General features: G+C 62.2%; 223 protein-coding genes, 5 tRNA genes and 2 pseudogenes (2 of these 230 cut by a window edge). 124 read left to right on the top strand and 106 right to left on the bottom strand.

What is annotated here, in order from left to right:
• From pheT to rpmI, 4 genes are all read right to left on the bottom strand, one after another.
• Nucleotides 1-618, bottom strand: the beginning of a protein-coding gene (gene pheT / locus IZV00_RS11865) for a phenylalanine--tRNA ligase subunit beta (RefSeq protein ID WP_196224830.1). The gene continues 1797 nt to the left of window position 1, outside the view; the window shows 618 of its 2415 coding nt (coding positions 1-618); the start codon lies at nt 616-618; its stop codon lies off the left edge, out of view.
• Entirely contained in the window at nt 615-1703 is a 1089-nt protein-coding gene (gene pheS, locus IZV00_RS11860) for a phenylalanine--tRNA ligase subunit alpha (RefSeq protein WP_196224829.1), read from the bottom strand. The genes pheT and pheS overlap by 4 nt, the downstream gene beginning before the upstream one ends.
• Before the next feature lie 215 nt (nt 1704-1918).
• Complete coding sequence (gene rplT / locus IZV00_RS11855) at nt 1919-2281, bottom strand: 50S ribosomal protein L20 (protein WP_196224828.1); 363 nt, start codon at nt 2279-2281, stop codon at nt 1919-1921.
• 13 nt (nt 2282-2294) lie between these two features.
• Nucleotides 2295-2498 carry a 50S ribosomal protein L35 gene (gene rpmI / locus IZV00_RS11850; RefSeq protein ID WP_183955972.1) on the bottom strand — a complete coding sequence of 68 codons (204 nt, stop codon included), beginning with the start codon at nt 2496-2498 and terminating at the stop codon, nt 2295-2297.
• Nucleotides 2499-2656: 158 nt separating this feature from the next.
• Between rpmI and IZV00_RS11845 the strand changes: the two genes are divergently transcribed.
• Nucleotides 2657-4837, top strand: a complete 2181-nt coding sequence (locus tag IZV00_RS11845; protein WP_196224827.1) for an AsmA family protein — start codon at nt 2657-2659, stop codon at nt 4835-4837.
• 39 nt (nt 4838-4876) lie between these two features.
• Nucleotides 4877-5407: an O-acetyl-ADP-ribose deacetylase gene (locus IZV00_RS11840; RefSeq protein WP_196224826.1), complete on the top strand. Its 531-nt coding sequence runs from the start codon at nt 4877-4879 to the stop codon at nt 5405-5407.
• 19 nt (nt 5408-5426) lie between these two features.
• Here the strand turns inward: IZV00_RS11840 and hisN are convergent, their stop codons facing one another.
• Nucleotides 5427-6212 carry a histidinol-phosphatase gene (hisN, locus tag IZV00_RS11835; RefSeq protein ID WP_196224825.1) on the bottom strand — a complete coding sequence of 262 codons (786 nt, stop codon included), beginning with the start codon at nt 6210-6212 and terminating at the stop codon, nt 5427-5429.
• Between the two features lie 79 nt (nt 6213-6291).
• Here hisN and IZV00_RS11830 point away from each other — a divergent pair, with 79 nt between their 5' ends.
• Complete coding sequence (locus IZV00_RS11830) at nt 6292-6720, top strand: VOC family protein (RefSeq protein ID WP_196224824.1); 429 nt, start codon at nt 6292-6294, stop codon at nt 6718-6720.
• Nucleotides 6721-6769: 49 nt separating this feature from the next.
• Nucleotides 6770-7006 carry a hypothetical protein gene (locus IZV00_RS11825; protein ID WP_196224823.1) on the top strand — a complete coding sequence of 79 codons (237 nt, stop codon included), beginning with the start codon at nt 6770-6772 and terminating at the stop codon, nt 7004-7006.
• 28 nt (nt 7007-7034) lie between these two features.
• Here the strand turns inward: IZV00_RS11825 and IZV00_RS11820 are convergent, their stop codons facing one another.
• Nucleotides 7035-7970 carry a ribose-phosphate pyrophosphokinase gene (locus tag IZV00_RS11820; protein WP_196224822.1) on the bottom strand — a complete coding sequence of 312 codons (936 nt, stop codon included), beginning with the start codon at nt 7968-7970 and terminating at the stop codon, nt 7035-7037.
• Between the two features lie 117 nt (nt 7971-8087).
• On the opposite strand from IZV00_RS11820, the gene IZV00_RS11815 reads away from it, so the two are divergent.
• Both IZV00_RS11815 and gltX read left to right on the top strand, forming a co-directional pair.
• Nucleotides 8088-9743, top strand: a complete 1656-nt coding sequence (locus IZV00_RS11815) for an NAD+ synthase (RefSeq protein WP_196224821.1) — start codon at nt 8088-8090, stop codon at nt 9741-9743.
• Nucleotides 9744-9747: 4 nt separating this feature from the next.
• Complete coding sequence (gene gltX / locus IZV00_RS11810; RefSeq protein ID WP_196224820.1) at nt 9748-11076, top strand: glutamate--tRNA ligase; 1329 nt, start codon at nt 9748-9750, stop codon at nt 11074-11076.
• A gap of 122 nt (nt 11077-11198) precedes the next feature.
• Here the strand turns inward: gltX and IZV00_RS11805 are convergent, their stop codons facing one another.
• From IZV00_RS11805 to hemC, 4 genes are all read right to left on the bottom strand, one after another.
• Nucleotides 11199-11990, bottom strand: a complete 792-nt coding sequence (locus tag IZV00_RS11805) for an esterase/lipase family protein (protein ID WP_196224819.1) — start codon at nt 11988-11990, stop codon at nt 11199-11201.
• Nucleotides 11991-12105: 115 nt separating this feature from the next.
• Nucleotides 12106-12993 (bottom strand): hypothetical protein, encoded by an 888-nt coding sequence (locus IZV00_RS11800; RefSeq protein ID WP_196224818.1) that lies wholly within the window; start codon nt 12991-12993, stop codon nt 12106-12108.
• A gap of 10 nt (nt 12994-13003) precedes the next feature.
• Complete coding sequence (locus IZV00_RS11795) at nt 13004-13672, bottom strand: uroporphyrinogen-III synthase (protein ID WP_196224817.1); 669 nt, start codon at nt 13670-13672, stop codon at nt 13004-13006.
• Complete coding sequence (gene hemC, locus IZV00_RS11790; protein ID WP_196224816.1) at nt 13669-14607, bottom strand: hydroxymethylbilane synthase; 939 nt, start codon at nt 14605-14607, stop codon at nt 13669-13671. Before hemC ends, IZV00_RS11795 begins: the two co-directional genes overlap by 4 nt.
• A 44-nt stretch (nt 14608-14651) precedes the next feature.
• On the opposite strand from hemC, the gene tsaD reads away from it, so the two are divergent.
• The 3 genes from tsaD to IZV00_RS11775 are packed head-to-tail and all read left to right on the top strand — an operon-like array spanning nt 14652 to nt 18227.
• Entirely contained in the window at nt 14652-15686 is a 1035-nt protein-coding gene (gene tsaD / locus IZV00_RS11785) for a tRNA (adenosine(37)-N6)-threonylcarbamoyltransferase complex transferase subunit TsaD (RefSeq protein WP_196224815.1), read from the top strand.
• Nucleotides 15683-16654 (top strand): NAD(P)H-dependent glycerol-3-phosphate dehydrogenase, encoded by a 972-nt coding sequence (locus IZV00_RS11780; RefSeq protein ID WP_196224814.1) that lies wholly within the window; start codon nt 15683-15685, stop codon nt 16652-16654. The genes tsaD and IZV00_RS11780 overlap by 4 nt, the downstream gene beginning before the upstream one ends.
• A gap of 49 nt (nt 16655-16703) precedes the next feature.
• Nucleotides 16704-18227 (top strand): lipopolysaccharide biosynthesis protein, encoded by a 1524-nt coding sequence (locus IZV00_RS11775; protein ID WP_196224813.1) that lies wholly within the window; start codon nt 16704-16706, stop codon nt 18225-18227.
• A 62-nt stretch (nt 18228-18289) separates the two neighbouring features.
• Here IZV00_RS11775 and IZV00_RS11770 read toward each other — a convergent pair whose 3' ends face one another.
• A complete protein-coding gene (locus IZV00_RS11770) occupies nt 18290-19294 on the bottom strand; it encodes an adenosine kinase (protein ID WP_196224812.1) in 1005 nt (334 codons plus the stop codon).
• 108 nt (nt 19295-19402) lie between these two features.
• On the opposite strand from IZV00_RS11770, the gene IZV00_RS11765 reads away from it, so the two are divergent.
• Nucleotides 19403-20074, top strand: coding sequence for an EI24 domain-containing protein (locus IZV00_RS11765; RefSeq protein ID WP_196224811.1), 672 nt, complete (start codon nt 19403-19405; stop codon nt 20072-20074).
• Entirely contained in the window at nt 20071-20439 is a 369-nt protein-coding gene (locus IZV00_RS11760; protein ID WP_196224810.1) for a hypothetical protein, read from the top strand. Before IZV00_RS11765 ends, IZV00_RS11760 begins: the two co-directional genes overlap by 4 nt.
• A 1-nt stretch (nt 20440) precedes the next feature.
• Here IZV00_RS11760 and queG read toward each other — a convergent pair whose 3' ends face one another.
• Nucleotides 20441-21490 carry a tRNA epoxyqueuosine(34) reductase QueG gene (gene queG / locus IZV00_RS11755; protein ID WP_196224809.1) on the bottom strand — a complete coding sequence of 350 codons (1050 nt, stop codon included), beginning with the start codon at nt 21488-21490 and terminating at the stop codon, nt 20441-20443.
• A 22-nt stretch (nt 21491-21512) separates the two neighbouring features.
• Between queG and IZV00_RS11750 the strand changes: the two genes are divergently transcribed.
• From IZV00_RS11750 to msrB, 3 genes are read left to right on the top strand one after another with little or no spacing between them, the layout of a single operon-like run.
• Complete coding sequence (locus IZV00_RS11750) at nt 21513-22472, top strand: ABC transporter ATP-binding protein (protein ID WP_196226635.1); 960 nt, start codon at nt 21513-21515, stop codon at nt 22470-22472.
• On the top strand, nt 22472-23668 hold the full coding sequence (locus IZV00_RS11745) for an ABC transporter permease (protein WP_196224808.1): 1197 nt from the start codon (nt 22472-22474) through the stop codon (nt 23666-23668). The genes IZV00_RS11750 and IZV00_RS11745 overlap by 1 nt, the downstream gene beginning before the upstream one ends.
• A 9-nt stretch (nt 23669-23677) precedes the next feature.
• The gene (msrB, locus tag IZV00_RS11740) at nt 23678-24154 is read left to right on the top strand and encodes a peptide-methionine (R)-S-oxide reductase MsrB (protein ID WP_196224807.1); all 477 of its coding nucleotides are present in this window, start codon (nt 23678-23680) and stop codon (nt 24152-24154) included.
• On the opposite strand, the gene IZV00_RS11735 is transcribed toward msrB, so the two are convergent.
• From IZV00_RS11735 to htpX, 9 genes are all read right to left on the bottom strand, one after another.
• Nucleotides 24135-25979, bottom strand: coding sequence for a hypothetical protein (locus IZV00_RS11735; RefSeq protein ID WP_230463193.1), 1845 nt, complete (start codon nt 25977-25979; stop codon nt 24135-24137). The two genes, msrB and IZV00_RS11735, sit on opposite strands and share 20 nt — an antisense overlap.
• Nucleotides 25942-26355: a GtrA family protein gene (locus IZV00_RS11730; RefSeq protein ID WP_230463192.1), complete on the bottom strand. Its 414-nt coding sequence runs from the start codon at nt 26353-26355 to the stop codon at nt 25942-25944. The genes IZV00_RS11735 and IZV00_RS11730 overlap by 38 nt, the downstream gene beginning before the upstream one ends.
• Before the next feature lie 10 nt (nt 26356-26365).
• Complete coding sequence (locus IZV00_RS11725; protein WP_196224805.1) at nt 26366-27892, bottom strand: NAD(P)/FAD-dependent oxidoreductase; 1527 nt, start codon at nt 27890-27892, stop codon at nt 26366-26368.
• A gap of 114 nt (nt 27893-28006) precedes the next feature.
• Nucleotides 28007-29596 carry a bifunctional phosphoribosylaminoimidazolecarboxamide formyltransferase/IMP cyclohydrolase gene (gene purH, locus IZV00_RS11720; protein ID WP_196224804.1) on the bottom strand — a complete coding sequence of 530 codons (1590 nt, stop codon included), beginning with the start codon at nt 29594-29596 and terminating at the stop codon, nt 28007-28009.
• 95 nt (nt 29597-29691) lie between these two features.
• Nucleotides 29692-31461 (bottom strand): heparinase II/III family protein, encoded by a 1770-nt coding sequence (locus IZV00_RS11715; RefSeq protein ID WP_196224803.1) that lies wholly within the window; start codon nt 31459-31461, stop codon nt 29692-29694.
• Nucleotides 31458-32120: a ribulose-phosphate 3-epimerase gene (gene rpe, locus IZV00_RS11710; RefSeq protein ID WP_097092555.1), complete on the bottom strand. Its 663-nt coding sequence runs from the start codon at nt 32118-32120 to the stop codon at nt 31458-31460. Before rpe ends, IZV00_RS11715 begins: the two co-directional genes overlap by 4 nt.
• A gap of 92 nt (nt 32121-32212) precedes the next feature.
• Entirely contained in the window at nt 32213-32698 is a 486-nt protein-coding gene (locus tag IZV00_RS11705) for a diguanylate cyclase (protein ID WP_196224802.1), read from the bottom strand.
• 53 nt (nt 32699-32751) lie between these two features.
• Complete coding sequence (locus IZV00_RS11700; protein ID WP_196224801.1) at nt 32752-34038, bottom strand: RsmB/NOP family class I SAM-dependent RNA methyltransferase; 1287 nt, start codon at nt 34036-34038, stop codon at nt 32752-32754.
• Between the two features lie 69 nt (nt 34039-34107).
• Nucleotides 34108-35082, bottom strand: a complete 975-nt coding sequence (gene htpX, locus IZV00_RS11695) for a zinc metalloprotease HtpX (protein WP_443020049.1) — start codon at nt 35080-35082, stop codon at nt 34108-34110.
• A gap of 47 nt (nt 35083-35129) precedes the next feature.
• Between htpX and IZV00_RS11690 the strand changes: the two genes are divergently transcribed.
• From IZV00_RS11690 to IZV00_RS11680, 3 genes are all read left to right on the top strand, one after another.
• The gene (locus IZV00_RS11690) at nt 35130-35303 is read left to right on the top strand and encodes a DUF1674 domain-containing protein (protein ID WP_196224799.1); all 174 of its coding nucleotides are present in this window, start codon (nt 35130-35132) and stop codon (nt 35301-35303) included.
• 195 nt (nt 35304-35498) lie between these two features.
• The gene (locus tag IZV00_RS11685; protein ID WP_196224798.1) at nt 35499-35927 is read left to right on the top strand and encodes a hypothetical protein; all 429 of its coding nucleotides are present in this window, start codon (nt 35499-35501) and stop codon (nt 35925-35927) included.
• Between the two features lie 85 nt (nt 35928-36012).
• Nucleotides 36013-36912: a UTP--glucose-1-phosphate uridylyltransferase gene (locus IZV00_RS11680; RefSeq protein WP_196224797.1), complete on the top strand. Its 900-nt coding sequence runs from the start codon at nt 36013-36015 to the stop codon at nt 36910-36912.
• A gap of 187 nt (nt 36913-37099) precedes the next feature.
• Here the strand turns inward: IZV00_RS11680 and ssb are convergent, their stop codons facing one another.
• The 4 genes from ssb to IZV00_RS11660 all read right to left on the bottom strand — a co-directional run bounded on the left by ssb (nt 37100) and on the right by IZV00_RS11660 (nt 40570).
• Nucleotides 37100-37657: a single-stranded DNA-binding protein gene (gene ssb, locus IZV00_RS11675; RefSeq protein WP_196224796.1), complete on the bottom strand. Its 558-nt coding sequence runs from the start codon at nt 37655-37657 to the stop codon at nt 37100-37102.
• 49 nt (nt 37658-37706) lie between these two features.
• Entirely contained in the window at nt 37707-39566 is a 1860-nt protein-coding gene (gene feoB / locus IZV00_RS11670; protein WP_196224795.1) for a ferrous iron transporter B, read from the bottom strand.
• Nucleotides 39563-39817, bottom strand: a complete 255-nt coding sequence (locus IZV00_RS11665; protein WP_196226633.1) for a FeoA family protein — start codon at nt 39815-39817, stop codon at nt 39563-39565. Before IZV00_RS11665 ends, feoB begins: the two co-directional genes overlap by 4 nt.
• 87 nt (nt 39818-39904) lie before the next feature.
• Entirely contained in the window at nt 39905-40570 is a 666-nt protein-coding gene (locus tag IZV00_RS11660; RefSeq protein ID WP_196224794.1) for a COQ9 family protein, read from the bottom strand.
• Nucleotides 40571-40722: 152 nt separating this feature from the next.
• Here IZV00_RS11660 and IZV00_RS11655 point away from each other — a divergent pair, with 152 nt between their 5' ends.
• The 6 genes from IZV00_RS11655 (at nt 40723) to ribH (ending at nt 45354) form a co-directional block, all read left to right on the top strand.
• Nucleotides 40723-41403, top strand: coding sequence for an energy transducer TonB (locus tag IZV00_RS11655; protein WP_230463191.1), 681 nt, complete (start codon nt 40723-40725; stop codon nt 41401-41403).
• 8 nt (nt 41404-41411) lie between these two features.
• Complete coding sequence (locus tag IZV00_RS11650; RefSeq protein ID WP_230463190.1) at nt 41412-41924, top strand: hypothetical protein; 513 nt, start codon at nt 41412-41414, stop codon at nt 41922-41924.
• Between the two features lie 8 nt (nt 41925-41932).
• Nucleotides 41933-42916 carry a bifunctional diaminohydroxyphosphoribosylaminopyrimidine deaminase/5-amino-6-(5-phosphoribosylamino)uracil reductase RibD gene (ribD, locus tag IZV00_RS11645; protein WP_268934764.1) on the top strand — a complete coding sequence of 328 codons (984 nt, stop codon included), beginning with the start codon at nt 41933-41935 and terminating at the stop codon, nt 42914-42916.
• 32 nt (nt 42917-42948) lie between these two features.
• Nucleotides 42949-43560, top strand: coding sequence for a riboflavin synthase (locus tag IZV00_RS11640; protein ID WP_196224792.1), 612 nt, complete (start codon nt 42949-42951; stop codon nt 43558-43560).
• Between the two features lie 73 nt (nt 43561-43633).
• On the top strand, nt 43634-44917 hold the full coding sequence (gene ribB / locus IZV00_RS11635) for a 3,4-dihydroxy-2-butanone-4-phosphate synthase (protein ID WP_196224791.1): 1284 nt from the start codon (nt 43634-43636) through the stop codon (nt 44915-44917).
• A gap of 14 nt (nt 44918-44931) precedes the next feature.
• Nucleotides 44932-45354, top strand: a complete 423-nt coding sequence (gene ribH / locus IZV00_RS11630; protein ID WP_196224790.1) for a 6,7-dimethyl-8-ribityllumazine synthase — start codon at nt 44932-44934, stop codon at nt 45352-45354.
• Nucleotides 45355-45840: 486 nt separating this feature from the next.
• Here ribH and IZV00_RS11625 read toward each other — a convergent pair whose 3' ends face one another.
• From IZV00_RS11625 to IZV00_RS11610, 4 genes are all read right to left on the bottom strand, one after another.
• Nucleotides 45841-46923, bottom strand: coding sequence for an alkene reductase (locus IZV00_RS11625; protein WP_196224789.1), 1083 nt, complete (start codon nt 46921-46923; stop codon nt 45841-45843).
• A 99-nt stretch (nt 46924-47022) separates the two neighbouring features.
• The gene (locus IZV00_RS11620; RefSeq protein ID WP_196226630.1) at nt 47023-48288 is read right to left on the bottom strand and encodes a DUF445 domain-containing protein; all 1266 of its coding nucleotides are present in this window, start codon (nt 48286-48288) and stop codon (nt 47023-47025) included.
• A 67-nt stretch (nt 48289-48355) separates the two neighbouring features.
• Nucleotides 48356-51517 (bottom strand): efflux RND transporter permease subunit, encoded by a 3162-nt coding sequence (locus IZV00_RS11615; RefSeq protein WP_196224788.1) that lies wholly within the window; start codon nt 51515-51517, stop codon nt 48356-48358.
• Between the two features lie 24 nt (nt 51518-51541).
• The gene (locus IZV00_RS11610) at nt 51542-52711 is read right to left on the bottom strand and encodes an efflux RND transporter periplasmic adaptor subunit (RefSeq protein ID WP_196224787.1); all 1170 of its coding nucleotides are present in this window, start codon (nt 52709-52711) and stop codon (nt 51542-51544) included.
• 176 nt (nt 52712-52887) lie between these two features.
• Here IZV00_RS11610 and IZV00_RS11605 point away from each other — a divergent pair, with 176 nt between their 5' ends.
• Nucleotides 52888-53136, top strand: coding sequence for a GlsB/YeaQ/YmgE family stress response membrane protein (locus tag IZV00_RS11605; RefSeq protein WP_196224786.1), 249 nt, complete (start codon nt 52888-52890; stop codon nt 53134-53136).
• Between the two features lie 67 nt (nt 53137-53203).
• Here the strand turns inward: IZV00_RS11605 and IZV00_RS11600 are convergent, their stop codons facing one another.
• From IZV00_RS11600 to IZV00_RS11590, 3 genes are all read right to left on the bottom strand, one after another.
• Complete coding sequence (locus IZV00_RS11600) at nt 53204-53458, bottom strand: GlsB/YeaQ/YmgE family stress response membrane protein (protein WP_167304188.1); 255 nt, start codon at nt 53456-53458, stop codon at nt 53204-53206.
• Between the two features lie 210 nt (nt 53459-53668).
• Nucleotides 53669-53968 (bottom strand): CtrA inhibitor SciP, encoded by a 300-nt coding sequence (sciP, locus tag IZV00_RS11595; RefSeq protein ID WP_097092542.1) that lies wholly within the window; start codon nt 53966-53968, stop codon nt 53669-53671.
• Between the two features lie 107 nt (nt 53969-54075).
• Nucleotides 54076-54372, bottom strand: a complete 297-nt coding sequence (locus IZV00_RS11590; protein WP_196224785.1) for a hypothetical protein — start codon at nt 54370-54372, stop codon at nt 54076-54078.
• A gap of 123 nt (nt 54373-54495) precedes the next feature.
• On the opposite strand from IZV00_RS11590, the gene mnmA reads away from it, so the two are divergent.
• The 17 genes from mnmA (at nt 54496) to IZV00_RS11505 (ending at nt 70462) form a co-directional block, all read left to right on the top strand.
• Nucleotides 54496-55602 (top strand): tRNA 2-thiouridine(34) synthase MnmA, encoded by a 1107-nt coding sequence (mnmA, locus tag IZV00_RS11585; protein ID WP_196224784.1) that lies wholly within the window; start codon nt 54496-54498, stop codon nt 55600-55602.
• Nucleotides 55603-55643: 41 nt separating this feature from the next.
• Nucleotides 55644-56306, top strand: a complete 663-nt coding sequence (gene hisG / locus IZV00_RS11580; protein WP_196224783.1) for an ATP phosphoribosyltransferase — start codon at nt 55644-55646, stop codon at nt 56304-56306.
• Nucleotides 56296-57585, top strand: coding sequence for a histidinol dehydrogenase (gene hisD, locus IZV00_RS11575; protein ID WP_196224782.1), 1290 nt, complete (start codon nt 56296-56298; stop codon nt 57583-57585). Before hisG ends, hisD begins: the two co-directional genes overlap by 11 nt.
• A gap of 93 nt (nt 57586-57678) precedes the next feature.
• Complete coding sequence (gene nusB / locus IZV00_RS11570; protein ID WP_196224781.1) at nt 57679-58125, top strand: transcription antitermination factor NusB; 447 nt, start codon at nt 57679-57681, stop codon at nt 58123-58125.
• Nucleotides 58126-58195: 70 nt separating this feature from the next.
• A complete protein-coding gene (gene thiL, locus IZV00_RS11565) occupies nt 58196-59110 on the top strand; it encodes a thiamine-phosphate kinase (protein WP_196224780.1) in 915 nt (304 codons plus the stop codon).
• Nucleotides 59111-59361: 251 nt separating this feature from the next.
• Nucleotides 59362-61485, top strand: coding sequence for a sodium-translocating pyrophosphatase (locus tag IZV00_RS11560; RefSeq protein WP_196226629.1), 2124 nt, complete (start codon nt 59362-59364; stop codon nt 61483-61485).
• A 200-nt stretch (nt 61486-61685) separates the two neighbouring features.
• Entirely contained in the window at nt 61686-62366 is a 681-nt protein-coding gene (locus IZV00_RS11555) for a DUF2490 domain-containing protein (protein ID WP_196226628.1), read from the top strand.
• Between the two features lie 106 nt (nt 62367-62472).
• Nucleotides 62473-63597, top strand: coding sequence for an 8-amino-7-oxononanoate synthase (locus tag IZV00_RS11550; protein ID WP_196224779.1), 1125 nt, complete (start codon nt 62473-62475; stop codon nt 63595-63597).
• Nucleotides 63594-64208 (top strand): dethiobiotin synthase, encoded by a 615-nt coding sequence (bioD, locus tag IZV00_RS11545; RefSeq protein ID WP_196224778.1) that lies wholly within the window; start codon nt 63594-63596, stop codon nt 64206-64208. Before IZV00_RS11550 ends, bioD begins: the two co-directional genes overlap by 4 nt.
• 102 nt (nt 64209-64310) lie before the next feature.
• Nucleotides 64311-66332, top strand: coding sequence for a M13 family metallopeptidase (locus IZV00_RS11540; RefSeq protein ID WP_196224777.1), 2022 nt, complete (start codon nt 64311-64313; stop codon nt 66330-66332).
• Nucleotides 66333-66499: 167 nt separating this feature from the next.
• Nucleotides 66500-66937: a DUF4168 domain-containing protein gene (locus tag IZV00_RS11535; RefSeq protein ID WP_443020048.1), complete on the top strand. Its 438-nt coding sequence runs from the start codon at nt 66500-66502 to the stop codon at nt 66935-66937.
• 66 nt (nt 66938-67003) lie between these two features.
• Nucleotides 67004-68293, top strand: coding sequence for an adenosylmethionine--8-amino-7-oxononanoate transaminase (locus IZV00_RS11530; protein WP_196224776.1), 1290 nt, complete (start codon nt 67004-67006; stop codon nt 68291-68293).
• 59 nt (nt 68294-68352) lie between these two features.
• Nucleotides 68353-68571: a translation initiation factor IF-1 gene (infA, locus tag IZV00_RS11525; protein ID WP_003049127.1), complete on the top strand. Its 219-nt coding sequence runs from the start codon at nt 68353-68355 to the stop codon at nt 68569-68571.
• A 12-nt stretch (nt 68572-68583) separates the two neighbouring features.
• Nucleotides 68584-69156, top strand: coding sequence for a Maf family protein (locus IZV00_RS11520; protein ID WP_196224775.1), 573 nt, complete (start codon nt 68584-68586; stop codon nt 69154-69156).
• Between the two features lie 5 nt (nt 69157-69161).
• Entirely contained in the window at nt 69162-70151 is a 990-nt protein-coding gene (locus IZV00_RS11515; protein ID WP_196224774.1) for a ribonuclease, read from the top strand.
• Nucleotides 70141-70335 (top strand): DNA gyrase inhibitor YacG, encoded by a 195-nt coding sequence (locus tag IZV00_RS11510; protein WP_196224773.1) that lies wholly within the window; start codon nt 70141-70143, stop codon nt 70333-70335. Before IZV00_RS11515 ends, IZV00_RS11510 begins: the two co-directional genes overlap by 11 nt.
• A 51-nt stretch (nt 70336-70386) precedes the next feature.
• Nucleotides 70387-70462 (top strand) — tRNA-Phe (locus IZV00_RS11505).
• Nucleotides 70463-70828: 366 nt separating this feature from the next.
• Here IZV00_RS11505 and IZV00_RS11500 read toward each other — a convergent pair.
• Entirely contained in the window at nt 70829-71167 is a 339-nt protein-coding gene (locus IZV00_RS11500; RefSeq protein ID WP_196224772.1) for a hypothetical protein, read from the bottom strand.
• A 111-nt stretch (nt 71168-71278) separates the two neighbouring features.
• Here IZV00_RS11500 and IZV00_RS11495 point away from each other — a divergent pair, with 111 nt between their 5' ends.
• Both IZV00_RS11495 and IZV00_RS11490 read left to right on the top strand, forming a co-directional pair.
• On the top strand, nt 71279-71638 hold the full coding sequence (locus tag IZV00_RS11495; RefSeq protein WP_196224771.1) for a hypothetical protein: 360 nt from the start codon (nt 71279-71281) through the stop codon (nt 71636-71638).
• A 40-nt stretch (nt 71639-71678) separates the two neighbouring features.
• The gene (locus IZV00_RS11490) at nt 71679-71999 is read left to right on the top strand and encodes a hypothetical protein (RefSeq protein ID WP_196224770.1); all 321 of its coding nucleotides are present in this window, start codon (nt 71679-71681) and stop codon (nt 71997-71999) included.
• An 831-nt stretch (nt 72000-72830) separates the two neighbouring features.
• Here IZV00_RS11490 and IZV00_RS11485 read toward each other — a convergent pair.
• Nucleotides 72831-73496, bottom strand: coding sequence for a S24 family peptidase (locus IZV00_RS11485; protein ID WP_443020047.1), 666 nt, complete (start codon nt 73494-73496; stop codon nt 72831-72833).
• A gap of 184 nt (nt 73497-73680) precedes the next feature.
• Nucleotides 73681-74007, bottom strand: a complete 327-nt coding sequence (locus IZV00_RS11480; protein WP_196224768.1) for a JAB domain-containing protein — start codon at nt 74005-74007, stop codon at nt 73681-73683.
• A 74-nt stretch (nt 74008-74081) separates the two neighbouring features.
• Between IZV00_RS11480 and IZV00_RS11475 the strand changes: the two genes are divergently transcribed.
• From IZV00_RS11475 to IZV00_RS11430, 10 genes are all read left to right on the top strand, one after another.
• On the top strand, nt 74082-74333 hold the full coding sequence (locus IZV00_RS11475) for an Arm DNA-binding domain-containing protein (RefSeq protein ID WP_196224767.1): 252 nt from the start codon (nt 74082-74084) through the stop codon (nt 74331-74333).
• Nucleotides 74334-74390: 57 nt separating this feature from the next.
• Entirely contained in the window at nt 74391-74897 is a 507-nt protein-coding gene (locus IZV00_RS21545; RefSeq protein ID WP_443020082.1) for a tyrosine-type recombinase/integrase, read from the top strand.
• A gap of 100 nt (nt 74898-74997) precedes the next feature.
• The gene (locus tag IZV00_RS11465; RefSeq protein WP_196224765.1) at nt 74998-75765 is read left to right on the top strand and encodes an enoyl-CoA hydratase-related protein; all 768 of its coding nucleotides are present in this window, start codon (nt 74998-75000) and stop codon (nt 75763-75765) included.
• A 204-nt stretch (nt 75766-75969) separates the two neighbouring features.
• Nucleotides 75970-77136: an acyl-CoA dehydrogenase family protein gene (locus tag IZV00_RS11460; RefSeq protein ID WP_196224764.1), complete on the top strand. Its 1167-nt coding sequence runs from the start codon at nt 75970-75972 to the stop codon at nt 77134-77136.
• 577 nt (nt 77137-77713) lie between these two features.
• The gene (locus tag IZV00_RS11455) at nt 77714-80038 is read left to right on the top strand and encodes a TonB-dependent receptor (RefSeq protein ID WP_196224763.1); all 2325 of its coding nucleotides are present in this window, start codon (nt 77714-77716) and stop codon (nt 80036-80038) included.
• Between the two features lie 164 nt (nt 80039-80202).
• Nucleotides 80203-81162, top strand: a complete 960-nt coding sequence (locus IZV00_RS11450; RefSeq protein WP_196224762.1) for an NAD-dependent epimerase/dehydratase family protein — start codon at nt 80203-80205, stop codon at nt 81160-81162.
• A 353-nt stretch (nt 81163-81515) separates the two neighbouring features.
• A complete protein-coding gene (gene car / locus IZV00_RS11445; protein ID WP_196224761.1) occupies nt 81516-85037 on the top strand; it encodes a carboxylic acid reductase in 3522 nt (1173 codons plus the stop codon).
• Nucleotides 85038-85108: 71 nt separating this feature from the next.
• Nucleotides 85109-86152, top strand: a complete 1044-nt coding sequence (locus tag IZV00_RS11440; RefSeq protein WP_196224760.1) for an NAD(P)-dependent alcohol dehydrogenase — start codon at nt 85109-85111, stop codon at nt 86150-86152.
• Between the two features lie 77 nt (nt 86153-86229).
• Nucleotides 86230-87486, top strand: a complete 1257-nt coding sequence (locus IZV00_RS11435; protein WP_196224759.1) for an MFS transporter — start codon at nt 86230-86232, stop codon at nt 87484-87486.
• A 28-nt stretch (nt 87487-87514) separates the two neighbouring features.
• Nucleotides 87515-88501: a helix-turn-helix domain-containing protein gene (locus IZV00_RS11430; protein WP_196224758.1), complete on the top strand. Its 987-nt coding sequence runs from the start codon at nt 87515-87517 to the stop codon at nt 88499-88501.
• A gap of 913 nt (nt 88502-89414) precedes the next feature.
• Here the strand turns inward: IZV00_RS11430 and IZV00_RS11425 are convergent.
• Nucleotides 89415-89489: transfer RNA gene (locus IZV00_RS11425), tRNA-Gly, on the bottom strand.
• A 248-nt stretch (nt 89490-89737) separates the two neighbouring features.
• On the opposite strand from IZV00_RS11425, the gene paoA reads away from it, so the two are divergent.
• The 5 genes from paoA (at nt 89738) to IZV00_RS11400 (ending at nt 96450) form a co-directional block, all read left to right on the top strand.
• The gene (gene paoA / locus IZV00_RS11420) at nt 89738-90373 is read left to right on the top strand and encodes an aldehyde dehydrogenase iron-sulfur subunit PaoA (protein WP_196224757.1); all 636 of its coding nucleotides are present in this window, start codon (nt 89738-89740) and stop codon (nt 90371-90373) included.
• Nucleotides 90370-91326, top strand: coding sequence for an FAD binding domain-containing protein (locus tag IZV00_RS11415; RefSeq protein WP_196224756.1), 957 nt, complete (start codon nt 90370-90372; stop codon nt 91324-91326). Before paoA ends, IZV00_RS11415 begins: the two co-directional genes overlap by 4 nt.
• A complete protein-coding gene (gene paoC / locus IZV00_RS11410) occupies nt 91323-93539 on the top strand; it encodes an aldehyde oxidoreductase molybdenum-binding subunit PaoC (RefSeq protein WP_196224755.1) in 2217 nt (738 codons plus the stop codon). Before IZV00_RS11415 ends, paoC begins: the two co-directional genes overlap by 4 nt.
• A 55-nt stretch (nt 93540-93594) precedes the next feature.
• Nucleotides 93595-95607 (top strand): TonB-dependent receptor plug domain-containing protein, encoded by a 2013-nt coding sequence (locus IZV00_RS11405; RefSeq protein WP_196224754.1) that lies wholly within the window; start codon nt 93595-93597, stop codon nt 95605-95607.
• 81 nt (nt 95608-95688) lie between these two features.
• On the top strand, nt 95689-96450 hold the full coding sequence (locus IZV00_RS11400; RefSeq protein WP_196224753.1) for a Crp/Fnr family transcriptional regulator: 762 nt from the start codon (nt 95689-95691) through the stop codon (nt 96448-96450).
• A gap of 51 nt (nt 96451-96501) precedes the next feature.
• On the opposite strand, the gene IZV00_RS11395 is transcribed toward IZV00_RS11400, so the two are convergent.
• Together IZV00_RS11395 and IZV00_RS11390 are read right to left on the bottom strand one after the other, a co-directional pair.
• A complete protein-coding gene (locus IZV00_RS11395; RefSeq protein ID WP_230463189.1) occupies nt 96502-97383 on the bottom strand; it encodes a GGDEF domain-containing protein in 882 nt (293 codons plus the stop codon).
• A 203-nt stretch (nt 97384-97586) separates the two neighbouring features.
• A tRNA-Thr gene (locus IZV00_RS11390) sits at nt 97587-97661 on the bottom strand.
• Between the two features lie 86 nt (nt 97662-97747).
• Here IZV00_RS11390 and IZV00_RS11385 point away from each other — a divergent pair.
• Nucleotides 97748-97918 carry a hypothetical protein gene (locus IZV00_RS11385; RefSeq protein ID WP_196224751.1) on the top strand — a complete coding sequence of 57 codons (171 nt, stop codon included), beginning with the start codon at nt 97748-97750 and terminating at the stop codon, nt 97916-97918.
• Nucleotides 97919-97931: 13 nt separating this feature from the next.
• On the opposite strand, the gene IZV00_RS11380 is transcribed toward IZV00_RS11385, so the two are convergent.
• The gene (locus tag IZV00_RS11380) at nt 97932-99713 is read right to left on the bottom strand and encodes an aminopeptidase P family protein (protein WP_196224750.1); all 1782 of its coding nucleotides are present in this window, start codon (nt 99711-99713) and stop codon (nt 97932-97934) included.
• A gap of 106 nt (nt 99714-99819) precedes the next feature.
• Between IZV00_RS11380 and IZV00_RS11375 the strand changes: the two are divergent.
• From IZV00_RS11375 to IZV00_RS11365, 3 genes and pseudogenes are all read left to right on the top strand, one after another.
• Nucleotides 99820-101879, top strand: a pseudogene (locus IZV00_RS11375) (S9 family peptidase).
• Nucleotides 101879-102277, top strand: coding sequence for an acyl-CoA thioesterase (locus IZV00_RS11370; protein WP_196224749.1), 399 nt, complete (start codon nt 101879-101881; stop codon nt 102275-102277). The pseudogene IZV00_RS11375 and the gene IZV00_RS11370 overlap by 1 nt, the downstream one beginning before the upstream one ends.
• A gap of 89 nt (nt 102278-102366) precedes the next feature.
• A complete protein-coding gene (locus IZV00_RS11365; RefSeq protein WP_196224748.1) occupies nt 102367-102984 on the top strand; it encodes a hypothetical protein in 618 nt (205 codons plus the stop codon).
• Between the two features lie 52 nt (nt 102985-103036).
• Here IZV00_RS11365 and IZV00_RS11360 read toward each other — a convergent pair whose 3' ends face one another.
• From IZV00_RS11360 to IZV00_RS11335, 6 genes are all read right to left on the bottom strand, one after another.
• Nucleotides 103037-103321: a hypothetical protein gene (locus IZV00_RS11360; RefSeq protein WP_230463188.1), complete on the bottom strand. Its 285-nt coding sequence runs from the start codon at nt 103319-103321 to the stop codon at nt 103037-103039.
• Nucleotides 103322-103323: 2 nt separating this feature from the next.
• On the bottom strand, nt 103324-105183 hold the full coding sequence (locus IZV00_RS11355) for an ABCB family ABC transporter ATP-binding protein/permease (protein ID WP_196226626.1): 1860 nt from the start codon (nt 105181-105183) through the stop codon (nt 103324-103326).
• A 176-nt stretch (nt 105184-105359) separates the two neighbouring features.
• The gene (gene dapD, locus IZV00_RS11350; protein ID WP_196224746.1) at nt 105360-106199 is read right to left on the bottom strand and encodes a 2,3,4,5-tetrahydropyridine-2,6-dicarboxylate N-succinyltransferase; all 840 of its coding nucleotides are present in this window, start codon (nt 106197-106199) and stop codon (nt 105360-105362) included.
• A complete protein-coding gene (locus tag IZV00_RS11345) occupies nt 106196-106867 on the bottom strand; it encodes a pyrimidine 5'-nucleotidase (protein ID WP_196224745.1) in 672 nt (223 codons plus the stop codon). The genes dapD and IZV00_RS11345 overlap by 4 nt, the downstream gene beginning before the upstream one ends.
• Before the next feature lie 207 nt (nt 106868-107074).
• A complete protein-coding gene (locus IZV00_RS11340; protein WP_196224744.1) occupies nt 107075-107953 on the bottom strand; it encodes an LOG family protein in 879 nt (292 codons plus the stop codon).
• Between the two features lie 19 nt (nt 107954-107972).
• Nucleotides 107973-108668 (bottom strand): extensin family protein, encoded by a 696-nt coding sequence (locus IZV00_RS11335; RefSeq protein WP_196224743.1) that lies wholly within the window; start codon nt 108666-108668, stop codon nt 107973-107975.
• 159 nt (nt 108669-108827) lie between these two features.
• Here IZV00_RS11335 and IZV00_RS11330 point away from each other — a divergent pair, with 159 nt between their 5' ends.
• From IZV00_RS11330 to IZV00_RS11300, 7 genes are all read left to right on the top strand, one after another.
• Nucleotides 108828-109988: a phosphoserine transaminase gene (locus IZV00_RS11330; protein WP_196224742.1), complete on the top strand. Its 1161-nt coding sequence runs from the start codon at nt 108828-108830 to the stop codon at nt 109986-109988.
• A gap of 119 nt (nt 109989-110107) precedes the next feature.
• A complete protein-coding gene (gene serA, locus IZV00_RS11325) occupies nt 110108-111688 on the top strand; it encodes a phosphoglycerate dehydrogenase (protein ID WP_196224741.1) in 1581 nt (526 codons plus the stop codon).
• Nucleotides 111689-111798: 110 nt separating this feature from the next.
• Nucleotides 111799-112929, top strand: a complete 1131-nt coding sequence (locus tag IZV00_RS11320) for an ATP phosphoribosyltransferase regulatory subunit (RefSeq protein WP_196224740.1) — start codon at nt 111799-111801, stop codon at nt 112927-112929.
• A gap of 132 nt (nt 112930-113061) precedes the next feature.
• On the top strand, nt 113062-114351 hold the full coding sequence (locus IZV00_RS11315; RefSeq protein WP_196224739.1) for an adenylosuccinate synthase: 1290 nt from the start codon (nt 113062-113064) through the stop codon (nt 114349-114351).
• A gap of 4 nt (nt 114352-114355) precedes the next feature.
• Nucleotides 114356-114538: a hypothetical protein gene (locus IZV00_RS11310; protein ID WP_062113188.1), complete on the top strand. Its 183-nt coding sequence runs from the start codon at nt 114356-114358 to the stop codon at nt 114536-114538.
• 212 nt (nt 114539-114750) lie between these two features.
• Nucleotides 114751-115320, top strand: a complete 570-nt coding sequence (locus IZV00_RS11305) for an NADPH-dependent FMN reductase (protein ID WP_196224738.1) — start codon at nt 114751-114753, stop codon at nt 115318-115320.
• Between the two features lie 113 nt (nt 115321-115433).
• Nucleotides 115434-116318 (top strand): bestrophin family protein, encoded by an 885-nt coding sequence (locus IZV00_RS11300; protein ID WP_196224737.1) that lies wholly within the window; start codon nt 115434-115436, stop codon nt 116316-116318.
• 3 nt (nt 116319-116321) lie between these two features.
• On the opposite strand, the gene IZV00_RS11295 is transcribed toward IZV00_RS11300, so the two are convergent.
• Together IZV00_RS11295 and pdxH are read right to left on the bottom strand one after the other, a co-directional pair.
• A complete protein-coding gene (locus tag IZV00_RS11295; RefSeq protein ID WP_196224736.1) occupies nt 116322-117653 on the bottom strand; it encodes a dicarboxylate/amino acid:cation symporter in 1332 nt (443 codons plus the stop codon).
• A gap of 92 nt (nt 117654-117745) precedes the next feature.
• Complete coding sequence (pdxH, locus tag IZV00_RS11290; protein WP_196224735.1) at nt 117746-118321, bottom strand: pyridoxamine 5'-phosphate oxidase; 576 nt, start codon at nt 118319-118321, stop codon at nt 117746-117748.
• A 118-nt stretch (nt 118322-118439) separates the two neighbouring features.
• Between pdxH and IZV00_RS11285 the strand changes: the two genes are divergently transcribed.
• From IZV00_RS11285 to IZV00_RS11265, 5 genes are all read left to right on the top strand, one after another.
• Nucleotides 118440-119369 (top strand): DnaJ C-terminal domain-containing protein, encoded by a 930-nt coding sequence (locus IZV00_RS11285; protein ID WP_196224734.1) that lies wholly within the window; start codon nt 118440-118442, stop codon nt 119367-119369.
• A 14-nt stretch (nt 119370-119383) separates the two neighbouring features.
• Nucleotides 119384-120355 (top strand): YihY/virulence factor BrkB family protein, encoded by a 972-nt coding sequence (locus IZV00_RS11280; protein ID WP_196224733.1) that lies wholly within the window; start codon nt 119384-119386, stop codon nt 120353-120355.
• Nucleotides 120352-121161, top strand: coding sequence for an enoyl-ACP reductase FabI (gene fabI, locus IZV00_RS11275; protein WP_196224732.1), 810 nt, complete (start codon nt 120352-120354; stop codon nt 121159-121161). Before IZV00_RS11280 ends, fabI begins: the two co-directional genes overlap by 4 nt.
• A 22-nt stretch (nt 121162-121183) precedes the next feature.
• Entirely contained in the window at nt 121184-122257 is a 1074-nt protein-coding gene (gene aroC, locus IZV00_RS11270; RefSeq protein ID WP_196224731.1) for a chorismate synthase, read from the top strand.
• A 410-nt stretch (nt 122258-122667) separates the two neighbouring features.
• Complete coding sequence (locus IZV00_RS11265; RefSeq protein ID WP_196224730.1) at nt 122668-123456, top strand: PhzF family phenazine biosynthesis protein; 789 nt, start codon at nt 122668-122670, stop codon at nt 123454-123456.
• 43 nt (nt 123457-123499) lie between these two features.
• On the opposite strand, the gene IZV00_RS11260 is transcribed toward IZV00_RS11265, so the two are convergent.
• A complete protein-coding gene (locus IZV00_RS11260; RefSeq protein WP_196224729.1) occupies nt 123500-124234 on the bottom strand; it encodes a hypothetical protein in 735 nt (244 codons plus the stop codon).
• Between the two features lie 498 nt (nt 124235-124732).
• Here IZV00_RS11260 and IZV00_RS11255 point away from each other — a divergent pair, with 498 nt between their 5' ends.
• The 3 genes from IZV00_RS11255 to IZV00_RS11245 all read left to right on the top strand — a co-directional run bounded on the left by IZV00_RS11255 (nt 124733) and on the right by IZV00_RS11245 (nt 130248).
• Nucleotides 124733-129580, top strand: coding sequence for an autotransporter domain-containing protein (locus tag IZV00_RS11255; RefSeq protein ID WP_230463187.1), 4848 nt, complete (start codon nt 124733-124735; stop codon nt 129578-129580).
• Nucleotides 129581-129690: 110 nt separating this feature from the next.
• Complete coding sequence (locus tag IZV00_RS11250) at nt 129691-129978, top strand: hypothetical protein (protein WP_196224727.1); 288 nt, start codon at nt 129691-129693, stop codon at nt 129976-129978.
• A gap of 6 nt (nt 129979-129984) precedes the next feature.
• Nucleotides 129985-130248, top strand: a complete 264-nt coding sequence (locus IZV00_RS11245) for a DUF5818 domain-containing protein (RefSeq protein ID WP_196224726.1) — start codon at nt 129985-129987, stop codon at nt 130246-130248.
• Nucleotides 130249-130502: 254 nt separating this feature from the next.
• On the opposite strand, the gene IZV00_RS11240 is transcribed toward IZV00_RS11245, so the two are convergent.
• Complete coding sequence (locus IZV00_RS11240) at nt 130503-131630, bottom strand: serine hydrolase domain-containing protein (protein ID WP_196224725.1); 1128 nt, start codon at nt 131628-131630, stop codon at nt 130503-130505.
• 38 nt (nt 131631-131668) lie between these two features.
• Here IZV00_RS11240 and IZV00_RS11235 point away from each other — a divergent pair, with 38 nt between their 5' ends.
• From IZV00_RS11235 to IZV00_RS11220, 4 genes are all read left to right on the top strand, one after another.
• Complete coding sequence (locus IZV00_RS11235) at nt 131669-131989, top strand: hypothetical protein (protein ID WP_196224724.1); 321 nt, start codon at nt 131669-131671, stop codon at nt 131987-131989.
• A 140-nt stretch (nt 131990-132129) separates the two neighbouring features.
• Complete coding sequence (gene recQ / locus IZV00_RS11230) at nt 132130-133899, top strand: DNA helicase RecQ (protein WP_196224723.1); 1770 nt, start codon at nt 132130-132132, stop codon at nt 133897-133899.
• A 134-nt stretch (nt 133900-134033) separates the two neighbouring features.
• Nucleotides 134034-134462: a TIGR01244 family sulfur transferase gene (locus tag IZV00_RS11225; protein ID WP_196224722.1), complete on the top strand. Its 429-nt coding sequence runs from the start codon at nt 134034-134036 to the stop codon at nt 134460-134462.
• A 2-nt stretch (nt 134463-134464) separates the two neighbouring features.
• On the top strand, nt 134465-135658 hold the full coding sequence (locus tag IZV00_RS11220; protein ID WP_196224721.1) for an NAD(P)/FAD-dependent oxidoreductase: 1194 nt from the start codon (nt 134465-134467) through the stop codon (nt 135656-135658).
• Between the two features lie 151 nt (nt 135659-135809).
• On the opposite strand, the gene IZV00_RS11215 is transcribed toward IZV00_RS11220, so the two are convergent.
• The 4 genes from IZV00_RS11215 to IZV00_RS11200 all read right to left on the bottom strand — a co-directional run bounded on the left by IZV00_RS11215 (nt 135810) and on the right by IZV00_RS11200 (nt 139352).
• Nucleotides 135810-137243 (bottom strand): porin, encoded by a 1434-nt coding sequence (locus tag IZV00_RS11215; RefSeq protein WP_196226625.1) that lies wholly within the window; start codon nt 137241-137243, stop codon nt 135810-135812.
• 245 nt (nt 137244-137488) lie between these two features.
• A complete protein-coding gene (locus IZV00_RS11210; RefSeq protein ID WP_196224720.1) occupies nt 137489-137944 on the bottom strand; it encodes a glycine zipper 2TM domain-containing protein in 456 nt (151 codons plus the stop codon).
• 140 nt (nt 137945-138084) lie between these two features.
• Entirely contained in the window at nt 138085-139083 is a 999-nt protein-coding gene (gene dmeF, locus IZV00_RS11205; RefSeq protein ID WP_196224719.1) for a CDF family Co(II)/Ni(II) efflux transporter DmeF, read from the bottom strand.
• Nucleotides 139080-139352, bottom strand: coding sequence for a metal/formaldehyde-sensitive transcriptional repressor (locus IZV00_RS11200; RefSeq protein WP_196224718.1), 273 nt, complete (start codon nt 139350-139352; stop codon nt 139080-139082). The genes dmeF and IZV00_RS11200 overlap by 4 nt, the downstream gene beginning before the upstream one ends.
• Nucleotides 139353-139443: 91 nt before the next feature.
• Between IZV00_RS11200 and crtY the strand changes: the two genes are divergently transcribed.
• The 4 genes from crtY to IZV00_RS11180 all read left to right on the top strand — a co-directional run bounded on the left by crtY (nt 139444) and on the right by IZV00_RS11180 (nt 143649).
• Nucleotides 139444-140595: a lycopene beta-cyclase CrtY gene (gene crtY / locus IZV00_RS11195; protein WP_196224717.1), complete on the top strand. Its 1152-nt coding sequence runs from the start codon at nt 139444-139446 to the stop codon at nt 140593-140595.
• Nucleotides 140595-142076 (top strand): phytoene desaturase, encoded by a 1482-nt coding sequence (locus tag IZV00_RS11190; protein ID WP_196224716.1) that lies wholly within the window; start codon nt 140595-140597, stop codon nt 142074-142076. The genes crtY and IZV00_RS11190 overlap by 1 nt, the downstream gene beginning before the upstream one ends.
• Entirely contained in the window at nt 142073-142654 is a 582-nt protein-coding gene (locus tag IZV00_RS11185) for a TIGR00730 family Rossman fold protein (protein WP_196224715.1), read from the top strand. The genes IZV00_RS11190 and IZV00_RS11185 overlap by 4 nt, the downstream gene beginning before the upstream one ends.
• Before the next feature lie 95 nt (nt 142655-142749).
• Nucleotides 142750-143649: a phytoene/squalene synthase family protein gene (locus IZV00_RS11180; protein ID WP_268934785.1), complete on the top strand. Its 900-nt coding sequence runs from the start codon at nt 142750-142752 to the stop codon at nt 143647-143649.
• A gap of 107 nt (nt 143650-143756) precedes the next feature.
• Here the strand turns inward: IZV00_RS11180 and IZV00_RS11175 are convergent, their stop codons facing one another.
• The 13 genes from IZV00_RS11175 to IZV00_RS11115 form a co-directional block, all read right to left on the bottom strand.
• The gene (locus IZV00_RS11175; protein WP_196224713.1) at nt 143757-145181 is read right to left on the bottom strand and encodes an ammonium transporter; all 1425 of its coding nucleotides are present in this window, start codon (nt 145179-145181) and stop codon (nt 143757-143759) included.
• 13 nt (nt 145182-145194) lie between these two features.
• On the bottom strand, nt 145195-145533 hold the full coding sequence (locus IZV00_RS11170) for a P-II family nitrogen regulator (RefSeq protein WP_196224712.1): 339 nt from the start codon (nt 145531-145533) through the stop codon (nt 145195-145197).
• A gap of 157 nt (nt 145534-145690) precedes the next feature.
• Nucleotides 145691-146266, bottom strand: a complete 576-nt coding sequence (locus IZV00_RS11165) for a DUF924 family protein (RefSeq protein WP_196224711.1) — start codon at nt 146264-146266, stop codon at nt 145691-145693.
• Between the two features lie 54 nt (nt 146267-146320).
• A complete protein-coding gene (gene tldD / locus IZV00_RS11160) occupies nt 146321-147763 on the bottom strand; it encodes a metalloprotease TldD (RefSeq protein WP_196224710.1) in 1443 nt (480 codons plus the stop codon).
• A gap of 57 nt (nt 147764-147820) precedes the next feature.
• Entirely contained in the window at nt 147821-148048 is a 228-nt protein-coding gene (locus IZV00_RS11155; RefSeq protein WP_196226624.1) for a zinc-finger domain-containing protein, read from the bottom strand.
• A 72-nt stretch (nt 148049-148120) separates the two neighbouring features.
• Nucleotides 148121-148196 (bottom strand) — tRNA-Val (locus IZV00_RS11150).
• A gap of 82 nt (nt 148197-148278) precedes the next feature.
• Complete coding sequence (locus tag IZV00_RS11145) at nt 148279-149226, bottom strand: winged helix DNA-binding protein (RefSeq protein ID WP_230463186.1); 948 nt, start codon at nt 149224-149226, stop codon at nt 148279-148281.
• 301 nt (nt 149227-149527) lie between these two features.
• Nucleotides 149528-150379: a D-amino-acid transaminase gene (locus IZV00_RS11140; protein WP_196224709.1), complete on the bottom strand. Its 852-nt coding sequence runs from the start codon at nt 150377-150379 to the stop codon at nt 149528-149530.
• 69 nt (nt 150380-150448) lie between these two features.
• Nucleotides 150449-151849: a UdgX family uracil-DNA binding protein gene (locus IZV00_RS11135; RefSeq protein ID WP_196224708.1), complete on the bottom strand. Its 1401-nt coding sequence runs from the start codon at nt 151847-151849 to the stop codon at nt 150449-150451.
• A gap of 6 nt (nt 151850-151855) precedes the next feature.
• A complete protein-coding gene (locus IZV00_RS11130; protein WP_196224707.1) occupies nt 151856-152320 on the bottom strand; it encodes a hemerythrin domain-containing protein in 465 nt (154 codons plus the stop codon).
• Between the two features lie 60 nt (nt 152321-152380).
• Entirely contained in the window at nt 152381-152737 is a 357-nt protein-coding gene (locus IZV00_RS11125) for a hypothetical protein (protein ID WP_443020046.1), read from the bottom strand.
• Between the two features lie 76 nt (nt 152738-152813).
• Nucleotides 152814-154064 carry a putative DNA modification/repair radical SAM protein gene (locus IZV00_RS11120; RefSeq protein WP_196224705.1) on the bottom strand — a complete coding sequence of 417 codons (1251 nt, stop codon included), beginning with the start codon at nt 154062-154064 and terminating at the stop codon, nt 152814-152816.
• A 68-nt stretch (nt 154065-154132) separates the two neighbouring features.
• Nucleotides 154133-154891, bottom strand: a complete 759-nt coding sequence (locus IZV00_RS11115; protein WP_196224704.1) for a class II aldolase/adducin family protein — start codon at nt 154889-154891, stop codon at nt 154133-154135.
• A gap of 221 nt (nt 154892-155112) precedes the next feature.
• Between IZV00_RS11115 and rpsU the strand changes: the two genes are divergently transcribed.
• Nucleotides 155113-155319 carry a 30S ribosomal protein S21 gene (gene rpsU / locus IZV00_RS11110; RefSeq protein ID WP_004208618.1) on the top strand — a complete coding sequence of 69 codons (207 nt, stop codon included), beginning with the start codon at nt 155113-155115 and terminating at the stop codon, nt 155317-155319.
• Between the two features lie 73 nt (nt 155320-155392).
• The gene (locus IZV00_RS11105; RefSeq protein WP_196224703.1) at nt 155393-155953 is read left to right on the top strand and encodes an FKBP-type peptidyl-prolyl cis-trans isomerase; all 561 of its coding nucleotides are present in this window, start codon (nt 155393-155395) and stop codon (nt 155951-155953) included.
• Nucleotides 155954-156005: 52 nt separating this feature from the next.
• Here IZV00_RS11105 and IZV00_RS11100 read toward each other — a convergent pair whose 3' ends face one another.
• Genes IZV00_RS11100 through pyrE form a run of 5 tightly spaced genes read right to left on the bottom strand, consistent with a single transcriptional unit; the run spans nt 156006 to nt 159760 of the window.
• A complete protein-coding gene (locus tag IZV00_RS11100; RefSeq protein WP_196224702.1) occupies nt 156006-157085 on the bottom strand; it encodes an AI-2E family transporter in 1080 nt (359 codons plus the stop codon).
• A gap of 23 nt (nt 157086-157108) precedes the next feature.
• Nucleotides 157109-158005, bottom strand: coding sequence for a signal peptidase I (lepB, locus tag IZV00_RS11095; protein ID WP_196224701.1), 897 nt, complete (start codon nt 158003-158005; stop codon nt 157109-157111).
• Between the two features lie 32 nt (nt 158006-158037).
• Nucleotides 158038-158439, bottom strand: a complete 402-nt coding sequence (gene acpS / locus IZV00_RS11090; protein WP_196224700.1) for a holo-ACP synthase — start codon at nt 158437-158439, stop codon at nt 158038-158040.
• Nucleotides 158436-159173, bottom strand: coding sequence for a pyridoxine 5'-phosphate synthase (locus tag IZV00_RS11085; RefSeq protein ID WP_196224699.1), 738 nt, complete (start codon nt 159171-159173; stop codon nt 158436-158438). The genes acpS and IZV00_RS11085 overlap by 4 nt, the downstream gene beginning before the upstream one ends.
• A 5-nt stretch (nt 159174-159178) precedes the next feature.
• Complete coding sequence (gene pyrE, locus IZV00_RS11080) at nt 159179-159760, bottom strand: orotate phosphoribosyltransferase (protein WP_196224698.1); 582 nt, start codon at nt 159758-159760, stop codon at nt 159179-159181.
• Between the two features lie 282 nt (nt 159761-160042).
• Here pyrE and coxB point away from each other — a divergent pair, with 282 nt between their 5' ends.
• The 9 genes from coxB (at nt 160043) to IZV00_RS11040 (ending at nt 168536) form a co-directional block, all read left to right on the top strand.
• Complete coding sequence (coxB, locus tag IZV00_RS11075) at nt 160043-161059, top strand: cytochrome c oxidase subunit II (protein ID WP_196224697.1); 1017 nt, start codon at nt 160043-160045, stop codon at nt 161057-161059.
• 17 nt (nt 161060-161076) lie between these two features.
• On the top strand, nt 161077-162744 hold the full coding sequence (gene ctaD, locus IZV00_RS11070; protein WP_196224696.1) for a cytochrome c oxidase subunit I: 1668 nt from the start codon (nt 161077-161079) through the stop codon (nt 162742-162744).
• A 113-nt stretch (nt 162745-162857) separates the two neighbouring features.
• Nucleotides 162858-163778 carry a heme o synthase gene (locus tag IZV00_RS11065; RefSeq protein ID WP_196224695.1) on the top strand — a complete coding sequence of 307 codons (921 nt, stop codon included), beginning with the start codon at nt 162858-162860 and terminating at the stop codon, nt 163776-163778.
• Nucleotides 163775-163906, top strand: coding sequence for a hypothetical protein (locus IZV00_RS21350; protein ID WP_268934763.1), 132 nt, complete (start codon nt 163775-163777; stop codon nt 163904-163906). The genes IZV00_RS11065 and IZV00_RS21350 overlap by 4 nt, the downstream gene beginning before the upstream one ends.
• Nucleotides 163906-164481, top strand: coding sequence for a cytochrome c oxidase assembly protein (locus IZV00_RS11060; protein ID WP_196224694.1), 576 nt, complete (start codon nt 163906-163908; stop codon nt 164479-164481). Before IZV00_RS21350 ends, IZV00_RS11060 begins: the two co-directional genes overlap by 1 nt.
• Nucleotides 164482-164524: 43 nt before the next feature.
• Nucleotides 164525-165355, top strand: a complete 831-nt coding sequence (locus IZV00_RS11055) for a cytochrome c oxidase subunit 3 (RefSeq protein WP_196224693.1) — start codon at nt 164525-164527, stop codon at nt 165353-165355.
• 228 nt (nt 165356-165583) lie between these two features.
• Entirely contained in the window at nt 165584-166225 is a 642-nt protein-coding gene (locus IZV00_RS11050; protein WP_196224692.1) for an SURF1 family protein, read from the top strand.
• A gap of 44 nt (nt 166226-166269) precedes the next feature.
• The gene (thrC, locus tag IZV00_RS11045) at nt 166270-167670 is read left to right on the top strand and encodes a threonine synthase (protein ID WP_196224691.1); all 1401 of its coding nucleotides are present in this window, start codon (nt 166270-166272) and stop codon (nt 167668-167670) included.
• A complete protein-coding gene (locus IZV00_RS11040) occupies nt 167667-168536 on the top strand; it encodes a class I SAM-dependent methyltransferase (RefSeq protein WP_196224690.1) in 870 nt (289 codons plus the stop codon). Before thrC ends, IZV00_RS11040 begins: the two co-directional genes overlap by 4 nt.
• A 107-nt stretch (nt 168537-168643) precedes the next feature.
• On the opposite strand, the gene IZV00_RS11035 is transcribed toward IZV00_RS11040, so the two are convergent.
• From IZV00_RS11035 to IZV00_RS10990, 10 genes are all read right to left on the bottom strand, one after another.
• Nucleotides 168644-169879 carry a murein hydrolase activator EnvC family protein gene (locus IZV00_RS11035; RefSeq protein WP_196224689.1) on the bottom strand — a complete coding sequence of 412 codons (1236 nt, stop codon included), beginning with the start codon at nt 169877-169879 and terminating at the stop codon, nt 168644-168646.
• Nucleotides 169880-169961: 82 nt separating this feature from the next.
• Nucleotides 169962-170384: a 23S rRNA (pseudouridine(1915)-N(3))-methyltransferase RlmH gene (locus IZV00_RS11030; RefSeq protein ID WP_196224688.1), complete on the bottom strand. Its 423-nt coding sequence runs from the start codon at nt 170382-170384 to the stop codon at nt 169962-169964.
• A gap of 81 nt (nt 170385-170465) precedes the next feature.
• Nucleotides 170466-170855, bottom strand: coding sequence for a ribosome silencing factor (gene rsfS, locus IZV00_RS11025; RefSeq protein ID WP_196224687.1), 390 nt, complete (start codon nt 170853-170855; stop codon nt 170466-170468).
• Nucleotides 170856-170867: 12 nt separating this feature from the next.
• Nucleotides 170868-171497 carry a nicotinate-nucleotide adenylyltransferase gene (locus tag IZV00_RS11020; RefSeq protein ID WP_196224686.1) on the bottom strand — a complete coding sequence of 210 codons (630 nt, stop codon included), beginning with the start codon at nt 171495-171497 and terminating at the stop codon, nt 170868-170870.
• Nucleotides 171498-171544: 47 nt separating this feature from the next.
• Entirely contained in the window at nt 171545-172060 is a 516-nt protein-coding gene (locus IZV00_RS11015; protein WP_196224685.1) for a sterol desaturase family protein, read from the bottom strand.
• Nucleotides 172061-172170: 110 nt separating this feature from the next.
• Nucleotides 172171-172917, bottom strand: coding sequence for a TorF family putative porin (locus tag IZV00_RS11010; protein WP_196224684.1), 747 nt, complete (start codon nt 172915-172917; stop codon nt 172171-172173).
• A gap of 170 nt (nt 172918-173087) precedes the next feature.
• Nucleotides 173088-174353 (bottom strand): mechanosensitive ion channel family protein, encoded by a 1266-nt coding sequence (locus tag IZV00_RS11005; protein WP_196224683.1) that lies wholly within the window; start codon nt 174351-174353, stop codon nt 173088-173090.
• On the bottom strand, nt 174350-175558 hold the full coding sequence (metC, locus tag IZV00_RS11000) for a cystathionine beta-lyase (RefSeq protein WP_196224682.1): 1209 nt from the start codon (nt 175556-175558) through the stop codon (nt 174350-174352). Before metC ends, IZV00_RS11005 begins: the two co-directional genes overlap by 4 nt.
• Nucleotides 175555-176403 (bottom strand): 3-mercaptopyruvate sulfurtransferase, encoded by an 849-nt coding sequence (gene sseA / locus IZV00_RS10995; RefSeq protein WP_196224681.1) that lies wholly within the window; start codon nt 176401-176403, stop codon nt 175555-175557. The genes metC and sseA overlap by 4 nt, the downstream gene beginning before the upstream one ends.
• Before the next feature lie 186 nt (nt 176404-176589).
• Entirely contained in the window at nt 176590-177834 is a 1245-nt protein-coding gene (locus IZV00_RS10990; RefSeq protein ID WP_196224680.1) for a hypothetical protein, read from the bottom strand.
• Nucleotides 177835-177956: 122 nt separating this feature from the next.
• Here IZV00_RS10990 and queF point away from each other — a divergent pair, with 122 nt between their 5' ends.
• From queF to IZV00_RS10975, 3 genes are all read left to right on the top strand, one after another.
• Entirely contained in the window at nt 177957-178403 is a 447-nt protein-coding gene (queF, locus tag IZV00_RS10985) for a preQ(1) synthase (protein WP_443020081.1), read from the top strand.
• Nucleotides 178404-178550: 147 nt separating this feature from the next.
• Nucleotides 178551-178919 carry an endonuclease domain-containing protein gene (locus IZV00_RS10980; RefSeq protein WP_196224679.1) on the top strand — a complete coding sequence of 123 codons (369 nt, stop codon included), beginning with the start codon at nt 178551-178553 and terminating at the stop codon, nt 178917-178919.
• A gap of 90 nt (nt 178920-179009) precedes the next feature.
• Nucleotides 179010-181640, top strand: coding sequence for a M1 family metallopeptidase (locus IZV00_RS10975; RefSeq protein WP_196224678.1), 2631 nt, complete (start codon nt 179010-179012; stop codon nt 181638-181640).
• 141 nt (nt 181641-181781) lie between these two features.
• On the opposite strand, the gene IZV00_RS10970 is transcribed toward IZV00_RS10975, so the two are convergent.
• From IZV00_RS10970 to hspQ, 3 genes are all read right to left on the bottom strand, one after another.
• Nucleotides 181782-183719, bottom strand: coding sequence for an OPT family oligopeptide transporter (locus IZV00_RS10970; RefSeq protein WP_196226621.1), 1938 nt, complete (start codon nt 183717-183719; stop codon nt 181782-181784).
• 105 nt (nt 183720-183824) lie between these two features.
• Entirely contained in the window at nt 183825-184634 is an 810-nt protein-coding gene (locus IZV00_RS10965) for a GDSL-type esterase/lipase family protein (protein WP_196224677.1), read from the bottom strand.
• Nucleotides 184591-184962 carry a heat shock protein HspQ gene (gene hspQ, locus IZV00_RS10960; RefSeq protein ID WP_196224676.1) on the bottom strand — a complete coding sequence of 124 codons (372 nt, stop codon included), beginning with the start codon at nt 184960-184962 and terminating at the stop codon, nt 184591-184593. Before hspQ ends, IZV00_RS10965 begins: the two co-directional genes overlap by 44 nt.
• Nucleotides 184963-185086: 124 nt before the next feature.
• Between hspQ and IZV00_RS10955 the strand changes: the two genes are divergently transcribed.
• The 14 genes and pseudogenes from IZV00_RS10955 to IZV00_RS10890 all read left to right on the top strand — a co-directional run bounded on the left by IZV00_RS10955 (nt 185087) and on the right by IZV00_RS10890 (nt 200483).
• A tRNA-Ser gene (locus IZV00_RS10955) sits at nt 185087-185176 on the top strand.
• A 144-nt stretch (nt 185177-185320) separates the two neighbouring features.
• Nucleotides 185321-186463, top strand: coding sequence for a tyrosine-type recombinase/integrase (locus tag IZV00_RS10950; protein WP_196224675.1), 1143 nt, complete (start codon nt 185321-185323; stop codon nt 186461-186463).
• Between the two features lie 178 nt (nt 186464-186641).
• Entirely contained in the window at nt 186642-187511 is an 870-nt protein-coding gene (locus IZV00_RS10945) for an EAL domain-containing protein (RefSeq protein WP_196224674.1), read from the top strand.
• A gap of 1348 nt (nt 187512-188859) precedes the next feature.
• Nucleotides 188860-190797, top strand: a complete 1938-nt coding sequence (gene rlxS, locus IZV00_RS10935; protein ID WP_196224672.1) for a relaxase/mobilization nuclease RlxS — start codon at nt 188860-188862, stop codon at nt 190795-190797.
• A gap of 33 nt (nt 190798-190830) precedes the next feature.
• Complete coding sequence (locus tag IZV00_RS10930) at nt 190831-191292, top strand: CopG family transcriptional regulator (RefSeq protein WP_230463185.1); 462 nt, start codon at nt 190831-190833, stop codon at nt 191290-191292.
• Nucleotides 191289-191483: a helix-turn-helix domain-containing protein gene (locus IZV00_RS10925; RefSeq protein ID WP_196224671.1), complete on the top strand. Its 195-nt coding sequence runs from the start codon at nt 191289-191291 to the stop codon at nt 191481-191483. The genes IZV00_RS10930 and IZV00_RS10925 overlap by 4 nt, the downstream gene beginning before the upstream one ends.
• A gap of 53 nt (nt 191484-191536) precedes the next feature.
• Complete coding sequence (locus IZV00_RS10920; RefSeq protein ID WP_196224670.1) at nt 191537-191842, top strand: hypothetical protein; 306 nt, start codon at nt 191537-191539, stop codon at nt 191840-191842.
• A gap of 151 nt (nt 191843-191993) precedes the next feature.
• Entirely contained in the window at nt 191994-194453 is a 2460-nt protein-coding gene (locus tag IZV00_RS10915; protein ID WP_196224669.1) for a TonB-dependent receptor, read from the top strand.
• A 331-nt stretch (nt 194454-194784) separates the two neighbouring features.
• Nucleotides 194785-195046 (top strand): annotated as a pseudogene (locus IZV00_RS21540) (hypothetical protein); the annotation flags it as partial.
• Between the two features lie 273 nt (nt 195047-195319).
• Nucleotides 195320-196051: a TetR/AcrR family transcriptional regulator gene (locus tag IZV00_RS10910; RefSeq protein WP_230463184.1), complete on the top strand. Its 732-nt coding sequence runs from the start codon at nt 195320-195322 to the stop codon at nt 196049-196051.
• Nucleotides 196052-196385: 334 nt separating this feature from the next.
• Nucleotides 196386-197186, top strand: coding sequence for a phytanoyl-CoA dioxygenase family protein (locus IZV00_RS10905; RefSeq protein ID WP_196224668.1), 801 nt, complete (start codon nt 196386-196388; stop codon nt 197184-197186).
• A 95-nt stretch (nt 197187-197281) separates the two neighbouring features.
• The gene (locus IZV00_RS10900) at nt 197282-198211 is read left to right on the top strand and encodes a phytanoyl-CoA dioxygenase family protein (RefSeq protein WP_196224667.1); all 930 of its coding nucleotides are present in this window, start codon (nt 197282-197284) and stop codon (nt 198209-198211) included.
• 155 nt (nt 198212-198366) lie between these two features.
• A complete protein-coding gene (locus IZV00_RS10895; protein ID WP_196224666.1) occupies nt 198367-199125 on the top strand; it encodes a hypothetical protein in 759 nt (252 codons plus the stop codon).
• 53 nt (nt 199126-199178) lie between these two features.
• Complete coding sequence (locus tag IZV00_RS10890) at nt 199179-200483, top strand: NtaA/DmoA family FMN-dependent monooxygenase (protein WP_196224665.1); 1305 nt, start codon at nt 199179-199181, stop codon at nt 200481-200483.
• A gap of 814 nt (nt 200484-201297) precedes the next feature.
• Here IZV00_RS10890 and IZV00_RS10885 read toward each other — a convergent pair.
• Nucleotides 201298-202143 carry an Abi family protein gene (locus IZV00_RS10885; RefSeq protein ID WP_230463183.1) on the bottom strand — a complete coding sequence of 282 codons (846 nt, stop codon included), beginning with the start codon at nt 202141-202143 and terminating at the stop codon, nt 201298-201300.
• A gap of 423 nt (nt 202144-202566) precedes the next feature.
• On the opposite strand from IZV00_RS10885, the gene IZV00_RS10880 reads away from it, so the two are divergent.
• Entirely contained in the window at nt 202567-203559 is a 993-nt protein-coding gene (locus IZV00_RS10880; protein ID WP_196224664.1) for a hypothetical protein, read from the top strand.
• Between the two features lie 63 nt (nt 203560-203622).
• On the opposite strand, the gene IZV00_RS21535 is transcribed toward IZV00_RS10880, so the two are convergent.
• The 8 genes from IZV00_RS21535 to IZV00_RS10845 all read right to left on the bottom strand — a co-directional run bounded on the left by IZV00_RS21535 (nt 203623) and on the right by IZV00_RS10845 (nt 209437).
• The gene (locus tag IZV00_RS21535; protein ID WP_443020045.1) at nt 203623-204003 is read right to left on the bottom strand and encodes an HGGxSTG domain-containing protein; all 381 of its coding nucleotides are present in this window, start codon (nt 204001-204003) and stop codon (nt 203623-203625) included.
• Between the two features lie 43 nt (nt 204004-204046).
• A complete protein-coding gene (locus IZV00_RS10875) occupies nt 204047-204373 on the bottom strand; it encodes a hypothetical protein (RefSeq protein ID WP_196224663.1) in 327 nt (108 codons plus the stop codon).
• A 95-nt stretch (nt 204374-204468) separates the two neighbouring features.
• Entirely contained in the window at nt 204469-206010 is a 1542-nt protein-coding gene (locus tag IZV00_RS10870) for a YfjI family protein (protein WP_196224662.1), read from the bottom strand.
• Entirely contained in the window at nt 206010-206912 is a 903-nt protein-coding gene (locus IZV00_RS10865; RefSeq protein WP_196224661.1) for a DUF7146 domain-containing protein, read from the bottom strand. The genes IZV00_RS10870 and IZV00_RS10865 overlap by 1 nt, the downstream gene beginning before the upstream one ends.
• Nucleotides 206909-207220: a hypothetical protein gene (locus IZV00_RS10860; protein ID WP_230463182.1), complete on the bottom strand. Its 312-nt coding sequence runs from the start codon at nt 207218-207220 to the stop codon at nt 206909-206911. Before IZV00_RS10860 ends, IZV00_RS10865 begins: the two co-directional genes overlap by 4 nt.
• Nucleotides 207213-207398, bottom strand: coding sequence for a hypothetical protein (locus tag IZV00_RS10855; protein WP_196224659.1), 186 nt, complete (start codon nt 207396-207398; stop codon nt 207213-207215). The genes IZV00_RS10860 and IZV00_RS10855 overlap by 8 nt, the downstream gene beginning before the upstream one ends.
• 3 nt (nt 207399-207401) lie before the next feature.
• Nucleotides 207402-207590: a helix-turn-helix domain-containing protein gene (locus IZV00_RS10850; RefSeq protein ID WP_196224658.1), complete on the bottom strand. Its 189-nt coding sequence runs from the start codon at nt 207588-207590 to the stop codon at nt 207402-207404.
• A 113-nt stretch (nt 207591-207703) separates the two neighbouring features.
• Entirely contained in the window at nt 207704-209437 is a 1734-nt protein-coding gene (locus IZV00_RS10845) for a hypothetical protein (protein WP_196224657.1), read from the bottom strand.
• 195 nt (nt 209438-209632) lie between these two features.
• On the opposite strand from IZV00_RS10845, the gene IZV00_RS10840 reads away from it, so the two are divergent.
• Nucleotides 209633-210436 (top strand): PDZ domain-containing protein, encoded by an 804-nt coding sequence (locus IZV00_RS10840; RefSeq protein WP_196224656.1) that lies wholly within the window; start codon nt 209633-209635, stop codon nt 210434-210436.
• Between the two features lie 14 nt (nt 210437-210450).
• Here the strand turns inward: IZV00_RS10840 and IZV00_RS10835 are convergent, their stop codons facing one another.
• The 4 genes from IZV00_RS10835 to IZV00_RS10820 all read right to left on the bottom strand — a co-directional run bounded on the left by IZV00_RS10835 (nt 210451) and on the right by IZV00_RS10820 (nt 214438).
• On the bottom strand, nt 210451-211701 hold the full coding sequence (locus tag IZV00_RS10835; RefSeq protein ID WP_196224655.1) for a tyrosine-type recombinase/integrase: 1251 nt from the start codon (nt 211699-211701) through the stop codon (nt 210451-210453).
• A gap of 259 nt (nt 211702-211960) precedes the next feature.
• Nucleotides 211961-212683: an anti-sigma factor family protein gene (locus IZV00_RS10830; protein ID WP_196224654.1), complete on the bottom strand. Its 723-nt coding sequence runs from the start codon at nt 212681-212683 to the stop codon at nt 211961-211963.
• Nucleotides 212676-213209, bottom strand: coding sequence for a sigma-70 family RNA polymerase sigma factor (locus tag IZV00_RS10825; RefSeq protein ID WP_196224653.1), 534 nt, complete (start codon nt 213207-213209; stop codon nt 212676-212678). The genes IZV00_RS10830 and IZV00_RS10825 overlap by 8 nt, the downstream gene beginning before the upstream one ends.
• Nucleotides 213197-214438 (bottom strand): glycosyltransferase family 4 protein, encoded by a 1242-nt coding sequence (locus tag IZV00_RS10820; protein WP_196224652.1) that lies wholly within the window; start codon nt 214436-214438, stop codon nt 213197-213199. Before IZV00_RS10820 ends, IZV00_RS10825 begins: the two co-directional genes overlap by 13 nt.
• A 222-nt stretch (nt 214439-214660) precedes the next feature.
• Between IZV00_RS10820 and IZV00_RS10815 the strand changes: the two genes are divergently transcribed.
• From IZV00_RS10815 to IZV00_RS10800, 4 genes are all read left to right on the top strand, one after another.
• On the top strand, nt 214661-215293 hold the full coding sequence (locus tag IZV00_RS10815; protein WP_196226618.1) for a peptidylprolyl isomerase: 633 nt from the start codon (nt 214661-214663) through the stop codon (nt 215291-215293).
• A 59-nt stretch (nt 215294-215352) separates the two neighbouring features.
• Nucleotides 215353-216096 carry a DUF72 domain-containing protein gene (locus IZV00_RS10810; RefSeq protein WP_196224651.1) on the top strand — a complete coding sequence of 248 codons (744 nt, stop codon included), beginning with the start codon at nt 215353-215355 and terminating at the stop codon, nt 216094-216096.
• Nucleotides 216097-216401: 305 nt separating this feature from the next.
• Complete coding sequence (locus IZV00_RS10805) at nt 216402-216788, top strand: gamma-glutamylcyclotransferase family protein (RefSeq protein WP_196224650.1); 387 nt, start codon at nt 216402-216404, stop codon at nt 216786-216788.
• Between the two features lie 63 nt (nt 216789-216851).
• Complete coding sequence (locus IZV00_RS10800) at nt 216852-217772, top strand: dienelactone hydrolase family protein (RefSeq protein WP_196224649.1); 921 nt, start codon at nt 216852-216854, stop codon at nt 217770-217772.
• A 99-nt stretch (nt 217773-217871) separates the two neighbouring features.
• Here the strand turns inward: IZV00_RS10800 and IZV00_RS10795 are convergent, their stop codons facing one another.
• Nucleotides 217872-218405, bottom strand: a complete 534-nt coding sequence (locus IZV00_RS10795) for a peroxiredoxin (protein ID WP_196226617.1) — start codon at nt 218403-218405, stop codon at nt 217872-217874.
• Nucleotides 218406-218512: 107 nt separating this feature from the next.
• On the opposite strand from IZV00_RS10795, the gene IZV00_RS10790 reads away from it, so the two are divergent.
• From IZV00_RS10790 to IZV00_RS10775, 4 genes are all read left to right on the top strand, one after another.
• Nucleotides 218513-219037: a hypothetical protein gene (locus tag IZV00_RS10790; RefSeq protein WP_196224648.1), complete on the top strand. Its 525-nt coding sequence runs from the start codon at nt 218513-218515 to the stop codon at nt 219035-219037.
• Between the two features lie 40 nt (nt 219038-219077).
• The gene (recF, locus tag IZV00_RS10785; RefSeq protein ID WP_196224647.1) at nt 219078-220148 is read left to right on the top strand and encodes a DNA replication/repair protein RecF; all 1071 of its coding nucleotides are present in this window, start codon (nt 219078-219080) and stop codon (nt 220146-220148) included.
• A gap of 108 nt (nt 220149-220256) precedes the next feature.
• On the top strand, nt 220257-220790 hold the full coding sequence (locus tag IZV00_RS10780; protein ID WP_196224646.1) for a CHAP domain-containing protein: 534 nt from the start codon (nt 220257-220259) through the stop codon (nt 220788-220790).
• Nucleotides 220791-220870: 80 nt separating this feature from the next.
• Nucleotides 220871-221596: a CHAP domain-containing protein gene (locus IZV00_RS10775; protein WP_196224645.1), complete on the top strand. Its 726-nt coding sequence runs from the start codon at nt 220871-220873 to the stop codon at nt 221594-221596.
• Between the two features lie 129 nt (nt 221597-221725).
• Here IZV00_RS10775 and IZV00_RS10770 read toward each other — a convergent pair whose 3' ends face one another.
• The 7 genes from IZV00_RS10770 to IZV00_RS10740 all read right to left on the bottom strand — a co-directional run bounded on the left by IZV00_RS10770 (nt 221726) and on the right by IZV00_RS10740 (nt 226717).
• The gene (locus tag IZV00_RS10770) at nt 221726-222001 is read right to left on the bottom strand and encodes a DUF3297 family protein (protein ID WP_196224644.1); all 276 of its coding nucleotides are present in this window, start codon (nt 221999-222001) and stop codon (nt 221726-221728) included.
• Nucleotides 222002-222031: 30 nt separating this feature from the next.
• Nucleotides 222032-222886 carry a S1 family peptidase gene (locus IZV00_RS10765; protein ID WP_196224643.1) on the bottom strand — a complete coding sequence of 285 codons (855 nt, stop codon included), beginning with the start codon at nt 222884-222886 and terminating at the stop codon, nt 222032-222034.
• A gap of 3 nt (nt 222887-222889) precedes the next feature.
• Nucleotides 222890-223312: a DUF350 domain-containing protein gene (locus IZV00_RS10760; protein ID WP_196224642.1), complete on the bottom strand. Its 423-nt coding sequence runs from the start codon at nt 223310-223312 to the stop codon at nt 222890-222892.
• Between the two features lie 234 nt (nt 223313-223546).
• Nucleotides 223547-223846 carry a hypothetical protein gene (locus IZV00_RS10755; protein WP_196224641.1) on the bottom strand — a complete coding sequence of 100 codons (300 nt, stop codon included), beginning with the start codon at nt 223844-223846 and terminating at the stop codon, nt 223547-223549.
• Nucleotides 223847-223965: 119 nt separating this feature from the next.
• Nucleotides 223966-225207 carry an SAM-dependent methyltransferase gene (locus IZV00_RS10750; protein WP_196224640.1) on the bottom strand — a complete coding sequence of 414 codons (1242 nt, stop codon included), beginning with the start codon at nt 225205-225207 and terminating at the stop codon, nt 223966-223968.
• A 32-nt stretch (nt 225208-225239) separates the two neighbouring features.
• Nucleotides 225240-225992, bottom strand: coding sequence for a molybdopterin-dependent oxidoreductase (locus IZV00_RS10745; protein ID WP_196224639.1), 753 nt, complete (start codon nt 225990-225992; stop codon nt 225240-225242).
• Nucleotides 225989-226717: a cytochrome b/b6 domain-containing protein gene (locus IZV00_RS10740; RefSeq protein WP_196226616.1), complete on the bottom strand. Its 729-nt coding sequence runs from the start codon at nt 226715-226717 to the stop codon at nt 225989-225991. Before IZV00_RS10740 ends, IZV00_RS10745 begins: the two co-directional genes overlap by 4 nt.
• Nucleotides 226718-227130: 413 nt before the next feature.
• Here IZV00_RS10740 and IZV00_RS10735 point away from each other — a divergent pair, with 413 nt between their 5' ends.
• Nucleotides 227131-227637, top strand: a complete 507-nt coding sequence (locus IZV00_RS10735; RefSeq protein ID WP_196224638.1) for an outer membrane protein — start codon at nt 227131-227133, stop codon at nt 227635-227637.
• A gap of 199 nt (nt 227638-227836) precedes the next feature.
• On the opposite strand, the gene IZV00_RS10730 is transcribed toward IZV00_RS10735, so the two are convergent.
• Nucleotides 227837-228143, bottom strand: the end of a protein-coding gene (locus IZV00_RS10730) for a DMT family transporter (RefSeq protein WP_196224637.1). Its footprint extends 611 nt past the window's final position; 307 of the gene's 918 nt are visible here — the last part of the coding sequence; the start codon falls outside the window, past its right edge — the gene reads right to left on this strand; it ends in the stop codon at nt 227837-227839.

Here is a 228143-nt window from a genome sequence, read left to right as displayed (position 1 = left end):
GATCCGCACGTCCGGCCCCGGCCCAACGCCCTCGACCGTGGGCACGACGATCGCGTTCAGCGTCCCCAGCCCTGCCGCCGCCAGATCCCGCGCAATCCCCCGCACGCCCATGCAGTCCTGGCGATTAGGTGTTATACTGACATCAATCACCGGGTCATCCAGCCCGGCCCACTCGGCATAGACCCGCCCCACCGGCGCATCCGCGTTTAATTCGATGATTCCTTCATGATCTTCGCCCAGTTCCAGTTCCCGGAACGAACACATCATGCCGTTGGACTCGACCCCACGAATGGCAGTTTTCTTGAGCACCATGCCGTTGACGGGCACTACCGCGCCCTCGGTCCCGAACACGCCAACGAGGCCCGGCCGAGCATTGGGCGCACCACACACGACCTGCAACGCCCCATCGCCCGCATCCACCGTCAGCACCTGCAACTTGTCCGCCTGCGGATGCGGATCGGCGGTCAACACCCTGGCGATGCGGAAGGGCGCGAGCTTCTCCGCCGGATTCTCGACACCCTCGACCTCAAGGCCGATATCGTTGAGCGTTTTGAGGATCGTCAGCAGGTCGGCATCCGTGTTAAGATGCGTCTTGAGCCAGCTCAGCGTGAACTTCATGCGCCCACTCCTCCGCTCAGCGTCGGCACATCCAGGCTCATGAAGCCGTAATGTTTCAGCCAGCGCAGATCGCCGTCGAAGAAAGCGCGCAAGTCGTTCATCCCATATTTCAGCATGGCGAGCCGGTCGACGCCGGTGCCGAAAGCAAAGCCCTGCCACTCGTCCGGGTCCAGTCCGCAGGCTTCGATCACCCGCCGGTTGACCATGCCGCTGCCCAGCACTTCCAGCCACCCGCCGCCGGGCGCATCGCCGTCGCCGCCGATCACCCGCTGGCCATTGGTCAGTGTGTAGCCGACGTCGACCTCAACCGAAGGTTCGGTAAAGGGGAAATAGCTCGGCCGCAGACGCAGCACGATATCGTCACGCTCGAAGAAAGCCTTGAGGAAGGTTTCCAACGTCCATTTGAGATGACCAAGGGTGATCCCCTTGTCGATCACGAGTCCCTCAATCTGGTGGAACATCGGCGTATGCGTCGCATCGCTGTCCGACCGATAGACGCGGCCCGGCGCGATGATGCGGATCGGCGGCTCGCCGTTCATCATCGTGCGGATCTGCACCGGCGAGGTATGAGTGCGCAGCAGCATTTTCTTGCCGTCAGCATCCGGGAAATAGAATGTGTCATGCATCGCCCGCGCCGGATGCGTCTCGGGAATGTTGAGCGCGGTGAAATTATGCCAGTCGTCCTCGATCTCCGGCCCGGTCGCGACCGAGAAGCCAAGGTCCGCAAAAATCTCCGCCAGCTCGTCCATCACTTGGCTGACCGGATGTACCGACCCCTGCGCGCCGAGATCAGCGGGCAAGGTCATGTCGATCTTTTCCGCCCCAAGCTTCGCATCCAGTGCCGCTTGCTCCAGCGCCGCCTTGCGCTCAGCGAGTGCCGCCGTCACGCTTTCCCGCAGATCCTGGATCGGCGGGCCTTGCTCCAGCCGCTCCTCGGGGCTCATCGGACCCAAGGTCTTGAGCAACCCGGTCACCACGCCATTCTTGCCGATAGCCCCGACGCGCAATCCTTCCAGTGCTTCCAGCGTGTCTGCTGCGTTGATGTCGGCGATCAGCCCGGCCTTCAGATTGGCAATGTCAGTCATAATGCGTCGTCATTCCCGAGAGAGCGGAAAATATGCGCGGGCCTTAGCGGGGTACGCGCGCCATGGGAAGGGTTCGGCCCGCGCGTCGCAGTCGATGGCTTAGCCAACCTTGCTGGGCTTACTGGTCGAGCGCGACTGGATTACTCCAGAAACGAAAAGGGCGCCGGAAGCATTTGCCCCGGCGCCCCTTGGACGATCTTGCGACCGTTCTAAGCTCAAGCTGCGGGCAGCGCAGCCTTTGCCTGGGCGATGATGGCGCTAAACGCCTCGCCTTCGTGCATCGCAATGTCGGCCAGAACCTTGCGGTCCAGATCAACGCCAGCCAGCTTCAGGCCGTGCATGAACTGCGAATAGGTCAGGCCCTCGGCGCGGACGCCAGCGTTGATGCGCTGGATCCAGAGGCCACGGAAGGTGCGCTTCTTGACCTTGCGGTCGCGATAGGCGTACTGGCCGGCCTTTTCGACGGCCTGGCGAGCGACACGGATCGTATTCTTGCGACGGCCATAATAGCCCTTCGCCTGATCCAAAATCCTCTTATGCTTCGCCTTGGTGGTCGTACCACGTTTTACGCGTGCCATGTGCCTCTACTCCTTACTTCAGGCCGTAGGGCGCCCAGAGGCGCACGTGAGCGACATCGGAATCCGACAGCACGGACGTGCCGCGATTCTGGCGGATATACTTTGCGTTGTGGCTGATCAGGCGGTGACGCTTGCCAGCGACGCCGTGCTTGACCTTGCCGGAAGCGGTGAACTTGAAGCGCTTCTTCACACCGCTCTTGGTCTTGAGCTTGGGCATTTTCGTCTCCTTTTCCAGCGCGACGATTATGGACAGCCACGGCAGCCCTAGTTAGCCGGGCGGTCCTTCCAAATATCGCGAAGGGGCGCGCATAATCGGCCAGCCGCCGGAAAGCAAGGTGATTCGGACCCAAAGCAGGGGAAGGGCGTTCTTGCGCCATGGCCGACGCCGATCCCCTGCGGCCGGGCATCCCGGCGAAATCGGCTCCTGCGCCCGACAGCGGGGCAGGAGGCGTTGGCCATTATTGGTCAACCGCACGCCACAAATGGCGCAGTGTTCCGCTGCCGCTGCGTATCATCGCCTATATCATCGGGCTGATCTTCCTGCTGTGGTTGATCCTGTTCATTACCAAGGGCCGTTTCCTCAAACATCCGTTCGAACGCTTCCTCACCAGTCGGCTGGAGCGCCCGGTCAAGGTCGCCGGTGATTTTCAACTCTATTTCGCGCCCATCACGATCAAGTTCCGCGCCGAGGGAATGACGATCGCCAACACACCCTGGGCCAGCAGACCGCATTTCTTCCATTCCGACCTTATCGATACTCGGATCGCGCCGCTTAGCCTGATCTTCGGCGACAAATATCGCGTTCGTTGGCTTGAGCTTCGCAACGCCGCCGCTGACCTGGAATGGTCGAGGGATGGCAAGAGCAATACATGGACCTTCGGTGACCCGAATAAGAAGGGAGAGCCGCTCAATCTGCCGCTTGTGCGCCGGGCGCTGCTTGCCGGGACGACCTTGCGCTATCGCGACCCTCGGATGCAACTGTCCACCGACATAAGCTTCGAAACGGTGAAGGCGCAGGATACGCGCTTCGCGCGTGACATCCGCTTCTCGGGCGACGGCACGATGCGGGGCCGCCCTTTCACTCTGCGCGGCGGACTGCTCTCGCCCAACGAAACTGTAACAGGCGGCAAGAACAGTCTCGCTCTTCACGCGCAGTCCGGACCAACAATCTTGGAGGTCAGCGGAACCCTGCCCGGCGCGACCGAGATTGAGGGGGCGGACTTGCGGCTGCTGACGCGCGGTCCCAATCTTGCCCTGCTGTTCGACTTTCTGGGCGTCGCCATCCCCGAAACCCGCACCTATCGCTTCACCTCCGCGCTTACCAAGCAGGGTGGAGAATGGCGCTTCACCCATCTCAAGGGCCGGTTCGGAGACAGCGACCTTTCCGGGCGTATGACCGTGTCGCTGCCTGACAATCGCCTGCGCCTGAAGGCTGACCTCGCCACCCGGACCCTCGACATTGTCGATGTGGGTCCGTTCATCGGCTACAATCCCCAAAAGCTGGAAGCGCAGGGCGCCAGTGGCGCGATCGAGAATGTCGGCGGCAGGCCGCGCATTCTGCCGGACGCAACGCTGCGGGTCGAGGCCCTGCGCAACTTCGATGCCAATGTTCGATACGACGTGCGCCAGATCAGGGCGCCCAGTGTCCCAATCTCCAATATCGGCCTTACGCTAGCGCTTGAGCGCAGCCTTTTGACGCTTTCGCCGCTGACCTTCGACATGTCCGGCGGGCATGTCAGTTCGGACATAGAGATAAACGCGCGGAATCAGCCTGTGCGTACGCGCTACGATGTGCGCCTGTCGCCGACCCCCATGGGCAAGCTGCTTGGCCGTTGGGGTGTTGAGGAATCCGGGACCACCGGCATCATCAAGGCGCGGGCGCAAATGACAGGTTCGGGCAACACAGTGCATGATTCGCTTAGTACCGCCAACGGCAGGATCGCGGTGATCCTGCCTGCGGGCACCATGTGGGCACGCAATGTTCAGCTTGCTGAACTGGACGTGGGCACCTTCATCACGAAGATGTTCGAAAAGAAGTTGAAGGAACCTGTCCAGATCAATTGCGGCCTCATCGCCTTCACCGTTCGCAACGGCATCGCGGCGGCGGATCCGATCATCATCGATACCAAGAAGAACGTCATGCTTGGACGGGGCGGCTTTTCCTTCCGTAACGAGAGCCTCGATCTCGCCTTCCGCGCTGACGGCAAGAAGTTCAGCCTGTTTTCCGGCCAATCGCCGGTCGGCATCACGGGCTATTTCGCGAAGCCCGGCATCAACGTCATCAGTCCTGAGCTGATCGCGCGCGGCGGTGCGGCGGCGGCGCTGGGGATCGCGGCGAGCCCACTCGCTGCCGTGCTGGCCTTTGTCGATGTGGGCGACGCCAAGAGTGCGGCGTGCGGCCCCGTCCTGGCAGGCGCGACCGCCACTGCGCAGAGGACGAAGGGCGGGAAGCCCCGAGATGACGTAGGCCGGGGCACAACTTCAAAGGAAGAGTCCGGCAAGGCCAATGCCAGAGAAGAGAAGAAGCAAAAGAAGAAGTTTCTGGGGATTTTCTAGGGTAATGCTGCGAAGGCAATTCATCGCGAGGGCTGCGATATGATCTTCGGCACCGCCCGCTGGGAAATCCGAACTGGCGACATCACCCGTTGCAAGACGGATGCAATCGTCAATGCCGCTAACAGTTCCCTGCTGGGGGGAGGCGGCGTGGATGGTGCGATCCATCGGGCCGCAGGGCCTGAACTGCTCGCCGAATGTCGTATGTTGGGCGGCTGTCCAGTGGGGGAGGCGCGGATCACGCGCGGCCACAGCCTGCCTGCTGCCCATGTCATTCATACCGTCGGCCCACTATGGCGGGGCGGGGCTTCGGGCGAAAGCCAGTTGCTCGCCAATTGCTACCGATCATCGCTCGATCTGGCGCGGGAGCATAGCCTCCGCAGTATAGCCTTCCCTGCCATCTCCACTGGCATTTATGGCTATCCGAAAGAACAGGCCTCTCGGGTCGCGGCCCAGACGATGCAGGACCGGCTTGCGGCTTTCCCGTCGGCCTTCGACCTCATCCTGTTCATCTGCTTCGATGACGAGAGCGCGCGCATATATGCTGAAGCAGTAACGGCGCTGGGTGCCTGAAAGATCAATGCCTGAAACATCAATGAGCGTGATGCCCCTCGGCAAGCGCTTCCAGCACATCGTCCAGCCGCGCAGGATCGCCGATCGCGATAACCTGCCCGTCGCTCTCAGCCGTGATGGGATCGCCTGCCCAATCGCACATCCGCCCGCCCGCGCCCTCCACGACGGGGACCAGCGCGGCGATATCGTGCAGCTTCAATCCCGCTTCGACGACGATATCGACATGGCCCGACGCGATAAGGCCGTAATTATAACAGTCGCCGCCCCACACCGTGTCGCGGCACTGGCCAGCCAGCCGCGAGAAATGCTCGCCGGTGCAGCCCGGGAAATATTGCGGTCCAGTGCTGGCGACGATTGCGTCTTCAAGCGACCGGCAACTGCGGGCGGTGACGGGTGCGCCGTTGAAGGTGGTGGGCTGGCCCATCATTCCTGCCCAGCGCTCTTGCGCGATCGGCTGGTCGATGATGCCGACCGTCGGCCATCCCGCCTCAGTCAGCGCGATAAGCGTGCCAAAGATTGGGCGTCCCGCAATGAAGCTGCGCGTGCCATCGATCGGGTCGAGAATCCAGACCCGCTCCGCGTCTTCGCGTGTCGCTCCATATTCCTCGCCGATAATGCCGTCCTGGGGGCGTTCCTTTTCCAAGACGGCTCGGATCGCTGCTTCCGCCGCCCGATCCGCCTCGGTCACCGGCGAATGGTCCGACTTGAATTCCATGTCGTATCGCGCGCGGAAAAAGGGCCGGATGGCCGCAGCGGCGGCGTCGGCGAGGCGGTGGGCAAGGGTCAGGTCATCGCGGGTCGTCATCGCTCCCGCCTAGCCGGAAAGCGCCTGCTGCGCTAGGCTTGGCCAATCCGGTCCCTGATCGCGATGAAGGAGGGAAAACATGCCTGGCTCCCCAGTGATCCCTGGCCTGCGCTATGCCGATGCTCCAGCAGCAATAAACTTCCTGCAAGACGCTTTCGGCTTTGCATTGCACGCCTGTTATGAGGACGAAGCGGACCCACACATCATCCACCATGCACAGCTCATATTGGGCGAGGGCATGGTCATGCTGGGCAGCGCGCGCGACGGCGAGGCCGAGTCGCTCTACAGCTGGACTACGCCGCGCGATCTGGGCGGTGTCACAACCTGCATCTATGTAGTGGTGCCGGACGCCGACGCCCACTGCCTTCATGCCCGCAACCAGGGAGCAGTGGTGGTGAACGAGCCGCATGATAATCTCGGCTATCCCGGACGAGGCTACGAGGCGCTCGATCCGGAAGGCAACCTCTGGAGCTTCGGCACCTATGATCCTTGGGCAGCCGCCGTTTAAGCTTCCTCAACCCGCGCCGTTTATCGCTTCGTATCGGAAGGGAATCCTTGTGGCGCTGATCGGCTGGATCTTGAGTTTCGCCGCCTTGCTGGGCGCGCTGGCCCTGCGGCAGGACGCGCCTGTTGGCGGGTCAGCTACCCTTTCCAACATGCTGCTGCTGCTGGCACTGCTCGCCTGCCCGATGCTCTGGCGGGAAAAGCCGCTTGGCATTTCCCGCTCTCAGAGGGTCGTTGCCGGACTGATCCTGCTGTTCTGCCTGCCCATAATGTTGCTGCCGGGCGCCTGATAGAAGTCGCGCGGCGCAACTTTTGCGCTTAGTCGAACAGGCTGGAAACCGAGCTTTCGTCCGCGATCCGCTTGATCGCTTCGCCCAGCAGCGGCGCGATCGGCAGGTGGCGGATGCTCTTGGCATTGCACACCGCGTCCGTGCCCTGGATCGAATCGGTGATCACGAGTTCCTTGAGCTCAGAGGCCTCGACGCGCGCAACCGCGCCACCCGACAGTACGCCATGGCTCACATAGGCGACCACCTCTTCGGCCCCAGCGGCCTTGAGCGCGCTGGCGGCATTGCAGAGGGTGCCCGCCGAATCGACGATGTCGTCGATCAGGACGCAGAAGCGACCCTTAACGTCGCCGATGATGTTCATCACTTCCGATTCGCCCGCCCGCTCGCGGCGCTTGTCGACGATGGCGAGGGGGGCGTTGTCCAGCCGCTTGGCGAGGGCGCGGGCGCGAACCACGCCGCCTACGTCCGGCGACACGACCATCAGGTTGCGATCACCAAAGCGCGCCTGGATATCCGCTGACATGACCGGCGCGCCGAAAAGGTTATCGGTCGGAATGTCGAAAAAGCCCTGAATCTGCCCAGCATGCAGATCAACCGACAACACGCGGTTAGCACCCGCCGTGGTGATCAGGTTCGCCACCAGCTTGGCCGAGATCGGCGTGCGCGGGCCGGGTTTCCGGTCCTGCCGGGCGTAGCCGAAATAAGGAACGACCGCAGTGATTCGCTTGGCCGACGCGCGCTTGAGCGCATCGATCATGATCAGCAATTCCATGAGATTGTCGTTGGTCGGATAGGCTGTCGACTGAATGACGAACACATCCTCACCACGGACATTCTCGTGAATTTCCACGAAAACTTCCTCATCCGCGAAGCGGCGGACGCTCGCATCGGTCAGCGGGATCTCGATATAATCTGCAATTGCAGCCGCAAGCGGCTTGTTGGAATTGCCGGTCATGAGTTTCATGGCCAAACCCCTGTGACGATTGGATGACGGTGCGCGAAACGCGGCCCCTTTAGCCGCGCTTGCCCTCACTGGAAAGGCGCTTTTGCGCAGGGGGGCAAAATGGACTAGGGCGCGGGCATGACCGACAAACTCGTGATCGCCCTTGCCCAGATGACACAGAGCGTGGGCGACCTGAAGGCCAATGCGGATGCGATGCTCGAATGGCGAGCGCGCGCGACCGGCGCCGACCTCATCGTCTTCCCCGAGCTTCAACTGATCGGCTACCCGCCCGAAGACCTGGTGCTCAAGCCCGCGCTGGTCGATCGCGCGAACCACGAACTGGATCGCCTGGCCCAGGCGACAGCGGACGGCGGCCCCGCGATGCTGGTCGGCACCGTGGTCGCCTCCCAAGGCGTGTTGTTCAATGTCGTCGCTCTGCTGGAAGAGGGCGCCGTCACCGCCATCCGCCAAAAGCGCGAGCTGCCCAATTATGGCACGTTTGATGAAAAGCGCCTGTTCGCGCCCGGCCCGCTTCCCGCGCCAATCGATTTCAAAGGCGTGAAGATCGGCGTCCCGATCTGCGAGGACATCTGGTTCCCCTTCGTCACCGCGCATTTGCGGGCTGAAGGAGCCGAAATCCTCATAAGCCCCAATGGCAGCCCGTTCGAAGTCGACAAGGACGACCGCCGCATCAATGCCGTCGCAGGCACGCGAGTGCGCGAAACCGGCCTGCCGCTCGTCTATCTCAACCGCGTCGGCGGGCAGGACGAACTGGTATTTGACGGCGCGTCCTTCGTCATGGGCGCCGACCGCAGCATCGCCCACCAGCTGCCTGACTGGGAGGAAGCGCTCGTCCTCACCCATTGGGAAAAATGGGAAGGTCAGTGGGTCTGCATCCCCGGCGAGCGCCACGAACTCGATAGCCGCCCGGCCGACATCTATAATGCGATGGTGCTGGGCCTGCGCGACTATGTGAACCGCAACGGTTTCCCCGGCGTCGTCCTCGGCCTGTCAGGCGGCATCGACTCGGCACTCTCGGCAGCGGTGGCCGTGGACGCTCTGGGACCGGAGCGCGTCTGGAGCGTGATGATGCCCTCGCGCTTCACCAGTCAGGACAGCCTGGACGATGCCGTCGAATGCGCCCGCCTGCTCGGCATCCGCTATGACACGATCCCGATCGAGCCTGCCGTAGCAGCTTTCGATATGATGCTGGCTGAAGCGTTTGAGGGGCGACAGCGTGACCTCACGGAAGAAAATCTCCAGTCCCGCATTCGTGGCGTGACCCTGATGGGCCTGTCCAACAAGTTCGGCCATATGCTGCTGACCACCGGCAACAAGAGCGAGATGTCGGTCGGCTACGCCACCATCTATGGCGACATGGCAGGCGGCTATTCGGTCTTGAAGGACGCCTACAAGACCACCGTCTTTGACCTCAGCCGTTGGCGCAACGAGCATGTCTCGTCGCTCGGCCTTGGCCCATCCGGTCCGGTCATGCCCGAACGTGTGATCACCAAGCCGCCAAGCGCGGAATTGCGGGACGATCAGAAGGACGAAGACAGCCTGCCGCCTTATGAGGTGCTGGACCCGATCCTCTATGGTCTGGTGGAGGAGGAGCTGTCGGTCGAGCAGCTTGTCGCGCGCGGCTTCGACAAGGATGTGGTCGCCCGCATCGAACGCCTCCTCTATGTCGCCGAATATAAACGCCGCCAATCGCCCCCCGGCGTGAAGCTCGGCATGCGCAATTTCGGGCGTGATCGCCGCTATCCGATCACCAACGCTTTCCGGACCCTTTAAGCTCATGACTGTCATCACCCGCTTTGCCCCGTCGCCAACCGGCAACCTTCATGTCGGCAATATCCGCGCCGCGCTGCATAACTGGCTTTGGGCGCGCAAAAGCGGGGGCAAGTTCCTTCTGCGCCTGGACGACACCGACCTTGAGCGTTCGCGCGCGGAATATGCCGACGCGATTCGGGCGGATCTGTCCTGGCTCGGCCTGAACTGGGATGGCGAGGAAAAGCAGTCGGATCGCTTCGCCCTGTATGAAAGCCGGTTCGATCAGTTGAAGGCGTCGGGCCATGTCTATCCGGCCTATGAAACGAGCCAAGAACTGGAACTACGCCGAAAGGTCCTGCTCGGCCGGGGCCTTCCGCCGGTCTATGATCGCGCCGCCCTGTCGCTGACCCCCGATCAGATCGCCGCCTATGAAGCTGAAGGCCGCAAACCCCATTGGCGCTTCAAGCTCGATCATGATCAGCCGATCGTCTGGACCGACCTTATCCGTGGCGAGCAGCGCTTCGACCCCAAGCTGCTATCCGACCCGGTGATCCGCCGTGCCGATGGCAGCTGGCTCTACATGCTCCCATCCGTGATCGACGATGTGGACATGGGCGTAACCCATGTGCTGCGTGGCGAAGATCATGTCTCCAACACGGCGACGCAAATCCAGATGTTCGCCGCTTTGGGGGCCGGGCTTCCCTTCTTCGCCCATGAGGCATTGCTGACCGGCAGCGAAGGCAAGCTCTCCAAGCGCTTGGGCTCGCTAGGCGTCGCCCATTTCCGCGAGATCGGGCTGGAGCCCATGGCTGTCTTGTCGCTGCTCGCCCGCCTCGGCACATCACTGCCGGTAGAACCGTTCGCGAATGTCGAGCCGCTGATCGAAAGCTTCGACTTCGCGCATTTCGGACGCGCGCCCGCCCGCTTCGACGAAGCGGAACTTGCCGCACTCAACCAGAAGATCGTCCATCTTCTACCCTATGACGCCGTGTCCGGCCGCCTGCCTGCCGGGATGAATGAAGCAGGCTGGAACGCCATCCGGCCGAATCTCGAAAATGTGAGGCAAGCCGCCGATTGGTGGCGCATCGTGACCGGCCCGATCGAAGCGCCTGCGCCCGATGACGAGGATGATCGCACCTTCCTCGCAACTGCTCGGGAAATGCTGCTGGCGTTGGACTTTAACGCGGATATCTGGCCCGCGCTCACCGGCGCGCTCAAGGAGCGTACAGGCCGCAAGGGCAAAATGCTGTTCCTGCCCCTCCGCCGCGCGCTGACCGGCCTCGACCATGGTCCCGACATGGCGCAACTCTTGCCGTTGATCGGCAGGGATGAGGCGCTTCGTCGCCTTGCGTGATGCCGGCCGTAGTTTTTGAAGCGGCACCATCTCCTACCGTTCGCCCTGAGCCTGTCGAAGGGCTTTACTTCTTTTAAGAAAAAGAGGGCTTCGACAAGCTCAGCCCGAACGGGTGGAGTGGTTCAGATTGAAGACATTATAATTGGAAGCTGCGCCCTAGCCATATTCGTGCCCAACGCCTCCAACGCCTTGCCCACAGCCAATATGCCTTCGGGCGCGACAGCAAAGCCCATATGGGTGCAATCCACCTCGATGGCCCTGTCGCGCTCTCCAGGCCTGCCCATTGCGCATTCCGGCACGATAACCCCGTCGCGCCGCGACCATAGGGCAATGGTGGGGACCTGTGGCTTTACCTCCCGATTGCAGGCAAAAGGCGGGCAATCGACGGGATGACCCGCTACCAATTGATATAGCCGCCAAGCATGATTAGCGCGGGGATCACCTGAAAAAGGCGTGCCCATGGTGATGACGCCAGCAACTTTATCCTGCGCGACCTTGGCATATTCTCTTGCGAACAGCCCACCCAGGCTCCAGCCCACCAGAGTCACAGGTGCATCGGCTTCCTTGCGAATCCTGTCCACTCGCCGGTCGATTTGCTCGAGCGTGTCTGGCCGGGGACCCAGATTGCGTCCCATGCCCCAGCTGTGAGCGCTATATCCCGCAGCCTGAAGGATCGCGCGCATCATCTCCATCCGCTGCTCTGAAGCGAGCAGGCCGGGGATCAGCAGGATGTGGCGCCCATCGCCCTTTATCGCTCGCGACAAGGCACCTGCTCGGGCACGGCTGCGCGCCAGATCGATCGGCATGGAAGCGTTGCCCAGCAGATGCCGCAGGGAAGGTCGCACCGCATCGCCAGGATGCTGCGCTACGCGGCCCTTCCAGAAGCTGGTGATCGAATCGACATAAGGCGGCACGAGAAAACAGTCTCCAAGGCCCGAAGGCGAAAGATGACATTCTCATGACAAATGCGCCGCGCGTCCAATGGTTTCGCGCGGCCGTCTCAACGGCTGATCGATTATGACAGGCAGTTCAGGGCGCGAGGGGAGAGGTTTGGGCGACCGGCCCGCCACTGACGCCGTGCAGTTGGCGCGGTTCCAATATGGCTGCGGTCTCGATCAGGTCGAGCGCTCGCCGTGCTTCGATATAGCGGCGGGCGAATTGCATCCACCTGTCGGCGGCCGCCCTGCCGGGCATTTTCTCCACCTCTGCAAGAGCAGGACCTACCCGCCCCGCATCGATATAGCGCAGTGCCCGTTCCATCGCAGCCTCCGGACGCGGAGAGGGTGTGGACGTCCGCCTGATGGTGACGAGTTCGCGGGCCTCATGCTCCACCGATTCCCACCAGCTCGTCTGCGGCCCGGGCGTCGTCAATTGATCGGCGACGCCGGAAAGTCCGGCGCGCAGGTCGGCAATTGTGACCGGCTCGCGCGCCGCATTGATGATCGTTGCCACGGCGCGCGGTTGCGCCTGGCCAAAGCGCAACCTCAATTGCCCTTCGATATAGCCGAGAGGCATCCCGCTATCGAGCGCACGGCGCGCGGCGAAGGCGACCAGCAATCCCTCGGCACGGGCAGCATTTCCGGACGCTGCCTGAGCCTCTACGGTAATGCGATTGAGCCGATCTTCCAGCTGTACCACCCTTCCGTCGAGCATCTGCGCCGCATCGGCGGACAGGGGGCGTAGCGCGACGCCGGGACGCAAGTAGGGGTCGGCGGTGGTGACCGGCGGTTGCGCGCGATCATTCCAGCGGCCCTGAAAATAGAGCATTGTGCCGATGGCAAGCGCAACGCCGATCACAAAGGCAAGCAGCAGGGACGCGAAGATCGGCCAGGAACTCCGTTTGCGCGGAGGAACCGGCGCAATCGCCGTGACGCTTGTCGCGCCGCCTTCTTCGCTCATTGAGGACCTTTCTTCCATCTTGGCGGGATCATTCGCACAATCGTGCCGCGAGAGCCAGCATCCTCTCGTCATCGGGCCTGTCGGGCGCTTCGCCGCTGGCCCAGCCGGCTTCGCAAGCTGAAAGAGCCGCCGGGCTGATGGCGATGATATGGAGATCGCGCCGCCGCTCCGGGGCGATCAGTTCTGCAAGCCTGTTCCCCGCGCGGGGCGAATGAACCAGCAATATCGCCCCCGGTTCCAGCTGAGGATCAAGCTGTGCCTGCGGCCGCGCGCCGATCGTATAGACGGCCACCCGTTCGATACGCAGCTGCCCCGCCTCTATCGGGGCGAGGGTCGTGCCTCCCAGATGCAGCACCCGCCGGTGCCCGTCCGCCGCGATGCGCGCGGCAATGGCGCTGCCGTCCTGATCCCCGATGACCACATTCGCGAAACCATGCTCCGCCATCGCCTGCGCGGTAGCGCTCCCGACCGCATAGGCGGGCAGCGCCTGGTAACGGACAAGCTGCGATCCGCCGAGCCGCGCCGCCTGCGCGCTGGTCATCAACAGCGCATCGAACCGCTCGGGTGGGGGGGCGTCCCAGCTGACCGGCCGCGCCTCGAACAATGGGCAAAGGCGGGGCTGGAGGCCCAGCTTCCTTGCCCGCGCGGCAGTCTCGCTCGCGCCCGGTTCGGGCCGCAGGATGATGACCGGCCTCACGCCTCGAACAGAGCGCGCAGCTCGGCGCTGGCACGGTCGAGCAGGGAGCGTCCCAGCGCCTCCGCCGCGCTGACATCGCCGCGCGCGATGACCCTTATGTCATCCACCCGCTCGCGCCCGTCAGCGCTCAATATCTCGGCTGCGAGGCGGATCTTCCCATTCTCCAGCCGCCCCAGCGCCGCGATCGGCGAATGGCATGTCCCGCCCAGCCCTTTGAGGACCGCTCGTTCGGCCATCACGCAATCAAACGTGTCGCTATCGTTGATCTCGGCCAGCAGCTCCCGCATTTTGGCGTTTTCGTTCAGGGTCTCAATGCCCACTGCGCCCTGCGATGGTGCTGGCAGCATGACGTCAAGCGGGATGCACGTCCCGACATCCGGCTGCCCCAGCCGGTCGAGCCCTGCCGCCGCAAGCAATGTCGCATGCACCTCCCCAGCCGCCAGCTTGGCCAGCCGCGTCGCGACATTCCCCCTGAACAGCACGACCTGCGCGTCCGGTCGCAGCCGCTTGACCTGCGCCGCCCGCCGGGGAGAGCTTGATCCCACCACCGGCTTCTCGGGCAGGGCCGCAAAGCTTTCGGCGCCGACCAGCCGATCCCGAACATCGGCGCGGGGCAGCATGGCCGCAACCATGATTTCCACAGGGCGGATAGTCTCCACATCCTTCATGGAATGGACGGCAAAGTCGATCTGACCTTCCACCAGCGCCCGATCCAGTTCCTTCGTCCACAGCGCCTTGCCGCCGATTTCCGCCAACGCCCGATCCTGAATCCGGTCGCCGCTTGTCTGGACGATCACCGTCTCGATCGCGTCCGTTTCCCAGCCATGCTGGGTGCACAGCGCCTCGGCCGTCATACGCGCTTGCGCCAGTGCAAGGGGTGAACCTCGCGTGCCAAGACGGAGCGGGCGATCAGGTGCGAAAGATTGTGATGTCATATGCCGCTTGCTCTAATATCCGTGGCCATTAGATGGAAGCAGCAATGACGATCATCCTCGGCCTGGAATCTAGCTGCGACGAAACTGCGGCAGCGTTGGTGACGGCTGATGGGAAGATACTCGCCCACCGTCTCGCCACGCAGGAGGAGGCGCACCGCCCCTATGGCGGCGTCGTACCCGAAATAGCCGCTCGCGCCCATGTCGAGGCATTGGCTCCCCTGATCGAAGCAGCACTCGCCGACGCGGATTTGACCCTGGATCAGGTTGACGTGATCGCCGCGACCGCAGGACCCGGATTGATCGGCGGCGTGATGGTCGGTCTGGTGACTGGCAAGGCGCTCGCCCATGCCTTCAACAAGCCGCTGGTCGCCGTCAATCATCTCGAAGGCCATGCGCTGTCGCCCCGGCTTGCCGATCCGTCGCTGCAATTTCCTTACCTGCTGCTGCTGGTTTCCGGCGGGCATTGCCAGTTGCTCCATGTCCGTGGGCCTGGCGACTATGCCCGCCTTGCCACCACGATTGACGATGCCAGCGGCGAGGCTTTCGACAAGACGGCCAAGCTGCTTGGCCTCGGCTACCCCGGAGGTCCGGCGGTCGAGCGGGCTGCGGCAAGCGGCAATCCTAAGGCCGTTCCCCTGCCGCGTCCGCTGGTCGGAACGGCCGAGCCACATTTCTCCTTTGCCGGGCTCAAGAGCGCGGTGATGCGCGCCGCCCAATCGGGACAATATTTGACCGAAGACATTGCTGCGAGCTTCCAGCAGGCAGTGATAGATTGCCTCATCGATCGGACTGAAAAGCAGCTTGCTGCGCTGGGCGGGATAACCGCCCTGGTCGTTGCGGGTGGGGTTGCCGCCAACCAGTCAATCCGGGCAGCACTCCAGGCGCTCGCCGCCCGCTATGATCTGCCCTTTGTCGCGCCACCGCTTTGGCTTTGCACGGACAATGCCGCGATGATCGCCTGGGCCGGGGCTGAACGCTATGCAGCCGGTCTCGTTGATGATCTTACCGTTCCAGCCCGGCCGCGCTGGCCGCTGGATCCGGATGCCGAAAAAGCGCGCGGGGCAGGAGTGAAGGCATGAAGGCGGGTGTCATAGGAGCGGGCGCCTGGGGCACGGCCCTTGCGCAAACCCTTTCGTCGCAGGGTGAGGATGTCCGCTTGTGGGCGCTTGAACCGGACGTCGTCAGCGCCGTCAATCAGGATCATCTCAATCCCCTTTATCTTCCCGGGATTCCCCTTAATCTGGCCGTGCAGGCGACGGGGGACATGGCGGACATGGCTGACCGGGAACTGCTGCTAATCGTCAGCCCGGCCCAGCACCTGCGCGCTGTCGTGGCGGGACTTCCTGCCGGTATCCCACTCATCCTGTGTTCGAAGGGGATCGAAGCTGATTCCGGCCTGCTCATGTCGGAAGTTGCCAAGCAGGCCCAGCCCAGTTCGCCGATCGGCGTCTTGTCAGGCCCGACCTTCGCCCATGAAGTCGCGCGGGGGCTTCCCACCGCCGTCACCTTGGCTTGCGATGATGCGCAGCTTGCCGGGCGTATCGCGGCGCGTGTCGCCCGCCCTGCCTTCCGTCCCTACCTCTCCGATGACATCGTAGGCGCGGAGATTGGCGGCGCCGTCAAGAATGTGCTCGCCATCGCTTGCGGCGTTGCAGACGGAGCAGGCCTCGGCCTGAATGCCCGCGCATCGCTCATCAGCCGAGGCTTTGCCGAAATGACGCGTTTTGGCCTCGCGCGCGGCGCTCGCGCCGAAACGCTCTCGGGCTTGTCAGGTTTGGGTGATCTGGTTCTCACCTGTTCCTCGACCAACTCGCGCAATTTCTCGCTCGGCAAAGGGCTGGGCGAAGGCCGATCGGCTGCCGAACTGCTCGCCAATCGCCGCACTGTTGCCGAAGGCGCCTTTACCGCGCCAGTGCTGCGCAAGGCTGCGCGCGCGGCCTCTGTCGAAATGCCGGTGGTCGAAGCCGTCTGTGCCCTGCTGGAAGACGCGGCCCCTCTGGGCGAAGTCATCGACGCGCTGCTCGCCCGTCCCCTGCGTCCCGAATAAACCCGTCGCCCTGCGATCATTTATTGTTTACCATCCGGCACCAGAGAATATGACGCGACAGGGGGAACCACTTTCTTTGCCGGCTGAGCAGGCTTCCTTCGCGCAACAGGATGACATCGCGGCGCTTGCCAAAGGTGGCCGCACGAACATCTTCGGCTTTCTTCTGCGCCTGGCTGCTCGCCTCCCTTTCCTTTTCATCGCCGGTCGCTGGTACGGCGCCGATGCGCTAGGCCGTTTCGCCTATGCCGTCCTTGTCGTTGAATTCATCGCGCAACTGGCGACGCTGGGGCTGAAGCGCGGTCTGGCTGGCGCGCTGGCTCAAACCGAGCGCCCGCACAGCCATGTCGTCACGGACGCGATGCTTGTGACGCTAATCGCCGCCTCGATCGGCAGCGGCATATTGGTTGCCTTTCCGCAAGCGATGTTCCCGAACAGCGGCATCAATGGCCTTGACCGCCTTCTCGCGCTGATCGTGATTGCCGTTGCAGGGTCAGACGTTGCGCTCGCCGCTTGTGCCTATCGTTTTGACATAGGGGCCACGGTACGCGCCAGATCTATCATAGAACCCTGGGCTATCAGCATCGGCGCCTTCGCCTTCGCATTCTACTCCACGCGCGATGGCCTGATCCTCTCCTACGTCGTCTCGATGGTCGCGGCGCTTGTCGCCTCTATCATCCCCATGACCCATCACTATGGCATACCCTATGGATGGCGCCCCGACTTCGGCAGGCTTTGGCGCCTCGCGCGCCGCAACTTGCCGCTCGCCGCCGCCGACGGCGTGGAATGGGGATCGCGTCGCCTCGACCTCGCCATTCTGGGCCTGTTCGTCAGTCCCGCGATTGTCGGCGTCTACTATGTGGCGCAGCAGGTCGCCTCATTGCCGCAAAAGCTGAAAACCAGCTTTGATCCCATTCTGGGGCCGGTCATCACCCGCAACCTTGCCGAGGGCAATCTTGCCGCCATTGCGCGGCAGGTCAGTCAGGTGGGCTTCTGGATCATCGCTGCGCAGGCCGGTATCGCCCTTGCGCTTGGCATACCCGGCGAGGCGGTGATGGGACTTGTCGGGCCGCATTTCGTTGGCGGCACTGGAGCCTTGGCCTTTCTCCTGCTGGCGGAGGTCGTCGCGGCCACTGCCGTCGTCAGCGAATCCGCGCTGGTGTATATCGCTCGCCACCGCAATCTGATGATCTCGCTGTTCATGATCGGATTGCAGGCCGCGCTCAGTTTCGGACTCATATTGCTGGCGCGCCGATTTGATTTGTCTCCGATGGCGATAGCGGCGGCACCGGCTCTGGCTCTCACAATCGCGCTTGGCGTCGGCGCGCTGGTGAAAGCGCGCCTCTTGTCTCATCTGCTGAAGGCCAAGGTAAATGCCTGGCGCTGGCCATTGCTCAGCGCATGCGGCGCTGCCTGCATCGTCGGCGCCGCCTTTGTCGCTCTGCCGCCCGCGCTGGAATGGATCGAACTTGTTTTCGGTGTGGGGACGATTTTGGCGGTCTACGGCTTTGTCATTTGGCGATGGGGCTTCGGCCCCGATGACCGGGCCTTGTTCCGGCGCCAGAAAGCCGCCTGACCCAAATAGTTTAGGGGGCGGCTTGGATTTTCCCGGTCGCTACGGGTGGGAGTTTCGCGGTCTTACCGCCCCAGCTTAGCCCGGATCAGCTTCAGATCCTGTTCCGGCCGCGCGCCCCAATGGGAAATCACTTCGGCTGCGGCTGCTGCGCCCAGTTCGAGGCAATGATGCACGTCCAGTTCCTCGATATGACCCGCAAGGAATCCTGCGGCGAACAGGTCGCCCGCACCCGTGGTGTCGATCACCTGTGCAACAGGCGCCGCGGGCACCTCGTAGCGAACGCCGTCCACCACAGCGATCGCGCCCTTTTCGCTGCGCGTCGATATCAGCACTGGCACGCGTCCGGCGAATGATGCCACCGCTTTGTCAAAATCATCGATCTGCGCCAGCGACTGAATTTCATGCTCGTTGGAAAAGAGGATGTCGATCAACCCCTGATCGATGAGTTGCACGAAATCATCCCGATGCCGCTCAATGACGAAGCCATCCGACAGCGTGAAGGCAACCTTGCGGCCCGCCCCCTTCGCGGCGTCGATGGCGGCACGCATGGCGGCACGCGGCTGTTCAGGATCCCACAGATAGCCTTCTAGATAGAGGATCGATGCTGAACGGATCAGGTCGAGGTCGAGGGCCGATTCGGGCAGAAACTGCGACGCGCCCAGGAATGTGTTCATCGTGCGTTGAGCGTCGGGCGTCACCAGGATCAGGCAGCGCGCGGTGGGCACCTCGCCCTTCACCGCTCGCGTATCGTAGCGGATGCCGAGGGCGCGCACATCATGGGTGAACACTTCGCCCAACTGGTCGTCGCGCACCTGCCCGATGAAGGCGCAGCGCTTGCCCAGTGCCGCCAGGCCAGCCAGCGTGTTCGCCGCTGATCCACCGCTGACCTCCTTGCCGGCGCCCATGTCGGCATAGAGCGCCTCGGCCGTCTCCGCGTCGATCAGCTGCATGCCGCCCTTGGTCAGTGCATGTTCGGCAAGGAACGCGTCATCGCTAGGAGCAAGCACATCGACAATGGCATTGCCGATCGCGACAACATCTAGCGAGGGGGCAGCAGCAGCGGTCACGCGATATCCTTACTCAAAGGCTCAAAATCGCGCCGTGTCTATCGAGCCGCGCTGCTGCGTGCAACGTTGCAGATTGACCCTGCGTGCCGAGCGCGGAATAGCGTGCCCATGGTGATCGCCGCCGCCCTTCGAGCCTTTCCCGTCATCTTCCATCGGGCTGCTCTGCGCTTGTTGGCCAAGACGCTCATGCTGACGCTGCTGATCTTTGCGCTGGCGGGACTGGGTCTTTGGACAGCAGTCCACGCAACGCGCGCATATTTCGGCTGGAGTGGCGGTGGCAGCCTTGCGGAAGCTGTAGTTACGACCCTGAGCCTCGCCGCGCTCGCATGGCTGCTCTTCCGTACCATCGCCATGGCAGTCATGAACATGTTCGCCGACGACATCGTGGCTGCGGTCGAACGGGACAGCTATCCCGCCGCCGCAGCCGCCGCGCGGCCCTTGGGCTTCGCGCCCAGCTTGCGGCTTGCCCTGGCTTCGGCCGCGCGAACGGCGGGCTGGAACATGCTGGCGCTGCCCGTCTACCTCCTTCTTCTGGTCACCGGCATTGGCACGATCCTGCTCTTCCTGGCGCTTAACGCCTATCTTCTGGGTCGCGACCTCAGCGATATGGTGGAACAGCGGCATCCCGGGCTTTCGCCGATCCCTCGCCTCGGCCGGTGGCTCATGGGTCTCGTCTCGGCGCTTATGTTCCTCATCCCCTTCATCAACTTGCTTGCGCCCGTTTGGAGCGCGGCTATGGCGGTGCACATGCTGCATGGCGTCCGGAACAAGTCACGATGAAAGCCCCCCAACATATCCTCTCGGTCTTGCTTGCGCTGCCACTGGCAGCTTGCGGCGGGTCGATTGTGCCGCCTGCCCCGATGCGCCCGTCTCCAGCTGGTCCGCCCGCCAGCGCTTTCATGAAATCGGGTCCGCTCATGGGAATGGACGCGCGCCACCTCGTCCAGCAATTCGGTACGCCTCGGCTTGATATCCGGGAAAGCACCATGCGTAAGCTCCAGTTCGCTAACGGCCGCTGCGTTCTGGACGCCTATCTTTACGCGCCAGCTCGCGGCAAGGAGCCCGTCGTCACCCATGTCGACGCCCGCACCCCCGCCGGGGTCGATACGGATCCGGGCGCCTGCGCTTCAGCGCTGAGGCGGTAGGTCACGACGCAGACAGCCGCTCCACGGCCCACGCCGCCGCTTCCGCCACGACAGGATCGTCATCGCTCAGCAATGGGTGCAATCGCGCCAGCAGGCCGGGGTCACCACTATTCCCTGCCGCTATCGCCGCGTTGCGGACCATCCGGTTGCGCCCGATCCGCTTGATCGGCGACCCTGAGAAAACCTCCCGAAACCCCGCATCGTCCAAAGCCAGCAGGTCACCAAGTTCAGGCGCGGCCAGTTCGGCCCGCCCAACAAACGCCCGGTTTGCCGCTGCCGCATCAGCGAACTTGTTCCACGGACACACCGCCAGACAATCGTCACAGCCGTAGATGCGATTGCCGATCTTCTCGCGAAACTCAGGCGGGATCGGCCCCTTATGTTCGATGGTAAGGTAAGAGATGCACCGCCGCGCATCCACGACATAGGGCGCGGGAAAGGCATCGGTGGGGCAGGCCGACTGGCAGGCCGTGCAACTGCCGCAATGATCCACTTCGGGCAGGTCGGGTTCCAGGGCCAGTTCGCTATAGATCGCGCCCAGGAACAGCCAGTTGCCATGTACCCGGCTGACGAGATTGCTGTGCTTTCCCTGCCAGCCCAGACCGGCCGCCGCCGCCAGCGGCTTTTCCATAACCGGCGCGGTGTCCACGAAGACCTTAAGGGCGCTCGCCTGCTCCTCGACCAGCCAGCGAGCGAGGCTCTTCAGTCCCTTTTTCACGACGTCATGATAGTCGCGCCCCTGTGCGTACACGGAAATGCGTCCACGTGTCCCTTCCTCCGCCAGTGCCAGCGGGTCGCGGCCCGGAGCATAGCTCATCCCCAGCATGATGACGCTGCGTACGTCGGGCCACAGCGCGTTTGGCGAGCCGCGCTGTTCGGCGCGCTCCTCCATCCACAGCATCTCGCCATGGCAGCCATCGTCCAGCCATTGGCGCAGCCGCCGCCCGGCCTCGGGCGCGGCGTCCGCGCGCGCGATCGCGCATGCGGCAAAGCCCAGCTGCTGCGCCTGCGCCTTCAGGCGCTGTTCCAAGGTTTCGGTTTGCGTTGGCATGCTGTGCGACTATCAGGAGTGGATGATCCGTAACAATCCGGCTCCCCCGTCGGCCTATGCCGTCGAAGGCCATGCTCTTGTCAAGACATTCGGCAAATTCCGGGCGGTCGATGGCATCGACCTCGCCGTTCCCACGGGCTCCATTTACGGCATTCTGGGGCCTAACGGAGCGGGCAAGACGACCTTGCTCCGCACTCTGCTCGGCATCATCGATCCCGACGAGGGTTCTCGCCGACTGCTGGGGGATGATGTCCCGCTACGTCAGGCGCGGGCCATCGGCTATCTGCCCGAGGAGCGGGGACTCTACCCCTCGATGAAGGCGGCGGAAGCGATCGCGTTCATGGGTGCACTGCGTGGGCTGCCGCTAAAAACGGGGCGGCAGCGCGCACGAGAAATGCTTGCCGAACATGGCATGGGCAGCTCGATCGACAAGCCGATCCGTCAACTGTCGAAGGGCATGGCGCAGACCGTTCAGCTATTCGGCACGATCATCCATGAACCTCGGCTGATAGTTCTCGACGAACCTTTCTCCGGCCTTGACGCGATCAATCAGGGCAAGCTGGAGCTACTGATCCGCGAACAGGCACGGCGGGGCGTCACCATCCTCTTTTCCACCCACGTCATCGCGCATGCCGAACGCCTTTGTGAACGCATCGCCATCGTCGCGGGCGGCCGCATCAGGTTCGAAGGATCAGTGGGCGAAGCGCGTGACAAGCTACGCCCGCAGGTTCGCCTGCGGACCCGCGCGAACGATGGCAACTGGCGCCGTGCCTTGCCTGCTGAAACGCTGGCGGCCGATGGCGCATGGCATTTTGATCTGCCGGATGAGGGGATCGAACCGCTGCTCCGTGCTTTGCTCGACGGGCAGGCGGGCATCGAAAGTCTCTCGATCGAACGACCCGGCCTGCATGACGCGTTCGTCTCCATCGCGGGTGCCGCCGCTGCCCAGCAGATGCAGGATGCGGAAGAGGAGGTCGCGTGATGAGCGAAGTTCTGCGCGCGGCTCTGGTCATCGCCCGGCGCGATTTTTCTGCTGTGATCTTTTCAAAGACCTTCATACTGTTCCTGCTCGGCCCCTTGTTCCCGGTCGTGATCGGCATGGCGTTTGGTGGTCTGGGTGAAAAGATCACGACTGAAAGCCTGCGCCCCACCGTCGGCATCGCCATGGCGAAGGACGATGCGGCGCGCATGGAACAGGCCCATGACATTCTGGCCGCCCGATTGGGGGCGGACAACCTCCCCCGCCTGCAACGCGCGCCCAAGGGAGCGCCGCGCGCCTTGCTTATGCGGCCCGACGCCCGCTTCATCGCCATCCTGTCGGGCACGATCACCCATCCTGTGCTCACCGGCAAAGCCGACGATCTCGCCATGCTGGAAGGCGACATCAGCCTGCTCGCAAGCGCGGCCGTCGCTGGCGAACAGCTACCCCATGTACGGATCGAAAAGCAGCTCGTTACGGCTAGCGCGGGCGCGGAGGCGCAATCGCGATTGTTGACCGGCCGTGCGGCGCAGGTCTTGATATTCCTGCTCACCATGCTCCTTGCGGGCATGGTTCTGTCCAACCTTGTGGAGGAAAAGACCAACAAGGTGATCGAAATCCTCGCTGCCGCCGTCCCGATCGATTCCGTTTTTCTGGGCAAGCTTATCGCTATGCTCGGGATGAGCTTCGTCGGCATCGGCTTCTGGGGGGCGGGGGTCGTTTTCGGCGTCAGGATTTTCGCAGGTCCTGACATTGCGCCGCCTATCCCTGCCGTCGGATGGCCCATGTTCCTGCTGCTTGGCGGCGTCTATTTCACCATGGCCTACGCCCTGCTGGGCTCGTTATTCCTGGGCATCGGTGCGCAGGCCGCAACCGTTCGGGAGGTGCAGACGCTCAACATGCCGGTCACCATGGCACAGATGGGCGTCTTCTTTTTCGCGACCTATGCGGTCGATCATATGGGCTCCGCTCCAGAGATTGGCGCGATCATCTTCCCCTTCTCCTCGCCATTCGCGATGATCGCGCGAGCGGCTCAGGACGCAGCGCTATGGCCCCATATTCTTGCGATCGTCTGGCAGGCCATTTGGGTTGCCGCCATTATCCGTCTGGGCGTCTGGCTGTTCCGTCGGCATGTGCTTAAATCAGGCCATGGCAGCAGCCGGAAATGGTTCAGGCGGCGCTCAGCCTCGGTTGGTTAGGCAGGCGGGATGACACGGCGGGATCTTCTAAAAAGTGGGGCCTGTGCGGTAGCCGCTCTCGCCTTCTGGCGATTGGGCATGGAAGAGGCCGCCGCCGCTTATCCCTTTACCCTGACCGATGCTGAATGGCGCAAGCGCCTCAGCCCGCTTGCCTATAATGTGCTGCGCAAGCAGGCCACTGAACATCCCTTCACCAGTCCGTTGAACAAGGAACATCGCGCGGGCACCTTTAGATGCGCAGGGTGCGACCAGGCACTGTTCAGTTCGAAGACCAAATTCGACAGCGGCACAGGTTGGCCGAGCTTCTGGGCGCCCTTGCCCCGTGCCACGGGTATATCGCGAGATATGTCCTTGCTTTATCCAAGGATCGAGGTTCATTGCGCCCGATGCGGCGGCCACCTGGGCCATGTTTTCGATGATGGACCGCCGCCCACCGGGAAACGCTATTGCATGAACGGCGTGGCGCTCAGTTTTGCGGCGGCATGATCCTGTAGACTCGCAAGGACGTCATCCCCTGAAGCCTGATCGGCTTCAACCAGTCGGGCTGTCCACCCTTGTCCAAAATCATTGCCAGACTGCCCGGATGCTCCTGAGCATAATGCCTGAACTCATTGAGGCTTGGACAGGTCACCAGATAGTCTGGTCCCCTGCCACTATTCAAAGCCGTCAGAATAGCCCGTGCCTTAGCTGGCGGCGCGGTAAAGCCCTCGACCACCGCCGTGATCCCGGCCGCATTCCGGTGATGCGCCGTGCCGATGACGTCGTGGCGGGTGCGGATCAAAATGTCGGGGCCGATGTCCAGGGGCGCAAACAGCGTCGATCGGGGCAACTGCCGCAATGGCTCCAACACCGCGGCAGTCCGGCATTCACCCGCAGGCGTGGGTGATTTCTCCTCTTTCTCAGCGCCCGCCGTCGCTGCGATCCAGAGCGCGCATAAGGCGGCCGGGGTGAGCAAAGCGACCGCCGAGGACGCGAACACCCTCGGGATCGTCGCGGTTTTCTGCTGCGCCCGGCGGAAGAGCCGTAACATCAACCAGGCCACCCCCGGCAACGCCAGGACATGGGCGACCGACATCGCCCGCATCACGAGGATGGCGACCAGCGTCGCTCCGGTCAGAAGAAGCGCCACAGCCAGCCAGCGGTCACGCGCCTTGGCCGTATCGGAAATTCGCGCCGCCATGATCGACCCGGCCACTCCCGCGAGCGGAGGCAGCAGGATGAGGCCCATCATCGATCGGCCCTGTTCCCAGATCGGGCGGCCTTCCATGACATGCAAATACCAGAGTTTATAGGCGACGGGTCCCAGCGACTGGAAAGGATCGCCGGTCAGGCAAGACTTGCCGGTGATGATGAACAGCGCGGCGGCGGCCAATGCGCCCGTTCCGGCGGCGGCGAACCGCCCAGTCGCGGAAACGGGGGCGGCGATGCGGAAGACAATCGGCGTTACGATCGCGAAGGCGGTCAATGGCCAGATATAGGCCGCTGAAAGAGCATCGCATTGCGCATGCGCTAGCGGCGCCATGCCGCGCAGGACAGCCAGTAGCAAGAGCGCGGCACTGCCCAAGGTCAGCGCATAGGTTAGAAAGCGGGGCGTCTCATCTCGATCTCGCCACTGCCGCAACGCCAATACAGCCGCGAACAGGGCGGCATAGGGCAGTCCTTCGCTCGAAATCTGTAGCCACACGGCCATGGCGGCGCCTGCGACCACGCCGCCGCGTCCGGGCCGCGTATCCATGGCACCTGCAAGAGCGATCGTCGCCATCAGGATCTGCCAGCCATGGTGATCGATCCGCAGTGGCCCGAATTGCACAAGGATGGTCGGCGTCGTCAGCATGAGCACCGGCGCAAGTATCGCCGCCGGTTTGCCAGCAATGCGAATAACAGCAACATGCAGTGCCCATGCCAACGCACCCAACAACAGCAATGGAACCGTCGAGCAGGCGATCACTTCGGCCAGGTGGCTGCCCAGCACCGGTCGCAGCAGCAGGATTATGGCCGCGATCGGCATATCGACGATCCGCGACCAATGCATGGGTCCGCCAAAGGGCGGGTTCACCCGATGCTGACTGACATCCAGAAAGGCCTGGCCGCCGAGCCAGTCGCGCACCTGCTGAAGGCGCATTGCGTCGTCCGGATCACGAAAGCCCAAAATGTCCAACTGGTCGCGGGCCAGCCACAACAAGATGATGGAACAGCAAATCCAGGCAAGGACGAGCCAGCGGGCATTGGGGGCGGCTGTCCCCCCAATGTCGCGGGTAAACCCCGTGCGGATCTTAGCGAGCGACGAAGACGCCATATTTCCGGATCGCATATACCGATAGAAAACTTGCGGGGATGGCGAACAGCTTGGCAAGCGCCGGAGCCATTCCGGCGGCTCCCAGAACGCTGATCAGGCCGGATGTCACGGCAATGCCGACCACCGCGCTGACGACAAAGCCCAGACGCTGCCGGTTCGTCGGGCCAACAGCCGAAGGAAAAACGAACCGAACACTGATCAGCCAATGCAGCAGCAGGCCCGATGCATAGCCGATGGCCCCCGCCATCGTGGGCGGCACATCGAACCGCAGCAACGCCAGGAACAGCAGCATGTCGCCGCAAAGCGCGCACAGGCTGGCCAGCAGATAACGGACTATGGTGAAGCGGACGGTTAAGGCGCTGGTCAGATGGCCAAGGTTCATCAATGCCATGACTGCCGGTTTACGCGGCCTTCAGGCGGCCGGGCACCCGCCGCACGCTTCCCAGCGCCGCATTCTGCCCGATGGCTTCTTCGCCTTCCTCGCCAGCTTCATGATATTCGGCATCCTCGTTGACCGCCCAGATGTCGAACTGCCGCTCGCCAGCTTCGATGTTCCGCACGGTCAGCATGGCGGTCATCATCGCATGATCCTGATTATTATAGCGGTGCATGCCGTTGCGGCCGACCAGATGCAGCGTCGGGTAGAGCTGCTCCAATTCCGTCCGCATCTTCAGCACATTGACGGCATAATCATCGTCATAGACGGGATAGGCCTTCTCCTGACGGACGACAGCTCCCCCGACCACATCGCCAGGATCGCAAAGCCCCAGGATCGCCATCTCGCGTTTGGCTAGCTCGACCAGGGCATCGTCGCTCGATGACCAAAGACCGTCGCCCTCAAAGCAGAAATATTCAAGGCCGACGCAGGCGAGCGATGGATCGGGCACCATTTCCGGAGACCAGCTGCGGAAATTCTGGATGCGGCCGACCTGAACCTTCGAATCATGGATATAAATCCAGTTGTCGGGAAACAGATCCTCCGACTTGATCATCAGTGCCACGGTCAGGAAGTCGCGATACTTAAGCTCCATCGCATTGCCGAGCGTCGCGGGCAAAGGATGAATGCGTCCCGCCAACTCACGCATCGGCGCCGAACTGATCACATGAGGCGCTTTCAGCAGCACCTCGCCCTCGGGACCCTGAGCGACCATCTGCCACCGGCCGGTGCCTTGGTCGTGCGACAACTGCTTGAGGCTATGCGCCATCAGCACCTTGTTGTCGCCCTTGACCACGAAGTCCCGTGCCGCTTCCCACATCATGCCGGGGCCAAGCCGTGGATAGCGAAAGCTTTCCAGCAAGGTCTTTGTCGCCATGCCATCATTGGGCCGCTTGTTGAGACCCAGCGAGCGCTTCAGCCCATCCTTTACCGCGCCCCAAAGCGAAAGGCCCTTGATCCGCTGCGCCGCCCAATCAGCCGACATTTCGTGGCAGGGCATGCCCCAGACCTTTTCAGTATAGGTCTTGAAGAAGATGGAGAACAGCTTGTGTCCGAAGGCATTTACCGTCCAATCCTGAAAGGATCGGACATTGCGATTGGGCAGCAGCCTCGCCTTCGCGAAGCTCGCCATGCATAGCGTCGATCGCCACACGCCCAGGTTCCACAACGCCTCAAAGGCGCGCAGCGGATAGCTGTAGAATTTGCCCTCATAATAGATGCGGCTCATCCGGGGTCGCTGGATGAAATCATTGGGCAGAATCTCGTTCCAGAGATCGACCACCTCTTTCGACTTGGAGAAGAAGCGGTGGCCGCCAATGTCGAAGCGGAATCCGTTCAGTTCAACAGTACGGCTGATCCCGCCGACATAACGGGGGTCCTTCTCGATAACGGTGACCGAATAGCCCTTTTTGGTGAGCAAATAGGCCGCAGTCAGGCCTGCCGGACCCGCGCCGATGATGGCGACATCCACATTCTGGTCGATTTCCGGCATGCAATGCCCCCCGATAGGCTAACTTCTATCATCGGAATTGGCGGAAATCATCTAAGGAATGGTTAACAATCAGGTAAGGATGGCGGGGCAGGTGGACCGCCCCGCCAGCCTGTCTTAGTGGCGAAAGTGCCTCATGCCGGTGAAGACCATGGCGAGGCCCGCTTCGTCCGCCGCCGCGATGACTTCCTCGTCACGGATCGATCCGCCCGGCTGGATCACTGCCGTCGCGCCAGCTTCGACCGCCGCCAGCAGGCCGTCGGCGAAGGGGAAGAAGGCGTCGGAAGCCACCGCAGAGCCGATGGTGCGGGCTTCGCTCCAGCCTGCCTTTTCAGCGGCATCCTTGGCCTTCCACGCCGCGATGCGGGCGGATTCGAGGCGGTTCATCTGCCCCGCGCCGATGCCTGCGGTGCTGTTGCCCTTGGCATAGACGATCGCGTTCGACTTCACATGCTTCGCGACGGTCCAGGCGAACAGGCAGTCGTTCAGCTCCTGATCGGTCGGCGCGCGCTTGGTCACGACCTTGAGCTGATCGCGCGTGATGCGGCCATTGTCGCGGCTCTGCACGAGCAGCCCGCCAGCGATGCTCTTCATCATGAGGCCGGTGCGGGCGGGATCGGGCAGTTCGCCCGTCAGCAACAGGCGGAGGTTCTTCTTCTTCGCAAAGATCGCCTTCGCATCGTCATCGGCGTCGGGCGCGGCGACGACTTCGGTGAAGATACCGCTGATCGCCTCGGCGGTAGGCCCGTCGAGCGGGCGGTTGACGGCGATGATGCCGCCAAAGGCCGAAACGCTGTCACAGGCAAGCGCCGCTTCATAGGCTTCGATCAGCGTATTGCCGGTCGCGACGCCGCAGGGATTGGCGTGCTTCACGATCACCACGGTGGGCGGGCCGTCACGGAACTCGCTGACCAGTTCCAGCGCGGCGTCGGCATCGTTGTAATTATTGTAGCTCAGCTCCTTGCCCTGAATCTGCTTCGCCTGGGCAATGCCGTTTGTCGAAGGGCCGACGGGCAGGTAGAGCGCGGCCGACTGATGCGGGTTCTCACCATAGCGCAGTGTCGCGCCGAGCTTGCTCGACACGGCCAGCGTTTCGGGGAAATCGACGCCCTGATCGGCAAAGGCGAACCAGCTGGCGATCATAGAATCATAGGCGGCAGTGGCGGCATAAGCCTTGGCCGCGAGCATCCGGCGGAAGTCATAGCTGGTCGCGCCGCCCTTTTCCGTCATCTCCGCAATCAGGCGGGCATAGTCGGCCGGATCGGTAACGATGGCGACGCTCTCATGGTTCTTCGCGGCGGAGCGGACCATGGAGGGGCCGCCAATATCGATATTCTCGATGATCTCTTCGCGTTCGGCGCCCTTCGCGACGGTGGCGGCGAAGGGGTAGAGATTGACGACAACGAGGTCGATCGCGCCGATCTCATGTTCGTTCATCGAGGCGACGTGATCCGGATTGTTGCGTACTGCGAGCAGGCCGCCATGCACCTTCGGGTGCAATGTCTTGACCCGGCCGTCCATCATCTCCGGGAAGCCGGTGAGGTCCGAAATATCCTTCACCTCCAGCCCGGCATCGCGCAGCGCTTTGGCCGTGCCGCCGGTGGACACCAGTTCGACGCCATGTTTGCCCAGCGCCTGACCCAGTTCGATTAGGCCGGACTTGTCCGACACGGAAAGAAGGGCGCGTTTGATGGTGACGTCTGACATGATGCTTCCTGCTGTTCGAAGTGCCGCTCAGGCTTGCCGCAGGCCTCTAGTCCTGCCGGGCCGATGCGGCAAGGACAGGATTCGGCGTAAGGGCCTTAGCTCACCCGCTTGAAGAGCCAGCCGATGGTCGATCCGCCGGGCAGCGCTTCGGCGGTGATGACCAACTGGCGGGTCTCATGCGGGCGGCCTTCTCCGTCCACCCAGAGGCTTTCCTCTATGGTCAGCTTCCCGGCATTGGCGCGGAACTGCCAAATAGGCCCCATCTCGATGCGCAACAACGCGCCCATACCGTCCGCCGTGGCCGTCGGCTCGACCCCGGGGGCGAGGTGGAAGCGTAGCTCGGCGGGCAGCTTTACCGGCCTGCGGCGGCGCGCGGCGGGCGTCAGCATGTCTTCGCCCCGGATTTCGCGGCCGTCGATGCTGACGAGCAGCAGGCGGCGATGGACATAGCCCATGCGCCGCACATAGCCGTCATGGCTGATCTCTATCCGGCTGCCGCTTTCCTGCTCTTGCCGGTGAAATTCGACTTCGGTGACGCCGCGTCCCAGCGTGCCGTCAGGCAGCAGGGCGGTGGAATTGCTGTTGTTCAGCACCAGTGTGCTGTGCGCCGCCGTGGTGCGCAGGCCCTGTGCGAGGCCGCCGGGCATCCATGCGCCCTCAAGCGCCGCGCCGCCGCAATTGACGATTAGCCGCTGCGGCCCGTCGCTGATCTCGATCGCGGTGGTGGAGGCGCATCCCGCCTCGGCCAGTCGGGCGACCGGAGGCGGCGCAGCATCGATCTGGACGATGGTCGTGCCCGCGACGATCCGCTGATAGCCCCAATCGCTCGCCTGCCGCAGCGGACGCGCCCGCACGCGGCTTGCCCGGATCACGCCTTCTATGACGGCCGGGTCGATGGCGCCCGTGCCCTGCCAACTGCCAAGCCCGCCATCGCCATGGGTAAGACCCAGCAACGCGGGAACCATTCGTCCTTGCGCTTCGGAGAGAAAAGGCGGCACCTGTTCGCGGCGAACATCATAGACCGCCCGCACCATCGCCAGCAGCATGATGGCGTCCAATTGGTCACTGGGCGATCGCGAGATAATGCCGCCATCGCCGTGAACCGTGTTTTCGATGGCGCGCTTGAGGCCCGCCTCACCGAAAATCTTGCGTGCCGCACCCCCCGGCAGCAACATCGAAGCCGCGACGATCCCACCCCAGGCCACCAGCCGCGGCAGGCCAAGCGGCGCCTTGTCCGCGCCGCGATCCAGATGGCGCGCCGTCCGCGCGATGCAGTTCAGCACGAGTGAGCGATAGACCAGATCGCTGGACGACAGGATCAGCGGCGCATGGGCCGACCAGAAAAGCAGCCGCCAACCGGCATTGTCGGCGCGCCAGGCTGGTTCGCTTGGCGTTTCGGCATGCGCCTCCAGCCATTTGCGCAGCACGGCTTCGGCAATGGGCGCACCTTGTTCGCGGGTAGCGGCCGATGACAGGTCGCGCAGCCAGGCAAAGCTGTGCAGATAATCGGCAAAGGCGGGAATGACGCTCAGCCGGTCGAATTCCAGCGTGTTAATCGGCTGCTTCAGCCCACGGAACAGGAAATAACCGGCGCGGATAGCCTGACCGGCCTTCGTATCGCCAGCAATTTCATCATCGGGCACGGCGAGCAATTTGAGCGGATATTTGCCCTTAAGCCGCCGACCATGGATCGGTGTTTTCCAGCTCATCAGGTAAAAGCGGTTGGCGACCCGTTGAGCCAGCGACAGGCCCTTGTCATCCGCGACGCGGATGAGGCGCTTGCCCTGCTCGATTCCGTTTTCGGCTGGTTCTGATTCCGCCGTATCCGCAAGCGATGGGCTGGGGATGCGCCGCCTGTCGCTCACCCGCCCTTGAGCTTCCGGATATTGTCGGCATAGGCGGAAGGCCCGCCACGGAAGGTTGCGGTGCCAGCGACCAGCACGTCCGCGCCCGCTTCGATCGCGCGCGGGGCGGTGGTGAAATCAATGCCGCCGTCAACCTGCAGGCGAATGTCGCGCCCGCTCTTGTCGATCATCTTGCGGATCGCCTCGATCTTGCGCAGCTGATTTTCGATAAAGCTCTGTCCGCCGAAACCGGGATTGACGCTCATCACCAGGATCAGGTCGACATCATCGATCAGGTAATCGAGCATCTTGGCCGGGGTGCCGGGATTCAGCACCACGCCTGCCTGCACGCCCAGCGACTTGATATGCTGGATGGAGCGGTGAATGTGCGGCCCAGCTTCCGGATGGACGGTCAGGATATCGGCCCCCGCCTGCGCGAAGGCGTCCAGATATTGATCCACTGGAGAGATCATCAAATGAACATCGAACGGCTTTTTGCTGTGTGGGCGCAAGGCCTTCACCACGGCCGGCCCGATCGTGATGTTGGGTACGAAATGGCCGTCCATCACGTCGATATGAATCCAGTCGCAACCCGCCTCGTCAATCGCGCGGACCTCCTCGCCCAGGCGGGCGAAGTCGGCAGAGAGGATGGAGGGCGAGATAAGGATCGGGCTGGTCATCAACAGTCGGCTCTAGCCGCGCCTTGGGTCAAGGGCAACGCCGCAGTTCGACCTTATCCACAGGCTTTTGCGGCGCTTCGTGGGCTCGGGATTCAGGGCAGGATGAAAATAGTCGGATCAAGGCCGCGTGACGCCATCGATCCGCGCGGCAAAAACTGCTTCACGCCGTGGAGCGCGACGACATGCGCGCCCTCCAATATCGGGGCGGCGATGAGGCGCATGGTGCATTCCCCGCCATCCAGCGGCCGTATATCGACGTCCACGGTGAAGCCACGGCGATGGCGAATGGCGTAGGCACGTAGCCGCTCCATCGCTTCGCGAGAGTCGGGTTGGTAGAGCGATGTGGCGAGCGGGCGCTGAACCGTCATGCCGCGCTCTATGCCGAACAGGTCATAGACGCCGCTGGTCCATGACAAGCTATTGTCGCTAAGGTCGCAATGCCACAGGCCGATGCCGCGCTCCGCCAGCGCCTGGTCGTCGCGAGAAGTACGGTCGTCGAGCGACACCGAGGCGAGATGCTGGTGCAGGTCGTAGAGCGGCCAGCTATGGTGCAGGGCAAGGGGCTCGGTCGGGCGCAAGCGATGCCTTTCTGACGTTGCCAGATCGCAGTTCTTCTGGGCCTGATCTTAATTCATTGTGGCGCGCGGGCAAGCCGGGCAACGAAAAAGCCGTCCGTTCCGCCTTGGTCGGCCAGCGTCTCGGGCAGGGTGCGCAGCCAGCCCTCCGGATGGGGGGATATACCCTGCGGCAGTTCGGCCGCCCTCGCGCTCTGGATGCTGAAATCGGGATGGGTGCACAGAAAGCTTTCCAGCTGATCTTCGCCCTCTGCCTTTTCGAGCGAGCAGGTGGCGTAGATCAGGGGGCCGCCGGGCTTTAGCCACTGGGCTGCGCGGCTGAGCAACTCCGTCTGCAATTCGGTAAGTTCGGCTATCTGGCGCGGGCCAATGCGATGCAGCACGTCGGGATGGCGCCGATAGATGCCGGTGGCGGTGCAGGGGGCGTCGAGAAGTATGGCGTCAGCGGGAGCGGCGGTCTCCCACTGGCGCAGGTCGGCCTGAACGATCGTGGCGGAAAGGCCGGTGCGTGACAGGTTTTCGCTCAGCCGTTCCAGTCGCTTCTTCGACTGGTCGATGGCTGTCACCCGCCATCCAGCGGCGGCGAGTTGCATCGTCTTGCCACCGGGGGCGGCGCAGAGGTCCAGCACAGTGCGGCCCTCGCCCTGTCCAAGGAGGCGCGCGGGGCAGGAGGCGGCGAGATCCTGCACCCACCAAGCGCCCTCGGTGAAGCCGGGAAGCTCCGTCACCGATCCATGATCGGGCAGACGGACATGGCCGGGCGCGAAACTTTCGCCGCCAAGCTTTTCGGCCCAACTGGCTGTCTCTGCCGGGTCGCGCAGGGTAACATCCACAGGCGGGCGTACGGCATAGGCGCGCGCGGCGGTAGCGGGCATGTCGCTGCCCCACTGGCTTTCCCAGCGCGCCACGACTTCGTCTGGCAAGGTGGGTGGATCGGGGAGGGTGGGTGTGGCGCGGGTGACAGTGCCAAAGACGCCATGGACCAGCTTGCGCGGGCCGCCGTCGACCAGGGGCAGCGCGGTCGCAATGGCTGCATGGGGCGCGGTGCCAAGCGCCAGCACCTGAATGAGGGCGATGCGCAGGACCATGCGGGCCTTGGCATCCGGGGGCAGCGGCTGGCGAGTAGCGCCGTCGATCAGCGCGTCGAGATCGGGCAGGTGGCGCAGCGTCTCGGCTGCGATGGCATGGACGAGCGCCCGGTCGGGAGCGGGCAGGCCCTGTGTGGCGCCATGCAGCGCCAGCTCTAGCGGATCGCCGCGGCGCAATACGGCGTCGAGCAGGCGCAAGGCGGCGCGACGGGCGGGGAGGCCGGGAATATCCGTGGGTTGGGAAGCTTTTGCCATCGCCTGCGCCTAGGCCAATTGGCGGGAAAAGTAATCACCGTTTGGCACTGCCACGGCAGAAGCCGGATCTCAATCGCGTCCTAGGGGATCAAGAGCGCTGGACCGCCGACGCGCCGGCGCTGCCACAGGGCTCAACGCCGAGGCCCGCGCCACGGCAGCCACTGGCACGCCCACATCCTCCGCCATCTCCTCCAGTGCCGCGATGCGCTTTTCGGTCGCGGGGTGGGTGGAGAAGAGTTCGCTCACATGCACGGGGACGATATAGAGTTGGGCGGCGGCGGGATTGCGCTCGGCCACATGGTTCGGGATCATCTCCGCCTTGCCGGAAATCTTGGCGAGCGCGGATGCGAGCGCTCTGGGATTCCCGCTGATCTGCGCTCCGGCGGCGTCGGCGCCATATTCGCGGGTGCGGCTGATCGCCATCTGCACGATCATCGCGGCGAAGGGCGCGACGATGACCGCCATTAGCGTGGCAAGGATATTGCCATGGCCATTCTCTTCATTGCCGCCACGGAAGAAGAGGCCGAAATTGGCGAGCATCGAAATGGCGCCCGCGATTGTCGCGACCATGGTCATGATCAGCGTGTCGCGATTCTTCACATGGCCAAGCTCATGCGCCATCACGCCCGCCACCTCATCGCGGGTGAGCATCGAAAGCAGGCCCGTTGTCGCGGCGACGGCGGCATGGTCGGGGTTGCGGCCCGTGGCAAAGGCGTTGGGATGCGGTTGCTCGATCAGGTAAACGCGCGGCATGGGAAGGCCCGCCCGTTGAGCCAGATCGCGCACAAGCCCGTAAAATTCCGGGGCGCTCTCAGCATCAACCTCCCGCGCATTGTGCATCGACAGGACGATCTTGTCGGCGTTCCAGAAGGTGAAGAGGTTCATGCCCGCCGCAACCAGCAGCGCGATCATCGCGCCGCCGCTGCCGCCCAGCGTATAGCCCAGCGCCATAAACAGCGCCGTCATCGCCGACAACAGCATCACCGTCTTGAAACCGCTCACTTGTCTTCCACTCCTTTGCAGCCCAGATAGCGGGTCATGCATGAATATGGGGTTGCCGATGCGGCGCCACAATCGAAAGGCTTTTGGACATGGGAACATATAACGGCAAGCGTCCCGCGCATGTGAAGCCGCCAGCGCATCTTTCGAAGAGCCCGCCAGTGCCTGCGCCAGACCCGATCGACCACCCCTCACGCCATGAGGAAGAATTGAGCCCCGTCCGCTACGGAGACTGGGAACGCAAGGGAATCGCTATCGATTTTTGAATGTCAGCGACTGACCCTTGATCGGTTCACCGCTGATTATGCACGTCTTCCGCTGGCCTGTGCCCTCGCTGCGAGGGGCGTGGCGCGCCCCCCTAGCCTTTGCTACCTGCTTCCGTGCAGGATTCAGCGGGGCAAAGGAAGAAAACAAGCCGGGGGTGGGTCGTGAATCATATAGCCGAGATAAAGGTGAGGGCGGTGTCTGAATATGCGCCGGAAGATGCGGCGCTGCTCTGTGCCGTGGGTCGTCTGGTCTGTGCCTGGACGATGCTGGAACAGAGTCTGGAGGCGAAAATCGCCATGATGCGGGAAGCGATGGGTGACGTGCGAACCGTCGGCACCCGGATGCGCCCCGGTATGGCGAAACTGATGACCGAGCTTCGGACGATGGTGGCGATGCGTGACAAGCGCAACGCCAGCGCGCTCAAGGAGATTTCGGATATCGAGCGACACATGCAGAGGATCGATCGTTTCCGATCGCTCATCATTGGCGGCTTTCAGCAGCCCGCGCCCGGTGGTTTTACGTGCCGCGACGCGCGGAACAATCACACGCATGTCTCGCTTGATCATCTCGATGCGGAGATATCTTCGCTCGAAACGGTGGCGCAGCGCCTGCTGGCCGTCTGACCGGGCGAGTAATCCTCCCGCTATACTTGACCTTTGATGTGTGGAGGGCGAAGCCTGTCCGCGCGTCTAGCGAGAATGGAATATCATGCCCTACAAGCCTATCCGCAAAGCTGTGTTTCCTGTCGCGGGCCTTGGCACGCGCTTTCTGCCTGCCACCAAATCGGTGCCCAAGGAGTTGCTGCCGGTCGTCGACCGCCCGCTGATCCAATATGCCGTCGATGAGGCGCGCGAAGCCGGGATCGAACAGATGATCTTCATCACCGGCCGAGGAAAAGGCGCGATCGAGGATTATTTCGACATGGCCTTTGAGGCCGAAGCCACCCAGCGGGAACGCGGCAAGGACCTTTCGGCCCTTGACGGCACGCGTCTCGCCCCCGGCAATGCGGTGTTCCTGCGCCAGCAGGAGCCGCTCGGCCTAGGTCACGCCATCTGGTGCGCCCGCGACATCGTCGGCGACGAACCCTTCGCCATCCTGCTGCCCGACGAATTCATGAAGGGCGCGCCGGGCCGTGGTTGCCTCAAGCAGATGGTCGATGCTTATAATCAGGTGGGCGGCAATCTGGTCTGCGCGCTCGAAGTGCCGATGGCTGATACGCCGAGCTATGGCGTCATCGATCCGGGCCAGCGCGACGGCGCGCTGACCGAGGTCAAGGGGCTGGTGGAAAAGCCCGCGCCCGGCACCGCGCCCTCCAACCTCATTCTTCCCGGCCGTTACGTCCTGCAGCCTGAAGTGATGAAGATATTGGAGACCCAGGAAAAGGGCGCAGGCGGCGAAATCCAGCTGACGGACGCCATGGCGTCGATGATCGGGCAGCAGCCCTTCCATGGCGTGACATTCGACGGACGCCGCTTCGACTGCGGATCGAAGGCGGGCTACATCGAGGCAAATCTGGCGCTGGCGCTGGAGCGCGAGGATTTGGGCGAGCATATCCGGAAGTTCGCGCTGGCTGAACTGGGCGCTACGGCGATCGCTGCTGCTGCGTAAGGGGGTTCGCTAAGAAAGGCGGCCCCGTTCGACACCTCCCCTCCCGCAAGCGGGAGGGGCCGGGGATGGGCCAGCGCAACCTCAATGTCATATAGCAAAGGCTAGCGCAGAAGCTCGCTGCCGCCCGCGCCCACCCCTAACCCCTCCCGCAAGCGGGAGGGGAATGTTTCATACCTTGCAAAAACCCTCAGAACGGCACTTCGTCATCCAGATCATTGTCGAAGTTCGGGCCGCCAGCGCCGCCCCGGCCGCCGCCGGAGGAGCGTCCCCCGCTGCCTCCGCCAAAGCCGCCGCCGCTACCCCCGCCAAAATCGTCATAGTCGCCGCCGCCCGAGCTGGCGCCCCAATCGCTGCCGCCGCCCTGCGAACGTCCGCCACCCTGGCCACCACCAGGTGCGCCGTCGAGCATGGTCAGCACCGCGCCCGGACCCTGCAAAACCACTTCGGTGGTATAGCGATCGTTTCCCGACTGGTCCTGCCACTTACGCGTGCGCAACTGGCCCTCGACATAGACCTTCGATCCCTTGCGCAGGAACCGCTCGGCGACGCCCGCCAGACCTTCGGAGAAGATCGAGACGCTATGCCATTCGGTGCGCTCCTTGCGCTCGCCCGACATGCGGTCTTTCCAGCTTTCGGAAGTGGCGATGCGAAGGTTGCACACCTTGCCGCCATTCTGAAAGCTCTTCACTTCCGGGTCCGCGCCCAGATTGCCTACCAGAATGACCTTGTTGACCGAACCCGCCATATTTCCTCCGATGCTTTGGAGGTTCTTATAGTCGGCTGGCCTGCGGACGCTACCCTAAACCGATGGCCGTTGCGGTCCAGAAAGTCACCCCAGCAGCGACATAAGCGAGCGCGAAAAGATAGCCGATCATGAAGAGCGGCCATTTCCATCCATTGGTTTCCCGCTTCGTCACGGCAATGGTCGAAATGCACTGCGGCGCGAACACGAACCAGGCGAGGAAGGCAAGGGCGGTCGGCAGCGGCCAATTGTCCTTCAGCCGATCGCCCAGACTCCGCTCCAGCTTGGTCTCATCTTGATCGGCATCGAGCGAATAGACGGTCGCGAGCGCTGACACTGCTACCTCGCGCGCAGCCATTGCCGGGATCAGAGCGAGCGAGATATCGCGATTGAAGCCGATCGGCTCCAGCACGACGTTGAGCCCGTTGGCGATCCGTCCGGCGACCGAATAATTGACCTGGCTGACGGCGCTGTTCTCCGGCGCCTTGGGGAAGCTGAGCAGCACCCACAGGATCACGGTCGATGTGAAGATGATCGTGCCGGCGCGCTTCAGGAAGATCACCGCCCGCTGCCATAGGCCGAGCAATATGTCCTGCGGGCGCGGCCACTGATATTTGGGCATTTCCATCAGGAAGCTGCCGCTTGCGCCCTTGGTGACGGTGGCGCGCAGGATCAGCGCGACCAGCATCGCGCCGACGATCCCGGCGATGTAGAGGCAGAAGAGGACGAGTCCTTGCAGCCCGATGCCCAGTCCCACGTTGCGCGTCGGGATGAAGGCGCCGATGATCACCGCATAAACCGGCAAGCGCGCCGAGCAGGTCATGAGCGGCGCGATCAATATGGTCGTCAGCCGGTCCTTCGGATCGGCGATGGTACGCGTAGCCATGATGCCCGGCACGGCGCAGGCGAAAGAGGAAAGCAGCGGGATGAAGGCGCGGCCCGACAGGCCGACGCGGGCCATCAGGCCGTCCATCAGGAATGCTGCGCGGACCATATAGCCCGTCGCTTCCAGCATCAGGATGAAAAAGAAGAGGATGAGGATCTGCGGCAGGAAGACGACCACCGATCCGACGCCGTTGATGACGCCATCGACCAGGAAGGATCGCAGCAGGCCATCCGGCAAAGCGTTGGTGACGATCGTGCTTGCCGTTTCGGCCAGCCCCTCGATCATGGCGATCGGTGCCGCCGACCAGGCATAGACCGCCTGGAACATGATGAAGAGCAGCGCGAGCAGCAGCAGCAGACCCGCCACGGGGTGCAGCGCAACCCGGTCGACCGCAGCGGTCAGGCGGCGCGAGGGCGTTTCGCGAACCACCGCCGCCCGTGCGATCCTGCGCGCCTCGCTGCGCAAAGCATTGAAGTCGAGAGGCGCGGCGGTAGGCCGGGCCTTGGCGCTGCCGTCGAAAAGCGTGTCCAGCTCGGCGCGGAGATGGTCGAGCCCGCGCTTTCGAACCGCAACGGTCGAAATGACCGGCACCCCCAATTCGCGCGAAAGGATATTCGCGTCCAGTTCCAGCCCGTCACGGGTGGCAAGGTCCACCATGTTGAGCGCCACGACCGTCGGCAGGCCAAGGGCGATCAACTCAAGCGCGAACCGCAGATGATTGTCGAGGTTGGAGGCATCGACGACCACCACCAGTGCGTCCGGCAGCCGCTCGCCATGCTGCTTGCCAAGGACCACGTCGCGAGTCACCTGCTCATCGGGGCTGGTGGGATTGAGGCTGTATGTTCCGGGCAGGTCGACCAGTTCGAGCGGGCGGCCATCGGACAGCGACAGCCTGCCTGCCTTGCGCTCCACCGTGACGCCGGGATAGTTGCCCAGCTTCTGCCGCGCGCCGGTCAGGGCGTTGAACAGCGCGCTCTTGCCGGCATTGGGATTGCCGACCAGCGCGACCAGTGGCATTCCACTCATGCCGCCTCCGCCGGACCGGTGCGGACGGTAATCGCGGCCGCATGATTGCGGCGCATCGCAATGGTCATGCGCCCGACCTTGCAGGCGATCGGACCCCGCCCCAGCAAACCGCCATGATGCAGCGCTTCGACGCTGGCGCCTTCGCACAGGCCGAATTCACGCAGGCGCTGGCCGTCCGACGCGGAAAGCGCGTCCCAGTCGATCAGGTCCACATAGGCTGGCTGGCGCAACGGCAGTTCGGACAGGCGCAAGGAAGTAAAACTCGCTGAGATCACCTGCGAGTGACTATCAATATAGATAGGAAAAGGCCAGCCGGAATCGCGGCCCTTCGCAGCCAGTCAGACTGCGGGGTAGCGGAGCCTGCCGATGAAGCGAGCCAGGCTCAGCCGCTCGCCGCCGCCTATGCCTTTCCACCTCGCCTTGGCCCGTTCAAATCGCATCACGCCTTCGATGCGCCGATCGAGGAAGGCGCGGCTATCCGCCCAATCCTCGCTTTCATCGTCCACGAACACCAGCAGCGTCGCGGCATAGACCGCCGCGAGCGTCAGGCGCTTGCTATAATGATTGAGGTCGGTCGCGCTGTCGCCCGCAGCGCGCCACATCACATCGGCCGATCGCCAGCCGAGCTTCGCTGCGCGGACGCTATTTTGCGGCAGGGCCATGATAGCGAGCGCGCGGCGCAAGGCCTCCCGGTCGCGCGCCAGCAATGTCAGTCGTGCCGTGACCAGCGCGATGATGCGCTGGCGAATCGACATGGTGCCGAGCTTCTCTGGCGTCAGCGCCTCCAGCATGCGCGTGTCGATGCTGGCGAACCAGGCATCGATCATGTCCATCGCCCCCGCCGAAAAGGCGAGATGTGCGATGTCGGCATCCACCCGGCCTTCCGACGCGGCCATGGTGACCGCTTCGGCGCGCCAGCCGTCAAATGCGGCATGGCGAGGCAGGATCGGCGCGAGAAACGCCCGCACTTCATCAAGGGTCGGGTCTTCTGGCAAGGTCGTCATGTCCCCTATGGTAGGGCGCGGCACGCCTGCACACAAGCACAGGACTTCGATCAAAACATGATGTTGCAACATATCATTAGATATGATGTAACATCATGTCTGTGACGAGCAGAAGCTCGCGCGGATTTAGGATGGAGGATGCGATGGCAGTAATGGCAATGCATGCAACGGGCGGCGAGAGGCGGCCTGGCTATAGTGGCGGTGGCGGATCGCCCGTCGCGATCGGAGCGACCATCGCCATCCACGCGCTGGTCGTGGGTGCGTTCATCCTTATACCCAAGGAGGTGATTGCCCCCTATGTGCCGCAGATCCTAATCGGCAAGCAGATTCCGATCGATCCGCCGCCTCCACCCGAGGCGCAGCCCCAGCCGCCCGAGAGCAGGCTGCCGCTACGCCCGGCGACCGACCCGACCCCGACAAATCCCGATGATCTGGTAAAGCTGCCTGACAGCGGAACGGGGCCAATTATGCCCGCTGGCGGCACTGGTACTGACACGGGTGGGGGTGTCATCCTGCCGCCCATCGACTTGCCCCGTGACCCCGTCTTCGTCGAACCCGGCATCGACCCGCGCGCCATGTCGGCGTTCCAGCCCGACTATCCCGGATCGATGATCCGCCAGGGGATGGAAGGTTCAGTCACCGTCCGCGTCAGCATCGGCGCTGATGGGAAGGTCACCGGGATCGAACGGCTGTCCGCCACGGACGAAGCCTTCTGGATCGCGACCCAGCGGCACGCCATGCGCAAATGGCGTTTCCGCCCCGCGACTCGGGACGGCGTGGCCGTGCCCGGCACGAAGGTGCTGACCGTCCATTTCAAGCTGACCGACCGTTGAATGCCGTGATGCCGGATGCAAGCCCCGGCTTTGCATCCGGCGGCGCGCTACCCTATATAGCGGCGATGGCGATCTTCCCCCGTCCAGTCTCTCCCAGAAGCGCGCTAGGCGATATGTGGAGCTATTTTCGCGAGAATCGGCCGCATAAATGGCCGCTGCTCGGGCTGTCGATGGCGATCACCTGGGTGATCATCTGGGTGTTCATGGTCGATGCGAACACCAACACCATGCCGACCCGCAACAAGATCATCTACGTTCAGAGCTGGGACGCAAGCCGTTCGGACGCGGCGATTATCCTTCAGCAAAAGATCGACCTGGCGAAGGGCGAGGCGGCGCTTCAGAAGCGGCAGAAGCAGATGCAGGGATGGGCCGACGCATTCGGCATCGACTGGCGCACCGAAGAAGCCCGCAACAGCGCGCGCCGCAAGGAAGCGCTGAAGCAGATCAATGCCCAGCTCGATTCGCGACTGGCCAAGGCGGAGGCCGCGGAAAAGGCCGCGCCCCAGACCAGCCAGAATTGAATTTCCCGATGGCCGACCCTGCCGACGACCGCCGTTTCATGGCAGCGGCGATCGCCCTGTCCGAACGCGGGCGGGGTCTGTCCACGCCCAATCCCAATGTCGGATGCCTGATCGTCCGCGACGGTGCTGTTGTCGGTCGCGGCTGGACCCAAAAGGGCGGCCGACCCCATGCCGAAGCGCAGGCGCTCGATGAAGCAAAGGATCAGGCGCGCGGCGCGACCGCCTATGTGACGCTGGAGCCCTGCTTTCACCTGTCTGCCCGTGGGCCGCGCTGTGCTGACCTGATGGCGCGAGCAGGCGTCGCGCGGCTGGTGATCGCACTGCGTGACCCCGATCCGCGCACCGATGGGCAAGGCGCAGGACATCTGCGCGCGCGGGGCATAGAGGTCGAAATGGGCCTGATGGCGCATGAAGCTGCTGCCGCCATGCGCGGCTTCGTCCTGCGCCAGACACTTGGCCGCCCCGCCGTCACCCTGAAGCTTGGCCTCTCGCTCGACGGCTGCATCGCGCTCAAGAACGGGTCAAGCCGCTGGATCACCGGCGAGGCGGCGCGCGCCCATGCGCATCTGGAGCGGGCGCGGCATGACGCCATCCTGGTCGGCGGTGGTACGCTGCGCGCCGACGCCCCGCGCCTCGATGTCCGGCTACCGGGACTGGAGGATCGCTCGCCCCGCCGCCTGCTGCTGACTCGCGGCCGGGCGCCCAAGGGGTGGGAAGCCATTGCGCAGCCGGAGGATATCGCCGCGCTCGACCATGTGGACCATCTGATGGTGGAGGGCGGCGCGGGAGCGGCAGCGGCCTTCCTGCGCGCCGATCTGGTCGATCGCCTTCTACTATACCGCGCGCCGATCATCATCGGTGGCGGCCTTGCGGGCATCGGCGACATCGGCCTGTTGGACCTCGCTCAAGCGCACCAGCGCTGGACCCTGATCGATGAGCGCCAGCTGGGCGAGGACCGGCTGGAGGTTTACGAACGGCGGCGCGGCGCTTAGGAGCGTCACGGAACCAGCAGGATCGCATACCCATGTTCACCGGCATCATCACCGACATCGGCACCATCCGCTCCGCTGAGCAGCGCGGAGACCTGCGCCTCGTCATCGGCACCGCCTATGACATGGAAGGCGTTGCGATCGGCGCTTCGATCGCCTGTTCGGGCGCGTGCCTGACCGTGGTGGAAAAGGGCGCGGACTGGTTCGCCGTCGATCTGTCCGCCGAAACGGTGGAGCGAACCGCGCCCGGCCTTTGGAAGCAGGGCGGCAGGCTGAACCTGGAACGTGCGCTTAAGGTGGGGGATGAACTGGGCGGGCATATCGTGACCGGCCATGTCGATGGCGTCGGCACATTGGTGTCGATCACACCGGAAGGGGATTCCACCCGGCTGGTGATCGCTGCGCCCCCGGCGCTGGCGCCGGCACTTGCGGCCAAGGGGTCTATCACGGTCGATGGCATCTCTCTGACCGTGAACAGCGTGGAGGATCAGCCGGAAGGGTCTGTTCAGTTCGGCCTGAACATCATTCCCCATACGGCTGCGGCTACCACGCTCGACGATCTGGCGACTGGCCGGACGTTCAATCTGGAGATCGACGTGCTGGCCCGTTATCTCGATCGCATGCAAGGCCTTCGCGCCTCGATGTGATTCATGCTTGAAATAATCACATCATGATGTGATAACTGCGTCCTGAGGCCGATCTGGTCAAGGAGTCGCTATCATGTCTTCCGCGCTTATCGATACCGTCCGCACGCTGGTCAACGAAGGCGGCATGTCCCGGTCGGGCCTTGCGCGCGCTGCGGGCCTTCATGCCAATTCCCTGCGGAAACTGGGCGAAACGGACTGGAACCCGACCGCCGAAACGCTGGGCAAGCTCGAAAATTATCTGGCGCGGCGCGAGGGCGGCACTGCTCTTGCATCCCCGGAAGAGATCATCAATGAAGCGCGTAACGGCCGCATGTTCATCCTGGTCGATGATGAAGATCGGGAGAATGAAGGCGATCTGGTGATCCCGGCGCAGATGGCGACACCCGACGCGATCAACTTCATGGCGACGCACGGACGGGGGCTTATCTGCCTCGCAATGACCAAAGAACGGGTCGATCATCTGGGCATCGACCTTATGAGCCGCAACAACGGCACGCGGCATGAAACCGCCTTCACTGTGTCGATCGAAGCGCGTGAGGGCGTAACCACCGGCATCAGCGCCGCTGACCGCGCCCGCACCATTTCCGTGGCGATTGACGGGTCCAAGGGCCGCGAAGACATCGTGACGCCGGGCCATGTATTCCCCCTCGTCGCCAAGGATGGCGGCGTGCTGGTGCGCACCGGCCATACAGAGGCGGCTGTCGATGTCGCGCGTCTCGCCGGGCTCAACCCGTCGGGCGTGATCTGCGAAGTGATGAAGGACGATGGCACGATGGCGCGCCTCGACGACCTCATCCCCTTCGCGCAGAAGCACAAGATGAAGATCGGCACGATCCGCGACCTCATCGCCTATCGCCGCCGTCATGATCATATGGTTGAGCGCCGCGCCGAAACCGTCTTCAACAGCAAGTGGGGCGGCGATTGGAAGGCGATCAGCTTCTATAACAAGGCGACGCAAAGCGAACAGCTGGTGCTGCAAAAGGGCCATGTTTCGCCCGACGAACCGACGCTGGTGCGCGTGCATCAGCTCTCGCTGCTCGACGATGTATACGGCGCCAGCGGCCCGCGCTGCGAAATCCTGCGCAAGTCGATGGAGATCATTGCGAAGGAAGGGGCCGGCCTCATCGTCGTCCTGACCAGCAATTCGCCGACCGATTTCCTGACCCGCATCCTGCGCCACCATGCTGGCCAGCCGGTCAGCGGCATGGACGAATTGCGCGATTATGGCGTGGGCGCGCAAATCCTCGCGGAACTCGGGGTGCACGACATGGTCCTGCTTACCAATTCCAGCCATAGCCTCATCGCGCTTGACGGCTATGACCTCGCCGTGGTTGGGCACCGGCCTGTCGAGCTATAAGAAGGATACCGGCCGTGGCGAAATTCCTGATCGTTGAAGCCCGCTTCTACGAACATCTCAATGACCTTCTGATCGAAGGCGCGGTGGCTGCGCTGGAGGCGGAAGGGCATAAATATGAAGTCGTGACGGTGCCCGGCGCGCTGGAAATCCCCGGCGCGGTTGCGCTGGCGGCGGAGTCCGGCCGCTATGACGGCTTCGTGGCGATCGGCGTGGTGATCCGCGGCGAAACCTATCATTTCGAAGTGGTGTCCAACGAAAGTGCGCGGGGCCTTATGGCGCTCAGCATGGACGGCATTCCAATCGGCAATGGCATCCTGACCGTCGAGAATGAGGCGCAGGCGCTGACCCGCGCCAAGCCGGATGAGAAGGATAAGGGCGGCGAAGCGGCCAAGGCCGCGATCGCCATGCTGGGCCTGCGCGAGAAATTCGGCGCCTAGAGCATTTTCGAAGCAGATGGCATCATCTGCTGGCTCGGAAAATGCGGGAAACAAAAGACAAATGGAGCATAATCCGATTCAGTCTGATCGGATCATGCTCTAGGCGCCTCTCGCTCTGCATTGGCACCGCCTCTTAGGGTGTAAACTCATAAATGGCGCGTTCGAGGTTGGAGGCAAAAAGGCCCAGCCCGAGGAGGGAGGGCGCAGGAATATGTCAATATTTCAAGCCCTCTTGACGCTGGGATGGGCCTTTTTGGTCAAATCCGCAGGACGCCAAAATGGCTTCCATCTCGAACCGAAATGCGCTGGCAAAGGTGTATGACCTTCGCGGCGCGCATTTCGGCCCGATATGGAAGCCATTTTGGCGCCTCGAACGCGCAATTTATGAGTTTACACCCTAATCCGTTCGCCCTGAGCTTGTCGAAGGCCATCACTGCTTTTTTGGAGAAAGGGCCGACCCTCGGAGCGGCCCTTTTCCATCCAGGCTCAGCCCGCCTGGGCGAGAACCGGATAATCCACATAGCCCTCGCTTCCCTGCGTATAGAGCGTATCGGTGCTCAAGGGGTTAAGCGGAGCCCCTAGCGACAGGCGATCCGGCAGGTCCGGATTGGCGATGAACGGACGGCCAAAGCTGATCGCCTGGGCAAGGCCGCTGTCCAGATCCTCCTGCGCCCGCCCCGCGTCATAATCGCTGTTCAGGACGAGTGGGCCGCTGAAATGACGGCGGATGAGCGGCGACTGACGCGGAACGTCGCTCGCGCCCCGGCTGCCGTCCGGACGCAGCTCGCGCATCTCCAGAAAGGCGATGCCGATGGGGTCCAGCGCCTTGGCAATGGCGATGGCAAGGCTGGCGGGATCGCTGTCGTCCGTACCTTGCGACGCGCCATTGATCGAAATCCGCACCGCCGTCCGATCGGCGCCGACAGCCTCTGCCACGGCCTGCGTGATCTCGCGTAGCAGCCGGACGCGGTTTTCGGGGCTGCCGCCATAGGCGTCCTGCCGCTGGTTGACGCCGTCGCGAAGAAATTCGTCGAGCAGATAGCCGTTGGCGGCGTGAACCTGAACGCCGTCAAATCCAGCTTCGCGAGCATTGCGCGCGGCTGTGACATAGGTGGCGATCAGGGCCGGGATTTCCTCTGCGTCCAACGCGCGGGGCTGCTCATAGGGCTTGTTGCCCTCATAGCTATGGGCGTGGCCGGGTGCAGCAATCGGACTGGAAGAGACGGGCTGCTGCCCGCTGACGCTCGAATGGACGAGGCGACCCATGTGCCAGAGCTGCGCGAAGATGCGGCCGCCGACTTCATGCACAGCCTTCGTGATCGGTTTCCAAGCCTCCGTCTGCTCAGCCGTCCAGATGCCCGGTGCGAAGGGCCATCCAAGTCCCTGACGCGACACGCCTATGCCTTCGCTGATGATGAGGCCCGCCGAGGCGCGCTGGCGATAATAGTCAGCCATGATCGGCGTGGGCACATGATCGCGGCTGGCGCGGGCGCGGGTGAGCGGTGCCATCAATATGCGATTGCGGGCCTTGATGGCGCCCAACTGAACAGGATCGAAGAGGCTGGTCATGAAAATCCCCTTGTTACGGTTGCAATTTGCAACGCATAAGCTTGCCGACGCCAGCTAGGGATCGGTGATCAGGGTTTCAAGCCTGTTCGCGGCAAGATGTCAAAACAGTGTGTGGACCGCATGAATGGCCAATCCTACAAGGCCACCGACCAAAGTACCGTTGATCCGGATATATTGTAGGTCGCGGCCGACAGCGCTTTCGAGGCGGCTGGTCACGGTTCCCGCGTCCCAGCCGCGCACGGTTTCGCTCACCAGTTTGACGATGGAATCGCCATAGGCGGCCGTCGCGCCGACAGCCGCACGGCGCACGAAGCGGTTGATCAGCAGGCGAAGGCGGGCATCGTCCTGAAGCGTGGTGCCCAGTTGGCGCAGCGCCTCGCCCAGCCGCCCCGCCATCGCCTTGCCCGGATCGCGAACGGCGCGCAGCAGGCCGGAACGCGCTTGTTCCCAAAGGCCGTCTATCCACCGCTGCATTGCGGGATTTTCCACGATCTCATCGCGGATGCGGGCCACGCGTTCCTGCATGGCGGTATCGAATTGCAGGTCGCTTGCCAGCTTCGCCATGCCCTCTTCTGCCTTGAGGCGCAGGCTGTGGGCCGGGTCTGCCGCCATCTCCGCCAGCAACCGCCGCAACCCGTCGATGATGGCGTTGGACAGATTTTCATCCAATCCCGTCCAGCGCAAAATCTTGCCCGCCCGATCATGCACCATCTGGCGGACAAGGTGGTCATTGGCCTCCAGCGTGCGATCGGCCCAATGGATGATGCCGTCCATCACCGGCGCATGGCGGCCGTCGCGCATCGCCGCTTCGATCGCCTGACCGATCAGCGGGGCGATGTTCATGCCCCGCAGCCGCTGCGCGATCGCGCCCTTGACCATCCCGCCAAGCCGCTCCTGATCAAGCGCCTCCAGCATGTCCGCCACCAGCCGCGACGCGCCTTCGCGCAAGCGGCCGTCGCCCCCGGATGGGCTGGCGAGGAAGCGCCCTGCGGCGGCGGCGACGTCCAGCCGCTGCATGCGCCGGGCAACAACGGCGGGGGTCAGGAAATTGTCGCGCAGGAAGAAGGCTAACGTATCGCCGATCCGGTCCTTGTTGCGCGGGATGATCGCCGTGTGCGGGATGGGCAGGCCCAACGGATGCCGGAACAGCGCGGTGACGGCGAACCAGTCGGCAAGGCCGCCCACCATCGCGGCTTCCGCAAATGCCTGAACGAAACCGATAGCTGGATGCAGATGGACGGTAGATCGCGCGGCGAGGAACAATAGCGCCATCGCGATCAACATGCCCGTCGCAACCACCCGCATGTCGCGCGGCGGCCGGACAGGCGCGTGGGCGGCGATCGGGGGAACGGGAAGCTGCTTCATCGTCCGTCCAACGGTTACGCCGCCGTTTCGTTCAGCCATGCGCTTCTTTCAGGCGATCGGACTGCCATCATTCCGCCGGTTGTGCATTTCCCTCATGCTTTGCATCGTCCCCCGGCTTGTATGTGAGCAAACGGCGGCTGAGGCGCGGACCTGCCCATCCTTCGATCTGTAGAGCCAGGCTGAATGTCGCGGGCACGATCACAAGGGTGAGGAGGGTGGAGAGCAGCAAACCGCCGATCACCGTTATGCCCATGGGCGCGCGCCATGCGCTGTCACCGCCAAGGGAAATGGCGGTAGGCACCATGCCCGCAACCATCGCGACGGTAGTCATGACGATGGGCTGGGCGCGCTTGTGCCCCGCATCGATGATCGCGTCGAACCGTGGCACGCCCTTCTGAATCTCCTCCAGCGCGAAGTCGATCACCAGGATTGAGTTCTTCGCAACGATCCCGAGCAGCATCAATATGCCGATCATCACCGGCATCGAGATTGGATGCCCGGTAAGATGCAGCGCCAATGCCCCGCCGAGCGGTGCCAGCAGCAGCGATCCCAGATTGACGAACGGCGGCATCAACCGCTTGTAAAGCAGTGTCAGCACCGCGAGCACCAGCAGGATGCCGGAAATAACCGCGACGGCGAAGTTCTTCAGCATTTCCGCCTGCCATTTCGACTCGCCGGTGTTGATCTTCTGAATGCCGGGAATGCGACCTTCGTTGATCTCCTTCATCGTGGGCAGGGCATTGATCTTCTTCATCGCCTGACTGCTGACGATGCCGGGGGCGAAGTCGGCATCGACCACGATCCGGCGGATCTGGTTATAGCGACGGATTTGCGTCGGCCCGGCACCGAATTCGATATCGGCGACGACCTTCAACGGGACCGAACCGCCGCTGACAGTCGGCACGGGCATATTCTCGATCGTCGCTATGTCGCTGCGGCTGTCCTCCGCCATCGCGACCCGGATAGGAATCTGCCGGTCGGAAAGCGAGAATTTGGCGGTATTCTGGTCAATGTCGCCGATCGTGGCCACGCGGATAGTCTGGCTGAGCGCGGCGGTCGTCACCCCCAGGCTCGCGGCCAGGTCAAAGCGCGGTTTGATGACGATCTCGGGCCTGTTCATGTCGCCCTGGACGCGGGGCGCGCGGACTTCCTTCACGCCGATCATTTCGGAAACCAGCTTGTTGGCGGTCTGATCGAGCAGCGCGGCATTGTCGCTGCCGAGCATGATCGTAACGTCACGACCCATGCCCCCACCCGCCTGCGACTGGAAGTTTACACGGGCATCCGCGATCTGCTGGAATCGGGGCGCCATGCTGCGTTCCCATTCGACAGAGGAAGCGGGCCGGTCTTTCTTCAAGGTGAGATAGATGTTGGCGCTGGTCGGCTGGATGTCGGCAAAGGCTGCATCGACGAATTTCGTGTCAGCCGTCAACATGTCCGCCACGCGCCGCGCGACTGCGGTGGTTTGCTGTAGCGTGCTGCCGGGCACCGTTTCGATCTTCACCTGGCTGTAATCGGTGTTCATCGATGGCTGGAACGCCATCGGCAGCGTTCCGAAGGCGAGCAGTGTAGCGATGAAGGCCAGCCCCCCGATGCCGACGGTCCAGATACGGTGATCGCGAAGCCAGGCGCCAATGCGGGGCCGGGTACCACGGTCGCGGTAGGCTTTGGCCCGGCTTTCATCGAGAGACCAGTGCAGCACGCGCATATAGACGTCCATCAGCCAGCCTTCACCATGGCTTTCCTGGCCGTGCGCCTGGAGGAAATAGGCCGCAATCATCGGCGTGATGAGGCGGGCGACCGCCAGGCTGAGCAGAACCGCGACCACGACGGTCATGCCGAACTGGATGAAAAACTGGCCCGAAACGCCGGGCATCAGCGCAACTGGCAGGAATACGGCGACAATAGCCATCGTCGTCGCCAGCACTGCCAGGCCAATCTCGTCGGCCGCGTCGATCGATGCCTGATAGGCTGTCTTGCCCATGCGCATGTGGCGCACGATATTTTCGATCTCCACGATGGCGTCATCGACCAGCACGCCCGCGACCAGGCTCAGCGCCAGCAAGGAGGTCACGTTGAGCGTGAAGCCCATCATGTCCATGAACCAGAAGGTCGGAATGGCTGACAGCGGGATCGCCATGGCGGCGATGATCGTCGCGCGCCAGTCACGCAGGAACAGGAACACGACCACGACCGCCAGCACCGCGCCTTCGATCATGGACTGCATCGCCGCATGATATTGGCTCTTGGTATAATCGACGCTGTTGAAGAGTTCCTTGTAACGGATCTTCGGATTTTCTTTCTTAAGCTGGTCCAGCACCTTGATTGCATTGTCGAACACGGTGACGTCGGACGATCCCTTCGCCTTTTCCAGGCTGAAGCTCGTCACCTGCATGCCATTCATCAGCGAAAGCGACCGTTGTTCGCCATACATGTCGCGCACATCGGCAAGGTCGGACAGCTTGACGGTGCGGCCGCCGGAGATGGCGATCTGGGTCTGGCCCAGGGCATAGGCGTCCTGCGCATTGCCAAGCACGCGGATCGCCTGCTCGGCACCAGCGATTTCGGTGCGGCCGCCCGCCGTGTTCAGGTTGACCTGTTGTAACTGCTGATTGACCTGAGCAGCCGTGACGCCGTGCGACTGCAGCTTGGCGGGGTCAAGGATGACGCGGATTTCGCGGGTAACGCCGCCACCCCGCCTGACCGCCGCCATGCCGGGCACGGCCAGCAGCCGCTTGGCGACCGTATTGTCGACATACCATGACAATTGTTCCAGCGTCATGTCGGTCGCTTCGGCACTGAAATAGGCGATCGGACGATCGGCATCAAGTCGGGTAACCTGCGGTTCCAATATGCCTTCGGGCAGTTCGCTGCGGATCTGGTCGATAGCGTTCTTGACGTCATTGACGCCCCGATCGATCGGCGTTCCGATCTGGAACTGCACGATCGTCATCGAATTGCCTTCCGAGACGGTCGAGGTGATCTCGTCAACGCCGCTGATGCCGCGCACGGCGGCCTCGACACGCTGCGTCACCTGGGTTTCCAGTTCCGGCGGCGCGGCGCCTGGCTGCAATACCAGCACTTGAGCGATGGGGAAGGTGACGTCGGGCTGCTGGTTGATGTCCATGCGGCCAAAGCTGACCATCCCCGCGAGCAGCAGGGCGACGAACAGCACGAGCGGGGACACCGGGTTGCGGATGGCCCAGGCCGACATATTACGAAAACTCATGACGGCTTCCTCGCCTGCGCGGGCTTACCCGGCCTTTTGAACTTGCGGCCGCACCTTCTGCCCGGGCCGCAGAAAAGCGCCTGCCGATGCGACAATGCGTTCGCCGCCATTCAGGCCGCGCGTAACCGCAACGCCCTTCGGGGAGACCTGTCCGACCTCGACGCCGCGCCGTTCGGTCTCGTCCCGCGCATTGACGATGTAGACAAATTGTCCCTTGGCATCGGTCTGCACGGCGGACTCCGGCAGCAGCGGCGCCGTTGCCGTGCCGCTGACGATGCGGGCGGCCGCAAATCCGCCGGGGCGGATCGCCTTGTTATAGGGTATGGAGATGCGCGCGATGCCCTGCCGCGTCTGCGGATCGACGACCGGAGAAACCTGCCAAATGCGTCCGGCGAATTCCGTCTGACCACCGACAGGGGTCACCGTCGCGCTGTTGCCCGGCCGCAACGTGGCGAGATCGCTCTCACTCAGTTGGGCCAGAAGTTCCATCTCGCCATCCTTGGCCATGCGGAAAAGCACGCCGCTTCCCGAACCGACAATCTGACCGGGTTCGACATCGCGGGTCAGGATCAGCCCGGATGCAGGGGCGCGAATGTCGAGCCGTCCGGTCCGGGCACGCTGTTCGGCCAATTGTGCGACCGCGACATTCACACGGGCGTTGGCGGCATCACGCGTTGCGGTGCGCTGATCGATATCGGCCCGGCTGATGAAGCCGCGCTTTACAAGGGCCTGGGCACGATCGAGCTGCGCCTGCGCCAGCTTCGCATCGGCGCGGTTCACCTCTACCTGCGCCGCGAGCGAGCGAACCTGCTCCGTCTGGACCGACCGCTCAATCACCGCGAGTATCTGCCCGGCGCGAACCCAATCGCCCGGTTGCACCAGCACGCGCGTCACCTGCCCGCCCTCACCGACGACTCCGACAGGCATTTCCACACGCGCGGCCAGTGATCCCGTTCCGCTGACGGTGCGGGCCACGACGGACTGGCCCGGCACGAGGACGGTGACGACCGGCGCGTCTTCCGCAGGGACTGCTCCATCCCCGCTCTTGCCATGCATGCTGATCCAGGCTGCAATGGCAATCAGGATGATCGCAATCACCGCGCCAATCGTCAGCGCCCGCCGCCTTGAAGGGCGCGGTTCTTCGCCAAAGACGCGCGCCGGAACATCTCCGGCCACCTGAGTTTCGTAATTCATCCTGATTCCATCATTCGGCCGACGGGGCCGACCGGCGCTGTGTTATATAAATACATCACCCGGCTCAACCCTCAATACACTGTGCGCATCGGCGGAGCAACGCGGGCGAGCCGCCTTTGCTTGCCAAATGCATACGCCTGTGGCGCTATGCGGCATGAAGTGGATGGGAGGCTAGGATGGAATTACTAGGTTGGATCATCGTCGGCCTGTTCGCAGGAGCGATTGCCCGGTTCGTGATGCCGGGCAGAAATCCCGGTGGATGCGTGGTTACCATCCTGCTGGGAATAGCTGGGGCACTATTCGCCGCTTATGTCGGTCGATTATTGGGTGTCTATGAAGCGGACGAGCAGGCGAGCTTCCTTGCGGCCGTATTCGGCTCGATAGCCGTTCTGGCCATCTATCGCTGGTTTGCGGGGCGCGGTTGAACGAACGGCAAAAAGGGCCGCGTCGAAACGCAGCCCTTCATACCCGCCAGCGTAGCTTCCGGGGTGGTTAACGCATTGATCCGCGACGGACCAGGTTGACGATGGCAAGCAGCACGATCGCACCCACGAGGGACACGAGGAAGCTGTACAGCGTCAGACCATCATTGATCGAACCGCCACTGAAGATCAGGCCGCCGATAAAGGCGCCGACTATGCCCACCACGATGTTTAGAAGGATGCCCTGCTGCGCATCGGTGCGCATGACCATGCTGGCAAGCCAGCCGATAATGCCGCCGACAACAAGCCACAAAATGATACCCATTTCACACTCTCCTTGGACCACCGCCCCCAGCGGGTTGGCTGATGTATTTAACGGCGAAGTCGGCTTCGCGTTCCCTGGGAAATGTTTCTGGCTTGACAATGGACGGTGAATCGATGTGCGATCCAAGTGAAAGGGCCGCCGGATTTGCATCCGGCGGCCCTTGATGTGCCTGCATCCTTCGCTATCCGGCGTTGAGCCGGACAACGGTGATCAGTATTTCTGCTGCCGTTCGTAGAGCGACTTGTAATATTGGATCCGCGTAACGCGCAGGCCGTGCATGCCCGATCGATCGACAGCGCGCTGCCAGCCTGCAAATTCCTCAAGCGTCAGCGAATAGCGCGCGCACGCCTCATCGACGGTCAACAAACCACCGTTGACGGCGGCGACCACCTCGGCCTTGCGACGGACGACCCAACGCGTCGTATTCGCGGGAGGCAAGCTCTCCAGAGTTAAGGGTTCCCCGAGCGGCCCGACGACCTGAGCAGGTCGGATTTTTTGATTTTCTATCATTCTCACCCTCAAAAAGCGGCACTGGCGTTGCCGAATTCAGCAGCGGCAACCGGTATGCGCGTCAGCCCTGAAGATCAGCTAAAGCGCCACGGTAAACGCTCCCTTCATCATCCTTGTCCCACTCTTAAATGCTGTGCGATCAACGGGTTGAAACTTCCCGTTGGGCGTGCGGCCTCGATCATGCCGCCCGGACGTGGCGCGAACACTTCGGCCAAATCCTGGATCCAGTCGCTCGTCTCATCCTGCCCCCGCAGGACCCCGGCCACCGCCCGCGCGGTCGGGCTGGCCGCCTGCTCCGCCGCCGAAGCGGCGCGCAGCAGCGGCCAGACCGGCGCGTGCGGTCGGCTGACGGGTCTGGCATTGGCGGGTTTGAGCCCGCCTGCCCGAAGGAAACCAAAATCCATGTGAAGGGGGGTAGCGAAAAAAGGATAAGGTCCGGTAAACTCGCGGGGGCGAAACGACGCTTTGCAGCGCCAAGCATGTAATCCCGCTGGAATGCAACGGCGCGGACGATTATATGCGCGGCCATGCAGCCCCAGTTCCAGTTGCCCGAACCGCTTGCAAAGCGGCGAATCGTCGTTGCCATGTCTGGCGGCGTCGATTCGAGCGTCGTTGCCGCCCTTGCCGCGCGCACGGGCGCCGAAACCATCGGCGTCACGCTACAGCTTTACGATCATGGCGCCGCTGTCGGCCGCACGGGCAGCTGTTGCGCGGGGCAGGATATACGGGACGCGCGCGCGGTCGCCGACCGTATCGGCATCGCCCATTATGTCTTCGATTATGAAAGCCGTTTCCGGGATTCGGTGATCGGCAACTTTGCCGACGAATATATGGCGGGGCGGACGCCCATCCCCTGCGTCAAATGCAACATGGGCGTGAAGTTCACCGACCTGTTCCAGATCGCGCGCGATTTGGGCGCCGATTGTCTGGCGACCGGCCATTATGTCCGCCGCGTCGAAGGCGCGCAGGGTGCCGAACTGCACCGCGCGGCCGATCCCGCGCGGGATCAGAGCTATTTCCTCTTCGCCACCACGCAGGCGCAGCTTGACTATCTGCGCTTTCCGCTTGGCAATCTCCCCAAGCCGCAGGTTCGCGAAATCGCCACAGAACTTGGGCTGTCGGTGGCGCTGAAGCCCGACAGCCAGGACATCTGCTTCGTGCCCGATGGCGATTATGCTGGCGTGGTTCGCAAAATTCGCCCCGACGCCGATGAAGGTGGCGAGATCGTCCATATCGACGGCCGCATCATGGGCACGCACAAGGGGCTGATCCACTACACCGTAGGCCAGCGTAAAGGACTGGAGATCGGCGGGCAGGCCGAGCCGCTCTATGTCGTCCGTCTGGACGCCGATGCTCGGCGGGTGATCGTCGGACCCAAGGCGGCGCTCGCGGTGTCAGCGGCGCGGCTGAGCGACATAAACTGGCTGGGCGGCGACTTCAGCGGGCCGCTGACCGCCAAGGTGCGGTCGATGGCAAAGCCTGTTCCGGCTAGGCTGGAGGGTGATCGCCTTATGTTCGACGCACCCGAATATGGCGTGGCGCCGGGTCAGGCCGCCGTGCTCTACGCGGGCGACCGGGTGTTGGGCGGCGGCTGGATCGAGGCCACCGAGGCTGCACTGGCGCAAGCTGCATGAATATTGTCCTTTGTGGCGCGCGCGGCTAAGGCCCGCCGGTCATGACTCGTCCGCTCACACTCGCCATCCCCAAGGGCCGCATCCTCGATGAGGCGCTGCCGATGCTCGCGCGCGTCGGTATCGAGCCGGAGGCGGAATTTCATGACAAGAAAAGCCGCGCGCTCCGCTTCGCCACCAATCGCCCTGATATTTCGATCATCCGCGTGCGCGCCTTCGACGTCGCGACCTTCGTCGCCCATGGCGCGGCCCAGATCGGTATCGTCGGATCGGACGTTGTCGATGAGTTCGATTATTCGGAGCTTTACGCGCCGGTCGATCTCGACATCGGTCATTGCCGTCTGTCCGTCGCCGAACCCGTTGACCTCGCGGGCGAGGATGAGGCGGCGATGAGCCATGTGCGGGTTGCCACCAAATATCCTTACCTCACCCGCCGCTATTATGAGGCGCGCGGCATACAGGCGGAATGCGTGAAGCTGAACGGTGCGATGGAACTCGCACCCTCGCTCGGCCTGTCGCGCCGGATCGTCGATCTGGTATCATCAGGCGCGACGCTCAAGGCAAACGGGCTGGTCGAAACCCATGTCATCATGCAGGTGTCGGCGCGTCTGGTCGTCAATCGCGCTGCCTACAAGATGCGCTCGGCCGAACTGGCGCCGCTGGTGGAAAGCTTCCGCAAGGCCGTGGGGACGCGCGATGCCGCTTAGGCTCGACAGCCGCGACGTTGATTTCGCTGCTGCCTTCACGGCGCTGGTCGATGCCCGGCGCGAGGCGGATGAAGATGTGTCGCGCGACGTCGCGGCAATCCTGAAGCGCGTCCGCGCCGAGGGCGACGCCGCGCTGACCGATTACACCAGCCGGTTCGACAGGCACGATCTGGAGGCAAGCGGCTGGGCGGTTACCCCCGCCGAGTGCCGCGCCGCGTTGGAAGGCATCACGCCTGAGTTGCGCGATGCGCTGGAACTCGCGGCGGCGCGGATCACCGCCTATCATGAAAAGCAGCGACCGCAGGACAGCGACGGCACCGACAGCGCGGGCGTGCGCCTTGGCGCGCGCTGGCGGGCAGTCGATGCGGCGGGGCTTTATGTACCCGGCGGACGCGCAGCCTATCCCAGCTCGTTGTTGATGAACGCCATTCCCGCCAAGGTGGCTGGCGTGTCTCGCATCGCCATGGTGACGCCGACGCCCAATGGCCTGATCAACCCGCTGGTCCTCGCAGCTGCCAGCATTGTCGGCATCGAGGAAATCTGGCGCGTGGGCGGCGCGCAGGCCGTGGCTGCGCTCGCCTATGGCACGGATCGGATCAAACCGGTCGATGTCATCACAGGCCCTGGCAATGCCTGGGTCGCCGAAGCCAAGCGTCAGCTTTATGGCGTCGTCGGCATCGATATGGTCGCAGGACCGTCGGAGATCGTCGTGGTCGCCGACGGGAAAAATGATCCGGACTGGATCGCCGCTGACCTGCTCAGCCAGTCGGAGCATGATCCGACCAGCCAGTCGATCCTCTTCACGGACGATGCCGCTTTCGCCGATGCCGTGGCGTCGGCGGTCGAAAAGCGACTGCCGCTATTGTCGACGCGGGCAGTCGCCACGACCAGCTGGGCGGCAAACGGCGCGATCATCCTCGTGCGCGATCTGGACGAAGCGATGCCGCTGGTTAACCGGCTGGCGGCCGAGCATCTGGAACTGGCGGTGGATGATCCCGACGCCCTGTTTACCCAGGTGCGCCATGCCGGATCGGTCTTTCTGGGCCGCATGACCCCCGAAGCCGTTGGCGATTACGTGGCAGGCCCTAACCATGTGCTGCCCACGGGTCGGCGTGCACGCTTTTCCTCGGGGCTTTCGGTACTCGACTTCATGAAACGCACCAGCTTCCTCAGCCTTGATCAGGCTGCGATCGATGCGATCGGCCCCGCGGCGGTCGCGCTGGCGGAGGCGGAGGGGCTGCCTGCCCATGCCGCTTCGGTGGCGGTGCGGCTCAAATAACTTCTGTTCGCCCAAGCTTGTCGAAGGGCAGCATTTTCTTCAAGAAGGGCAGGGCTTCGACAGGCCCAGCCCGCACGGCTATATGGAATCCCGATGACCGAACGCTCCAAATCCCGCTCCGCAGCCCGGCTTGCCGCTGTGCAGGCGCTGTACCAGCTGGAAATGGAAGGAACGCCGCTCGCCACCCTGCTGCATGAATTCCATCAGCACCGGCTGGGCGCGACCATCGAAGACGTGACCTATGCCGATGCGGAAGAGAGCTTTTTCGACGATGTCGTGACCGGCGTGGACAAGCGGCGCGGCGAAATTGACGCCATGATCACCGCCCGCCTGTCCAAGGGCTGGAGCCTTGAGCGGCTCGACAAGCCGATGCGCCAGATCTTGCGGGCAGGCACCTATGAACTGGTCGCGCGCAAGGATGTACCGACCGGCACTGTCATCAGTGAATATGTCGATGTCGCTCATGCCTTTTACGACAAGCGCGAGGCGGGTTTCGTCAATGGCCTGCTGGACGGCGTGGCCAAGGATGTACGGAAATAGGCGCCGGTCCTGATGTCGCATCCTCTGTCGAACGGGTGACGGGCTATTTGGAAAAGGGTTAGGTTAGGGCATGTCCGCTGAATCCCGTTTCCTGACATTGCTGCGCCTGCTGGCCAATGATCCCGCCGCGCGCGGCTTGCAGGACGATGTAGCGGTGCTGGACGTGGACAGCGCGCGCCTGATCCTCACCAGCGACACCATGGTGGAGAGTGTGCATTATCTTTCCGACGATCCGCCTGCGGACATCGGCTGGAAACTTGCCGCCGTGAACCTCTCGGACCTGGCCGCCAAGGGCGCGCGGCCCGTGGGTTGCCTGCTCAATTACGCGCTGTCGGGCGACGATGGCTGGGACGCGGCGTTTCTTGAGGGGCTGGGCGAGGCGCTCAGCCGTCATGCCATGCCGCTATTGGGCGGCGACACGGTGCAGATGCCTCTGGGCTGTCCGCGCAGCTACAGTCTGACGGCGATTGGTGAGACAAGCGGTGCCGTGCCCGCCCGTAGCGGCGCGCGCGCAGGTGATCGTCTCTATCTGACGGGTCCCGTTGGCGATGCCGGCGCGGGGCTTGAACTGCTCCGCGCGAACGCCGCCGCGTCCGGGCCGTTGGTGGAGGCTTATCGCCGCCCGCGACCCCGGCTTACCGAGGGTGCGCTGCTTGCTGGCCAAGTCCATGCGATGATGGACGTGTCGGACGGTCTGCTGATCGATGCCGCGCGCATGGCACAGGCTAGCGGATTGGCTGTCACCATCGATCATGTTCCGCTTTCCCCGGCGCTGGAGGCAGTGAGCGGCGGCAGCACTGCCGCTCAGGTCGCAGCGGCGCGGGCGGGCGATGACTATGAACTGCTGTTCGCACTGCCGCCCACGACAAAGCCGCCAGTACGAGCCATTCCGGTGGGTCGTTTCTCATCGGGATCGGGGCTGAAGCTGATCATCGACGGCGCAGGGATGCCGCTGCCCGACCGGCTAGGCTGGGAACATGGCTGACCGCGACCCGCCAAGACCCTGATTCGGATGCGTTTCGTAACGGCTTGACGCCGCCCGTCCTGTCTGTAGCTTCCGTCCATCCTTTTCTCAGCCCGGTTGGACGCCCATGACGCGCGTAACCTTGATGCTGATTGACGCGGTGCCTGATGCCGGATGCGTGAATTCCGGCCGCCCGCGCTTACGCCTTTCGCCCGCCCGTTTTTCCCTGCGGAGCGGCCGATGACAGCAAAAACAGGGGGAGAGGAATGTCCATGCAGATTGTCTATATCGCCATAGGGTGCGGGCTATTAGCCTTGCTCTACGGCCTGATAACCAGTCGTCAGGTACTGGCGGCGTCCGCCGGCAATGAAACCATGCAAACGATCGCGGGGGCGATCCAGGAAGGGGCAAAGGCCTATCTCAGCCGCCAATATATGACCATCGGCATGGTCGGGGTCGTGGTTGCGGCGATCGTCTTCTTCTTCTTGGGCGCAACATCCGCAATCGGATTTCTGATCGGGGCTATCCTGTCGGGATCGGCTGGCTTCATCGGCATGAACATTTCGGTGCGCGCCAATGTCCGCACCGCCGAAGCGGCACGCACGACTTTGCAGAGCGGCCTCACCGTCGCCTTCCGTGCTGGCGCAATCACCGGCATGCTGGTGGCGGGTCTGGCGCTGCTCGCGATCAGTGTCTTCTTCTGGTATCTGACCGGACCCGCAGGTCATGCGCCTGACGACCGTCTGGTGATCGACTCTCTGGTCGCGTTGGCCTTCGGCGCCAGCCTCATCTCGATCTTCGCACGTCTGGGGGGCGGCATTTTCACCAAGGCGGCCGACGTCGGCGCTGACCTTGTCGGCAAGGTGGAAGCGGGCATTCCCGAGGATGACCCACGCAATCCCGCCGTAATCGCGGACAATGTGGGCGACAATGTCGGCGACTGCGCCGGTATGGCGGCTGACTTGTTCGAAACCTACGTCGTCACCGTTGGTGCGACCATGGTGTTGACGGCGCTGCTGGTGAGCGGGGTCGATAACATCTTCCTGCAAAGGCTGATGGCGTTGCCGCTGATCGTCGGCGGGGTGTGCATCATTACGTCGATCATAGGCACCTATATGGTGCGTCTGGGTTCCAACCAGTCGATCATGGGGGCGCTCTACAAAGGCTTTTGGACGACAGCGATCCTGTCGATCCCCGCGCTGTATTTCGTCACGCAATTCACGCTGGGCGACCTCAACACGCGCTTTGGCACCGACCTTGATGGCGCGGGCGGCTACACCGGCATGGCGCTGTTCTGGTCGATGATGGTGGGCCTTGCCGTTACGGGCCTGATCGTCTGGATCACCGAATATTATACCGGAACCAATTATCGTCCGGTGCGCAGCATCGCTCGCGCTTCCGAGACCGGTCATGGCACCAACGTGATTCAGGGGCTGGCCGTCAGTCTGGAAGCAACCGCGCTGCCGACGCTGGTGATCGTCGCCGGAATCATCGTCGCGCATCAACTGGCGGGCCTGATCGGCATTGCCTTTGCGGCGACAGCGATGCTGGCGCTTGCGGGCATGGTCGTGGCGCTGGATGCCTATGGTCCCGTCACCGACAATGCGGGTGGCATCGCGGAGATGGCGCATCTCGACGACAGCGTGCGGGGCAAGACCGATGCGCTGGACGCCGTGGGCAATACGACCAAGGCGGTGACGAAGGGCTATGCCATCGGATCGGCGGGGCTTGCCGCGCTCGTGCTATTCGGCGCTTACACGGAGGATCTGAAATTCTACAACTCGGCCCTCGGCCTGACCGAGCCGGTCGATTTCAGCCTATCCAACCCCTATGTCATCGTCGGCCTGCTGCTGGGCGCATTGCTGCCCTATTTGTTCGGCGCAATGGGCATGACCGCAGTCGGCCGCGCGGCGGGCGACGTGGTGAAGGACGTTCGCGACCAGTTCGCCACCAACAGCGGCATCATGGAAGGGACCTCACGGCCCAACTATGCCCGTACGGTTGACCTTGTCACCCGCGCGGCGATCAAGGAGATGATCATCCCCAGTCTGCTGCCAGTGCTGGCGCCGATCGTCGTCTATTTCGCGATCTCTGCCGTGGCCGGAACGCCCAATGGCTTTGCGGCGCTGGGTGCATTGCTGCTGGGCGTGATCGTGTCCGGACTATTTGTCGCCCTTTCCATGACATCGGGCGGCGGCGCATGGGACAATGCCAAGAAATATATCGAAGATGGCAACCATGGCGGCAAAGGCTCTGAGGCGCATAAGGCAGCGGTGACCGGCGATACCGTGGGTGATCCCTACAAGGATACGGCGGGGCCCGCGGTCAACCCGATGATCAAGATCACGAACATCGTCGCCTTGCTCTTGCTTGCCGCTCTGGCGCACGGCGTCTGAGGGCATTTCGCGACGAAAGGGATATGACCCCGCCCTATCATGGGGCGGGGTCATTTTTTGTGCGGAAGGCGCATTTGACGGCTGCCGCTATCGGTCACGCCACAGAAATAATCGTCACAAATATTACATAAAATAGAAATGACGTTGTCACATAAAGGTCATAGTCGCGCCCCGACGCCATGGGGCGGAGGGAGATTATGATGCGACGGATTTTGAAACTGGCGCCTGCGCTGGTGGCTTTGGCCATTCCGGCTGTGGCTCATGCCACGGAGGATGATCAGCTTTGGACCGGCGTGAGCGCCACTGTGAAACTGAGCGACAAATGGCGCTTCTCGCAGGAGGTGATCGCCCGGTTCAGCAACGACCGCGACGGTCTGTACGAGGTCGAGATGAACTCGTTGATCGGCTACAAGGTCAGCAAGAAGGTGACGGTTTGGGCGGGCTACACCCATGATCCCAATTACAATGCCGGTGACTTCTCGGTAATGGAACATCGCGGCCGCCAGCAGGTGACGTTCGACAATATCGTGAAGATCGGCCCCGGCCAGCTGAGCGCCCGCCTGCGCCTTGAGGAGCGCTGGCGCGAAGGCGTCGATGGCACGGCCTGGCGCTTTCGCCCCTATGTTAAATATGTGCTGCCCTTCAAGGAAGGCGGCAAAACCGCGCTGGTGCTCAGTCATGAAAGCTTCATCGACCTCAACACCACCAATTTTCAGCGGGTCGAGGGCGAGGAGCGGATGCGTAACCTGATCGCCATCACGACCCCGATCGCAAAGAATGTGAATGCGGAAATCGGCTATCTGCATCAGCATGGCTTTCGTCCGAATGCCGACGATGCGAACGACAATGTGGCGTCGCTATCGCTGAGCTTTTCCTTCTGATTTCCGGCACCGGAGCGGGGGAGGGCGGTGCCTTTCCCCGCCCGATGGATGAAGCGGCGGCGCTCCAGCTTGCCCCTCTACCCATCGCGGGCCTATAGGGCGCGCCATGACCAGCGAACCCTTCCGATCGCAACTGGCGGCCCTTGAAAAGCGCGGCCGCCTGCGCCGTCTGGTGCCGCGCGCCGGGCGCGACTTTGCCTCCAACGACTATCTGGGCCTGGCGTCCGATCCGCTGATCGGTCAGTCCGTGGGGGACGCGGTGGCGCGGGGCGTGCCGGTCGGATCGGGCGGCTCGCGCCTGCTGCGCGGCAACGCGCCCGAACATGAAGGGCTGGAGGCGAAGGCGGCTGCCTTCTTCCGGACACAGGCGGCGCTGTTTCTCGCCAATGGCTTTGCGGCCAACTGCGCGCTGTTTTCAACATTGCCGCAGCGTGGCGACCTGATCGTCGCGGACGAATTGATCCACGCCAGCGTTCATGACGGCATCCGCCTGTCGAAGGCCGCAACTGTCTTTGCCCGGCATAATGATGCGCAGAGTTTCGCCGACCTGATCACCGCCTGGCGCGAGGAGGGGGGCAAGGGCCGCATCTGGATCGCGGTCGAGACGCTTTATTCGATGGATGGCGACACCGCTCCGCTCGCTGATCTTGCAAAACTGGCCGCGCAGCATGACGCGATGCTGATTCTGGACGAAGCGCATGGTACAGGCGTGTTCGGCCCCAGCGGCCGAGGTTTGTCCTCCGGTTTGGACGGGCTGCATAATGTGGTGACGCTTCACACCTGCGGCAAAGCCATGGGCGTGGAAGGCGCGCTGATTTGCGGGCCGCAGATCATCATCGACTATCTGATCAACCGAGCGCGACCCTTCATCTTCTCGACAGCGCCCTCGCCGCTGATGGCGGTGGCGGCGTCCGCTGCGCTCGACCGGATCGAGCAGGCTGATGACCTGCGCGCGCGGCTGAAGACGTTGTGCGTCGATGCCGCCGAAGTCATCTGCGCGCCCTTGGGCTTGCCTGCGCCGCGCACCCACATCATCCCCGTGCTGCTGGGCGAAGACCGGCGCGCCATGGCAGCCGCCGCCGCGCTTCAGGAGGCAGGTTTCGACGTGCGCGGCATCCGGCCGCCGACAGTGCCGCCGGGCACCAGCCGCCTGCGCATCTCCCTGACATTGAATGTCGGCCGCGCCGATGTGGCGGCTCTTGGCGAGGAACTGCAAAGGGTGATGGCATGACGCGCTTCGTTGTCACCGGCACTGACACCGACATCGGCAAGACAGTCTTCGCCGCAGGCCTGGCGGGAGCCCTCGGCGCCTATTATTGGAAGCCGGTGCAAGCAGGCATCGATCCCGAAGGCGACAAGGAAACGGTCGCACGGCTAGGCAACCTTCCCCTGACGCACATCGTGCCGGAAGCCTACCGCCTCACGACGCCCGCTTCGCCCCATCTGGCGGCGCGCATCGACGGGGTTGAAGTGCGTCTCGACAAGCTCGCCCTGCCGCAAGTGGACGGCCCGCTCGTCGTCGAAGGCGCAGGCGGCGTGCTGGTACCCGTCAGCGAGACGCTGCTGATGGCCGATCTCTTCGCCCATTGGCAGCTGCCGGTCATCCTGTGCGCCCGCACCGCCCTCGGCACCATCAACCACAGCCTGCTCAGCGTCGAGGCGCTGCGCAGCCGGGGCGTGCCGCTCGCGGGCATCGCCTTCATCGGCGATCCCCATGAGGAGAATGAGCGGATCATCCCACTGCTCACCAAGGTGCCAAGCCTTGGCCGCCTCCCGCGCCTCGACCCGCTGGATGCCGCCAGCCTGCGCGCTGCTTTCGCCGAGAATATCCGCCTGCCCTGAAGAGGGCCGCAGCCGCTTTTGCACGATTTTCGACAAAGGACATGGACTCGTCGCCTTGCGTCGGGTCAATTGCCATGATCGGATCAAGCAAGGGATGCTTCGATGAAAAATCTTCTGATGAGCGCCGCGATTGGCGCTCTGCTGCTCGTGACCAACGCCGCGCAGGCAGACCAGGCGCCGTCTGCCAAGCCGACCTATGGCAGCTACGGCTTCGACGACAAGGGCATGGACCCGGCCATCAAGCCGGGCGATGATTTCTACCTCCACGCCAATGGCGGCTGGGCCAGGGCCACGCCAATCCCGGCCGACAAGTCCAATTATGGCGCGTTCAACGTGCTCGATGATCTGTCACGGGAACGCACACGGGGCATATTGGAGGAGGCAAGGAAAGACCCCGCCAGCCGTATCGGGATCGCCTATGCAAGCTATCTGGACGCCCCTACCGTCGAAGCGAAGGGCCTGACCCCCATCAAGCCCTGGCTCGCGAAGATCGCGGCGGTGAAGGATAAGGCCGGATACGCCCGGCTGGCGGCAGAGGCTGCGCGCGCCGGTATCGCCGGACCTTTCACCTTCTATGTGGGGCAGGATGACAAGGCGCCCGACACTTACATCCTGAACCTTCGCCAATCGGGTCTCGGCCTGCCGGATCGTGACTTTTATTTACAGCCTGATGAGAAAATGGCGGCCATTCGCACCGCCTATGTCGCGCATCTGGAACAGATGCTGACACTGGCGGGCGCGAGCGACGCAAAGGCACGTGCCGCTGCCCTGATGGCATTCGAAACCGAAGTAGCCAAGCTGCACTGGACCCAGGTCGATAGCCGGGACGCGGACAAGACCTACAACCGGATGACGCTCGCCGAATTGCAGAAAGCCGCGCCCGGCTTCGACTTCCCGGCCTATTTCGCCGCCAACCGTCTGAATCCGCAGGCGCTGATCGTCGCGCAGCCGACGGCGATCACGGGCGAAGCAGCACTGATCGCGCGGACCCCGATAGGCGTGTTGAAGGATGCCCTGTTGCTGCGCAGCCTGCACAGCTACGCCACTTACCTTCCTGACCGCATCGCCGACGCCGACTTCGCTTTCTACGGCACCACCCTGTCCGGCACGCCCCAGCGAGAAGATCGGTGGAAACGCGCCGTCAGCTTCGTCAAGGACGCGATGGGCGAGGAAGTCGGCAAAATCTACGTCGCCCGCTATTTCCCGCCGGAAACCAAGGCGGCGATGGACCAGCTGGTCAAAAATGTCATCGCCGCGATGGGCCGCCGCATCGACGGCCTCAGCTGGATGAGCGATGGCGCGAAGGCGCGGGCGCACAAGAAGCTGGCGGCCTTCACGCCCAAGATTGGCTATCCCGACAAATGGCGGGATTATAGCGGGCTCCAGATGACGGCGGGCGACCTGTTCGGCAACGCGCTGCGATCAAACCAATATGAATTCGACTATCAGATGGGCAAGCTCGGCAAGCCTATCTACCGATGGGAATGGCAGATGACGCCGATGGAGATCAACGCCTATGCGGACTTCTCCATGGTGGAGATCGTCTTCCCGGCCGCCATCCTCCAGCCGCCCTTCTTCGATCCCCATGCCGATCCGGCGGTGAACTATGGTGGCATCGGTGCGGTGATCGGCCACGAACTCAGTCATCATTTCGACGATCAGGGCGCCAAATATGATGAGACGGGCAAGCTCAACCAATGGTGGAGCGATGCTGATGTTGCTGCCTTTAAGGCTCTGACCGAGAAGCTCATAAAGCAATATGACGCCTATGAACCCTTCCCCGGTGCGCATGTGAAGGGCGACTTTACCCTGGGCGAGAATATCGGCGATCTGGCAGGCGTCGCGGTGGCGCTCGACGCCTATCATGCGTCGCTCGGCGGCAAGCCTGCGCCGGTCATCGACGGCACCACCGGGGATCAGCGCTTCTTCCTCGGCTGGGCGCAAGTATGGCGGCGCAATTATCGCGAGCCCAACCTGCGGCAGCGGCTTGTCACTGACCCGCATTCACCATCGCAATATCGGGCGGATACCGTGCGGAACTTCGATCAATGGTACGCCGCGTTCAACCCTGCGCCCGGCAGCAAGCTCTATCTCGCGCCTCAGGATCGGGTGAGAATCTGGTGAAAGATGAGGATGAGTAACGATTCTGTCCTGCGGTGAGCCGTAATGATACGACGGATGAGCTGCGCCGCGCCCGGCCGTCGTCCCTCAAATCTCACGTTTCGCCGGAACACTCTTTAAACCTCGTGCGCTCTTCCACAGCTTTGAGTCATCAAATCGCAAGGAGAAGCATGTTGACGGGTTTTCGTTCATCACTGGTTTTGAAGACGGCAATGGCATCGGTCGCTCTGTTGGCAGCGGCTCCAGTTCTGGCCCAGGGCGCCGCCGCCCCGGCTACGCCCGCGACGCCTGCCACTCCGGCGGCCCCTTCGGCTGCTGCGGGCAACTTTAGCGATGCGGACATCAAGCTGTTTGCGGCTGCTGCGGTCGAAGTGACCAAGATCCAGTCCGACGCCAGCATCGCTGACGCGGAGAAGCAGCCCAAGATGCTCGCCGCGTTGCAGGCATCGGGCATCGCTCCGGAAAAATTCAATGAGATCGGCCAGGCGGCAGCCGCCGACCCGGCGTTGCAGCAGCGTATCCAGGCCGCCGCGCCTGCTGCGCCGGCTGCTCCCGCCACCCCGGCGACGCCAGCCGCCCCTGCTACCCCGGCCACCCCGGCCAAGTAAGCGGGAGCCGCATAATATAGGGGAGGGCGCTTGGCCTGACGCTTGGGCTATTCTAAGCGTCTCGCCATGATCTCCCCTATATGGCACCCCTTCACCCAGCACGGCCTCAACGAACCCATTCCGCATGTCGTTCGTGCGGAAGGCGCCCTGTTGCATCTGGCAGACGGCGGCACGCTGATCGATGCCATCTCCAGCTGGTGGGTGACGACCCACGGCCACTGTCACCCCCGCATCGCCGCTGCCATCGCTCAGCAGGCCGGACAGCTCGATCAGCTAATCTTCGCAAATTACACGCATGAGCCCGCCGAAGAGGTTGCGCGCGGCCTAATCGAACTCGCCCCCCGCGCGGAAGGGCGCGACCCGCTCGCCCATGTCTTCTATTCTGACAGCGGATCGACTGCGGTCGAAGTCGCGCTGAAGATGGCGCTCGGCTACTGGCACAATCGCGCGCTGGACGGTTTGTCCGCGCCCCGGCATCGCATACTCGTCCTCGAATATGGCTATCATGGCGACACGATCGGCACGATGTCGGTCGGCGAGCGCGGGGTGTACAATGCCGCATGGACGCCTTTGCTGTTCGATGTCGGCACCATTCCCTTCCCCGCGCCGGGGGCGGAACAACAGACGCTCGATGCGCTGGAAGCGGCTTGCAAGGAGCATCCGGCGGCGTTCATCGTCGAACCCTTGGTCCTGGGTGCTGGCGGGATGCTGATCTACCCGCCTGCCATTTTGCGTCAGATGGCGGAAATCTGCGCACGCCACGATGTCCTGTTCATCGCTGACGAAGTGATGACGGGCTGGGGCCGCACTGGCACCGTCTTTGCATGCGAGCAGGCGGGCGTCGTGCCGGACATCATGGCCGTTGCCAAAGGGATTACCGGCGGCTCCGTACCCCTCGCGGCGACGCTCGCCACGGTGCGCATATTCGACGCGCACAAGTCGCAGGACCGGGCACGGCTTTTCTACCATTCGTCCAGCTACACAGCGAACGCCATCTCCTGCGCGGCGGCGGCGGCCAACCTCGCCATCTGGCGCGAGGAGGAGGTGCTCGGCCGCATCGCCGCACTCGAAGGGAACATGGCGGAGCGACTCGAAAGACTGGCGCTTCATCCTGCCTTTGAAAATGCCCGGCAGCTTGGCACGATCGTCGCGATTGACCTGATCGCGCAAGACGCAGGTTATCTGTCCGATCTCGCCCCCCGTCTGCGCGCCTTTTTCCTTGATCGAGGCATTTTGCTGCGTCCCTTGGGCAACAGCATCTACCTGATGCCGCCCTTCTGCACTGATGTGGATCAGCTCGATCACATCTTTGCAGCCCTCTCGGAAGCGGGAGATGTATTCGGCCTATCAGCCTGACTTTCATTTTCCGCATTTTGTCGCTATGGCGGCGCGATTTTCGGTTTCTCCAGGATATTATGGCAAAAGAAGAACTGCTCGAAATGCGCGGACAGGTTGTGGAGCTTCTCCCCAACGCCATGTTCCGCGTCCGGCTTGAAAATGATCACGAGATCCTTGGCCACACGGCGGGCAAGATGCGGAAAAACCGCATTCGCGTGCTGGTGGGCGACGAAGTGCTGGTCGAACTGACCCCCTACGACCTGACCAAGGGTCGGATCACTTACCGCTTCAAATAAGCCGCTTAACGCATGCGGCTCATCCTTGCTTCGGCTTCTCCCAGACGGTGTGAACTTCTGGGTCAGATCGGCGTGCGTCCCGACGCAGTGGACCCCGCCGATCTTGATGAAACCCCTTTGAAAGGCGAATCGCCAGCCGCCTATGCCGCGCGAGTGGCCGCTGAAAAGGCTGCGCTGGTGGCTGCCCGTCATCCCGGCGCGCTGGTGCTGTCAGGTGATACGGTCGTCGCGGCAGGCCGCCGCATCCTGCCCAAGGCAGAGACGGCGGACCAGGCGCGCGCCTGTCTCTCCCTGCTCTCCGGCCGCCGCCACCGCGTACTGAGCGCTATCACGCTCATCGATGGCGAGGGCAGGGCAAGGCATCGCCTTTCCACCAACATCGTCACCTTCAAACGCTTGGAGAAGGCCGAAATCGACGCCTATATCGCCAGCGAAGAATGGCACGGCAAGGCAGGCGGCTATGCGATACAGGGCCGTGCCGCCGGGCTGATCCGCGCGATACAAGGCAGCCATAGCGCGATCATGGGTCTGCCCCTTTACGAAACCCGCGCGCTGCTGAAGGCAGCGGGCTACCCACTGGACTGACTGATATGGCCGAATGGCTCTATGAAGAGGGGATTGGCGAGGCCCGCGCTGCGCTGATCGAAAAGGGCCGTCTGGTCGAGGCACAGATCGAGCGGGAGGGCGATGGCGCCCGCGCCGGTGCAGTCATGCAGGGCAAGCTCGTCCGGACGATCATCCCCAAGAAGCGCGGCATCGCCCGGCTGATTTCGGGCGAGGAAGTGCTGGTCGAGCCCATCCCGCCGAAAACCGCAGAGGGCGCGACTGTCCTGCTCGAAATTCTACGCGAAGCCATTCCGGAGGAAGGACGCCCCAAGCTGGCGAAGGCGCGCATCGCGCAACCTGGCTCCAAAGTGCATCCCGCGCCCAGCCTGCTCCAGCGCTTGCGCGCAACGGGCATTCCCCTCATCCCCTGCCCAGCGCATGAGGAAGACCGCTTCGAAGCTCACGGCTGGAGCGAACTGATGGAAGAGGCAATGTCCGGCGAGATCGGCACGGAGGAAGCGGCCCTGCGCATTTTCCCGACGCCCGCCATGATCCTGATCGACGTGGATGGATCGTTGCCGCCCGCGAAGCTCGGCCCCAAGGGCGCGAAACTGGCGGCGCAGGCGATCCGCCGCATGGGGCTGACCGGATCGATCGGCGTCGATCTGCCCACCATGAACAACAAGGATGAGCGCGCTGTCGCCTCGGCGCAAATCGACAAATATCTGCCGCTCCCCTTCGAACGCACGGCGGTGAACGGCTTCGGCTTCGTGCAGGTCATCCGCCGCCGTGAGCGGATGAACCTCATGGAGTTGTTGCGGGCTGATCCGATCGAAACGGCGGCTCTCGCCTTGCTCCGCCGTGCCGAACGGGAAGGCAATGGCGGGCCGGTGACGATCACCGCCGCGCCCTCCATCATCGACCGCCTGTACAAGGCAACTGACTGGCTGGAGCAGCTCGCCCGCCGACGTGGCGGCGCCGTCAGCTTGAAGGCTGACCCGGCCCTTGCCATATCGGCGGGCCATGTCGCCTAGATCATCCTCCTGCCCGATCTGCGGCCAGCCAGCGCATTCCGACACGCGGCCTTTCTGCGGAAAGGCCTGCCGTGACCGTGACCTGCTGCAATGGCTGGGCGAAGGCTATCGCGTCCCCGGAACCCCCGCCGCCGACGAGATGAAAAAAAGCGACGATCATGGGGTGGACAACCCCCCGGATTGATGCCTATAGGCACGCCTCTCAACGCCGCCGGTGGTCCTCCCCGGCGCTCGTGCCCGGGTAGCTCAGTTGGTAGAGCATGCGACTGAAAATCGCAGTGTCGGCGGTTCGACTCCGTCCCCGGGCACCACTAAATTATCCTGTAATTTCAATAAGTTAGATCAATTGATAGTTGGTGCAAATAGTGCCGACATTGCCGTAGCTTGTGGTCGCGGCTTAGTGGTCACCATGGCGGGTGAGACCATTTCAGCCCGATGATATGCCGCGCTATACGCCGGAATTCTCAGCTGCCCATTTTGCCAGTCTGCGGAAACGATGCTCTGGAAATTGACGCGGAGCGGCCGCTTTACGCGACGTCTCGACGTCCGATTGCGTTTTTCCGGCTCCTGGAAGCAGGGGCCTCCCCTGGGCAACCAGTCGATCCATCACTCTGACCGGCCCTGGGTTCAGGAGGTCATGAATTCTGTCATGACTGTCGCGCCGACGGTCAGCCCGATCAGCGTTGCTTCTTTGCGATGGTCGCCGTGAAATCCGGATCTTTCTTCGCCACCCAGTCGACGAATTTGCGCACGTTGAGATTTTCCAACAGGCCCGCCACCTCCATCCCTTGGCGTTGAAGTTCGGAATTGGTGAAATTGGCAATCAGCGTCTGCTGGCAGATGGAGTGCATCGGCACGACATCGCGCCCGCCGCGGCTCTTGGGTATGGGGTGATGCCAAACGATGGTCTTGCCGGTTGGTCGGCCGCATAGCCAACAGGGCACGGGGGCTTCCGGAGCCTCATCTTCCTGCGGGAGATGGTCATAGGGATCGTATTTCGAACGCTTGCGGGCCATGGGTCGATCTAACTGTCTGATTGTCTGTCGGCTATAGCGATGCGAACGGCGGCATCATATGGGCAAGTACATCAATCCGCGCCTTGTCGAGAATTGGAATGGGAAACAGCGATGACGGATCCATTAAAACCATGGGATGGAGAACAGGTCCGCATATGGCTGGAGCGCCGGTTTGAGGCGTCAAGGCTGGATCAGGCGGCGGCGGACCGGCGCGGCCATGAGGCGCGCGACGATTATGACAAGGCCGCTGCCGAGGAGTGGGTTTGTCGCGCGCTCAGGCATGGCGATTGCACGCAGGAACAGGCCGCGTTCGCCGGGCGCCTCAAGGAGCTCATCGGCCAGGACGAATATCCGGCGACGAGCATCCATGACGATATACGGTTCGAGCGGCATGTCCGCAGTCACCTCAGGAAGCTGGCCAAGATGACCAAGGTGAATGAGGGGTTCGGGAAGACGCTGCACTATCAGTGAAAGGGGTGAAGTGCCGACATCTGCATGCTAGGGCCGTGCCATGTCCAATATCCGCAGCCATGGCGGCACAATCGAAATCGACGGATTCAAATATGACTGGGAACTGCTGAGCGAGCCCCAGCTATCCTCTGATGATGGGTGGAAGGGCATGACTGTCTCGTTGCGTCAGCAAGACATGCCGCGCGAGGCGGTACTGGAATTTCCCACGCCTAAGCGCTTGATGAAAGGATTGCCGAAAGGGCGTTCCCACATCAACGACACGATTGCCGCAAGGGGTGTGCGGGCGGCGTTATTGGCAGGATGGCATCCTGCATCACGAGGTAAGACGATGATTTTCACAGTCGATGCCAACGGCGACTAGGGGCGATAGTCAAAGCCATATGAACGGCCTACCCTACACTCCGCTCCGAACGCGTCAGTCCGAAATCGGCCTTCAATGTCCTGGAGGCCACCGTCTCTTGCGACCCGGCCTTAAGAATTTGCGACAAGAAATCAGCGCCTTAGCGGCTCAGTGTTGGTGGTTCGAACGAACTTTCTGGGCACCATTAAATTATCCTGTAATTTCAATAACTTAGATCGTTTGATGGTCTGCGTAAATACTGCCGACATTGCCGTAGCTTGTGGTCGCAGGTTACCGGTCACCATGGCGGGTGAGACCATTTCAACGCGATGATATACCGCGCTATAGGCCGGAATTCTCAGCCGCCCTTTTTGCCAGTCTGCGGAAACGATGCTCTCAACATTGATGGGAACAGGCCGATTTGTGGCCTGGTATCGACCGCAGATGACGTGATTGGTTAGCCCGAGCCCCAGCGGTCACGGCGAGAGCTATTAGCCATTTCGGATTCGACAGAGATTGCCCTCCCGCAGGCAGGAGGCGTAACGGGGAGTCGTGATGCGCCATACACATGAAACTCCAAAGGCTGACGGTCGCACGGCGTCGATACCGCTCCCATCCATTCATGTAACCAGCAAGACTGGAGTGAACGAGTGTGTTGCGGGCATCGCAAGAGTCCTCAATCAATGTCTGTGGATGCTGGACGAATTGGGTATGTCGCAGGCCGCGACGCATTTGAGCGCTTCGATTGAAGCCCTCCCGGGCCAAACCGCTGCTCCACCCGTGGACCTGTTGGACCTGCTCAACTGAGGGGCAAACTGCACCGGCATCTACCAGGCGATTAAATGCATGCCGTCAACGCAAGGCGCGCCCCACCCACACCACGCGGCCAACGATCGTAACCGTCTCCGGGTCCACATTCGTCCAGCTCGGATAGAGGGTGTTGTCGCTCAGGATGCTGAAGCTTCCGCGTCGAAGCCCCATAGCGATCCGCTTGACCAGAAGCGCATCATCGAGACGCAACACATAAATGCCGTCTCGCAACCGCGTGGTCGCATCGCTGTGGTCCACCATGATGTCGTCACCATGGCTCAACGTTGGGCTCATCGACTCTCCATCGACGCGAATGATCGACACATGAGGTGGATGAGCGCCGATTTGCCGGAGCAAGCGAGAGTCGATCGCGACGGCGTCCGTTGGCCGCTCCTCGACATCTAGCGCGCCATCGCCAGCCGAAGCGCCCAATGCCAGTCTCGGCACGGAGACGGATTTGGGTGGGCGAAGCGATGAGGCTGGCAAAGCGTGCGGCGACGGAAGGCCGCTTAGCAGATGTTCGGGAACGCCTAGATGGCGCGCAATGGTCTGACGGTCTTGCTCATCCAGGCGGCGAGGCGTTCCGCGTTTGATGAACTGCTGAATATAGGCGGCATTTTTCCCAATAAGGCGAGAAATATCGGAATAGCTCGCTCCGCTTTCCGAGATCGCCGCATCCAGGACCATGCGCGGATCGTTCATTGTCATATCGTGTCGATCAAAAATTCCCATTCCGTCCCTTAGTAAGTCGCTATTTGACTGAGGTAAAACCTTTCATGGGAAGCGGGAACGGCCGGAGGCGAGCCTTCTGCTACGGTTTGCACCCGGCACAATATTCCAGAGTTTAGCCAGGTCGGATTGCGGAGCAGCGGAATGCCGAGCTCGATGACATTCACATATAGCCCCGCTCGCGGAAGCTGAACGATCCGTTGGGGGAAACGATGATGTGATCGTGCACGCGAATGTCCAGCGCCTTGCAGACCGAGACAATCCTCCGCGTATAATCGATATCCTGTCTGCTGGGATTGGGATCACCCGAAGGATGATTATGGGAAAGAACAATGAAGGCGGATTCTAGAAGGAATGCCTGACGAACAATCTGCTGATACCGAACCTCCACCTGCGTGGCGGTTCCGAAATGGATCTTCTCGTCAATAAGGCTGCCGCTCCCTTGATCGAAAAAGAGGATGCGCATCTGTTCGGCTGTCAGCGCAGCCATGCGGATACACTGTCAGCTACACTCTGATCATGGTATTTTCATGGTATCCGGCAATTTGCCATTTCGGAGATGCAATGATGGCCCTCACAGTGACGGCAATAAATGCAGCAAAATCAAAAGATAGGCCCTACAAGCTGACCGGTGGCTTGGGCTTGTATCTTCTGGTCAAGGAGGCGGGCGGCCCGCTCTGGCGGATGAACTACAGCTTTCTCGGAAAACAGAAAACGCTCTCCTTCGGCAGCTGCCCCGAAGATGTCTCTCGCCAAGGCTCGCGAGAAGAGTACGGCGGCGCGAGAAGCGCTGGCAGGCGGGCAAGATCCGGCTGAAGTGCGGAAGGCAAGGTTCGCGAGGCAAAGGCCAAATCGGAAGAGACCTTCAAAGCGATCGCCGATGAATGGCTTGCCCGCCTAGAGATCGAAGGGCGCGCGCCCAAGACGCTCCAGAAGATGCGGTGGCTGCTCGACCTCGCCTATCCACTCATTGGCAACCGGCCCATCGCAGACCTCACTGCACCCAAACTGCTGGAAGCCCTCCGCACGGTTGAGGCGCGCGGGCGGTATGAGACGGCAAACCGCCTCCGCAGCACCTTCGGCACGATCTTTCGCTACGTGATTGTAACCAGGCGTGCGCAGCGGGACGTGGCCGTCGATCTTCGCGGTGCGCTGATCACGCCGAAGCCGCAACACCGAGCGGCAATCCTGGAACCCAAGGCGCTTGGCTGCCTCCTTCGCGCGGTTGAGGCCCATGACGGCCACATCATCGACGATATGCATCGCCATATCCATAAAATGCTCTTGCATATGGTACGCATCATTTCTACCATGGGGTTGTTGTGTCAGCATCCCCATGACGTTGGGGTATGTTACATGGTCGCAACGATGCCCTATTGATCGCGGCCGAGCCAGCGTTCTTGCCTGTAACCTTATATCTCGCGCGGGTATCGCTGCTCCCGAAACATAGAACCAGCGGATTGGCGGAAAGGATGCTGTCATGGCGCATGTCGAAGTGGGCAAAAACGGGCCGGTTACCACGATTGTGCTGAATCGGCCGAAATCCCACAATGCGCTGACGCCTGACATGCATCATGATCTGGAGTGCGCCTTCAACGCATTCGCGCAGGACAGCGGCGCGATGATCGCCGTCGTCACCGGAGCGGGGGATCGCGCCTTCTGCGCCGGTAGCGATCTGACATATGACGTATTGAACACGTCTTACCCGGCTCATGGCTATGCCGGCATGGTCGAGCGTTTCGATCTGGCCAAGCCCGTGATCGCCGCCGTCAACGGCTATGCCCTGGGCGGCGGATTCGAACTGGCTCTCGCGTGCGATATCATCATCGCATCGGACAACGCAACGTTCGGCCTACCCGAACCATTGGCAGGCATGGTGGCATTGGGAGGCGGTTTGCATCGCCTTGCCCGTCAGACCGGGTTGAAGCAGGCGGCTGGCCTGATCCTGACGTCGCGCTCGATCAGCGCCGCCGAAGGACATCGGCTGGGCTTTATCAACGAGGTTGTGGCACGCGGCGCGCTGCAATCGACCGTGGATCAATACTGCGCCGACATCCTGCGCGGCTCGCCGGCGGCGATCCAGGCATCCAAACAGACGCTTATGCGCGGACTGGACGAAGGATCCATCGCGCAAGCGATGCAACGGCAGGCGAGCTATCCGGAATTTGCCCGTTGGCGGACCAGCAAGGACGCGCAGGAAGGCCCACGCGCGTTCGCGGAAAAACGTGCCCCACGATGGGAATCATGATGGCGATCGACAGTCGCTCGGCTCAATAGCCAGCATCGTCGAACGCTGCGAAGGTCCCGGTCTTATCGCCAATCAGGACCACGCCCCTTTCGTGCGTGGAGATATCACCTGGCGCAGAAAACCATTTTGTCATTCGATATCACAACCAGATAAATGACATATGTCAGAATATGAGCCTTTAGAAGACGAGAGGAGGATGCCGATATGGATTTCGACCTTAACGAAACGCAGCGCACCATTATCGAAAGCGTGGGCAAGATATGCGCCGACTTCGATGACGAATATTGGACGGAACGCGAGCAGACCAAGACTTATCCTTATGAATTTCATGCGGCGATGGCGGATGGCGGCTGGCTTGGCATCACCATGCCAGAGAGTCTGGGAGGCGCGGGCCTGGGTGTTATGGAAGCGGCGCTGATGATGCATACGGTGGCGTCGAGTTCGGGCACCTATTCCGCTGCCTCGACCATCCACCTCAACCTGTTCGGGCCGCATGCGATCGTCGTTCACGGTACGCCGGAACAGCAGCAGCGTTGGCTTGAGCCGCTCATCAAAGGGCGGCAACGCGCGTGTTTCGGCGTTACCGAACCGGACGCCGGGCTGGACACCACCAGCATGAAGACTTTCGCATCGAAAGTGGATGGCGGCTATCGGGTCAACGGGCGAAAGATATGGACGTCTTCGGGACAAATCGCCGACAAGGTGCTGCTGATCGCGCGCACCACGCCGAAAGAGGATTGCGCGCGCCCGACAGACGGCATCAGCCTGTTCTATACCGATCTCGACCGCAATCGCGCGGAAGTCCGCCGCATCCCCAAAATGGGGCGCAATGCGGTCGATTCCAACGCGGTCTTCTACGACGATTATTTCGTGCCTGCGGACGACCTGATCGGGGAAGAAGGAAAGGGCTTTTATTATATTCTGGACAGCATCAACCCCGAACGGGTGCTGGTCGGCATAGAAGCGACGGCGATCGGCCAGAATGCCCTACGGCGGGCGACCGACTATGCGCGTGACCGAGTGGTGTTCGGCCGCCCGATCGGCAAGAATCAGGGCATCCAGCATCCGCTCGCCCAAAACTGGATTGAGTTGCAGACTGCCTACTGGGCCTGCCTTCACGCGGCATGGCTATATGATCAGGGGCGTTCCTGCGGGGCGGAATGCAACATGGCCAAATATCTGGGCGGAAAATATGGGCATGAAGCGACGATCCGTGCCGTGATGGTGCATGGTGGCATGGGATATGCCACCGAATATCAGGTGGAGCGCCTGTATCGCGAATCCATCCTGGCGCGCATATCCCCCGTGACGGAAGAACTGATGCTGAGTTTCATCGCCGAACGTGTTCTAAAATTGCCCAAATCCTACTGACCCGGCGTTCGATGCACGGCACGGGACTGACCATTTGTTCTTCGTGCTTTAGTCCGGCCCCGCAGGAGTTCCGGGAATAGCTACTCTGGACGCGGCGACCCGTTCGGAGTGGCAGCCACCGGCAAGGGCGGCCACCGCGCAAAGCGTTTTCTTCGATGATCCCAAACATGGGGCCTTCTCGCTGCGTCAGCAGGCGGGAAAGGCGAAGTCTTGCGTGCCGCCACCCCCGCCGGGCGCCGTTCAGAGCCTCTGCTATGCATTTCGGAGCAATTGCGCGGCCATCCAATACGCTCAGCCTTGCTAGGCCGGACACATATGATACGCATACTATCCATTACCAGATCATACTGGCAAAGCATTTGGGCAGAAATCTTATAGTTACCGAAACGACTATTATACAATCTGTGACATGCAGGTTGAAATTGCCGAATGTTACAGTTCCGAAAATATAGAATATAATCATATAATATTACTCGGTAAATTCGATTGCTTCCTCCGATACGCATCTAAAAAACAATATCATTTGGGAGAAGAGAAAATGCCTGGCATAAACAAGGAGCCATTGCGCCTTTTATTGGTGACTTTCGCGTCCGTCACCGCATTGAGCGCGGCGGCTACGGCCAACGCACAACAACACAGCCCGGGATATAATGTCGAGGACATCATCGTCACGGCGCGGAAGCGCGATGAGTCCCTGCTTTCCGTTCCCGTGGTGGTGTCCGCCGTCGGCGCAGCGGAAATTGATCGCCGAGCAATCAATGGGCTCGATGCCGTCGCCCGCATCGTTCCCGGCCTGATCATCGGCGAAGGCGGCGGCACGGCGCAGGGTGGCAATGTCGTCATCCGCGGCATCAGCGGCGCGGACACCAACACTTTCGCCGAACAGGCCGTTTCCTTCAACGTCGATGGCGTACAGATCGCCCGCGCCACCGTGCGGCGGCTGGGTCAGTTCGACGCCCAGCAGGTGGAAGTTCTCAAAGGACCGCAAACCCTGTTCTTTGGCAAAAACAGTCCTGGCGGCGTCATTTCCATCCGCTCTGCGGACCCCACCGACCGGCTGGAAGCCAAATTGCAGGGTGGCTACGAATTCAACGCACATGAATTTCGGGGGGAGGGATTTATTTCCGGCCCGATCGCCGACGGGCTTGGCGTGCGCCTTGCCGCCTACGGATCCCATCTGCGGGGGTGGATCAAGAACGAAGTGCCGGACAGTTCTCCCTTTCAGCCCGATCATGAGTGGGGTCCGCAAAGTCGGGAATATGCCGGCCGTCTGACCTTGAAATATGACAAGGGCGGCGATTTCAACGCCAGGCTCAAACTGAGCTACAGCCGGATGAAAGGCGATGCCGCAACCTGGAATTTTCAGTTGATCGATTGTCCGCTCGGCGCGCCGCAACCCCTGAGCTTCGCGACGCCCGACAATTGCACCCGCGATGACAAGACCTATGTCGGAGACGACAATGGCGCGTTCGTCAGCGTGGACCCAAGGTTGAAAAGCGGCAAGTCCTTTATGAAGCTGAATCAGTTTCTGGGCAGTCTGGAGATGAACTACAGCCCTTCAGACGAGATAACGGTGACATCGGTAACCGGGTTATATAACTCGGAATGGTCTTCATCGGGTAATTTCACCCAATCCTACAATCCCGCGACTTTGTTCACCAGCTACTTCGATCCGCTGAAATTTCGCGAATGGAGCGAGGAAATCCGCGTCAGGAGTGATTTCGACAGTCCGGTCAATTTCATGTTCGGCGGCTTCGCGCAGGATTCATCAAGCGTGGTAGATCAACTCGGCTTGCTCAACACCAATGCGCCGATCGCCGCGCTGCGCTATCATTACGAGCAGGAAGGACGGGCATATTCCGCCTTTGGACAATTGCTCTGGAAGGTTGTTCCGACATTCGAACTGTCGCTTGGCGGGCGCTATTCCTACGAACGCAAGACGATGAAGCTGGCGCAGATCGGCCCTGGCACATCGGCGGTCCTGGTCACGGTGCTGCCCGCCCAGCCCAAGCTCACATTCAATGATTTTTCGCCGGAGCTGACCGCGACGTGGCGTCCGTCCGACAATCTGACGGTGTTCGGGTCCTACCGCCGGGGATTCCTGTCGGGTGGCTTCAATGCCGGCGGGGAACAGTTCGACAATATCTATCGCCCCCAAACGACGAAGGGATTCGAGGCCGGCGTCAAGGCGCGCTTGCTGGATGGCGCGCTGCGCACGAATTTGTCGGTCTATAATTACAAGGTCGACGATCTTCAGACCACCGTCACCGTACAGGGCGTAATATCCGAACTGCGCAACGCCGCAGAGGCGCGCGTCAAAGGGATCGAGTTCGACGTCAACTATCGCACACCGATAGAGGGCCTCTCGCTGACCGGCGCTCTCGCCTATACCCATGCCCGCTATCTGGATTACATCGCAAGCTGCTATCGCGGCCAACCCACGCCCGATTGCCGGGACCGCATCAGCCCGATCACGGGGCAATTGGCACTATCTCAGGACCTGGCCGGACGGCAAATGCTACGCGCGCCGGACTGGAGCGGCAACGCCGGCTTCCTGTTCGAACGTCCAGTCGGTTCGTCATTCAAACTGGGACTGAGCGGCGACATGAGCTTCACCAGCGGATATTTCACCGATCCGACGCTGAAACCCAAAAGCCGGGAAAACAGCTTCCAGCTTTTCAACGCCGCTGTGCGCATCGCCGATGCCGAGGACCGCTGGGAAGTCGCCCTGATCGGCAACAACCTGACCGATAAATATTATTTTGTCCGGTCGTCCGATCGCCCTTTCACTGGAACCAGCCCGGGCGGCAGTCCGGATACGAGCATATTGGCCGACACCATCGCGCCGCTCAGCCGCGGCCGGGAGGTATTTCTGCGCTTCACGGTTCGCTACGGCCAATGAAGGTAGTGGGCGATGCTGTAATCGTCGATATCTGACAATCGTTATATATTTTTCAGCTCCCCCCGGAGTACTGAGGCTCTGTTCCGTCCGGTTGGCGCGGAACGGGGCCTCATTTTATGTTCAAACATGATAGTTGAAACGCTTGCGACCGAAGGGATGAGGTAATGAATATTCTGGTGTTCGGCGCGACCGGCTATATCGGCAGCCACATTGTCCGGCATCTGTCGCAACATGGGCATCGGGTAAGCGGGTTCGTCCGCGATGCCGGGTCGAAGAACAGCGTCTCGCAACTTGGCGGCATTCCGGTCATCGGCGATCTCGACGATCCGGCGGATCTGCACCGGCTTCTGGCGGATCAACAGGTTGTCATCTGGGCCGCGCAGTTGATGCTGGAAGACGAACATCGCGTTACCCGGAAGATGCTCGACCTGCTCGACGACGGAAGCGACCGCTGCTTTCTGTTCACCAGCGGCACCAGCCTGATGTCGATACCGACCAATGGCTATTGGGACGAGCGCAATTATGCGGAAGATGACATGTTCAAACCGTGCGCCCAGATCGCGCCGCGGCTGGAAATAGAGACAATGGTGCGCCGTGCGGGCACCGGCACATTGCGCACGATGGTAATTCGCCCGCCGATGGTCTGGGGCAATGGCGGGTGTCGCATCATCGCCGACTTCTACCATTCGGCCCGGGAAACCGGCGACGTCTGTCATATCGGGCCGGGCCTCAACGTCTATTCCAATGTGCATGTCGATGATCTGGCCGAACTCTATCGCCTGGCTATCGAGCGTGGCCGACAGGGCGGACTATATTTCGCCGTGTCGGGCGAAACCTCGTTTGGTGTCATGGCGCGTGCGATCGCAGACGCGCTACAGGTTTCGACCCGCGCGATCAGCATCGAGGAAGGGACGCAGATCTGGGACCGTTTCATGGCGCGGATCGTGCTATGTTCATGCAGCCGACAACGTTCTCCCCGCGCACGCGAAGAGTTGGGATGGAAGCCGGCCGTCGACCGTCTCGACATTCTGGGCGAATGCCGCAATCCGGCATATCGGCAAGCGGCCGAGCGCTTTCTGCCATCCTGGGTCCGACCAGTTGGCGACATAAGCAGAGCGAAATAACCACTATAATGCGCATCCGGCCGTCCGCCTGGGAGGGTGCTTGAGACTCGCAGAGAGCGGATGCGCGCAGATAAATGACGGAGGGACCGATCCGGTTCCTGCTGCCAAACCTCTCTTGTGCCGCCCTTTGGAACTGCCGCCATGATTGCCCTTACAAATGCCCCGGTCCACGCCGGAGCATTTGCGATGTATTTCGGAGCAAATGCTCCAGTGATGGGCCGTCATCCATCTTTCGCGCACAGCGCAACATGATAGCTTGGTTCCAACAATATTATGAGCCAATTGCGAGAGGATTGACGGGCATGACCGTTGCAGGATTGTTCGGCGCGAGAGCAGAAAGAGATCATCAGAGAATGATCGAGTTGTCGCAGAAAGATCCAGAACTGAAGCTATTGATTCCCGACGGTGATATCGCTCGTTACAATCAGGAACCCGGACGCAGTTATCAACAGATCATTGCGCGTGTTCTTGGTGGATATGGAGATAGACCTGCATTCGCCGTTCGCGATTACACTATTGAAATAGATCCCGCCAGAGGCAAGCGGGTCCGTCGCTATCTCCCGTCTTTCCGCAAGATCAGCTACGACAGCGTGCGCGAACAGGTCGAAGCCATCGCCGCCGCCTGGCAGAACAGCCCGGACCATAAAGTCGTCGCGGGCGCGTTCGTCGCCTCGATCGCTTTCACCGGTGCGGAGCTGAACGTCACCGACCTGGCCACCGTCTATGTCGGCGGCATCAGCGTCCCGCTCCAGGCCAATCTCTCCCGGGCCGAGATGATGGAGATCATGGCGGACGTCGCGCCCGTCACCCTGATCATCAGCTATGAAAATCTGTCGATCGGGATCGACTATGCGCTTCAACAGCACAGCGTCAAAAGCGTCATCATCATCGATGCCGAACCGGACGACGAGGAAGAGGGCGCAGCCCTTGCCGCCGCGCGAACCCGGCTGGAGACGGTGGACGGCGGGCGTATCACCATGGCGACCTTTGCCGAACTGGTCGAAATGGGGCGGGCGTTCCCCTATGTCGCGCCCACCCCGCCGGACGATCCGAGCCAGGCGCTGAGCATGATCTGCTATACCTCCGGCAGCACGGGAACCCCGAAAGGCGCGCTGGCGCATGAAGCCATCTGCACGCAGTTCTGGAACAGGATTCCGGTTCAACGGCCGACGGTGACGCTCGCCTATGCGCCGATGAATCATTTCATGGGCCGTATCCAGGTGCATTTCGGCCTCGCCCAGGGCGGCACGGTGTATTTTTCGCTGAAAAGCGACCTATCCACCCTGCTGACCGATATACGGCTGGCCCGTCCCACCCAGTTGATCTTCATGCCGCGCTTCGCCGAGCTGACCTATCAGCATTATCTGTCGGAAGTGCAGCGCCTGGTGCTTGAGGGCGTGACGGAAGCCGAAGCAGACCGCCAGGTGCGCGCCGATATGAAGGCGGCCTATCTGGGCGACCGCCTGATTTTCGGCGCCGTCGGCAGCTCCCCCACAGCGCCTGAAGTGCGCGCGTTCATGAGCGAATGTTTCGATATCCAGTTGGTGAATGGTTATGGCAGTACGGAGCAGGGCACAGGAACGGTTGCGGCGGACGGCAACGTCAACTGGAACTTCGTAATCGACTATAAGCTGCGCGATGTCCCCGAACTGGGCTATTACACAACGGATAAGCCATATCCACGCGGAGAACTGGTCAGCAAGACCCACTATCAGATCAAGGGCTATTTCAAGCGGCCCGATGCCACGGCTTCGATCTTCGACGAGGATGGCTATGTGCTGACCGGCGACATTGTCGAGCAGCATAGCCGGGATCATATCGAGTGGCTGGACCGGCGCAACAACGTGATCAAGCTGTCACAGGCTGAGTTCGTGGCCATCGGACCGCTCGAAGCGCAGTATCTCGCCAATAATCCCTTGTTCGGCCAGATGTATCTCTATGGCAGTTCCTATCGTGCCTTCCTGCTTGCGGTGGTGGTTCCCGACGTCGATTATGCCACGTCTCAGTTGGGCCACGCGCCAGACGATGAGGAACTGCATGCGATGGTGCTGGACCAGTTGCAGACGATCGCGCGCCAGGCAGGTCTCAAATCGTTCGAGGTTCCCCGCGATGTCCTGATCGATCGCGAGCCATTCACTTACGAAAACGGGCTGCTCACCAGCGCACGCAAACCGTCCCGCCCCAACCTGAAGCGACGCTATGCCGACCGGCTGGAAGCGATGTATCAGGACATGGATCGCAAACAGCAGCAGGAACTGGCCCAATTGCGCGCTGATGGTGCGGGTACGTCGACACTCGACCGGGTGTCCGGCGCGATCAAGGCCAATCTGGGGTTGGCAAAGGTCGATCCCGAAAGCGATCGATCCTATCGCGACTTGGGGGGAGATTCGCTCGGGGCCGCCGCACTCTCCGCCTTGCTGGAGGAGATGTTCGGGCTGAATGTGCCGGTCAGCCTGATCCTGAACCCGGCAGGCAGCGTCATGCGCCTCGCCCAGTTCATCGATCGGTCGAACGCCGGGGACAGCAACATGCCCAGCTTCGCCTCGGTCCATGGCGAAGCGCCCGAAACCGTCCGATCCGCCGACCTTACGCTCGACCGCTTTTTCGACGCGAGGGCGCTCGCCACCTTCGGTGACGCGGCGATGCCCGCGGAGGATACGGGCACCGTCCTTCTCACCGGGGCAACCGGCTTTCTAGGCCGGTTCCTGTGCCTCGATTGGATGGAGTGGCTGGCGCCCCGTGGCGGCAAGGTTATCTGCATCGTCCGCGCACGCGACGCCCAGGACGCGCGCAACCGGATCGATGCGGCCATCGGCACTCATGACCTTGCGCTTGCCAGCCGGTTCGCGGAGCTTGCCGAACAGCATCTGGAGGTCATAGCGGGCGACCTGTCGGCGCCCGGCCTCGGCCTTGACGCAGAGCTGTTCGCCCGATTGGTCCGGGAGGTCGATCGGGTCGTTCACTGCGGCGCCCTCGTCAACCACGTCCTGTCATACCAGAATTTGTTCGAACCCAATGTGATCGGGACGGCCGAACTGATCCGGCTGGCGCTGACCGGGCGGCAAAAGCCGTTCGATTTCATTTCGACCGTGGGCGTGCCGATGCTCAGTCCCGACATGGCCCGCGCGGACGAAGATGCGGACCCGCGTGAGGCGATCCCCGAACTACCGATCCGGAACATCTATGCGATGGGCTACGCCGCGAGCAAATGGGCCTGCGAAGTTCTGTTGCGCGAAGCCCATGATCTGTTCGGCCTGCCGGTAAACATCTTTCGGCCGGACATGATCTTGGCCCATAGCCGGTTCCGGGGTCAGATCAACGTGCCGGACATGTTCACCCGGCTGTTGTTCAGCATAGTGGAAACAGGGCTGGCGCCGCGGTCCTTCTATCGGGCAAACCCGGACGGCAGCCGGGCGCAGGCGCATTATGACGGCCTGCCCGTCGACTTCGTTTCCGGCGCCATTCACCATGTAGGCAGGACCAGCCGATCCGGCTTTCATAACTATAATGTCGTCAACACCAATGAGGATGACGGCATATCGCTCGATACGATCATCGATTGGGTCACGACCGCCGGCTATCGGGTCAGCCATATCGACGATCATGGCGAGTGGAATCGTCGGCTGGCGGAAAAGCTGCGGCAATTGCCCGAAGAGAAGCGTCAGCGGTCTTCGCTCGATATCCTCCACAGCTTTGCCCAACCCTATGATGCCCGGCCCGAACGACTGCACAGCCGCAATTTCGAGGCGGCGGTCGCAACCAGCGCGATCGGCCCGGGAGTGGTTCAGCTGAGCGAGGCGTTCATTCACAAATATCTGGATGATATGGTCGCCCAAGGCTTGCTCGAACGACAGGTTGTGCTTGAAAATATCTGACTGTTGTCAGATATCTCTTGCGAAAGAACAAACAATATTCCGCCGTCGGGCGTTCAAGGAGAGAAAGACACGTGGTCCAGTCCACCGGCTATGCCGCCCAGTCGGCAGGGGCGTATCTCGTCCCCATCGCATTCGCACGCCGTCCTCCCGGACCCAATGACATCGTCTTGGACATAACCCATTGCGGCATCTGCCATTCGGACCTTCACGCGATGGACGACGATCTCGGAAACACCACCTTCCCCGTGGTTCCGGGGCATGAGATCGTCGGTGTGGTCACCGCGACCGGAGACGCCGTCACACGCTTCAGGGTCGGGGACAGGGCGGCCATCGGCTGCTACATCGACAGTTGCCGCGTATGCGACCCCTGCCTGACCGACCGTCAGCAAATGTGTGCGTCGATGATCCCGTCGTTCAATGGCGTCGAAAGAGATGGCGAGCACCGGACCTGGGGCGGCTTTTCCACCAACTATGTCGCCAACGAAGATTATGCGCTCAAGATCCCCGACGCGCTCGACAGCGCGCATGCGGCGCCGATCCTGTGCGCAGGCATCACGGTCTGGTCGCCGCTGCAGAAATGGGGCGTGGGCCCCGGTAAGAAGGTGGGTATCGTCGGTTTGGGCGGCCTTGGTCACGTGGCGGTGAAACTCGCGGTGGCGCTGGGTGCGGAGGTCACGGTCTTCACCACGTCGGAACGCAAGGTCGCCGACGCCAGACGTTTGGGTGCGCACAACGCGATCATCTCCAGCGACGAAGCCGCCATGACCGCCGCCTTCGGCACGCTCGACTTCATTCTGGATACCGTTTCGGCCCAGCACGACATCAACGGCTATATTGCCGCGCTGAAACCGGAGGGCACATTATGCCTTCTGGGGATCGGTCCCGGCGGCCTTGAAATCGCGAACATGTCCGTCGTCTTCGGGCAGAAATGCATCGCGGGTTCTTTGATAGGCGGACTGAACCAGACCCAGGCGGTCATAGATTTCTGCGCCGCGAACAATGTCCTGCCGGAAATCGAACTGGTCCCGGCGGGACAAATCAACCAGGCGCTGGACCGTCTGCGACGCAATGACGTCCATTATCGCTTCGTGGTCGACATGCGGGCCGAAGACTGACGGGCCAGCCGGGCGACGGGGGAATATGTGCCAATCCCGGCACAATGGGGACGCAAACCAAGGCAAGAGGAGAGGATATGGCGCAGGAAACAGCCACCGGGAGCTTCGGCATGCGAAGCGCCTCTGCGCCATTTCTGGGCTGGCGGATGGTCGCGATCGCCTTTCTCGCTCAAAATTGCGCGGTCGGATTGTGCTACGGCAGCTATGGGCCGCTGATCGAAACGCTCCAGGCGGAATTTCATACCAGCCGCACGTTGGCGGCATCGGGGCTGAGTGCGCTGTCGTTGGTCATGGGCCTGTGTTCACCCATGGTGGGCGCACTGACGCATGGTTTTTCGTTGCGACTGCTCATGATGATCGGCGCGATCGGCAACGCGGCCGGTTTTTTCCTGCTATCGATGGCCGGGTCGATCGAAATGGTCCTGGCCATCTTCGGCTTGATCATCGGACCCAGCGTCTGCCTGCTCGGCGTGGTGCCGACCTCGACACTGATCAGTAACTGGTTCCTCTTGGCCCGCGGGCGGGCGCTCGGCATCATCAACACCTCCTTTTTCATAGTTCTTGCTCCCATTGCGACGGCGACGATCCTTCAGACGCTGGGCATCAGGGCGGTATTCCTGTCCATCGCCCTGATCTTTGTTACGCTGCTGCCCGTACTCGCCTTCGTCGTCACCCGGCCTGAAGATGTCGGCCAGACCCAATGGGGGCAGGATCAGGCGGCTATCGCGCCCGCACCACGACCCGAAAAAGCCGCGTCATCCCGGGAAATCATGACCAGCAAGCCATTCTGGGTGCTGGGCATCATAATCGGCCTGTTGACCGCAGCCGGCATCATGATGATGACTCATCTGGTGCCGATGGCGCAATCCATGGGCATCGGACTTGAATCGGCCTCCCTGTTGCTGTCCATCTACGGCATGGCAGGCGTGCTTGGCGCCCTTCTGTTCGGCTGGCTGGCGGATCGAGTCGGGGGGCGCCTTGCCATCGCCATCCAAGCCTTTGCGTGGATCGTCCCATGGCTCCTGCTCCTTGCGGTTGACGGCGATTTCGTGACGATGCTGCTGCTGTCGATCTGGATCGGCCTTTGTTCAGGTTCCGTCGTGGTGCTGCTGGGCGTCACCATGGGGCAGTGGATGGGGCAGGCGAATTTCGGCCGCGCGATGGGCCTCGTCTATTTCATCAAAATTCCGTTCATGTTCGTGGCCGGGCCGCTGGGCGGCTTCATATTCGACATGACGGGCAGCTATCGCTGGGCGATCATCCTGCATGCGACGACTTTCCTGGGAGTGGGTCTGGCCGCCTTGCTCTATCGTCCCCGGCAAAACTATGGCTGAATATTGGCCCCACAACCCATTCGGGACCGTGCCCGACCCGTGCAGTGACCGGGAAAAGGGCGAGGACGGCCATGGCCCGTTCGATCGCGCGCGCATCGATTTCCGTGTGCTGGATTCACTGACCCTGTTGTCCGAATGCGAACCGGGACGGCGGATTTATCTGGACCATTCGACGCGTCCGGTGATGCACCTTATCCTGGCAGGGAAGGCGACGGTCCAGGACCGGGACGTCACCCTCGATGTCTCGGCCGGAGACGTGATCCTGGCGCTGTATGGCGATGCCCACAGCATATCAGCACCGGCAGGCGAGACGATGACCGCAACGACGTTGAAGTGGCCCCGGCAGGCGCCATGGAATCCCCCCTATCACCCTCCCCCGCCCGATGCCGTGACGACGATCCTGAGCTTCAATATCGAATTGAATTACCTGCATCCGACCGCGCGGGCGATCCGGATCTTTCCGTCGCTGTGGACTCATCGGCAACAGGAAGACGGCGGCATATCAAGAGCCTTGGCGCTGGACCTGTCCCAGATCCGCGCTATCTGCTTCGGCCCCGGCGCGCCCAACGTCCTCAACAATCTCGCCAGCCTGCTGTTCGCCCATGCCATGCGGTGCATGTATCGGCGCATCTGGCGGGACCGCGAAGAACAGTTGCCGGTGGAATGGACGAGAAGGATCGGCGCGGCGATCGCGGCGATGGAGGATCATCCCGACCACCCCTGGACCGTGAAGGAACTGGCGCATTATATCGGCAGTTCGCGATCGAGCTTTGCCGCGGCGTTCAAGGAAGCGGTAGGAGAAACGCCCTATTCCTACCTGCGGCGTTTTCGCATGGAGAGGGCGCAGCAACTGGTGGAGGAAAGCACCCTGTCCGTGCAGGAAATTGCGCGGCGGCTGGGATATCCGTTGCCCTCGTCCTTTTCCCGCGCCTACGCCTCCTATTTCGGCGCCGCCCCGAAACTCATTCGCGAAAACCGGCGCGGCAAGGGTATGGCGGAGGTACGTCACCACTAATGACGGCATATATATAAAGGACGGACTCTGTCAGACCATATGGCGAGCGGGTCCGTGGTGACGAAGCTGAGAGAGATGATTATAGCGGGAGGCTGATAGATGGCCCTGTTGCAACGGCCGTCGATCCTACCCCTTTAGTAAGCACTGCATCTACTGCGGCGTCAATGGACGCGCGGTCCAATATGTCGGACATAGCGGACATTGCCACCAGGCTGAGCGCATTCATATCATGTCCGGTATCTGAAAGCTGAAAACATCTCATGAGCGGTGGAGAAAGGGGCGTGACACGAAGCTCGCCTGATGCTGGCGATCCTCACCTGCTTATACGGAAGCGGTTCACCGCAGATATGCGGCGAGTTACGTAAACAAAACATTTGACCTAAAGATGAACTCAATTTGATGGTATTGCCGAGTTGTAAGAATAAAAATTGCGTCTTATTTTTAACGCTTGCGCCATTAATTCGATGCCCTTCCGCACCATTCACTCACTGAAAAATAACAATTTTGCAGCGTCGAGAAATGCTGTTCGATCCTCTGTGTAATTTTGGTGTAATTGGATCAGATGGGCAGTGTGATGCGCTGCTCGAGGTTGTCGATGGCAGCAGCAATATGTTCGCCATTTGCATGAGCATAGCGCGCCACGATAGCTAGGGTTTTATCCGTTCGTAGCGATCGCCATGGCTCTGACTGTCCTCAGAGCACCGGGAAAGCGGTGACGGAGATGTCGGATTCGACCTCGAAGACAGATGCCTCTCGACAAGTTGTGGAGTGGGCTCCTGTAATAATTCCCACGACCCGTTACCCCAACATCACAGACAGTCTCCACTGGGGAGCGCGCATTGTGTAGTGGCTTTTTGGGGCAATGTTGCCGTGCAAGACAGTTCTTCGACGGTCTTGCACCATGTTGTAAATCTGGAGCGGGCGAAGGGATTCGAACCCTCGACCCCAACCTTGGCAAGGTTGTGCTCTACCCCTGAGCTACGCCCGCTCTGGCGGCCGGAGGAAGTCCCTCTCGGCGGGTGAGGCGGGCAACTAGCAGCGGTTGGGGAGGTCGGCAAGGGAGAATTTGGCCCCAACCCAAATTTATCTCGCTGGCGGACTTTCCTGCCCCGGAGGAATGACTGTGCTTGGCTGCGGAAGGCGCGGGCCCTATCTGAGTGACGCCGCATCTTTTCTGACCGTGGCGGATCATCCGGGAATATGCTTCGTATTGGCTACGGCAGGAGGAAGGACGATATGGAGCCAGATGATCTCACTCGCCGTGCCGTGCTGCAAGGCGGGGGCGCGGCGATGGCGGTTCCGGCCGTGGTGGATGCAAAAACCGGAGCGATGCGCGTGCCTGAATCCAATGAGGGAAGACACATGACCACCGTGGAGCTGACCGTGAACGGCCGTCAGGTGCATCTGCAACTCGATCCGCGCACGACATTGCTGGACGCTCTGCGTGAGCATCTGCACCTCACCGGGACCAAGAAGGGCTGCGACCATGGCCAATGTGGCGCCTGCACGGTGATTGTCGAGGGCCAGCGGATCAATAGCTGCCTGACGCTGGCCGTCATGCATGAAGGCGAAACCGTAACGACGATCGAGGGGCTCGGCACGCCGGAAAAGCTCCATCCGATGCAGCAGGCCTTCATTACGCATGACGGCTATCAATGCGGTTACTGCACGCCCGGACAAATCTGTTCCGCTGTCGCCGTGCTGGGCGAGATCAAGGCGGGTATTCCCAGCCACGTGACCGATGATCTGGAGCAGGTCGCCTTCTCGGACGCGGAATTGCGCGAGCGGATGAGCGGCAATATCTGCCGTTGCGCCGCCTATCCCAACATCATCGCCGCCATTCGTGATGTGGCCGGGGAGGACAAGGCGTGAGGCCCTTCACCTACAGCCGGGCCGCCAGCGTCGAAGATGCCGTGAAAGCCGCTGCGGATACGAAGGGCGCGCGCTTCATTGCAGGGGGCACCAATTTGCTCGACCTCATGAAGTTGCAGATCGAAACGCCTTCGCATCTGATCGACGTCAATCATCTCGGCCTCGATCGGATCGAGCGGACGGCCGAAGGCGGCTTGCGGATCGGGGCGATGGTCCGCAACACGGCGCTCGCGGCGGACAAAATGGTGCGGCGCGACTATGCAGTGCTCAGCCGTGCGCTGCTTGCAGGCGCATCGGGCCAATTGCGCAACAAGGCAACGACTGCCGGAAACCTGCTCCAGCGCACCCGCTGTCCCTATTTTTACGACATACGCATGCCCTGCAACAAAAGGAAACCGGGCAGCGGATGTGGAGCGTTGAAGGGGATCAGCCGCAGTCTGGCGATCATCGGCACTAGCGACGCCTGCATCGCGCAGCACCCTTCCGACATGGCCGTGGCAATGCGATTGCTGGATGCGACAGTGGATGCGGTGGCCCCGGACGGGACGCGCCGTTCCATTCCCATAGCCGATTTCCACCTCCTGCCGGGGGATACGCCGCATGTCGAAAACGCGCTTCAGCCGGGCGAACTCATAACGTCGGTAACATTGCCCCGGCCGATTGGCGGCACCCATGTCTATCGCAAGGTGCGGGATCGCCATTCCTACGCCTTTGCCCTTGTTTCCGTGGCGGCAGTGTTCGACGAGGATGGCGGCGCCCGCTTCGCCTTTGGCGGCATAGCGCCCAAGCCATGGCGCGTCGCGGCGGCTGATGCAGCGGCCAAGGCTGGCCCCGCTGCGGTCGCGGAAGCCGCGTTGGCAGGCGCCCGGCCCACCGATCAGAACGCGTTCAAACAGCAACTGACGGCCAGGACGCTGGCATCCCTCTTCCGGCAGAAGGAGGCGCGGCCATGAAGTTCGACAAGCCCGCTACCATCAATCCCATCGATCGCGGCCGTGTGGTCGGGATTGCGCATGATCGGATCGACGGAGCGGCAAAGGTCACGGGCACCGCACCCTACGCCTATGAACGGCATGATGCCGCACCCCATGCCGCCTATGGCTGGATTGTCGGCTCGGCAATCGCAAAGGGCAAGATCGACGCCATGGACCTGCGCGCCGCTCAATCTGCACCGGGCGTTCTGGCTATCGTCACGCATCAAAATGCCGGGCCGTTGGCAAAGGGCGGGAAGAATACCGCTCATCTGCTGGGCGGACCCCTGATCGAACATTATGATCAGGCGGTGGCGTTGATCGTCGCCGATACGTTCGAAAATGCTCGCGACGCCGCCCGGCTGCTGCGCATCGAATACAGTCCGGAAAAGGGGCGTTACGATCTCGCTACCGAACGCGGGAATGCCATCGTGCCGGAAGAGGGATTCGGCGGCCCAGCCGAAACGCGCGCGGGGGATTTCGACGCTGGTTTCGCCAGCGCGGCGGTAAAGATCGACCAAAGCTACACGACGCCTGACCAAAGCCATGCGATGATGGAACCCCATGCGACCACGGCGGCATGGAATGGCGACCAGCTGACCTTGTGGACATCCAACCAGATGGTCGCCTGGACCGTTGAGGACATGGCGGCGACGCTGAAGATCCCGAAGGAAAAGGTCCGGGTCGTCTCCCCTTATATCGGCGGTGGATTCGGCGCCAAGCTGTTCCTGCGCGCCGACGCCCTGCTGGCGGCTCTGGGCGCACGGATGGCGGGTCGGCCGGTCAAGGTGGCCCTCGCCCGACCGCAGGTGCCCAACAATACCACCCACCGCGCCGCGACCATTCAGCGCATCCGCATCGGCGCGGACAAGGATGGCGTCATCGACGCGATCGCTCATGAAGTCTGGTCCGGCGACTTGCCCGGCGGTGGTCCGGAGCTTGCGGCGCAACAGACGCGGTTGCTCTATCGCGGTGCCAATCGGCTGACCGCGCACCGGTTGGCGGCACTGGACCTGCCCGAAGCCAATGCGATGCGCGCTCCGGGTGAAGCCGTGGGCCTGCTGGCGCTGGAAGTCGCCATGGATGAACTGGCCGAAGCCTGTGACATCGACCCGGTCGAGCTGCGCATCCGCAACGATGTGCAATATGATCCGGAAGCAGGGCTGCAGCGCCCCTTTTCCAGCCGCAAATTCATCGAATGCCTGCGTCAGGGTGCGGAACGCTTCGGATGGGAAAAGCGTCATCCGCAGCCCGGCCAGGTTCGGGACGGCCGCTGGCTGATCGGCATGGGCATGGCCGCCGCTTTCCGTAACAATCTCGTCGCGCCCTCCGGCGCGCGGGTCGGCGTGGACCGGCGCGGCCATGTCGTCGTGGAAACCGACATGACGGATATCGGCACCGGCAGCTACACCATCCTCGCGCAGACGGCGGCGGAAATGCTGGGCGTGCCGATCGAGGCGGTTACGGTGCGTCTGGGCGACAGCCGCTTTCCCATATCGGCCGGATCGGGCGGCCAGTTCGGCGCGAACAGCGCAACCGCAGGACTCTATGCCGCCTGCGTCGCCTTGCGGACAAAGCTCGCCGACAAGGCTGGCTTCCCGGCGGACGACGTCATTTTCGAAGATGGGCTGGTGCGATTTGGCAATCAGTCGCAGCCCATCGGCAGCCTCGCGGAAGAGGGCGGCCTGTGGGCGGAGGACCGGATCACCTTCGGCAAATTGACCAAAGACTATGCGCAGGCGACCTTTGGCGCGCATTTCTGCGAAGTCGGGGTAGATATAGACACGGCGGAAGTGCGGGTCAGGCGAATGGGCGGCGCGTTCGCGGCGGGCCGCATCCTCAATCCAAAATCGGCCCGCAGCCAGGTCATCGGCGCCATGACAATGGGCGTGGGCGCGGCGCTGATGGAGGCGTTGCATGTCGACACGCGCTTTGGCTTCTTCGTCAACCATGACATGGCGGAATATGTTGTCCCCGTGCATGCCGACATTCCCGAGCAGGATGTGCTCTTCATCGATGAACTGGACGATAAATCCTCTCCGATGAAGGCCAAGGGCGTGGGCGAACTCGGCATCTGCGGCGCTGGCGCGGCGGTTGCCAATGCCATCTATAACGCCACGGGAATCCGCCTGCGTGACTATCCGCTCACCATCGACAAGCTGCTGGCCGGGCGGGCGGGGTCGGCGCTCGCCTGACGCTGGCCGCGCGGCGTCATTGTAAGGAGGAGGGCGCACCGCTATCAGCGGCGCCATGAAAGCTGCGTACCTTTGCCTGTTGCCTGCATTGCTGCCCTCTGCCGCGCTCGCCCAACCGGCGGCGTCTGACAAAGCGGAGGCGCGCATCGTCATCACGGGAGCGGGCTTGCCCCTGCCGCCTGGCACGCCTGCCTATGGGTCGGTGGAGATCGAACGGCAACGCCTGCTAAACAGTGCGTCAGGCAGGATCGAAAGCATTCTGACCGATGTGGCCGGGTTCCAGCAGTTTCGCCGATCCGACAGCCGGTCGGCAAACCCCTCGGCCCAAGGGGCGAGCTTGCGCGCATTGGGCGGCAATGCGTCCAGCCGTACCCTGGTGCTCTTGGACGGCGTGCCGATGGCCGACCCGTTTTTCGGCTACATCCCTTTCAGCGCGCTGGTGCCGGATCGGCTTTCCGGCGTCCGGGTGACGCGGGGCGGCGGCGTCGGCGCTTTCGGATCGGGCGCGGTCGCAGGGACCATCGAACTGGCAAGCGCCACGCGCGAACAATTGCCCATGATGTCCGCCAGCGCCCTTTATGGCAGTCGCGATGCAACCGAACTGTCCGCCAGCCTCACGCCTGATCTTGGCGGCGGCTTCGTCTCCCTTTCCGGCCGTTGGGACAGGGGAGATGGTTTCCAAACCACGCCATCGGACCAGCGCGTTTCAGCGACGGTTCCTGCCGCCTATGATAGTTGGTCGGCCAATCTGCGCGCCGTGGTTCCGGTTTCCGCCAATGAGGAGTTGCAATTCCGCACGACATTGTTCCACGACGATCGGACGCTTCGCTTTCGTGGCGCGGACAGTGTGAGCGAAGGACAGGATGCAAGCATCCGCTATGTGTCGCGCGGCCGGTGGCAGGTCGACGCCCTTGCCTATGTTCAGGCGCGCAACTTTTCGAACATCGTGATTTCCTCCAATCCGCCTTTCCGCAAGACGCTGAATCAGCGGAACACGCCTTCCACCGGCCTTGGTGGCAAAGTCGAACTGCGGCCGCCGGTTGGCCCGGACCATCTGCTGCGCATCGGTGTGGACAGCCGTTTTGCCAGCGGCGACATGTTTGAGGATGCCTACAGCGCCATCACCGGATTGGTCACCGCGCGCCGCCATGCGGGGGGGCGACAACTCACCACGGGCATGTTCGCTGAAGACGACTGGACGCTGGGTCGCCTTGTCCTGACCGGAGGGGTGCGAGCCGACCGCTGGACGATCAATAACGGCTTCTTCCGCGCGGCGGGTGTTGGCGCGACCGACCGGGAATTTGAGAACCGCTCCGACTGGCAGATGTCGGGCCGGGCCGGGCTACTATGGCATGCCGGTGAGGGCATTGCCCTGCGCGGCGCGGCCTATACCGGCTTCCGCCTGCCGACGCTGAATGAGCTTTACCGGCCTTTCTTCGTCGGGTCGGTCAGGACGCAGGCCAATGACGCTCTGACGCCGGAGAAGCTGAAGGGGATCGAGGCTGGGGTCGACATCAGCCCCGTCAAAGGCATGACCTTGTCGGCAACCGCCTTCTATAACCGGCTGGACGACGCCATCGCCAACGTCACGAAAGACACCAATCTGCGCAAGCGGGAAAATGTCGATGCCATCGTCGCCAAGGGGGTGGAACTGACCGCTGTCGGCCAGATAGGCCCGATCTTCCTGTCCGCCTCCTATGCTTATAGCCATAGCGTCGTTCATGCGCCAGGCAGCCTGTTCGACGGCCTTTCCCCCGCCCAGACGCCTCGCCACGCCGCCAGCACGACATTGGCCTGGCAGCCGCAGCGCGGACCCAGCCTGTCCGCCACCCTGCGTTATGTCTCCGCTCAATATGAAGACGATCTTCATGTCGATCGCCTGCCGGGCGCCGTGACGGCCGACGCCGTCGCCCGCTTGCCGATCGGGCATGGCGTCCAATTGATCCTGCGCGGCGAAAATCTGTTCGATGAAGATGTCGTAACCCGCCGCGTGACGACCCCCGCAGGAGTGTCGGAGGATATTGGCGCGCCGCGCACATTATGGATCGGATTGACGCTGAACCGTTGAATCTCGCGCTTCTTGCTCCACTTTAAAGAGGGCAGGCGCGCGCTTTGCTAGAGCGGCCGGAACGATCCGATCCGAGGCTCCGTGCACGCAATTTTCGCTGATTCTTCTTCGCCATCTTTTTCGACAGCCCGACTGGCTGAATTTCGATCGCCCAGCCCGGCGGAACTCGAAATCTTCTCCAGCCTCGCAGGCCCGGTTCAGCAGGTCGCGCGCAACCGGACGATACGGCGGGAGGGGGATACACCCCAATCAATCTATATGCTGCTGGAAGGCTGGGCGATCAGCAGCATGACGCTGGCCGATGGCGGGCGGCAGATATTGAAGGTGCATCTGCCCGGCGATATTCTCGGCACGCCCAGCATGGCGCTCGACCGGGCGGCGGAGACTTTGACGGCGCTCACGCCCGTTAAGCTGCGGTCGATCAGCCTGTCGGCATTTGGCAGCCTTTTCACCCGCGCGCCGCACATGGCGGCCCTCATGTTCCTCAGCGTACAGCAGGAACGCGTCATGCTGATGGACAGGCTCTGCTCGATCGGCCGTACTTCGGCCGAAAGCCGCCTCGCCGATTTTCTGGTTCACCTGCATGGCCGCCTGAATGTGGTTCATCCGGGCACCGGGCCGCGTTTCGAACATCCGCTGACGCAGGAACAGATTGGCGACGTCATCGGCCTTACCGCCGTCCATGTGAACCGCGTCTTCCGCACGCTGGAGGACAAGGGACTCATTCTGCGGGACGGTCATATGATCGAACTGCTCAACGTCCCGGGCTTGCGCAAACTCAGCGGCGTACCGACCCGAACACTCGCGCAGGATTTGAGTTGGCTGCCAAAGCCACTACCCTGACCTGCGCTCGTCACACTTCGGGAAGAGACGGGGACACGGCAGCACAGCCGGTCATGCCATCAGGATCAGGTTCCGTCCCTGCGCCTTGGCCCGGTATAGCGCCGCATCGGCGTCATTGAGCGCATCTGACCATTCCGCACCCTCGCTGACCAGAGCAACGCCCGCCGAAAAGGTGATGGCCCCCATCGGCTCATCCGTGTCGCGCAGCCTGAAGGCCCGTTGGCCTAGGTCGCGCCGAGCTGTATCCAGCAATTCCACGGCCTGTTCTGGCGCCAATCCCTGCACGATCACCAGGAATTCCTCGCCGCCCCAGCGGCCCACTAGTTGCCCGCCGCAGCTTTCGACCAGGGAAGTTGCGACCATCTTCAGCACCCGGTCGCCGACCGAATGGCCATATTGGTCGTTGACGCGCTTGAAATGATCGACGTCGCAGATCGCGACGACAAAGGAGAGCTTTCCGCCTTTCAGCCGGTCCATCGCCGTCTCCAGCGCCCGTCGGTTAAACAGGCCGGTCAACGCATCAAGGTTCGCATCATGGCGCGCGGTGTCGAGTTCCTGCCTCAGGACTTCCACCTCCCTCGCCGCTGCGGCAAGGTCCTGCTCGGCCCGCAAGGAGCGTTCGATCATGTCGGAAATGACAAGGCCCACGCCAGCGACGTCCTTGTCCGCCAGCTTTTCATAACCGATGTTGAGGTCCCGGTTGAAATCCCCGGTTCGTTCCGCCGCGCTGTTCGCGACTTCGGCCAACCGCAGGAGCTGATGCCGGGTCTGGTTTCTCAGTGCGTCGGCGTTATGGGCTCCACCCTGACCGCCAAAGCTGCCGAGACAGCGCACGAAGATGTCGTCCGCCTGCTGCTGGCTCATCCTGATGCCGCCGTCCGTGGCATCGTTGACGGCTTTCGACAGCGGCTCGTTCGTGCCGTTTTTCAGCACGTAGCCCATAGCGTAATTTTGCGGCGTAGGCGCAAGGCTTTGACGCTGAAGAAACGCCAAGACCTCGTGCGCAACGGCTTGTTGCTCGCGCACCTAAAATTCCCCCCGGATTTCCCGATTCCCCGCAGGCCAAATAATATGGATTAAATTACGTAACAATAATCAAAAATAGGCGAGCATTACTGCTCCAGCCGGTCGGGAAATGGTGCTGCCGGCGAGGATTGAACTCGCGACCTCAGCCTTACCAAGGATGCGCTCTACCACTGAGCTACGGCAGCACTTTCACCATCCCGCAGAGCCTTTCGGGCTGCGGAGCCGGGCCTATGGCCGCGCGCGTCCTGCTTGTCAAGGCGGGTTGCGGCCGATGCCCCAATTTGCTTATGGCGCGGCGATGACCAGTGGACAGGACGATCGCAAGGCACGGCTGGCGCAGGCGCTGCGCGACAATTTGCGCCGCCGCAAGGCGCAGGCGCGGGAGGAGGCGGGCCGCGCCACGCCGTCACCAGCCAACCCGAAAAATCAGCCCGACGAATAGGGGCGCGGCGCCGTCACAAGGGCGCGCAGGCCTGCTTCAACCATTCCAGCACGCCACCTTCCAGCTGCGGCCCGACAATCTCCACCACCTTGGCATGGTAGGCATCAATCCAGGCACGCTCGTCCGCCGTCAGCAATTCCACCGCGATGGCATTGCGATCGATCGGCGCGAAGGTCAGCGTTTCAAAGCCAAGCATCTCCCGCTCGGCCCCGGGCACATCGCGCCCTTCGACCAGCACCAGATTTTCGATGCGAATCCCATATTCGCCCGTTTTGTAATAGCCTGGTTCGTTGGAAAGGATCATGCCCGGTTGCAGTGGTTCGTCGCCACCTCCCGCCGTCGCGATGCGCTGCGGCCCTTCATGCACCGATAGGAAGCTACCGACGCCATGTCCCGTGCCATGGGCATAATCGAGCCCTTCCGCCCAAAGAAACTGGCGCGCCAGAACATCCAGCTGGCTACCGCGCGTTCCTGTTGGAAACAGCGCGCGGCTAAGCGCGATATGCCCCTTCAGCACCAGCGTGAAGCGCCGCTTCATCTCTTCCGTCGGCGTGCCGATCGCGATCGTCCGCGTCACATCGGTCGTGCCGTCGCGATACTGGCCGCCCGAATCGACCAGATAGAAAGATCCCGGCTCGATCGGCCGGTTCGTTTTCTCCTCGACCCGGTAATGCACCACCGCCCCATTAGGCCCAGCGCCACTGATCGTGTCGAAGGACAGGTCCTCCAGCAGCCCGGTCTCCTTGCGGAAAGCCTCCAGCCGGGCGGCGGCGGCAAGTTCATCTACCCCGCCCTTGGGCGTTTCGACGGCAATCCAGTGCAGGAAACGCGACAGGGCAGCACCGTCGCGTGCCTGCGCTGCCTTATGCCCGGCAATCTCCACCGGGTTCTTGATCGCCTTGGGCAGCACGGCCGGATCGCGGAGCGGTAATATCGTCGCCCCGCCCGCGCCCAGCGCTTCGAAAATCGCCGAGACGGCGCGCTCCGGGTCCGCTGCCACCGTCTTGCCTGCAAACCCTGCCAGCGCCCCGGCAAAGTCCGCGCGCGGATGCACTCGCACTGCGTTGCCCAGATGCTGCACGACCGCCTCGTCCATCTTCTCGGGCGCGACATAGAGGTCCGCCGTCGCATCGGCATGCACGATAGCATAGGCCAGCGCGACAGGGGTGCGCGACACATCCTTGCCGCGGATGTTGAAGGTCCAGGCGATGGAATCCAGTGCCGACAGCACCACCGCGTCCGCCTTCTTCGCCGTCAACCAGTCGGCCATTGCCTGCCGCTTCTCAGCAGCGCTCTGCCCGGCATAGCGATCCTCATGGACCACCAGCCGCGCATCGCTGGGCGCTGGGCGATCGGGCCAGACCGCGTCGACCGGGTTGGCCTCCACCGCCACCAGCTCCGCCCCGCGTTCCGCCAGCGCTTCGCTCGCCGCCTTCACCCATGCGCGGGTGTGCAGCCAAGGATCATAACCGATCCGCCCGCCCTCGGGAGCATGAACGCCAAGCCATCCTGCGACGGACGTCTGCGGCACGCTCTCAAATTGCCAATGCGCGGCATCGACCTGCTCGCGCACTTGCAGCGTGTAGCGCCCATCGACAAAGATCGCCGCTTCTTGCTGAAGCACCACCGCGCTTCCCGCCGACCCTTGAAAGCCCGTTAGCCAGGCAAGGCGCTGCGCATATTCGCCGACATATTCGCTCATATGCTCGTCGGTCAGCGGCACGACAAAACCGTCCAGCCGCTCGCGCATCAGCTGTTCGCGCAGCGCTTTCAGACGGTCTTCATGGGTCGACATCGCATTTCCTTGATCGAGAACCCTTGCGCAGGGCGGGCTGCCGCCAACATAAGCAGGCCCAGCCGCTTATGCCAGCGCGCCTCCTATACGAGAATCAGGATACTGAATGACCGCCGACAGCACGCCTCCTTCCGCCGCCCGCCGCCCGCACAGCTTCGCCCACCACGGCATCACGGTGGAAGACCCCTGGGCATGGCTGCGCGATCCGGGTTATCCGGACGTGAAGGACAAGGATGTCCTGTCCTATCTTGAGGCGGAAAACGCCTTTTTCGAAAAGGCGATGGAGCCTCACAAGCGGCTGACCGACGCGCTTTTTGCGGAGATGAAGGGCCGCATCAAGGAAGACGACAGCTCCGTCCCGCAAAAGGACGGCGACTATGTCTATTGGCGGGCGTTCGAAACCGGCGCGCAATATCGCAAATGGTATCGCCGCCCGGTTGCAGGCGGTGAAGATCAGCTGATCCTGGATGAGCCTGCGTTGGCGGAGGGTCATGAATATTTCCGCCTGGGCGCACTGTCCGTCAGCCCCGACGGCCGCTACCTCGCCTACGCCATCGACAATAATGGTTCGGAACGGTTCGAGGCGCGGATCAAGGACCTCTTCACGGGCGAAATCCTGCCCGAAGTCATCCCCGACACGCTGTCATCGCTCGTCTGGACCAGCGACAGCAAGGGGCTGCTCTACGGCATCGCCAACGATCAGTGGCGCACCGACAATACGCGCCTCCATTGGCTGGGCCAGCCGGTGGATAGCGATATCGAACTTTTCCATGAGGATGATGAGGGCTTCCGCGTGTCGGTTGGCCTCACCTCCTCGGAAAAATGGATCGTCATCGCAACGGGGGATCATGTCACCACCGAAAGCTGGCTGCTGCCCGCTGACAATCCCTTGGCTCAGCCGTTGCTGGTCTCCGCGCGCAAGCCCGGCCGCGAATATGATGTCGATGAGCATGAAGACACGCTCTACATCCGCACCAACGACACCCATCCCAACTTCCGGCTGGTGAAAGCCTCGCTGGATGCTCCGGACGAATGGTCGGAAGTGATCGCCGCCGATCCGCATTTCTACCTGACCGACTTCACCCTGTTCAAAAACTTCTACGTCACCGAAGGGCGGCAGGATGGGCTCGACCAGATCGAGCTGCGCGATTACGCGACCCACTCGGCCAAACGGCTTCCTTTCCCGGAGGCGAGCTATTCCGCCTCGCTCGACGATAATCCCGAATATGACGTGACGAAGCTGCGCATCGGCTATGAATCGATGGTCACGCCGGACACCATCTACGACTATCACCTCGCCACCGGCGAGATGGAGGTCCTGAAGGTCCAGGAAATCCCCTCGGGCTATGACGCGACCCGCTATACAACCGAACGGCTGACCATCCCCGCGCGTGACGGCACGCCGATCCCGGTCTCAATCGTGTATCCGAAGGACCACCCCCGCGACGGCAGCGCACCGCTCCACCTTTATGGCTACGGCGCCTATGGCATTGCGATGGAGCCGGGTTTTTCGACCAGCCGCCTGTCGCTGCTCGACCGGGGCTTTGTGTTCGCTCTCGCCCATATCCGGGGGGCGATGACCTTGGCCAGCAATGGTATCTGGACGGCAAGCTCGACAAGCGGACCAATACCTTCAACGACTTTGTTGATGTGGCGAAGGGGCTGATCGAGCGCGGCTACACATCAAAGGGCCGGATCAGCATTTCGGGCGGCTCGGCAGGCGGCGAGTTGATGGGGGCAGTCATCAATAGCGATCCTGACCTCTGGGGCGCAGTCGTCGCGCATGTTCCCTTCGTGGACGTACTCAACACGATGCTGGACGAAAGCCTGCCCCTGACGCCCGGCGAATGGCCCGAATGGGGCAACCCGATCGAGGATAAGGCGGCGTTTGAGACGATCCTGTCCTACGATCCCTACAATAATGTGAGGGCGCAATCCTACCCGCCGCTGCTCGTCACCGCCGGTCTCAACGACCCGCGCGTTACCTATTGGGAACCCGCCAAGTGGGTGGCAAAGCTGCGCGCGACCAAAACGGACAACAATGTCCTGCTGCTCAAGACCAACATGGGGGCAGGCCATGGCGGCAAGTCGGGCCGCTTCGAAAGCCTTCAGGAAACGGCCGAGGAATTCTCCTTCATCCTCTGGCAGCTTGGCGTGGAGGACTAATGTCCTCCACCTACACCACCCGGATCACCGCAGGCCCCGAGCATATCGACATGCTCGGCCATGTGAACAACGCCGTCTGGGTGCAGTGGATGGAGCAGGTCGCGACCGAACATTGGACCTGCGATGCCGCGCCGGAACATCTCCACGCCTATCTCTGGGTCGTGACGCGGCACGAGATCGACTATCGCGGCAATGTGCGGGAGGGGGAGATAGTCACCGCCCGCACCTGGATAGCGGAACCGCCGCGTGGCGCGCGGTTCGACCGGCACATGGAGTTCATCGGCCCGGACGGCAAGGTCAAGGTCAGCGCCAAATCCACCTGGGCGATCATCGACCGGACAAGCGGCCGCATCCTGCGCGTGCCGAGCGAAGTAGCAACCCCTTTTCTGCCAGACTGACCTCAGCCCGTCTCTCTCCAGCAACCGGGCATCCGGAACCCGGTTCATTCCGGCACGTTACCCGGCTCTCAACAGTCTCAGGAGAGAATATGCGTAAATCCGGCTATTCCCTACGCGCTCTTGCCGCCGCTTCGGCGCTCTTCCTCGCGAGCGGTCCCGCGCTCGCAGGCGATGAAGAACAAGCGCTAAAGGCGATCGCGCAGGCGCAGGGCAAGATCGACGCCGCCGCCAAGCTGCAGGCGGGCCAGTTCGATCCGGCCGTTCTCGCGCAGGCACAGGCTTCGCTCCGCCTCGCTCAGGAACGGCTGAAAAGCGGTAAGGAACAGGACGCCATCAAGGCTGCCGTAGAGGCGCAGGGCTTTGCCGACACCGCCATCGGCCAGAGCCAGGTGAGCGTTAAGACCGATGCAGAGGTTCAGGCCTCCACCGCCGCCGCCGCACAGCAGGACGCTGCCGCCGCCAATGCGCGCGCTGATGCCGCCGAACGGGCGGCTGCTTCCGCTGCTGCCGACGCACGGGCTGCTCGGGCCGCCGCTGCGACCGTCCCGGCTGCCACCACCGTCACTACCGAAACCGTGAAAAGCGCGCCTGTGACAACCGTACGCAAGGCCGCGCCGGTCAAGCGCAAGATCGTCCGCAAGACGACGTCCGCGCCCGCGCGTGCCACGGTTGTCGAAAAGACGACGACCACCGTCACCAACCGCTGATAGCTGGAAGGCAAGCGGCTTCGCGTTCCGGACCGGGGCCGCTTGCCTAACCTTAGGAGAAGATGCCCACGGCGCCTTCCGCCCATAGCAACATCGTCACGATGAAGATGGCACCGGCCCACAACAACCGCCGCCCGCGCCCGGTAATCAGCCGCGCACCGACCTGATAGATCAGCACAGCGCTGACGAGTAGCACGCCCGCCACGAGGAAATCATGGCCGGTCCAGCGCACCTCATCGGTGAACCGCATTGCGACCAGCGGCACCATCAAGATGATCGCGATCGCCGCCCATGGCGCCAGTCGCCAGCCGCGACCGGGGTCCGTCATCTGCCGCATTCTCAACCCGTCCTCATTGAGGCTTCCCTGACAGCGATACCGTCATCGATCACCGGATCTGACGGCATCTCTTCTCGCTCTGTCGCCTGGCGCGTCCACATCGCGGTATAGAGCCCATCGGCCCGCACCAGATCGGCATGGGGTCCCCGTTCCACGATCCGTCCCTGATCCAACACGATGATCTCATCCGCGTCCACCACCGTCGACAGGCGATGCGCCACGACCAAAGTCGTTCGCTTGCGGGAAATATTGCGCAAAACGTCCTGAATTTCCGTCTCCGTCCGGCTGTCGAGCGCGCTTGTCGCCTCGTCCAGCACCAGCACGGGCGGGTCCTTTAGCAGTGTGCGGGCAATCGCCACGCGCTGCTTTTCGCCCCCGGACAGCTTCAACCCCCGCTCGCCCACGCGCGTGTCATAGCCCTGCGGCAGCCGCATGATGAAGTCGTGGATGGAGGCAGCCTTGGCCGCCGCCTCGATGTCCGCCTGCGTCGCGCCTGCCCGGCCATAGCCGATATTATAGCCGACCGTGTCGTTGAACAGCACCATGTCCTGCGGCACGATGCCAATCGCCGCGCGCAGCGATGCCTGCGTAACTTGCGCAATGTCCTGCCCATCGATCAGGATGCGGCCACCCTGAATGTCGTAGAAACGGAACAGCGTACGCGCGATGGTGGACTTGCCCGCGCCCGAAGGCCCGACGATCGCCAATGTCCGTCCGGCAGGGACGGCGAAGCTCACATCATGCAATATCTCGCGATCGGGATCATAACCAAAGCGCACATGATCGAACCGCACTTCCCCCGCGTGAACGTTCAGCGCTGGGGCGTTGGGCGCATCGGCAATCTCCGCCTCCGTATCGATCAGCTTGTACATAGCCTCCATGTCGATCACGCCCTGCCGGATCGTCCGGTAAACCATGCCCAGCAGGTCGAGCGGCCTGAATAGTTGGCTAAGTAATGTGTTAACCAGCACCACGTCGCCCGTCGTGAAGCTGCCCTTGCTCCATCCCCACACCGTATAACCCATCGCCCCCGCCATCATCAGGTTGGTGATCAGCGATTGGCCGATATTCAGCCAGGCAAGGCTGTTTTCCGATTTGACGGCGGCATCGGCGTAACGCCGCATTGCCGTGGAATAGCGCGCCGCCTCGCGACTTTCCGCGCCGAAATATTTGACGGTCTCGAAATTCAGCAGGCTGTCCACCGCATGGGCGACCGCGTTGGTATCCATGTCCACCATGTCGCGGCGCAACTGATTGCGCCATTCCGTGATGGTGCGGGTGAACCAGATGTAGAGACCAACCATCGCCAATGTCGCGACGACGAGGCCCGGCCCGAATTTGACGAAGAAGATGACGCAGACCGCCGCCAGTTCCAGCACGGTTGGCGCGATGTTGAACAGCAGGAAATACAGCATCGTGTCGATGCTCTTGGTCCCGCGCTCCACGATCTTGGTGACCGCGCCCGTGCGCCGATCGAGGTGAAAGCGCAGCGACAGGCGGTGCAGATGTTTGAAGACGTCATCGGACAGCCGCCGCCCGGCCTCCTGCCCAACCCGCTCGAACACCGCATTGCGCAGATTGTCGAACAGCACGCTCCCAAACCGCGCGCCCGCATAGGCGACGACCAGGGCGACGGCGAGCGCCACGCCCGGTTCCAGACCCGGCGCCATCCGGTCGATCGCGGCTTTGTAGGCGAAGGGCATGGCCAGGCTGATGACCTTGGCCAATACCACCAACAGCATGGCGATGGACACGCGCCGCCGCAGCGCCGGGGCGTCGGAAGGCCACAGATAAGGAAGAAACCGCCGCAGCGTCGCCCAGACAGGCGGAAGGGGGGTGTTGTCGGGTGTGGACGGCGGCATCGGGCGAATGTAGGCGACCTGCACTCATCTTATAAGCCCCTCCCTTCAGGGAGGGGGAAGGGGTGGGTGCGATCATGCAATGATCGCCAGCAACCTCTCGGTCAGCGCAGTGCTCGCTCTGCTCGCGACCCACCCCCGACCCCTCCCTTAAAAGGGAGGGGAGTAACTAGGGGAAATCAATCCCGCAGCAGCTCGTTGATCCCGGTCTTCGACCGCGTCTGCGCATCCACGCGTTTCACGATCACCGCGCAATACAGGCTCGGCCCCGGCGTGCCATCGGGCAGCGGCTTGCCCGGCAAGGACCCCGGCACGATCACCGAATAGGGCGGCACTTCGCCCATGAAGACTTCGCCCGTCGCGCGATCCACGATCTTGGTCGACTGACCGATGAACACGCCCATCGACAGCACCGAACCCTTGCCGATGCGCACGCCCTCAACGACTTCCGACCGCGCGCCGATGAAGCAATCATCCTCGATGATCACTGGATCGGCCTGCAACGGCTCCAGTACGCCCCCAATGCCGACGCCGCCCGACAGATGGACATTCTTGCCGATCTGCGCGCAGCTGCCCACCGTCACCCAGGCATCGACCATCGTGCCCTCATCGACGAACGCACCGATGTTGACGAAGCTCGGCATCAGGATGACATTCTTGGCGATATGCGACCCGGCGCGGGCGAAGCTGCCCGGCACCGCGCGGAGGCCGGCGGCGCGAAACGCCCCTTCGTCCCAGCCTGCGAACTTGCTCGGCACCTTGTCCCACCAATGGCCAGCGCCCGGACCATTATCGATCATGACATTGTCGTTGAGGCGGAAGGACAGAAGAACGGCCTTCTTCGCCCACTGATTGACCTGCCAGCCCTCCGCCGTGGGTTCAGCAACGCGCAACTCGCCCTTGTCCAGCATCGCCAGCGCCTTGTCCACCGCCTGGCGGACTTCGCCCTGCGTGGTCAGGCTGACATTGGCCCGGTCCTCCCAGGCGGCGTCGATGGTAGCGATCAGGTCTTGGCTCATGGTCTTGTCCCCAGAATGTCGGCCAAAAATGGCGTCAGATGGTCGGTTTCGAAATCGATATAGTCCGGATGATGCTCATGATTGCCCGCTTCGGAGCCATTATTCACCCAGATGGTGCTCATGCCGATCGCCTTGGCGGGCCGCAGGTTGCGCGCCATATCCTCGAAGAAAGCGGCGCGGGTAGGATCGACGCCATGGACACGGCAAAGCTCGGCATAGCCCGACGGATCAGGCTTCGGAATATATTGGCAGGCGTGGATGTCGTGGATCAGCTCGAAAGCCTGTCCCAGGCCCAGCCTGTCCAGCACCCGCTGCGCATAATCAGCATCGCCATTGGTGAAGATCAGGCGCCTGCCGGGCAGGGCCGCGATATGGGCATTCAGCGCCTCATCCACCTCCAGCCGATCCATGGAAATATCATGCACATAATCCAGGAAAGCGCGCGGCTCGATGCCATGATGATGCATCAGCCCCGATAGCGTCGTGCCATGTTCCATGAAATAGCGCTTCTGCGTGGCCTTCGCGACGTCCGGGTCACAGCCAAGCAATCCCTGGATGAACTCGCCCATCTTGACGTCGATCAGCGCGAACAGGTCCGCCTTCGCCGGGTACAGCGTATTGTCCAGATCGAAGATCCAGCAATCGACATGATCAAGCTCGGCACGCATGGCCGCGCCCTAGTCCTCCGGGATGGCGAGAGCAACCCACTAACCCTTCTCCCCTCGGGGGAGAAGGATACGAAGCCGTCGCTCGAAAGGGCTTAGGCGAGGTTGGATGAGGGGGAGGGGGCCAGGCGCTCACTCGCCCCTCTCCAGCTCCGGCCAGGCGCTTCACGCCAAGTCTCCACATCCTCTCCCCTAAAGCAGAGAGGAAAGTCACCCACACCCCGGCACTTCACTATCCTGATAAAAAGTCTGCACAGCCGTCCACGCATCCTCGGCCGTCTCGACCCAGGTCAGCAAATTCAGGTCCGAAGGCGAAATCACCCCCTCATCCGCCAATGCTTCGAAATCCACGACCCGTGTCCAAAACTCCCGCCCGAACAGCAATATCGGGATGGGCTTCATCTTCCCCGTCTGGATCAACGTCAGCAGCTCGAACATCTCGTCAAACGTACCAAACCCGCCCGGAAACACAGCCAAAGCCCGCGCGCGCAGCAGGAAATGCATCTTCCTCAGCGCGAAATAGTGGAACTGAAAGCTGAGCTCGGGCGTCACGAAACGATTGGGCGCCTGCTCATGCGGTAGCACAATGTTCATACCGATCGTTTGCGCACCCACATCCGCCGCGCCGCGATTGGCTGCCTCCATGATTGAAGGGCCGCCGCCCGAACACACCACGAAATGGCGGCATCCCGCCTCATTCACCGGATATTGCGCGGCCATCCGCGCCAGCTTGCGCGCTTCTTCATAATAGCGCGCCTTCTTCCCCAGATTCTCCGCGATCCGCCGCTGGTCCGGCGTCGTGGCGGCGTCGATCCGCGCCTGCACTTGGTTTGGCTCCGGGATGCGGGCCGATCCGTAGAAGACGAAAGTCGACTCGATCCTCGCTTCGTCCATCAACAACTGGGGTTTGAGCAGCTCCAACTGGAACCGCACCGGGCGCAAATCCTCGCGCAGCAGGAACTCCGTATCCTGAAAAGCCAGGCGGTAGGCGGCGCTGGTGGTTTGCGGGGTGTCCACGCCTTTCTGGGCATCGGCGGCTTCCTGCCGGGCGGGACGGAATTTGCGTTCTTCGATTTCTTTTCTTGTCATTCAACCCAACTTAGGAAGGTCAGCGGCAAAAGCCACCTCTTCCACCCATATCGAAATGAAAATGATCATGGTGCGCGACATTATAGTCGGGGCTGAGCACCGTGCGGAACCGCTTGCAGGCGCTCGCCCGCACTACCTCCAGAAACTGCCGCGTCTGCCGGTCGCCATTCCATCCCTGCTCAACGGTGATGCGCCGCCCGTCTGACAGGACAAAGGCCGATACATCCACCGCATTGCTGTGCGCATGTTCGGACAGCCTCCCGCTTCCAGCGATCGGCCGACAATTATAAGTGCCGAAAGTCTCGATCTTCTCGATCTCCGCGCCCAGGATCAGTCGCGCGGCGGGCTGCACCCCATAACGCGCCCAAGCCGCGAAATTGGCCGCCAGCCCGCACGTCATCGCGCCCAGATTGGTCGCAGGCACCCCGATGTCGAGCAGCTTGACGCTGCCCATGGCAGAACAGCCGCCGCCGAAATTCTGGTCGGGCAGGGGCGTGAACAGCACCGATTGCGATTGCAGCTTCACCAGACATTGCCGCAATTCCATCGGCGGAGGCGCGGCAGGACGGGCGCTTTTTACAGGCTTAGACGGACGCTCAACCCGCCCGCGCGGGACGAGGTCGCCGCCGCAGGATGCCAAGGTCACGCACAGCGCCAGCAGGGCCGCCTGACCCGCGCCGCGTATCACTGCTTTCCCCCTGACCCGCTCGTTCATGATCAACTATTTACCATGGCTCACGCAATTGAGGGTTAACGAGCGCAACGGTTCGTCGCATTCAGACATTCGGCTTGACTCTTCCCCTGCGATCTTTAGGGCGGCCAGCGGGCCACGCGGTCCCAACGCCGCGCGAGCTCTCTGCAAGGAGAAGCGTACATGACTGATGTGACTGCCGCCGACGCCACTATTGCGCCCGTGGCCAAGCCGACGACCAAACCGGCTCGCCCCTTTTTCTCTTCCGGTCCCTGCGCCAAGCCTCCGGGCTGGAGCGCCGACAAGCTGAGCGCTGAATCCCTCGGCCGCTCGCACCGCGCCAAGATCGGCAAGACCCGTCTCGCTTACTGCATCGACCTGATGCGCGAGCTACTGAACCTTCCCGACACCCATCGCATCGGCATCGTGCCCGGTTCGGACACCGGCGCCTTCGAAATGGCGATGTGGACGATGCTCGGCGCCCGTCCGGTGACGACGCTCGCCTGGGAAAGCTTCGGCGAAGGCTGGGTGACGGACGCCGCCAAGCAGCTGAAGCTCGATCCCACGATCATCCGTGCCGACTATGGTCAGCTGCCCGACCTTGGCACAGTCGATTTCTCGAACGACGTGCTGTTCACCTGGAACGGCACCACTTCGGGCGTGCGCGTGCCGAACGCCGACTGGATCCCGGCCGACCGCGAGGGGCTGACCTTCGCCGACGCCACCAGCGCGGTGTTTGCTTACGAGATCGACTGGACCAAGATCGACGTCGCCACCTTCTCCTGGCAGAAGGTGCTGGGCGGTGAGGGCGGCCATGGCGTGCTGATCCTCGGCCCCCGCGCCGTCGAGCGTCTTGAAAACTACACCCCCGCCTGGCCGTTGCCGAAGGTCTTCCGCCTGATGGCGAAGGGCAAGCTCGCCGAGGGCATCTTCAAGGGCGAGACGATCAACACCCCCTCCATGCTGGCGGTCGAAGACGCCATCTTCGCTCTCGAATGGGGCAAGTCGCTGGGTGGCCTCAACGGCCTGATCGCGCGCAGCAACGCCAACGCGGCCGCGCTGAACAAGATCGTCGAGGAACGCTCCTGGCTCGGTCACCTCGCTGCCGACCCGGCGACGCGCTCGACCACCAGCGTCTGCCTGACGGTCGATGGCGCGGACGAAGCCTTCATCAAGAGCATGGCTGGCCTGCTCGAAAAGGAAGGCGCGGCCTATGACGTCGCGGGTTACCGCGATGCCCCGGCTGGCCTGCGCATCTGGTGCGGCGCAACGGTCGAAACGGCCGACATCGAAGCGCTCGGCCCGTGGCTCGACTGGGCCTACGCAACGGCCAAGGCTGCTTAACACTCCCCCATATCCCGTCATCCCAGCGAAAGCTGGGATCTCAGGCCGCTAGGTACAACTTCACCGCCTGAGATCCTGACTTTCGTCAGGATGACGAATTGCAAGAAAGGCAATTCGTCATGCCCAAGGTACTTATTTCCGACAAAATGGACCCCCGCGCCGCCGCGATCTTCCGTGAGCGTGGGCTGGAAGTCGACGTGATCACCGGCAAGACCCCGGACGAGCTGAAGGCGATCATCGGCGAATATGACGGCCTCGCCATCCGCAGTTCGACCAAGGTGACCAAGGAAATCCTCGACGCCGCGCCCAACCTCAAGGTCATCGGCCGCGCTGGCATCGGCGTCGACAACGTCGATATCCCGGCCGCGTCGGCCAAGGGCGTGATCGTCATGAACACCCCGTTCGGCAACTCGATCACCACCGCCGAACATGCCATCGCCCTCATGTTCGCGCTCGCTCGCCAGCTGCCCGAAGCCAATGCCCAGACGCAGCAGGGCCTGTGGCCGAAGAACGGCTTCATGGGCGTGGAAGTCACCGGCAAGACGCTCGGCCTGATCGGCGCGGGCAATATCGGCTCCATCGTCGCCAGCCGCGCGCTCGGTCTCAAGATGAAGGTCGTCGCCTTCGATCCCTTCCTCACGCCGGAGCGCGCCGTCGAAATGGGCGTGGAAAAGGCCGATCTCGACACGCTGCTGGCGAAGGCGGACTTCATCACGCTGCACACGCCGTTGACCGACCAGACCCGCAACATCCTGAGCAGGGAAAATATCGCCAAGACCAAGAAGGGCGTGCGCATCATCAACTGCGCGCGCGGCGGACTGGTCGATGAAGCCGCGCTCAAGGAGGCGCTGGATTCGGGCCATGTCGCGGGCGCCGCGCTCGACGTGTTCGTGCAGGAACCGGCCAAGGAATCGCCGCTGTTCGGCACGCCCAACTTCATCTGCACCCCGCACCTTGGCGCATCGACCGACGAAGCGCAGGTCAACGTCGCGCTTCAGGTTGCCGAACAGCTCAGCGACTATCTGCTCGACGGCGGTATCACCAACGCGCTGAACGTCCCGTCGCTGTCGGCCGAGGAAGCGCCCAAGCTCAAGCCCTATATGGCACTTGCCGAAGAACTGGGCAGCCTCGTCGGCCAGCTCGAAGGCGACCGCATCCAGGGTGTTGCGGTCGAGGTTGAGGGCCATGCCGCCGAACTCAACCAGAAGCCGATCACCGCAGCGGTGCTCGCTGGCCTGATGCGCGTCTATTCCGACACGGTGAACATGGTCAACGCGCCCTTCCTCGCGAAGGAACGCGGCCTCGACGTCCGCGAAGTGCGCCATGACCGCGAAGGCGACTACCAGACCCTCGTCCGCGTCACGGTAAAAACCGAAGCAGGCGACAAGTCGGTCGCTGGCACCCTGTTCGGCCACGGCAGCCCGCGCCTCGTCGAGCTGTTCGGCATCAAGGTTGAAGCCGACCTTGAAGGCCATATGCTTTACATCGTCAACCAGGACGCGCCCGGTTTCATCGGCCGCTTGGGCTCGACCCTTGGCGAAGCAGGCGTCAACATCGGCACCTTCCACCTCGGCCGCCGCAGCCAAGGCGGCGAAGCCGTACTGCTGCTGTCGGTCGACGGCGCGGTCAGCGAAGCAGTGCTGAACGACATCTGCAAGCTCGCAGGCGTGAAGACGGTCAAGCTGCTCAAGTTCGCCTGATAGTAGTGCCTGATCTCCGTTCGTTTCGAGCGAAGTCGAGAAACGCTTCTCGACAAGCCCGAACCGAACGGAGACTGGATAATCTGGCTGATGTTGCTAAAGGCCAGCGCATGACCAGCATCCCACCCGGCCTCCTTCCCGAAGGACTCTCCGACCGCCTGCCGCCACAGGCCGAAGCCTCCGCGCGTCTCGCGCGCCGCGTGCTCGATACGGTGGCGTCGCATGGCTATGAGCGCGTGATGCCGCCGCTCGCCGAGTTCGAGGAAACGCTGGTCGGCCGCCTCAAATCCATGCGCGCGCAGGACCTCGTCCGTGCCGTCGACCCAGTGTCGCAGCGCAGCCTCGCGCTCCGCCCCGACATGACCGCGCAGGTCGGCCGCATCGCCGCTACCCGCCTCGCCAGCGTGCCGCGCCCGCTACGCCTGTCTTATGGCGGCCCCGTGATCCGCCTGAAGGCCAACCAGCTCCGCCCCGAACGCGAACGGCTGCAAGTCGGCGCCGAACTCATCGGCAGCGATAGTGTCGCCGCCGCCGTCGAGATCGTCAACGTCGCGATCGAGGCGCTCCAGGCCGCAGGCGTCACCGGCATCACGATCGACTTCACCCTGCCGGACCTCATCGACAGCCTCGCCGCCGGTTCGCTCCCCCTCGCTCCCGAAGAGATCGAAGCCGTCCGCGCCGAACTCGACGCCAAGGACGCGGGCGCGCTCGCCGCGATCAGCCCGGCCGCCGCCGCCTACCTCCCGCTCATGGAAGCAACCGGCCCCTTCCACCCCGCGATGGAAAAGCTGGAAGCATTGAACGCCCAGCTCGGCGGCGCGATCGACAGCCGAATTGCGGGCCTGCGCGCCATCGCCAAGCCGATCGGATGGGACATCACCCTGACCCTCGATCCCACCGAGCGCCACGGTTTTGAATATCAGAACTGGTTCGGCTTCTCGATCTTCGCCGAAGGCTTCATCGGAGAAATCGGCCGGGGCGGCAGCTACGCCATCACCCGCGCGGATGGCTCGGAAGAACCGGCGATCGGCTTCTCGCTCTATCCCGATCCACTCATCGACGCGGGTTTCGGCGCGGAAACGCCTCAGCGCCTGTTCCTGCCCCTCCACCATGACGAAAGTCGCGCCGCGCAACTTCGCGCTGACGGTTGGCAGACCGTTGCAGCCCTCACAGGTCAGGAAGATGGCGAAGCACTGCGCTGCACCCATTGGCTGGACGGCGACGAACCGCGCCCCTACTGACTTGACGCATAGGGGGCAGCGCGGCTAACGCGCGCCCCGCATAGGGCGCGAAGCGTCCGCTTGATCCCACCGGCATGCCGAGTCCCGTCGAAGGGCATGGCCGGTCCCCGCGGCGGGCGGAGGACTGTATCTGTGGCTAATGTGACCGTGATCGGCGCCCAATGGGGTGACGAAGGCAAGGGCAAGATCGTCGACTGGCTGTCGGAGCGCGCCGATGTCGTCGCCCGCTTCCAAGGCGGTCACAATGCCGGTCACACGCTGGTCGTCGGCGAGAAGGTCTATAAGCTCTCGCTGCTCCCCTCTGGCATCGTGCGCGGCACGCTCAGCGTCATCGGCAACGGCGTCGTCCTCGACCCCTGGCACTTCCGCGATGAAGTAGCCAAGCTGAAAGGGCAGGGCGTCGACATCACGCCCGAGAACCTCCAGATCGCGGAAACCTGCCCGCTGATCCTGCCCTTCCATCGCGACCTGGACGGTCTGCGCGAGGATGCATCGGGCGCAGGCAAGATCGGCACCACCCGTCGTGGCATCGGCCCGGCCTATGAGGACAAGGTCGGCCGCCGCGCCATCCGCGTTTGCGACCTCGCCCATCTCGACGATCTCGGCCCGCAGCTCGATCGCTTGACCGCCCACCACGACGCCCTGCGCGCCGGTTTCAACGAAGCCCCGATCGACCGCGACGCGCTGATGGCGGAATTGCGCGACATCGCCAGCTTCATCCTCCCCTTCGTCAAGCCCGTCTGGCTCACCCTCAACAAGGCAAAGGCGGCGGGCCAGCGCATCCTGTTCGAAGGCGCGCAAGGAACCCTGCTGGACATCGATCACGGCACCTATCCCTTCGTCACCTCCTCCAACACGGTGGCGGGCACGGCGGCGAGCGGCACCGGCCTCGGCCCCAATGGCGCGGGCTTCGTACTCGGCATCGTCAAGGCCTACACCACCCGCGTCGGCTCCGGTCCCTTCCCGACGGAACAGGAAAATGACGTCGGTCAGCGCCTCGGCGAACGCGGTCATGAATTCGGCACCGTCACCGGCCGCAAGCGTCGCTGCGGCTGGTTCGACGCCGTGCTGGTGCGCCAGTCGGTCGCCGTCTCGGGCGTCACCGGCATCGCGCTGACCAAGCTCGACGTGCTCGACGGCTTCGACACGCTGAAGATTTGCGTCGGCTACAAGATCGGCGACCAGACCTACGACTATCTCCCCGCCCATGCGCAGGATCAGGCAAAGGCGCAGCCGATCTACGAGGATATCGAAGGCTGGCAGGACACGACCGCAGGTGCCCGCAGCTGGGCCGACCTCCCCGCGCAGGCGATCAAATATATCCGCCGCATCGAGGAACTGATCGGCTGCCCGGTCACGCTCGTCTCCACCAGCCCCGAGCGCGAGGACACCATCCTTGTGCGCGACCCCTTCGCGGATTGATCCGATGGCTGGCGATCGCTTCGAACGGCACAAGCAGCCCTGGACAGCGGATGAGCTGCAAAAGCTCCACTCGCTCGCGAAAAAGGGCATGGCACTGAAAGCGATCGCCAAGGCGCTGACCCGCAGCGAGGAATCGGTAAAAGCCCGCGCCAAGCAGGACGGGCTTTCCATCGCCAAGCTGCGCTGAATACGCGGCTAAGGTGGTAGTGCGACGCTCCCATCCCGCAAGCGGGAGGGGCAGCGAGACTTGATGAGCGAAGCGAATTTAGTCGCAGCGGGGTGGGCAGTTCCCGCGCCGCGCTAAGCTCGTCTAAAGCTGGCATGATGATGAGATGATAGGGTGGACCTTCCCCTGTGCCGATGCGACAAACCTTCCTTTAACAGCAAGGGAGCGCCGCGATGCCACTCAACCTCCTCATCCTCTACGGCTCCTATCGCCGCGGCCGCATGGGCATCCGCCTCGCCGACTATCTCACCAACGGCTTCCAGCAACTCGGCCACAAGCCCGAACTCATAGACGCGATGGAGGTCGGCCTCCCCATGCTCGACCAGCGCTACAGTGACTACCCGCCCGGTCAGGCCCCGGCAGCCATGGCCGAGCTGGCCGACCGCCTCACCACTGCCGATGCCTTCGTCTTCGTGACCGGCGAATATAATCGCGGCGTTCAACCCGGCCTCAAGAATCTCGTCGATCACTATCTGAAAGAATTCGACCGCCGCCCTGCCGCGATCGCCAGCTATTCGGCGGGTCGTTATGCCGGGGTCAACAGCCACGCCGTTTGGACGGTGACGCTGTCCGCCATGGGCATGGCCGTCATCCCGGAACGTTTGAGCGTCGGTCAGATCGCCCAGACGCTCGATGAGCAGGGCCAGCCGCAGGGGGACGGCGGCGCGGCGCTCGAACGCGGTTTTGCGGGTTTCGCGAGCAGCCTCATCTGGTGGGCGGAAGCCGCGAAGGCGGCACGCTGACCTCCTCCCACCGCAAAGATGGCGTAACGCGCAGCCGGTAAATTGTCCCCCGCCCGCATCCAAAAGAGAGCCGCTTTGTTGATGCCCTCCTGTGCTGAAATCCGGAGAAATGCATGATCGTCAATGCCGCGCCCAGCCTGCGCCAGATTGCGAGTGAAGTTTGGAAGCCGCTCGCCCTGTTGTTCATCTGGGACTGCGCGGTCACGATTACCTATTTCATCCTGCCCTTTCGCGCGCCGCCGTTGCCGCTCACCCTGTTCGGCTCGGCGCTGGCGCTCTTCCTCGGCTTTCGCAGCAACTCATCCTATCAGCGCTGGTGGGAAGGACGCATCCTCTGGGGCGCGATGATCAACGCCTCGCGCAGCCTGGCGCGCGCCACGCGCAATTTCCTGCCCGATCCCGAAGCACGGGACCTGAAGCGAGAGATCATCAAACGGCAGATCGCCTATGTGAACGCCTTGCGATGCCAGTTGCGCCGCCAACCCTTCGATGATCGCGTCACCGGCTTTATCGAGGAACGGGACAAGGGGCAGGCCCTTGCGCGCACCAACCCGGCCAACGGCCTGCTGGACAGCACCGGGCGGCGGATCGACATCGCTCGCCGGGAAGGATGGATCGACACTGTCCAGCAAACGCAGATGGAACGGATGCTGGTCGATATCTCCAATGCGCAAGGGGGCATGGAGCGGCTCAAGAACACGCCGCTGCCTATCCAGTATCGTTTCCTGCCCACCCTGTTCACGCATCTCTTCTGCGTGCTGCTGCCGATCGGGCTGGTGGAAACCCTTGGCCTTGCGACGCCGCTCGGATCGACGGTGGCGGGCCTCATGTTCCTTGCCGTGCTGCGGATTGGCGATGATCTGGTGGATCCCTTTGCGGGCAGCGTGCATGACGTGCCGCTGTCCGCCATGTGCCGGACGATCGAGATCGACCTGCTCCAATCCATCGGCGACGATGCGCCTGCACAGGATCAGCCGGTCAGGGGCATATTGTGGTAGCGGTCAGCTTCGGGGATCTTCGTCCACCATGTCGGATGCCAGCTCCAGCCCCGCGCGGCCATGTGCGGGCGTATGGGCCGGGGCCTTGGGATGCGGCACGAACTCGGGTTCCTCGACCTCCAGCATGCCTTCCCATTTGGTGATGACCGACGTCGCGATGGCGTTGCCCAGAACGTTGGTGGCGGTGCGGCCCATGTCCATGAAATGATCGACGGCCAGGATGAAGGCGATGCCTTCGACCGGCAGGTCGAACTGTCCCAGTGTCGCCGCAACGACGACGAGCGAGGCGCGCGGCACGGCGGCGATGCCCTTGCTCGTCACCATCAGGACAAGCAATATGGTGATCTGCGTCGCTATCGGCAGGTCGATGCCATAGGCCTGCGCGATGAAGATCGTGGCGAAGGTCGAATACATCATCGACCCGTCGAGATTGAACGAATAGCCCAGCGGCAGCACGAAGCTGTAGATACGACGGGGCACGCCGAACCTGTCGAGCTGCTCCAGCATCTTGGGATAAGCTGCCTCTGATGATGCGGTGGAAAAGGCGATCAGCAACGGCTCGCGGACATATTTGATCAGCTTGACCATGCGCCGCCCCAGGAAGATCGCACCCGCGCTACAGAGCAGCAGCCACAGCGCGAGGAGCGACAGATAGAATTCGCCGACAAGTTCACCAAAGGTCTTGAGCACGCCCAGCCCCTCGGTCGTGATCGCCGACGCCAGCGCCCCGAACACGGCAAGGGGGGCGACGCGCATCACATAGCCCGTCACTTGCAGCATCAATTCGACCATCGCCTCGATGACGGTGACGATCGGCTTGCCCCTCTCGCCAATGGCGGTCAGCGCGACGCCCACGAACAGCGAAAAGACGACGATCTGGAGGATCGAATTTTCCGCCATCGCGCCCACCATGGACGTGGGGAAGACGTGCAGAACGAAATCCCTGAAATTGAGTGCTTCAGTATTCACGCCGGATGCGGCGCCCGACCGGACAAGGTTCAGCCCTTCCCCCGGCGCGAAGAAATTGACGAAGAAGAGGCCGAGCGTCAGCGAGATCAGGCTGGCGATGATGAACCAGGCTAGCGCCCGCCCGCCGATCCGCCCCAACGCCGCGCTGTCCCCCATATGCGCGATCCCCGCGACCAGCGTCGAAAAGACCAGCGGCGCGATGATCATCTTGATGAGGTGCAGGAAGATGTCGGCCAGCAGGTGGAAATATCCTGCCACATCCTTGGCAAGCACCTTGTCACCGCCGACCCACAAATTAGCCGCAAAGCCGGTCAGAACGCCCAGGATCATGCCAGCAAGGATGAAGGCCGTCAGTCGATTCCGCATGCAATCCCTCTTAGCCGTGCTGGCCGCACATCTAACAGGCGCGTGGGAAGGCGCCTATCACAAATCCCCCCATCTCCCGATGGGGAGGATTATCAAGGATATAGCAGCCCCTCGCGCCAGCCATCGCCATCCCGCTCGAACAACCGCCGTTCGTGCAGCCGATGCTCGCGGTCCTGCCAGAATTCGATCCGCTGCGGCACCACGCGAAATCCCGACCAGTGCGGCGGGCGGGGCACCGGCCCGCCCTCGAACCGCGCGACCGCATCGTCATAGCGGGCCATGAAAACATCCCGAGACGGCAGGGGGCGCGACTGGTCCGAAGCCCATGCGCCCAGCTGGCTGTCGCGGCTGCGCGTCGCGAAATAGGCGTCGGCGGTCGCCTCATCGACCGTCTCGACCGGCCCTTCGATGCGAATCTGACGCCGCAGCGATTTCCAGTGAAACAGCAGCGCCGCATGCGGGTTGGCGAGCAAATCCTCGGCCTTTCGCCCTTCGAAATTGGTGTAGAAGACAAAGCCTTCCGGCCCATGTCCTTTCAGCAGCACCATCCGCACCGACGGGCGCCCGCGTGCGTCGGCGGTGGCCAGCGCCATCGCATTGCTGTCGTTGATCTCGGCGCCGCGTGCTTCGCCATACCATTGGTCGAACAAAGTGAAGGGATCGGTCATGCTGCTGATCTACGGCCGGTTTCGGTTCATGTCGATGGCCGCGCCGCTTGAACGATCGTGACTATTTCGCCACATAAGGGGCAAATCAGCTTTCACGAACAAGGATAGACATTCGGCAATGGCGGATCCCTACTCCATACTGGGCGTCGCGCGCGGCGCGAGCGAGGCAGAGATCAAGTCGGCCTACCGCAAGCTCGCCAAGGAGCTTCATCCCGACCGGAACCAGGATAATCCGAAGGCGGCGGAGCGTTTCTCGGCGGTTTCGAGCGCCTATGACCTGCTGTCGGACAAGGACAAGCGCGCGCGCTTTGATCGGGGAGAGATTGACGGTGACGGCAACCCCACCGCCCCCTTCGGATTTGGCGGCGCTGGCGGCGGTGGCTTTCGCGGCCGTCCGGGCGGCGGCGGTGGCTTTGAATTCAGCGAAGGCGCGGACTTCGGCGACATCTTCGAAGGATTGTTCAGCGGCGGCGGCGCCCGGCGCGGGGGCGGCGGTTTTGGCGGCTTTGGCCGTGGAGCGCCACCTCAGAAGGGCGCCAATGTCTCCTACCGCCTCGCCGTCGCCTTCGTCGATGCGGCCACCCTCGCGCCGCAGCGCATCACCTTGCAGGACGGCAAGAGCATCGACCTCAAGCTGCCTGCGGGCGTCGAAACCGGCACGCAGATGCGCCTGTCGGGGAAGGGGCAGGCAGGGCCAGCCGGGGCAGGGGACGCGATCGTCACTATCGAAGTGAAACCGCACCCATTCTTCACCCGCGACGGCGACAATGTGCTGCTCGACCTCCCCATCACCCTCGATGAAGCGGTGAAGGGTGGCAAGGTGAAGGTGCCCACCGTCGATGGTCCGGTGATGCTCGGCGTCCCGGCCGGAACCACATCGGGCAAGACGCTGCGCCTGCGCGGCAAGGGCTTTACGCACAAGGCGGGGCAGCGTGGCGATCAGCTCGTCCGGCTGCTGATCGACATCCCCGGTGACGACCCGGCGATCCTGTCGCTCGTCGAAAGCTGGCAGGATGGCCGCGCCGTTCGCGCCCATTTGGGCGTCTAGGACGTTAGGAGGGCATGCCCCAGCCTTCACCCTATTCACCCGAATCTCGCCGCAAACGGATTGCGGACGACGCTCGTGCGCATCTTAACCGTGGCATAGCCCGCGTCCGACCTGGCGGCCACGCCTTCGAAATCATGAAGCGCGTGGCCGTCGGCACCTATAGCGATGGCTTCATCCACGCGGGAAACCTTGCCTATCTTTCGCTGATGACGCTCTTCCCCTTCTTCATCGTCGCAGCAGCGGTGGCCAGCATCTTCGGCCGCTCGCAGGATGGCCTGGCGGCGGTCGGCGCCTTCCTCGAAACGGTGCCGCCCGGCGTCGCGCAGGTGGTGAAGCAGCCGATCATCGATGTCCTCACCGCGCGCACTGGCCCGCTGCTCTGGCTCGGCGGCCTTGTTGGCCTGTGGACGGTGGGCAGCCTCATCGAAACCATCCGCGACATCCTCCGCCGGGCCTATGGCACCAAAAGCACGCGCCCTTTCTGGCACTATCGTCTGACCGCCATCGGCATCACGCTGGTCAGCGTATTCGCCGTGATGTTCGCCTTCTCGCTTCAGGTCATCATCACCGGCATCGACCAGTTCCTGCACCAGATCCTGCCCTTTGCCGATCAGGCGATCCAGATCGTCACGCTGACCCGTCTGCTGCCGATGCTGATCCTCTGCTTCGCCCTCTACTATCTCTATTTGTCGCTCACCCCCAGCGCCTACAAGGACAAACGCTTCCCGAAATGGCCCGGAGCGGTCGCTACCGCATTGTGGTGGTATGGCGTCACCATGTTGCTGCCCCCGACTCTTTCGCTGCTCGGCGGCTACGATCGCACCTATGGCAGTTTGGCTGGCGTGATGATCACGCTCATTTTTTTCTTCCTCGTCGGGCTTGGCGTGGTAATTGGCGCGGAACTCAATGCGGCGCTTGCCGAATTTCCCGAAGAGGAAGTCGAGCGTGGCATGGAGGATCGTAAAGGGAACGGGACGGTAGAATGACGGGCTTGATGGCGGGAAAACGGGGTCTCATCATGGGCCTGGCGAATGACAAGTCGCTCGCATGGGGCATTTCCAAGGCATTGCGCGCACAGGGGGCGGAACTGGCCTTCTCCTATCAGGGTGAGGCGCTGGCCAAGCGCGTGCGGCCCTTGGTGCAGGAACTCGGATCGGACTTCCTGCTCGATTGCGACGTGTCCGACATGGACAAGCTCGACGCGGCCTTCGACGAAGTGAAGGCACGCTGGGGCAAGCTCGATTTCGTAGTCCACGCAATCGGCTTTTCCGACAAGAATGAGCTGCGCGGCAAATATGTCGACACCAGCCTCGAAAACTTCCTGATGACGATGAACATCTCCGCCTACAGCTTCGTCGCCGTCGCCAAACGCGCCCGCGCGTTGATGGCCGAGGGCGGCAGCCTGCTGACGCTGTCCTACTATGGCGCGGAAAAGGTCATTCCCCATTACAACGTCATGGGCGTTGCCAAGGCCGCGCTGGAAACCAGCGTCAAATATCTGGCGATGGACTTGGGACCCGAAAACATCCGCGTCAACGCTATCTCGGCAGGCCCGATCAAGACGCTGGCGGCCAGCGGCATCGGCGATTTCCGCTACATCATGAAGTGGAATGAGCTGAACAGCCCGCTCCGCCGCAACGTGACGATCGAGGATGTCGGCGGCGCTGCCCTCTACCTCCTCTCCGACCTGGCATCGGGCGTGACCGGCGAAGTCCACCATGTCGATGCGGGCTACAACGTCATCGGCATGAAGGCCGAAGACGCCCCCGACATCGCTCTCGACAAGGCCTGATCCAGGCGCCAAAGGGCAGGGCATGAGCTTCAACACCTTCGGCCGCGTATTCCGCTTCACCACCTGGGGCGAGAGTCATGGCCCAGCCATTGGCGCGATCGTCGATGGCTGTCCTCCCGGCCTGCCGATCAGCGAAGCCGACATCCAGCCTTTCCTGGACAAGCGGAAGCCCGGCACCTCGAAATTCACGACCCAGCGCCGGGAACCGGACGAAGTCCGCATCTTGTCGGGCGTGTTCGAAGGCAAGACCACCGGCACCCCGATCAGCCTGATGATCGAGAATACCGATCAGCGGTCGAAGGACTATTCCGACGTTGCCAAGGCCTATCGCCCCGGCCATGCCGACTACGCCTATGACGCAAAATACGGCTTTCGCGATTATCGCGGCGGCGGGCGCTCCTCCGCGCGCGAAACCGCCAGCCGCGTCGCTGCGGGCGCGGTCGCCCGTCTCGTCATCCCCGAAGTCGATATCTTCGCCTATGTCAGCGAAATCGGCGGCGATGCCATCGACTATGCGCGCTTCGACGCGAGCGAGATCGACAACAACCCCTTTTTCTGCCCCGATCCCGAAGCAGCCAAGCGCTGGGAAAAGCTGGTCGATGACGCGCGCAAGGATGGCTCCTCACTCGGCGCAGTAGTCGAATGTGTCGCCAGCGGCGTACCCGCAGGCTGGGGGGCGCCGCTCTATGCCAAGCTCGACAGCGAACTCGCCGCCGCGATGATGAGCATCAACGCGGTCAAGGGCGTGGAAATCGGCGACGGTTTCGCCGCTGCCCGCCTGCGCGGCGAAGATAATGCCGATCCCATGCGGCCGGGCGAAGAGGGGCCAGCCTTTCTTGCCAATCATGCTGGCGGCATCGCAGGCGGCATCTCGACCGGCCAGCCGGTGAAGCTGCGCGTCGCTTTCAAGCCGACCAGCTCGATCCTCATCCCCGTGGAAACAATCACGCGCGATGGCGAAGCTTCCGACATCATCACAAAAGGCCGCCACGACCCATGTGTCGGGATTCGCGGCGTGCCCGTCGTCGAAGCGATGATGGCGCTAGTGCTGGCGGACCAGAAACTCCTGCATCGCGCGCAATGCGGCGGCGCATAACCGGCTGACACGAGCCGATTACCCGTTGAAAGTCACGTTTGCGCGAGACGACTCAGTGAATCTGCGTTAACATCGTCAGCATCGATCGCCCGCGGGAGGGCGAGCGGCAGTGCGTAAGCCTGGGGAGCGTCATTCCTCGTCGGCCTTCGGGCCAAAATTGGATTGACGGTCAAAACGTCCCCTCAAGCCGCGAACACGGGCCAGCCATTTCATATGGCTGGCCCATTTCGTATCCCCACCCACGTCATGCCAGCGCAAGCTGGCATCTCAGGCCCCTGCGTCGAACGCCAAAATGGTTTCCGCCATCAGGATCGGTCGGCGCTTGCCAGACCAATGTCTCCATGCTGGCCCTATCGCCCGGCGTCACCGCGCGTCATCATCCGCCTCACAAGCCAGCGGAAACCCAATCCATGACCAGCCTTCCTTTTACCCAGGTTGACGCATTCGCCGACGCGCCCTTCACCGGCAATCCGGCTGCCGTGATGCCGCTCGGCCGCTGGCTGGACGATGCCACCCTCCAGGCGATCGCGGCTGAAAACAACTTGTCGGAAACGGCCTTTACGGTTCCGACGCCCGATGATCCCGACGCCGATTATGCGCTGCGCTGGTTCACGCCCACGGTTGAAGTGAAGCTTTGCGGCCATGCCACGCTGGCCAGTGGCCATGTGCTGATGGGCGGCCGCACCGCGCTGCGCTTCCGCACCCGCGACGCGGGCGTGCTGACGGTTATGCGTGACCGGGATGGCTACGCCCTTTCGCTCCCCGCATGGCATTTGGAACCGCGCGCGCTGCCGGCTCTTGCGGCCGGACTCGGTGGGGAGCCGCTTGAGTCCCATTGGCGCGACGGCGGATACGGCCTGTTCCTCTTCCCTGACGCCGCCGCCGTCCGCGCGCTCCAGCCTGACTTCGCAGCATTACGAGCGCTGGGCGACATCATGTTGATAGCCACCGCGCCCGGTGAGGATAGCGACATCCTCAGCCGCGTCTTCGTGCCCGGCGGTGGCGTGGACGAGGACCCTGTGACAGGCTCTGCCCATTGTCTGCTTACACCTTTCTGGGCGTCCCGGCTCGATAAGGTAAAGCTCAGCGCCGTGCAGGCATCTGCTCGCGGCGGTCGCCTCGGCTGCCGTCTGGACGGCGACCGGGTCATCCTGACCGGCGCCTGCCGCACGGTGATAGAGGGGCAGTTCCTGCTTTAAGCGAGCGATATTGAGCTTTGCGGCAGCCGGGCCGCTTCAGACCTCAAGCCTCGTCGCCGAGCATCCCGATGATCGGAAAGATATGCCGGACCTTGCTGCGGTGAATGGATGCGGTCACCCGGTCCTTATACTGGGTCAGGCCGATCAGGTTGCGGTCCCGCGCGGTCAGTCTGCCTATCGTCCAAAGCGACCGTTCCTCTTCGTCGCGCAGCTGCACGATGACGTCGGTATCGATGGACGCAGGCTTGATCCTGTCCAATATCACTCGCTCTCCCGCCCGGAAACGCGGCTCCATCGCTTCGCTGGGGATGTAGATCGCGAAATAGCGGCTCGCGTCGGCACGGCCGAATGGCGCGGGGATAAAGGCGGCTGGCTGGGTGAAGTCGCCCTCCCACATCTCCAGGTCGTTGGCCAGCGATATGCTGTCCTCGTCTGGGAACAGCAGCGACGCGGCATAGACTGGGATGGTCCTTTCACTCGGCATCGCAAAGGGCAGGGGCCGCTCCTTCACCAAATGTGTAGGTGCCGGTGAAGGGGCGGCAGTGATCCCCCTTGCCTCGCACATGGCGAATGGCTCGGGGAATGCTTCCTTGAGCTTGGATATGCTCCGGGCCGAAAGCGAATAACCGACCGAAGGTGTCGGATAAATGCGCGTCAGCGTCGATGGGGCCAATCCCGATCGGCGCGCTACTTCCGTCGCCGATAGGCCCGTTTCCTCAATCAGGCAACTGATCAGCCCCCGCGCTTTCTGCTGATCCCACTCATAATCAAAAGACATGCTTTTCTGCGCCTGTTCTTGGCACACCTGTGCGACCACCTGGAGAAACGACGATCGCAAACCTTGCGTCGCCTTTTGTTCGTTGTTGTTTCTAGAAGCGTTCACACCGCTGCCGCAAACCCGCCAAGTGCATATTGAACAATCATACAATTTGCGCACTCGGAAATCCAGAATTTTCATGAAAACGGGCAAAGAACCGCCATAAATCCGCCAAGTCACGCAGCAATGTGCGCACATATGTGCGCTGCCACAAAAACCCGTTGCGAATGGATGCGATTGCGCATAGGAGATTTGCGCAAGTTGCGCACACGCATGTGGAAGTGCGTCTGGCAATGTGCAGGGGGTGAAGGGGATTTCACCGCGCATATTAGATGCGGCAGGTCGGGTGGTGTCGTCCCGGCCCGGATGTCCCCTTGCGCCGTCTGGCTTTGCGGCTTTGCACGATGACTAGGGGAATAAAGAATGAGAAATAACTCGAAACTGCATCGGATGCTGCTCTTGTCAGCCTCGATGCCGGCGATGGCGCTCCTCGCCAACGCCAGTGGAGCCTCAGCCGCTCCCGCAACTGTGAACGTGCCCACCGGCGCGGGTACAAGCGCCGCGGTGAACGCCAGCATCGATGCCGCGATCACCACTCCTGCAAACCCTGACCTTACGGTAACGATCGCCTCGGGCGCGGACATCAGCGGCGGCAGCGTCGGCTATGATTTCGTCGCGGGCGGCTATGCGGCTGGCGAGGGCGATGGCGCTGTTTCACTGACCAACGATGGCCTGGTCACCGGCATCGCCTTTGGCGGCGTCGGCAGCACCGCCGCCGCGAACAGCTTCACCGCCACCAACAATGGCGAAGTCACGGGCGGCATCAGCGCAACGGACTTCGGCGGCACGGCTTCGGTCACCAATAACGGTTCGGTGGGCGGCAGCGTGTTCGGCTCGGCCTATGGTGATGTTGCGCTCGTCAACGGTCCCGCGGGCGAAGTCGGCGGCAGCCTGATCGGCTCAGCCCTTGATGCCGCGAACGTCTCCGTCACCAACAACGGTTCCGTCGATGGCGACCTTGTCGGCACGGCAACGACTGGCTCTGTCACCCTGGCCAATAGCGGCTCGGTCGGCGGCAGCGCCTTGGCCTCGACCACCGATGGCGCCATCTCGATCACCAATGCCGCCGCTGGCCGCATCAGCGGCGACGTCGATGCCGATTCGGACACCGGCGCGATTACCATTGCAAACAACGGCCAGGTCCTCGGCCAGACCAATGCGTCGAGCGGCAGCACGGTATCGACCAGCACTGGTCCCACGGTCACCGTTTCGGGAACGACCACGACCACGCAGTCGAGCAGCTCGAGCGAAACCGTCGGCGGCGATGTGACCGGCACCTATGCGGGCATCAACGGCTCGCTGAACTTCGGCACCGGCAATGATGGCAGCGTCAGCCAATTCTCCGCCGCCAACAGCACGGCCACGGTCAGCGGCAGCGTCTATGGCGATGTGTCGTCCGTCGCGCAGGGCTTCTCGCAGGCCGATGCAAGCACGGACGTTGCAACCGACTCGCGTGATGGCGCGGGCACCGGCACGGTCGTCGCCACCAGCGTCGACACGATCGATGTCGCCACCACCGGCGGTACGAGCACCGTCAACGTCAGCGGAACGGTTGCCCCCGGCGATTCCGGCCGCAACGGCGATGTGTTCTCCTCCGGCAACGCAGGCAGTGCGGTCAACGTCAACGGCGGCCAGATCTCGGGCAACGTCACCTCGACGAGCCAGGGTTTCGCCATCAATGTGACGACGAACTCGGAAAGCACCGACACCTATGACGCTGGCGTCCTGCAGGGAACCAGCTCGTCGGCCAGCACCCAGTTCACCCAGAGCCAGACCGGCGGCGCGGCTTCGGTCGCACTTCAGGGCGCTGCCAATGTAGGCGGCAACGTCAACGTCGCGGGCACCGCTTCGGCTTCTGCCGACATCGGCGCGGATGCAGCAGTGGGCGGCAACGTGTCTGTCAGCACCGTGCAGACCGGACCTTTCGCCTTCACGCCTGCTGACGTGGCATTCGCTACCTCCGCAACGCGCACGGTAGACGCCGCTGGGGATGGCACGGCTGTTGTCACCTCGTCCTCGACCCAAGCCGCTCCGGCTGTTGCTGGCAACGCCACGCTCAACAATGCCGGACGCATCGAAGGCAATGGCAACGTCACCTCGGCCTTCGGCAACGCCAGCGCAAACATCACCGGTTCGGTTGGTGGATCGGTCTTCGCCTCTTCGGGCACCGACCTGTCCAACAGCGAGAGCGTTGACAATTATAGCGTCACTGGCGGCATCGATACGCTGACGACCAGCACGCAAACCAACAGCTTCACCTCCGCAGGCGGTCAGGCTTCGGTCGTCGTGGACGCTCCCTCGCAGCAGGGTGTGCCCAGCGTTGCTGGCAACATCTTCGCCTCGGGTGTGGATGGCGCGTCGATCACCATTGGCGAAGGCAGCGTCATCGGCGATGCCAACTTCGGCACCGGCGGCAATCTGTTCGCCAGCAGCTCGGCCTTCGACAGCAGCGAAGAAACCGTCACCACCTATGCGGCTGACGGCTTCACCCCCGTCAGCGTCGTGACGACGCTCACCGGTCAGCCTGTCGGCGGCGCGGCTTCGGTCACGAACAACGGCACTGTTCTTGGCGATGTCGAAGTTGAAGGCCTGGCTTCTGCCTCGCTCGTCAACAACGGTTCGCTCGGCACCCTGTTCGCGGGCAATGTCTTCAGCGTCTCGGCGTTGGATGCAGGCGGCACCGCGACGATCACCGACACCAACCCGACCGACGCTGGCACCCGCACGATCGCGGCAAACGTCACGGCGGCTCCAGCAGGCGGCAACGCCAGCTTCACCAACAACGGCATCGCCTTCGGCGACGTCGAGCTGGAAGGCGTCACTGGCGCTGTCACGAACAACGGCATCCTGACGGGCAACGCGACACTCGGCGGATCTGTGTTCAGCGGCACGGCCACTGTCGATGCGACGGTCAACACGACCGCCGTCACCGTCACGGCTGCTCCTGCGGCTCAGACCTACACGGTCGATCAGAACGGCATCTCGCGCGGTTTCACCGTAACGGGTGCAGTATCGACGCAGGACGACGTTGCTTCCGCACTGACGTCGTTGGTTTCCGGATCGGGCGTCCCGCTGAACGCATCGCAGGTCGATCCTGCCGCGTTCAACCTGACCGTAGGTGGCGAAGCTGCCGTCAAGACGGCTGACATCAACGCCACGATCAACCTCAACAACGGCTCGATCACGCTCGGCGACATCGACGCACAGCGCGACGACAGCGGCGCGTATCTGACCAACACGACCGTCAACCTGAACGGCGGCGGTTTCCTGGGCGCCAGCGAGCTCAAGATCGCCGGATCGACCGCAACGTCGAACTTCACGCCAGTCGCGACCCTGCCGGAAGAGGCGGAAGGTCTGTTCAGCCCGACTGCGGTTCGCGTGCTGGGCGTCAACACCGTCAACAAGACCGGTGCTGGCACCTTCGTCGTGACGGGCGCCGAATATGTTCCGGCTGAAGGCTCCTCGCCTGCTGCCTGGACGATGGATGTCGGCAACCTCAACGTACAGGCTGGCGAACTCCAGCTGGACGTTGCTTCGGACGACGCGGTCTTCGGAATCAAGGGCAACATCAACAATGATGCGACCCTCGTCCTCGGCCGCCGCGCACCGACCTTCATCCGTACGGTCGGCAACAGCATCGTCACGCCGGGTCCTGAAGCCATCAAGGGCATCGAAGTCTATCAGCAGGGCAACTACACCCAGACTGCCAACGGCACGACGGTCGTAGGCGTCAACCCCTCGCTGGTCCGCTTCGGCAGCCTTGACGTCAACAACGGCGGATCGGCTCCGGAAATCCTGGGTCCGATCACGGGCGGCGTAGGCATTCCCTACTTCACCACCCCCGAAAATGCCGGTGTCTTCTCGACCCCGTCATCTGTGACGGTGGATGGGAACCTGAACCTCGCTGGCAAGGTCGCGGTGACCGTGTCGAAGGACAGCCTCTATTCCACGGGCGATGGCTACACGCTGTTCACCTACACTGGAACCGGCGACGTCACGGCAACTGCAACCCCTTCGCTTAGCTCGCAGTTCGTGACCTTCGGCCTGAAGCATGACACGACCGCCAAGACCGTGTCGATCGAAGCGACCCGCAACAGCTATGCTGTCGGCGCGACGAACCCCAACGCGGCTGCTGCCGCTGTGGGCCTCGACAGCGCTCTGGCTGACGTCATCGCCCGGGTGAAGACGGACGCTGCTGGTGGCAACGGCTTTGCTTCGGTCACGGAGATCGCCAACGCTCAGGACATCGCCAACATCGCGGCCGGTCTCGACTGGCGCCTGAACAGCGCACAAGCAGCGCAGGTCTTCAACGAGCTTTCCTCGGCGGAGATCTACGGTTCGCTTGCTGCGGTGGATCAGAACGCGGTCTTCAACACCACGGTCAACCGTCTGGCGGCGCGTCGCGGTTATGGAGAGGCGCTGGGCACCCAGCTCTGGTTCAACCCCTCGGCTAACTTCGCCAAGACGGGCGGCACCCGCTCGGGCGCATCGAAGATCAAGACCAACAGCTATGGCGGCGCCTTCGGTATCGACGTCGCTTATCAGGAAGACGGCGCCTTCGGTGTCGGCTTCGGCTACGGTCAGCATGACGTAACCGCTCAGGGTTCGCCGGAAGAAGCGCAGGTCCGCACCTACACCATCGGTGCCTATGCGACGCAGGGCTTCGGCCCCTTCTACGGCAGCTTCCAGTTCGCCTACGGCTTCTCGAAGTTTGAAGTCGAACGCGACCTGACCCTGCTTGCCCGCACGATCGAAGGCAACTTCAAGGGTTCGCAGTGGGATGCCAGCCTTGAACTGGGCTATGACTTCGCGGCCGGTAACGGTCTCGTCGTGACGCCCTTCGGTAAGCTGGCCCTTCGCCGCTGGTCGATGAACGGCTTCACCGAAAAGGGTGGCGCAGGCATCGGTCTCAACGTCGATGACGCGTCGAAGACGGTCTTCTCGCCGGTCATCGGTGTGAAGGCAGGGGCTCTGCTGGGTGATGTCGATGGTGTGGCTTACCGCCCCTATGCCAAGGTGCAGTATAGCTTCCAGGGTAACATCGGCAGCGATCGCACCGTCCAATATGTGGGCGGCGGCAATGCCTTCAACCTGAAGGGCGTCGATCCCGATGGTCACGGCCTGATCGAACTGGGCATCGACACATCGGTGAACAAGCGCGTCAACCTGTTCCTGTCCGGCGGCTACGGCTTCGGTGGGCACAACAGCCTGGCTCAGGTCCGCGGCGGCATCAGCTTCGGTTTCTGATCCAACCCTCCTCATGCACTGGGCGCGTCGATTTCGACGCGCCCTTTTTTTGCTCCAGCCACCGTGCTGGCAGAACATGACATTCCAGGATTGGAAGGACGGGCATGAATATGAAATGGGAACACTATGTCGCTGACATGCTGATCGAGCGGCTAAGGCAACATCATGTTCAGCTTCTGACGGGCGAACAGGAAACGATATGCTTCTTCGTCGATCCAACGTCCCCGTCCACGCGCCGCTGGACGGTCAGTGATTATGACAAGGGCGTGGTCGATGGCGCTATTCGCGAACTGCAACATCTCATCCACTCGTCCCCGCTGCTCAAACGTGCCATATTCGATCGTCTGTCGATGTTAGGTGGCGCTACTGGGGCACACCGCCGACGGCTACCGGGGTAAACCGCGATGCCCAAAGGTACATGGCATGTGGAAACCGGAATATTGCTTGCCCGCCAATGGGGTTACGCATTGGAAACCGACGGCGGCGGCATGTGGCAACTCGACGTGCCCGGATCGGCGCGGCGCTATCTCGGCATGCGCGTGACGGTCGAGGGAAGGCGGTCAGGCTTCGACATGCTCGACGTGCATCGCATTTGGCCGGTCGATCGGCCCATAGAAAACCCGTGGCGCCGCTGGCCGACACTAATCCGACGCTTCGGCCTTAGCTGACCTGGACTTCCGATGCGCGGGCTTAGAACAGTCGTCACGATGCAGGGCGGGAGCATCGTGCCTTTTGTCTAAATTACCCAACCCCGTTCGGGCTGAGCTTGTCGAAGCCCTTCCATTTTAAGAGATGAAGCCGCCGACTTCGCCGTCCTCGGCTCGACAGGCTCAGGGCGAATGGTGGAGCGAGGCAGTGCTGATATAAGGCATGAAGCTCCAGCAAGGTGACCGGACATATTAACATCCGGCGGAACGCTACCTCAGGCAGAAAACAGCCGCATCAACCGCGCAAGCCCCCGCTTAACCGCGGTTCGCTGCTCCTTTTCCGGCGAAGCCCCGATCCGTACAACCGTCAGCGCCTGACCCGGCGACACCAATATATATTGCCCCCCATGTCCCACACAGCCAAACAGGCTGCGCGGCGCATCCCCCGGCATCAGCACGCTTTCCTCGCTTTCGCGGTTCAGCCAGAGATGCGCGCCATAGGCAGCATTGCGCCCTGAAGGCGTGCGCATGAAATCGACCCATTTTTCCGGCACGATCTGATGTCCGTTCGGCCCGCGCCCATGGTTGCGCAGCAGTTCTCCAAAACGCGCATAATCGCGCGCCGTCATATGCAGGAAACTGCCGCCGATCATCGTGCCAGCGGCGTCATATTCCACCGTCAGGCTCTTGATCCCCGCCGGAATCTTCAGCCGTCCATCGATGAATGTCTGCATCGCCTGCCGCCGAACATCGGGATCAGGATTGCTGGTCAGCATCCGCGCCATCAGGTCGCCCAGAATCAATGTGTTGCCGGTCGAATAGGAAAAGCGCGACCCCGGCGCATGTGCCAGCGGCTTCGCTTCGGCAAAGGCGCTCATATCTTGCGCGCCGTCGGTGAACAGCATACGCACCGTGTCCGCCTCGGCCAGCGGCTCGTCATCCTCGACATGATCCAGCCCTGACGTCATGGCGAGCAATTGCCGCAGCGTAATCTTTCCGCGTGGATCGCCCGGCTGACCCCATGCCGCGACCGGCACCGGCGAATCCAGCGCCAGCCGCCCGTCAGCGACCATCAGGCCAACCAGCACCGCCGTCACGCTCTTGCCCATCGACCAACCAAGCAGCTTGGTCTCCGGCCCGAAACCGGGCGCATAGCGTTCCGCCACGATCTCGCCCCGGTGCATGACGATCAACGCGCGGGTCTCGCCCACATCCTCATCGCCGTCGAACAGCGGATCGATCGCGGCCCGCAAATCCCCCTCATTGACGCCTGCATCCGCCGACACCTCATAAGTCGTCTCCGGATCGGCTGCACGCACGGCGAGGCCGCCTGCCAGCGCCAGCAGCGACAAAATGGCGACGCCGATGCCAACAGGCTTTACGCTTTTCCGATCGAGCTTCATAAGCCGCGCCCTTAGCACGGCTCATCGGAAAGGGGAGCATGTCCGCACGCCCGAAATGGATTTATGCGCTTGCCGTCGTCGCGCTGCTGCTCGTCCTGCTGCTGGCATGGAACTGGAGCGCAATGCGCGCCCGCGCGGCCGTGGGCGCGGGTTTCGGCGCGCGCGTCACCTGCTCCTGCCGCTATGTGGAGGGAAGGGGGATGGACAGCTGCAAGCATGACAAGGAACCCGGCATGACCTTCGTCACCCTCTCCGACGATCCCGAATCGCGCAGCGTCGAAGCCAGCGTCCCCCTGCTAGCCTCCCGCACCGCCCGCTACCGCAAAGGCTGGGGCTGCCTCCTCGACCCAATCGACTAGGATGCCCCCCGCGCGCAGCGCCTCAAAAAGCTCTGCGCCCTCTGCGCCTCTGCGCGCATAAATTTCGCGCTCTTCCTTCTCCGTGTCTCCGCGTGAACCCAAAATATTGCCTCCCCAGCCGAACCCGCTACAGCCGCCAGATGCGTTCGGACATCCCCAGTCTCCTCCACGACATTTTCGGCTTCCCCGGCTTTCGAGGCGTCCAGGAACAGGTCGTCGGCCGCATCATGGCTGGCCAGCCAACCCTCGCCATCATGCCCACCGGCGCAGGCAAGTCCCTCTGCTACCAACTACCCGCAGTCGCGCTCGACGGCTGCTGCGTCGTCATCTCGCCGCTCATCGCGCTGATGCACGACCAGCTACGCGCCGCCCAGGCGGTCGGCATCCGCGCCGCCAGCCTGACCAGCGTCGATGCCGACTGGCGCGAGACCCAGGACCGCCTCCGCAACGGCGATCTCGACCTGCTCTACGTCGCCCCCGAACGCGCAAGCGGCGAAGGCTTCCGCAGCCTGCTCCGCGCCACGAAGATCGCCCTCTTCGCCATAGACGAAGCGCATTGCGTCTCCGAATGGGGCCATGATTTCCGCCCCGACTACCGCCTGCTCCGTCCCTTGCTGGACGAGTTCCCCACCGTCCCGCGCCTCGCGCTCACCGCCACCGCCGATCACCACACCCGCGACGACATCCTGGTCCAACTCGGCATTCCGCGCGAAGGCCTCATCATCGCAGGGTTCGACCGGCCCAACATCCGCTACGCCGTCCACCCCCGCGACGGCTTGCCGCGACAGCTGTCCGACCTCATCTCCGCCAGCCAAGGCCCCGGCATCGTCTACGCCCCGACCCGCGCGGCCACCGAAAAGCTCGCCGACACCCTGTCCCGCACCGGCCGCCCGACCCGCGCCTATCATGCGGGGCTAGACCCATCCGTCCGCGCCGCCAACCAGGCCGCCTTCATCGCCAGTGAAGACATGGTCATGGTCGCGACCATTGCGTTCGGCATGGGCATCGACAAACCCGACGTCCGCTTCGTCGCCCACGCAGCGCTGCCCAAATCGATTGAAGGCTATTATCAGGAATCCGGCCGCGCAGGCCGCGACGGCGAACCAGCCGAGGCGCATCTCTTCTGGGGCGCCGACGACTTCGCCCGCGCCCGCCAGCGCATTGGCGAACTCGACCCCGCCCGCCAGCAGGGCGAGCGCACCCGCATCACCGCACTCGGAGGCCTGGTTGAAACCGGCACCTGCCGCCGCGCCATCCTGCTCCGCCATTTCGGCGAGCATCCCCCCGCCAGCTGCGGCAATTGCGATAATTGCCTCAGTCCGCCCGCCAGCATCGACGCCACCGAAACCGCCCGCAAATTCCTCTCGGCCGTCTATCGCACCGGTCAGAGCTTCGGCGTCGGCCATATCGAACAAGTGCTGACCGGCGCCGTCACCGACCGCATCCGCGAGCGCGGTCACGACAAAATCTCCGTATACGGCATCGTATCAGGAGACGAGACAGCACTGCTCCGCCCAGTGTCCCGCGCTCTCCTCGTAAACGATGCTTTGCAAACTAACGAACATGGCGGCCTCGAACTCGGCCCCACCGCCCGCCCGATCCTGCGCGGCGAAGAAGCGGTTAGCCTGGTCCTCCCCCCACGCCGCGAGCGCCGCCGCAACGCCCGCAATGCCAAGGCGGAAAACCCGGTCGGCGATCCGCTGTTCGACGCCCTGCGGGTCTGCCGCCGCGAACTGGCGCAGGAACAGGGCGTGCCCCCCTATGTGATCTTCCACGATTCCACCTTACGCGAAATGGCCGAGCAGCGCCCCGCGACCCTCGCCGAACTCGGCCACATCAGCGGCATTGGCCAGCGCAAGCTGGACGCCTATGGCGACGCCTTCCTGGCCGCGATCCGCCCCTACCTCTAAAAAATCCTCGCCCCTTCAGGGGAGAGGGCCGGGACTTGGAGAGGGGAAGGGCGGATTGCCCCCTCCACGCCCAAAACCCCCTTGAATCCCGCCCCCCACAAGCGCATGGCTCGCGGCAGAAGGAGTCCCGCCCCATGTTCCGTCAGATCACCCCCAACCTCTACGTCTCCCCCCAGATCAGCGTCGATCAGGTCGAGGAAGCCAAGGCCTTGGGCGTGACCATCATCATCAACAACCGCCCCGATGATGAGGAACCGGGCCAGACCAACGGCGCGGAAATCGAAGCCGCCGCCAAAGCAGCAGGCCTCGCTTACGCCGCCGTCCCCGTCGCCCACGGCGGCTTTGCCCCCTGGCAGCTCGACGGAATGGCCGAGGCACTGGGCCAAGCAGGCGATGGCAAGGTCCTCGCCTATTGCCGCTCCGGCACCCGCAGCACACTCCTTTGGGCACTGACCCGCGCCCGCGCCGGTGAGCACCCCGCAGCGCTCAGCGAAAAGGCGGAAGCGGCAGGCTATGACCTCACCCCCATCCGCCAGATCATGGACGCGCTCTCCGCAGGCTGATCTTGTCCACCACAGCCGATCAATTTGACGCCATCGTCCTCGGCGCTGGCGGAGCGGGCCTCATGTGCGCGGCGGCGGCGGGGCAGCGCGGCAAACGCGTTCTCGTCCTCGATCACGCCGACCGGCCCGGAAAGAAGATCCTGATCTCGGGCGGCGGCCGCTGCAATTTCACCAACATCCACACCGCGCCCGACCGCTATCTCTCGGCCAACCCGCATTTCGCCAAGTCCGCGCTGGGCCGTTACACCCCGTCTGACTTCCTCGCGCTGGTCGAACGTCACGGCATCGCTTGGCATGAAAAGACGCTGGGCCAGCTTTTCTGCGACCAGTCCGCGCGCCAGATCGTCGCCATGCTGCTCGCCGAATGTGAGGCAGGCGGCGTCACCATCCGCCTCGGCCACGCCCTCGGCGCGATCACCCACGCCGATGGCCAATATAGCGTGACCCATGGCAACCAGACTGTACAAGCCCCGGCGCTGGTGATCGCCACCGGCGGCCCGTCCATCCCGCAAATGGGTGCGACCGGATTTGCCTATGACCTCGCCCGCCAGTTCGGCCTCAAGGTGGTGGAGCCGCGCCCGGCACTCGTCCCGCTGACCCTCGGCGGCGAAGACATGCTCTTCCGCTCGCTCTCCGGCGTTTCGACCCCCGTTATCGCCCGCCACGGCAAGACCGCCTTCCGCGAAGCCGCGCTCCTCACCCATCGCGGCCTGTCCGGCCCGGCGATCCTGCAAATATCCTCCTATTGGCGTCATGGCCGCGAAATCGCCCTGGACTTCCTGCCCGACATGCCCGCGAACTGGCTGACGGAAGCCAAGCGCAGCAAGCCCCGCGCCTCGCTCGTCAGCCTGTTGCGTGCCCATCTTCCCGACCGCCTCGCAGACGCCCTGGCCGATCGCCTCGCGCTCTCCGGCGATCTCGGCAACATCGCCGACCGCAAGCTGGAAGAGGTGCAGCGCCGCCTCGCCGCCTGGTCCTTCGCCCCCAACGGCACCGAAGGCTTCGCCAAGGCGGAAGTCACGATCGGCGGAATCTCGACCGCAGACCTCTCCTCCCGCACGATGGAGGCGCGCCGCATGCCCGGCCTTTATGCGATCGGCGAAGCAGTCGATGTCACCGGCTGGCTAGGCGGCTATAATTTCCAATGGGCATGGGCCAGCGGCTGGGCGGCAGGACAGGCGATCGGCGAAGGCTAGTTAAATCAGCAACACCTCAATACCGTTCGCCCTGAGCTTGTCGAAGGGCTCTACTTCTTTTCAGGAAGAGAAGGCTTCGACAAGCTCAGCCCGAACGGGTTGAGCGATTCAGATTAAAGGCACTTCTCTAACCGCCTAGCCCGCAAACCGATCAATAATTCCACTGCACCTGCGTACGGATCAGATCACCCGTGGCGCGGCCCATGCGCCGCTCATCCGCCTCGGCCCGCTTCATCCGCGCATAGGCTAGCGTGATCTCCAGCGCCTTCCACGGCTGCCATTCCAGCCCCAATTCCAGCTCGTCGGTTTCCAGTCGGGGGGCGTTCGTCCCGGCCTTCCACCCGCCCCGATAATGCTGCCACCGCCCGTAAGGCATCAGCACACCGACCGTATCGGCGGGAATGCGATACATCATCTGGACATAGCCGCCGTTCAGCTTCTTCTTTTCGATCGACTGGCTTACCCGGTCGAACTCCGGCCCCTTGCCCCAATTCCATTCCGCCTGAATGCCGAAGGGCTGGGGATAGAGCATCGCATGGATGCCGACACGATCATCGTCATAGGATTGCTCACTGATCGCGACCGCCGATCCGTTGCGCACTTCCGGCTGGTAGTCGTTCATCATCGCCGACCCGCCGATTTCGAAGACCTGATCCTCGAACATGCCGCCCAGACCATCCAGTTCGAACGGCCAGGTTGCAAAGGCAACCTTCATCAGCCCGCGATTCTGCTCGGTCTTGTTGATGCCCTGACCATTAAAGACGCCCAGACCGAACGCACCATAATTGCCGAACAGCTTCTGCCCGTCATGCCCCAGCCGGTCCCAGATCTTCTGGACCGAAGGCGGCGTGTAATAGCCGACGATGCCCAAGTCGCGCTCGCCCGGCACGGCGCTGTTGATCGCGTCGCTGCGATCCAGTGTCAGGCGGTTGGAGGACGATTGCATATTCTCCCAGCCATAGGGCACCTTGGACTGGCCCAGGCGCACGCGGAATGTCTTGGCCTTGTCCAGGAACACGTCAGCATAGGCGTCGCGCAGCTGTACAAAACCTTCCCGCCGCTCACTGCCCGCCTGATTGTTTACGGCAGCGGAGAAATCGGACTGAAGGTAGAGCGACACGCGATCGGAAATGTCGCCCTGAACGACAAGGCGCGTCCGGCGGAGCGAGAAGCTGCTCTTGTCGGAAATTCCGCTGTCATGCACCGACCGCAGGCGCGACTGGCCTGCCGGTGCGGTGTCGTCGCCCGACAGAAACGCATTATAGCGCATCTGGGTATAGCCGCGCAGCGACAGCCGCTCATACCAGGCCTTCGACTTCCTTTCCGGCGCAGATGCCTGAGTCACGACCGGCTGCGCGGGCGCAGCGGCAAGAACCACAGGGGCCGTCGCCGAGCCCGTGACAGGAGCAGGCGCGGCCGACGCGTTCGCGCTCGCGACTTCGGCACTGCCCTTATTGGCGGCAAGCGCACTCGTCAGCGCCTGAATCTGCGCCTTCAACTCGTCGATCTGACGCTGCAACGCTTCATTGCTTTGCGCCTGCGCCACTTCCGGCATCAACGCCAGCAGGCTCACGGCAAGAGCCATGCTTTTCATCTTTGACCCTGTCACGAAAATTTCCCCTGTTTCGATCGAGGGGCGAATTATGATTTTTCAGTGACAGTTCAGTGACAAATATCTTTCGCTTAAATGACAGCGAACCACCGACGTATTTTTAATCGTCATCCCAGCGAACGCTGGGATCTCAGGCCCCACAGCCGAACATTAGCGCAAGCCGCCTAAGTCAGACAAAAAAACGGCGCATCACTCCCGCGACACGCCGCCCACTTATCTTACCGGCAATCCCCGCGCTCCACCTCGCGGCCTGCCAACGCGCCAGCGCCAGCGCCCAGGATCAGGCCAGTCGTGCTCGGCCTGTTCCACCGTCCGCCACGACCAATCTCCCGACCCAGCAAGCCGCCCAATACGCCGCCGACCACGGCGCCGGTCGTCCCGGACGAACAGCCATCATCATAGGCCCGCGCCCGATAGCGGCGGGGCGCCTCGCGATAATGGTCCTCGCGATATTCCCGATATTCCACCGGCCGCCGGTCATAATCGCGATAGCGATAGCCGCGATCATAATCCCGATCGTCCCGCTCATAGGTTTCGCTGCGATAATAGCTGCCGTCGTCCCCTTCATAGCGCTCGCTATAGCGATAGCTGCTCTGCGCAAAGGCGGGCGAGGCGGCAGCGCCCGCGATGGCGGCACTGGCAACGGAAAGAGAAATGATGAACTTGCTCAACATGGCATGCCTCCACTGATCCTTATGGGATCGATATGCGAGGCCGCCCATGAGTGCTTCCTGAACATGCCCGTCACTTATCGTTCAGCAACAGGCCATTGGTCGCAAAGACATTTCCGTTCAGCCTGAATGGAAACCTGCATTCAACCGCACTCGACCGTGACATGCTCCATCCGTGGTAGCGCGCGCACCCGCTGGCGCACGGCGGCCACATCGCCGCCCGGCGCCAGGCTGATGATCGCGGCATGGGCATGCGGCCCGATCCGCCAGACATGCAGGTCATGGATGATCGCGCCCTCTGCCTCCACCAGCGTCTTGATCCGCTTCATCAGGACGGGTTCAGCGGTGTCCAGCAGGATGGCCGAGGTGTCCTTCATCAACCCCCATGCCCAGCGCGCGATAACCACCGCGCCCAATATGCCCACCGCCGGGTCGAGCCACCACCAGCCCATATAGCGCCCGGCGAGCAGCGCCGCGATCGCCAGCACGGATGTCAGCGCGTCGGTCAGCACATGCACATAGGCGGCGCGCAGATTATTGTCGGCATGACCCTTCTTATGGTCATGTCCATGATCGTGATCATCATGGGTATGTCCGTGATGATCATGGCTATGATCATGCCCCAGCAGCAGCGCACTGATCAGGTTGATGGCAAGGCCAATGACCGCGACCAATGTCGCCTCGCCAAATTTCACCGATACCGGCTCAAAGAAGCGCAGCACCGATTCGACCAGGATGAACAGCGCCGTGACGCCCAGCAGCAGGGCGGATGCAAAGCCCGAAAGGTCGCCGACCTTCCCCGTCCCAAAGGTAAAGCGCGGGTTGCGGGCATGACGCCGCGCATAGCCATAGGCCGCCGCCGCCACGGCCAGCGCGCCAGCATGGGTCGCCATGTGGAACCCGTCGGCCAGCAGGGCCATCGATCCGGTGATCCAGCCAAAGGCGATCTCGACCACCATCGTCGCGGCGGTCAGCCACACGACCCACATCGTCCGCCGGGCATTCTGGTCATGCCCTGCGCTCAGGTAAATATGGTCGAAATAATGGCTTTCCTCGTCATCCCCATTGGTGGGGAAGGGGGGCAGCATCTCGTTTTGGGCCTTTGCTGCGTCATGATCGTGGCTGTGGCCGTGCATCGTCATTTCCCATACCGCCGGATCAGCTCCAGCATTTCTTCCGCCGCCGCCTGCCGCTCTTCATCGGTCAGGCCGGGGCGGGCGACATGGTCGCGCATATGCTGCTCGATCAGCTCCTCCATCAGGCTACCGACCGCGCCGCGCACCGAAGCGACCAGCTGCAACGTCTCCGAACAGCCTGCATCTCCACCCAGCTGCCGCTCGATCGCGCCGACCTGCCCCGCAATGCGCCGCACCCGCGCCAGCAGCTTGTCCCTGTTTTCGATCACATGCATAGGATACCCCCCTATCCTATGCGGCCATTTTCGTCAAACCCCGTTCTTTTCGCCAATTGCTTCATTAATTCGCCCTCCCTAACAGGACAGCATGGCCAAGACGTTCGACTGCGACCTCGCGATTCTGGGCGGCGGCCTTTCCGGCACTCTGACAGCTCTCGCCTTTGCCCGACTCCGCCCCGACATCGACCTGCGCCTGATCGAACGCGGCCAATCGCTGGGCGGCAACCATCTCTGGTCCTTCTTCGACGGCGATGTCCGCCCCGCCGATCGCTGGCTGGTCGACCCGCTCATCACCCATCGCTGGCCCCAGGGCCACGATGTCCGCTTCCCCGCCTACCAGCGTCGCCTCCCCACCGCCTATAACAGCATCGCCTCCGCCCAACTCGACGCCCACGCCAACCAATTGCTCGGCGATCGCGTCCTGCTCAACGCCGACGTCATCCACATTACGCCGACCAGCGTGACCCTTGGCGACGGTTGCCATATCCAGGCCCGCGCTGTCCTAGATACTCGCGGCGGCGGCGATATGTCGGCGCTGGAGTGCGGCTGGCAAAAGTTCGTCGGACAGGCCCTTCGCCTCAACCATCCACACGGCCTGGAACGCCCGGTGATCATGGACGCGACCGTTGCGCAGATCGACGGCTACCGCTTCATCTATCTGCTCCCCTTCGATGATCGCACCCTCTTCATCGAGGACACCTATTATAGCGACGACCCCGCGCTCGATGTCCCGGCGCTCACTGGCCGGATTGCCGTCTACGCGGAAGAGCAAGGCTGGCAGGTCGAAGAGGTCATCCATCAGGAAAGCGGCGTCCTTCCCGTAGTCCATGGCGGCAACTTCGATCGCTTCTGGCCAGCGGAGGATGGCATTGCCCGCGCCGGGGTACGCGCCGCATTGTTCCACCCGATGACCGGCTATTCGCTCCCTGACGCTGTCGCCACCGCGCTCTGGCTCGCCGACCAGCCGCTCGAAGACCTTGCCGCCGCCACCCACGCCCGCGCCAAGGCGCATTGGAAGGCGGGCGGATATTACCGACTGCTCGGCAAGATGCTCTTCCGCGCTGCCCGGCCGGATCAGCGATGGCGCATCTTCGAGCGTTTCTATCGCCTCAATCCCCATCTGGTCGGTCGCTTCTACGGTGGCCGATCAACTTGGGCCGATCGCATCCGCATCTTGTGTGGACGCCCGCCGGTGCCCATAAGGAGCGCCATGCGCGCATTGTTGACCCCCTCCGCCTGATGAACCGCAAATCGATAGTTATCGGGGCGGGCTTTGGCGGCCTTGCTCTTGCGATCCGTCTGCAATCGGCGGGCATCGACACCACGCTAGTGGAAGCGCGGGACCGTCCTGGCGGGCGCGCCTATATGTGGGAGAAGGACGGCTTCGTCTTCGACGCAGGCCCGACCGTCATCACCGATCCAGATTGCCTTGCAGAGCTCTGGCGCCTGTCCGGCCACGACATGGCGGAAGACGTCAGCCTGGTGCCGGTCACGCCCTTTTACCGGCTGAACTGGCGCGACGGCACGAACTTCGATTATTCCAACGACGAAAACAGCCTGCGAGCGCAAATCGCGAAGCTGAACCCGCAGGATGTCGCCGGGTATCAGCGCTTTCTCGACTATGCTGACGGCGTGTATGAGGAAGGCTATCGCAAGCTCGGCTCGGTGGCTTTCCTCGACTTCGCCTCCATGATTCGCGCTGCCCCAGCGCTGGCGAAACACCAAGCATGGCGTTCGGTCTATTCGATCGTCTCTTCCTATGTGAAGGACGAAAGGCTGCGGCAGGCGCTGTCCTTCCACACGCTTCTGGTCGGCGGCAATCCGATGCAGACCAGCGCGATCTATGCGCTGATTCACAAGCTGGAAAAGGATGGCGGCGTCTGGTTCGCCAAGGGCGGCACGAACCGCCTGGTGCAGGGCATGGCAACGCATTTCGAACGGCTTGGCGGCACGCTGCGCCTCGCCGACCCCGTCGTGCGCATCGAGACCCATGGCGATCGCGCCGTTGGGGTTTCGACCGCGTCGGGTTGGCGGGGAGAGGCCGATGCGGTCGCCACGAACGGCGACCTCATGCATAGCTATCGGGACCTTCTCGGCCATCACCCAAGGGGGCAGAAGCAGGCGGAGAGCCTCGCGAGAAAGCGCTGGTCCCCCAGCCTTTTCGTGCTGCATTTCGGCATCAAGGGCAGCTGGCCCGGCATTCCCCACCATATGATCCTGTTCGGTCCGCGCTATGAAGGGCTGCTGACCGACATCTATGATCACGGCGTGCTGCCGCAGGATTTCTCGCTCTACCTGCACCACCCGACCGTCACCGATCCGTCGATGGCGCCGGACGGGCATTCGACTTTCTACGCCCTTGCGCCCGTGCCGCACATGGGCAAGCTGCCGATCGATTGGAAGCAGTTTGGCCCCGCCTATGCGGAGCGCATCCTTGACGAGATCGAACATCGCCTCATCCCCGACATCCGCTCTCGCATAGTCACGCAATTCCACTATGCGCCGCCCGATTTCCAGAGCGACCTGTCCGCGCATCTGGGCAGCGCCTTCAGCCTTGAACCGCTGTTGACGCAAAGCGCCTGGTTCCGCGCCCATAACCGCGATGACGTGATCCCGAATCTCTATCTCACCGGTGCCGGTACTCATCCGGGGGCCGGCATCCCTGGCGTCGTCGGTAGCGCCAAGGCGACCGCCGCGCTGATGCTCGAAGACCTGCTGTGAAGCGGCTGGCCGTCTATTGCGGATCGGCTTTGCCTGCTGATCCGGTCTATGTGGAATCCGCTCGCCAAGTTGGCCGCACGCTTGCTGAGCGCGGCATTGGGGTCGTCTATGGCGGCGGACGGCTGGGTTTAATGGGCGCGGTGGCCGATGCCGCGCTCGAGGCGGGAGGCGAGGTAATAGGCGTCATTCCGGAAGCCCTGGTACAGGCTGAGGTCGCGCATCAGGGCTGCACCGAGCTTCATGTCGTCCAGACCATGCATCAGCGCAAGGCACTGTTCACCGATCTGTCCGATGGCTTTATCACACTCCCCGGCGGCGTTGGCACCATGGATGAGTTATGGGAGGCGATCAGCTGGGCGCAACTTGGCTATCATGCCAAGCCCGTTGGCCTGTTGAATGTGTCGAGCTTCTATGACCAGCTCATCGCCTTTAACCGGCATATGATCGACACCGGCTTCATCCGCCTGCAACATGCCGACATCCTGGTCCATGCCGACTCGATTGAGGCGCTGCTCGATAAAATGGCAGCCTACCAGGCGCACGAGCCGATCTTTTCGATGAAGGCCGACAGGCTGTAATTCGTGCCACCCTTGCGGCGACCATCGGCGCGAGGCATGGCCGCAATGTGAACATTCTCGATCGCACCGCCCTCGTCGCCCATGCCCGCGAAAGTATCGTCCGGGGTTCCAAATCCTTCGCCTTGGCATCGAAGCTGTTCGACCGGCAAACGCGTGAGCGCGCCTGGCTCCTCTATGCCTGGTGTCGCAAGTGCGACGATATCGCCGACGGGCAGGATCATGGCGGCGTAATGAGAGGCGTGGCCGATGGGCAGATGCGTCTTGCCAGCATGAGGGCACTGACCGATGCCGCCCTGCGCGGCGAGCCCACGGGCGATCCCGCCTTTGATGGCTTTGGCGTGGTGATGCGCGAATGCGCCATCCCGGCCCGCTATGCGCATGACCTGATCGAAGGGTTCGCGCTTGATGCTGAAGATTGGCGGCCCCAGAGCGAAGCGGACATGCTGCGCTATTGCTATCATGTTGCTGGCGCGGTGGGCTGCATGATGGCGGTGCTGATGGGGGTTGACCCGGCGGATGAAGCTACGCTGGATCGTGCGTGTGATCTGGGCTTGGCGTTTCAGCTGGCCAACATTGCTCGCGACATCGGTGAGGATCAGGCGGCAGGACGCTGTTACCTGCCCCAGCAATGGCTGGCGGAGATGGACATTCCTTCGGACAGGCATATGGAGCCAGGCTTCCGTCCGCAGCTGGTGATATTGGCGCGGCGTCTCGCCGGGCTAGCCGCGGATTATGAGGCGAGCGCGCGGCATGGCACCGGCGCATTGCCGCCGCGCTCCGCCTGGGCGGTTCTGGCCGCAGCGGGCATTTATGGCGATATCGCTCGGGAAGTGGATCGACGGGGCGGTCATGCCTGGGATGATCGCGTGGTGACGCCGAAGAGTGAAAAACTGGGTTGGGTGTTCCGGGCGGGGTTGCAGATCGTGGCCCGGTCCCGCCGCTGGCCTTTATCGGTGCCCCGACCGGCACATCTCTGGACCCGCCCAAACGCCTGACATCAAAAAAAAAGGACCGATACTTTCGTACCGGTCCCGAGGCGTGTTCGCAGGAGGAACATCGTGTGGCGGGCGGGCCGTTCTTTCCAGCCCGCCCTGCCGAAGTCTCAGTAGTTGTAGGCGCGCTCGCCGTGGCTCGCGAGGTCCAGGCCTTCCATCTCGGCGTCGCGGCTCGGACGCAGACCCATGGTCTTGTCGATGATGAAGTAGAGGATCGCGCTGCCGATGCCCGAGAAGAGCAGGGTGAACACAACCGCCTTGGTCTGGATCCAGACCTGGGCCGGGATGCTGTAGGCTTCCGGATGGAAGGCCGCCGGGAAGACTGTATAGTCGAACACGCCCTGACCGCCGAGCGAAGGAGCCGCGACGATGCCCGTCGCGATCGCGCCGACGATGCCGCCGACGCAGTGCACGCCGAACACGTCCAGGCTGTCGTCATAGCCGACCTTGCCCTTCACGAATGCCACGAAGAAGTAGCAGATCGGCGAAACAAGGAAGCCGAGCACGATCGAGGTCATGGGAGCCGCGAAGCCCGCAGCCGGAGTGATAGCGACCAGACCAGCCACCGCACCGGTGACGGCGCCCAGCAGCGAAGCCTTACCGTGGTGGACCTGTTCGACCAGCGACCAGCTTACCGCCGCCGCGCAGGTGGCGACCATGGTGTTGATGAACGCGACGCCAGTGACGGCATTGGCTTCCAGGTTGGAACCGGCGTTGAAGCCGAACCAGCCGACCCACAGCAGGCTGGCGCCGATCATGGTCATGGTCAGCGAGTGCGGCGGCATGGGTTCCTTGGGGAAGCCGACGCGCTTGCCGATCATGATGGCGCCGACGAGGCCCGCGATACCCGCGTTGATGTGGACGACGGTGCCGCCCGCGAAGTCGAGCGCGCCCCAGCCCCAGAGCATGCCATAGTCGGTAGGAGCATCAGCCAGGAAGTCCGGGCCAGCCCAATACCAGACCATGTGCGCCATCGGGAAGTAGATGAAGGTCAGCCACAGCACGACGAACACGATCAGGGAGGAGAATTTCACACGCTCCGCGAACGCGCCGACGATCAGCGCCGGGGTGATCATGGCGAAGGTCATCTGGAAGACGACGAACACGAATTCCGGCAGATAGACGTTGTTGCTGAACGTCGCGGCCGATGTCGTGCCGTCGACGCCCATCAGGAACGCCTTGGAAAGACCGCCGAAGAAATGATTGTCGCCACCCGAGGTGAAAGCGATGGAATAGCCCCAGCAGGTCCAGACCAGGCCAGCCACGGAAACGATCGTGAACACCTGCATCAGGATGCTTAGCATGTTCTTGGTGCGGACCAGGCCGCCGTAGAACAGGGCAAGGCCCGGAATCGACATCATCAGGACCAGCGCGGCCGAGATCAGCATCCAGGCGACGTCGCCCTTGTTGACCATGCTGGCCATTGCAGCGGCGTCTGGCGCCTTTATCGGCGCGGCGAGCGCCGGTGCGGCTGCGAGAAGGGTCAGCGCAGCCGCCCCCATTACGCCGCAGAATTTCTTGGAAAAGGTCATTATTCCCCCCTTCTTACAGCGCGGTTTCGCCGGTCTCGCCGGTGCGGATGCGCACGGCCTGACCGACATCGAGAACGAAGATCTTGCCATCGCCGATCGCGCCGGAATTGGCAGCCGCCTGGACCGCTTCGACTACGCGCGGGGCGAGATCGTCATCGCAGACGACCTCGATCTTGATTTTCGGAACCATGTTTGTGGAATATTCGGCGCCCCGATAGATTTCGGTTTGCCCCTTCTGGCGGCCGAAGCCCTTCACCTCGGACACCGTCATGCCGGCGATGCCTAGCGAGGAGAGTGCCTCGCGGACATCGTCAAGCTTGAACGGCTTGATGATAGCCATGACAAGTTTCATGTCGCCCCCTGTTAATGGTGTGCGGCGACATTGCAGCAAAAGGCGTGCCAATTGGTCAGCGCCGTTCAAAAGCGGGCTTTTTAGATTGGCATTAAGTGCTGCCCGCCAAAAAAATGGGCAGCCTGTTTGCGCTGCCCAAAAATTGGGCAGCTTCTCCCTACCAGTTGGCCGTCATACGGACGGCGTCTTTTTCCTCCGGCAAAGTGGGCCGCCCGAGCGCAGCGTTTCGATGCGGGAAGCGACCGAAACGGGCAATCACGTCATGATGCTGACGGGCATATTCCAATGACCGCCCATCGCCTGCTGCCTCGAACAGGCTCAGCGACAGCTTCTGATCTTCGATATCCTCGCTATGCTGGAACGGCATGTAGAAAAATCGACGGCCCGCGCCGCCAATCTGGATGTCATAGCCATGGGCAATTGCGCCGCGCGCGACGGTTCGAGCGAGTTCGTCAGTTTTAAAAGCCTCGGCGGTGCCGCGAAACATATTACGAGGCAATTGATCGAACAACAGAACTGCGGCCAATGCGTCATCAGCCCGATCAAGGAATGTCTCAGCAACTAAGGTCCGTTTTTCTTCCCACAGCTGACAAAAGCGAGCCGCGCATTGTTGGTCCAGCTTTGGATCATGCTTCCACCAGCCCTCTTCCCCGACCTGATTGAACCAGAAGTCCAGCAGGGCAGCCGCCCAATCGGCGGTCACGGCGTCATGGCTGTCCGTAAGCATGTTCATACAGGAAAAAAGAAGCAGTGGGCCGCAGGTTCCGCAGCCCACGGCGCCAGGATATCAGGTCGCCGTGCCGCCGACCGTCAGCCCTTCGATCAGCAGGGTCGGCTGCCCGACGCCCGCTGGAACGCTCTGTCCACCCTTACCGCACATGCCGATGCCTTCATCCAGAGCCCAGTCACTGCCGATCCCGATCACCTTGGTTAGCGCGGTTGGTCCATCGCCTATCAATGTCACGCCCTTGATCGGGTCGCCTAGCTTTCCATTCTCGACCTTATAGGCTTCGGTGCAGGAAAAGACGAATTTGCCTGAGACGATGTCGACCTGGCCTCCGCCAAAGCTCTTGGTGAAAATGCCGGAACCCATGCGGGATAGCAATTCCTCCGGGTCATCATGGCCGCCTTTGATGAACGTATTGGTCATGCGCGGCATCGGCGCATGGGCGTAGCTTTCGCGACGGCCGTTGCCCGTGGGCTCCACGCCCATAAGCCGGGCGTTCAGGCGATCCTGCATATAGCCTTTAAGGATGCCATCCTCGATAAGGACATTCTCCCTGGTAGGCGTGCCCTCGTCATCGATCGAGAGCGATCCACGGCGGCTGAGGATCGATCCGTCATCTACCACCGTGACGCCGGGAGCCGCAACGCGCTCACCGATCCGGCCGGAAAAGGCGCTCGTACCCTTGCGGTTGAAATCACCCTCCAGGCCATGGCCGATCGCCTCATGCACCAGTACGCCCGGCCAGCCCGGCCCTAGGAGCACCGTCATTTCGCCCGCAGGCGCGGCAACCGATCGCATGTTAACTTGCGCCTGCGCCAGCGCCTCTTCGATGGCCCGGTTCCATATCGCGGCATCCATCACCTGATCGTAAAGATAGCGCCCACCAATACCGAAGCTGCCGGTTTCGCGGCGGCCGTTTTCTTCAAGGATCAGCGAGACGTTCAGCCGCACCAGCGGCCGGATGTCAGTGGCGGTAAAGCCATCGGCACGGACGATTTCCACGACCGACCAGCTCCCGGCCAGACTGACCGAAACCTGCGCTACGCGGGGATCGCGCGCGCGCGCTGCCGCATCGATGGCAGCGCACAGCGTGACCTTCTCAGCGAACGGGACGATGTCCAGAGGGTTGGCGTCTGTGTAGAGATGGCGGTTGGTCCGCTGTGGCGGCGGAGCGGGCTGGCCCTTGGCCGGGTCCAATAAGGTCAGCGTTTCGGCCGCCCGGCGGATCGCTGCTTCGCTGATATCGTTGGCATGGGCAAAGCCCGTCATCTCGCCCGACACGCCGCGCAGGCCAAAGCCCGCATCGGTCGAATAGTCGGCGGTTTTCAGTCTTCCATCGTCGAACCCGAAACTCTCGCTGGCCCGATATTGCAGATAGAGCTCGCCATCATCGCAATTGGCGAGCGCCTGCGCCGTCAGCCGCTGCGCGCCATCGGGATCAAGCAAGCCCGGCCGGTAGAGAAGGCCGCGCGCGTCAGTGAACTGGGAAACGATGTTGGTCATGCCGCCCGATATAGGAGCGACACAGCCCAAGCCCAATCAAATTCGAAGGGCGCTTCTTTAGATGCTCGCGCCGGATGAAATGTCGGGCAGGCCCGCAACTTCCGGTGTATCCGCAGGACCGCCAATCAGGACGAAGCGCTTGTCGCAATAACCGCAATCGACATAGCCATGTTCGTCAATCTCCAAGAACACGCGCGGGTGACCCAGAGCGGCGGGAATGTCGCCTGACCCGTCGCATGAGACGCGGGCTTTGGTGACTCGAAGAATTTCAGGCGGCTGTATCATGATGGCGTCGATTAGCAGCGGCTCCATCGCACCGCAATATCCGGCACGGCTTTCTGGCAGCAGCATAAGGGGTGGTGGGCGATGACGGGCTCGAACCGCCGACATTCTCGGTGTAAACGAGACGCTCTACCAACTGAGCTAATCGCCCGATACCGCATCCATGCCGGTGCAGCCGGAGCGCGCCTATCTAGGCCAATCAGCGCGCGGGTCAAGCGTTGATGATCAACGAGTCACGCACAAAGAAAACGGCGGCTTGCCATGAACCAGCGTGTCAGGGCTTGGGCCGTCTCTTCCGCAAGGGCGATGAACACACGGCGGCCATCATGCGGATCGGCCTGCCGATGAACGATGCCCTTGTCTGTCAGCGTTCGAATCCAGCGCAGCGCTGTGGTGGGCGGCACTGCCGACGCGATGCACAGGCTGGAAACGGAAACGCGCTCCTGCTCCAGACGCGCCGCCAACAGATCCAGCAGCATGTCCCATGCGGGATCGGCAAACAGTTCGCCGGGCAGGAAATCTTCACGCAACCGCCGCGCGCGCAGCATGTCCCGCACCTGCGCGGCACCCAGCGCTGCTTCGTCGGCGGCGGTTGGCTGACCACCCATCGGCTCGACGGTGGGCATGCCGATATAATCGCTTGCTCGATCCGAAATGCGGGGTCCCAATGCGAAGGAGGGGGTCGCATGCCGCGGCCGCGATGTCAGCGCCTCCAGCGTCCGCGCAAGGCGGCTGACCTCTTCGCTCAGCTGTTGCAGGCGGACGCCCTCGCTTTCCTGATTGACTTCATGAACCGTGCGCTGCGGCGTCGTTCCCGCAGCAGTCAGCAAAGCGGCGGCGAGGTCTGTCTGATCCGGCGTGCAGAGCAGTTGCGTGCGGTCGCTCCGCATGCAGGCAAAGGCAAGGTCGATCGTGTCGAGACCGGCAATCAGAATGACGGACATGTCATTTTGAACCGCCAGAGTCTCCACCTGCACCAGCAATCGCTCGAGCAATGCGGACGGGTTTGTGCAGAAGAGCAGAATGACGTCGCACCCCACCTGCATGTCGAGCCGCAGCATCGCCTGATCCAGCGGCACGATATCGAGGAGCCGGAACTGGGCGGCCTCTGCCAGTCCTGCGACATCGTCCAGAAAGACGTCGTCCGCCAGAATAAGGAGTCCCGCGCGAGGGTCTCTCATCCCATAGATTTCCTCGCTGCTGGATCCAAATTCAGTCCGGGGGCGATCCATTTCCACCTGTTACTCCTGTCCCTGCTTTGTTCCGAACCTATCGCAATATCGCGGCGGCGCGCCTGCTCTTTCCTCCGGATCGGACATGCCAGCTTCCCTTCATTGACCGATAATCCTGCTGACCCGCCCGATTTCACGAGGCTCGGCCCTCGCTGTCGCCAAAATGGTTTGGCTTTTCGCCGAAATGGCGGGACGCAAAGAAGAAGAGGCGACCCATCCAAAATGGATGTTGTTATGCCCGATTGTCGTTTCAGACCGCCGTCCGGCGCGCAAAATCGATGTAGAGCTGGCGTAGCCGGGTGGCGACCGGGCCGGGAGTGCCATCGCCGATCTTGGTCCCGTCGATACGCACGACCGCCTGGCAGAGCGTTGATGCACTGGTGATGAAGGCTTCGCGGGCCTCTTTGGCTTCCGCCACGGAAAAGGGGCGGTGGACAACACTGAGGCCACTCTCCTCGGCTAGCGCAGTGAGTGCAGTGCCGGTGCATCCGGCAAGCACGGCTTGTGAATAAGGGCGGGTGATGATGCCGTCGTCCGTAACCAGAAAGGCCGTGGAAGATGCGCCTTCGGTGATGAAGCCGTCCTCCACCATCCAGGCTTCCTGTGCCCCCGCCTCGGCCGCGATCTGTTTCGCCATGGCTTGAGCCAGCAGGCCGACACTCTTGATGTCGCGCCGCGCCCACCGCAGGTCGGGTGTCGTGACAACCGCAATGCCGTTCCGCACAGCGGGAGAATCGAGAAAGCGCTTGGCCTGCGTGAACATGACAAGCGTTGGCTGCAAAGCCGACGAAGGCAGAAAGTCGCGCCCTGCGTCGGCGCCCCGCGTCAGTTGCAGATAGATCAAGCCCTCTTCGAGATCATTGCGCGCTGCCAGTTCCTTCTGCACCGCTTCAATCTCGGCAAGGGAGACGGGAAGGCTAAGCCCTATTGCGGCCGCCGAACGTTCAAGCCGCACCAGATGCGACGCGCTGTCGATCAGCCTGCCATCAATGACGGCTGTCACTTCGTAAACGGCTTCGGCGAACAGAAAGCCGCGATCCAGCACCGAGACCCGCGTTTCGGCGAGCGGCAGGAACTGGCCATTGTGATAGGCGATGGACATGAAGCGCTAAAATCCTCCGGCGTGAACGTATGCGATGTTGCCGGGGCAGGATCGTCGGTCAAGCAAGGATCATCGGCTTAGCGTCTTTACCCGCTCTCCTATCTCTCGCAAATCTTCGACAAATCGCGTTCGCTCGGCCGCCTTTCGCGCCTCATCGGGTACGCGCAGCAGGAAACTCGGATGCACGGTCACCCAAGCTTCGGTGCCATGTTCGAGCGGAATCGGCGCGCCTCGCGTCCGGCTGATCGTCACGGCTTTGCCCAATATGGCGCGGGCGGCAGTCGCGCCCAAAGCCACCACGACGCGCGGACGAACGAGGGCCAACTCCTGATCCAGCCACCAGCGGCAGGCAGCAATCTCGGATGTGTCAGGCGTCTGGTGGAGGCGCCTCTTGCCCCGTCGCTCATGCTTGAAATGTTTGACGGCGTTCGTGACATAGACGCTCGCGCGGTCGATCCGGGCTTCCTCTAATGCCTGGTCCAGCAACTGGCCTGCGGGACCCACGAAGGGGCGCCCGGCAATATCTTCCTGATCGCCCGGCTGTTCCCCCACGAGAACCAGGGGCGCATCGATGGGGCCTTCGCCGAACACAGTCTGGGTGGCGTCGCGATAAAGGGGGCAGCGGGTGCAGCCCATCGCCTCCTCGCGCAATCTGGTCCAGGCAGCAATCGCGTTGCTGGCGCGGGCAGGGGACTTGGGAGGAGTGGCGATCATGGCCGCTTCCCGTGCCTGCGCCCCGGCGACAAGGTCGGGGATGAGGGCCGCCTCCGGCAGGTTGCGCCAGTATTTCTTGGGCATCTCGGACAGCATGGCTCGCTGCTTGAGCCGGGCGGGGTTGAATGTCGCAGCATAATAGCTTTTCCAGATTTCCTCGACCGGGTCGCCGCCCGGCGTATCTGCCTTTGAAGCGCCGGGACTTTCTTCCAACCTTTCGCCATCCCAATGGATACTGAGTTCAGGCGTCAGGATCGACCATCGCATCGATGCGAAACGCCGCACGAAAAACCCGGCATTCGCGCGGACGATATGATGATCAGGCTCGAACCAGGCGACGAAACGGGCTCCGTCAGCATCCTGCATTTCGCGGAATCGGACAAAGGCGCGCATCTTATGCATGTCGCGCCGAACCTCTTTTGCCAGCATCTCGACACGGCGGACGAGAGGATCGGCTTGATCGTCCATGCGAGTGGGGGTTTGCCGCACCTTGATCAAAAGCGCGTAGAGCAAGGCAAAGCGCTCTCCATCCCGATGCAGTATTGCGCTCTCGGCTAGTTCCAGAAAGGCGCGCGGTACTGAAAATGCTCCGCCGCCATTTTCCAGAAGCGGCGGATCGAAGGCCAGCAGCGGCCCGCCTTCTCCCTCGACCCGCCAGCCAATATCCTGAGCAGCTACGCCAGCCAGAGCGAAACGACGGGCAGCATCGCGCCACCCGCCGAAATCATCCGGCCTGCTCAGCAGCACCTGATACATGGCCGATCAATCGGACGATTCTGCTCGCTCCAGTTCGGCGGGCTTGCGCCGGGCGAAGGTGGTAGCGAGTTTCAATTCTTCCTCATCGGTCAGCTCGGCTGCCGCATCGGGGAACATCTCCTCTTCCTCCTCCTCGATATGGTGAAGATAACGCTTCTTCAGCGTGGCGAAAGTTTCCCGCCATTCAGGACTGTTGAATGGCTGCTCCTGCAGCTCCTCCAGATAATCGTCGATTTCCTTGTGCTCGGCTACGCTATGCTGTGCATCTTCGCGCAGGTCGGGGCGGGCGAGCATCGTTGCATAGAGCGTCTCTTCCTCCGCCGCCGCATGTGCGGTGACTTCGACGCGAAACTGTTCGAACAGCTTCTCCAGCCGATCGTTATGGTCCTTCGCGTCAGCCATTTTCTCAAACAGCTGGCGATGGGCGTCATGATCTTGCTTCAGTTTGTCGAAAATCGTGGCATTGGCCATGATGTCCTCCTCTTGATTTAGAGGACACAACGAAAGGCGGTGAGCTTTGGGTCCGCTGGTTCAGCCGAACAGGAAATGGAAGATGATCGCAACCGGTATCCACAGCAGGCTGCTGGCGATGCTCGTCAGCCACACCTGTGCCACATCCCTGCGAAAGCGCAGGTCCAGGCCCGACATCGACAGGCCGCTTTCATCCAGTAATTCCCACCGGCGTTCCATGTCCCTCGCCACCATTGCAAAGCCGCCGATTGCGATAATCAGGGCAAGGTGCAGCACCAGCGAGCCGCCCATCCTGGCGACGATACCGATCTGAAGAAGGCAAAAAACAACAAGCGCAATGGCCAGATGGCTGCTCATGCGCTTGGCATACCGCCCGCCATGAGATCGTGCTGAATCCTTGTTGAATGCCGTTGCCACCAGCGCCTTCCCCTCGACTATTATTAAATCTCAAGAAATCACGAAGTGCCGCACTTATCAATAAGGAAAACTACCGTCAGTCGAAAAGCTCCAGTTGCGAAGGGGGAGGGGTGAGCTGCCGTTGAAGGTCGGCCTTGTCGGTGAGGTGAACCGGCCTCCAATCGCTGGCGACCAAAAAGGGCCGCAGCTTGGCAATCGAATTTGTCACCCGCGCGACATCGTCCAGCCGAAGGCGGCGGACCCTGCGGCTCGCCAATATGCGATCGACAGCCTTTACGCCCAAGCCCGGCACGCGCAGCAACATCTCCCGCGGGGCGCGGTTCACATCTACCGGGAATATTGCCCGGTGCCGCAAGGCCCAGGCCAGCTTGGGATCGATGTCGAGAGGCAAATGCCCTGTTTCGGGGTCGGTCGCCTGTTCAAGATCAGCCACTGAAAAGCCATAAAAGCGCATCATCCAGTCCGACTGATACAGGCGGTGTTCGCGCAGTAGTGGAGGGCGCTTTAACGGAAGGACGCTGCTCGGCGAGGGAATGGGCGAAAAGGCACTGTAATAGACGCGCCGTAGAGCATGGCGGTCATATAGAGATCGCGCACGTCGGATGATTGCCCGGTCGTCCGCGCCGTCGGCCCCTATGATCATCTGCGTTGATTGTCCCGCAGGGGCAAATCGCGGCGCGTGGCGGTAGTGCTTTTGGGCATCGCTTGTGTCTTCGATGGCAGTGCGCAGCCCGCTCATCGCGCCTTCGATCCGCGTTCCATCTTTCTCTGGCGCCAGTCGCCGAAGCCCCTGCTCGGTCGGCATCTCGACATTGATCGACAGCCGGTCAGCGAAAAGTCCCGCCTGATGCGTCAGTTCCGGATCGGCATCAGGGATCGTCTTGAGATGAATATAGCCGCGAAAGTCATGCTCTTCCCGCAACGCTCGGGCCACGCCGACCAGCTGTTCCATCGTATAATCGGGCGATCGTATGATGCCGGAGGACAGGAAAAGTCCCTCAATATAATTGCGGCGGTAAAAACTAAGGGTCAGTTCGACCACTTCGCCCACGGTGAAGCGCGCCCGGCGAACGTCGCTCGACCGGCGATTGATGCAATAGTGGCAATCAAAGATGCAGCTATTCGTCAGTAAAATCTTGAGCAGCGATATGCATCGCCCGTCAGGCGCATAAGCATGGCAGATACCCATGCCTTCGGTTGATCCTAGCCCGCCCTTCCGCCCTGACAAGCTATCGCGCTTCTTCGTTCCGGAGGATGCGCATGAAGCATCATATTTGGCCGCGTCGGCGAGGATTTTCAGCTTCTGCGGAATGGAAAGGACAGTCATGAGTTCATGTTATGTTCTTTTCCTCCACTTGTCCTTGATCTAGATTGCGAACCGCGTTGAGTGGGACATCAGTTTTTCCATCCTGGATCTATCCGATCGATCAACCGAACCATTGCCTCAAAATCAGGAACGCCCGGCCCGGTCGGCAACTGCACGCCGCTGATATCGCGTTGATGTACGGCAATCACTTCGTCCGGAATGTCGACGGGGGTGCCCGCTGAACCCGTCGCTACCTGTATCTCGCAGGCGCGCTGAAGCATCCAATGCATGAGGAATGCCTTGGGAAGAGTGTCCGCCATGACCAGGGTGCCGTGGTTGCGCAGCATCATCATCCGGCGGTCACCAAGATTGGCGATCAGCCTGTCGCCTTCTTCGGGGCGCAGGGTGATGCCTTCAAAATCGTGATAGGCGATTCGCCCGGCAAAGGCGGCGGCATAGAAATTGGTCGGACGCAGCCCCTCCTGTGTCGCGCTGACCGCCATGGCGGCGGTCGTGTGTGTATGGATGACGCAGTGGGCGTCGGGCAGGTGGCGGTGGAAGACGCTGTGCTGGGTAAAACCGGCGCGGTTCACTGGATAGGGACTGCCGTCCAATATATGCCCGTCAATGTCGATCTTGACGAGGTTGGACGCCGTCACCTCGGAATAGAGTAAGCCGAACGGGTTGATCAGGAATGCGCTGTCGTCGCCGGGCACGCGCAGGGTGATATGATTGTAGATAAGTTCCGACCATCCCATGTGGTCAAATATGCGGTAGCATGCAGCCAATTGCTGGCGCGCTTTCCATTCTTCGATGGGCATGTCATCAGCGGAAACGGCGGTTGCCATGGCGGTCCTCCTAACCCTGTCGCCGTAACTATCCTCCCGGGCGGCGCTGCTGTCGAGCGAAACGGCTTTGGGGTTGAATTTGGCCGACTCTGCTGGTAGGGCGCGCCCCACACGGCGCAGGCTGCCCTGCGACGACTCATCGCTATTACTTTCGGTAGGCCCGTCGGGAAGGGTTTGTTTCCTGACGAACCGCCTGTTTTCGACTGGAGTTTGACTGGATTATGCAAATCATCGTTCGCGACAACAATGTCGACCAGGCCCTGCGCGCGCTCAAGAAGAAGCTGCAGCGTGAGGGCGTATATCGCGAGATGAAGTTGCGCCGTCACTACGAAAAGCCCTCGGAAAAGCGCGCCCGTGAAAAGGCCGCCGCGGTTCGCCGCGCGCGCAAGCTGGAGCGCAAGCGCGCTGAGCGTGACGGCGTTCGTTAAGACGTTCGTTTTTAAGGGGCGGTGGTTCTCCGCCCCTTTTTGCTGATCATCCGCATCTGCGAGGCTTAGGTCCATGTCCACGACCGCTGTTCCCCTTCGTCCCATCGCCAAGGGGTCGCTGACGCGTCTCTGGATCGGTGTTGCCGCCGTGGCGATCGCCGCGGGCGGCTTGGCCTGGGCCGGGCAGCGCGGGGTCGAGCCTTCGCCTGCCAGCTACCTCGCCCGCAATGCCGGGGAGGAAGGCGTGGTCACGACCGAATCGGGCCTCCAGTACAAGGTTCTGGAAGAGGGCACTGGTCCCAGCCCCACCGCAGCGGACGTGGCGCTGGTGGGATATAAGGGCACTTTGCTCGACGGCACTGTCTTCGACGAAAATGCCCAGACCGCGATGCCGGTCGATGGCGTTGTGCCGGGCTTTTCCGAGGGTCTGCAGAAGATGAAGAAGGGCGGCAAGTACCGTCTCTGGATCCCGCCGCAGCTTGGCTATGGCGAGCAGGCGGCTGGACCTATCCCCGCCAATTCCGTGCTGGTCTTCGATGTTCAATTGCACGATTTCAAATCGAAGGCCGACATCATGCGGATGCAGCAGATGATGCAGCGGGGCGCGGCTCCTGCGCCGCTTCCCGGCCGCTGATCGCATCGCCGAAATGTAAAGAATAGAAGGGTCCGGTTTTCGGACCCTTTTTCTATTCGGTAACGACGATCCCCTTTGATTCGGGGCCATCGTTCATCGCCTTCGACCGTTCCTCCAGATAGACCTTGATCATCGCCACGATCGGGTCGGCCAGGAACAGGCCCATTATTCCAAACAGCGCGCCGAACAATATCTGCGCAGCCAGGACCAGCGCAGGGGCAAGATCGGTGGCCCGCTTCGCCACCATGGGAACGATCAGGTAACCATCGACGATTTGCACTACGAGATACACGAAAAAGGCATAGATTCCAGAATCCACCCCCGCCGAAAATCCGACGAGCACGATCAATACGCCCGATATGATCGACCCGATGTTCGGCAGAAAAGCGAACAGCCCGGTCAGAATTCCGAGCAGGCCAGCCATTGGGACACCCCCCGCGAGCAGCAGCAGCCAAGTCCCAACGCCCTCGACCGCCATGCCAATCAGTCGGCCGAACATCAAACGGCGCAGCGTCCACCCCATTCTGTCCACAACATTATAGAAGCTTAAGCGGCTGCTCATGGGCAGCATCCATGCGACGCCCCGCTCGTAGAGACGCGGCTCCACCGCAATGAAAATCGCGAGTACCAGCATCATTACGCCGCTCGTCACGGCGCCCATGACGGTGCCGACTGCGGCGGTGACCCGACCGATCGAATTGAAAGCCTGAGTAGCGAGGCTTTTGAAATCATTGGGTGTCGTCGTCACGCCCAATTGCTGCATCCAGCCACCGATGCGGGTGACCTGAGTCTCCACGATCGTGCGCATGGCCTGCGCCTGCGCGGCCAAACTCGCACCCGTCAGGTAGAATGTGTAAACTAGGAACAGCAGGGCGGCGAGGAGCACGATCGTAAGGCGCCAGCCTCGGCCGATCGGCAAGACACGGCCAAGTAGACGCGTGCCGCCGTCCATCATGCTGGTCAGGACCAGCGCTCCAAGGATGAGCATGATTGGTTGCGCGAGCAAGGCTAGCAGTGCGACGGCAACCGCCATGGCGATCCACACGCCCGCGCGTTTTATCTCATGCTGAACGAGCGGGCTTCGCAGTTCACTCGGACCCGGTTGCTCAATGTGGACGTGTTTCCCGCTCAATCACCAGCCCCTTTGCGGATATATTATTTCGGGGGTGGAACGCTCTCCGGGCGTAAGCTGTTCCCCGCCCGGCCACTACGCAGCGCGTGAATCCAGGTAACGGGATTCCAGCTGGAATTGCCGTCGAGCGAAAAAGTAATGAACTCCGCCCGTCCGCCAATCGCTTCCCAAGGGACAGGCCCCCCAAGGCCGTTCTCCTCAAGCGGCGCGCGGCTGTCGGCGCTATTATCCCTGTTGTCACCCATCAGGAAGACATGGTCGCGTGGAACGCGCACCGGACCATACCAATCCAGCGCGCTCGGCCCCATGTCGATCGTCACATAGCTTTTGCCATTGGGCAGGATCTCCTGCCGCACAGGCAACTGACAATATTCCCGCCCGTCTGCTCCCGTGATGCGGGCGCCGGGGAACTGGGTAGGGGAACAGGGGGCGTTGCCATCGATCGGGATCAGTACCGGCTTGATTGCCTTCTGAGGAACAGCGACGCCGTTCAGGATGACCTGTCCGCCCCGGACCTCGATGATGTCGCCCGGCAGGCCGATCACCCGCTTGATATAGTCCTCCCGCCGGTTATGCGGCGACACGATGACGATGTCGCCACGCTCAGGCAGGCGGCCGAAAATGCGGCCCTTCAGAAAGGGAAGGGGGTGGAAACTTGGTGAAACATAGGACCAGCCGTAAGGGAATTTGCTGACCACCAGCCGGTCGCCCTTCAGCAACACCGGCATCATGGATTCGCTCGGGATGTAAAAGGGTTTGGCGACGAAGCTGTGAAAGGCCAGGACTGCTAGAATCAGAAGCGCGATGCTCTTCATCTCATGCCACCAGTCGATCGCACTCTTGTCCGTTCGGGCTGGCGATGCCGCCGCCGGCTCTTCTGTGGAAAGCGGGTCGTTCTCGCTCATGTCGGCTGCCGTCATGGATGGCTTCTCGGATACTGGTGGTGCCGTGGTCACTGGGGCTGAGCCTCAAGGATGACAAATGCCTGCGCCCATGGATGATCATCGGTTAGCGTGACGTGAATGACCGCCTTGTGTCCATCGGGCAGCATTGTTTGAAGCTGTGCGAGCGCGCCGCCGGTCAGCTCCAGCGTCGGTGCGCCACCTGGGCGATTGACGACGCCGATGTCCTTCATGAACACGCCACGATTAAAGCCCGTTCCTACTGCTTTGGAAAAGGCTTCCTTGGCGGCGAATCGCTTGGCGAGCGTTCCGGCCTTGGTGAACGGGCGGCGGTTTGCCTTGGCGCGTTCGACTTCGGTGAAAACGCGCTGTTCGAACCGCTCGCCAAAGCGATCGAGCGAATTTTGGATCCGCTCGATGTTGCATAGGTCGGAGCCGAGGCCGATGATCAACGCGCCAGGTCCATCTGCCGTCGCATTTCGCGGATGCTGCTTTCCAACCCGCTGAAAATGGCCTCGCCAATCAGGAAGTGGCCGATGTTGAGTTCGGCCACCTGCGGAATTGCCGCCACAGGGCCAACATTGTCGAAAGTGAGGCCATGACCAGCATGGGGTTCGATGCCGTTTTTGGCCGCCAGCGCCGCAGCGTCGGATATGCGTCGCAACTCCTCAGCGCGCGCTGTGCCGGAAATATGCGCATAGCGCCCTGTATGAAACTCCACCACCGGAGCGCCTAAGTGCATCGCCGCCTCGATTTGTGCCGGATCAGGTTCGATAAAAAGGCTGACGCGGATCCCCGCGTCCCCCAGCGCGCCGACGATCGGTCGCAGCGTCTCGATCTGTCCGGCGGCATCCAGACCGCCCTCGGTCGTCCGCTCCTCGCGCTTTTCAGGCACGATACATGCCGCATGCGGCCGATGCTTCAACGCAATGTCCAGCACCTCCCGCGTTGCGGCCATTTCCAGGTTCAGCGGAACGGTAAGGGCCGCCATCAGCGTGGCGATATCCTCGTCCCGGATGTGCCGCCGATCCTCGCGCAGGTGCGCCGTGATGCCATCGGCCCCCGCCTTCACGGCCAACAACGCCGCCTTGACGGGATCAGGATGTTCTCCCCCCCGCGCATTCCGGATGGTGGCAACATGGTCGATGTTGACACCCAGGCGCAGGTGGGCGGGAGTTTGCTGCATGATGCCTATTGTTTCCGGCTTCCAGGTTTGATCGCGGGGATGGCCGCTAGTTCCGGCGGGACATCATCTGCTTCATATACAGGGAAATTGATGCTGACGAGCGGGTAGAAGGGGACGCCCAGATCCACTTCGCCTGCGGATCGATCGACCAGCGCTACTTCGGCGATAACGATGCCGCCTTCGGCCTCCACCGCTTCAATCGCCTGGCGCGACGACAGCCCGGTCGTGACAACGTCTTCAACCATCAGCACTTTTTGGCCGGGCGTTATGGCGAAGCCGCGCCGCAGCTCGAACTTTCCCTCGGGCCGTTCCAGGAATACAGCATCCTTGTCGAGCGCGCGCCCGACTTCATGGCCGATGATAAGGCCGCCCATGGCGGGCGAGACGACAAGGTCGATGTCTTGCCGCAGTTCGCGGGGCAGCTTTTGCACGACTGCGCGCGCGAGGCCGCCTGCGCGTTCGGCGTTCATCAATACCCGCGCGCATTGCAGGTAGTTGGCGCTACGGCGGCCCGAGGACAGAATGAAATGTCCCTCCAGCAGCGCACCTGCTGCCCTGAATTCTGCCAGTACTTCCTCGTCGGTCATCCGGTTCTTCGATCCATCAGTACATGCCCAGGCCTATTTCGGGGCCATCTGGCACATCAACTTCGGCCATGGGCAATGCCCATGAACGCGCCCCTGCGCGCGAGGTGCGAGATAGGCGGACGACCGGGGCGTTGCAACAGTGAAGAAAATCTGCTCCTGCCCGCTTGAGGCAGGAAAAAAGCATGCCTATAAGCCGCGGCAGACCGACCGGGCGGAGGGGGATGCGTATGCGCGCGCCTTCGTTGCAGCGGCGCCAAGGGGTTACGGGGTAAGAAGACGCTTATGAAAATGGTGAAATCGCTCGTTCTCGCCGGGTTGCTGGCCTTTGCGCCAGCTGCGGTGTTGAACAGTCAGGCGCTGGCGCAGGACAATGCCGCCGTCGCAGCCGCCGCTGCGGGCAATGCCGCCGCGCCCGCCGACTCGGGCGCCAATGCGGCCGCTCCTGCTGCCGAGGCTGCGCCTGCGGCCAAGGTTGCCGCCCCGTCCCGTATGAAGCCGACCGAAGGCATCGGCATGCCGCGCCCCGGCGAAATCACCCTGCAGGAACAGTTCAGCCCCACGGGTCATACCGCTCGCTGGCTGCACGATGTGCTGCTCCTGCCGCTCATCACGATCATCTCGGTCTTCGTGGCCCTCCTTATGCTCTATGTGATGATCCGCTTCCGCCGCAGCGCCAATCCGGTGCCGTCGAAGACATCGCACAATACGCTGATCGAAGTGATCTGGACTGTGGTTCCCGTGGTGATCCTTCTTGTGATCGCGGTACCCTCGATCGGCTTGCTGGCTGATCAGTACAAGCCTGCGCCCAAGGATGCGTTGACCGTGAAGGTCACGGGCTATCAGTGGTATTGGGGATATGAATATCCCGACAATGGCATTCCTGAATATGTCTCGAACCTGCTTCCCAGGGAAAAGGCCGAGGCGAATGGCGAGCCTTATCTGCTTGCGCCTGACAACCGCATGGTTCTTCCTGTTGGCCGCCCGATCAAGCTGATCATCACCGGTGCTGACGTGATCCACGCCTTTGCGGTCCCGTCGCTCTGGGTGAAGATGGATGCCGTTCCTGGTCGTCTCAATGAGAAGACCTTCACAATTGAGAAGCCGGGCGTCTATTACGGGCAGTGTTCCGAACTGTGCGGCGCGCGTCACGGGTTCATGCCGATCGCGATCGAGGCGCTGCCTCCTGCCCAGTTTGACCAGTGGGTTCTCTCGCAGGGTGGCAAGCTCCAGGGCGCTGACGCCGCAGCTACAGCTGCTGCTCCAGCCGCGCCTGCCGCCGCTCCCGCCGAAAAGCTTTGATGTAAGGGCATAACGCCATGACCACGATTACTGCAGATCATCACGGCGATCATGCTCATGATCATCATGACGCCGATCACAAGCCAGCCTTCTTCCAGCGCTGGTTCATGTCGACGAACCACAAGGACATCGGCACTCTCTATCTGATCTTCGCGATCCTCGCCGGCGTGATCGGTGGCGCGATTTCGGGCCTGATGCGTGCCGAGCTCGCGCAGCCTGGCATTCAGTATCTGCACACTTGGGCGCAGATGACTGATGGTCCTTCGGCTACGATGGACCAGGCCTATCACCTCTGGAACGTGCTGATCACCGCGCACGGCCTGATCATGGTCTTTTTCATGGTCATGCCCGCCATCATCGGTGGCTTTGGTAACTGGTTCGTGCCGATCATGATCGGCGCGCCAGACATGGCCTTCCCGCGCATGAACAATATCAGCTTCTGGCTGCTGATCCCCGCTTTTTCTCTGCTGCTCGGTTCGACCTTCGTTCCTGGTGGTACGGGTAATGGCGCGGGCACGGGCTGGACGGTCTATGCTCCGCTCTCGACCAGCGGTTCTGCGGGGCCAGCAGTGGATATGGCTATCCTGTCGCTCCACATCGCGGGCGCCAGCTCCATCCTGGGCGCCGTCAACTTCATCACCACCATTTTGAACATGCGCGCACCGGGCATGACCCTGCACAAGATGCCTTTGTTCGTCTGGTCGGTGCTGGTCACTGCCTTCCTGCTGCTGCTTGCGCTGCCGGTTCTTGCAGCCGCTATCACCATGCTGCTGACAGACCGCAACTTCGGCACCACCTTCTATGATGCTGCCGGCGGTGGCGATCCGGAACTCTACCAGCATCTTTTCTGGTTCTTCGGACATCCCGAAGTGTACATCATGATCCTTCCCGGCTTCGGGATCGTCAGCCAGATCATCTCGACCTTCAGCCGCAAGCCCGTGTTCGGTTATCTCGGCATGGCCTACGCCATGGTCGCGATCGGCGTTGTCGGTTTTGTCGTTTGGGCGCACCACATGTTCACCACCGGCATGTCGGTGAATGTGAAGATGTACTTCACCGCCGCAACGATGGTGATTGCCGTGCCCACCGGTATCAAGATCTTCTCCTGGATCGCGACGATCTGGGGCGGCTCGATCAGCTACAAGACCCCGATGGTCTGGGCGCTCGGCTTCATCTTCCTGTTCACCGTGGGCGGCGTCACCGGCGTTGTCCTGGCGAATGGCGGCGTCGATGACGTGCTGCACGACACCTATTATGTCGTTGCCCACTTCCATTACGTGCTGTCGCTGGGCGCGGTATTCGGTCTCTTCGCGGGCTTCTACTATTGGTTCCCGAAGATGTCGGGTCGCATGTACAGCGAATTTCTCGGTCACCTGCACTTCTGGGTGTTCTTCGTGGGCGTGAACCTGCTGTTCTTCCCCATGCACTTCCTCGGCCTGTCGGGCATGCCCCGCCGCTACCCCGATTATCCGGAGGCCTTTGCCTACTGGAACAGCGTGGCCAGCCATGGCTATGAGATCATGGCCGTTGGTGTGTTGATCTTCTTCGTGAACGTCTTCTGGTCGCTTGCTTTTGGCAAGAAGGCAGAAGGCAATCCGTGGGGTGAAGGCGCGACGACGCTGGAATGGACGCTGCCCAGCCCGCCGCCGTTCCACCAGTTCGAAACGCTGCCGGTCATCGACTGACGATCGGCGAAAAATATGCATCCAGCAGGATGCCGGGTGGCGACGAATGTCGCGGACCCGCAGTTAGCAGCCCCGGCGCCTGTGATGGTGCCGGGCTGCCGCATGAGGAGCATATGGCAAGTTCGCCGTTCATGACCGGGAGCGCCGCTTCCACGATTCCCGCGCACTGGCGCGACTTTGTCGCGTTGACCAAGCCGCGCGTGATGACATTGGTCGTCTTCACCGGTCTTTGCGGGCTGCTCGCGGCGCCCGGTCAAATCCATCCCGTACTCGCCTTCACCGCCATCCTGTGCATAGCGCTGGGCGCTGGCGCAGCGGCGGCGCTCAACCAATGGTATGAGGCGGATATTGACGCAAAGATGAAGCGGACCGCCAACCGCCCGTTGCCTGCCGGCCGGATGGACCGGCAGTCGGCGCTCCATTTCGGCGTCGGCCTTTCCTTCTTCTCCGTCCTGCTGATGGGCGTGGCGACGAACTGGCTCGCCTCTGCTATCCTGGCGGTGTCGATTCTTTTCTATGTTTTCATTTACACTATTTGGCTCAAGCCCCGGACAACACAGAACATCGTCATTGGCGGTGCTGCGGGGGCTTTTCCTCCCGTTATCGGTTGGGCTGCAGTCACAGGTGACGTTGGCGCTCTCGCCGTGGCGCTTTTCCTGCTCACCTTCTTCTGGACTCCGCCGCATTTCTGGGCACTCGCGCTGTTCGTGAAGACTGACTACGCTGCGGCAAACATCCCGATGTTGCCCGTCGTATCAGGTGAAGTTGCTACGCGCCGTCAGATATGGTTTTACACCGCGATCATGGCCGCCGCGGCGATGGCACCCATTCTGCTTCGCCTTACGGGTCTGATTTACGGCGTAACTGCCTTGTTCGGTACGGGCCTGTTCGTGATCTTCGCCTTTCAGGTCTACCGGCGCCGTGAAATGGATCCCAGCCGCATGGGTCCCGAACGCCGACTGTTCAAATATTCGATCCTCTATCTTTTCCTTCTGTTCGGAGCGGTTGTCATCGATCGTTGGTTGCTGGCATGACGCCCGAGGAGGAAAAGCAGGTACGCAGTCGGCAGAAGTCGCGCGCCATTGTCACTGGGCTGTTGCTCGGGGCGCTCGTCATTCTCTTTTACGCGATCACGATCGTGAAGATTGGCGCGGGACAATAATGGCCAGCTTGCCGCCGTCGCCTTTTGATCGGGATCGCCGGAACCGCCGCACGCTCATGACTATGACGGCGGTAGGATTGGCTATGCTTGGGCTGGGTTTCGCATCGGTCCCGCTCTACCGAATCTTCTGTCAGCAAACGGGATTTGGCGGCACGACGCAGCGCGCTGCTGCTGATGTCAAGTTGCAGCCAGCGGTCGGCCATACAATGTCGATCCGGTTCGATTCCAATGTTCAGCCTGGCATGCCCTGGCAATTCTATCCCGAACACCGGACGGATACGGTGACCGTTGGCGCGCGCGACATGGCGATCTTCATCGCGAAAAACATGTCGGACAAGCCGGTTACGGGCACGGCCAGCTTCAACGTGACGCCGATCCAGTCTGGCGCCTACTTCACCAAGATCCAGTGTTTCTGCTTCACTCAGCAGACATTGCAGCCGGGCGAGCAGGTTCGCATGCCGGTGATTTACTATGTTGATCCCAAAATACTGAATGATCCCGACAATAGGGACACTCAGCAAATTACGCTAAGCTACACCTTCTATCCTGTTGAGCAGGACAAGAAGCCGAGCTAAGGCAATCCACGATAACGCGAACGCGAACAGGGAAGAGTACGTCATGGCAGGCGCCAAGCAGCACGATTATCATATTCTACCGCCCAGCATCTGGCCGCTATTCGGGTCCATGTCGGCGCTGGTAATGGCGCTCGGCGCGATCATGTGGATGCACCCTGATGCCATGCCTGCCGGTGGTGGCTGGGTGTTCCTGATCGGCGTCGCGGGCGTGCTGTTCACCATGTATAGTTGGTGGGCGAACGTGATCGCAGAGGCGCATGCCGGTGACCATACGCCGGTGGTGCAATTGCATCTGCGCTACGGCATGATCCTGTTCATCGCTTCAGAAGTCATGTTCTTCGTTGGCTGGTTCTGGGCGTTCTTCGACTTCTCGCTCTTCCCGAGCCAGCTTGCTCCGATCGAAGGTCTGTTCCCGTCCAAGGGGATCGAGGTGATGAACGCGTTTGAGCTGCCGCTGCTCAACACGCTGATCCTGCTCTGCTCAGGCACGACCGTCACCTGGGCGCACCACGCGCTGATCCATGGAGATCGCGAAGGTCTGAAAACCGGCCTGTGGCTGACGGTGATCCTCGGCCTGCTCTTCTCCTCGATCCAGGCCTATGAATATATGCACGCGCCGTTCCCGTTCGGCGGTAGCCCTTACAGCTCGGCCTTCTACATGGCGACGGGCTTCCACGGCTTCCACGTTCTGATCGGTACGATCTTCCTGATCGTCAATCTGGTGCGCGTCTATAAGGGGCACTTCACTCCTCGCCAGCATTTCGGCTTTGAGGCCGCTGCCTGGTACTGGCACTTTGTCGACGTCGTCTGGCTGTTCCTGTTCGTCGCCATCTATGTGTGGGGCGGCTGGGGCGCTCCGATGCACGGCGGCTAAGGACTAGGCCTTACCCATCAAGCAAACGGCCGGTAGTAACCGGCCGTTTTCTTTTAGACGGAAGATAATTATGCCTGCCGTCATGCTTCTTTTCACACCAGCGCTCTTCCAGCCGTCCTGCGTCTCTCTGCCCAGCGTCCGGCCGTCGAATATGAGCGCCGCGCCTGCCTTCCGGCAGCTCGGCCCGTCCGCTTTGGCCGGGGCGACCATAGCGTCGGCGACCACGCCATGACCGCGCGTCGCGTCCCTCTTTTTGCCAGCATTATCGTGGCAGGGGCCGTGCTGGTCATGATCGCCCTTGGCATCTGGCAGTTGCAACGCCGCGGCGAGAAGGAGGCGATGCTGGCCCTTGCGTCGGCCAATCCAGCCAAGCCGACTGTCAGCTTCCCGCAAATGCCACCTGTTCCGCCCGTGCTGCTGTTCCGCCGCTCTTCCGTTCATTGCCTGAATGTCGTTGGCTGGCAGACGGAAGCGGGACGGGCCGCCGATGGGTCGGTCGGCTACCGCTATATCGCCCAATGCGCCACCGGGGCAGAAGGGCCTGGAGCGCTGGTTGCTTTGGGCGTCGCCAAACAGCCGGACATGAAACCAAATTGGAAAGGCGGCCAGGTCACCGGCTGGATATCCGAAGAGCCGGATCACCGGACGTTGTTGTCGCGCTTCACGGCCAATGTCCTTCCGCTGCGGCCGATGCTGATCGCGGAGCGCGCGCCGGAAGGGCTCAAACCGGTTGCCCCACCGAGCGTCAACGACGTGCCGAACAATCACCTCGCTTACGCCATCCAGTGGTTCTTCTTCGCTGCGGTGGCCCTGGTTATCTACGTCCTTGCGCTTCGCAACCGGGCGCCTCCACCGGCCGATCCGTCGTAAAGGCTTGCTCCAACGCTCCAGCCTCGTTACCGCGCTTCCCCATCATGCAATATGTGAGCACCAGGGGAAGCGCGCCTGCGCTGGGTTTCGAGGATGTGACGCTGGCAGGGCTGGCGTCCGATGGCGGACTCTATGTTCCGGAAAGCTGGCCGCGCTTTTCGGAGGCGGACATACGCGCCCTCGCCGGGCTTTCCTATGTGGAAACCGCCGTTCGCGTCATGGCCCCCTATGTCGCAGGCTCGCTCAGCGAAGATGAACTGCGCGAGCTGTGCACTGCCGCCTATGGCCGGTTCAGCCACAACGCGGTGACGCCGCTGGTTCAGCTGGACCACCAGCATTGGCTGCTCGAACTTTTTCATGGCCCGACCCTGGCGTTCAAGGATGTCGCGCTGCAATTGCTGGGGCAGCTGTTCGAGCGGTTCCTGTCTCGCCGGGATGATCATCTGACGATCGTCGGTGCCACGTCGGGCGACACCGGGTCGGCGGCGATCGACGCCGTTGCAGGGCGCGAGAAGATTGACATCTTCATGCTGCACCCGGAAGGTCGCGTGTCCGACGTGCAACGGCGCCAGATGACGACAGTGCGCGCGCCCAACGTCCATAATATCGCGATAGAGGGCAGCTTCGACGACGCGCAGGCGCTCGTGAAGGCGATGTTCAACGACCCTGCCTTTTCGAAGAAGTTCAATCTTTCGGCGGTGAACAGCATCAACTGGGCGCGATTGATGGCGCAGGTGGTCTATTATTTCTACGCCGCCGTAAGGCTTGGCGCGCCGGAGCGGCAGGTCGCGTTTTCGGTCCCCACCGGCAATTTCGGCGACGTGTTCGCTGGTTATGTCGCGGCGCAAATGGGTCTTCCCGTTGCGAAGCTGATGGTCGCGACCAACGTCAACGACATTCTGCACCGCGCGCTGGCGGATGGTGACTATAGCCAGGGCCAAGTCGTTCAGACCTCCACGCCCAGCATGGATATCCAGATCAGTTCGAATTTCGAACGACTGCTGTTCGACGCGGGTGGCCGTGGCGGTCCGGCGCTGGCGGAGCAGATGAAGGGTTTCGAGACAAGCCGGGCGATGCGCCTCACCAATGCGCAGCGGGCTGGCGCGGCGAAGCTGTTCGCTTCGGCGCGCGTCGATGGCGACGCAATGAACATGGCGATTCGTTGGGCCTTTGATGGAGCGGGTCAGGTCATTGACCCCCATACTGCCGTGGGCCTTGCCGCCGCGCGCGAGATGGAGGTTGAGGCAGGTGTGCCGATCGTCACGCTGGCGACGGCGCATCCGGCCAAGTTCCGCGAGGCCGTGGAGCGCGCCACCGGGCTTCGTCCGCCTCTGCCTGCCCGCATGGGTGACCTGTTCGCCCGTGAGGAAGCCTCTGCCAAGCTGCCCGCGACCTTTGAGGCGATCACCGCCTATGTCGCGGAGCGCGCTACGCCGCGAGCATGAAGCTCGACACGCTCATCGGTGAGCCGTGGGCCGACTATGGCCTGCTCGATTCGGGTCACGGCCGCAAGCTGGAACGCTATGGCCATTATCGCTTCATCCGGCCCGAGCCGCAGGCGATGTGGGCGCCTGCGAGCGCTGACTGGCACGCGGATGGCGAATTCGTGCCGGGATCGGATGAAGAGGGCGGGGGCCGTTGGTTCTATGATCGTCCGGTGCCTGCCGAAGGCTGGCCGCTCAGCTGGAATGAGGTGACGTTTCAGGCGAGTTGCACGCCTTTCCGGCATCTCGGTTTCTTTCCCGACATGGCGCCGGTGTGGAACTGGATGCGCGAGCAGACGGCTGGGCTGGAGCAGCCGCAGATCATGAACCTGTTCGGCTATACCGGCGTCGGGACATTGGCGATGTCGGCGGTCGGCGCGCAGATGGTGCATGTCGATGCGTCGAAGAAGTCGGTGGCGCAGGCGCGGGCCAATGCCGCCGCGTCGGGGATGGAAGACCGCCCCGTGCGCTGGATCGTTGACGATGCCGCGAAGTTCGTCGCTCGCGAGGTCCGGCGAGAGCGGCGCTATGACGGCATATTGCTCGACCCGCCTAAATATGGCCGTGGGCCGGACGGTGAAATCTGGAGGCTGGAAGAGGATCTGCCTCGGCTGATCGCGGATTGCCGCCGCCTGCTGGATGCCGACAGCCGCTTCCTGTTCCTGACCGTCTATGCCGTGCGCATGTCCGCACTGGCGATTGGGGAACTGCTGAAGCAGGCCTTTGCTGACCTTCCCGGTACGGTCGAAGCGGGCGAATTGGCCGTGCGCGAGGAAGCAAGAGGGCTGGAGTTGCCGACGGCCATCTGGGCGCGTTGGCGGCGCTAGAGCGCGCTGCATTTAATCGGACGCAGATCGCGCGCTCTAGTTTTTTGTTATCGCATCGTTTAAGCGCAAAACCGGTTCTCACTTTTGCGCACGATGCTCTAGCGCTTTCAGCCTAGCCCGACCAACGGCACGATATCGACCGGACGGCCATTGCGACGCAGTTCGATCGTAATGGTCGGACGGCCGCTTCCCGCGTTGCCCAGCGGATCGCCCTGTCGCACGTCGTCGCCCACGGCGGCGGAAAGCCGATGCAATCCGGTGATCAACGTGGTCCAACCGCCGCCATGATCGAGGATCATGATCTGGCCGTAGCCGCGATAAGGCCCTGCGAAGACGACGCGTCCCGCCGTAGGTGCGACGGCGAGCGCGCCCGACTGGGTGGCGATGGTGAGGCCCCGCGACCGGACGCCGCTTTCCGACAATTCACCCATGCCGGTGACCAACTGGCCCATAACAGGCAAGCGATAGGGTGGAGGTCCGCCCGCGCTGCGCTGCCTTGCCTGTGCGGGCGCCATTGCGAGGTCTGGGCGCGCTGGCCTGAGCAGCGGGCCGGGGAGCGCTGCGAGTTCTTCGCGAAGATCACCTGCCGCCTGGAGGCGATCCATCAGATCGACGATGTCGCGGGCTCTTTCGCCCAGGGCGAGAGCGCGGTCACTCTCCAGATTGGCGTTGGAGCGATAGTCCCTCTCCGCCAGCCGCTTTTGCGTTTCCAAGCTGCGTAAAGCGGCTTGGCTATTGCGAAGGTCGGCCTGGCTTTGCGCGAGTGAAGCGGCGGCCTGCTCGGCGGTCTCACGCAAGGCACGGCTGCGCTCCAGTTCAGCGCGCAAGCCCGCTGTGCGCTCCTGAATGACGGGCAATATCTGTCCCAGCACGGCGCGCATGTGGACGGCATCGCTCAGCGACCCCGGCTGCACCAGCGCCAGAGCCAGAGGCCGCCGCGCCATCATCTGAAGGGCGGCGGTCAAACGGACAACCGGCTCCTGCTTGGCCGCCAGCCGCGCCGCCTGCGAACGTTGCATGCGGGCTATGATCGCGATACGCGCTTGGGCCGCTTGAATGTCAGCCTCGGCCTGCTGGATACGGGCAGCCATGGCGGCGGCGCGGCGGCGCGCCTGTTCGGCTTCGTCCCGCGCAGCCGTTGCCTGCTGTTCCAACCGCTGGGAGCGTTCGCGTGCTTGTTCGGACTGGATGCGGGCCGCCTTCAGCGCAGCCTGTTCCTGACGCAGGGTGGTCTCGCCCGTGCCGCCCAGGATGATGCCTGCTTGAGGAGCCGCAGTCAGGCGCGCGGCGGCGATCACCGCTGCGCCGCCGATGATCGCTGCGAAGGCTGTTGACCTTTTCACCCCTTGCCCCCTGCCGGTCCTGCTTGCGACCGGCGATATCTGACTAGGCGCAAACGCCCATCCATGTCGAGCGGTGGCGGCATCAGCCTTCGCGATGATAGGGGTGGCCCGAAAGGATGGAACAGGCGCGCCACAATTGTTCGGCCAGCATGGCGCGGGCCATCATGTGCGGCCAGGTCATCGCGCCAAAGGCGATCAGCAGGTCGGCCCCGGCGCGAGCTTCGTCGTCGAAGCCGTCCGCCGCGCCGATCAGGAAGCGGCATTCGCGCGCGCCCTGGTCTCGCCAGCCTTCGAGCCTTTTGGCGAAGTCCATGGAGCTGAGCTGACGGCCTTTCTCGTCGAGCATCACGGTGATCGTGCCAGTCGGAGCGGGCGGCAGCTTGCCGCCACGGTCGGGCAGTTCGGTGATCCTGTGCGGCATGGTCAGCCGCTTCACATAGCGTTCGACCAGTTCCGCTTCCGCCGAACGTCCGATCTTGCCGCGCGCGATGATGTGGAGGAGCATGGCTCACGCTCCTAAGGGGTCAGTGCGCGCTTGTCGAAGGTCTGCATGCATCGGCGAGCAAGGCCGATGCCGTAAGAGCCTTCAGGCCGTGCCAGCGACCGGCGCGTCGACAAAGCCCCACATCCGTTCCAGATTGTAGAAGCTGCGCACTTCGGGCCGGAACAGGTGGACGATCACGTCGCCCGCATCGATCAGTACCCAGTCAGCGACCGGCAGTCCCTCCACGCGCGCGGAGCGGCCGGTGGCCTGCTTGATACGCTCGGCAAGCTTCTGGGCCATCGACGCGACCTGACGTGATGAACGCCCGCTGGCGATCACCATATGGTCGGCAATGCTGCTCTTGCCTTCAAGCGGGATGGAGATGGTTTCCTGCGCCTGGTCATCGTCGAGCGATTTCAGGACAAGGTCGTGCAGGGCGGCAACGCTGTCGGCACCATGGGCCGGGTCGTTGGCAGGATGTGGTCTGGTCAAAAATGCTCCATTCTAGACAATCAACCGGCGCGTGAGCGGATCGCGCACGCGTGCATGTTCATATTCGCGATGCCAGAGGGGTTTCGCCTGCCGCAGCAGGGTCGCCGATCTTGGATCAGGGCGAAAGCGCAAAAGCACAAGCGCCGGCGGTCTCCAATCCGTCCAGTCTGCACTCTGGCGCGCGGGCCGGACGAAACGCCGCAGCCAGGCCATGGCCCCAGAGCCACGGGCAACTCCATCATAGCCGGGACGGGCGATCACGGCAATGGGCATCTGTCGCGCGACGCCGCGCCAATCTTTCCACTGGCCGAACTGGGCCAGATTGTCCGCGCCCATTAGCCAGATGAACTGGTTGCGGGGGAAGCGGCGCCTGATCCCTTTTAGCGAATCGGCGGTGTATCGGGTGCCCAGCGCTTTCTCGATCGCCGTGGGCCGAATCGCCGCGCGTCGAGCGATATGGCGCGCATGGGCGAGGCGCGAGGGGAGGGACGCCATGCCAGCACGTGGCTTGAGCGGATTACCTGGCGAGACCAGCCACCAGACTTCGTCCAGTCGCAGGGCCTTCGCAGCGAACAGCGAGATTGCGCGATGGCCGCCATGCGCCGGATTGAAGGAGCCGCCCAGCAGGCCGATGCGTGCCATTCAGCTTGCTGCCGTCGCTGCCAAAGGGCCAGAAATGAACCGATTGCTCACTCTGCTTCCATGAACCCGCGTGCCTTCCGCACGCCCTTCCGCCGATCCCCCTGCGCCAGCTGCCTTTTCAGCTCCTCCGGGCGCGGCGCGACCAAGAAGCCGAAGCTGACGCAGCCCTCGCGCGTTTCGACCGCATGATGCAGCCGGTGCGCCTGAACGATCCGCTTCATATAGGGAGAGCGTGAAACATGGCGGTGGGTGACCCGCTGATGGACGAGGATGTCGTGAAAGCCGAGATAGATGAGGCCATAAGCCGCGATCCCCGCGCCGCATGCGGTGGCCCAATCGCCCCAGCCCCATTGCACGCCGCCCAGCAGCAGCAGGATCGAGGGGAGTGCGAAGATCACGAAATAGAGGTCGTTCGCTTCCCACATTCCGTTGCGGGGACGATGATGGCTGGCATGCAGGAACCAGCCCGGCCCATGCATCACCCAACGATGCATGACATAGGCAAAGCCCTCCATCGCGGTGACGGTGGCGGCGAAGATCAGGAACAGCAGGAATGCGGACATGGCGCCCTGTATAAACGGGCGAATCAAGGTGCGCGACCCCGTATAACTGCGGACACGAAAAAGGCCGCGATCATCGAGATCGCGGCCTCTTCATTTCATAATCGAAGAAATCAGAAGGAGGCGGTGATCGAACCCACTACGCCAGCCTTGCTGATGTTACGGCCGCTGGGGCTGTAGAGCGACTTGTCGGTGTCCACATAGCTCACGCCGAAGGTCAGGTGGCTCCAAGTGTAGGTCGCGCCGATGTTCCAGTCGGTATATTCCTTGCCGATGGTCAGGTAGCTGGGGCCAAAGCTGTGGCCGAGATGCGCCGACACGCCCAGCGGCGTGTTGGGAACGCTGGCCGACAGGTCGCCCGCGACATAGAGATTGTCTTCGCGGGTCAGGCCGCCATCGACGGAAAGGGCACGCGACTTGGGTGCATAGGCGGCGCTGAGCTTGGCCGTTGTCGGGCCGAAAGTGCCCTTGACCGAAGCATAGGGCTCAACGAAGTCGGTGTTCGCACCGCCCGAACCGGGATAGTAATAATAGAGCACGCCGACATCGACGGTCGCGGCGCCGAAGGTCCGCGAATAGCCTGCGATCAGGTCGAGTTCCTGGTCGCTGCTAGCGGCCACATAATCGTCGATGGAAGAGCCCCAGGTCGAGACATAGAAGCCCGATTCATGGGTGACGGTGATGCCGCCCTGCAGCGCGAAACGCTTGTCGGTCTGCGAAATGCCACGGAAGCGATAGTCGCTGACTACGGCAGCGTTGCCGGTGACGGTGAGCGCTGGCGTAGCTTCGTCCTGGGCGAGCGCCGGGACGGACAGAGCAGCGAGAGCGACGGCCGAGAGGCCGAGAATGGACTTACGCATTGGATTCCCCTTGGTGGTTTTCTGCGATGGTCCCGCCTGCGCCAGGATCTCGAATTCTCTATTCCCACGAAGGGCCGGATCGAATGACCTGAACAGGCACGACATGCCGACGCATGCCGCGCTGCACAAGAAATTATTGCTATTGGTTGTCTTTTACGTCCGTAATGTTGCTACTCTGCAACAAAAGACCGAGCGCTTGGCGCAGCCTGATGTATCACCCGCTGTGGATAGGGGATCGTGATCCCATGCTCGCGAAACAACAGCCAGAGGCGGTTCAGCACGTCCGATTTGACACTTCCGACGCCGCCTTCGGGGTCGCTGATCCACACCAATATGTCATGTTCGACACGGTTTTCGCCAAAGCCCGTCAACCAGACATTGGGCTTGGGATTGCGCAGGACGCGTGGGCTTTCCTGCGCGGCGCGTAGCATGAGCTCCTGCGCGAGCTTGAGGTCGCTGTCGTAACCGATGCCCACTGGAATGCGGATGCGGACATTGCGGTCGGAATAGGACCAGTTCTCCACTTCCTGCGTCATCAGATTTTCGTTCGGGATCAGATGCTCCTTGCCGTCGCGGGTCAGGACAGAGACGGCGCGAACGCCGATCTTGTTCACCCAGCCAAAGCTGTCGCCGACAACGATGACGTCCCCCGGCTTGATCGAGCGGTCCATGAGCAGGATGATCCCGGCGAACAGATTGCCGAAGGTTTTTTGCAGGCCGAAGCCGACGGCCAGGCCCAGCGCGCCGGAAAAGACGGCGAAGGCAGTAAGGTCGATGCCGAGCAGATCGACGCCGATGAAGAAGGCGGCGACGACGGCGGCGATGGCGGCGAGCTTTTGGGCGAGCAGCTTTTGCGTGGGATCGAGCCCTTTGGCACGGTCGATGCTGCGGGCGAACAGACGATTGGCGAGCCGTACCAGCGCAAAGAGCAGGACGCAGATCGCGGCGGTGCTGACAAGGCCAAGCAACGTGATCCGCCGTTGGCCAAGGTCTATGCCGATGCCGTCAAGCATGTCCGCAACGGGCGCGAAGCCGCCGCTGCTGCCCGAAAGGATCATGACGAACAGCAACAGGGCGAGCGGAACGACAGCCCAGCGCGGAATGGCGAGGCTGCGCAGGATATGGACGGCGAGCAAGGCGACGGAGAGTGCGAAGGCGCCGCCAAGGATGAGGTGGGCGAGCGCGCCGACCGGCCATAGCATGACAGCCAGGGCGAAAAGACCGCTTCCAAGGCTGTGGCGAAGGATGGGGCGGAAATGTCCGGCCAATGCCTCCCCTAATGGTCGTGCCCGGCGGCGCAGGCGCGGGCCGATGATATGGGCGACCCCGTCGGCAATCAGGAACAAAACCGCCGCGATCGCCAGCGCGACAAGGGGGTGAATGATCGCCGGATTTCCGGGCAGCAGGGCCAGGAGGTTGGGGAGGCCCCGGCTCATCCCCGGGCCTTGCGGAAGCGGGCGAGGCCGGCATCGATGTCTGCAATGAGGTCGGCAGGATCTTCAAGCCCGATCTGTAGCCGGACAAGCGGACCTTCCGCCTGCCATATGGTGGCGGTGCGGTAGCGTGCTGGATCGACGGGCAAAGCCAGGCTTTCGAAACCGCCCCAGCTGTAGCCGATGCCGAAATGGTCGAGGCCGTCGATCAACGCGGCGCGGGCTTCTTCGCCGCCGCCCTTGAGAACGAAGCTGAACAGGCCGCTGGAACCGGAAAAGTCGCGCGTCCAATTTTCATGGCCGGGACAGCTTGCCAGCGCGGGGTGGAGGACGCGGGCGACGTCGGGCTGTTCGGCGAGCCAACGGGCGATCTGGAGCGCGCTTTCCTGATGTTGGTTCAGGCGGACACCGAGGGTGCGGAGGCCGCGGCTGGCGAGCCAGGCGTCGTCGGGGCTGACCATTTGGCCGAGGAGATGGGCGGTCTGGCGGAGCTTTGGGAAATGCTCAGGTGTCGCGGTGACGGAGCCGAGCATGACGTCGCTGTGGCCGACGATATATTTGGTGCAGGCGAGGATCGTGATGTCGATGCCGTGGGCGAGGGCGGGGAAGAAGAAGGGCGTGGCCCATGTATTGTCGAGGAGAGTGACGATGCCCTTTTCCCGCGCGAGGGCGGTGATGGCGGGGATATCCTGCACCTCGAAAGTCAGGCTGCCGGGGCTTTCCAGGAAAATGGCGCGGGTGTTTTCATGAATGAGTTGGTCAATTGAAACGGAATCGGCGACGGGGTCATAGTAGATCGTTTCGATGCCGTAACTTTTTAGCATCTGTTCGCAGAAGTTGCGGGTGGGGTCGTAGGCGCTGTCGACCATGAGCAACTGGTCGCCAGGCTTCAGGACCGAAAGGAGCGCGCAGGCAATCGCGGCGACGCCGGAGGGGAAGAGCATCGTTCCTTCCGCGCCGGGCTCCATTTCCGTCAGCGCATCGGCGAGGCTCCAGGCTGTGGGCGTGCCCTTGCGGCCGTAGAAGAGCCGTTCGTGCGTGCTGCTGCGCGCGGCGCTGCGCAGATGGGCGACATCGTCATAGAGGATGGTCGAGGCGCGCCAGACCGGCGGGTTGACGATGGCGCCGGGCTGGCCGGGCATGCCGGTCCATTCAGGCTTGCGTCCGGCCTGCGCCAATTGGGTGAGCGGCTTGCGATCCTTGCTCATGCGGCGGCACCCGTTGCTTTGGGCGTGGCGGGATCGAGGCCCCATTCCGACCAGCTGCCGTCATAAAGGGTAACGTCCGACTTGCCGAGCAATTCAAGGCCCGCGAGCAGGATGGCCGCCGTCACGCCGCTGCCGCAGCTGGTGATGATGGGACGGGAGAAGTCGGTGCCAGCGTCAAGGAACAGCTGGCGGAGTTCCTCGCCCTTCTTCATGCTGTTGTCGGCGTTGAAGAGGGAGGCGGACGGGACGTTGCGCGAGCCGGGGATATGGCCCGATGCCATGCCGGGGCGGGGTTCTTTCTCCTCGCCGGTGAAGCGGGCGGCGCCGCGCGCGTCGAGGACTTGCGCGGCATGGTTGTCAAGGTTGGCGAGCAGGTCGTCCTTCGTGCGGACTTGGCCCTCGGCCCGCCGGGCTGTGGCGTCGCCACGCGGGATGACGGGCCAGCCGCTTTCCGTCGGGCGGCCTTCGGCGACCCACTTCGGCAGGCCGCCGTCCAGGATCGCGGCCGCGCGGCCCACGCCATAGAGACGCATCATCCACCAGGCGCGGGCAGCGCTGTGCGTGGGGCTGTTGTCGTAGAGGATGACGCGGCTGTCCGCGTTGATGCCGAGCGCGCGGCAGCGTTCGGTCATGAAGGCGTCGGTCGGCAACATGCCAGGGCGCGGGTCGTCTGCATCGGAAAGGCTGGGGAGGTCGAGATAGTCGGCGCCGGGGATGTGGGCGGCTTCGAACTCGGCGCGGGGATCGCGTGGGGTGCCGGGCAGGAAGAGGCTGGCGTCGAGTATCTTGAGATCGTCCTGGCCCAGTTGGGTTGCGAGCCAATCGGTGGAGATGAGGATGTCCATGCCGCCTCTTTTGTTGGTGCGTGGCGACCTTTTTAGGCGGGTGATGAGGGTGTGGGAAGGGTGTTGGGGGCATTCGTCATGCCCTATCGCTAGGTCGTCATTCCAGCGACGGCTGGAATCTCGTGAGGAGTGGCGCGAACTGGCCTGAGATCCCAGCGTTCGCTGGGATGACGGGTAGCGGGAGACTTAGCTCGCCAGTTCGAGCGCGGTGGCGCGGCTGCCGGGGGTGCGGAACTGGCGTGGCCCCTGATCGACGCGGAACGGGGCGAGGCGGTCGGCGGGCGGGGTCTTTTCCTGGCCGACGATGAAGGCGCGGCCGGTGCGGCCTGATCCGACAGGAGTGCCCTCCGGTTCGTCGGACCAGCGATATTGCGCGTCGAAGGCGATGAGTGGGATGAGCAGCGCGCGATCGCCCATCTGCACGGGCGCGATCTGGTCGGGCAGCAGGCGTAGCTCGCCTGTCAGGCTGAGGCGCTGTCCGGGTGTGAGCGAGACGGCGGAATGAGCGGGCAGCCCGACGGCTCCGGCGAAGAATAGCTGTAGCTGCGCCTGCTGGTTGGCGTCCGCATTGGCCATGAAGGTGCGGATCAGAATGTCGTCCGCGCTGCGTTCGCCGCGATTGTGGAGCGTCAGAGCGTAGCCGATGGTGGCGCCCATCAGTGAGAGACGGGCGCTGCGGACTTCAAGAGTGAGGTCGATCCATGGCCGATCGGCCGTTGCGGCGGTGGGTGCGGGAATCGGCTTCGCCGACGCTGGCTGGGGCGCGGGCGCGGGAGACGGGGGTATTAGCGCGGATTCCTGTTGTTCGACGAAGGGCTGCTGTTCTTCTTCGGGAGGGCGGCGCAGGAAAAGCCAGGCTGCGGCCACGATCGCCGCGAGCAAGGCGATGCTTCCTGCGATCCAGCCCCAGGAAGAGGCATTGGCAGACGCGCTGAGCGGGGGTTCGGCGGCGGGCGTGGCGGGCGCTGGGGCAGGGGCGGCTTGCGGTGCGGCGGGTTCTGCTGGCGCGGATTGCGATGCCGGGGACTGGGGTGCGGGGGATTGGGGTGCCAGAGACTGGGGTGCTGGCGATTGCGGGGCCGAAGGCTGGGACGCGGGGCTGCGGCTTTCGGGCTCGCGGGCGGGAGCTGTGGGTTTAGCGGGGGCCGGGCGTGGCGCCGTTGCGGCGGGGCGCTGCGACTGGGCTGGGGCGGCTGGTTGGGGCTGCGCGACGACTGGCGGAGGCGGGGTGATGACAGGCGTGCTGGCTGGCGGCGTCACTGGCGTGCCACGGAACACGTCCAGTTCTGGCCCCTGACGATTTGGGTCGGACGGTGGCTGCGATGTGCGCGGCAGGTTGAAGACGGGATCACTGCTGCCCTGTTCCTGCGCGAGCGAAGGCGTGGCCAGCAGCAGCGGCAAGGCGATCAAGATGGCAGGACGCGTCCCCATGGCAAGCAGCCAAGGCAATGATGACGCTGAACGGGAGATGAATGGCATGGCGGGATCAGGTTGCGGTGACATTAGGCGTGCGATGGCGTAGATGGCCGGTCATGACCGATATACCCCAAAGCATGATGCCGATCCATCTGGGGCAGAGCAGTGCGTTGCCTGCAAGCCCTGAGGAAGCAGTTCTCGATTATGTGCCCAACCCCCGGCCGGGGAAGCCCTATCTGGTGCGATTCACCGCGCCGGAGTTCACATCGCTCTGTCCGGTGACGGGGCAGCCGGACTTTGCCCATCTGGTGATCGATTATGCGCCTGCCGCGACGATCGTCGAATCGAAGTCGTTGAAGCTGTTTCTGGGGGCGTTCCGCAACCATGCCGCTTTCCATGAGGATTGCACGGTGGGGATTGGCGAGCGGCTGTTTGCCGAGATGCAGCCTTTGTGGTTGCGGATCGGCGGATATTGGTATCCGCGTGGGGGGATTCCGATCGATGTGTTCTGGCAGTCGGGTGAGCCGCCTGCGGGGTTGTGGCTGCCTGCGCAGGATGTGCCGGGGTATCGGGGGCGGGGTTGAGGCGACCCTCGTCCACCCTCATCCAACTTCGCCTAGTCGGCGGTGCCGACAAGGCTCCGTATCCTTCTCCCGCGAGCGGGAGAAGGAAGTCAGAATAAAGCCCTCTCCCGCTGGCGGGAGAGGGTTGGGTGAGGGTGGGGGCGAGCTATGGGGGTACGGCGCACCAATCCTAACGCGGCGATGTTGCGGCAGAACGCGACGGAATGCGAGAAGCAACTTTGGGCCGCTTTGCGCAATCGGCAGTTGGATGGATTCAAGTTCCGTCGGCAGGCAACAATAGGTCCCTACGTCGTTGATCTGCTTTGCGCTGAACATCGCCTGATCGTGGAAGTTGACGGAGGCCAGCACGGCGATGAGGCTGACCTGTCGCGTACGCGTTTTTTAGAGCGACAGGGTTACTCGGTAATCCGCTTCTGGAATCATGAGGTCATCGAGAATCTCGATGGTGTGCTCGAGAGCGTTCGCCAAGCCCTCCCTGTTAAACAAACGAACAACAAAATTCCGACAACCGCTTGACCGCAGGCGAGAAAGGTTCGATCCCGCAACTATCATGGCACATGGCCGCCCGGGCCGTGCCGTTCTCAACGTGTCGGAGTTGCGAACCTGATGTCCCTTTCCAAAATTTCTTCCCTATTGCTGGCGGCCGCGCCGCTTGCCCTTGTTCAGCCTGCTATCGCCCAAACGCCCGCCGGGCCTGCGCCGGGGATCACGACGCAATTGCCGCGTGGGGCGGCTCCCAGTCATTATGCCATTGAGGTGGTGCCGGATGCGGCGAACCTCAAATTCACGGGCAAGGTGACGGTCGACCTGAATGTCGCGCAGGCGCTGCCGGTGCTGGTGTTGAATGCGGCTGACCTTAGCATTGGCAGTGTTACGCTGACGCCTGTCCAGGGCAAGGCGATGGCGGGTGCCGCGAAGATCGACGCGAATGCGCAGACGGTGACGCTGGATTTCGGCAAGCCGGTGCAGCCGGGCGCCTACAAGCTGGACATCGCCTATGGCGGCGTCATCAACACGCAGGCGAACGGGATGTTCGCGCTGGATTACAAGGACAATGCGGGGGCGCAGAAGCGGGCGCTGTTCACGCAGTTCGAGGCGCCCGATGCGCGGCGGTTCGTGCCGAGCTTTGACGAGCCGAGCTATAAGGCGACGTTCGATCTTTCCGCGATCGTGCCGACCGGGCAGTTGGCGGTCAGCAACATGCCGGTCAAGGCGTCGCAGGATCTGGGCGGTGGCAGGACGCGGGTGATGTTTGGCACTTCGCCGAAAATGTCATCCTATCTGCTGTTCTTTGGCCTCGGCGATTTGGAGCGCGCCACTAAAATGGCGGGCGCGACCGAGGTGGGCGTGATCACCGGCAAGGGGAATACCGGCAAGGCGCAGCTGGCGCTGGATGCTTCGGCGGCGATCCTGCCCTGGTATAATGACTATTTCGGCGTGCCCTTTCCGCTGCCCAAGCTGGATAATGTCGCGGGGCCGGGACAGAGCCAGTTCTTCTCCGCCATGGAGAATTGGGGGGCGATCTTCACATTCGAGCGGGCGCTGCTGGTCGATCCGAAATTCACTTCGGAAGGGACGAAGCGGACCATTTACTCGATCGTCGCGCATGAGATGGCGCATCAATGGTTCGGCGATCTGGTCACCATGGCCTGGTGGGACGATCTGTGGCTGAACGAGGGCTTTGCCAGCTGGATGGCGACCAAGGTCACGGACAAGTTGCAACCGGATTGGGAGATGCTGCTGACCCGTGTCGGCGGGCGTGAGCGGGCGATGGCATTGGATGCGCTGGTGACGACGCATCCCGTGGTGCAGAAAATCCATACCGTCGATGAGGTGAACCAGGCGTTCGACGACATCACCTATGAAAAGGGTGAGGCGGTTATCACCATGCTGGAAGGCTATGCGGGCGAGGATGTGTGGCGCGAGGGCATTCGCGGCTACATGAAGGCGCATGCCTATGGGAATACGGTGACGGACGACCTGTGGAAGGCGGTAGAGGGTGCGGGGGCCAAGGGGCTGGTCGGCATCGCGCATGACTTTACGAGCCAGCCGGGCATTCCGCTGGTGAAGGTGGACAGCGCGCAGTGCCGGGGCGGATCGACTTTGCTGTCGCTCAGCCAAGGCGAGTTCAGCCGCGATCGGAAGGATAAGGCGCCGCTGCGTTGGAATGTGCCGGTGATGGCGCAGACCGTGGGCGGGGCGCCGCAGCGGCTGATCCTGAATGGGACGGCTTCGGTGACGCTGCCGGGGTGCGGGGCCTATGTGATCAATGCGGGGCAGACGGGCTATTATCGCTCCCTCTATCCGGAGGTGAATGTGAAGGCGTTGGCGGCGGGTTTCACCCGGCTGTCGTCGATGGATCAGATCGGGCTGATGGCCGATAATTTCCAGCTGGGGCTGGGGGGGTATCAGCCGATCGGGTTGGCGCTGGACATGGTGGACGCAGTGCCCGCCAATGCGAGCCCGGCGGTGCTGGCCGAGGTGCCTGATTATCTGAACAGTGTCTATACGATGCTGGAGGGCGACAAGGTGGCGCAGGCGCGGGTGGCTGCCTATGCCTCACGCAAGCTGGGGCCGGTGCTGAAGGGCGTCGGCTATGATGCGAAGCCCGGCGAAGGCGCGCAGGTGCCGGTGCTTCGGTCGGCGCTGGTGGCGACGCTGGGTAGCATGGGTGACAAGGCCGTGGTGGCCGAGGCGCGGCGGCGCTTTGCCGAGCCTGCGTTGATGGAAGGGCCGCTGCGCAATGTGTGGCTGCGCATCATCGCCCACAATGCTGGTGCCGCGACATGGGACAAGCTGCGCGCGATGGCCAATGGCGCGAAGAGCGACCTCGACAAGAGCACGCTTTTTGCATTGTTGGGCGCGGCGAAGGATGAGGCGTTGGGGCGCAAGGCGCTCGACCTCGCCATGACGGATGAGCCGGGCAAGACGACGAGCGCGGCGATCATATCGGCGGTGGGTGCGGAGCATCCGATGCTGGCGGTCGATTATGTGCTGGCGCACCGGCAGCAATATGAGGCGCTGATCGATGTGTCGGCGCGGTCCCAGGCGATTGCGCGGCTGGGCGGTGGGTCGGCTGATCCGGCGATGGTGACGAAGCTGGACGCCTATGCGAGCCGTTATCTGACGCCGGAATCGCGCAAGGTGGTGGACCGGTCGATCTCCGCCATCAGGACGCGGATCGAGACGCGGGCGCGGCTGAAGCCTGCGCTGACGGCGTGGTTTGCCAAGAGGTGATTGGAGGGGCGGTGGAGTGATTTGCCGCCCTTTTCATTTATTGCGGCCAGGATGGACGGTGAAGAGGGTGGGTTGCTGACGCTCATCCTCCCCACGCTTCGCGCAGGGAGGATTTGGTCGAAATGGTTCACCGTTACCTCTTTAACCAAGCGGTGCGCTCGCCCAGCGGCGGAGGCGCGCATAGAGCGCGGCGATCACCGCCGCGAAGATGAGGAGCGCGGCGGGCACGGCCCATGGGTTTTCCGCCACCAGCGCGAGCGGGGCGTCGCTGTTGGTCGCCGCCACGATCCCGGCGAAGGCGACGCCGAACAGGCTTTCGCCCACGATGAAGCCGGTCGCCATCAGCACGCCCATCCGCTCGGCAAAATCGGGGTTGGACTGGCGCATCGCCCAGCGATTGTAGAGGTGGCCGATGACCGCGCCGACCGGGATCAGCAGGGTCAGCGCCATCGGCAGGTATATGCCCATGCCGACCGCGAGCGGGGGCAGGCGGAGCTTGCCTGCCTTGCCGAGCAGTTCGTCGATGGCGACGACTACTGCGCCGATCAGCGCGCCGGTGCCGATGAGGCCCCAGTCGAGATCGCCGCCCAGCACGCCTTTCGCCAGTGCGGAGATGAGCGCGGCCTGTGGCGCGGGCAGGGCGGTGGCCTTGGCTCCCGGAGCGCCTGCGAAGCCGAAGGCGCTGTTGAGGAGGTCGAGCACTGGCGGAATGACGAGGGCGCCGAAGATGACGCCTAGCACCAGCGCGACCTGCTGCTTCCAGGGGGTTGCGCCGACCAGCTGGCCGGTCTTGAGGTCCTGAAGATTGTCGTTGGAGATGGTGGCAATGCCGAACACGATGGCAGTGACGAACAGGGCATAGGCGATGAGCGCCTGGCTTTGTTTTGGATCGCCGCCCGAACCGTAGATGGCGGCGAGGATCAGCGATGCGCCGAGGACCGCGAGGATGCCGACGCCGGAGATCGGGCTGTTCGATGCGCCGATCAGGCCCGCCATATAGCCGCAGACCGACGCGATGACGACGCCCGCGACCAGGATATAGGCGAGGGTCAGGATGAGGATCGGAACCGGGTTGAGGGCAATCGGCCCGCCTTGCGCGAAATACCAGAGCAGCACGGCGATGGGCGCGAGCGAGGCGAGGATGGTGCCGCCGACGATGCCGATGGGCAAGTCCCGCTCGGTGAGTGCGAGGAGACTGCCGTCGCCTGCCTTGCGCTGCCGGGCGGCGGCCATGGCGGATCGGATGCCGCTGATGATCGGCCCCAATATCTTGAGCAGGGTCCAGATCGCCGCGACGCCAATCGTGCCTGCGCCGATGAAGCGGGCCTTCATGCGGAAGGTGGTGCCGACGACTTCGGCGATGTCGGCTCCCGCTGGCAGCGGCGCGGTGAGCCAGGGGACGAGGCCCACCCAGCTGATCAGCAGGCCCACGAACATCGCGACGCCGACCGACAGGCCGACCAGATGGCCGACGCCGATCAGCGCCATGGAGAAGCTGGTCGACACCGATGTCGCGCCGGCGCCGAATTTGAAGAAGGTGGCGGCTTCTTCGGCGATGAGCTTTGTCTTGGCGATGACGGAGAAAGCGGCTGCGGCGAGCGCGCTCATGAGGATGGCGGCAAGGCCGCGCTTATTTTCCTCCAGCCCTTCGCGGGAGCCTGCGCCCACTTTGAGCACTTCGGCGGCGGCGACCCCTTCGGGATAGGGGAGGTCGGACCCGGTGACGAGCGCGCGGCGCAGTGGGACTGAATACATGACGCCCAATATGCCGCCGAGCGCGATGGTGAAGGCGGACAGCCAATAGGGAAAGCCATGCCACCAGCCGATGATGACGAGGCCGGGCAGGACGAAAATGATCGCCGAGAGCGTGCCCGCCGCCGACGCGATCGTCTGGACAATGTTGTTTTCAAGGATCGTACCGGTTGCGAACAGGCGCAGCACCGCCATGGAGATGACGGCGGCCGGGATGGAGGTCGCGAAGGTGAGGCCGATCTTCAGCCCCAGATAGACATTGGCAGCCGTGAAGAGCAGCGTGATGAGCGCACCCAATATGACGCCGCGAAGCGTCAGTTCCGCCATGGGAGCGGACATGGGCAAGGCCTTGGCCGAATCAGTGGTCACCAGCATCGTCCCCCTTTGGGTGTGTTTTACAGATGTATGGTAATAATGTTGCTTGGCCGTGGATCAATTGGAAAGTGATACCGAACGCGATGCCGGTGCCGCCGCCATCTCCGTCCGGTCGAGCCAGCCGTCGACCAACCTGTTCCAGCGGCTGTATCCGCGCGGGTTCATGTGCAGCCCGTCGGGGCCGAACAGCGATGCGTCGGGCAGGCCGTCATGGGCGAGCAGGCTGCTGCCGACGTCGAGATATTCAAAACCGCTGACCCGGCTGCGCGCCGCCACGGTCATGTTGACCGCCGCCATCTTGGGCCAGAGCGTCCATCGGATGGGCGAGGGTTTGAGCGACAGATAGGCGATGCGCGCCTTGGGATAATCGGCGCGCAGCCTTTTCAGCAGCGTCAATATGTTGCGCGCGACGGTGTCGGGGCTGGCTCCGGCTGCAAGGTCGTTCTCCCCGATATAGACGAGTAGCGATCGTGGCGCGGCCCTGGGAAAGAGCCGGGAATAGTGATGCAGGACATCGGGCGTCGTCGCTCCGCCGAAACCGCGATTGACGGTGCTTCTGTCGGGGAAGCCTGCGTGTGTATCCCACAGCCGGATGCTGGAGCTGCCGAGGAAGAGGATGGCACCGGGCGCGCCGCTGTCCCTCTCATTCGCCTTGGCGAAGGCGGCGACTTCATTTGCGAAGGGAAAGGTCGGGTCGGCATTGATCCGGGATTCTTGCGCGGGGCGCTCGGTCGGCGCCTGCGCAGCGGCGATTCCGGCCAGGCCGGGCAGCAGCGCGAGGGCGGCGGCTACCCGCCACCATGCCCGTGCGCGGGACGGCGCCTTAATGGCGATGGAGCGGGCGCAGCTGATATTTGCCGTTGGCATAAGTCCCGAACATCCCCGCGATCGCCGGATGATCCACCGGCTCCCCGCTGTCGTCGGCCATCAGATTCTGCTGGCTTACATAAGCGACATAGCTGGTTTCGCCATTTTCGGCGAGCAGATGGTAGAAGGGCTGATGCTTGTCCGGCCGGGATTGTTCGGGAATCGCCTGATACCATTCCTCGCTGTTGGCGAAGACGGGATCGATGTCGAACACCACGCCACGGAAGGCGAAGAGGCGATGCTTTACGACATCGCCGATGCTGAAATGCGCATGGACAACAGGTGGCGCGCTGACATCGGCGCCGAAGATTGCAGTGGTGTCGGTCATGAAAAGCAATTTAGGGTGCTTGGTGAGTGTTACAAGAAAAATACGGTGCGGGCCGCTTGGCAAGCCGGTCATCATTCGCTAATGGCCGCCGCTCGACCGGGACGGCACATGCTGGACCTTCTGCGGAGAGGTGGCAGAGTGGTCGAATGCACCGCACTCGAAATGCGGCGTGCCGGAAACGGTACCGAGGGTTCGAATCCCTCCCTCTCCGCCACCATCCTGTCCTTTCACATCCGTTCCGAATCACTAAAGCCCAGCTTTTCTGCGGCTTTCAGCGGGATTCGCATCCACGTCCATCCCTGCCAGTCCACCGGTGACCGATTGGAAATGTGGGAAAGAATGTGGGAGATTTGGTGGCATGGGAAGGCTCTCCGCTACCGCTGTGAAGGCAGCAACACGTCCCGGGCGGCTCGGGGATGGCGACGGCCTGTTTCTTGTGATTCAGCCCGGCGGTGCCAAGAGCTGGGTGTGCCGGGTGCAGAAGAATGGCAACCGGCGCGACTTCGGCTTGGGCAGCGCATCCAAAGTCTCGCTGGCGACAGCCCGAGAGCGGGCGCGAGAAATCCGCACCTGGGTCGAACTCGGGCTGGATCCGAAATTCGAGCGGCGCAAGGCGCAGGGCATTCCCACATTCCGGCAGGCGGCAGCCAGAGTGATTGCCGCCCACAGCAAGACATGGCGGAATGAGAAGCACGAGAAGCAATGGCTCCAGACGCTGGAGGCCTATGTGTTTCCCCAGATCGGTCATGTGCAGGTTCATGAGATTACAGGACCCATGATCCGGAACGTGCTGTCGGATATCTGGCTCGCCAAGCCAGAGACAGCGCGACGAGTCCGGCAGCGGATCGGCACCGTTCTCGATTGGGCTTACGCTTCGGGCTATCGCGAGACGGAAGCGCCGATGCGCGCAATTACCAAGGGGCTTCCACGACAGCCCAAGAAGGACGGGCACTTCGCGGCCATGGCCTATGCAAAGGTGCCCGCTTTCATGGTGAGGCTCGCGGAGCGGGAATCCTTCAGTAGGTTAGCGCTGCGCTTTGCTATCCTGACTGCCGTCCGATCAGGCGAGGTTCGAGGTGCGGCATGGGAAGAATTCGATCTGGACGAGAAGCTGTGGACCATACCGGCCGCGCGCATGAAGGCGTCGCGCGAGCATGTCATTCCCCTGTCGATACCGGCGCTGGCGATTCTGGAACGGTGCCGGGAATTGCGGATCGGATCGCGCTCGCTTGTATTTCCTGGGGCCAGAGGTGACGCGTCGATGAGTGACATGACGCTCACGAAATTGCTCCGCGAGATGAAGGAGGACGCGACCGCCCACGGATTTCGCTCGGCTTTCCGGGACTGGGTCAGCGAGGAGACCAATCATCCCGGTGAAATCGCAGAAGCCGCTCTGGCTCACCGGGTCAAGGACAAGACGGAAGCTGCATACCGGCGCGGGAACCTCCTCGAGAAGAGGCGAAAGCTGATGGACGAATGGGGAGCATATTGTTTGAAGTAGTGACTGGACACCTTCTTCAATGCCTACGGAGCATCTTGCCGTCTGATAGCGGCCGTCTCACGACTTCAGCCGGAATGGCCTTCATGTTCGCTTCGTTCGTCTCTGTTGGTCGAACGCTGGAGGAAATTAACTTTGCAGCGGAACGGCGACAGCTGACCAGGAGGCTCTGCAAGCCCGCATGTCGGAACTGTCGCTGGCCCGCCAGGCGCTCGACCTTGATCAGATCCTCCCCTTCTATCAACCCAAAGTCGATTTGGAATCGGGTGCCATCGCAGGATTTGAGGCACTATTGCATTGGCGCGACGGAATGCCTGGCGCATATCACGGACCCGGAACAATCTCCGCCGCTTTCGAGGATGCCGAACTCGCCATCGCTCTTGACCAGCGCATATTCAAGCTGATCGCGGCCGACATCCTTCGGTGGAGAAGGCGGGGACTCCCGATCGGTCGTATCGCCTTTAACGTGTCAGCCGCATCCTTTCGACAGGAGCATTATGTCGCGGGCTTGATGGAACGCATCGATCGCGCAGGCATCTCCGCATCTTGTCTGGAACTGGAAGTCACTGAAACGGTGCTGCTTGAGGGGGCTTCTCACAACGTAACGAAGACATTTGAACAGCTTCGGCGCGCCGGGATGACAATCGCACTTGACGACTTCGGCACAGGCTATGCCTCTCTCATCCACCTAAAGCAGTTTCCGGTTGATGTACTCAAGATTGATTGTTCTTTTGTTCAATCCCTCGACGATCCGATCAACGCGGCGATCGTCCGCGCGATCGTCAACCTCGGAAGGGATCTGGGAGTCACGACGGTCGCCGAAGGGATCGAAACAGGAGGCCAGGCAGATCGCCTGCACAGGAGCGGGTGCGATCAGGCGCAGGGTTATCTCTTCAGTCCAGCCGTAGCAGCAGATCAGATCCCTGCGCTTCTTGCCGATCAAACTGCAAGACGGAGCCGACGCGAGAGGCGTAGTGCCAGAGAACGGCGCATGCATCGGCCCTCGAGCAGCATCTCAAAAAGAGCGATTGAATGCGATCGCACGCCTTGAAAGAGCGGTATTTGAATCCACCGCCTGATGGCGGAATGCGATCAAGAGCTTTATAGGCTTCCAGTATGGCCGCTACTTTCTGAGTACCGGCCTTCACTCCCGGAGACGGTCCCGCGAGGGCAATGCCGTCGCCGGGAGACTAAAGATCGCCGACAACAACCGCTAGGCCGCATCACATTCCAGCAGTATTTGGGAAGTGTGGCCTCCCACGGTTCGTGCCATCCGTCGCGAAGATCCTACTTCCGGTCGAAGGCGACCGCCAATCTGCCGAACAAGGGCCGCGAGGATCCCGTCTACCGACTCCATCTTGACCGAAGGCTGGATCGATATGAGGTCGAAACATTCGTCAGGCTTGCAATTATTGAGGGGCAAGAATGTCGGCCCAGAAGGTGATTTCCTCATAAAGCTGCATGCCTTCCGGGTCCTCCCAGTCTCGCCGGTTGGGATCCCATCGGCCCACGACGGGCTGATCCTCCTCCCACAGCAGCATCCGTCGACCATCTTTTCGGTCAGATGGCAGATCAGAAATAGGGTTCCAGCCTGAACTGCTCGGCAACGTCATACGCGTCCCTCGGGTGAGCGACGCCCTGAGCCTTGGCCTTCATCGTCGCGCCTATGTCCACTCGGGGCGACGGCCAAAGCCGGATGTTCGAAACCTGACCAAAGGAACAGGCGCATGCGCCTTTACCGTTGCCGGCTGGACATGCGCGCATGCCACCCGGCCCCAGTAAACTGTGACCGAGCATCCTTTGGTTCGGGGTTTCGACGCCCCGCTCCCACGTATCTTGGGAGCCGGGCCAGATTGCTGGGTTTGGCGAAGTTATCAAGCCAAATTTCGCGCTTAATGACGTGGAGGAGATGCAGCCTGCATCAGAAATTCACATGCTTCCTCAAGTCGGCATCAGGACCGCCGCCGACCGCAGGACGCCTGAAATCAGGTGCTCGATGACTTCGTTTTGAAGTGAAAACCAGCGAGGATAGCTACAACCAAGGCCACGTCCGCAACCATCATTCAGGCAATGAGGATGGTGAAAAGCCGCCGAGCAGGAGGGCGGTTTGCCCATCCTCGCCGCGGGATCAAAGGCCGGAATTTGTGAGCGTCGTTGTTGAAATCTGAGACGCTGAAAAGGCAGATGTGAGGGGATTTAAGGTACGGCAAGATTAAAGCCCTGCCTCCTGATGCGGCCGGGAATGGCGCCTGCACAGGGTTTTTGATGGAGGCATGCCGACGGCCATGCCTCCACAGGGCCGGAGAATGCAGCACCTTCGGTCTTGGCGATGGAGGCCCTTGCACGGCGGGCCGACCGCTTCCCATCCTTTCCCGCATTCCTAGGGAAAGGACCACGACATGGCCGACGGCGACGATTTCGATCTCTGGCTCGGACGCATCGGCCGCGACACGCCGACCGTCGGCAAGAGCCTCGCCCGGGCTCGCCGTGTCGGCGGTGGCGGCAGTGCTGGCCGCCGCTTCACCGGCGCCCGTCTGGGGCGCGGCAATGGCGTCGGGCGGGTGCTCGGCCGGGGCTCACCCCGATCCGTCGCCAGCGCCCGTCGCGTGGTGGTGAAGAGCCGCATCGTGAAGCTGGGCAAGGGCATGGCAGCCGCTGCCCATCTCCGCTATCTCCAGCGCGACGGCACGACCCGAGAAGGGGAACGCGGATCGCTCTATGGCCGCGACACCGATCGGTTCGACGACAAGCCCTTCCTCGAACGCTCGGCTGGTGACCGCCACCAGTTCCGCTTCATCGTCGCGCCGGAGGATGGCGCACAATATGATGACCTTAAGTCCGTGATCCGTCAGCTGATGGAGCAGGCCGAGAAGGATTTGGGCACGAAGCTCGACTGGGTGGCGGTCGATCATTTCAACACCGGCCATCCCCACAGCCATGTCATCGTGCGGGGTAAGGACGAGACCGGCAAGGATCTCGTCATCGCCCGGGATTATATGACCCAGGGCCTTCGCGCCCGCGCTGCCGGGATCGTGTCCCTGGACCTTGGTCCCCGCACGCAACAGGAGATCGCTGCCAGCATGGCAAGAGAGATCGAGCAGGAGCGCTTCACCGGCATCGACCGAACCTTGATGCGGCAAGCCGATGAAGAGGGTGTCATCACCGTCACCAAGACCCATCCGGGCCAACATGCTTCGCTCATTGGGCGGCTACGCACGCTGTCCCGTCTCGGCCTTGCCGAGGAAGGCAGGAACGGACGCTGGACGCTCGATCGTGAACTGGAACCGACGCTGCGCCGCATGGGCGAGCGTGGCGACATCATCCGGACGTTGAACCGCGAACTGCGGGAAGCAGGGATCCATCGCCCGCCCCACAACCATAGCCTGTACGATCCCGCCCACGGAGAGGCGATCATAGGCAGGGTCGTCGCCACGGGCCTGTCCGACGAGCATCGCGACCGGCGCTACCTCATCATCGATGCCCTCAATGGCCACAGCCATTATGCCGACATCGGCGAGGACCAGCAGGCCTTCCCGACTGCAAGTATCGTCCGCCTCTCGCCCGCACCGATCGAGGTACGCGATGTCGATCGCACGGTGGCTAACATCGCTGCCCAACATCAGGGGCGCTACAGTGTCGATCTCCATCTCGCGCAAGACAGGACGATAACGGAGAGCACAGCGGAGATGCATGTCCGCCGACTCGAGGCCATGCGGCGGCTGATCGGCGTGCCTGAACGGCAATCTGACGGCAGCTGGGTCATCGGTGAGGATCATCTGATTGACACCGAACGCTATGAACGGGAGAAAAGTCGGCGCCTGCCGGTCCGCATCGAAACGCTGTCCGTCAGGCCGCTCGAACATCTCGCCGCCCATGATGGCGTGACATGGCTGGACCGCGAGATGGCGAGCGATCAGCCGCAGCCGCTTTCCGGCGGGTTCGGGGCGGATGTCAGGAAGAGCCTTGCCCAGCGGCAGGCATGGCTTGTGGAGCAGGGACTTGCAGAGCAGCAAGGACAAGGTGTTCGCCTACGCCGCAATCTGCTTCTCCTCCTCCAGCAGCGCGAGCTCAGCCGGACCAGCCAGCAGATCGAACGGGAAACGGGGCTGCGGCACATCACGTTGCGGCCCAGGGAGCCGATTGAGGGCATCTATCGCCGCGCCATAAACGTCGGGGACCAGCGCTATGCCGTGATCGAGAGGGCGCATGAGTTCAGCCTCGTGCCCTGGCGCCCGGTCCTCGATCGGGCCGTTGGCAAGCCTGTGTCGGGCGTCATGCGTGACGGTCCAATCAGCTGGACCATTGGCGGCAGGAATAGGGGATTGGGCATCGGCTGACCGGCCGCCCTCCGATAGACACCTGACGGCACCATGGAGGCACTGTCGCCCCATAGCGGCTTGGCGGATGTTGCGGGCATGAAGACGTTCAAGACCCGCCATCAATTCTACCTCCCCGATAGCCTGTCGGCGAAGCTGAATGCGCTGACCGCCGATCCCGGCACGTCGAAGACGCAGATATTGACCGACGCGCTCAACGCATGGCTCGACCGCAAGGGCGCGCAGGAATTGGACCAGCGGTTCGGGCCGCGGCTTGACCGGCAGAACCGGACGGCCGATCGGCTGGAGCGCAAGGTCGATGCGCTGACCGAGATGCTGGGCCTGTTCATCCGGCACCAGCTGACGCTGGTTGCCGACCAGCCGCCATTCGACAGTGACACCGCCCGCCTCGGAAGGACGCGCTATGTCAGCTTCATGAAGCTGGTCGAGCAGCGCCTGGTGAGGGCCGACAGCGGCGAAATAACCGCCCTTGCGAAATCGGAGGAACAGCCATGAGCCTCGAGCCATCACCCGCGCCGATCACGGTCCGCATCAAGGATGCCTGTCGCATGACCGGTATCGGCCGATCCAAGCTCTATCTGCTCATTGCCGATGGAGAGATCGAGACCCTCAAGGTCGGTAGCATGACGCTCATACCGGTCGCCTCGATCGAGGCCTTCCTCCGCAGTCGGCGAAAGGGCAGCTAAGCGCCAGTCTCGGTCATAACGCTCCGCTGCCGATCGCCTGAAAGCGGACATAGTTGCGGCTGGTCGGCAATGGAAAGCTTGCTGAAAGCGGCCTTGCCGAGCAAGATCAAAGGATGATCGTCACAGTAGCGTTCGATGTAAAGAATCACGTTGAAGTGATGGAGGGCTGGCCCATCGAATTGGGTAATACGAGCTTCTTCCTGGAACGTGAAGCCAATGTACTAAAGCGCGTTTGCGGCATCTCAGCCAGCATCGCCATTCATTCAACAAGTTCGCAACCAACTTCCTTGGTGCCATCTACCTCGCCGCCGCTGCCGCCGCCGTGGCGTGGTGAGTATGAGTCGGCCCTTGTTGCTTAGTTGAAAAATTTCAACTATTGAGCTCAGAAGCTCCGATATGCTGGCAGCACCCGGCCATCGTATCCGGCACTGCTCGTTGCACTGATGTCAGGCGGCGCAATAACGCCGCTGCGCATGACTGAAGCTGATGATACAAAAGGGAGGGAATACATTGAAAAAATATTTGAAGCGCAACCTGATGCTGTGTTGCGCTGCTAGCGCATTGGCGTTGCCAACCGTGGCGCATGCCCAGGATCAGGGCGCCTCTCCAACGACGCCAAGCCAGACGCGGACAGAAGGCCTGGGCGCAGTGACAACTACGGACATCGTTGTGACCGCGACCCGTGTCGCGCGTAACCTGTCCGACGTTCCGATGTCGGTTAACGTCGCTACTGGCGAACAGCTTGAAAAACTTCAGCTGTTCGACACTAAGGACGTCCAACAACTGGCTCCGGGCTTAGAGTTGACCAACACTTCGGGCCGTAACAACACAACCACCCTTCGCGGCCTTTCGTTTGATCCCGATTCAGGCGTCACCCCCACTGTTCAGACTTACGTCAACGAAGTTCCCGCTGACGCTCAAACTGTATTCACTGCCTTGTACGATATCGGGCAGATCGAAATTCTTCGCGGGCCTCAGGGTCTTGAACGTGGTCTCCCGTCGCCGGCTGGTGCCATCACCATCACGACGCGTCGTCCTGTCTTCGATGAAATAACCGGCTATGCGCAAGCAAGCGCGACAGACGACAAAGGTTATAACTTCCAGGGCGGTGTGAACCTGCCGTTTTCCGACAAGTTCGCGATCCGCGTTGCTGGTCTGGTTGATCACAACCAGGTTAACCAGGTGAGAAATATCAGCAATGGCGACCGTTCCCGCGCGACTACGATGAGCGGTCGTATAACGCTTGGTTTCAAACCGAGCGACGCGTTCACCGCTTATCTGACCTATCAATATCTTGAAGCCGATACCCGGCAATATACCCAGGTTGTTGGCACAGGATCGACTGGTCTGGCAGGTACATCAGGTCCAGCCTTGGGCGTTGATGACTATGCATCGGTCATGGAAGGTCCGGCACGTTTCAAGAATCGATCACACCAGATTACGTTCAATGGCCACTGGGATATGGGGCCAGTCTCACTGGATGGACTGGCTGCGTATCAGTATTCCAAGCTGGGTCAGGCGCGCGATCAGGACACCACCAACGCCATTCCGGGCTATGTGGCCGTCCAACGTATCGAGACACCGTTCAAGATTCCTACCTTTGAGCTTCGGCTTTCGACGAATGATGACGGCTCGCTCGGCGGTGGTATCGGTGCGTTCTACACCAAGCAGACTGGTACTACGCGGGTAGATCAGCCGGCAGACAACTTCTTCACGGCTTTTGCACCTGCGTCGCTGGGCCTGTTCCTGCCGATTGGGGTCAATGTCATTATTCCCGCAGACGTTGAAACATTGTCTTTCAACGCGTTCGGACATGCGCGTCTGGGTAATCTCAAGATTGAAGGCGGTTTGCGCTACACCAAATATCATAACATACTCGTCAGCGACACGTTTGTCAGTTCGCCTGGCTATCCGGGCTTTGCCCCCTTTGGCATTGATCCGATTGATCCGTTCACTGTCAATCAGGACGGTATTCCAGCAGCCCTGCGCGACCAGGGTACGCATGCGTTCACTGGCGGCGTGAACCTGACCTATGAGGTCAACGACGCCCTGAACATCTATGCCTCCTATAATCGGTCATTCCGCGCCCCCACGGCAGGCGCGTCAGTGCCTGTGGGCTTGTCGAACGACCTGATCGTCACAGATGACGAAAAGACCGATGCTTTTGAAGTCGGCGTGAAGGGTTCGGCGTTCGACCGGAAACTGAACTTTGCTTTCGCCGCCTTCTATCAGAAGATCGACGGCTTCGTGTCGCGCTTTACAGGTGTCACCTATGACTGCCCCAACCTGCCAGCGGCATTTGGCGGGGGCTGCGACAACGTTCCGCCGGCATCGCCGGTGGGCACGCCTGGCGATCGCGTCAACGACGGTGGGTTCGATTTCAACTATAATGGCGACGCAACGGTCAAAGGCGTAGAATTGACCCTTGATGTACATCCGACGACTTTCTGGGATTTTTCGGTCAGCACCGCTTATGTCAAGGCGCGGTATTCCAAGGGTGCCCGGCTGCCGTGCAACGATTATAACGGCGATGGGGCGCCGGATTCGGAGGGAACTCCAGCAATTACCGGACCGGGCAATGTTAGTTTCTGCAAGCTTGGCAGGTTGTCGGATACACCGAATTTCAGTCTTTCGGCCAACAGTGAGTTGCGTTTCCCGATGGGTGGATCGTTCACACCCTTCGTGCGCGGGCTGATCAACTATCGTCCCGCGGTATTTTCGCAGCTAAGGAACTTCAACTATCAAAGCCGTACCATTCTCAATGTCTATGCGGGTGTCCGCAGCGATGACAGCAAGTGGGAACTGACCGGATTCATCAAAAACCTCATTAATCAAAAGCGGATCACGGACATTTCGGCCGCCATCGGCCAGACCGCGGCAGCGGATGGCAGCGTGTTCGACTCGGGTTACCGGACGATCAACGCGACCGCGCCACGCGAGTTTGGCGCATCGCTTGCCTTCCGGTGGTAAGCTGCGCGGCAGCAACGAAGTAAATTGAAGGGACTGGCCGTCGCGGGTTCGCAACGGCCAGATCTCTTTTAGCGGACGCTGGGAAACGGGGTTGAACTTCTGCCGATCACTTCGATCGGCACTGTCAGATCAAATGCACTGCTCGTTAGGCGCTGGTAAGCAGATTCCATGCCGTGGCCCGCACCTGCCAGCCCAATCCGCTACGTCAACTCTTCGCGAGAAATCATCCGCCTGGTGGTGATGATGCATGTGCGATTTCCCCTGAGCCTGCGGAACGTTGAATAGATGGCCTTCGCTGATATGTCGCTGCGGTGGACCGGCTGGGTATACAAACAGGATGGAGAACAGCCGCCGTTTGCCTTTCGGCGACGGGAAAGAGCGACGCTCCGCTTCAGGCAGATGAAGGCACTACAGAAATTCGCCTCTGTTCACGCCAGCATCCACAACCATCTTTCCCTGGAGCGCCACCTCATCGACGGCAGACCTTTAAGGAGAGACGCTCAGCCGCACTGGCGGAGTGGCGGTTCCGCGGCCTGAGTCCCTGCCTCTTCATCCCTTGGTGCATGCAGCGAAGAGCGATTCGGTTTGTCTGACAGCACTACCTCGAATCTCCGGTTGGCCCGCTCCCGTTCGGCCGTCAAGTCGTTCGCGAGATCGACATCACCCGGTAGCCTCAGGTATCCAGCGCCAATTTCGGCGGGGCACGGCAGTAAAGGGAGTCGTTCCCGCCTAAATTTGGGGCAGGTGACGGCGCCCAAATGTGGGGTCACCGCTCGTGTCGCGGGGTTCGAGCCTCGCGGTGTAGAGAAGGCCAACCTACACTGGCACCCTTGATCGACTGATCCTTCAATGCTTAGGACAGTGCCATGATGGAAGCCGATAGCAATGAACAATCGATGGACCTTGGCATGGTGCGCCCCGGGAAATCTTCCCGAGGCTCTAAAACGGTCGACATGATACTTCGATCTGCCGTTCAAGTGTTGATTGAAGAGGGATCGGCGGCGTTCACATTGAAACGGATCGCAGAAAAATGCGGTTTGCAGATAGGCAACGTCACGCGCCATTTCCCTCGAAAGGAAATGCTTGTCCAGTTACTTCTTCATGAAATCCTCGATTCCAGTGAAGAACTCCTAAGACATCGCGTGTATGAAACTAATATGCCTGCCGAAGACGCGCTGACTCTTGTGATAACCGGCACGTTGGAAGGCGCCAAGGCGAAAGGAACAACGCATTTAATGACAGAACTTTGGGCCATGAGTAATCACAATGAATTTGTGGCGGAGCGCGTGGAGGCCTTATACCAATATAGTCACACATTGATTGGTTCGTTCGTAAAGCAGCTGAATCCCTCGCTTAACGACGAGGAAGTTGAAGCAGTCTCGATCTTCATCAATGCCGCAATGGAAGGCATGACAGTCATCGCAGGTCATGGTAAGCCATGGTCGAAAAAAATGCCGCTTATGCAAATGATCGGAGCGAATTCGCTCGTCAAAATGGCGAAAACCATCACTCCGGCCGAAATACGCATACTGAAGGCCCGGCCAGACGAAATGGCTGCGGAAAAACGGGGTGCGACGCAAAAGCGGGCGCCGAAATAGGTTAAACTCAGAGCGTGCGGCCAAGCGCGCGGCCCACGCCGGGTGGCCCCATCGCTAAATCATGCTTCGATAACGAACTTGGACGACGAGTCTTGCGCTCGGCCCATCGCTGGCGCTCGCGATGGCGCGGTAACCCCACATAAACCTGTTGACAGGAAGTTGAAAATATTCAACATAAGAAATGTTGATAAATATTAACGTAAGAAGGAAGGCGCGGTGCTTGGCTCAGCGACGGTCCGCTGCCCTATGCGATTTGGTTTAACCGACAAGGTGGCACTGGTAATTTCTTTGAGCTTAGCGCGCGACGAGACGACCTGCTTCAAGGAGTATCACGATGAAGCTTCAGCATCTTCCTAACGACGCCACCGTCGAGGAAGCGATAAAGGTGATCCGTGAGCATGGCCATGTGATCATAGATGAGCTGGTTCCAGGTTCCGTTATCCATCAAATCCTGACGGATATGCGGCCATATACCGATGCTGCGCCGTTCAGCGAAAATGAGTGGTTCGGTAATGGAAGTCAACGCGTCGGCAATTTGATCGCACGCTCGGAAACCGGTCGCGACCTCGTGATGAACCCTTTGGTACTTGGCGTCGTGAAGGACGTACTTAGCCATTCACCGATCGTTCAGCTCGGCGCAACCGAGATGATCTCATTGAAGCCAGGTTGTCCCGCGCAATTTATTCATCAAGACGAAATGACTTTCGACAGCTTTCCATTTCCTGATGACTATATCGTTTCTTGCAATACCTTGTGGGCATTAACGGACTTCACCGAAGAAAATGGCGCGACCCGGGTTGTTCCAGGAAGCCATGCCTTACCGCGTGCGGAATATAGGTTGGAAGACACGCTGCCAGCCGAGATGAAACGTGGTTCCGTGATGATTTTCACGAGCAAGCTGTGGCATGCCGGGGGCAGCAATCGATCGAAAGACATCCGACGCGCGCAGGCGATCAACTATTGTGTTGGCTGGGTCCGGCAGGAGGAAAACCAGTTTCTGGCCTGCCCGCAAGATATCGCCCGAACCCTGCCTGACGATCTTCTGAAATTGATGGGGTATCAGATCGGCTTTGGCTACGGCCACGCCGGGGCGCAAGCGGACCCCTTGACTGCACTCAGGCAGGCACACCCCTGATACGTGCCGGGATGAAGGACGCGAGATAGCGATCAGGGTGAGATCACGGTCTCACTAGCGATATCATTCCAGATCAAAGACTGAAGGATCGTGAAATGTCAGTTGGAAACACAATTTCGATAGATGACTATCAGACCGAGCAAATGAAAGCGACAGTAGTGGTGCCACTGGATTTTCAGGACGCTCTGCCGCAACCTACGCCGGATCTGGAAACGGCAAAGGCCGACTTTGAACGAGCAGGCTATGCGATCCTGACCGCCGCGATCTTGCCAGACAAGGTCGAACTCGCCCGGCAGGTGCTGGCTTCCGAAATTGCCCACGAAGAGGCGGCGGACATCACTCGGGTAAGCCAGTTCTTTGTCGATCCCGATGCCAAGAATCGGCGTCTGGACCGCTTGCCCGATCGGCATCCGGTGTTTCTCGAACTCCTCGAACAGCCTGTTTTGTTGGACCTCGTCAAACACATCCTCGGACCCACGGTGCTTAACGAAAGCTACCTTGTTCAAAGCCTGGATGCCAATGTCACACGTCCAGGAAGCGGCGCGCAATTCATCCACCTGGACGCTGCCCGCGACACCCATGATCAGGCCGTTCCATACCAGGCTCGCTTCATCTGGTGCCTGGATGCGTTTGACGAGGAGAATGGTGCGACGCGTGTCGTCCCTGGCAGTCATCGCTGGAACGACCGGATCGATATGTCTGGTGCAACATTCTACGAGTCGGTGCCAGCCATCGCCCCTGCTGGCTCGCTGCTCATTTACTCGGATATGCTGCTCCACGGCACAGGGGCAAATGTATCGACTGACCGGCAGCGGGCATCCATCAACTTTGGTTACTGCCCGCCCTGGTGTCGGCCGTTGATCAACTTTCCGCTCGTTCTTGATCCGCGCACGATGGACGGCGCGTCACGTACGCTCCGTCAGTTGCTGGGCTACAGCTCTGTCGTGAATGGCTTCGATTCACCCTGGAACTCGGCTTCGGAAGAGCTGCGTTCCATGACGGTCCCGGCCACCATCGAATACTGACCGTAGGAGCGGCGCAAGGCAGTCGGTACGCGGCGGTGGCGGCATCGCCACTGAACGCAAGTCGGTGCCTGGTGCGGACTCGACGGGGAAGGGGTCGGGAAGGCTGGAAAGACACCGGCGTACCCCGGTCGGCGTACATTTTGCGAGAGCAGCCTATGCACACCGCTTTCTCATTGAAGGGTTCGATGTTCGAGATCGAGATGAACGGTCATGCGGCGGATCGGGAGGAGCTGCTGGACTGGCGGCCCGATGATCGGCTGGCCGTCATTCTCACCTCGCCCCTGAGCGCACTGGGTGCCAGCATGCTGTTACAGCTGGTGACCACGGCCTATTATGATGTGCGCCCCAGCCGCCGAAAGGCGCCGCATTATGCGGAAATCTACCTGCTTCATTCTGGCGGGCGCTATGGCGACTTCTCAAGCTTTGACGTGGTGCCCCGTCGGGAGGTCTTTCTTCCAGCCGATCCCGACGCGCTGATCGAGGCGATCAACGATCGCGCGATTACCCACCTGGCTATTCCCGACGGAACTCCACGGCATTTGACGTTCCCTTGGAAAGAGCCAGAGGTGGCGCGCGATCGCATCCGGCATTGCTTTGCCTATACTGCCCAGGGACGCACCAGTAATGCCGATATTGCGATCATGTCGCGGAACCCTGATCTGCACCAGGATGTCGAACTGGCGCTCGAACCAATCGCGCTTGCGGAGAGTATCGAGCGCTACATCGACGCAGGCGATGCGGATGTTCAGCTTTATTCAAGAGAGCTGGCGCAGCGTGTGCGCAGTCGATTGATTGAAATTAGTGCAGACGAGAAAATAACCGCAAGAAAATATCACGACGCCATTTGGGATGACGGCGTCATGCGGCAGACTTTTCGAAAGATCAGTGTCGACGCCGCGCTCTCGCTGCTCTGACACACGTCTACCGGTCATCAGATCATCAAATTAAAATCAAGGAGACTGACGCTATGGCACACACAAAATTCCACCTCGGCTATTTCACCAAGTTCGGGGCCACGTCATGGCCCGGTGACGGCAAGGAGTTCGGGTCGGACTGGATTGACGGTTCCTATCACAAGCAACTCGCCAAGATGCTGGAAGCAGCGAAGTTCGATTTCATCTTTTTCGAAGACACGTTGATCGTTGGCGACAGATATGCCGGCTCCATGGAGCTCGATCTGAAGAACGCTACGCTGGCCCCCAAACTCGATCCCATCCCGCTGCTGCCAGTCATGGCGCAGGAAACGTCGCACATCGGACTGGTCGCTACCGCGTCCACCACATTCTACCCGCCCTATCTGCTGGCCCGACTACTTTCGACCGTCGATTCCCTTACGGGCGGGCGCGCTGGCTGGAACATGGTCACGTCCAGTGAGAAGAACGCGGCCCTGAATTTCGGCATGGACAAGCTGCTGCCGCCTACGGTCCGCTATGACATAGCGGATGAATATGTCGAACTGGCCAAGAAGCTGTGGGATTCGTGGGAAGAAGGCGCGCTGGTCGCTGACCCTGAAACAGGTGTGTATGTCGACCATAACAAGGTTCACACCATCAATTTTGAAGGTAAGCATTTCCACTCGCGCGGCCCACTGAACACGGTGCGGTCGCCGCAGGGCTATCCTGTCCTGTGTCAGGCCGGTGCATCGGAACGCGGCCGCGAATTTTCGTCGAAGAATGCGGAAGTTGTTCTGGGCATGATGACCGGCGGCGTTCCCGGGATGAAAGCCTATCGCGAGGATATTCGGCGGCGCGCCGAAGCGCAGGGCCGCAACCCGGATGATATCAAGGTCATCTTTCTGACGCCCGTCAACATCCTTCCCGAAGGGGTTGAGAAGCAGGAAATGACCGAAGCTGAAAAGCAGGCGTCGTTCGAGCATAATATCGTCATGGCCTCCTCCTCGCTAGACGTGGACTTTTCGCTCTATGACCTGGACGTGCCCGTGCCGCAGGACATCGTTGCGGGCGGCCATACCAGCGCGCTCGACCATATGAAGAAAGCCGGGCGGGAAGAAGGCAAATCCATCCGTGACCTGTTCTCCATGGGCCAGGGCGCCAGTGGAATGGACTTCAGTGGCACGCCGGAGCAGGTCGCCGAAAAGATGATGGCGGTCATGGATGAAGTCGGCGGCGACGGCTTCCTTATCGAAGGATCGGGCTATAACCGCCAGCTCCCCGATCTGCTCAACGGCGTTATTCCCGCTCTGCAAAAGGCCGGTGCGGTTCGCACCGAATATCGCGGCACCACATTGCGCGAAATTCTGCGGGAGTTTTGACTCTGCAATCGGGCGGTTCGCAGTTAGCCGCCCGGTTTCAAGCCTGCCGCTACCCATGTACTCTGGGTGGTGATTGTAGCGGGGTATCGAAGGTAACAGCTTGCGCCGAGGTAGGCCATTCGCGATACACGAGATAAGTCATACGCTTGGATGGTGCCGCTGATGTCTCCTTATGGCTGCAGTCCGGTAACCGAGCGGCACGGGTCGGCGCGCTGCACCCATCTGTTATCGGGCGAATGGCAGGATGCGTCCTGATCTGACATTTACACCAGAGCAGGGGGAACGCCGATGCTGCGAAGGGTTTCGGGCGCTTGCGTACGAAAGCCTCCAGTGCAGGAACCCGCGGGGTCCTTTGGTCGGAAACTGCCTCTGGGATCAGGTTCGGTGAATGGCGGCTTTCCTGTCTTCGCCTCTCTAAACGCCAAATTCCGCAAACGGCCGGTCGCGCTCGAACACCTGCGTCCACTCATTTCGGCTAGCGTCTGGACAGATCAAGGTTTGTCCGTCATCCTTTCATCAAGCTGGTGATTTCATGGCCAGCAGGGATACCCGTGGTAAGGGGTGTGGGAAAGCTTCAGCTGGTCTGGCAGGAACATAGGAAATTTGCCGCTTTTAGCGCGGGAATACTGATCCCTCCCTCTCCGCCATCTTTCCTTGATTTTATTGGATATTCCATCAAATCAGGGATTGGTTCCCTAAACCGCTCCCCGATAGCGCGCTTGCTTAAAGCCGGACGATAGCGGCCTGATCCGAACAGATGCGCGTCCACAGCGGACGTTCTCGCCAATCGTCAGGAAAACCCATAGCAGCAAAATCACCCGTTGGATTTTCTGCGATCAGACGCGTCAATCGATGGGGCCAATCCGATTCTGGGGCCACTTTTTCCCATTGAATGCAACAGCATCGTCAGTGTGTTGTAGAGTTTGCGATCAGCCTCGGGGGCTATCGTTTCCGCAAGGTTGGCCGGAGTCTGTGCGATTGGGAAAGTGACGGTGAAGCGCCGGTTCCAAAGGCGGCTATGGTGTGCGCAAATGTTCCGCACCGTCGCAAGGTGATGCATCAAGCCCTGAAACACTCTGTCATCAAAGCCGATCCTGCGGGCAATTGCCTTGCGGTCTGCGCGTCCCCCTAAAGCGGAGAAGAATTTGGAAAGCAGGCCAAAGGATATAAACTCCGCAGCCATCCAGACAGGCGGCAAAGTGGGATTGTTATAGGTTCGCTTGTAATGATCGACGAACACGTCATGCGAGCGATCATATTCGGATTGTAGCTGGGCCAGGTTGGCTTGAAAGCGATCCGTGCGCGGATACAATGCCGCATTGAGATAGCCATGCGGCCCATAGACCATCGCCATTTGGTGCGCCCATGCACCGCGCGCCGCGACCTCTATCCGCTCCAACGCATCCATAAGCAGTAGCCTAAGACGGCGATCAAACTCGTAAAGGGCGAGCACCACTTCCAGTGTTGTGCCTGCCTTGAACACGTGATTGCCGGATTCGGGATCAGCTTCGTAATAGAGCCAATAGGCCCGCAGCCGATAATAACTGATATGACTGAGCGCCCATGTGGCTTGCTGGGCATTTTCGATCACCATTCCGCGCTCTTGGAGCAACGCGATTTGATCGGGAATTGACTTGGAGGGCTTGTTGAAATGGCGCATTGTCGGCTTATGCGCGAACCAAGGCTAAAAACAAAGTAGCCCGCCATGGTGCGCATCGTTGAGAGGCGTGGCGGGCTTTGTTGAGCTCGATATATCCACCGATTCCCAACAAATCAATAACGGGCTGTTGCGCTTCGTCGCATCCAGCGGACCGGATCGCCAATGGGCGCGATCAATTCGGGAATGCAAACCGGTGCCAGCCGTGGAAGCTGGAACCCCCTACACCGAACGCGACAAATCGCGGCTGGAAATGGCGGAAAGTCAGGGCATCCGAGAGGTGACAGCTTCTCCGTCAAAAATGACGGGCCACGGGCGCGTGACCAAAGATGGCCAATTTCGGGCGTTCCGGACAAATCAATTTGCCGTCAATGATTGCCGCGCGCCAAAGCATGAATTACGCATTCGCCAATGCGGGGGGGGCAGATGGTAGCAGAGAAAAAGGGGCTGGTGCGAGCGGTTTGGAACGGCCCTTTCTATATTGGCCCGTTGTCTCGCCCCGTTTCAGTTGGGGACGTGCTGCTAAAGACGCTCGAAACCCTTTGGCGGGCGGTCCTTTCAATCGTCGTTCTGCTAGTCGTGGGCGGGCTGGGCATTGCCGCATGGGTGCAGGTCATTGAGCCGACGTTTTTCCCGCCCCTGAAAACCCAAATTAACGCGACCGCGACATATGACGACGGCTCTGCCAAGTTACCGCCTGCGATTGGCGAAAAGCCTTTCAGATGCTCGCCAGACTACCCGATCAGGGTAGCATTCAAGAACAACTCCAAAACTACCATTGGGCATTTGGACTTCTCGATTGAGGGACGGCCAGCCAACCGATCCGACAACGTGGTGGACGGGGCATCATGGCGGCAAGCCGACACCATTATTCCCGCCGGTTACACTTGGCAGTCATGCTGGGCGGTTTCGGTTGAACAGGGACTTTCCCCCAAAACGCTGGACTACAAGATAAACATTTGGGGGGCGACGGAAGCGGATGCGGATGCGCAGTTCAAGCCCGTTCCCCCCTCTGCAAGCGCCAGTCCGGAGCCGGTCGCGTCAAATGCTTCGCCCAGCCCAAGCCCGTCCCCGACAGTCACGCTGGGAACGATCAAAGAAACCGACTGGCAAAAGATTGGCATGGGCTGTTCATGCTCATTTTCAGTCGGGACGCCGCGCAAAGAGAAGTTGATAGCTGGCGGCGACGGCCTGACGTTCTTCCGCCTTAACGGCAAAGATCACCTCTGCACTGCCCCCGATACTCAGGCAATGTTTGACGGCCCGGTGTCAATGTCGTGCGGCTCAGCAGCCGTGCAAGTGACTCCCTATGGGAAGGTCCAGCCGGGAGAGGATGGCCACAGTTCAAATGCCCGTCTGCATATCGCGGATACCTCGGGGACACTCAGCTTAACGGGCACGTGGGGATGCGGCTGCTAGGGTTACGCGCTGGCTTGCGCGCATACATGCGCGCGGAATGCGCCAAACAATCCCTGTATTTTTTCAACTCCAAGAGTCCCCGCGTTTCAGGCGACCCAATTTGAGGTTTTCCAGTGCCCGCGCGCGGCCCTCTGGTGAGCGTGGCCCGGTGGATGCGCCGCCGTGGAATTTGCATCGTCCATTGGCGCAAAGCGTAGTGGATCGGCATAGCCTGCCATCCTTTTTCCTCGCGCCGCACGTCAGCCCGCGAAGGTAGCCCGGGCAGCTTCGCACGTATCGGCCTGCCGCTTGTGCCGCCTCGGCCTCGGCCCACCACTGGCGGAACAACTGCCGCTTATCGTCGTCGGGCAAGGTTGCCGCATATGCCGCCCATTGGCGCTCTACCTCAGCAGCGCGATGGAACAGCGCCAAAATATCGGCCACGCCCTTATAGTGCCTGCCCATATATTTCCTTCCTCGCGCGCACGCGCATATTGGGGTGTAGAAATTACCGTCCCCCGGTATCGCCCGACCCTTCGCAACAATCGTAAGGCTCCCCATCGCCACAGGTGCAGCGACGTCGGGCATCATTGGCCAGCGCTGCCATGAATGCCGGATCGCGCGCTATAGCTGCGACGATTAGCCTGAGCGATGGCGTGGGTCTGGCTCCCTGTTCAGCGTCGCGGACGACCGAATAGGACAGCGCGAACCGTTCCGAAAATTCCCGCTGGCTCAGCTTGAGCCGCCGGAAGCGAAGCCGGAACAGGTGGCGAGCGAAGCCGCTCTTTCCGAAGTCGGGATCAAAAACATCCGCCTTGACCTTTTGCTTCGTCATGGATCACCTCATTTCGTGAAAATGCGCTTGGGGGTCACTGACAAAACCGACGAAACCCCCCTTTTGTCAGTTTTGTCAGTTCCTGCCGGAAGCATTCAGCCCCGCATGGCCTTGGGGTTTGGCAGGTAGAAGGTCGACGGACGCCCGCCGCGCTCGCCTGCATTGGCATCGCGCGCGCCGATCCAATCAGCATCAAGCAATGCCTCCAGCCCGGCGGCTATCCTTTGCTTGTTGTTCAGGCCGGACCAACCCTTGCGCTGAATATCCCGCGCGGTGAATGGGCCTGCCAGATCGCCCCTTTTCACCCGCCGCCAGATCGAGCGCGCCGCCTCCGCATTGTCGATCGACAGGGACGCATAAGCGCGCCGTGCATGGGATTCGAGATATTCCGCCCAGCCGATAGCCTGCCGGGTCGCCGCCGCAGACACGGGGCCGAAGCCATTATTGGCCAGATGGCAGACCAGCGCCAGACGGGGAACAAGGCCGCGATACTTGGATAGATGCGCGATCATCGCCGGGGCCATGTCATCGCCGCGCAAGGCTTGCTCCAGCCCCTCCCGCCATGCGCCAAACGCCTCCTGAGCATCATCCGCAAAGCGAAGATAGGGAACGCCGTGGGGGCCGTCGAACTCGTCCCACTGCGCGCCAAGCTCGCGCACGTCGAGGCTGGCAAGATCACCATAGCATTCATGCGCCATCCGCCGCGCGTCACTATCGGGGAAGCGATCAGCTTCGCGGAAGTCGCCTGAAAAGTCTGGCCATGCGAGCAATTGGAGGCGCTGCACCATGCCATCGTCAAAGCGGTTGAGGCTATCGCGCACATATCCGGCAATCCGGCTGGGCTGCGTCGTGCCGAATACCGACAGATTGACCGCTGGAATGCGGACAGTGCCGCGCATGATGCGGTCGAAGGTGTAGCCCTCCAGCCCGCCCCATCCTGTCAGGAAGAATCCGCGCGCCGATGTTTTCTCCGGATTGTCCAGATCGGCAAACAGCGACAGCAGTTCGTCGCGGTGAACCATGATCCCGTTCGGATTGGCCGCGCAAATCTCTCCCAGCTTCTCCGCCGTTGCATCACTGGTGAGATGCCGCCGCATCGGTGGCGATTGTGGCTCCGCCACGGCTTGCAGAACCGCCATGGCAGCGCCGCGCCCTTCCTGCTTGAGCGACTGCCGCGCGTTCTTTTCCGCGCCCTCGCGCTCCAGCTTGTAGAGCGATTCGGCGGCCTTAAACTCGGCCACTGCCGCCTCATTATCCGCCGCCGCCTTAACCTCCAGCCGCCTTATCGGAGACAGTGCCTCGCTTGCCGCTGGGCTTTTCATGCTGCCGGGGCGCGCGACGACACAGCCCCACAGGTTGCCCACCTCCAGCCAGTCAGTGCGCCTTTGCGGGCGGATGCCGATTCGCCTGCCGATCAGCGCGCCAGCCGAAACCATGGCGGGGATCGCCACAAGATCGGGCGGGCAGTTCATCCGCTCGGCAATGTCCTGCACCCAGCCCCGCAACTGGCTGGGCAACAGGGTCGGATTCATGGGCAGGACGGACGGCAATTCGTCACGAAGCGGAATCGGATCGGGCCAAATGTCCAGCGGCTCCGCCTGTGTCAGCCGCTCTTGCAGCGTCGGGTTGGTCGCCATTATCGCTCCCCCCTCAGTTCATCGTTAAAGTCTTTGAAGCCCGCCGCCGGATAGATGATGCGGACGGAAAGCCCGCGCATTGCGAAGGCTTGGGCGGCCTTGCGTGCGGCCTGTTCCCCTGCAGCGTCGTTATCAGCGCCGATGACGACGGATCGAATGCAGGACGGGAAGCGCATGGCTGGCAACATACTTGCGCCAGCCGCCACCCATACCGGGCCGCCGATCATGGAAAGCAGCGAAAGGCCATCTTCCGGGCCTTCGCAGACTGTCACCATGCCGGAGCCGTCCAGATCGCCCAGACGGATAGCGCCACCCGCCACCGTGCCCAGCGACAGCTTGGCCTTGGGCAGATCGGCTTTTCCCTTGCCGTCCGCCCGCAGATAAATGCGCTGGATACCGATCACGTCGCCCGCAACGTCCCGCACCGCCGCAATCAGGCATGGCAATGGATTCGATTTGCCATAGGGAAGGCGCGAGAATCGAATGTCGGGCGGGAATGGGGGAAGGATGCCCCGGAAGCCCAGATAGGACTCAGCGAGCGTCCCAGCGGCGGGAATAGCCCTTTCCCATATCGCCAACGCCTCGCCATTGCGCGCGGTCCGGTCGGGTGGCGGTAGTTTGGGGATGTCGGCCTTGGGCAGATCGCCAGCGCCAAGGCGGCGGGCGGCGTCGACCATGCCCAGCCCGTAATGCTGCATCACATAGTCCAGCACGTCGCCCGATACACCGCAGCCAAAGCAATGGAACCGCTCGCCATCGGCAAAGACGGTGAAGCTGGGCGAACGGTCGGCATGGAAGGGGCAGCACCCCTTCCACTCATTTCCGCTCCGATGAAGGCGAATCTGTGCGCCCACGATGGCCTGCAGGGGATTGTCCCGGCGGATTGCGTGAATGTCGATCATAGCGCCGCCCTCCCCTTTTCTGTCAGGCGAAGCACCGCAGCGGCCTTACCGGATGGATTGCGGCGACGTGCGCCGGTCGGCTCGACAAGGCCCATGGCCCGCAATTCGGAAAAGCGCGGTTGCAGGCTTTCGCGGGCCACTTCGGCACAAGCGACGGCTTCCAGCACCGTTGCCTCGCCCAGCATGTCCAGCGAGCGCATGGCGACGCGGCGAAGGTAGGAAACGCAATGCTTCATCGCCTCGGCTGCGTCTTGGCTGGTGCCGTCCGGTCCTTTCGCGCCGGGTGTCTCAGGGTAGCGATCAGCCATGACCATGCCCCCCAAATGCCAAGGCGGTGAGCATGACGGCCTGTTCCGGGCGAACGCCGTAGCTGCCAATCAGGTGTTGAGCACGATAGGCGGAAAGGGTAAGAGCATCCTGCGTCCAGTCGCCAAACGAAACGCGGGAACCCCGGCCCTTTGTGGTCGGGTTTTCTTTGCGGGACATGGCTTACACCTCCCCCGCGATCAGCGCATGAAGCGCCTCGGCTGGAATGATGGTCCTGCCACCGACGCGAACAGCGCGCAGGCGGCCAGCCGAAATGTGATTGTAAAGCGTGGTCCGGCCGAGGCTGGACGCCCGGCATGCTTCCCGAATGCTGTAACCGATCTTCGGGGGATCGTGCTTGATAGACTGCATTGCTGTGGTCCCACTTTGCGGAGGCGGGATGCCTTCGCTTCGTGGGACGACCAATTAGAACGGGTCCGGACAGCTTTGAATCGACAAGAATAGAGAATAATCGGGCGGGAAAATTATTCCCCATTTCTCCCGGCACGATATGCCCGCGAAAGACGGTCCACCTTCGCTTCGAAACTCGCACCTTTTGCTTGGTCGGCAAACAGTTTTGCAGCGGAGGTTGCATTCAATGCCGGATCGGCTTCGATTGCATTTCGCATTTCGTCTAGCAGAGGTGCGTCGGCTTGTTGAAAGCCGGTGCCTTTGGTTCTACCGCGACGTGTGGGCGAAACGGGCGCAATGGACACCGCTTTCGATTCCTCATCATCCGGCTGGAATGTGGCGACCAAATCGTTGCGCCTAATGGCCACATCGAAAGCCCAAGCCGCCAACTTTTGCTTGGCGTCCACAAGCACCGTTTCGCCATCATGCCAGACTACGGCACCGCCGCGCCAAATGCTCGGCTCTAGGTCGGTCGCCACCGCGCCTTTGCTCAATCGACCGGAGGTGCCGACTTGGCCGCACTGAATTGCGTTCAACAGGTCCGCCTCGGCTTCCCTCCCTGGCTCGCAGAATTGCGTCGCCATGAAGGCTTGAGCGCCAAGGATAATAGTCGGATCACGGTCGCCGCCAACCCGCCCCCAATATCGAAGCGTCGCAATGTTCTTTGGGTCGCGGCTTCCGATCCATGCGATTGCCTCCGGCCACGTCCACCATTCATCCCGACTGGCCAATTCGCCGAGTCGTTGTAATTCAGGCAAACTTTCGGACCCAAAATCTTCCCAGACAATCGGGCCATTGTCCGTTTGCGCGGAGTTACCGGCGACTTGGCTGGATTGCGGCTGGAACCTTGTCAGCAACTCCGCACGATCTACGGTGACATGCATGTAAAGGTCGCCGCATGCGCTTGCGCGTAAGTGGGAGTCATTGGTTGCCCGATACCACCGTTTCATGCCCTTTCCGTAATAGAGATGGTCATGCCCTGTAATCAGGACTTGGCGGTAATCTATGAGCGCAAGCGGGTCGATTTTCTCCGTGCGCTGTCCCTTGTCGCCGTAGGATTCGACATGCCGCCCGAAGAACGTCACCTGCCTATCAGCACCAGCCTTTAACAGCGCCGCCGACGCATCCTCAATTTGCCGTTGCGCGGTCTGCAAATCACCGTCGCAAAGGCGCTCCCATTGTATCGCGCGATCCAATCGCTCGGCATCCAGCGCAAAGCCGAATGCTATCCACGTCACCGCCTCAGAAAGTGGCACATGAGCGCCGCCGGACGGTAGCCGCTGAGCCAGAGGTTTGGGTTGGTCGGGCGCGTTCGCAACATCGGTCATCGGCAATCCTTCGACGCCAAGCGCGTCACCTGATGCTAACCAGCCCTCAAATTCCGGAAGGGGAATTGCCCAGCCGGCACCGCTCCACGGCTGCCAGTCGTCTGGCCAAAATGGGTCCAGATCGAATGGCCCCATAAAAAGTGCATTCCGGAGAACGGATTTGCTGCCGAAAGCGGACTGGGGCAGTTCCCGGAACGACCTACCGTTAAACAGAGAGGCGGGAAGTCGCTTGGTCGATAGCGCGCGTTGGAACGCCGAGATCAATCGTTCCGATAGTTTCTCGGACAACGTGTATTCGTCGGGTGATTGCCCAAAGTGCGGCCCCCAATAGTCCGCGTTGACTGGATCATGCCACGGGGCCGGATCGCAGCCGTTGAGCCGCTCAAGCAGCAAGCGGCGAAGGCGATCAAATGCTAGATGCCCGTCAATCCAACCGGCAGGCAGCCCCTTGACCCAGCCGGAATCCTCGTTTTCGTCCATGCCGCCTCCCTAGCGGTTCCCCAAAGGTGAGCGGGGAAGCGCGTGGGATGCGCGTTTATCGGCTGGCCTGCCTATCCCCCTGACAATATAGTAGAAGCGCGGAAAATTTCATCGTGCTTGCCGAAATTCAGATATATTTAGGAACATCGGCTAAGGGCAGCATGTCGATGGCCTGACAAGGCAGGGGGAATTAATATGAAGCGGATAATCGCTGCGATTTTCATGGTTGCTATTGCTGCGCCCAGCTACGCAAATGATTGGGAGAAATTTTATAAGCCTTTGCCTTTTGCGGCTCAGCGCATCCCAGCCCAAGGCGAGCCGGAACAAGTTCCAAGCACGGGCGATGCGGATCGGGATTTGGAAAGCATGTGGCGAAATGGATTCGCTCCCATTGGTTTTAGCTCATTCAACTCTCCTAACAGTAAAACTGCTGATGCTGTTAGATTAGGTAAGAAATTGAAGGCGAACTATGTCATGATCGGGACAAACCTCGCATCATCTACTACAAGTTCTGTGCCCATGACATTACCGAAAACTACAACTTCGGTCAGCAATGGCAATGCGTCAGTTTATGGATCGAATGGCGGTTACGCCTCGGGCACCTATTCAGGCACCACAACAACATACGGATCGCAAACCACTTATATTCCTGTCACCATCAATCGTTTTGACAAACTCGCGGTATATTTCGGTGAAGTGCCCAAGATGGGCCTAGGGATCATGTCGAGGGATTTAACGGCACAAGACGTGGCAGCAATTGAGACCCGGCGCGCTCTTCCAGTGAGGTTCGTGCGGGATGCTTCGCCAGCTTACGTTTCGGACCTCTTGCCGGGTGACATTATCACTCAAGTCAACGGCCAGCCGTTTAGTGACAGTACATTGCGTGCGGCGGTACTGGCGGCGACCCCCTTCACAGTCCATGTCTATAGGAATGGCCAGTATCGCGACATACGCATAACAATTCCGGAAGGTTGGCAGGTTACGGCTTCGGCACCATAGGCGCGCCGTTTCCACTATTTCACTCCGTCAGCACGGATGGGAAAAACCTGTGCGCCCCCCGCGCCCACTGTGGCACAGAAATTCGCCCAATCATCCATGAGGCGACGGCGCTTGTCGAACAAGTCGCCGCGCCGGTAAGCCCGCTCAACTTTGTTCTCGATGGTGTGCGCCAAGGCCATTTCGGCAACCTCATGAGCATAGCCGGTGCATTCGGCGGCCCAATCTCGAAAGCCCGACCGGAAGCCATGCACGGTTACGTCGACTTCCATCCGGCGCAACAGCATTGTCATGGCCATGCCTGACATTGCCCCACCCCTTATTGCCGGGAACAGCCATTCCTTGTGCAGTTTCTCCGTCTCTTTTAAAATCTCCACGGCCCGCGCCGATAGGGGAACGCGATGTTCCTTGCCCGCCTTCATGCGCTCGGCTGGAATCGTCCAGATGGCCTTGTCCAGATCGACCTCACCCCATTTTGCGCCGATCACTTCCCCGGTTCGGGCAGCGGTGAGAATTGTAAACTCCAATGCCAGTGCAGCCATCGCCTCGCGCGCGCGTATCTGCGGCACAAAAGCAGGAATAGACTCATAGGGCATGGCCTTGTGATGGCCGCGCGTAAGGCGGGAACGGGCCGGGAGGATTTGCGCGATATGGCCGCGCCAGCGGGCAGGGTTCTCCCCATCGCGATAGCCCCGTGCCTTCGCGGCATCGAGGATCGTTTCCATGCGACCGCGAACGCGGCTGGCTGTCTCGGCCTTGGCTTTCCAGATCGGCTCAAGGATTTTCAGGACGTGCGCGGTGCCGACCTCGGCAACAGGCAAGTCCCCGATCACCGGATAGACATAGGTGGCGAGGGTGTTTTTCCATTGCTGCCGATGCTTGTCATTGCGCCAGCTTCCCTCATACGTGGTGATGTAGGTCTCTGCCACGGCCTTGAATGTTATCCCGGCAACCTGAGCCGCCTGAGCCGCTGCCATGGCCTGAGCGGCTTCCCGCTGGCGCTCCTCAAGGGGATCGGTTCCAGCCTTCACCTTGAGTCGCAATGCCGATGCCAAATCGCGGGCAGTCGACAACGCGATGGCATCCGCGCCAGCCGCAGGGCCAAGGCCAATATCTCGCGTCTTGCCATTGAGCATGAAGCGATAGACCCACGACTTCGCTCCGCTGTCCTTCACCAGCAACCGCAATCCGCCGCCGTCGACATGGCTTCCCGGTTTGGCGTTCTTCACCGCCAGCGGAGTGAGCGCATTGCTGAGCTTCTTGGGCATTGTGGCTCCTTATCAGGGAACCGAACCTGTCAGAGCCTTGCCGGGTTGGCGGAAATGGCAGACGTTCCCCTAAACGTCCCCCGATAATAGCGCGGTTTTAGGGGAACGCAATGGGACGCATTCGGACGGGTAAAGCGCACGACTTCACTAAATCACGCTATTTTAGTCAATTTTATGGAGGAATACGAATGCATTTGGACAGTAGTTTGGCGGACTGCCTCTCCGCCAGTTAATATCAAAAGCTCCGTACCCAGCCGGGTCAGGACCAATATTGGTTCAGCCGTTCCGCCGCCTGGTCGATCGTGCCGGGATCGCCTTCGCCTGTCAGGGCATAGGACATGTCGCCGCGTCGCCAGTAGGCGACGGACTGGTTGCCTTCCCGCACCGTGTCGGGGATGGCGGGGGCGTCGCTTTTCTGTCGTGTCGCGAAGATGGACAGGCGCTCGCCCGCGCCGGTTCTGATCGCGACGATAAGAGCGGGACTTTTCCCCGCCGGGAAAAGCTGGACGTCGGTCACGTTCCAGTCGGCGGGCAATGTGGGCAGGAAGATGTGGGTTCGCGCCAGAAGCTCGTGATGGTCGAGTGCCTGCCCTTCGATTTGCGAATCCATGTGCGCCCGGATCAGTGCCACCCGGTGAGAGGCGACTGCCATATCGACATAATCGGGCGGGCTAGGCCCGGTCGCCAGCAGCAATGCCAGCGCGGCTGCTGTTCCGGTCCCGCCGACCGTCGCTGCCCTGCGCCAGAAAGGCCGGGCTTTGGAAGGGGCAAGCGCTGCGCTGTCGTCGAGCAAATGGCCGGAGAGCTGTTCCTTCCTGTGCGCCAGCAGACGGAGCCCCGTCCGCGTGCTGAGGTCGGCCATCACCCGCGCCGCGAGGTCAGGGCGGGCGGCAAGATGCGTTTCCACGGCAAAGCGTCCGGCATCGTCCAGTTCATCGTCGATATAGGCGTGCAATTCGTGATCGGCGGGCTCCTCAGTCATCCTGTCCTCCAACCAGACGCAACGTCGCCCGCCCATCGACGCTGCCAGAGTTCCGCAAGGCCGCACGCGCCCGCGCCAGCCGTGACATGATGGTGCCCACCGGCACGTCGAGTACCTCGGCCGCTTCCTGATAGGTCAGGCCTTCGACAGCGATCAGGTGCAGGACCGATCGATGATGGTCCGGCAGCGCGGCGAAGGATTGCCCCAACTGGGCGAGCTGCACCCGATGTTCCTGCCCGGCATCGACATGCGCCATCACCGTTTCGGCAAAGCGCGCGTCGCGCCGCGCCTCGGCGGCTTCGCGCCGTTTGCCCGATATGAAGACATTGTGGACGATGGCGAGCAGCCATTGGCGCCTGCTACGGCTGGGGTGAAAGCTGTCCTGCCGCTCGATCGCGCGCACCAGCGCATCCTGGACCACATCGTCGGCGTCCTGATCGTCGCGCGCGAGCGAACGGGCGTAGCGGCGCATGGCGGTGAGGTCGTCGCCGATCGGGCCGCCGGTCCCGCTTTTCAGCCAGCGCATAACATCAGTTCCCGGGCCATGACGGACGGTAGGGCATCCGCCAGGCAATCGGCATAGGCTTGATGAACAGGCGCAAGGGCATCGTCCCAATCATAGCGGTCGGCAGCCGCGCTGGCCATCGCGCTCATGCGGCGGCGGCGGCGGGGGTCGCCGATCAAATGTTCGACGGCGGCGGCATAGGCGGCGGCTTCTTTCGGTTCGACCAGCAGGCCCGTGACATCATGGGTGACAAGGGCGGAGGCGCTCGGCACGTCTGCCGACACGACGGGTAGTCCGCTCGCCATGGCTTCGAGATTGACGTTGCCAAAGGCTTCGGTGACGCTGGGATTGATCAATATGTCGGCGCTGGCGATGGCGGTGCCGAGCGCTTCCCCCTCCAGATGTCCGGCAAAGGTCGCATTGGGCAGGCGTTGCGCCAGCCAGCTGCGCGCCGGCCCTTCTCCCACGATCAGTGGACGCAGCCCAGGGTGACGCTGACGCAGAAGCGCGATCGTCTCGGCAAAGACGTCCAGCCCCTTTTCCAGGACGAGGCGGCCAAAGAACAGCGGCACGACATCGTCGCGATCATAGCCATAGGCCGAGCGCACTGCGTCCGATCGGAGCGACGGATGGAAGCGCGCGCGATCGACACCCCGGCCCCATATCGAAATCTTTGCCTCTCCATAAGCGGTGGCGAACTCATCGGCGATGGGCAGCGTCGGCGCCAATATGCGGTCGCATCGGCCATAAAAGCGGTCAAGATAGCGCTCGATCGGCTTGCGCAGGAAGGACAGGCGATAATAGTCCGCATAGGTTTCAAAGCGCGTGTGCACGCTGGCGATCACGGGCAGATCATTTTGCCGGGCGTAGCCGAGCGCCTGCCATCCAAGCCAGTCGGGCGCGGATAGATGGATGATGTCGGGGGCGAAGCTGTCGAGATCGGCGCGCGCGGCGGACGTAAGGCCCAGGGCCAGCCGATATTCGGGCCGTCCCGGCAAGCCGAGCGAGCGAACGGCCTGGATATCTCCAACGGCGGCGAAGGCGGGCTTTGGCGCGCGCGGGGTGTAGATGCGCACTGTTACGCCGTGCCTCGCCTGAAGATAGTCCACTAGCCGGTTGAGCGCCTGATTCGCGCCGTCCCGTACGCAGTCATAATTGCCGGAAAAAAGGGCGACCCGCATTGGCCGCTTTGCATCTCGGGCGGCGATCGGCGGGCGGGGCGAGCGGTCGAGGTGGAGAAGCGTTGCCATGATGCGACGCTTACGCGCGTCGTCGCGCTTTTATTCCGGGTCACCTCCTTTTTCGACAGACAGCATAAGCTTGACTGATCGCGGGCGGGAGACATCCCGTTGGCCACTGGCGGGCGCAGCTTTCGTTCTGTAGCGCGATGATTGCCCTAATATGGAGACGATAGATCCTTGGTTAGACCGCCGATTTCTGCTGCCCTGTTGCGCTTGCTTGCCCTGTTGTTGATGGTATTTCCGGTGGCGGCGTGGGGCGTGCCGGGCAATCGGCCGACGCGCGGCTATGCGCGCGTCGCGATCGAGACGTCGGTTGGCACGATCGTTGTCGCGGTCGACAACAAGCGGGCGCCGCGCACTTCGGCCAATTTCCTTGCCTATGTCGATGATGGCCGATTCGATGGTGTCACATTCTACCGGGCGGCGCGGCGTAAGAGCGATGCAAGGCTGGGGCTGATTCAGGGCGGGATCGATACCGATGCGCGCCGGTCCCTGCCGCCGATCCCGCATGAGCCGACCAGCAAGACCGGCATCCGGCATCTTGATGCGACCCTGTCGATGGCGCGGCCTAATCGGCCCAATTCGGCGATGGGCAATTTCTTCATCACGGCGGGGGCGACGCCCAATATGGACGCGCGGGGGGATTATATCGGCTATGCCGCTTTTGGCCATGTGGTCGCTGGCATGGATGTCGTGCGCCGCATCCTGGCCATGCCGACCTGTTGTGGGTCGGGGCCGATGCGGGGGCAGATGATCGTGAAACCGGTGACGATCATTCGCGCCAAGAGGCTGGATGGAACGGCGCGGCCAACGCGTGGAGTGAAGCCATGGCTGATCGGCTTGCGGCGCAAGACAGCTTCCTGACATTTTCTCTGTTCCGGGCAGCGTTCAGCCGTCAGGATGAGCGTTGAAAGGAGAGTGCCATGGCGGCGGGACGCATCAGGGTAGGTATTGGCGGATGGACGTTCGAGCCATGGCGCGGCACCTTCTATCCCGAAGGGCTGCGGCAGAAGGATGAACTGGCCTATGTCGGCCAGCATCTGACCGCGACGGAGATCAACGCCACCTATTACAGCACGCAAAAGCCCGCGACTTTCGCGAATTGGGCCAAGGCGGTGCCGGACGGATTTCAGTTCGCGGTGAAGGCGTCGCGATACTGTACCAATCGCCGCGTGCTGGCGGAGGCTGGCGAGTCGATTGCCAAGTTCGTGGGGCAGGGGATCGCGGAACTCGGCGACCGGTTGGGTCCGATCCTGTGGCAGTTCATGCCGACCAAGAAATTCGAGCCGCAAGATTTCGGTGCTTTCCTGAAGCTGCTGCCCGACAGCGTCGATGGCGTCCGTCTGCGCCATGCGCTGGAGGTGCGGCACGAAAGTTTCGATGATCCTGCTTTCCTGCAACTGGCGCGCGATGCGGGCGCGGCGGTGGTGCTGGCCGATCATGATGAATATCCCGCCATTGTCGGCCATGATGTGGGCTTTTCCTACCTTCGCCTGATGCGCACGCGGGAGGAGGAAGCGACCGGCTATCCGCTTAAGGAAATCGACGGCTGGAAAAAAAGAGCGAAAAGCATGGCGGATGATGGAGATGTCTTCGTTTTCTTCATCAGCGGCGCGAAAATCCGGGCGCCTGCCGCCGCCCAACGGATGATTGTTGCTTTGAAGTAACAACGACTGTTGCGTTTGCTGCAACTGCGAACGCGCCCTTTGCGATTGAGGCAAAGGGCGTGATCCATCATATGCGCTCTTGTCCAAACAGGGCGCAAAACAAAATTGCAGGAAACGAAACATGCGGCACACTATGCAGGGCGTTGCGTTGATGGTTGCGGTCGGTGCGCAGATGCTGACCTTCTACTCGGTGCTTTTCGCCTGAGCGATTAATCGCTCCCCTTCATTCCTCGTCTTCGGGGAATTTCAAAAAGGCCGCCCGGCTATTGTCAGGGCGGCTTTTTTATCGCTAGCGATTATATGCAATGAGCCATCCTTTGCTATTCGTCTACGGGTCTCTCCGGCCCGGATTTTCAGGGGAGATGGCTCGCTGGCTGGCATCGGTGGCGGAATTTGCGGGTGCTGCCATTGCGAGCGGCGCGCTTTACCGGATCGATTATTATCCCGGCTTCGTTCCCGGTGATGACGGAATTGTCACGGGTGAGCTGTACCGACTGCCTGATCTTGGCGGCATCCTTGCCATTCTTGACGAGCATGAGGAGTGCGCGGCGCATTTTCCTGCGCCTCATGAATTTGCGCGGGAGCAGATTAAGGTCCGAAGCGCGACGGGGTCGGTTGATGCATGGACTTATGTCTATGCGCGCGATGTCGCGGGGCTGGAGCGAATCGCGAGCGGCGATTTCCTGGCCTGACCGCTTGCGCTGAGCGAACGGGCCGATAATCTGGGCGCCGGGGGGCTATGGAGAGGAAGCGCGATGAGCTGTGAGAATCCAGAACCCGGCCCCATGGATCGCCTGCCCGAAGACCGCAGCTGGATCGACAGCACAGGGCTCGACCGGCGCAAGCTGCTGATGACCGGCGCCTTCGCGGCTGGTTTCGCCGCCGCATGCCGCCCGGTGTCGAGCAGCGCCGTGCAGACTTCGGGCGAGGGGCTAGTCCAGGAGACGGTATCGATCGCGGTGAGTGATGGCTTTGCCATGCCCGCCTATGTGGCGCGGCCGGAGAAGGCGAAGAACGCGCCGGTCATCGTCGTGGTGCACGAGGTTTTCGGCGTCCATGAATGGGTCCGCGACATGTGCCGCCGCTTTGCGCGGGAAGGCTATTATGCGATCGCGCCCGATCTGTTCGCGCGGCATGGCGATGCCACCAAGATTGCGGATATCCAGCAGCTGATCAGCAGTATCGTGTCGAAGGCGCCCGATGCGCAGGTGTTGTCCGACATCGATGCGGCCTATGACTGGGCGGGCAAGCATGGCGGCGACGCTACCCGGCGGGGCATTACGGGTTTCTGCTGGGGCGGGCGGATCGTGTGGCTTTACGCCGCGCACAGTGCGCAACTGGATGCGGGCGTCGCATTCTATGGGCGGCTGGTCAGCGAGAAGACAGCGTTGCAGCCGGTGAGCGTGGTGGAGCGGGCGGCTGCACTGAAGGCGCCGGTGCTTGGGCAATATGGCGGTTTGGACAAGGGCATCCCCGTCGCTGATGTCGACACGATGCGGGCAGCGCTTAAGAAGGCGGGAAAGTCGCCGCCGGATGCGATTACGGTCTATCCGGAGGCTGATCACGGCTTCATGGCGGATTATCGGCCGAGCTATCATGAGGCGGCGGCTAAGGAGGCCTGGGCGGCTACGCTGGCGTGGTTTGGGCGCTATGTGAAGGGCGAGAGAAAAGGGTGATTGCCGTTCGTGTCGAGCGAAGTCGAGACATCGGATGCGCCAGCGCTTCTCGACTTCGCTCGAAGCGAACGGAGGTGGGAGAGACGGAGGAGGGGTTCCCTATTTCGCCTTCATCGCTTGCACGGCGGCGAGGGTGCTCTTTACATGGCCGGTATAATTCATCTCGCTATGGACGAAGACGATCCGGCCATTGGGCGCGATGACGTAAGAGGTGCGGTCGGTTATGCCCGGTGCCATCTTGAGCGCGACATCATAGCCCTTGATGATGTCTGGCCCGGCCGAGGCGACCGCGAACTTGCCCGCGCACTCCTTGGTCGAAAAGGCGACAAGGTCGTCCACCGGATCGGCCGACATGCCGATCACCGTGGCGCCCGCTTTCCTGAAATCATCGATATGCGCCGCGAACTCGCGTGCCTCGGCGGAACAGCCGGGGGTAAAAGCCTTGGGGAAGAAATAGAGGACGACCGGCCCATGCTTCAACTGGTGGGACAGGGTGAGGGTGAAGGTCTTGCCCGCCCGCGCGCCGCGCGTCGTGAAATCGGGCGCCTTCGCACCGGCAGACAGCGCCGCGTTTGCGCCGGTCGATCCCAATATGGTGGCGGCAAGGGCCATTGCGATCATCGCGCGCTTCATCATCATCCGTCTCCATCCTTTGCGGCAGAGCAAGGGTGATGGCCCCAAGCCGTGCCGCTGGCAAGCCTGTAGCTGGAACCCTTCACCGCCCCGCCGGTTCATTACGGATGCGCCTGCTTTTCGCCATGCCGTTGCTGTTGCTCGCCTCCTGTGACGACAAGGGCGGGGAAAAGCCCCGGATGTCGACCAACATTGTCGATGAGCAGGCGACCTATGATGTCAGCAACGAGACACCGGCGCAGGATGAGACGCTGGCGGCGGGCAATGAGACGCCGCCCGAAGCCGCCGACAACGCATCTGTTTCCGCCGCTGCTGACAGGACGGGAACTGCGTCGCGTGCTGGCGCAATTCCTGCGGTGTTGCAGGGTAACTGGACGGGCCTTAACGACCGTTGCGGCGATCGATCGGCTGAACTGGAATTGAAGGTCACGCCGGACAGCCTGATCTTCCATGAAAGCGTCGGGACGGTGACGGGGGTTGCGACGGGAACCGGCGGCAAGGTGAAGGTCGATGCCGCCTTTACCGGAGAGGGCGATAGCTGGACCAAGAAGCTGGAACTGCGCCCGTCGGCCAATGGCCGCGAACTCACCATCATCAATGACGGGACGGCGGTGACGCGCAAGCGCTGCTGAAGCGCTTTCCGTTTTCCTTCTGCATCGTTAGAGCGGGGCGATGATCGGCCGCCTGACCTTGAGCGATTTCCGCAACCATGCGGATGCGCTGATCCTTCCCGATCACGCCTTCATTGTGCTGACCGGCGAGAATGGCGCGGGGAAGACCAACATATTGGAAGCGGTGTCGATGCTGGCGCCCGGACGCGGGCTGCGCGGCGCTGCGCTGCGCGACATGGCGCGGCAGGGTGGGCCGGGCAGCTTCGGCATCGCGGCGGAAGTGGACGGGGTGGTGCTGGGGACCGGCACCTCGGCTCAGGCGCCCGATCGGCGGCAGGTGCGGATCGGCGGCGTCGCGTCCTCGGCCAACGCGCTGGCGGATCATCTGGCGATCGTGTGGCTGACCCCGGCGATGGACCGGCTGTTCATGGACAGCCCCGGCGGGCGGCGGCGGTTTCTGGACCGGCTGACGCTGGCGCTGCATCCGGGACATGCGGTGCATAGCGCCCGCTATGAGGCGGCGATGCGGGCGCGCAACCGGCTGCTGTCTGACCTGCCGCGCGCTGACCCGTCATGGCTGTCGGCACTGGAGGCGCAGATGGAGGAGCATGGCGCGCTATTGTCCGACGCGCGTGCTGATCTCGTTACGCGGCTGGGCGTGGAACTTATTGGACAGCCCGATGAGCCCTTTGCCCGTCCGCTGCTCGCGATCGACGGGGAGGAGGAGGGCGAGGGGCCGCTTGCGCAGCGGCTGGCGCGGGAGCGGCGGCGGGATGCTGCGGCGGGGCGGACTTTGTCAGGGCCGCACCGGCAGGACCTTTCCGTCACCCATGCGGCAAAGGGGCAGGCGGCGGCGCTTTGCTCCACGGGCGAACAGAAGGCGCTGCTGTTGTCGATCCTGCTTGCCCATGCCGCGCTGGTCGCGGCTCATCGCGGCCAGCCGCCGGTCTTGCTGCTCGATGAAGTGGCGGCTCATCTCGACCCGTCGCGGCGAGCTGCGCTGTTCGGCCGGTTAAGGGAAACCGGCGGGCAAGTGTGGATGACGGGAACGGAAGATAGTCTTTTCAACGAGTTGGGCGTAGCAACAAGGTTAACGGTAACGGCGGGCCAGCTTTTTCGTTCCGCAGGTTAACCCGCCTCCGCAACAATTCACCGCTTGGCGCTTCTCAACTCATCGTGGCTCTGCGCTAAAGACGCCACGGGATTGATAACGCACAACAAGTCGGGGGTCGTTTCATACATGATCGGTGCTTTTCGCGCATTTATCGCGACTGCCATGCTTGCGCTCGGCGCCCTGATCGTGACCCCTGCCGCCGCTGGCGTTCTGCAGTGCGCACCCTATGCGCGCCAGATTTCCGGCATCGCACTTTATGGTAACGCCAACACCTGGTGGGGTCAGGCCGAGGGCCGCTACGACCGTGGCCATGAGCCGCGCGAAGGCGCTGTGTTGGCATTTGCCGCCAGCCGTTCCATGCCCGTCGGCCATGTCGCCATGGTCAGCAAGGTAGTCAGCGATCGCGAAGTGCTGCTGACCCATGCCAACTGGTCCTATCGCGGCGGTATCGAGCGCAATGTGCGCGCCATCGACGTGTCGCCCAACAATGACTGGACCGACGTGCGCGTATGGTATGGCCCGATTGGCGGCCTTGGCCTGCGTTCGAACGCCGCCAAGGGCTTCATCTATCCCGGTCATGCCGGTGAGGCCGCGCCGGTCCAGATCGCCATGGCCGATCGCGTGAACCCGGCCGCTGCCGCCGCTGGCGCTGCTTTCTGACAGTTTAACCAGTTCATAAGAGCCGCCGTATAGTCTTAACGGCGGTGGGGCGATTCTCAGTGGTTTGAGGTCGCAAAAAGATGTTTCGATATGTTCGCGGGGCGGCTTGGCTGCTGGCGGCGCTGGTCGCCACGCCGGTATTCGGCGCAACCGCTTTGCAATGCGTGCCCTATGCGCGGATCGTGTCCGGCGTGAATATCCGGGGCGATGCGTTGACCTGGTGGGATCAGGCGCAGGACCGCTATGCGCGTGGGCATGTGCCCCGGCGCGGCGCCGTCATGACCTTCCGTCCCTATGGGCCGATGACCCTTGGCCATGTCGCGGTGGTCAGCAAGGTGCTGGACGACCGGCGCGTGCTGATTCGCCATGCCAACTGGTCGGTGCCCGGCGCGATCGAGGAAGATGTGCTGGCGCTGGATGTCTCCGACGCGGGAGACTGGAGCCAGGTGCGTGTGTGGCACAGCCCGACCGGGCAGATGGGCGCGCGGGCCAATCCGACCTTTGGCTTCATCTATCCGGACAAGCCGCAGTTGCATGCGTTTGAGCCCGATCCCGCGCTGGGTACGAGCGTGCGGCTGGCGAAGACGGATGCGGAGGATTGGAAGCCGACAAAGGCGGTGATCAAGGCTGACGGAGAGGAGCCGTCTCTGCGCCTTGCGAGCCTTGGCCGGTCATTGCGCAAGGCCGTGCATGAGCCGAAGCTGGAGATGGATATGCGGGCGATGCAGTTTGCGGATGCCGCGCCTTCGGGACGATCGCTGCGCGACATCATCGCCGATGTGAAGCGGGATGCGCGGCTGCGCTAAAGCTTCGTGCTTTAAATCGGCTCCACCTACTAATACCGTTCGCCCTGAGCTTGTCGAAGGGCTTTCCTTCTTTTTAGGAAGAGGAGGACTTCGACAAGCTCAGCCCGAACGGGGGTGAGGTGACTTGGCTTATTCCGCGTCGGCGGGCTGTTCCTCTTCGCCATCGGCTCCACGCTCGAACCATGCCTCTACCGGGCCGGAGAGCTTGATCGTCAGCGGCTGGCCGTGGCGGTCCTTGGTCTTGCCGGCGGCGACGCGGATCCAGCCTTCCGAAATGCAATATTCCTCGACATCGTTGCGGACGCGATCCTTGAAGCGGATGCCGATGCCCCGTTGCAGCACGTCCATGTCGAAATGGGGGCTGCGCGGGTTGGTGGAGAGGCGGTCGGGAGGCGTGTCGCTCATGGCTGTTTCAGATCCTTCGTTTCGCGCCGCCTAGCCTTTTGGCCGCGCCGCCGTCAACCGGGGCGCGTCGTCCACGTCGCAGAAGATGCGCCGGATCACCCCCTGTTCCAGCCAGGAGGCAAAGCGCGTCTCGGCATCGGCCAGCCCGGCGAAGGGGTAGGCGACCGGCTGGTCATTGACGGCGCGGCTGGCGTGCACCAGCCGGATCATGGCGTCGGGCGCGGTGGTCAGAATACGGCCGCGCCGGTCGGTCGCCGCGCTGTTGACGCCGATGACATGGCCATCTTCGGCAAAGACGGGGCCGCCGCTGATCCCGGACAAGGTGTCGTCGCTTTCGGGTAGGCGCGCGACTTCTGCCCAGGCGAGTACAGGCTGGGTTTCCTCCGTCCGTCCGCGTCGGGCGCTGGCCGCGCCGATCAGTTCCGATACGACAAGCGCCGCGTGCCCGGCAGGAAAGCCCATGTGGAAACCGAGCGATCCGGGCGCGGGCACGCGATCCGATAGTGGTAGCGCGTGATCGCTGGGCAGGCCGTCGCGGACCAGCGCGGCGTCAGCTTCCCGGCTCTCCACGATGCGGGACACGGCGCGGGCGACGCCACCGTCCTCCAGCCCGATCCGCGAGCAGTCATGGGTGACATGTTCGGCGGTCAGCCAGGCGCCGTCCCGATCGACGGCAAAGGCAGTGCCCATGCTGTCGGACGGCGCGGCTGCTCGATCCTCGATCACGAAGGCTTCATCGCTCCATTGCGGCATAGGGCGCCGGGGCGATCGGGGATCGAAGCTTTCGACCCGCAGCGGGGTCGGTTGCGTCACCTCACCGATCCAGGCGATCGTCAATATGACGCCCAGCATCAGCGGCAGGCAGCCGACGCTCCGCCGCGCCATGGCTTAGCCCGCCACGGCCGCCGCCGTCAGGCAGGCGATCGCGACCTTCATCATGGCAAGGAATATGGCGGCCGACCGCTCATTCGCTTCGATCCGCGCTGACAGGGAGCCGAGCAGGAAATCGACGAAGCGGAAGGCGATAAGTTGCAGGATCAGCGTGACGCTGCCCCAGATGATCACGTCCCAGACATTGACCGACCCGGCAAGGCACAGCGCCAGAGGGATGGTAAGACCGATCGCAGCGCCGCCAAGCGATATCGCCGCCGCTTCATTCCCGGCGCGGATCAGGGCGAATTCGTCGTGCGGGGTAATCCACATATAAAGCGCCAGCGCCGCAAGCCAGGCCAGCGTGGCGGAGACGAGGTGCAGCAGGAAGATGGGGAGCCCGGACAGCAGGCTCTGGATGACGGGCATGGGATCGCTCATGCCGCAAAGGATGCCGCAACCTGATCCCCGCTTCAATCAGGGATCGGGTTGCGGAAGTGTTTCTGTGCCCGGCTTCGTGCGTTTGATCGGCACTGCTTCCTATTTCCGTTCGCCCTAAGCCTGTCGAAGGGTTCTTCTTCTTTTTAGGAAGTAGAGGGCTTCGACAAGCTCAGCCCGAACGGGATTAGGTGATTCAGATTAGAGGCACGATGCTCCAAGTCGGGCAGCTATGCCTCAGCGGCAGATGCGCACGCGGACATCCCGGTCGCGATAATAGTCATAGCGCCATTCGGTCCAGCAACGTTGGCGATAGCGATAATGGTTGCGGCGTCCATCGCGCCAGTAGCGGCGGTCATTGTCCCAGCGACGGTAGTCGCGCCTGTCCCAATCGCGGTCATAGCGCCCATCCCGCCAGTCGCGGTCGCCATAGCCATAATAGCCGCCGCGATATTGCGCCTGGGCGGGCGCGGCAGTCGCGCCCAGCGCGGTAATCGCCAATCCGAGCGCGGTCGCGCCCTTCACGAAGATGTTCATTTCCTCTCTCCTCACGAGCACCCCCGGACGCATGGCGTTCAGTGGGGCTACGGATGAGAAGATGCACTTGGTTGACTGAACCGTCCGGGAACGGGGCTGTCAGCCAGCGTTCAGGGGGACTATTTGCCGCGCAGTTCGTCCTCGGCAGACACCATATAGTCGCGCGTGATCGGCAGGGATCGGCGATTGCGCGCATATTGAACCTGGTAGTTCACCATGCTGCCATGTTCGAAAACCGTGGCCGCGCCCGCCAGATAAAAGGTCCACAGGCGGAAGAAGCGCTCATCATAAAGGGCGACGATATCCGCCCGGCGCGCCATCGCGCGGGCATACCATTGGCGGATGGTCAGGCCATAATGCAGCCGCAGCACTTCGACGTCCGTCACCATCAGGCGCGTACCCTCACTGCCCTGGATCATTTCGGACAGGGCGGGGATGTAGCCGCCGGGGAAGATATATTTCTGGGTGAAGGCGTCGGTGACGCCTGGTCCATCAACGCGGCCGATCGTGTGGATCAGCATCACGCCGTCGGGCGTCAGAAGATCGCGGCATTTGTCGAAGAAGGTGCGGTAATGGGCCGTGCCGACATGTTCGAACATGCCGACCGACACGATCCGGTCGAACGGCCCCTCTATATCGCGATAATCGATCAGCTCGAAACGGACATGGTCGGCGACGCCCGCCTCCTCCGCCCGTTGCCGCGCGACTTTCAACTGCTCCTCCGACAGGGTGATGCCGGTCACATCGACGCCGCAGGTGCGGTGCAGATAGAGGGCCATGCCACCCCAGCCGCAGCCAATGTCCAGCACCTTCATGCCCGGCTTCAGATGCAGCTTGGCCGCGATATGGGCTTTCTTGTCCTCCTGCGCCTGTTCCAGGCTGATCTCCGCCTCATTGTCCGCGTCGGGGAAATAGGCACAGCTATATTGGCGGTCGCGATCGAGGAAGAGGGCGTAGAGGGCGCCGGACAGATCATAATGATGCGCGACATTCGCCTTTGACCGCGCGCGGTGATTGGCGCGCCAGAGCGTCTGGCGAATCGATTTGAACCCGCGTTTCAGCCGCCCCTTGTCGCTGATCGACTTGCCGCTTTCCCAGCTGTTGTTGGCGCGGATCAGCGAGATCAGTTCCATGATCCCGCCGCCTTCGATTCCGACGCGCCCGTCAATATAGGCCTCCGCCATGCCAAGGCGCGGGTCCTTGATGATGTCGAATGGCACGCGCGCGTCGCGGAATTTCAACGCGAGCGAGGGGAAGGCCGGGTCGGGCGTGCCCGCTGTCACCTTCCTGCCGTCATGATAGATGATGGTCAGCTGTCCCCGTGTGACCAGCCGCTTGATGACGCGATCGAATAATTTCATGGGCGGCAAACTGTCAGGTCATGCGGCGCCCGTCAAATGCCTGCGTACCAATCATAATTGGCGCGATCTTCCCAATAGCCGCCTTTGCCGTCGCCGATGCCGGTCAGCGTATCCACCGCCTGGATTTCCATCAGATATTTGGCATGTTTGTAGCCGAGCTGCCGTTCGACCCGCAGACGCAGCGGAGCGCCATTGGCAACGCGCAGCGGCTGGTCATTGAGCGCGAAGGCGAGGATCGTCTGCGGGTGAAAGGCGTCGACCCTATCGATGCTTTCATAATAGGGCCGCCCATCGCCCATGAAGTCGGCGCATTTGAAGACGAGATAGCGCGCGCGGTCGCTCATCCGCGCACCGTCGAGGATGAGGTGGAGCGGCACGCCGCGCCATTTGCCGATGGCGCTCCATCCTTCGACGCAGTCATGGCGCGTGATCTGCTCGCGATGCGGCAGGCTGTGCAACTGGGCAAGGGACAGCGAAAGAGGGCGGCCGACCAATCCCGTGACCTTTAGCCGCCAATCGGCAAAGCCCGTCCGCCACAAGGCGCGATATTCGGGTGTGTCGGGATTAGCGGTTCCGTTGGGCCGGAAGAAGGGAGAAATCTGGTCGGGCCTGAACTCCCGCGCCAGCGCGTCGCGCGCCATCAGGCTGCGCTGCGCCCATTTGTGGAAATTCTCGGCAGAGAATAGCGCGTCTCGTACATGTTCGTTGCGTGCCAGCCGGTCGCAGCCCGACAGCGTGGCCGCCGCGCCGAGCAGCAGCGTGCGGCGATTGAGGATCAGGCTCATGGCCGTTCTTTCGGCAAACGGTAGCGGCCGGTGATGATCGATCGCAATTCGTTCGCCGGGCCTGCCAGCAGCACCATCGTCAGGTGGACGAGGAAGAAGGCGACCAGCGCGAAGGCGGTGATGAAGTGGATCGACCGCGCCGATTGCCGCCCGCCGAACAGATCGACCAGCCACGGCCAGGCGGCGTTCATGCCCGGCGACATGGTGAGGCCGGTGAGAATGATCAGCGGCAGGGCGACGAAGATGACCGCGATATAGCTTGCCTTTTGCAGGACATTATAGCGCAGCGCTGCCTGACCCGTCGGAAAGCGCAGGCGCGCATGATCGAGGATGTCCTGCCAAATATGGCGTGGGGCAAGCTCGCCCTTCCGGAAGGCGAGGTCGCGCGCGATATGGCGGCCCAACAGCGCCCACAGCATATAGGCAAGCAGGGCGAAGGCGAAGACGGGCGCAGCCGCGAGATGCCAGTGCCGCGACATCGCCAGATCATAATGGGCGGGCAGGGTGATCCACTGGCCAAAACGCTCCAGCTTCAGCCACGGCTGATCGAAGTTCGCGCCATAATGGCCCCAATAGAGACGCGGATGGGCATTGAAGATGCCAAGTCCGCTGGTGAAGAGGATGTAGAGCAGTCCTGCATTGATCCAATGCCACAGCCGCACCGGCCAGCGGTGGCGCAGTACCGGCGGCGCCTTGTCGCCTGAGGGGGAGGGGCCGCTGTCCATCGCTCTGCTGTTACCCTTTTGCATCAGTCGCGTCAAAAATCCTTGGCCGGATTGGAACGTATCCGAAATGAGGTGCCGGTTCATCTTCTGGCCACATTCTCTGTGGATAGGAGCGCTCGGCCTTGCCTCAAGGTCGCGCTGTGGCGGAAAATGCGGGAATAGGATGGTGAAGAAAGGATGACTGTTGCGAAATAGCATCATCCATCGACAATCTTCATATCGATATTGCAACATTGATCAAAGACGCACATATGCGCCCTCGCTTACGACGCAAGATCGGAGCAAGCAGGGATGGAGTAAAGGGGTCACTTCATAGCGACGCTCGAAGCTGAATGCTTCGATACCATGCCTGTTATATATCAAGAGTGCGATCCGCTTCCTGGATGATGCACATCTTACCGCATGAGGACATTATGAAGACTGTGATTTTCGCAGCTGCTGCTGCTGCCGCTTTCTCGGCTCCCGCTTTCGCGCAGGACGCTGCTCCCTTCACCGGCCCCCGCGCTGGCGTGACCGTAGGCTATGACAGCCTGGGTGACGAAGAAGGCGTGAGCTATGGCGTGACCGCTGGCTACGACCTGCCGGTTGCCCAGAACATCACCTTCGGCCCGGAAGTTTCGCTCGGCGACACCACCACCGACGCTCCTGGCGTTAAGGTGAGCCGCGATCTGGCCGCTTCGGTTCGCCTGGGCTATGTCCTGAACCCGCAGTTCCTGGCGTTCGCCAAGGTCGGCTATGCTGACACGCGCTTCGAAGCGCTCGGCACCAACGTGAATTTCGAAGGCGTCCGCTTCGGTGGTGGTCTGGAATTCGCTGTGACCAGCAACGCTTACATCTCGGCTGAATATCAGCGCACCGAGTATGAAGACAATTTCGGCGGCCGTGACGCTGGCGTTGTCGGCATCGGTTTCCGTTTCTAATCCCTCTCGGATCTGAAACACAGGAGGGCGGTCCCAGCGGGGCCGCCCTTTTTGTTTGTCGGCCTTTGCTTATGAATTCGCCAAGCTGGCGCCGTAGATTGAGAGTGGCCCTGTATGGGGGCGAAGCGGCAAGCAATGCTATGGTGATTAAGCGAGGTTTTGTGTGGGTGCCGGGCCGCTGCCCTCAGTCCCCACGAAGCTATAGCGACCCGGCCAGAGCCAGCACCACGCCGCTTACGACCAGCAACAGGCCCATCACCTCGCCGCGGGTCATCCGCTCTCCAAGGTAGAAGTGGCCAAAGCCCAGGGTGAAGGCGACCTCTATCTGGCCCACGATGCGCACCAGCGCCACGGGCGCGGTCGCAAATCCGGTGAACCAGCAGGCCGATCCCAGGGCTGAGAGCAAGCCGACCTGCCCCGAAATGCGCCAGCTCGCGAACACCCTGCGCATCTCCGCCGGTTCGCGCAGCAGCAGGTAGCCGCCCTGCATCAGCGTCTGGAGCGCG

This window comes from Sphingobium sp. Cam5-1 (assembly GCF_015693305.1).
GTDB lineage: Bacteria > Pseudomonadota > Alphaproteobacteria > Sphingomonadales > Sphingomonadaceae > Sphingobium.
Note: the sequence above shows the minus strand (reverse complement) of the source record. Positions and strands in the feature narration are given on the sequence as shown.

Coding starts and splice junctions, on each gene's coding strand:
- IZV00_RS10835 (WP_196224655.1), bottom strand. CDS start 211,701: ATGCCCAAGAAGCTCAGCAATGCGCTCACTCCGCTGGCGGTGAAGAAC.
- IZV00_RS11240 (WP_196224725.1), bottom strand. CDS start 131,630: ATGAAGCTCGATCGGAAAAGCGTAAAGCCTGTTGGCATCGGCGTCGCC.
- IZV00_RS10740 (WP_196226616.1), bottom strand. CDS start 226,717: ATGGACAGCGGCCCCTCCCCCTCAGGCGACAAGGCGCCGCCGGTACTG.
- IZV00_RS10850 (WP_196224658.1), bottom strand. CDS start 207,590: ATGCAGTCTATCAAGCACGATCCCCCGAAGATCGGTTACAGCATTCGG.
- car (WP_196224761.1), top strand. CDS start 81,516: ATGATCGAGTTGTCGCAGAAAGATCCAGAACTGAAGCTATTGATTCCC.
- IZV00_RS10895 (WP_196224666.1), top strand. CDS start 198,367: ATGCACACCGCTTTCTCATTGAAGGGTTCGATGTTCGAGATCGAGATG.
- IZV00_RS11245 (WP_196224726.1), top strand. CDS start 129,985: ATGCCCAAAGGTACATGGCATGTGGAAACCGGAATATTGCTTGCCCGC.
- IZV00_RS11800 (WP_196224818.1), bottom strand. CDS start 12,993: ATGGAAGAAAGGTCCTCAATGAGCGAAGAAGGCGGCGCGACAAGCGTC.
- sciP (WP_097092542.1), bottom strand. CDS start 53,968: ATGATAGAAAATCAAAAAATCCGACCTGCTCAGGTCGTCGGGCCGCTC.
- ctaD (WP_196224696.1), top strand. CDS start 161,077: ATGACCACGATTACTGCAGATCATCACGGCGATCATGCTCATGATCAT.
- IZV00_RS10755 (WP_196224641.1), bottom strand. CDS start 223,846: ATGAACATCTTCGTGAAGGGCGCGACCGCGCTCGGATTGGCGATTACC.
- IZV00_RS11085 (WP_196224699.1), bottom strand. CDS start 159,173: ATGCAGCAAACTCCCGCCCACCTGCGCCTGGGTGTCAACATCGACCAT.
- IZV00_RS10795 (WP_196226617.1), bottom strand. CDS start 218,405: ATGAAGCGCGCGATGATCGCAATGGCCCTTGCCGCCACCATATTGGGA.
- IZV00_RS10860 (WP_230463182.1), bottom strand. CDS start 207,220: ATGGCTGATCGCTACCCTGAGACACCCGGCGCGAAAGGACCGGACGGC.
- pheS (WP_196224829.1), bottom strand. CDS start 1,703: ATGACTGACATTGCCAATCTGAAGGCCGGGCTGATCGCCGACATCAAC.
- paoC (WP_196224755.1), top strand. CDS start 91,323: ATGAAGTTCGACAAGCCCGCTACCATCAATCCCATCGATCGCGGCCGT.
- lepB (WP_196224701.1), bottom strand. CDS start 158,005: ATGACGGCAGCCGACATGAGCGAGAACGACCCGCTTTCCACAGAAGAG.
- IZV00_RS21350 (WP_268934763.1), top strand. CDS start 163,775: ATGACGCCCGAGGAGGAAAAGCAGGTACGCAGTCGGCAGAAGTCGCGC.
- ribD (WP_268934764.1), top strand. CDS start 41,933: ATGGCCGACCCTGCCGACGACCGCCGTTTCATGGCAGCGGCGATCGCC.
- IZV00_RS10840 (WP_196224656.1), top strand. CDS start 209,633: ATGAAGCGGATAATCGCTGCGATTTTCATGGTTGCTATTGCTGCGCCC.
- IZV00_RS11680 (WP_196224797.1), top strand. CDS start 36,013: ATGCCCTACAAGCCTATCCGCAAAGCTGTGTTTCCTGTCGCGGGCCTT.
- IZV00_RS11105 (WP_196224703.1), top strand. CDS start 155,393: ATGTCCACGACCGCTGTTCCCCTTCGTCCCATCGCCAAGGGGTCGCTG.
- IZV00_RS11370 (WP_196224749.1), top strand. CDS start 101,879: ATGTCCTCCACCTACACCACCCGGATCACCGCAGGCCCCGAGCATATC.
- IZV00_RS10830 (WP_196224654.1), bottom strand. CDS start 212,683: ATGACTGAGGAGCCCGCCGATCACGAATTGCACGCCTATATCGACGAT.
- IZV00_RS11050 (WP_196224692.1), top strand. CDS start 165,584: ATGACCGCGCGTCGCGTCCCTCTTTTTGCCAGCATTATCGTGGCAGGG.
- IZV00_RS11175 (WP_196224713.1), bottom strand. CDS start 145,181: ATGACCTTTTCCAAGAAATTCTGCGGCGTAATGGGGGCGGCTGCGCTG.
- IZV00_RS11340 (WP_196224744.1), bottom strand. CDS start 107,953: ATGACAAGAAAAGAAATCGAAGAACGCAAATTCCGTCCCGCCCGGCAG.
- IZV00_RS11385 (WP_196224751.1), top strand. CDS start 97,748: ATGCCCCAATTTGCTTATGGCGCGGCGATGACCAGTGGACAGGACGAT.
- IZV00_RS11030 (WP_196224688.1), bottom strand. CDS start 170,384: ATGCTCCTCCACATCATCGCGCGCGGCAAGATCGGACGTTCGGCGGAA.
- IZV00_RS11590 (WP_196224785.1), bottom strand. CDS start 54,372: ATGGATTTTGGTTTCCTTCGGGCAGGCGGGCTCAAACCCGCCAATGCC.
- msrB (WP_196224807.1), top strand. CDS start 23,678: ATGACACGGCGGGATCTTCTAAAAAGTGGGGCCTGTGCGGTAGCCGCT.
- IZV00_RS11510 (WP_196224773.1), top strand. CDS start 70,141: ATGTCGCCTAGATCATCCTCCTGCCCGATCTGCGGCCAGCCAGCGCAT.
- IZV00_RS11360 (WP_230463188.1), bottom strand. CDS start 103,321: ATGCGGCAGATGACGGACCCCGGTCGCGGCTGGCGACTGGCGCCATGG.
- IZV00_RS11495 (WP_196224771.1), top strand. CDS start 71,279: ATGACGGATCCATTAAAACCATGGGATGGAGAACAGGTCCGCATATGG.
- IZV00_RS10805 (WP_196224650.1), top strand. CDS start 216,402: ATGAGCCATCCTTTGCTATTCGTCTACGGGTCTCTCCGGCCCGGATTT.
- IZV00_RS11380 (WP_196224750.1), bottom strand. CDS start 99,713: ATGTCGACCCATGAAGACCGTCTGAAAGCGCTGCGCGAACAGCTGATG.
- IZV00_RS11335 (WP_196224743.1), bottom strand. CDS start 108,668: ATGAACGAGCGGGTCAGGGGGAAAGCAGTGATACGCGGCGCGGGTCAG.
- nusB (WP_196224781.1), top strand. CDS start 57,679: ATGACCGAACGCTCCAAATCCCGCTCCGCAGCCCGGCTTGCCGCTGTG.
- IZV00_RS11690 (WP_196224799.1), top strand. CDS start 35,130: ATGGGAACATATAACGGCAAGCGTCCCGCGCATGTGAAGCCGCCAGCG.
- IZV00_RS11260 (WP_196224729.1), bottom strand. CDS start 124,234: ATGTCTTTTGATTATGAGTGGGATCAGCAGAAAGCGCGGGGGCTGATC.
- IZV00_RS10770 (WP_196224644.1), bottom strand. CDS start 222,001: ATGAGCGACACGCCTCCCGACCGCCTCTCCACCAACCCGCGCAGCCCC.
- IZV00_RS10750 (WP_196224640.1), bottom strand. CDS start 225,207: ATGAAATTATTCGATCGCGTCATCAAGCGGCTGGTCACACGGGGACAG.
- IZV00_RS10865 (WP_196224661.1), bottom strand. CDS start 206,912: ATGATCGACATTCACGCAATCCGCCGGGACAATCCCCTGCAGGCCATC.
- IZV00_RS11840 (WP_196224826.1), top strand. CDS start 4,877: ATGATCTTCGGCACCGCCCGCTGGGAAATCCGAACTGGCGACATCACC.
- IZV00_RS11330 (WP_196224742.1), top strand. CDS start 108,828: ATGACTGATGTGACTGCCGCCGACGCCACTATTGCGCCCGTGGCCAAG.
- IZV00_RS11660 (WP_196224794.1), bottom strand. CDS start 40,570: ATGACGACCTTGCCAGAAGACCCGACCCTTGATGAAGTGCGGGCGTTT.
- IZV00_RS11040 (WP_196224690.1), top strand. CDS start 167,667: ATGAAGCTCGACACGCTCATCGGTGAGCCGTGGGCCGACTATGGCCTG.
- IZV00_RS11480 (WP_196224768.1), bottom strand. CDS start 74,007: ATGGCTGCGCTGACAGCCGAACAGATGCGCATCCTCTTTTTCGATCAA.
- IZV00_RS11365 (WP_196224748.1), top strand. CDS start 102,367: ATGCGTAAATCCGGCTATTCCCTACGCGCTCTTGCCGCCGCTTCGGCG.
- IZV00_RS10760 (WP_196224642.1), bottom strand. CDS start 223,312: ATGAGCGATCCCATGCCCGTCATCCAGAGCCTGCTGTCCGGGCTCCCC.
- IZV00_RS11355 (WP_196226626.1), bottom strand. CDS start 105,183: ATGCCGCCGTCCACACCCGACAACACCCCCCTTCCGCCTGTCTGGGCG.
- IZV00_RS10880 (WP_196224664.1), top strand. CDS start 202,567: ATGGTAGCAGAGAAAAAGGGGCTGGTGCGAGCGGTTTGGAACGGCCCT.
- IZV00_RS11135 (WP_196224708.1), bottom strand. CDS start 151,849: ATGTATCAGGTGCTGCTGAGCAGGCCGGATGATTTCGGCGGGTGGCGC.
- IZV00_RS11300 (WP_196224737.1), top strand. CDS start 115,434: ATGATCGTCAATGCCGCGCCCAGCCTGCGCCAGATTGCGAGTGAAGTT.
- IZV00_RS10910 (WP_230463184.1), top strand. CDS start 195,320: ATGATGGAAGCCGATAGCAATGAACAATCGATGGACCTTGGCATGGTG.
- IZV00_RS10970 (WP_196226621.1), bottom strand. CDS start 183,719: ATGGCGGAACTGACGCTTCGCGGCGTCATATTGGGTGCGCTCATCACG.
- IZV00_RS11745 (WP_196224808.1), top strand. CDS start 22,472: ATGAGCGAAGTTCTGCGCGCGGCTCTGGTCATCGCCCGGCGCGATTTT.
- IZV00_RS11650 (WP_230463190.1), top strand. CDS start 41,412: ATGCCGGATGCAAGCCCCGGCTTTGCATCCGGCGGCGCGCTACCCTAT.
- IZV00_RS11735 (WP_230463193.1), bottom strand. CDS start 25,979: ATGCGATCCGGAAATATGGCGTCTTCGTCGCTCGCTAAGATCCGCACG.
- IZV00_RS10950 (WP_196224675.1), top strand. CDS start 185,321: ATGGGAAGGCTCTCCGCTACCGCTGTGAAGGCAGCAACACGTCCCGGG.
- rplT (WP_196224828.1), bottom strand. CDS start 2,281: ATGGCACGCGTAAAACGTGGTACGACCACCAAGGCGAAGCATAAGAGG.
- IZV00_RS11170 (WP_196224712.1), bottom strand. CDS start 145,533: ATGAAACTTGTCATGGCTATCATCAAGCCGTTCAAGCTTGACGATGTC.
- IZV00_RS11405 (WP_196224754.1), top strand. CDS start 93,595: ATGAAAGCTGCGTACCTTTGCCTGTTGCCTGCATTGCTGCCCTCTGCC.
- sseA (WP_196224681.1), bottom strand. CDS start 176,403: ATGGACATCCTCATCTCCACCGATTGGCTCGCAACCCAACTGGGCCAG.
- thiL (WP_196224780.1), top strand. CDS start 58,196: ATGTCCGCTGAATCCCGTTTCCTGACATTGCTGCGCCTGCTGGCCAAT.
- IZV00_RS11120 (WP_196224705.1), bottom strand. CDS start 154,064: ATGACTGTCCTTTCCATTCCGCAGAAGCTGAAAATCCTCGCCGACGCG.
- IZV00_RS11265 (WP_196224730.1), top strand. CDS start 122,668: ATGACCAGCCTTCCTTTTACCCAGGTTGACGCATTCGCCGACGCGCCC.
- tldD (WP_196224710.1), bottom strand. CDS start 147,763: ATGACCAACATCGTTTCCCAGTTCACTGACGCGCGCGGCCTTCTCTAC.
- IZV00_RS10885 (WP_230463183.1), bottom strand. CDS start 202,143: ATGCGCCATTTCAACAAGCCCTCCAAGTCAATTCCCGATCAAATCGCG.
- IZV00_RS10900 (WP_196224667.1), top strand. CDS start 197,282: ATGTCAGTTGGAAACACAATTTCGATAGATGACTATCAGACCGAGCAA.
- rpmI (WP_183955972.1), bottom strand. CDS start 2,498: ATGCCCAAGCTCAAGACCAAGAGCGGTGTGAAGAAGCGCTTCAAGTTC.
- IZV00_RS10890 (WP_196224665.1), top strand. CDS start 199,179: ATGGCACACACAAAATTCCACCTCGGCTATTTCACCAAGTTCGGGGCC.
- hspQ (WP_196224676.1), bottom strand. CDS start 184,962: ATGACCGACACCACTGCAATCTTCGGCGCCGATGTCAGCGCGCCACCT.
- IZV00_RS10905 (WP_196224668.1), top strand. CDS start 196,386: ATGAAGCTTCAGCATCTTCCTAACGACGCCACCGTCGAGGAAGCGATA.
- IZV00_RS11655 (WP_230463191.1), top strand. CDS start 40,723: ATGGCAATGCATGCAACGGGCGGCGAGAGGCGGCCTGGCTATAGTGGC.
- IZV00_RS10965 (WP_196224677.1), bottom strand. CDS start 184,634: ATGCCAACGGCAAATATCAGCTGCGCCCGCTCCATCGCCATTAAGGCG.
- IZV00_RS11500 (WP_196224772.1), bottom strand. CDS start 71,167: ATGGCCCGCAAGCGTTCGAAATACGATCCCTATGACCATCTCCCGCAG.
- hisG (WP_196224783.1), top strand. CDS start 55,644: ATGACTCGTCCGCTCACACTCGCCATCCCCAAGGGCCGCATCCTCGAT.
- dmeF (WP_196224719.1), bottom strand. CDS start 139,083: ATGACGATGCACGGCCACAGCCACGATCATGACGCAGCAAAGGCCCAA.
- IZV00_RS10925 (WP_196224671.1), top strand. CDS start 191,289: ATGAGCCTCGAGCCATCACCCGCGCCGATCACGGTCCGCATCAAGGAT.
- IZV00_RS11065 (WP_196224695.1), top strand. CDS start 162,858: ATGGCAAGTTCGCCGTTCATGACCGGGAGCGCCGCTTCCACGATTCCC.
- dapD (WP_196224746.1), bottom strand. CDS start 106,199: ATGAGCCAAGACCTGATCGCTACCATCGACGCCGCCTGGGAGGACCGG.
- IZV00_RS11760 (WP_196224810.1), top strand. CDS start 20,071: ATGAAAGCCCCCCAACATATCCTCTCGGTCTTGCTTGCGCTGCCACTG.
- IZV00_RS11210 (WP_196224720.1), bottom strand. CDS start 137,944: ATGTTGAGCAAGTTCATCATTTCTCTTTCCGTTGCCAGTGCCGCCATC.
- IZV00_RS10980 (WP_196224679.1), top strand. CDS start 178,551: ATGGGGGTACGGCGCACCAATCCTAACGCGGCGATGTTGCGGCAGAAC.
- IZV00_RS11780 (WP_196224814.1), top strand. CDS start 15,683: ATGAAGGCGGGTGTCATAGGAGCGGGCGCCTGGGGCACGGCCCTTGCG.
- IZV00_RS11225 (WP_196224722.1), top strand. CDS start 134,034: ATGTTCCGTCAGATCACCCCCAACCTCTACGTCTCCCCCCAGATCAGC.
- IZV00_RS11640 (WP_196224792.1), top strand. CDS start 42,949: ATGTTCACCGGCATCATCACCGACATCGGCACCATCCGCTCCGCTGAG.
- IZV00_RS11005 (WP_196224683.1), bottom strand. CDS start 174,353: ATGAGCCGGGGCCTCCCCAACCTCCTGGCCCTGCTGCCCGGAAATCCG.
- queG (WP_196224809.1), bottom strand. CDS start 21,490: ATGCCAACGCAAACCGAAACCTTGGAACAGCGCCTGAAGGCGCAGGCG.
- IZV00_RS10810 (WP_196224651.1), top strand. CDS start 215,353: ATGGCGGCGGGACGCATCAGGGTAGGTATTGGCGGATGGACGTTCGAG.
- IZV00_RS11140 (WP_196224709.1), bottom strand. CDS start 150,379: ATGTCCATCGCCTATCACAATGGCCAGTTCCTGCCGCTCGCCGAAACG.
- aroC (WP_196224731.1), top strand. CDS start 121,184: ATGAGCTTCAACACCTTCGGCCGCGTATTCCGCTTCACCACCTGGGGC.
- IZV00_RS11615 (WP_196224788.1), bottom strand. CDS start 51,517: ATGAGTTTTCGTAATATGTCGGCCTGGGCCATCCGCAACCCGGTGTCC.
- IZV00_RS11020 (WP_196224686.1), bottom strand. CDS start 171,497: ATGGCACGCATCGGCCTGCTGGGCGGCTCCTTCAATCCGGCGCATGGC.
- infA (WP_003049127.1), top strand. CDS start 68,353: ATGGCAAAAGAAGAACTGCTCGAAATGCGCGGACAGGTTGTGGAGCTT.
- IZV00_RS11450 (WP_196224762.1), top strand. CDS start 80,203: ATGAATATTCTGGTGTTCGGCGCGACCGGCTATATCGGCAGCCACATT.
- IZV00_RS11830 (WP_196224824.1), top strand. CDS start 6,292: ATGCCTGGCTCCCCAGTGATCCCTGGCCTGCGCTATGCCGATGCTCCA.
- rpe (WP_097092555.1), bottom strand. CDS start 32,120: ATGACCAGCCCGATCCTTATCTCGCCCTCCATCCTCTCTGCCGACTTC.
- metC (WP_196224682.1), bottom strand. CDS start 175,558: ATGAGCAAGGATCGCAAGCCGCTCACCCAATTGGCGCAGGCCGGACGC.
- hisD (WP_196224782.1), top strand. CDS start 56,296: ATGCCGCTTAGGCTCGACAGCCGCGACGTTGATTTCGCTGCTGCCTTC.
- IZV00_RS10825 (WP_196224653.1), bottom strand. CDS start 213,209: ATGCGCTGGCTGAAAAGCGGGACCGGCGGCCCGATCGGCGACGACCTC.
- IZV00_RS10815 (WP_196226618.1), top strand. CDS start 214,661: ATGGTATTTCCGGTGGCGGCGTGGGGCGTGCCGGGCAATCGGCCGACG.
- purH (WP_196224804.1), bottom strand. CDS start 29,596: ATGTCAGACGTCACCATCAAACGCGCCCTTCTTTCCGTGTCGGACAAG.
- IZV00_RS11815 (WP_196224821.1), top strand. CDS start 8,088: ATGACCGACAAACTCGTGATCGCCCTTGCCCAGATGACACAGAGCGTG.
- rlxS (WP_196224672.1), top strand. CDS start 188,860: ATGGCCGACGGCGACGATTTCGATCTCTGGCTCGGACGCATCGGCCGC.
- IZV00_RS11115 (WP_196224704.1), bottom strand. CDS start 154,891: ATGGCAACCGCCGTTTCCGCTGATGACATGCCCATCGAAGAATGGAAA.
- IZV00_RS10820 (WP_196224652.1), bottom strand. CDS start 214,438: ATGGCAACGCTTCTCCACCTCGACCGCTCGCCCCGCCCGCCGATCGCC.
- IZV00_RS11145 (WP_230463186.1), bottom strand. CDS start 149,226: ATGAGAGACCCTCGCGCGGGACTCCTTATTCTGGCGGACGACGTCTTT.
- IZV00_RS10735 (WP_196224638.1), top strand. CDS start 227,131: ATGAAGACTGTGATTTTCGCAGCTGCTGCTGCTGCCGCTTTCTCGGCT.
- IZV00_RS11750 (WP_196226635.1), top strand. CDS start 21,513: ATGATCCGTAACAATCCGGCTCCCCCGTCGGCCTATGCCGTCGAAGGC.
- IZV00_RS11320 (WP_196224740.1), top strand. CDS start 111,799: ATGACCAGCATCCCACCCGGCCTCCTTCCCGAAGGACTCTCCGACCGC.
- thrC (WP_196224691.1), top strand. CDS start 166,270: ATGCAATATGTGAGCACCAGGGGAAGCGCGCCTGCGCTGGGTTTCGAG.
- ssb (WP_196224796.1), bottom strand. CDS start 37,657: ATGGCGGGTTCGGTCAACAAGGTCATTCTGGTAGGCAATCTGGGCGCG.
- IZV00_RS11190 (WP_196224716.1), top strand. CDS start 140,595: ATGAACCGCAAATCGATAGTTATCGGGGCGGGCTTTGGCGGCCTTGCT.
- IZV00_RS10845 (WP_196224657.1), bottom strand. CDS start 209,437: ATGGACGAAAACGAGGATTCCGGCTGGGTCAAGGGGCTGCCTGCCGGT.
- recF (WP_196224647.1), top strand. CDS start 219,078: ATGATCGGCCGCCTGACCTTGAGCGATTTCCGCAACCATGCGGATGCG.
- ribB (WP_196224791.1), top strand. CDS start 43,634: ATGTCTTCCGCGCTTATCGATACCGTCCGCACGCTGGTCAACGAAGGC.
- IZV00_RS10930 (WP_230463185.1), top strand. CDS start 190,831: ATGGAGGCACTGTCGCCCCATAGCGGCTTGGCGGATGTTGCGGGCATG.
- IZV00_RS11600 (WP_167304188.1), bottom strand. CDS start 53,458: ATGGGTATCATTTTGTGGCTTGTTGTCGGCGGCATTATCGGCTGGCTT.
- IZV00_RS11725 (WP_196224805.1), bottom strand. CDS start 27,892: ATGCCGGAAATCGACCAGAATGTGGATGTCGCCATCATCGGCGCGGGT.
- paoA (WP_196224757.1), top strand. CDS start 89,738: ATGGAGCCAGATGATCTCACTCGCCGTGCCGTGCTGCAAGGCGGGGGC.
- IZV00_RS11015 (WP_196224685.1), bottom strand. CDS start 172,060: ATGTCCGCATTCCTGCTGTTCCTGATCTTCGCCGCCACCGTCACCGCG.
- hisN (WP_196224825.1), bottom strand. CDS start 6,212: ATGACGACCCGCGATGACCTGACCCTTGCCCACCGCCTCGCCGACGCC.
- IZV00_RS10855 (WP_196224659.1), bottom strand. CDS start 207,398: ATGTCCCGCAAAGAAAACCCGACCACAAAGGGCCGGGGTTCCCGCGTT.
- IZV00_RS11285 (WP_196224734.1), top strand. CDS start 118,440: ATGGCGGATCCCTACTCCATACTGGGCGTCGCGCGCGGCGCGAGCGAG.
- gltX (WP_196224820.1), top strand. CDS start 9,748: ATGACTGTCATCACCCGCTTTGCCCCGTCGCCAACCGGCAACCTTCAT.
- IZV00_RS11475 (WP_196224767.1), top strand. CDS start 74,082: ATGATGGCCCTCACAGTGACGGCAATAAATGCAGCAAAATCAAAAGAT.
- IZV00_RS11130 (WP_196224707.1), bottom strand. CDS start 152,320: ATGGCCAATGCCACGATTTTCGACAAACTGAAGCAAGATCATGACGCC.
- recQ (WP_196224723.1), top strand. CDS start 132,130: ATGCGTTCGGACATCCCCAGTCTCCTCCACGACATTTTCGGCTTCCCC.
- tsaD (WP_196224815.1), top strand. CDS start 14,652: ATGACGATCATCCTCGGCCTGGAATCTAGCTGCGACGAAACTGCGGCA.
- IZV00_RS11555 (WP_196226628.1), top strand. CDS start 61,686: ATGCGACGGATTTTGAAACTGGCGCCTGCGCTGGTGGCTTTGGCCATT.
- IZV00_RS11295 (WP_196224736.1), bottom strand. CDS start 117,653: ATGCGGAATCGACTGACGGCCTTCATCCTTGCTGGCATGATCCTGGGC.
- IZV00_RS11620 (WP_196226630.1), bottom strand. CDS start 48,288: ATGAAGCAGCTTCCCGTTCCCCCGATCGCCGCCCACGCGCCTGTCCGG.
- pdxH (WP_196224735.1), bottom strand. CDS start 118,321: ATGACCGATCCCTTCACTTTGTTCGACCAATGGTATGGCGAAGCACGC.
- htpX (WP_443020049.1), bottom strand. CDS start 35,082: ATGCATGACCCGCTATCTGGGCTGCAAAGGAGTGGAAGACAAGTGAGC.
- IZV00_RS21535 (WP_443020045.1), bottom strand. CDS start 204,003: ATGGGCAGGCACTATAAGGGCGTGGCCGATATTTTGGCGCTGTTCCAT.
- feoB (WP_196224795.1), bottom strand. CDS start 39,566: ATGAGTGGAATGCCACTGGTCGCGCTGGTCGGCAATCCCAATGCCGGC.
- IZV00_RS11215 (WP_196226625.1), bottom strand. CDS start 137,243: ATGGCTCTTGCCGTGAGCCTGCTGGCGTTGATGCCGGAAGTGGCGCAG.
- IZV00_RS10975 (WP_196224678.1), top strand. CDS start 179,010: ATGTCCCTTTCCAAAATTTCTTCCCTATTGCTGGCGGCCGCGCCGCTT.
- IZV00_RS11730 (WP_230463192.1), bottom strand. CDS start 26,355: ATGGCATTGATGAACCTTGGCCATCTGACCAGCGCCTTAACCGTCCGC.
- coxB (WP_196224697.1), top strand. CDS start 160,043: ATGAAAATGGTGAAATCGCTCGTTCTCGCCGGGTTGCTGGCCTTTGCG.
- IZV00_RS11515 (WP_196224774.1), top strand. CDS start 69,162: ATGGCCGAATGGCTCTATGAAGAGGGGATTGGCGAGGCCCGCGCTGCG.
- IZV00_RS10790 (WP_196224648.1), top strand. CDS start 218,513: ATGCGCCTGCTTTTCGCCATGCCGTTGCTGTTGCTCGCCTCCTGTGAC.
- IZV00_RS11055 (WP_196224693.1), top strand. CDS start 164,525: ATGGCAGGCGCCAAGCAGCACGATTATCATATTCTACCGCCCAGCATC.
- IZV00_RS11155 (WP_196226624.1), bottom strand. CDS start 148,048: ATGATACAGCCGCCTGAAATTCTTCGAGTCACCAAAGCCCGCGTCTCA.
- IZV00_RS10775 (WP_196224645.1), top strand. CDS start 220,871: ATGTTTCGATATGTTCGCGGGGCGGCTTGGCTGCTGGCGGCGCTGGTC.
- IZV00_RS11345 (WP_196224745.1), bottom strand. CDS start 106,867: ATGCGTGCCGAGCTTGATCATGTCGATTGCTGGATCTTCGATCTGGAC.
- IZV00_RS10870 (WP_196224662.1), bottom strand. CDS start 206,010: ATGGCGACCAACCCGACGCTGCAAGAGCGGCTGACACAGGCGGAGCCG.
- IZV00_RS11610 (WP_196224787.1), bottom strand. CDS start 52,711: ATGAATTACGAAACTCAGGTGGCCGGAGATGTTCCGGCGCGCGTCTTT.
- IZV00_RS11165 (WP_196224711.1), bottom strand. CDS start 146,266: ATGAACATGCTTACGGACAGCCATGACGCCGTGACCGCCGATTGGGCG.
- IZV00_RS10765 (WP_196224643.1), bottom strand. CDS start 222,886: ATGGCGCGGCGGAGCGTCGGCTGCCTGCCGCTGATGCTGGGCGTCATA.
- IZV00_RS10990 (WP_196224680.1), bottom strand. CDS start 177,834: ATGGGGACGCGTCCTGCCATCTTGATCGCCTTGCCGCTGCTGCTGGCC.
- IZV00_RS10780 (WP_196224646.1), top strand. CDS start 220,257: ATGATCGGTGCTTTTCGCGCATTTATCGCGACTGCCATGCTTGCGCTC.
- IZV00_RS11530 (WP_196224776.1), top strand. CDS start 67,004: ATGATCTCCCCTATATGGCACCCCTTCACCCAGCACGGCCTCAACGAA.
- IZV00_RS11460 (WP_196224764.1), top strand. CDS start 75,970: ATGGATTTCGACCTTAACGAAACGCAGCGCACCATTATCGAAAGCGTG.
- IZV00_RS11060 (WP_196224694.1), top strand. CDS start 163,906: ATGGCCAGCTTGCCGCCGTCGCCTTTTGATCGGGATCGCCGGAACCGC.
- IZV00_RS11200 (WP_196224718.1), bottom strand. CDS start 139,352: ATGCATGTGATCGAAAACAGGGACAAGCTGCTGGCGCGGGTGCGGCGC.
- bioD (WP_196224778.1), top strand. CDS start 63,594: ATGACGCGCTTCGTTGTCACCGGCACTGACACCGACATCGGCAAGACA.
- IZV00_RS11235 (WP_196224724.1), top strand. CDS start 131,669: ATGTCCGCACGCCCGAAATGGATTTATGCGCTTGCCGTCGTCGCGCTG.
- IZV00_RS11310 (WP_062113188.1), top strand. CDS start 114,356: ATGGCTGGCGATCGCTTCGAACGGCACAAGCAGCCCTGGACAGCGGAT.
- serA (WP_196224741.1), top strand. CDS start 110,108: ATGCCCAAGGTACTTATTTCCGACAAAATGGACCCCCGCGCCGCCGCG.
- IZV00_RS11465 (WP_196224765.1), top strand. CDS start 74,998: ATGGCGCATGTCGAAGTGGGCAAAAACGGGCCGGTTACCACGATTGTG.
- mnmA (WP_196224784.1), top strand. CDS start 54,496: ATGCAGCCCCAGTTCCAGTTGCCCGAACCGCTTGCAAAGCGGCGAATC.
- IZV00_RS10745 (WP_196224639.1), bottom strand. CDS start 225,992: ATGAGCCTGATCCTCAATCGCCGCACGCTGCTGCTCGGCGCGGCGGCC.
- IZV00_RS11280 (WP_196224733.1), top strand. CDS start 119,384: ATGCCCCAGCCTTCACCCTATTCACCCGAATCTCGCCGCAAACGGATT.
- IZV00_RS11520 (WP_196224775.1), top strand. CDS start 68,584: ATGCGGCTCATCCTTGCTTCGGCTTCTCCCAGACGGTGTGAACTTCTG.
- IZV00_RS10945 (WP_196224674.1), top strand. CDS start 186,642: ATGTCGGAACTGTCGCTGGCCCGCCAGGCGCTCGACCTTGATCAGATC.
- hemC (WP_196224816.1), bottom strand. CDS start 14,607: ATGACATCACAATCTTTCGCACCTGATCGCCCGCTCCGTCTTGGCACG.
- pyrE (WP_196224698.1), bottom strand. CDS start 159,760: ATGACCGACGAGGAAGTACTGGCAGAATTCAGGGCAGCAGGTGCGCTG.
- IZV00_RS11535 (WP_443020048.1), top strand. CDS start 66,500: ATGTTGACGGGTTTTCGTTCATCACTGGTTTTGAAGACGGCAATGGCA.
- IZV00_RS11010 (WP_196224684.1), bottom strand. CDS start 172,917: ATGCGTAAGTCCATTCTCGGCCTCTCGGCCGTCGCTCTCGCTGCTCTG.
- IZV00_RS11540 (WP_196224777.1), top strand. CDS start 64,311: ATGAAAAATCTTCTGATGAGCGCCGCGATTGGCGCTCTGCTGCTCGTG.
- IZV00_RS11560 (WP_196226629.1), top strand. CDS start 59,362: ATGCAGATTGTCTATATCGCCATAGGGTGCGGGCTATTAGCCTTGCTC.
- fabI (WP_196224732.1), top strand. CDS start 120,352: ATGACGGGCTTGATGGCGGGAAAACGGGGTCTCATCATGGGCCTGGCG.
- IZV00_RS11820 (WP_196224822.1), bottom strand. CDS start 7,970: ATGAAACTCATGACCGGCAATTCCAACAAGCCGCTTGCGGCTGCAATT.
- IZV00_RS11305 (WP_196224738.1), top strand. CDS start 114,751: ATGCCACTCAACCTCCTCATCCTCTACGGCTCCTATCGCCGCGGCCGC.
- IZV00_RS11700 (WP_196224801.1), bottom strand. CDS start 34,038: ATGGCAAAAGCTTCCCAACCCACGGATATTCCCGGCCTCCCCGCCCGT.
- IZV00_RS11625 (WP_196224789.1), bottom strand. CDS start 46,923: ATGACCAGCCTCTTCGATCCTGTTCAGTTGGGCGCCATCAAGGCCCGC.
- IZV00_RS10800 (WP_196224649.1), top strand. CDS start 216,852: ATGAGCTGTGAGAATCCAGAACCCGGCCCCATGGATCGCCTGCCCGAA.
- IZV00_RS11485 (WP_443020047.1), bottom strand. CDS start 73,496: ATGACAATGAACGATCCGCGCATGGTCCTGGATGCGGCGATCTCGGAA.
- IZV00_RS11250 (WP_196224727.1), top strand. CDS start 129,691: ATGAAATGGGAACACTATGTCGCTGACATGCTGATCGAGCGGCTAAGG.
- IZV00_RS11775 (WP_196224813.1), top strand. CDS start 16,704: ATGACGCGACAGGGGGAACCACTTTCTTTGCCGGCTGAGCAGGCTTCC.
- IZV00_RS11550 (WP_196224779.1), top strand. CDS start 62,473: ATGACCAGCGAACCCTTCCGATCGCAACTGGCGGCCCTTGAAAAGCGC.
- IZV00_RS11490 (WP_196224770.1), top strand. CDS start 71,679: ATGTCCAATATCCGCAGCCATGGCGGCACAATCGAAATCGACGGATTC.
- queF (WP_443020081.1), top strand. CDS start 177,957: ATGATGCCGATCCATCTGGGGCAGAGCAGTGCGTTGCCTGCAAGCCCT.
- IZV00_RS10875 (WP_196224663.1), bottom strand. CDS start 204,373: ATGACGAAGCAAAAGGTCAAGGCGGATGTTTTTGATCCCGACTTCGGA.
- IZV00_RS11765 (WP_196224811.1), top strand. CDS start 19,403: ATGGTGATCGCCGCCGCCCTTCGAGCCTTTCCCGTCATCTTCCATCGG.
- IZV00_RS11845 (WP_196224827.1), top strand. CDS start 2,657: ATGGCCGACGCCGATCCCCTGCGGCCGGGCATCCCGGCGAAATCGGCT.
- IZV00_RS11435 (WP_196224759.1), top strand. CDS start 86,230: ATGGCGCAGGAAACAGCCACCGGGAGCTTCGGCATGCGAAGCGCCTCT.
- IZV00_RS11605 (WP_196224786.1), top strand. CDS start 52,888: ATGGAATTACTAGGTTGGATCATCGTCGGCCTGTTCGCAGGAGCGATT.
- rpsU (WP_004208618.1), top strand. CDS start 155,113: ATGCAAATCATCGTTCGCGACAACAATGTCGACCAGGCCCTGCGCGCG.
- crtY (WP_196224717.1), top strand. CDS start 139,444: ATGGCCAAGACGTTCGACTGCGACCTCGCGATTCTGGGCGGCGGCCTT.